This is a genomic window from Microbacterium sp. SA39 (assembly GCF_000967865.1).
Classification (GTDB): domain Bacteria; phylum Actinomycetota; class Actinomycetes; order Actinomycetales; family Microbacteriaceae; genus Microbacterium.
On the sequence record NZ_JXRU01000034.1, the window covers coordinates 1 to 222,167 of the forward strand.

The following is a 222,167-nucleotide window of genomic DNA, read 5'->3' on the forward strand; positions in this document are numbered from 1 at the left end:
GTGGGAGGGCGTAGGGGCACCTCAGCAACATATCGGCGTTTCGGGAATTCACCGGCGGCGCCCTTCGTTCCACTCATATGCAATTGCATGGACCTTGGAAAGGACCTCATCGGTATGACCACTTATAACGTCGGCTTCCTCGTCGGCAGCATCTCCTCGAACTCGATCAACCGCCGGCTCGCCCGCGCGCTGGTGAAGCTCGCCCCGCAGGCCGACCTGCAGCTCACCGAGATCCCGATCGCGGACCTGCCCTTCTACTCGGCCGATCATGACAACGCGATCCCCGCCGAGGCAGCCGAGTTCAAGCAGAGGATCGAGGCATCCGACGCGATCATCCTCGTCACGCCCGAGTACAACCGCTCCCTGCCCGGCGTGCTGAAGAACGCGCTCGACACCGCGAGCCGCCCGTGGGGAGACAACAGCTTCGCCGGCAAGCCGTCTGCGGTCATCGGTGGTTCGATCGGCCCGATCGGCACGGCCGTCGCCCAGCAGCAGCTCCGTTCGATCCTGTCGTTCCTCGCCTCGCCCGAGCTGTCGCAGCCCGAGGCGTACATCCACATGCGCGACGGACTCTTCACCGAAGACGGCGAGGTCACCGACGACTCGACCGTCGAGTTCCTCGTCTCGTGGCTGAAGGCCGTGCACACGCACGTCGCGAAGTCGCTCAGCCCCGTCACCTGAGTAGACGGCGCATCTGACGCAGAAGGGGCTCGCGCATCGCGCGAGCCCCTTCCGTCGCTCCGGGTATCAGCGGGGACCGTGATCGGATGCCGCGGCTTCGGCGGGCGCCGCTTCGGCCGGGTTCCGCCGGATGCCGATCCACGACACCACTCCACCGAGCACGAGCAGCGCGGCGGTGACCCAGGCGGCGTTGTGGAACCCGCCGAGGTCGAGCGCCCCGCCGACGATCGTCGACAGCATCGCGACGACGAGCAGACCGGCGACGCGTGACACCGCGTTGTTCACGGCCGAGGCGATGCCGGAATGCTTCTCGTCGATGGCGCCGAGAATCGCCGCGGTCAGTGGCGCGACCGTGAGGGACAGGCCGAGACCCATCACGATCATGGCCGGAAGCACCTGCCACCAGTAGTCGAAGTCCGCACCGACCGTGAGCAGCAGCAGCGCGCCGACCGCCATGATGATCGGCCCGACCGTCATGAAGATGCGCGGACCCCAGCGTCCGGCCCAGGCTCCGGCGCGCGAACTGAGCAGGATCATCAGGATCGTCATGGGCAGGCTCGCGAGCCCTGCTGCCGTGGCGCTGAGTCCCGCGCCCTGCTGCAGGTAGACGCCGACCACGAAGCCGTTCAGCGACAGCGCGGCGTACACGAACAGCGTCGCGAGGTTGCCCCACCCGAAGTCGCGCACGCGGAACAGCCACAGCGGCATGAGCGGTGCCTCGGACGTACGCTGCCGCCAGAGGAACAGCCCGAAGAGGGCAGCGCCGATCACGGCGGGAAGCCAGATCGCCGGGGACTGCCAGCCGAGGTTGGGCTGCTCGATCAGCGCGAACACCACGGCTCCGAGACCGACGGCGCACAGCGCCCCGCTCCACCAGTCGACCTTCACGGTGCGCTCGTGCTCGGGCAGATGCAGGCGGGCGAGCAGCAGGAGCGTGATCGCGATGGGCACGACGTTGATGAGGAACACCAGGCGCCACGACAGGAAGTCGACGAACAATCCGCCGAGCAGGGGTCCGACGAGCATCGCGCCGGTGGTGAAGGCCGTCCACACGCCGATCGCCCTGGCCTGCACGTCGGCGCGCATGGTGGCCGTGATCAGCGCCAGAGAACTCGGCACGAGGAGTGCCCCGGCGGCGCCCTGCGCCGCACGCGCGATGATCAGAGTCAGCGGGTCGCAGGCTGCCGCGACCGCGATGGATGCCACGCCGAAGGCGATGAGGCCGATGCGCATCACGAGCACGCGGCCGTAGGCATCCGACACCGACCCGGCCAGCAGGATCAGCGCGCTCAGCGTGATGAGGTAGGCGTCGACCACCCACTGCTGGGTCGTGATGCCGCCGCCGATCTCACGACTGATCGCCGGAAGGGCGACGTTGACGACGGTGCCGTCGAGGAAGGTGACGAAGGAGGCGAGCACCGCGATCGAGATCACGAGTCGCTGGGAGGGGGCGAAGGATGCCACAGGCCGAGACTACTCCCGGCGGCGGACACCGGGGCCGGAGCGGGTCACGTCGTAGGCGACGATTCCCCACCCGGGATCGGCGTAGGGGTTCCGGCGCGCAGGAGCGCGGCGAGCCCTGGCGTCCCGTCGTGTTCGAAGGCGCGGCGCTGCCTGGTCGCCCCGGTGCCCTCGGCGCGCAGCCGTGCGAGGCGATCCGTCACGTAGTCGACGTCACCGAATTCCTGGAGAGCGGGTGCGGCTGCCTCCTGCATCCGTTCGACGACCGTCCAGGCATCGGAGGCCTCGCCGGTCGTGGGATCCAGGATGCGCGCATCCATCCCCCATCGCGCGGCGTTCCAGAGCGAGGCGTCGATCGCGTCGGTGCGGTCGTGGCGGAGCGAACGGTCGTCAGCGGCCGCGAGCGCGCGGCAGAACAGCGCGGCGAAGACGGAATCCTCGGGGTCCAGCTGCGCGTCGAAGACCCGCACCTCGACGGTGGGGAAGCGCTCCGACAGCCGCACCGCCCAGGAGAGCGACGAGGTCTCGCCGATCGCATCGAGATCGAGCAGCATCCGGGATTCGGCGCGGTAGTCGTCGAGATCGTCGAAGTGCGGAGGGCACCACGAAGACGGAAGCCGGCGGATCAGGATGCTGCGCCAGCTGGCGAAACTCGTGTCGAGGCCGTTCGCGAACGGGCTGTTCCCGCTGATCGCGAGCAGCGCGGGGAGCCAGCCGCGCAGGCGGTTGAGCACGCGCACGCGCTCCTCCTCGTCGGTCACCTCCACGTGCACGTGCAACCCGTCGACCTCGTGGTCGCGGCTGAGATGACCCAGGCGGCGCGCGACATCGTCGTAGTGCGGCGAGGGTGAGATGACCGAGGAGCGCGTGGTCGCGAACGGATGGCCGGTGGCGGCGGCGATCGCCTGCTGCTCCTTCGCGTGCCATCCCACGAGAGCGCGGAGGTGGCGAACCTGGGTCTCGGCATCCTCCCGGCTGAGCACGGGTTCGGTCGCCGTCTCCAGCTGGGAGGTCAGATACTCGGCGGTGACCGTGCCGCCGGTGCGGAGCCGGGTGAAGCGCTCACGTGTGCCGTCGGCCATGCCGATCGGCACGAGGGCCTCTTCGTCGAGAAGGAGGAACTCCTCTTCGATGCCGAAACGCGCCATCAAGCGCTCAGTGGTTCCGGAGAGCGGAGATGAGGTCGGACTTCCGCTTCTTGCTGTAGCCGGTGATCCCGATCTCCTTGGCGCGCTTCTTCAGCTCAGGGACGGTCCAGTCGTCGTAGTCGCCGGATTCTCCACCGCGTCGACCGACCGCCTTGCGTCCGTCGCGAGCCGCGGCATTGGAGATGCGCGCCGCCTTCTCCTTGGATGCTCCGTCGTCGCGAAGCTCCTCGTAGAGCTTCGGATCCTTGAGGGTATTGTTGCGTGGTCCTGGCATGATCCGTGTCTCCTCCCGACGGAACCTGAGAAATCCCTGAGTCATGGCACCTGAGAGGTACCTGAGTCAACCCCCTGCCGGGGAGAGCCGTACGTGGCTACGTTTGTTCGCTGTAGACGGGCGCACTGTGCCCCGGCGAAAGGAAATCTGATGAACATTCTGCTGATCATCGTCATCGTCGTCGCTGTGATCCTCGCGATCACCGGCGGACTCGTGCAGTCGCTTCAGTTCCTGCTCTGGGTAGGACTGGTCCTGCTGGCCATCGCCGTGATCGCTTGGCTGATCCGCGCGATCAGTGGGAGCCGACGGGCTTGACCTCAGCAAGTGAGGCCCGCCCGCCGGCGGGTCTCACTTGTCGAACGCGTTCTTGGCGGCGTCCTTGACGTTCTCGCCGGCCTGCTTCACGTCCGCCTTGGCCTGGTCGCCCTTGCCCTCGGCTTCGAGTCGCTCGTTGTCGGTGACCTTGCCGACGCCTTCCTTGACCTTGCCTCCGGCCTTCTCCGCGGCGTTCTTCATGTCATCTGCAGCACTCATGTCGTGCTCCTCTCCTAGACGGATCGATTGCACTCACACCCTCGCAAATCCCCGGCGAGACAGCCAAGGGATTGACTTTCGCCGGATGCCGTGTCAGCGACGACACCCCGTCGACGTGAGCCGGTCGAAGGACTAGCCTGGCGCCAGGCGGGTGCCCTGCCCGCGGACCTCGATGAAGGAAGCGGTGTGCGATGGATTCGATGATGATGGGCGCCATGTCCAAGAACATGGAGTCGATGACCGACGACATGGCGATGATGGACATGTCTCTCATGCAGGCGTGCATGGATGCGTGCGCGGCCTGCGAGCAGGCGTGCACCGTGTGCTCGACTCAGCTGATGGACTGCGCCCCGGCGTGCATGAATTGTGCTGACATGTGCAACACCATGATGCGTTCGATGATGCGGATGCAGGGCATGAACCCGGCCTCACTGATGTCTATGCTCAACGCCTGTATCGCGATGTGCCAGCTGTGCATGGACGAATGCATGCGCCACGCCGAGCACAGCGAGGTCTGCCGGATGTGCGCTCAGGCCTGCCAGGCGTGCATGGACGCCTGCATGGACATGAAGAACATGATGATGGCGAGCGTCTGACCCGCACTCCCGGTCGTTGAGCGACACTTCGACTCGCTGCGCTCGCTCAGTGCGGGTCTCCGCGAGACGAAACGCCTCGAGGTTCAGGCCGCGGCGACGTTGAACTGCGTGCGTCCGACGGCGAGCACGCCGTAGCGTTCGTGCAGGGCGACGGGCGTGCCGACGGGCGCTTCGAGCGCGGCGCCCGAGCCGTTCCACAGCGCGTGCCCGGCGCCGTCGAGGCTGCGCACGAGAAGAACCCCGGACGCGGCATCCGCCGACTCGACGATGGCGTCAACCCATCCGGCCGGTGTCGCCGACGCGATGCGCGCCTGGATCAGGTGCAGGGCATGGCCCGGTGCGAACGAGGAGCACCGGTCACCGTGCTGGCACATGCACGCCGCACGCTCACGCACCGGGAGGGGCGAAAGGCGGTTCAGTGGCGTGGACACGGTGGTCTCCTTCGAAGTTCGGGCGTTGTTCGGGCGTGGTTCGGGCGTTCCGGAAAGCGTAGGTCGCCTTCCGCGGAGCCGGTAGGCGCACCGACACGGAGTGAAACAAACGGGTGTAGTCTCGCGGGGTGCTGTTTTCGATGAGTGCCCTCGCAGGGCAGAACGGAGCCGCGGGCGCCTTCAGCGCCGCGGACAGAGGCTGACTTCCAGCCGGTGACGGAACCCCGTCCCCGGAGCTGCGTCGTACCCGGCATCCGAGTCCGGGAGCATCCTCACTCCGATCGATCCGCCCCTTGCGGCGACCACACCGAAAGCACTTCTCTCATGCGTCCCATCGACGAGCGCGGCATCCGCGCCTCCTTCATCAACGCCTCTCGCAAAGAGGTCTCCGACGTGACCCTTCCCACCGGCTTCGCGGACCTCGACTTCGACAAGCTCGACTATGTCGGTTGGACCGATCCGAAGCTGCCCCGACGCGCGTATGTCGTCGCCTGGGTCGACGACGAACCGGTCGGCGTCGTCCTGCAGCGGGCCGAGCAGCGCGTCCTCGCGCGAGCACAGTGCTCCTGGTGCGAGGACGTCACTCTCCGCAACGACGTGCAACTCTTCGTGGCCCGCAAGGCCGGTCCCGCCGGTCGTAAGGGCGACTCGGTCGGCAACCTCGCCTGTGCGGACTTGGGCTGCTCGAAGACCGTGCGGAGGCTGCCGCCGCTGGCCTACCAGGGGTATGACCGCGAGCTCGCGCGCGAGATGCGCATCCTGCGCCTGCAGGAGCACGTGACCGGGTTCCTCCGCGAGGTCGCGGGGTAGGTCGCGCGACCTACCGCTGCACGAGTCGCCGCACTCGGGAGGAGATCTGCGCTTCGGAGGGTCGGATTTCCTGATTCCGTCCTCCGAAGCGCAGATATCCTCCGCAGTGCTTGCCGCTCAGGCGCCCGTGGGTGGGTGCCGCCTCCGCGCTAAACGATCTGGAAGGTCGCGACGGTCTCCTCGTCGTCGCAGGCGCTGCCGACCCAGAGGCGGAATCGGCCGGGCTCGACCCGACGGATGCCGTCGGTGCCGGTGAACGCGAGACGATCGGCGGGAACGTCGAAGGTCACGTGCTCGGCGGCTCCGGCGGCGACGGCCACACGCTGGAAGCCGATCAACTGAGCCACGGGACGGGTGACGCTCGCCACTTCGTCGTGCGCGTAGAGCTGGACGACGTCGACGCCGTCCCGATCGCCGGTGTTGCGCACCCGCACCGAGACTCGCAGCACCTCGTCCGCGGCCGCGGTCGCTGCGACCGTGAGGTCGTCGTGCGCGAACGCCGTGTAGGCCAGCCCGAAACCGAACGGTCGAGCGGGCGTCGGGTCGGCGCTCGTCACATCCGCCCTGCCGCCGAGCACCGGATGCAGATACGAGTAAGGCTGCGCACCGGCCGAGCGGGGCAGCGACACGGGGAGCCGTCCCGAGGGGGACACCCGGCCGCTGAGCAGGCGGGCGAGCGCGGGGCCGCCCTCCTCGCCGGGGAAGAAGGTCTGCAGCACGGCCGCGGGGCGCGGGGCATCCGCGGCATCCGCCGTGCCCGACGACGGAGCGGCGGAGTTCACCGCGCCGAGTCCGACGATCGCACCGACCGCGCCGGTGCGCGGCGGAAGTGCCCAGTCGAGCGCGTACGGACGACCGGTCATCGAGATCAGGACCACGGGAGTGCCGGTCGCGACGACGGCCTCGACCAGCTCGCGCTGCACGCCGGGAAGGTCGAGCGACTCGACGTCGTTGCCCTCGCCTACGGTTCCGCGCCCGAAAAGGCCGGCGCGGTCGCCGACCACGACGATCGCCACATCGGCGGCCTCGGCATCCGAAACGGCCGATGCGAAGCCGCTGCGGTTCTCGCTCTCCACATCGCTCCCCACGGCATGCGTGATGACGGCATCCGGGAACTCGGCGCGCAGCGCGTCGACGACCGTCGGCAGCTCGATGCCGGCCGGCACCTGCGGATGATGCGCGAGCACGTGGTTGACGAAGGAGTAGCAGCCCATCAGAGCCTCGGCGCTGTCGGCGTTCGGGCCGATCACGGCGATGCGCGGACGGGACGCGCGATCGAGCGGGAGGATGCCGTCGTTGCTCAGCAGCACGACCGATTCCTCGGCGAGCCGGCCCGCGAGCGCCCGATGCGCGGGCGAGTCCAGATCGACGGATGCCGGGGGCGTCGAGAAGTCCGCATCGAGAAGGCCGAGCTCCTCCTTCTGCGACAGCACACGGGCGACCGCCTGATCGAGCACGGCCTCCGGCAGCCGGCCGTCGCGCACCTGCTCGGCGAGCGTCAGGTAGGCGTCGGGGGACGGCAGCTCGACGTCGATGCCCGCGGTGAGCGCGAGGCGCGCGGCATCCGCGGAATCGGCGGCGACCCGGTGCATGCTGCGCAGGAAGTCGACGGCGAAGTAGTCCGACACGACGACGCCGTCGAAACCCCAGCGCTCGCGCAGCACGCCGGTGAGATATCGCGGATCGGCGCCGACGGGTACGCCGTCGATGTCGGTGTACGAGTTCATCACGCTGCGCGCGCCGCCCTCCTGCACGGCCATCTGGAACGGCGGCAGCAGCACGTCTTCGATCTCGCGCGGTCCCGCGTGCACGGGGGCGTGGTTGCGTCCGGCGCGCGAGGCGGAGTAGCCCACGAAGTGCTTCAACGTGGCGTGCACCCCGGTCGACTGGAGGCCGCGCACGTACGCGGTGCCGATCGTGCCGACCACCAGCGGGTCCTCGGCGATGCACTCGTCGACCCGCCCCCAGCGCGGATCGCGGATCACGTCGAGCACGGGAGCGAGGCCCTGATGGATGCCGAGTGCCCGCATCGACTCGCCGATCGCGGCGCCGACCTCTTCGACGAGCGCAGGATCGAAGGATGCGCCCCACGCGAGCGGCGTCGGGAACGTGGCCGCCTTCCACGCGGCGAGACCGGTCAGGCACTCCTCGTGCACGATCGCCGGGATGCCGAGGCGGGTCTCGCGCTGCAGTCGCGCCTGCTCCGCCCACAGCCACTCGGCGCGCTCGATCGGGTCGACAGGGCGCGTACCGTAGACGCGCGTGAGGTGGCCGATGCCGTGCGCGCTCGCCTCTTCATACCGCGTCGAGCTCTTCTTCTCGCCGGAGAGCGGAGCGACGACCTCGTCGCCCTGATCGACCCAGAAGCCGACGAGCTGGGACTGCTTCTCCTCGAGCGTCATCTGCGCGAGCAGGGCCTCGACACGATGCGAGAGACGGGGGAGCGGGGTCTGCTGAAGCACGGAGTTCTCTTTCATCGGTTTCTCTGTTCCACCTTCTGCGGCCACGGCGAACTTCTGCGGCCTGCGTCGCCCGCTCGGGCCGCAGAAGTTGCCATCGGCCGCAGAAGTTCCATCGAGTTCGCGCGCAAGCCGGTCATCCCTTGACCGCCCCGGTGAGGCCGCCGACGATGCGCCGTTCGAACAGGCTGAAGAAGATGAGCGCGGGGATCATCGACAGCGAGGTGAACGCCAGCACCTTCGCGGTGTCGACGGAGTACTGCGAGGCGAAGGACTGCACCCCGAGCGGGAGGGTGAACGCCGCCGCGTCGTTGAGGATGAACAGCGGCAGCAGGTAGCCGTTCCAGCTGCCGATGAACGCGAGGATGCCGGTCGTGATCACTCCGGGGAGCGAGAGCGGCAGCACCATCCGCCAGAAGAAGCCGAGGCGGCTGCATCCGTCGATGAACGCGGCCTCCTGGATCTCGTCCGGGATCGCCCGGAGGAACGGCACCAGGATGATGATGGTCGTCGGCAGGGCGAACGCGATCTGCGGCAGGATGACGCCGCCGAGCGAGTTCATCAGGCCGAGGTTGCGCACCACGATGTAGAGCGGGGTGATCGCGACGGTCAGCGGGAACATCAGCCCCGCGGCGAAGAACGCGTAGAGCACGCCGCGTCCGGCGAACCGGTAGCGGGCCAGCACGTACGCCGCCATCAGGCCGAGCGCGACGACCCCGATGGTGGTCGCCAGTGCGACGATCAGCGAGTTCAGCACCTGCCGCCAGAAGATGCCGCCGGTGAGCACGTCGAGGTAGTTCGACAGGATCCACGGCTGCGGCAGCCCGGCCGGGTCGGTCGTGATCTGCGCGTTCGTGCGGAAGCCGCCGATGATGATGTACAGGATCGGCGCGAGCATGAGCGCGACGACGATCAGGGCCACGAAGTAGACCGGGGGGCTCGCCCAGGGCAGTCGTGCACGCGCCGCGCGGCCGCGACCGGTCCGCGGGGTGATGAGTGCGGCAGTGGCGGTTGTGGCGGTGGCGGTCATCGCTTGCCCTTCTTCCTTCCGGCGCCGGTGAGCGCACCGTCGGTGTCGCGCTTGAGCACGGCACGCTGGTAGATCAGCGCCACGACGAGAGAGATCAGGAACAGGACCACGGCGACCGCGTTCCCGTATCCGAAGTTCCCGGCGTTGCGGCCCTCGGACACCATGTAGGTCGCCATGGTCGAGGTGCCGGCGGTGGAGGCGATGTACTGCCCCCAGATGATGTAGACGAGGTCGAACAGCTGCAGCGAGCCGATGATCGACAGGAACGCCCAGATGCGCAGCGTCGGAGCCAGCAGCGGCAGGGTGATCTGCCATTGGATCTGCCAGTACGACGCACCGTCGATCGCCGCTGCCTCGTGCAGCTCCTCGGGGATGCCCTGGAGGCCGGCGAGGAAGAGGATGACGGCGAAGCCGACGTACTTCCACGTGATGATGGCCATCAGGGTCCAGATCGCGATGCTGGGGTCGGAGAGCCAGTCGGCGGCCAGGAAGCCGAGCCCGATGTTCTCGAGGAAGGCGTTGAAGGCGCCGCTGGTCTGGAGCATCAGGCTCCAGCCGGTGCCGACCACGACCTCCGAGATCACATAGGGCACGAAGATCAGCACGCGGATCAGCGACTGTCCCCGCATCCGCCGGTTCAGCAGCAGGGCGAGCAGGATCGCGACCGGGCCCTGCAGCACCAGCGACATGACGAGGATGACCCCGTTGTGCGCCAGCGCATCGTGGAACAGCGGATCCTGCAGGATCGTGAGGTAGTTCTTGAGGCCGACGAAATCCGTCGGCGGACCGTATCCCTGCCAGCTGAAGAAGCCGTAGTACGCGGCCATCAGCACGGGGAAGATGACGAAGGCGAGGAAGACGAGCAGGGCGGGCCCGGCCAGAAGGATCACTTCCAGCCGGGCGAGCGCCTTACGCCTTCGCTGCAGCATCCTTGACAGCCTTGACGATGTCGTCCGGCGTCCCCTGACCTGCGAGCATCGTGACGACCGCCACGTTCAGCGCGTTGCCGACGTTCTGGCCGTAGACCGTGTCGAGCCACTGCGACGCGTACGGGGCCGCGTTGTAGGCCTCGAGGATCGTCTGCAGGTACGGCTCGGTGACGGCCTCCTGGGCGACGGTATTGACCGGCGGGGCGTTGAACGCCTTGTAGTACGCGGTCTGCACGTCGCTGGTGCCGAGGTGGTTCAGGAAGTCGACGCACGCGTCCGGAGCATCGACCGAGCACGAGTAGCCGTCGACGCCGCCCATCATGGAACCGGGTTCGCCTTCGCCGCCCTCGACCTCCGGGAACGGGAACCAGGAGAGATCCGCGAGCGGCTTCTGGTCGGGCGTCAGCGATCCGATCACACCGGGGTTCCAGGCGCCCATGAGTTCCATGCCGGCCTGGTGGTTGGCGACGAGGCCGGCGGAGCTGGCCGCGCCCTGCTGCGCCGTCGTGGTCAGGAAGCCGCTGTTGAACGGCTCGGTCGCCGCGAATTCCTGCAGGTCCTCACCGGCGCGCACCCAGCACTCGTCGTCGAAGTTCATCTCGTCGGCGGCCTGAGCGAGGGTGTCGGAGCTGCATTCGCGCAGCGCGAACCAGTAGTACCAGTGCGCGGCGGGCCAGGCGTCCTTCGCGCCGAGGGCGACCGGCTCGACGCCGGCGGCCTTGAGCGCCTCGGTCGCGGTCTCGAGCTCGTCGATCGTGGTCGGCGTCTCGGTGATGCCCGCCTGATCGAACAGGTCCTGGCTGTAGAAGAGGCCGCCGGGCAGCACGGCGACCGGCATGGCGTAGATCTTGTCGTCGAGGCTGTTGGCCGAGTAGGCGGCATCCGGAATCTCTTCGGCCGCGGGTCCCTCGATCGCGTCGGTGAGGTCCTTGAGCTGACCCGCCTTGACCATGGCCGCCATCTTGCCGCCGCCGCGCTGCAGGAAGATGTCGGGGGCGTCGCCGGAGTTCAGTGCGGTCTGCAGCTTGCCGTCGAGGTCTTCGTTCTGGATCGACTGGATCTCGATCGTGACGCCGGGGTTCTCCTTCTCGAAGTCGGCGACCGTCGCCTCCCAGAACTCGACGCCGGGACCGGTGGTGGAGTTGTGCCAGAGGGTCATGCTGCTGTCGTCGCCGCCGGACCCGCTGCCGGCATCGCCTGCCGTACAGCCGGAGAGTGCGAGCGCTCCGACGGCGAGGACCGCCGCGGAGGCGAGGGGGAGCCTTCTGCTGTTCATGTGATCGTTCTCCTCATCGAGTTGCGCGCCGCGTCTCTGCGGGCGCCCCGGCGGCTCGGGTGAGGGCCGCGGTGGGATGAGTCTTCTGCCGGGGGCGACGCTCGTCAAACGTTTTCGAAAACAGTTTCCATCGCGCGGAACGGGGGACTACGCTGACCAGACATGAGCGGGCGGACGACCATCCACGACGTCGCGAAAGCGGCGGGAGTGTCGGTGTCGACCGTCTCGAAGGCCGTCAACGGCCGCTACGGGATCGCGGATGCCACGGTGCAGCGCGTGCTCGACTCCGTGCGAGAGCTCGGCTACGAATCGAGCCTCGTCGCGAGCAGCATGCGGGCGCGGCGCACGGGAGTCATCGGGGTGCTGTTGGCGGACTTCGAGCCGTTCAGCGCCGAGATCCTCAAGGGCGTCGGCTCGGCGGTGCATGACACGGCCTTCGACCTCCTGGCGTACAGCGGGTCGCATCACGGTGCCGGTGACGGATGGGAGCGCCGCTCGCTGAGCCGCCTCTCCGGCACGCTGATCGATGCCGCGATCATGGTCACCCCCACGGTCGTGAACGCTGCCACCGAGATTCCGGTGGTCGCGATCGACCCGCACACGGGGCGCGCCGATCTGCCGACGGTCGAGTCCGACAGCTTCGGCGGCGCTCTCACCGCGACCCGGCACCTCATCGAACTCGGTCACCGCCGGATCGGCTTCCTGGCGGGTCGTCCCGATCTGCGCTCGGCCGGTCTTCGCGACGCCGGCTATCGCCGTGCGCTGTCGGATGCCGGCATCCCGCTCGATCCGGCGATGGTCGGGGTCGGCCGCTACGAGCTCGAGACCACGCGCGACTCGGCGCGGCTGATGCTGGGCGGACGCTCGCGCCCGACCGCGGTGTTCGCCGCGAACGACCTCTCCGCGATCGCCGTGATCGAGGTCGCGCAGGACATGGGTCTGCGCGTGCCCGAGGACCTCTCGGTCATCGGCTTCGACGACGTGCCGGAGGCCTCGCGGCGCGCGCTTCCGCTGACCACGATCCAGCAGCCGATGCGGCGGCTCGGCGCCGTGGCGGCCGACATGGTGTTCACCCTGCTCGAGGGGCGCGAGATCGACGAGATGCACGTGACCCTGCCCACCCGGCTCGTGGTCAGGGCGACGACGGCGCCGCCGGCGGGGTGAGCGCCCGCACGTGTTGCGCTCGGGAGGGGATCTGCAGTGCGGAGGAGGGGATCCGCGGGATCGGCCCTCCGAAGCGCAGATCTCCTCCGCAGTGCGCGGCTCAGCGGGACCGGACGACCGCCCGCACATGCTGCCACGCCGGCTCGGCCAGCGCGGCAGACAGCCGCGCGAACTCGTCGAAGCTGCGTCGCCCCGGCCAGTCGTCCGGCAGCATCGACGGCGGCAGGCCCGGATCCGTGTACGGCAGCACGCGCCAGCTGTCGATGAGGTGCACGTAGGCCGCGAACGGCTCGGACGGGAGAGTGGCGAGCGAGTCTTGGAACGCGAGATGCTCGGCCCGTAGCGCCTCGAGGTCCCACCATCCGGCGGCGGCCTCGACCATCGGCACCGGCGGCACCGGTGCCGATGCCTGGAACACGGTCACCCAGCGCCGCGCGTCGAGTTCGTCGAGGATCTCGAGCACCTCGTCCTGCAGGTGACCGGGGCAGATCCACAGCGCGGGCGAGACGACGCCGGCCCCGATCCACTGCAGACGTCGGCGCAGCTGGTGGCGGATGCTGCGCGCGCTCTCCGGGATCGAGAACGAGACGAGACACCAGGGGTCGGCATCCGTCATCTCCCGCATCGCGAAGATGCGGCGGTCTCCGCGTTCCAGCATCCCGATGGCGGCAGCGTTCAGGCGGTAGCCGATGCCGTCGGAGCGCTCGGCGAGCAGCAGGCCCTTCTGCTTGAGGCGGGTGATGCCCGTGCGGGCCTGGGCGGGAGGAATGCCGAGATCGCCGGCGAGCGTCACCAGGTCGGCGGCGGAGATCCAGCCGCCGAGGGGGCGCAGGAAGAGGCCGATGAGCGTGCGCAGCAGCGAGGCCGTGCTCCCGGGGCGCGCCTCGATGTCGTCGAGCACGGGCCCCTGGGTCCCTGAGCCTGTCGAAGGGTCACCGCGCATGGGACTCCAGCGCATCGCGCACGGCGAGGATGCCGGTGACCGTCTCGACGTGCGACGTGCTCAGCGGGGACAGGCCGAGGCGGATGCCGTCGGGGAAGCGGAAGTCGGGGATGACGCCGTCCGCCCAGAGTCGCTGCGTCACCTCGCGGAAGTCGGGGTGTCCGATCGTGACGTGGCTGCCGCGGAGTTCCGCGTCGCGCGGACTCAGCAGGCGCACTCCGAGCGGCGCGAGCACCTCGTCGTAGCCACGGATCGCGAGTGCGGTGAGCGAAGCCGACTTCGCTCGCACACCGTCGATCGTGGCCTGCTCGATGAGGTCCAGCATCCCCTGCATCGCCAACATCGACGTCACAGGCGGGGTGCCGCTGAGCAGCTGGCGGATGTCGCCGGCGGGGGCGTACTCCGAGCCCATCGCGAAGATGTCGGCCGCGCTCCACCACCCCTGGATCGGCTGCCGCAGCAGACCCTGCAGGTCGCGGCGGAGGTAGGCGAAGGCGGGGGAGCCCGGGCCGCCGTTCAGGTATTTGTAGGTGCAGCCGACGGCCAGGTCGACGCCCCACTGGTCGAGCTGCATCGGCACGACGCCCGCGGAATGGCAGAGGTCCCACATCATCAGTGCGCCCGACGCGTGCACGGCGGCGGTGATGCCCGGCATGTCGGCAAGGGCTCCGGAGCGATAGTCGACGTGGCTCAGGGAGACGAGGGCGGTGCGTTCGGAGAGGACGGCTTCGACGTCGGCGATCGTCACGCCGTGCACCGGGTCGGGCTCGAGCCAGCGCACCGTCATGCCGGTCTCGGCGGCGACGCCCTCGGCGACGAAGCGGTCGGTGGGGAAGTTGCCCGTCTCCATCACGAGTTCGGTGCGCCCGGCCGCTGCCGCGCCGGGTCCCTGAGCCTGTCGAAGGGCCGCGCGCATCAGCTTGTAGATGAGCACGCTGGTCGAATCGGCGACGACGGTCTGGCCGGCCGCGGCCCCGAGCGCCACCCGACCGATGCGGTCGCCGAGCTCCATCGGCAGTGCCATCCACTGCTCGTCCCACGAGCGGATGAGTCGCGTCCCCCAGTCCTCGCGCACGAAGGCGGCGAGCTTCTCGGGGGTGTCGCGCAGCGGCCGGCCGAGCGAGTTGCCGTCGAGGTAGGCCGTGACACCCGGCGCCGGCAGGAACGCGTCGAGGTGTGCGCCGAGCGGATCGGCGGCGTCGAGGGCGCGGGCGTCGTCGAGGAGGCGGGTGGAGGAGAGGCGGGTGTCGGTCATGTCACACCTTCAGATCGGCGGGGGAGAGACGGCGGGCGCGGAGCGGGTCGGCATCCGCGCCGGGAAGCAGGAGGAGGACGGATGCCGGGTCGAGCGGATCGACCGGCGCGAGCGCTTGCAGCAGGTCGAGGTCATCGATGCCGGCTGCGCGCAGGGCTGCGATCTCCTGCGGGTTCAGGCCGACGGGAGTGAGGCCGTTGCCCATGTCGGTGCCGTAGTGCACTGTCCCGCCCGCGGCGTGGAAGCGGCGGACGTTGTCGAGCGCGACGGTCAGGTCGGCGCCCTCGTGGATCGCGAGTGTCGAGATCCACGACACGGATGCCGCCTGTTCGGCGATCTCGTCCTCGATGAGGCGCTCGGTGAAGGGCGCGTGCGCGAGCTGGTTCGCACCGAGGCGGGCGGCGCGCTGGGCCTCGCCCCGCCCTTCCGCATGCACGACGACGGGCAGGTCGTGCTCGGCAGCGATGTCGATGATGGCCCGAAGGAGTTCGTCGGTGAACACCGGTCCCGCGTGGCTGTTGCTCGCGACCTTGATGCGCGAGGCTCCGGCAGTGGCCATCTCGGCGACGGCCGCTGCGGCGTCATCGACGTCAGCGATCTCTCGGAACGAGCCTGCGGGCGCCCAGTCGCGGTCTGACGGGTAGCCGCCGGGAGGGGTCAGGAAGGTGCCGGCGAACTCGATGGTCGTCGAAGTATCCGCGACGTGCTGGCGTTTCGTCTCGCTTCGCTCGCTCAACGACCGGTCGTTGAGCGAGGAGCGCAGCGACGAGACGAAACGCCCCGCCAACCGGGCGACCTCGGCCGGATTCCCGCCCAGGTCGACCACACGTCCCAGCACCGAGTCCGCCAGCAGCGCCGCGTCGACGAGCTGCAGGTGCACGTGGTGGTCGGTGAAACCGCCGGTGATCACCCCGTCGAGGCGGGGGAGGTCAGCCGGCACGGCGACTTCGCGCAGCAGCATCCGCCCGCCGGCATCCGTCTCGACGACGCCCTCGCGCCATCCACTGCCGTCGAAGAAGGTCGCAGCGTTCATCAGCCGCCGATCTCCGTCCGCACGGTGTAGAGCTCGGGGAAGAAGGTCAGATCGAGCGCGCGCTGCAGGAAGCCCACGCCGCTGGAGCCGCCGGTGCCGACCTTCATGCCGATCGTGCGGGCGACGGTCTTGAGGTGCCGGAAGCGCCAGAACTGGAAGTTGTCCTCGAGGTCGACGAGATCCTCACACGCCTCGTACAGGTCCCAGTGCTGCTGGTGGTTCTGGTAGATCTCGCGTATGGCCGGCACCAGCTCGGGCGTCTCGCGGTACGGCTGCCGCACGTCGCGGTCGAGGATCGACGCGGGAACGGGCAGTCCGCGCCGGGATGCGTAACGCAGGAACTCGTCGTACAGCGTCGGCTTCTCCCACTCGGCGGTGAGCAGCGCGAGGTTCGCGGGGTGGTCGGCGAAGACTCCGAGCATCTTCTCGTTCTTGTTGCCGAGCGCGAACTCGACCGCGCGGTACTGCACCGACTGGAACCCGGACGAGTTGCCCAGCGATCCGCGGAACTGCGCGTACTCGGTCGGGGTGAGCGTGGCGAGGATCCCCCACTGCTGCGTCATCACGTCTTGGATCTTCTTGACGCGCGCGATCCGCTTCAGCGCATCGCGGAGGTCGTCGCTCGCGAGCAGCTCGCGCGCCGAGGAAAGCTCGTGCAACAGCTGCGTGAGCCAGAGCTCGGTCGTCTGGTGCTGGATGATGAACAGCATCTCGTCGTGATGCTCGGGGACACTGACCGGATGCTGCGCCGTGAGCAGCTGATCGAGCGCGAGGTACGACCCGTAAGTCATCTTCCCCGACAGGTCGGTGACGATGCCGGACTCGAGGGCGCGCTCGTTCTCAGGGCTCATGCCTTGAATGTATCAGTTCCGTGGCGGGCGTCACAGTTCTGAAATGTCAGAGTCTCGGCGTCCGCGGCGGCGGCGTGCGCCGCGTGCCCGGAGCCCCTGCCGCCTCGAACGCCGCCGCGAACCGCAGCAGCGCGTTGTCGTCGTAGGCGCGACCGGCGAAGGTCAGCCCGATCGGCATCCTGATGTCGGCCATCAGCCCCATCGGCACGGTGACGGTCGGGATGCCGAGGTGCCGCACGACCAGATTGCCGTTGGCGATCCAGGTGCCGTTGCGCCAGCCGAGATCCGCGGATGCCGCATTCACGTCCATGTCGGCGGGACCCACGTCGGCGACCGCGGGGAACACGACCGCGTCGAGTCCCTGCTCGTCCATCCAGACCTCGAGGTCGAGGCGACGCGTCTCCTCGAGGCCGCGCAGACCGTCCGCGAGTTCGGGCATGTCCTCGAATCCGACCCCGGGGTGAGAACGCACCCAGTCCGGGTATTCGGCGATGTCGTCGTCGAAGCCGGTGTACCGGTCGGGGAGGGCACCCTCGGGATGCGGGAAGATCGTCGCGCCGTCGACGTCGGCCAGTGTGGACAGCGCCGGATCGCCGTTCGCCTGCAGGAAGTCCTCCCAGCCCCACGCCGACAGGTCGATGATCTCGCGCCGCAGGTACTCCGGCGTCACCAGTCCGCGGGTCGCGAGGGTCGGGGCGCCGGGGCGGTCGCCTTCATAGTTCGACACGACGGGGAAGTCCACTTCCACGACCGTCGCGCCAGCGGTCTCGAGGTCGCGGCGAGCCGCCTCCCACTGCGCGATCACGGACGCGCGCGTCTCGATGCGTTGCCCGGTCGGACCGCCGATTCCCGGGGAGTCGGCGGTGCCGGCATCCGGATCGGCGTTGATGTACATCTTCGGGATGCCGATGCGCACGCCGTCGAGCGACGCGTCTGCGGCCAGCGCGGGGTACGAGGTCGGGCGGATGTCCGCGGCTGCCGGCAGCGAAACCCACGGCTGCGCGCGCCAGAAGTCGCCCCGGGTCTCGGCATCGTCGACCACGATCACGTCGAGCACTTCGAGCAGATCCGCCATGGTGCGGGTGTGCGGCACGACGACGTCCATGGTCGGCACGAGCGGCCAGTTGCCTCGAGTCGAGATCACACCGCGCGAGGGCGTGTAGGCGCACACGGCGTTGTTGGTCGCGGGGCCGCGGCCGCTCGACCAGGTCTCCTCGCCGAGGCCGAAGGCGGCGAAGCTCGCGGCGGTCGCAGTGCCCGATCCGTTCGACGAGCCCGATGCGAAGGGGGCGGTGAGGAAGTCGGCGTTGTACGGGCTCTCGGCGCGGCCGTAGACCCCGCGCTGCATGCCGCCGTTGGCCATGGGCGGCATGTTCGTGAGTCCCAGGCAGATCGCGCCGGCCGCGCGCAGCCGCTCGATCGTGAACGCGTCGCGCTGGGCGACGAGGTCGGCGAACGCGGGGCTGCCCGCGGCGGCGGTGAGACCCTCGACGAGGTAGCTGTCCTTCGCCGTGTACGGGATGCCGTCGAGCGGACCGCGCGTCTCGCCGCGCGCACGGCGGGCGTCGGATGCCGCGGCCTCCTCGCGCGCCGCCGGGTTCGCGACGATGACGGCGTTCAACGCGGTCGCGGTGTCGGGGCCGTCGTACGCGGCGATGCGCGCGAGGTACGCGTCGACCAGGTCGACCGCGGTTGTCGCGCCGGTCTCGAGGGCGCGGCGGAGGTCGGCGATCGTGGCTTCGGTGACGTCGATCATGAGTGGTCCTTCGGTGGGGGCGTTTCGTCTCGTCGCTGGCGCTCCTCGCTCAACGACCGGGGTCGGTCAGGCCAGCGCGGGCTGCTGCTGGGTGATGCAGTGGATGCCGCCGCCGCGGTCGAACAGCGGGCGGGCGTCGACGGTCACGACCCGGCGCCCCGGGTACGCGTCGGCGAGGATCTCGCGCGCCGCGGCATCCGCCTTCTCATCGCCGAAGCCGCAGGCGACGACGCCGTCGTTCGTGACGAGGTGATTGACGTAGCTCCAGTCGACGAAGCCCTCCGCGTCGCGGAGCGTCGCCGGCGCCGGCAGGTCGATGATCTCGAAGCGGCGTCCCGCGGCATCCGTCTGCTCCGCGAGGTGCGCCCGCAGCTCGCGCGAGACGGCGTGATCGGGGTGGTCCGGGTCCTGCTGGTCGTGCAGCAGGAGACGTCCAGGGGAGGCGAGGGTCGCGACGATGTCGACGTGGCCGTTCGTGCCGAAGTCGTCGTAGTCGCGGGTGAGGCCGCGGGGGAGCCAGACGGCCTTCGTCGCGCCGATCGTGCGGAGCATCTCGGCCTCGACACGCGCTTTGTCGGCGAACGGGTTGCGCCGCGGGTCGAGCTGCACGGTCTCGGTGAGCAGCACCGTGCCCTCGCCATCGACGTGGATGCCGCCGCCCTCGTTCACGAGCACCGAGCTGACGAGCTCTGCCCCGACGGCGCCGGCGACGATGCGTGCGTGCTGAGCGGCCTTCTGCCACTCGGCCCATTCGGGCGCGCCCCAGCCGTTGAAGATCCAGTCGACGGCGCCGAGCACCCCGGGCCGCTCGTCGTCGACGACGAAGGTCGGCCCCGAGTCGCGCATCCAGAACTCGTCGACCGGTGCTTCGACGAGCTCGATGCCACCGGAGAGCATGCGCCGGGCGCGCGAGATCTCGCTCGGATCGACGAGCATCGAGACGGGCTCGAACTCGGCGACGGCGTGCGCGACGGCCGTCCAGGTCGCGTAGCCCTCCTCGCGCTCGGTGGCGGATTCGCCCAGGGTCACGCCCTCAGCGGGGAACGCCATCCAGGTGCGGTCGTGGCGTGCGGTCTCGGCGGGCATGCGCCAGCTCATGGTGATCTCCTCGCTTCGTGATCGTGTCCCCAGCGTCGATGCTATTGAACACGTGATCAACGGGTGCTACGGTAGCCCGTGATGAACACGACGTCAAGAGCACCCGCAGCGCGGCGGCTGCCCCCCGAAGAGCGTGAACGCTCGATCGTCGAGGGCGCCGCGGAGCTCGCCCTCGAGAGCGGCCTCGACACTCTCACGGTGCGCGCCGTCGCCGCCCACGTCGGCGTGACGCCGGCCCTCGTCGCGCACTACCGCCCGGTCATGGACGCCTTCGTCGCCGAGGTCTTCGGCGCGATCGTCGCCGCCGAGCGCGACGAGGTGCTCGACGCGTTCTCGCCCGCCGGCGGCCTGCGGGTCAGCCTGCAGCGGCTGGTCGAGACGCTGCTCGACGACTCCCGCGAAGACGTCGCCCTCATCTGGGTGCAGGCGTGGTCGCTCGGCGTGCGCAACGAGCCGCTGGGCGAACGCGTGCGCGCCGAGATGGACGCGTGGCAGAGCCGCCTGGAAGAGGTCATCGCGGGTGCGGCGTCCGCCGACCCCGACGATTCGGCCGATCCGCCGTTCGCCGCCTGGATGCTGCTCGCCATGGTCGACGGGATGAGCGCGCATTCGCTCGTCAAGTGGGCGCCCCGCGACCGCGCGGGCCTCGCCCGCCGCACGGTCGCCGCCGTGCTCGACCGCCCTTCCGCCTCGGCTGGCGAATCTTCCGCCACGGCGGCCGAATCTTCCGCCACTCCGACCAGTGAGGACCGCCCATGAGCGCCGACCGGATGCACGCCCCCTCGCCCGAATCCACCGCGATCGTCGATGCCGTGCTCGACTACTCCCGGCGGCGGATGCTGGCGACCGATGTGCCGCTCGACAAGCCGCAGACCGAGGCCGAGCTCAACCGGCTGATCGGCGCGACCATCACGGATGCCGGACTCGGCGCCTCGCGCGCGCTGAGCCTGTTCGAGCATGTGCTCGCCCCGGCCTGTCTGACGACGAGCCACCCGCTGTACCTGTCGTTCATCCCGACGGCTCCGACCATGGCGGCGATCGCGTTCGACCTCGTCGTGTCGGCATCCGGTCTGTATGGCGGCAGCTGGCTCGAAGGTGCCGGGGCGGTGCACGCCGAGAACGAGGTGCTGTCGTTCCTCGCCGCCGAGTTCGGGCTGCCCGACACTGCCGGAGGCGTGTTCGTGCAGGGCGGCACGATCGGCAACCTCTCGGCGCTCGTCGCCGCACGCGAGGCGGCGAAAGCGCGTCTGATCACGGCGGGCCGGGAGTTGCCGACGCGCTGGAAGATCGTGTGCAGCGTCGAGGCGCACTCCTCGAACAAGTCCGCCGCGCGCGTGATGAATGCCGACGTGATCCTGGTGCCGGCCGGCGACGACGGCGTCCTGCGGGCGGATGCCGTGCGCGAGGCGCTCGCGGCGCACGGCGACGAGATCTGCGCGGTCGTCGCGACCGGCGGATCGACGAACTTCGGCATCGTCGACGACATCGCGGGCATCGCGGCGCTCAAGGACGAGTTCGACTTCTGGCTGCACATCGACGGCGCTTACGGGCTCACCGCGATGCTGGCTCCGGAGTCGCGGCACATCTTCGCGGGTGTCGAGCGGGCCGATTCGGTGATCGTCGACCCGCACAAGTGGCTGTTCGCACCCTTCGACTGCTGCGCGCTCATCTACCGCGATCCCGACAACGGCCGCCGAGCCCACACGCAGCATGCGGAGTACCTCGACATCCTCACGGACGTCGACGAGTTCAGCCCCTCGGACTACTCGATCCAGCTCACGCGGCGTCCGCGCGGACTGCCGATGTGGTTCTCGCTCGCGACCTACGGCGTCGCCGCCTACCGGGATGCCGTGAGCAGCACGATCGCGCTGACGAAGCGGATCGCCGACGAGATCGCGCGGCGGCCGGAGCTGCGGCTGGTGCGCGACCCGCAGCTGTCGGTCGTGGTGTTCGAGCGCGAGGGCTGGGAGCGGGCGGACTACGACCGCTGGTCGGCCGCGCTGCTCGACTCGCAGCGGGCGTTCGTGGTGCCGAGCTCGCACCAGGGCCGTCCGAACACGCGCTTCGCGATCCTGAACCCGCTCACGACCTTCGACGACCTGGTCGGCATCCTCGACACGATGAAGTAGGCCGCGCTCTTGGTTCGCGTCAGCGCGTGGTGTGCGCGGCGAGGAAAGCGATCGTCTTCTTGAGCGCCGTCTGCGCGTCGGGCATGTCGAGGTGGAACTGGTACTCGTGGGGGAGGGCCGGCTCGTGCGGGGCCGGCCAGAACTGCGTGGTCACGTCGACTCCGAGTTCCTCGAGGCGCTTCGCCATCGGGATCGACTGCAGCCAGGTGAGGCCGTCGTCGTTGCCGCCGGAGATGTAGGTGGCCGGGAAGTCCTTCGTCACCCAGTCCACGGTCGACATCGTCGCGCCGGTGGAGTCCTCGGCCCAGGTTCGCGTGCCCGAGTACGCCCACATGGCCGACTTGAAGCCCCAGCCGGCGATGCCGTCGAGCTCGGCCAACGCCGAGAGGTCGTACACGCCGCAGTTCAGCACGGTCGCCGCGAGCTGGTCGGCCGTCAGCGACGGTGCGATGCCCATGATCTCCGCATAGTCGGTGCTCGTGATGAGGGTGGCCATCTGGCTGGCGAGCTGACCGCCGGCCGAATCGCCGGCGAGCACGATCTGCTGCGGGTCGACGCCGAGCTCCTCCGCATTCTCGTCGATGTACGCGAGAGCGTCGTTGAGCTGGTGCACCGCGAGCGGATACACGCCCTCCGGGCCGATCGTGTAGTTCACGGCGATCGTGGTGTACCCCTCGGCGGCGAGGATGCGCAGGTACGGATCGACGTTCTCCTTCGATCCCGAGATCCAGGCGCCGCCGTGGATCCAGACGACCGTGGGAAGGGGTCCGGTGGCGGATGCCGGGCGGAACACGTCCATGGTCGTGTCGGCACCGGCATCGCCGTACGACACGTCGAGCGTCTCGGTGAGCTTCGTGTCGGGGACGTGCTTGTCCATCTCCGCTGCCGTCTCATCGCCGCCCTTGGTGAACACCGAGCGGATGATCATCGCCGAGGGCCAGGGGCTGATCGAGCCGATGATCGCGACCACGGCGACGACGGCGACGATGATCCCGACGACGATCTTCGTGCGGTGCCATGGCCTGCGGGCCTTCTTCGAATGCTCGGACTCTTCGGCGTGCGCGCCACTGCTCATCGGAACCCCTCCCTGCGCCTCAGTGTGCCAGTATTCCGGTTCGCGTCGCGACAGAACCGGCCGTGAGTCAGAGCCTGAGTCAGGAGGCGAGCCCCGCGGTGAGCCGGCGCAGACCGTAGTCGAAGGCGCGGTCGACGTCGCCGCCGAGGCGGAAGGCGCCGGAGAGCTCCATCTGCAGGAAACCCGTCGCCCAGGCGGTGAAGAGGCGCGCGGCGTCGAGGGCGTCATCGTCTCCGACGAGAGCGGCGGATGCCCGGATCACCGGTACCGACGAGCGTTGCAGGGCGGCGAGCGGTGCTGCCGCGCTGAACATCAGGCGGAACGCCTCCGGATGCTGCTGCGCGAAGGCCCGGTACGCGCGGGCGATGTCGCTGAGGTCGGCATCCGCGGCATCCAGACGCACGGTGAGGTCGTCGATCGCGGATTCGGCGATGGAGGAGAGGAGGGCGTCGCGGTCGCGCACGCGCTTGTAGAGCGAAGGGGCACGCACGCCCACGCGAGCGGCCACGGCCTGCATGGTGACCCCGGCAGGGCCTGCGGCGTCGAGGAGCTCGCGGCCTGCGGCGATGATCTGGGCGAGCGAGGTGCGGTCGGGTGTCGGCATGCGGACTCCTTGAAGGCTATTGACAATAGCTATGATAGCTACGTAACGTAGCCATTGCAAACCTCTTCGGAAGGAATCCCCGTGAAACTCGCCCCGCACGTGCACCGACTCGGCAACGACATCGTCGCCTCGTACCTCATCGACCTGCCCGAGGGGATCACCCTGATCGACGCGGGGCTTCCCGGCCACTGGAACGATCTGCAGCGCGAGCTCGAGGCGATCGGGCGTCCGCTGTCCGACATCAAGGGCCTCGTGCTGACCCACGGCGACGGCGACCACATCGGATTCGCCGAGCAGCTGCGTCGAGAGACGGGAGTGCCCGTGTTCATCCACGCGGCCGACGCCCACCGGGTGCGTACCGGAGAGAAGCCCAAGACGCCGATGGGCCCCGCACGCCTCGGCGCGACGCTCGGCTTCTTCGCCTACGGCATCCGCAAGAACGCGCTGCGCACGCATCACGTCGCGGAGGTCGTCGAGGTCGGCGACGGAGACGTGCTCGACCTGCCGGGCGCGCCGGTCATCATCGGGATGCCGGGGCACTCGCCCGGGAGCATCGGCGTGCACGTGCCGGTCGCCGACGCGGTCTTCGTAGGAGACGCCCTCACCACGCGCCACGTGCTCACCGGCAAGGTCGGCGCGCAGCCCGCGCCCTTCACGGATGAGCCCGAGACCGCGATCGCGTCGCTCGACCGCCTCGCGACGGTGTCGGCGTCGTGGGTGCTGCCCGGGCACGGCGCGCCCTGGCAGGGATCGCCCGCCGACATCGCGGCGGCCGTGCGGGCGTCGGGCTAACGCCCGGCGAGGACGGATGCCGTGTCGCTCACGGTGATCTGCGGCGGGTAGAGCCCCATCACCTGGAGCGCGGCGGCGTGGTTCTCGGCCGTCGAACCCGCGCAGGCATCGGCGGCGACGGTGATGTGTGCTCCGGCATCCGCCGCCGCCAGTGCCGTCGAGATCACGCAGCAGTCGGTCGAGACCCCGGCCAACACGACGTGCGCTCCGCGGCCGAGGAGAGCCTCGATCTCGGGTCCCCACTTTCCGAACGTCGGCAGATCCAGGGTCGGATGCGGCGACAGCCCGGCCGCCTCAGGAACCAGGTCGTACAGCGGATCCGTCGGCGGCTGGTCGGCGAACGGCCACGCGGCGAAGTACGCGCCCCACGACGTTTCGCGGTCGGCCGTCGGCATCCATCGCGTCACGATGACGCGCTCGCCGAAGGACTCGGCCAGGGCGCGGATGCGCGGCATCGCGTCGGCGAAGAACGGCGATCCCCACGCGGAGTCGGGCGAGGCGAAGATCGCCTGCGGGTCGATCACGACCAGCCAGGTGGTCGGCGTTTCGTCTCGTCGCTGCGCTCCTCGCTCAACGACCGGGTCGCTCATACCTCTTCCTGCCGCCGGATCTTCGCCGCCCGGGCGAAGTACGTCACGACGAACGACAGCACCAGGGCGAAGAAGACGCCGAGGTTCGCGTACGCCCAGTCGCCCTCTTTGCCGCCGATCAGGAACAGCAGGTAGCCCTGCCAGTTGTTCCACGGGGCGTCGGCGGCGAAGTTGTTGATCACGAAGCCCCAGCCGATCACGCTGGCGACGATCATGGTGCCGATCGAGGTCCAGTCCCAGGCGCCGTAGCGTCCGCTGCTGTCGAACAGCGCGTCGTCGTCGTAGTCCTTCTTCCGCCGCAGGATGTCGGCGATCAGGATGCCGGCCCACGACGCGAGCGGCACGCCGAGCGTGATGAGGAAGCTCTGGAACGGTCCGAGGAAGTCGGTCGCGAAGAACACCACGAAGATCGTGCCGATCGTGAGGATCACACCGTCGATCGCCGCTGCGGACGGGCGTGGGATGCGGATGCCGAGGCTGAGCAGCGTCAGCCCGGAGGAGTAGATGCCCAGCACCGCGCCCGACACGAGTGCGAGCACGGCCGTGAGCAGGAACGGCACGAGCACCCACGTCGGGAGGATCGACGCGAGAGCGCCGATCGGATCCGCGGCGATCGCGTTCATGAGGTCTTCGTCGGATCCGCCGAGCAGCAGGCCGAACACCACCAGGATCACGGGCGCCACGGAGCCGCCGATCGTGTTCCACGCGACGATCGCCCCGTCGGATGCCGTGCGCTTCTGGTACCGCGACCAGTCGGCTGCGATGTTGATCCAGCCGAGGCCGAAGCCGGTCATCACCATGACGAGGGCGCCGATGACCTGGCCGATGCCGCCGGCCGGCCGCGCCATGACGGCGGCGAGGTCGATGCTGGGCGCCGCGAGGATGATGTACAGCACCGTCACGACCCCGGTGATCCAGGTGAGCACCGACTGCAGCTTCATGATCGTGTGGTACCCGAGAACGGATGCCACGACGATGAGCGCCGCCACGATCATGGTCGCGATGATCTTCAGCGCGATGCTGTCGCCGTCGCCGCCGAGCTGCGTGATGATCGTCGCGGTGGCGAGCACGGCGAGGATCGCGAGGAAGGTCTCCCAGCCGATCGAGGTCAGCCACGAGATGATGCCGGGCACCTTCTGACCTTGCACGCCGAAAGCGGCGCGGGAGAGCACCATGGTCGGGGCCGAGCCGCGTTTGCCCGCGATCGCGATGAGTCCGCACAGCAGGAACGACACCACGATGCCGATGATCGACACGAGCGTCGCCTGCCAGAAGGAGATGCCGAAGCCCAGGACGAACGATCCGTACGACATGCCGAAGACCGACACGTTCGCCGCGAACCACGGCCAGAAGAGGTCCCGTGGCTTCGCGGTCCGCTCGGACTCGGGGATGATCTCGATGCCCGCGCGCTCGATGAGAGCAGGCTTGATGTCCGTCATGAGCAACATCTTGGCACTGCGCGGGCGCCGCAGGGCGGCAATCGGGTCAGGCCGTGAAGAACGACTCCGCGGTGCGGGTGAGGTCGTAGAGGTCGGAGACCCCGGCGAGTTCCCGCGCCGAGTGCATCGACAGGATCGGGATGCCGACGTCGACCGTGCGGATGCCGAGGCGTGCGGCTGTGATCGGACCGATGGTCGAGCCGCACGGCACGGAGTTGTTCGACACGAATGCCTGCGATTGGACGCCGACCCGCTCGCACCATGCCAGCCAGGCTGCGGTGCCGACGGCATCCGTCGCGTAGCGCTGGTTCGCGTTGAGCTTGAGGATCGGGCCAGACCCGAGCACGGGCTGCACGACCGGGTCGTGCTTCGCGACGTAGTTCGGGTGCACGGAGTGGCCGACGTCGCTCGAGAGGCACCACGACGATGCGAAGGCGCGACGGCGCTCGGAGGCATCCGCGCCGAGGCCCGCGTAGAGGCGCTCGAGCACGTCCTCGAGGAACGGGCCGGCGGCTCCCGACCGGGATGCCGAGCCGAGCTCTTCGTGGTCGAACGCGGCGAGCACCGCGATCGGTGCCTTGGTGCGGGTGCGGTCGGCGATCTCGGTGAGAGCGACGACACCGGCGTGCACGGAGGCGAGATCGTCGAGCCGTCCGGAGGCGAAGAACTCGTCGTCCTTGCCGAAGACGGCGCCGCGCGCGGTGTCGGCGAGCACGACGTCGTAGCCGCGGATGTCGGATGCCGACACCTCGACGGACTCGGCGAGCTCGGCGAGGATGTCGGCCTGGGTCGGGTCGCCGAGACCCCAGACGGGCTGCGTCTCGTTCTGCTTGTCGAGCGCCAGACCGTTGTTGACGCCGCGGTCGAGGTGGATGGCCAGCTGCGGGAGCCGCAGCAGGGCGCCGGTCTCGGCCAGCACCACGCGGCCGTCCGCGAGGGCGAGTCGGCCGGCGAGGCGCAGTTCGCGGTCGAGCCACGAGTTCAGCAGCGGGCCGCCGTACACCTCGACGGCGGCCTGCAGCCAGCCGCGGGTGCCGGTCGTCGGCTGGGGCTTCAGCTTGAAGCCGGGGGAGTCGGTGTGGGCTCCGAAGACGTGCGCGGGGGTCGTCGCCGCGGCATCCGTCGGCACCACCCACGCGATCGTGGCGCCGTCGCGGACCACGACGAAGCGTCCGCCGGCCTGCGCGGGCCACGCCTCGTCCTCCTGCAGACGGGTGAAACCAGCCCTCTCCAGACGCCGCGCGACCTCGGCCGCCGCGTGATAGCTCGACGGCGAGGCGCCGACGAAGTCGGCGAGATCCTCGGCGTGGGCGAGTGCATCCGGGGTGACGGGCATGGCGACCTTCCTGCAGAAAAGCGTGTCCTTCGATCGTAGGTGGAGCCGCGATCGTCGCCCGCCAACCAATATGATGCTTTGGCGCTGGCGCTTGGATACGCTCCGCTCAGGGGGGAGTCCGTCCGCTGCGCGCTCGGGCCTTCCTTGACGAGATTCAAGGAGAACGACGTGCCCGAACACGCCACCTCACGCATCCGGCGACTCGTGGCCGTTGCGTCGGCGACCCTGCTGGTCGCGGCCGGCCTGACGTCAGCCGCGGTCGGCATCGCGCCGACCTCGGCGGACGCCGCGCAGAACCCGACCAGCTGCCAGGGGACGGTCGCGCTCGTGAACGGCGGCTTCGAAACGCCGGCTGTGCCCGCCTCGACGTTCCGGCTCGTCGCCGAGGACGCTGTGCCCGGGTGGTTCACGAATGACAGTCGGAACCAGATCGAATTCTGGGGCGGCGGCTTCCAGGGCGTCCCTGCCGCCGAGGGCCGGCAATTCGTGGAGCTGAACGCCAACACGGCGAGCCTGCTCTATCAGGACATCGCCACGTCGCCGGGACAGACCTTCGGGTGGTCGCTCAAGCACCGGGGGCGCAACGGCACCGACGTCATGCGCGTCGTGATCGGTGCGCCCGGTGGCGTCCTGACGCAGAACGGGCCGAACCTCTCCGACGGTTCCGGGGCGTGGGGATCGCATGCGGGCACCTATGTGGTCCCGGCGGGTCAGACCGTGACACGGTTCGGATTCGAAGCGGTCAGCTCTGCCGGCGGCAACCCCTCGGTCGGCAACCTGCTCGATGACATCGCCTTCGGCACCGGGCCCTGCCTGATCACGACGAAATCGGTCACCAACGTCACGCGCGGCGGGACCGGCACACAGGTCGGAGACGTGCTCCGCTACACCGTGGCCACCCGGAACGACGGCGGAAACCCGGCGCTGCAGACGGTCTCCACCGACGCGCTTCCCGCCGATGTGGATCTCGTCACCGGTTCGATGCGCATCATCACCGGGCCCGGCGTCGGCCCGCAGACCGACGCGGCAGCCGACGATCGGGCCGAGTACTCCGCGGGCGATCGCACCGTGCGTGTGCGCCTCGGCGGCGGCGCCACGTCATCGGCCGGCGGCTCTCTCGCGGTCGGCACCAGCACCAGCTACTCCTTCGAGGTGAAGGTGACGGCATCGGCTGCGGCGAGCACCATCGTGAATGAGGCTCGGGTGGCGTATCGCGACACGGTGGCGGTCCCGAACCTGGACCGCACGTCGACGAGTGAGGAAGCGCGGACCGTGGTGGCCGCCGCCGCCGACCTCGCGATCACGAAGACGCTCGACACCGATCCGCTGGTCGCCGGGCTGCCCGCGACGTTCACGATCGACGTGACCAACGATGGTCCTCAGACGGCGACGGGAGTGACGGTGACGGATGCGATCCCGGCCGGTCTGCTGAACGCCACGGCCGCACCCACCCGCGGCTCCTGCACGCTGAGTACGACCATCAGCTGCGCGCTGCCCGATCTCGCCGTCGGCGAGAGCGCGTCGGTCATGGTCACGGGCATGGTGGCACCGGGCGTGGACCCCGGCGCGGCGTTGACGAACACCGCGTCGGTCGTCGGATCACGTACCGACCCCGACCTCGCGGACAACACCGCGTCCGCCTCGGGGACGGTTACCACGGTCACCGATCTCTCCGTCCAGAAGACCTTCAGTCCGGCATCGCCCGTCGCCGGTCGGAACCTGACGTACACCGTGACCGCTCGGAACACGGGCCCCTCGGAGGCTCGCGATGTCCGTCTCACCGATCCGCTCGACCCCGGCGAGGTGTTCATCGCCGCGACGCCGCAGCAGGGCACCTGCGCGATGGCGAACGGCGTGCTCGACTGCGAACTCGGCACTCTCGCACCCGGGGCGACCGTCGTGACGACCATCGAGGTGCGGGTCGCCCCAGGCACGAGTGCCGTCGTGCAGAACTCCGCGAGCATCACGTCGAGCACGAGCGAGGCCGATCCGAGCGACAACGTCGCCTCGGTCGGCTTCCAGCCGACCATCATCGCGGATCTGTCGGTGCAGAAGACGGCATCCGCCGCCGAGGTCGCGGCCGGTGACGCCCTGGACTTCGAGATCGCCGTGAGCAACCTCGGGTCGGCGGATGCGGTCGGGGTGACTCTCGACGACACCCTTCCGAGCGGTCTCAGGGTCACCGGCGTCGATGCGCCGGCCGGCGCGGACTGCACGTTCAGCGACGAGTCCCTCCGCTGCCTCTGGGCGACGTTCCCGGTCGGCGGACCGTCGACCGTCGTCGTGCACGCCGCGGTCGCCGCCGACGCGCCGGCCGGCACGCTCATCAACACCGCCTCGGTGGTCTCGCCGTCGCAGGACCCGGACGCGACGAACAACGCGGACTCCGCCCGGGTCGAGGTCACGCAGAGCGCTGATGTCCGTGTGCAGAAGTCCGCCGCCGCCACGCCTGTTCCCGGTTCGTCCTTCGACTACAGGATCGCCGTCGCGAATGACGGCCCGTCTACTGCTCGGGGCGTGACGGTGACCGACGTGCTGCCCGTCGGATTCACGTTCGCCGGGAGCGAGGGCGACTGCACCCTCACGGTCGGTACTCTGACCTGTGGCTTCGGCGACCTCGCGCCAGGAGGCTCAGCAACGGTCACCGTGTCGGGGACCTGGGCGGTGGGACAGACGGGAGCGGTCAGCAACACCGCCACGGTCGGTTCGGCGACGTTCGACCCGGACAGCTCCGATGACGTCTCCACCGACGAGCGTCGTCTCGCGCCGAGCGCCGATGTGGTCGTCGGCAAGACGTCGTCCACGCCGACCGTCCCCCGGGGCGGTCAGGCGGTCTTCGTCGTCAGCGTGCGCAACGACGGCCCGTCGGCCGCCGCCGACGTGGTGGTCGCCGAGACGCTTCCGCCCGGACTGACGCTCGCCTCGGCTGTTCCCTCGACGGGATCCTGGTCCGCAGGCGATGCCCTCTGGACAGTCGGGATGCTGATGCCCGGCGCGTCCGCGACCCTGACCGTGACGGCGGATGTCGTCGGCGAGGGAACACTCACGAACACGGCGACCGCGACGTCGCAGACGCCGGATCCGCGTGCGTCGAACAACGTGGGCTCCGCGACGGTCGTCGCGACGCCGACGGCGGACCTCTCGATCGTCAAGACGGCGTCGGCGACCCCTGCGTCGATGAACGGGCCCCTCGACTACACGATCGTGGTCACCAACGCGGGCCCGAGCGCCGCCTCCGCCGTGCGGGTCGGCGACGTGCTGCCGACCGCGCTGCTGACACCGTCGACGTCCACCCCGGGATGCACGATCGTCGCGGGCACGCTCGAGTGCACGGTCGCATCCCTCGCCGCCGGGGCCAGCCTCACCGCTCGCGTGACGGGGACGGTCGATCCGGCTACGGCGCAGACCGCCCTGTCGAACACGGCGACGGTGACCTCCACGACGTCCGACCCCCGCCCGCAGGACAACGCCTCCACGGTCGTCGTGCCGGTGACCGGGACACCGCGCGTCGAGCTCGTGAAATCGGCATCCGCGCCGGTCGACATCGATGCCGACGAACGGGTCGATGCCGGTGACACGGTCGCCTATGCGTTCACGATCAGGAACACCGGCGACGTCACGCTCACGGGCGCCGCGCTCGACGACCCGCTTCTGGGTGGCGCCGTCACCTGTCCCGGGTTCACCACTCCGCTGGCGCCGGGGCGGGAGGCAGCCTGCGGCCCGGTCGCGTACACGCTGACGCAGTCGGACCTGGACCGTGGCACCATCCGCAACGATGCATCGGTGGTCGTGCAGTCCGCACGGGGCAGCTCGACCGACACCGCATCGGCCACCGTGACGATCCCGGCCGTGAACGGCATCGCCCTCAGCAAGTCCCCGAGCGTCATCGTCGACGCGAACGCCAGCGGACAGGTGGACGCGGGCGACGAGATCGACTACACGTTCACCGTCACGAACACCGGGACGACCACGCTCTCCGGCGCGCGGATCACCGATCCGATGCTCGGCGGCGCCGTGCTCTGTGCAGACCTCGTCGGCGCCGCGTTCGCTCCGGGAGCGGTCGTCACGTGCGACCCTGTGGCTTACACGCTGGTGCAGGCCGACATCGACGGAGGGGCGGTGGCGAACACGGCATCCGTCACCGCGTCCGCGCCGACCGGCGACGTGACCGACGCGGCGGCGGCATCTGCCGACCTCGATCGCACGGCCGGCCTGGACTTGATCAAGACCGCAGGCGCCGTCCAGGATGCCGACGGCGACGGGCTGGTCGGAGCCGGTGACACGGTGGCGTACTCCTTCTCCGTGCGCAACACCGGCACGACCACGCTCACGGGCGCTGAGATCATCGATCCGCTGCTCGGCGACGGCACGCTCTGCGACCAGGGCGCCTTGGCGCCGGATGCCGTGGAGGAGTGCGGTCCGTTCCTCTACACCCTCACTCAGAGCGACATCGAGGAGGAACGCGTTCTCAACACGGCCGTCGTCGCGGCATCCAGCCCTCTGGGGCAGGTGACCGACGAGTCGTCCGCCGTCGTGATCATCGACGCGACGAGCGCGGTGGAATTGACGAAGACACCCGGTGCTCCCGTCGACGAGAACGCCGACGGCAGGATCGGTGCCGGCGACGCCGTCGCGTTCTCCTTCACGGTGCGCAACACCGGGACGACGCTGCTGCGCGACCTCGCGATCGATGATCCGCTTCTCGGCGGAGTGCTCGACTGCCCCGCTCTGGATCTTCTCGAGCTGGTCCCTGGCGCCCAGGCGGAGTGCGGCCCGGTCGGCTACGAGCTGACGCAGCCGGATGTCGAGGACAGGGTCGTGCGCAACGCCGCGACCGTGTCGGGGGACAGCATCCTCGGGAAGGTCGAGAACGAGGCGACGGCGGAAGTCGAGGTCACCGGGCTGAGCGGACTCGCCGTGACGAAGACCGCCTCGACGGTGATCGACACGGTCGGCGACGGCCGGGTGGGCGCAGGCGACACGATCGAGTACACGTTCAGGGTCGAGAACACCGGCACCACCGTTCTCCGCGACGGTCGGATCGACGACCCGCTCCTCGGTGGTCGGCTCGACTGTCCGGCGCTGGACGCCGAGGAGATCGCCCCGGGGGAGGACGTCGGATGCGGCCCCGCCGTCTACACCCTGACGCAGGCGGACATCGAGGCGAAAGTCGTCCGCAACACGGCGGCCGCGTCCGCGGACAGCGTGCTCGGTGGCGCGGAGGGGGACGCATCGGCTGAGGTGGAGTTCGCCGGAACCGGCACCCTCGAGCTCACCAAGACGCCGGGGGCAGTGACCGACACGGTCGCGGACGGACGGACCGGCGCAGGAGACACGATCGGATACACCTTCACGGTGCAGAACACGGGAACGGTCATCCTCCGCGACGTCGTGATCGACGACGCGCTGCTCGGCGGAGCGGTCGACTGTCCGGTGCTCGAGGGGCTCGAACTGATGCCAGGGACATCCGTGACCTGCGGGCCCGTCCCGTATGCGCTGACCCAGGCGGATGTCGATGCGGGCACCGTGCGGAACGCGGCGACCGTCGCCGCCGCATCCACGGTCGGTGCCGTGGACGACAGCACGACTGCGGATGTCCTCGTCCCGGGAATCGACGGCATCAGCCTCACGAAGGTCGCGAGTGCCGTGGTCGATGCGGACGGCGATGGTGCGATCGGCGAAGGTGACACGGTCGCCTACACGTTCACGGTGACGAACACGGGGACGACGACGCTGAGCGCCGCAGAGCTCTCCGATCCGATGCTCGGCGGAACGGTCGACTGCCCCGCGCTCGACGGGGTCATGCTCGCTCCCGGCGCGGGCGTCACGTGCGCCGCCGTCCCGTACGCTCTCACGCAAGGGGACGTCGACGAGGGTCAGGTGCGCAATGAGGCGTCGGTGCGGGCCGAGGCGCCCGGCGGCACGACCGTCGGCGACTCGGCTGCGGTCGATGTCGGCGTCGTCGGCGCAGCGGGCATCGAGGCGCGCAAGTCCGCAGGAACCGTGAACGACGTGACCCGCGACGGCGCCGTCGGGGCCGGCGACACCGTCGCGTTCGCGTTCACGGTGCGCAACGTCGGCACGACGACGTTGCGGGACCTCGTGATCGACGATCCGCTGCTCGGCGGCGTCATCGACTGCCCGGCCCTCGAAGGCCTCGAGCTGGCGCCGGACGCCGAAGCCGTATGCGGTCCGGTGGAGTACACGCTCAGTCAGGAGGATGTCGAGAACGAGGTCGTTCGGAACACGGCCACGGCCGCCGGGCGCAGCCCGCTCGGTGCCGTGGACGACGAGGCGACCGTGATCGTGGGAATCGATGCCACGAGCGCGGTCGAACTCGCGAAGATCCCCGGCGCGATCGTCGATGTGGACGACGACGGGATGATCGGTGCGGGGGACACCGTCGGATACAGCTTCACGATCCGGAACACGGGCACGGCGATCCTCCGAGACCTCGTACTCGACGATCCGCTGCTCGGCGGAACGCTCGACTGCCCGGCGCTCGCCGGTCTCGCGCTCGCTCCGAGAGCGGAGGCGAGCTGCGGCCCGCTGTCGTACACGCTCGTGCAGAGCGATATCGACGCGGGGATCGTGCGCAACGTCGCTGACGTCCGGGCGAAGTCCTCCGCCGGCGAGACCGAGGTCTCCGCGGCGGCCGAGGTGATCGTCTCCGGATCGGGCCGATTCACCCTGCAGAAGTCGGCCGCAGTCGTTGAGGATGCGAACGGGACGGGACGGACGGATGCCGGTGACACCATCGCCTACACGTTCGCCGTGACGAACACGGGGACGACGACTCTCTCCGGCATCGCGGTCGCCGACGAGCGCCTCGACGGTGACGTCGCGTGCGACGTCACCCGCCTCGCGCCGGACGAGGCGACGGTCTGCTCGGGTCCGCCGGCCGTGCTCACCCAGGCGGAGATCGACGCGGGCGAGATCGTGAACACGGCGACGGCCACGGCGATCGGTGCCGGCGCCGAAGCGCTGTCGACAGCGTCGACCATCCGCACACCGTTGGAGAATCAGCCGGCCGTCGCCCTGGCGAAGACCGGGGGAGAGTACGTAGACGAGAACCGGAACAGCCGGATCGACGCCGGAGACACCGTGGCGTTCCGGTTCGCGGTGACGAACACCGGCGCACGGACCGTGACGGATGTCGTCATCGACGACCCGCTGCTGGGTAGATCGCTCAACTGCGAGATCGCCGATCTGGCCCCCGGAGGCACCGCGGACTGCGGGCCCGTGCGCTACCGCCTGACCGCAGCCGACGTGGCCGCGGGTGAGGTCGTGAACGTCGCGACGGTTCGTGGGTCGGCGGGTGGTCTCGCGGTGACCGCGTCGGCCACGGCATCCGTCGATGTGACCTGGCTGGCGGCGACCGGCGGGGTGATCACCGGCGTCGGCTGGGCGCTCGCTCTGGCCGCCGCAGGCGCGCTCGTCCTGTTCATCTCGCGTTCTCGACGATCAGCTAGGGTGTACCGCGATAGCGCCTAGGGTTCCGGGGTTCGCGCCCGTCTGGTCCGAGCGGCGCCACGGCTCTCCTCCACAGGAGGGCCGTCATCTGACAGGACAAAAGCCCGGAGGACCCTGTTCGTCGCGCCCGCGCCGAACGGAAGGGTCTCGTCATGTCCCCCCTCGCTTTCGCCCTCGTCTTCGGGGCGGCCATCGCTCACGCCGCCTGGAACGTGATCGCCCACGGCGTCAGCCGTGCCGGGTTCCCCTTCCTGTGGTGGGGCGCCGTCTCCAGCACCGTGGTGTGGATCGGCGCCGTCCCGTTCACCGGTGGGCTCGGTACCGACGATCTCGGCTCGTTCGCCCTCGGTGTGGGCGTCTCCGCGACGCTGCACGTCGGCTACATGGTCGTGCTGCAGCGCGGATACCGCGAGGGCAACCTCTCCACGGTGTACGCGACCGCCCGCGGCACCGGGCCGTTCCTCTCGGTGATCGTGGCGGTGCTGCTCCTCGGCGAGCGTCCCTCGATCATCGCCCTGGTCGGGGTGGCGGCGGTCATCGTCGGAGTCGTGGCCATCGGCCTCGTGGATCGCGGTCGCGGAGCAGGGTCGCGTCGCATCGACCCGGGCCTGCTCTTCGGGCTGCTTACGGGTGTCGCGATCGCGGTCTACACGATCTGGGACGCGCACGCCGTGCGCTCCTGGAACCTCTCGCCCGTCGCGTTCATGGTGGGCACCACCCTGTTGCAGGTGCCGTTCTACTCCTTCGCCGTGCGACGGCGCTGGGATGCCGTGTGGGCGCTCGGCCGGCTGCACTGGCGGCGCATCCTGGTCTTCGGCATCCTGTCGCCGCTGTCGTACATCCTCGTGCTGACCGCCATCCAGATCGCGCCCGTGGCGCTCGTGGCTCCGCTGCGCGAGGTGAGCGTCGTGCTGGTGAGCCTGTTCGGGGTGATCGTGCTGCGGGAATCGCGGCCGTGGTGGCGGATCGCGGCCTCGCTGGTCGTGGTGCTCGGGATCGTGCTGCTCGCAGTGTGACCGGGCGTCAGCGGAAGTTCACGAGCCCTGCATGCGCTGCGGCGACCAGGATCTGCACGCGGTCCCGCAGATGCCACTTCGACATCATCCGACCGAGGTGGGCCTTCACGGTCCCCTCGGACACGATGAGCGCGCGGGCGATCTCCGCGTTGGACATGCCCTTCGCGAGGCACTGGAGCACCTCCGCCTCACGGTCGGTGAGGGGCTCGAGCGTCGTCGCGTCGCCCGTGAGCGGCTCCGATTCGCGCACGTGCTTGATGAGCATCGACGCGATCCGCGGCGAGAGCGAGCTCTGACCGCTGTGCACCTCGCGCACGCCCGTCACGATCTCCTCCGCGCTGGAGTCCTTCAGCAGGTACCCGGAGGCACCGGCGCTCAGCATCGGCAGCACCGTGTCGCGCCCGTCCAGCGTGGTCACGGCGAGAACCCGCACGTGCGGCCACCGCTCGATGATGGCGCCGGTGGCTTCGATCCCGTTCATCTCGGGCATCTGCACGTCCATCATGACGACGTCGGGCTGCTCCCGCTCCACGGTGGCGATGGCCTCGAGACCGTCTTCGGCCTGTCCGATGACCTTGATCTCCGGGTCACGAGAGACGAAGTGCGACAGCGCCGAACGGACCAGGGGGTCGTCGTCGACGATGAGGACGCGGATGTCAGGCATGAGGGAAGCCTAACGGTGGCGGCTCACGGCCGTGGAGGTGTAGACCTTTGGCCAAAAAGGTGTGGCTACAGGTCGGATGTGCTCGCCCGAGATCGTCGAGAAGATGGGGTATCCCATTCGACGTACGACTAGTAAAAGGTGGTGAACGTTATGCCTTTTTGGCAGCAGGTTGGTAAGTTCTTCGGTCTCTACCGCTAGAGTACCTGGCGGATAGGAGATAGTGAACCATGGCCTTCGACCAATCCATTAGAGGATCTACGGATGCTCTCCGGTTGGGTCGCGGGGAGAAGCTCAGCAGAGTTGAGCGCATCGTCATCCTGGTCATCGTCTCCATCACCGTCGCTCTCGACGTCATCGCCCTCATCACGAACCCGGGTGAAAACCCGCTGGGTCTCCTGGTGAGCATCGCGTCGACCGCCAGTTTCACTCTCTATCTCTGGAATCCCCTCATCGCGACAGGCGCCCTGGGCGTCGTGTTCGCACTCTCTTTTCTGACCGGAACCGAGGCACTGGTCCTGACAGCCGCCGCCGTTGCGGCAGGGCTCGTCATGAGGCTGGGGTGGACGTCCCTGATCCTCTCCTACACCGGTGCATTCCTGGTCGCTGCGGCGCTCGTCGCCAGCAGTGGCGTGGAAGCCGACGTCAGCGTGGGCTTGTTCCTCATCTTCGCGGCCGTGGCAGGCGCTGTCGGCTTCGCTCTGCGCGTCGCGTTCGCTCGGGGCAGCCGCCTCGAGCGCGAACTCGAGCAGAGCGCCGAACAGGAACGTCAAGCCGTGCTCGCCGAGCGACGATGGATCGCCGGAGAGCTGCACGACAGCATCGCGCACCACCTCACGGTGGTGGCGCTGCATGTGCAGATGCTGGAAGACCCTTCGACGAGCACCGACTCCCGTGAGGCGATCCGCGTCGCCGCACGAAAGGCGATGGCCGATCTCCGGTTCGTGATCGATCTCGCCGACGACGGTCCCCGATCGTCCGAGATGCAGACGGGTGACCTCGCAGACGCGATCGACGAGGCTCGCCAGGAATTCGAGTCCGCCGGCCACGAGGTCCGGCTCGAAGGCGACCTGCGCGACGACCGCATCCCGCGTGCTGCCGAGATCGTCCTCGCGAGGATCGTCCGGGAGTCCGCGACCAACATCTTGAAGTACGCCGGCCCCGGGGAGGTGCTCGTGCGCCTGGAACTCGACGACGATGCGGCCGCGCTCACGTTGCGCAGCCCGCTGCCGACGACACCCCGGCGCGAGCTGTCGTCCAGCCGCACGGGTCTCGGACGCATGGCTGAACGCGTGGTCGGAGCGCGCGGCGAGTTCAACGCGGGAGAAGTCGACGGACATTGGCTGGTCTCCGCACGTCTGCCCATCGCCTGAGGAGCGGCGAGGTATAGTAGGCCGACGCTTCGCGTGAATCTGCCGCGAATGTGGACGAAAGTTCAGAAGAGGTCTCGACTTCTGGCACTACAGGCGGCGTCCGCCACCCCCATAAGCTGAAGGCTCCCCAGATAAAGCGTCCCCAGCGCTGCGATCGCGAGCGCGGTCTTTCTGGCTTCTGAAACACCCTGTGCGCTCGCGATCGCCTTCTGTCCTTCAGGACGACGTGACTTCGTCGCGTCCACGAGGCTCAGTGGAAGCGGCTTCATCCGCCCACCGCGCGCATGTAGTGCCCGTCGTTCGAGATTCCGGATGCCGCCACCGTGAAGCGCACCACCTCGCTCAGGTACCTGTCCTCCGACGCCTCGAAGATCTTCCCGTCGGCGTCACGCGAGGTGCGACTGAGTCGGAGGATGGGCGTGCCTCGCGGCACCCGCAGCAGCGCAGCATCCTGATCGTCTGCGGCGACGGCGTCGATCACATGCTGAAGGTCCACGATCGGATGCCCGACCGAGGCGAGGTGCTCGGTGATCGAGACCTCGTTCAGGTCCACCTCGAAGAGTCTCCTGCCGACGACCTCGGTGTACGCCAGCCGCTCCAGCATCGTCGGTCTTCCGTCCAGTAGTCGCAGACGCACGACACTGACGATCGTGTCATCCGGCTCCACGCCGAGCGCCGACGCCATGTCGCCGGCGCGGCGCAGGCTCAACTCCTGCGTCTGCGCCCCCGGCGTGACGCCGAGTTCCCGTGCCCAACGGGTGAAAGGCACCGAGACATCGACCGCCTGATTCGCCTTCCGCGCGACCACTCGCGCCGGGCGTCCCCGGCTCGTCTCGATGAGGCCCTCGCTGCGCAGGGCAGCCAGCGCGTTGCGGATCGGCCCCCGCGACGTGTGCCACTTCTCCGCGAGTTCCGCCTCGGTGGGAACGTCATCGCCGGGGCGCAACGCGCCACCAGCGATCTGGGTGCGGAGTTCGTCCGCGATCTGGGTGTACACAGCTTCAGCCACATAGGCACACTACTTGATCATGTCTGTGCGCGGCGCCGCGTTGGGGCACAGTTCATCCAGGCGAATGGCGGGTAAACGAGCGCTGAACTCTTCCGAGTTAGGTATATATCTCGACCCCGTGCGTGCGAGAGTCTTCCGTGGATCACCCCTCCCATCCGAAAGGTCCTCATGAAGCTTCGCGCTCTTCCCGCCCTTGCCGGCGTCGCGCTCCTCGCGCTCGGTCTGGCCGCCTGTTCCGGTTCAGCTGACGCCACCTCCACCTCCGGCGCCGACGAGTCGTCGAGCGGCAGCAGCTTCGCGGTCGACGAGAACACGCTCGTCTTCGGCGTCGTCCCCGACTCGGTCGACACCGAGACCAACTACCAGCCGCTGATGGACTACATCGCAGAGATCACCGGTCTGACGGTCGAGTACCACGAGTCCACCGACTACGCCGCGCTCATCGAGGCCGCCGTCGCCGGCAAGGTCGACGTCGCCTCGTTCTCCGGCTTCACCTACGTGACCGCCACGAACAACGGCGCGAAGCTCACGCCGATCTCCTCGATCGTGACGGAGGAGGGCCAGGAGCCCGGCTACTTCTCGCAGGCGATCGTGCCGAAGGACAGCGACATCTCCAGCATCGAGGACTTCAAGGGCAAGAAGGTCTGCTTCGTGGACCCGTCCTCGACCTCCGGCTACCTCTTCCCCTCGTACAACCTGCTCGAGGCGGGCATCGACCCCAAGACCGACATCACCCCGGTGTTCGCCGGCAAGCACGACGTCAGCGTGCAGAAGACCGGCGAAGGCGTCGAGTGCGAGGTCGGGTTCGCCGAGGACTCCGAGGTCGAGAAGTCGGACGCCGTGAAGGTCATCGACGAGACCATGGTTCCCGGCGCACCGCTCGTCTTCGCCTCGGCGCTCCCTGAAGAGGTCTCGCAGAAGCTCATCGACGGGCTCTCCGAGGTCACGATCGACGACATCATCGCGGCCGGCGTCGACAGCGCCGACTCCGACTCGTTCCGCAGCGTCTTCTTCGAGACGAAGCCGGTCGACGACGCCTACTACGACCTGATCCGCGACATCTGCAAGGAGACCGAAGCGGAGCAGTGCCAGGGCTGATCCCGGCCTGACCGGTCGTTGAGCGAGGACGCCGAAGGCGACCGAGACGAAACGCTTTCCGCGAGGACACGTTTCGTCTCGTCGCTTCGCTTCTCGCTCAACGACCGGGTATCCGCTTCCACGACCGACTTCCAGGAGAACCCATGAACGCCGCATCCGACGCCCTCGTCCGCCTCGCGGGCGTGACGAAGACCTTCGGGACGACCACCGCCCTGCAGGACGTGTCGCTCGAGGTCTCTCGTGGTGAGATCGTCGTGCTGCTCGGATTGAGCGGCTCGGGCAAGTCGACGCTTCTCCGCCACCTCGACGGACTCGAGCTCCCGACAGCGGGGTCGGTCGAAGTGCTCGGCCAGCAGGTGCCGGCGCTGAAGGGTCGTTCACTCCGGACGCTGCGCAGCCGCGTCGGCTTCATCTTCCAGCAGTTCGAGCTCGTGCCCTCGCTCACGGTGCTGGAGAACGTGCTCACGGGGTCGCTCTCCGGAGTCCGCGGACCGCGCCTGGGGCTCTGGGGCTACAGCAAGGCCTCGAAGCTCACCGCGCTCGAGCACCTCGACCGCGTCGGCCTGCTCGATCGGGCCTACCAGCGCAGCGACACCCTCTCCGGCGGTCAGCAGCAGCGCGTCGCGATCGCCCGCGCGCTGATGCAGAAGCCCGACATCCTGCTCGCCGACGAGCCCGTCGCCTCTCTCGACCCGGAGTCCAGCGACCAGGTCATGGCGCTCATCCGTGAGATCGCCGCCGACGAGGGACTCACGGTCGTCTGCAGCCTGCACCAGGTCGACCTGGCGATCACCTGGGCCGATCGCATCGTGGGCCTCCGCCACGGCGAGGTCGTGCTCGACACCCCCACCACCGACCTGACCAAGGCCGAGGTCATGGAGATCTACGGGCGCGTCGCCACGTCGACAGCCGAGATCGCCGCCGTGGCCATCGAGCTCGCGGATGCCACGTCGCAGGTGTCGGCATCGTGACACTTCTCGCCAGCCCGTCGACAGGCTCCGGCAGCCCAGGCAGCGGCGTCGCCGAGCGCGCGCCCCGGCGTCCCGTCTCTCCGGAGCGCATCGCGGCATCCCTCACCCTGCTCGCCCTCCTCGTCGTCGGTGTCCTGGCGGTCGGAGAAGTCGGCATCTCGATCCCGGCGATGGTGCAGAGCTGGGGCAACGCCGAGAACTTCATGGCGCGCGTCGGAGGGCTCTCCTTCCCGGAGCCGGGCGATCTCGTCTGGCTGATCGCGCTCACCGTCGGCCTCGTGCTCGTCGGCACGCTCCTCGCCGCCGTGCTCTCGATGCCGATCGCCTACCTCGCGGCATCCAACACGACACCCGGCAACGGATGGCGCGCAGCCGCCCGCTTCATCGGCGTGCTCACCCGTGCCCTCCCGGACGTGGTGCTCGCCATGGCCTTCGTCCTGATGTTCTCGCTGGGCACGCTTCCCGGCATCCTCGCCATCGGCATCCACTCGGTCGGCATGATCTCGAAGATGTTCGCCGATGCGATCGAGCAGATCGACGAAGGCCCCCGCCTGGCGATCCGCGCCGCCGGCGGCTCGAAGCTGCAGGAGTTCGCTTCGGGCATCCTTCCGCAGGTGCTGCCCAGCTGGGTCGCGACCGTGCTGCACCGCAACGACATCAACCTGCGCGGCAGCGTCGTGCTCGGCTATGTCGGCGTCGCCGGTCTCGGCCTCGAGATGTCGTACGCGTTCAAGTCGCTGAACTACGGCAAGGGCCTCGGCATCGCCCTGGTCATCTTCATCCTCTGCATCGTGATGGAGATCGTCTCGAGCATGGTCCGCGGCGCGATGCTCGGACAGCAGAAGCACACGCGCTCCTGGATGGACCGGCTGCTCCACCCGCGGCTCCGTGCGAACACCGCCGCCGCGGCATCCACACGCCCCGCATGGGCAGGGAGCCCGCAAACGGCCGTGCGCCGCCCGTGGACCGCCCAGCGCGTGCGCCACACCATCGCCGGCGTCGTCGCGGTTCTCGTCGTGATCGGCAGCGTCGTGGTGAGCCAGATCAACTGGCTCGACTTCTTCACGTTCTGGGCGAAGCTCCCCGAGGTCGCGGCGAAGTTCTGGCCGCCGTCGTTCGGCAGCTACGACGCGAGCGCCATGTTCGAAGCCATGCGCGACACCGTGGCGATCGCGCTCGCCGCGACCGTGCTGACCCTGCTCCCGTCGGTCATCCTCGGGTCGCTCGCGGCGAGCAACGTCGCGCCGAGTGCCGCGGCCCGCGGCGTCGCCCGGTTCCTGCTGGTCGGCATCCGCGGCATCCCCGAGCTGATCCTCGCGATCGTCCTGGTGGTGATCACAGGTCTCGGCCCGCAGGCCGGCGTCATCGCCCTCGCGATCGGCGGCATCGGACTGCTCGGCAAGCTCATCGCCGACTCGTTCGAAGAGGTCGACCGCGGACCGGAGCGCGCGCTGCGAGCCGTCGGCGCCACGCGCCTGCAGACCTACACGTCGGCGACCGTCCCGCAGGGCATGCAGGCGCTGATCGGACACAGCTTCTACATGCTCGACACCAACATCCGCGCGGCGACCATCCTCGGCATCGTCGGCGGCGGCGGAGTCGGCTACTACCTGCTCAACGCCAGCCAGGGCTCGCGTTACGAGACCGTGACCGCGATCGTGCTGATGATCCTCGTCACCGTGCTCGTCGTCGAAGGACTGGCGATGTGGATGAGGAAGGTCTTCCGATGACCCGCAGGAACGAGACCGCAGACGTGGTCGTGGTCGGCTCCGGCATCGTCGGGCTGGGTGCCGCATACGCCGCGGCGCGTCGAGGTCTGAGCGTGATCGTGGTCGACCGCACCGACGGCCCCACCGGGGCGACGATCCGCAACTTCGGCCATCTCTGCATCGGTGCGCAGGCCGGCGATGCACGCCGCTATGCCGATGTCTCGCGGGACCTCTGGCTGCGACTCTCGCGCGACGCCGGATTCTGGCTGCGCGAGTCGGGCACGCTCGTCGCCGCTCGGCACGACGACGAACTCGCCGTGCTCGAGGCGGCACTGCCCGCCGGCGGCATCCGGATGCTGGACACGGACGAGCTGCTGCGACGCGCTCCGCTCCGCCGCGAGGGACTCGTCGGCGGCGCACTCATCGAGACCGACCTGCAGACCGACCCCCGCGCGGCGGCCGACGCGATCGTGCGTCACCTGCGGAGCCTGGGCGTGCAGTTCCGCAACCGCACAGCGGTCACCTCGCTCAGCGCCGGGCGGGTCGAGACCACGCGGGGCACGATCGTCACCGGCAACACGGTCGTCGCGGTGAACCACGACCTCGATCAGCTGCTGCCCGAGATCGCCGAACGACGCGGCATCCAGCGCTGTGCGCTCGACATGATGCGCGCCGCCGTGACGCTGCGGCATCCGCTCACAGCTCCGCTGCTGACGGGCTGGTCTCTCGTGCGCTACGGGCGGTTCGCCGCAGGACCCGAGGCGGCCGCGCTCCGCGAGCGCCTCCACACCGAGCGCCCGGATCTCGCTGCCCTCGATCTCAACCAGATGTACACGCAACTGCCGGACGGCACTCTGATCATCGGCGATTCCCACGCCACGGCGACCTCGCCGGCGCCGTTCCAGGCGGAAGCCGCGTTCTCGGCGTTCCTCGCCGAGGCCGAGGCGCTGTTCGACATGCCGGCTCCGCGCGTGCTGGAGCGCTGGCAGGGCGTCTACGCCAAGGGCGCCGAGGAGTTCCTGATCGAACGCGGCGACGAGGGTGCGCTCGTCCTCGCCGCGACGACCGGCATCGGAATGACCACGGGTCTGGGGCTCGCCGAAGAGAATCTCACCGCCGCCTTCGGGTGGACCCCTGCGATGGAAGGAACATCATGACCACTCCGCTCGAACTCCTCGTCCTCGACATGGCCGGAACCACGGTCGTCGACGACGGCGTCGTGGAGCAGGCGTTCCAGCGCGCCGCCGAGCGCACCGGCGTCGCCGATCGGATGCCGTGGGCCGAGGCCCTCGACCACGTCCGCGTGACGATGGGGCAGTCGAAGATCGACGTCTTCACCCACCTGTCCGGGGGCGATGTCGCCGCTGCCGAGCGCGCGACCGCCGCCTTCGAGGACGCGTACGCCGAGATCGTCGCCGAGCAGGGCGTGCAGGAGATCCCCGGGGCCGCCGACGCGATCCAGGGGCTGAAGGATGCCGGTCTCGCCGTCGTCCTGACCACGGGCTTCGCTCCGGTCACTCGTGACGCGCTACTCGACGGTCTCGGCTGGCGCGGCCTCGTCGACCTTGCGCTCTCCCCCGTCGACGCGGGGCGAGGACGACCGGCTCCCGACCTCGTGCTCACCGCCCTGCTGCGCACGCAGACCTCCGCGGTCGCCGCTGTCGGCGTCGCGGGCGACACGACGAGCGACGTCGAGTCGGGTCGGCGCGCAGGGGCGGGCTTCGTCGCCGGTGTGCTCAGCGGTGCCCACGACCGCGCGGCTCTCGAGGGCGCGGGAGCGGATGCCGTACTCGACGACGTCACCGGCCTCCGCGGCGTGCTCGCCGAGCGCGGTCTGCTGCGCGCGATCCCCGCCGGCTGAGACGGCAAGAGACATGGGCACCCTGCTGATCCGCCCTCCCGGCCACCGGAGAGACGTCGCGCTGCGCCCTGCGGCGACCGCGATGGTGTGGGTGGGGGAGGGGCATCGGCACGAGACGATCGCCGTGCCGGGCGTCGCGCTCGCCGACCGCGACGTGCTGGTCGCGGTGGAGTTGTCGACGATCTGCGGCTCCGACGTGCACACCGTGCAGGGTCGCCGTTCTGCGCCGACCCCATTGGTGCTGGGGCACGAGAGCGTCGGGCGGGTGATCGCCACCGGTGATGCCGGAGCGTCTGCCGTCGACGGCACGCCGCTGCGCATCGGAGACCGCGTGGTCTGGTCGGTGACGATCTCGTGCGGCAGCTGCGACCGGTGCGTGCAGGGTCTTCCTCAGAAGTGCCGCACGCTCGGCAAATACGGTCACGATCGCGTCGGCGTGCACGGCGACCTCACCGGAGCGTTCGGCTCCCACGTGCAGCTCCGTGACGGCACCGCCATCGTCCGAGTGCCGGAGGCGCTGCCGGCCGCCGTTCTCGCTCCGGCGTCGTGCGCCACCGCGACGGCGTGGGCAGCGGTGGCGCGCGCAGCGCGCAACCGTGACCTCGAGGGAGCGGCGGTGCGGATCCACGGAGCCGGGCTGGTCGGTCTCTCCGCCGCCGCGATCGCCGCGGAGCACGGCGCCACGGTCGAGGTCCTCGATCCGAACCCGGCGCGACGGGCTCAGGCCGTTCGCTTCGGCGCGACCGAGCTCTCCCGTGACCCCGAGGTCGTCATCGAGGCCTCGGGACATGCGGTCGCCGATGCGCTCGCCGGGGTCGCGGTCGGCGGCACGGTCGTGCTCGTCGGCAGCGTCTTCCCTGCCGACCCGGTGCCCTTCGATGCCGAGAGCATCGTGCGGCGCCTCGTCACCATCGCCGGCATCCACAACTACACCGGCGCCGAGCTCGCCGACGCCGTCGCCTTCCTCGCCGGACGAGGTCGGGCCTATCCGTTCGCGGATGCCGTCGGCGCGGTGCGCCCGCTGCTCGACATCGATGAGGCACTGCTCGAAGCCGCAGCTCCCGACGCCCCGCTCCGCGTCGGACTGATTCCGGGGCGCTGAGGTCAGAGCGTCGAGGTCGGGCGTCCAGGTCGGGCGGTCGCGCTCAGGCGGGCCCGTCTCCCTCGATGTCGTGTCCTGGCCGCGCCGGCTCCAGCCCCTCGGCATGGAAGGCGAGGAGTCGAATGGCGGCCTCGGCGCTCGCCTCGATGATCTCCTCGGGCGCGCCGTCGAGCGCCAACCGGCGATGCCCTACCCCGTCGGCGGTCGCCCAGCCGAGGTAGACGGTTCCCGCGGGATGCCCGTCCTGCGGGCCGGGCCCGCCGACGCCCGTCGTCGACACGCAGATGTCGGCGTCGAAGAGCCGGCGTGCACCCTCGGCCAGCTGCTCCGCAGCGGTGGCGGAGCACGGATCCGTGCCGGGCGTCATGCCGAGCACCCGCTCCTTCACCTCGGTGAAGTACGCGACGATGCCGCCGGCGAACCACTCCGAGGCCTCGGGCCCCGCCCCGACCGTGTTCGCCAGGCGACCCGAGGTGAGCGACTCCGCGACAGACACCCGGAGGCCATGCGCCCGGGCGATCTCACCGAGGCGCGTGACGTCCTGATACTGCTCCGCACCGGTCATCGCGACTCGCTCCTCGTCGCTTCACTCGTCGTCATCGTGCCTCGCGAACGTCCGGTCAGATGCCCCGGTCCGGTGCGGACTGCGGCGCGTTCGACTGAGGACCCTCGGTGGAGTCCTCCTCCTCCGGCTGCGGCTCGTCGGCAGACTCCGGCGATTCGCCGGCCTCGTAGTCCGGACGCGGAGGCTGCAGGGGCTGATCCGAGAACTCGCCGCCCTTGCGGCCACCGAAGGGGCGGCCGTGATCGGCGAACTCCTCGCGCGCGAAGACGAGGTTCCACGGACCCGCGGTGAAGTGCGCGCCCGTGCGCAGCGTCTGGGTCGCATCGCCCTCGTGGGTGGCATCCGCACTGGGGTTGGAGTTCATCTCGCCGGCGCCGTGCAGGGTCAGCACGTATTCGTCGCGCTCATCGTGCGTGATGGTGGCGTGCACGGGGTCGGTCTCCGCGAGGCGCAGCTCGTTGCCGTCGGCCGATCCGATGCGAACGACATCGGCCTCGAGGGCGAACTCCATGCGCTCGCCGTCCCGCGTCACCCGCAGCAGCGGATTGCCTGCACCCCACTCCGCGTGCGTGGTCGTCGGGGTGTAGCCCTCTTCGGGACGGTCGTCGATGTGTCGTGCATTCATGGCGCTGCCTCCTCGGTGTCGTCAAGAACAATCTAGGGGGAGACGATCGCACCGTGAGGGGGGTTGACTTCGCTGCGGCCGAACACCCGTTTCGCGTCACGGCATATCACGTTCAGGGTGCCGCCACGATAGACTCGGATTCTCTCGATCCGATCCTTCGCACAGTGAACCGAGGAACGCATGGGCAAGTTCATCTACGAGGGTGGCGTCAAGACCGAGATCGAAGATCGCGCTCTCACGCACCTCCAGCTCGTCATCACCGCCAAGCTCCGGCGCGGTGAGCCGTTCCCCTTCAGCTGGCGAGAGGATGCCAGCGTCGGAGGCGGACGAACGACCGTGTGGATCCAGCCGGGAAGCTCACTGGTCTTCAAGTACTTCGGCAGCCGCCAGCCCTCGATCAATCGGGCATGGATCGAGGCTCTCGCCTTCACCGCGAACGCGCCGAGCGGACTCTATCTCGTGCCCGAACCCGCCGAGAACGGCGAGGCGCAGCCCGCGGGCGAAGTGCCGGCAGGCGCGCCCGTCTAGCAGCACGGCCCGTCCTCCGGTCCACGCTGTCAAGCCCCTGCCCGCAGTGCCCTCTCTCGGCAAGGCTCGACGCTGACGCTCGAGCACGTCCTGGCTCGAGCACCCGCCGAGCAGACGAGGAGCCAGCATGGCCGACAGCACACCCGACCCCCGGAACGCCCACCGCGACGAGGGGTTCCCGGCGCAGCAGCAGGACCAGCCGGGCCTGACCGACCGTACGGATCCTGAGCCCGACCACGGCGAGGAGAGCTACGTCGGTCACGGCCGCCTCGAAGGGCGTCGCGCCCTCATCACCGGGGGCGACTCCGGCATCGGCCGCGCCGTCGCGATCGCCTTCGCCCGTGAGGGCGCTGACGTCGCGATCGCCCACATGCCCGAGGAGCAGGACGACGCCGATGACACCCTCGCCCTGGTGCGGGAGGCTGGACGCAAGGGGCTGAGCCTGGCGGGAGACGTGCGCGAGGAGTCCTTCGCCACCGACATCGTCACCCGCACGCGCGAGGAGTTCGGGGGACTGGACATCCTCGTGCTGAACGCCGCCTATCAGCACGACATCGACGGATTCGAGAACCTGCAGACCGAGGACATGCGCCGCGTCTTCGACACCAACCTCGTCGGTCTCGTGCTGACGGCGCGAGCGGCCTTCCCCGACCTGGAGCCGGGTGCGAGCATCATCGTGACCTCGTCGATCCAGTCGTCGTCGCCGTCACCGGGACTCATCGACTACGCCATGACGAAGGCCGCACAGGTCGCCTTCGTCAAGGCGCTCGCCGAGGAGGGTGGATCGAAGGGCGTGCGGGTCAACGCGGTCGCACCCGGACCGATCTGGACACCGCTGATCCCGGCGACCGGGTGGGATGCCGAGCGGCTCGCGACCTTCGGCGCGGACACCCCGCTGGGTCGCGCCGGACAGCCGGCCGAACTCGCCGGCACGTACGTCCACCTCGCCTCGGCGGAGTCCTCGTACGTGACCGGCGCCGTGATCGCGGTGACGGGCGGCAAGGCGCTCTGAGTCCGCGCGGCTCCTGACGGGGCGGTCCTGCGCAGGCAGGGTCGCCCCGTCACCACGCCTAGGCTGGGTGGGTGCAGAAGCCCGCGGCATCCGGTCCCCTCGTGGGAGTCGCGCTCGTCGTCGGATCCTGCCTCTCCCTGCCGTTCGGCGCGGCAGTCGCCGCGCAGCTCTTCCCGGTCCTCGGCCCCTGGGGCGTCACCTCGCTGCGCGTCGCGATCGCCGCGCTGCTCCTCGTCGTCATCGTGCGCCCGCGGCCGGGACGATGGACGCGGAAGCAGTGGCTCGCCGCAACTCTCTTCGGGGTGTCGCTGGCCGCGATGAACGGGTTCTTCTACGCCGCGATCGACCGCATCCCGCTCGGGCCGGCCGTCGCGATCGAATTCCTCGGGCCGCTCGTGCTGGCCGCCGTCCTCACGCGACGTCTCGCGGATGCCGCCTGGGTCGGCGTGGCCCTCCTCGGTATGGTGCTGCTGGGGATCGACGGCCTGATCGGCGCCGACCCGCTCGACCCGCTGGGCGTCGTGTTCATCCTCATCGCGGCGGGCTTCTGGATCATGTACATCCGGATGAGCGCGCGCGTCGGCGCTCTCATCCCCGGCAACAGCGGCCTGGCCATGGGGCTGGTCGTCGCGGCGGTGCTGCTGCTGCCGGTAGGTGTGCCGACGGTCTCGATCGTGGCGGCCGACATGCAGCTGCTCCTGCTCGCGGCGATCACCGCGGTGCTGTCCTCCGTGATCCCGTACAGCTTCGAGCTCGCGGCGCTCCGGCGTCTGCCGCAGCGTGTGTTCGGCGTGCTCCTGAGCCTCGAGCCGGCGTTTGCGACCCTGGCCGGCTGGCTGATCCTCGGCCAGGACGCCACTCCGCTGCGGATCCTGGCCGTCGTGCTCGTCATCGCGGCGAGCGTCGGCACCACGCTGGGCGTGCGCCGCGCGCGACGGGGCGACGGCGGGAGCGGCCCGTTCACGGCGCCGATCCCGCTGCCCGACTGAGTCATCCCGGTGCCCGACTGGGTCAGGCCCGCACGGGTACCGCCAGCGGGAAGCGACGCCGCAGGATGACCCGCTGCACGAGCGTCCAGACGACCGTCACCGTGAGGTACAGGGCTGCGGCGAGCGGCACGAAGATCGCGAAGACCGCGGTCAGGTAGTGCAGCGCCGAGGTGACCCGCAGCATGGCCGGCGAGTTCAGCGGAGAGTCGTCGCCTTCGATCGGCTGTGGCTGGAAAACGCGGCGCGTGATCTCGGCCGCCACGAGCATCACGACCAGCAGGGCGCCGAAGACCAGACCGACGGCGGGTGTCATCGTCCCGCCGAACAGGGCTGAGACGAGACTCTGGCCGAGGGGAGCGCCGAACAGATCGTGCGCGAGCAGTTCGTTGGCATGTCCGGCGATGTCGGTCCGGATGAACAGCGTGTAGAGGATGCCGATCACCGGCGCCTGCGCGAGCACCGGCAGCATCCCGGCGAAGGGTGAGGCGTTCTCCGTGCGGTACAGCGCGAGCGTCTCCTTCTGCAGGCGCTCGGGGTTCTTCTTGTATCGCCGCTGCAGCTCCCGCAGCTTCGGTGCGAGGCGGAACCGCGTCTGCTCGGCTTTGGCCTGCGAGATGCCGACGGGGATGAGGAGTGTGCGCACCAGCAGCGTGACGAGCACGACGGCGAGTGCGGCGGCGGATGCTTCGGCGAGCGGTTCGAGGGCGGTGGAGAGGCCGACCATCGCGCCGTAGGCGGCGTCGAGGAGGGCGGCGAGTGGCGGGAATGCAAAAGGGTCCATGAGAGTTCTCCGTTCGGGGAGTCGCGAGAGTCGCGAGATGCGGGAGGGTCGGCGAAGGCCGCGCTGTCCCGCACGAACGGACGGCCCCTCGCGGGTCGTCCTGTGGCGACGGACTACGCGGCGGTCGAGAGCCCCGACGCCCGCGGGCGCGGGTGCCCTGCGGCATCCGGATCGCTCTGCGCGAGCAGCGTGCCGACGTCGATCGCGCGCAGCGGATGCGGCTCATCGGCGCCGATCACCGGTCGCACGCTCAGCACGACGGCGAGCGTGAGGGCGGTGACGGCGAGGAGGGCGATGGCGAGGCCGAGGGCGCCGGCATCCGGCACCGACACGAGCCCGAGCGTGGTCGCGATAATGCTCAGCAACTGGCCGAACCACTCGCTCATGCGCGCTCTCCCTTCCTGCTGCGAGGGTAGCACCGGGGCCTGGGACTCAGTCCGCTTTTCGAATCGCGCAACTGGCGATTTTTTTGGCCCCTGATCGACCATTTGCGCGATTCGAAAGCCGCTCGGGGGCTCCCGGCGGCACCTAGGCTCGAAGCATGAGTGATCTGCGCGCGATGCTCGGGATCGAGCATCCGATCTTCCTCGGCCCCTACGGCGGACTCTCGTCGGTCGAACTGACCGCTGCGGTGAGCGAGGCGGGCGGGTTCGGCTCGTTCGGGCTCTATGGGTACGACGGCGACCGTATCCGTGCGACCGGCGCCGCGCTGCGGGCCGCGACCGATCGCCCGTTCGGCGTCAACATCTGGTTGCCCACGGGAGACGAGGTCGTGCCGAACGCGCAGCACATGATCTTCGCGCAGGCGCTCGAGCCGTTCTATGAGGCTGTCGGCGTCGAGGTGCCCGCCCGTCCCGACCGGTATCTGCCGTCGCTCGAGGAGCAGCTCGAAGCGATCTGGGAGATCGCTCCTGCGGTGCTCAGCGTCGTCTTCGGCGTGCCGTCGGCGGAGATCGTCGAGGAGGCGCGTCGCCGCGGCATCCGCCTCGTGGGCACGGCGACGACCGTCGCCGAGTCCGTGGCTCTCGCGGACGGCGGAGTGGACGCGATCGTCGCGACCGGCATGGAGGCGGCAGGTCATCGTGTGTCGTTCCTCCGCGCTGCAGAGGACTCGCTGATCGGCACCTTCGCCCTGGTGCCGCAGGTTGTCGACGCCGTCGATGTGCCGGTGATCGCGGCCGGTGGCATCGCCGACGGGCGCGGAGTGGCTGCGGCCTTCGCGCTGGGCGCGTCGGGTGTGCAGGTCGGGACGGCGTTCCTCGCCACCCGGGAGTCGGCGACGACCGACGCGCACCGCGCCGCGATCCGTTCCACCGCCGCAGACGAGACCGTGCTGACCCGGGCGATGAGCGGGCGCCTCGCCCGTGGCGCTCGCAATCGCGTCGTCCGGGCGATCGAGGCTAGTGGCACCATCGCACCGTTCCCGATGCAGAACTGGCTCACGGGTCGCTTCCGCGCCGCCGCGAACGAGCAGGGCTTCGGCGAGCTGCAGGGGCTGTGGATGGGGCAGGCGGCCCCGCTGATCCGCTTCGACACCGCGGCCGAGGTCTTCGCGGAGTTGGTCGCGGGAGTGCGCGCTGGCCGGTGACGGATCACCGGCGGCGTTCCGGTCGCACTCTCGGCCGCCTGCGAGCGGTCGAGACGGCAGGAACTGCGACCGGAACGACGCCGAACGGCAGCAACTGCGACCGGAAGGGGTGCCCGCCGGCTTCAGAGGATGACGGTGGACTTGCCGTGCACGATCACGCGGTCCTCCGCGTGCCACTGCACGGCGCGGGCGAGCACCTGGCGCTCGACGTCGGCGCCGCGGCTCTGCAGCTGAGCGGCTGACTCGGCGTGCGTGACGCGCGTGACGTCCTGCTCGATGATCGGGCCCTCATCGAGGTCGGCCGTCGCGTAGTGGGCCGTCGCGCCGATCAGTTTCACGCCGCGGTCCTTCGCCCGGGCGTACGGGTTCGCGCCGATGAACGCGGGCAGGAAGGAGTGGTGGATGTTGATGACCGGAGCCTCGAGCCGCTCGATGAAGTCGTCTGTGAGGATCTGCATGTAACGCGCGAGCACGACGAGGTCGACGTTGCCGCGCAGCAGCTCGAGCTGGCGCTGCTCCATGAGCTGCTTGTCACCGGAGGGGATGTGCACGAACGGCACACCGAACGAGCGGACGGCCTCGGCCAGGTCGGGGTGGTTCGAGACGACCATCGTGATGTCGATGTCGAGCTGACCGCGCTGCGTGCGCCAGAGCAGCTCCATCAGGCAGTGGTCGTACTTCGAGACGAAGATCGCGACGCGCTTGCGGCGGGCGACGTCGTGCAGCGACCACTCCATGCCGAACCGCTCGGCCACGACGGCGATGTCCGCCTCCAGAGCCGGGCGGGCGGCGGCGAGCCCGTCGAGATGGATGACCGTGCGCTGGAAGAAGCGCCCGCCCTCGGAGTCGGTGGAGTGCTGGTCGAGCGAGATGATGTTCGCCCCGTGCTGGGCGAGCACGCCGGCCACCGCTGCGACGATGCCGGGCTGGTCATCGCAGGCGATCAGAAGGCGGGCGGTATCGGGCTGAGACATGGAGACTCCTCGAGGGTGTGCATCGATTCTGCCGTGGATGCGCACCGGCGGGCGAATCGTCGCCCGCGGTCGCTACTCTGAGACCGTGGAAGCGAGCGACCTGGCACTGGTGCTGATCCCCCTGCTGGCCGTCGCCGCGCCCCTTCTCGCTCGCGGCATCCGTCCGGTCGTGCGCGTGCCCATCATCGTGTTCGAGCTCGTGCTCGGCATCCTCGTCGGACCTGCCGTGCTGGGCTGGGTCGGGCCGGGCCCTCTGCTCGAGAAGCTCAGCGACTTCGGGCTGGCGGTGCTGTTCTTCGTCGCGGGGTCGGAGATCGACTTCCGTGCGGTGTCCGGGAAGCCGCTTGCCCGCGCCTCGCTCGGCTGGCTGCTCAGCGTGATGCTCGGCATCGGGCTTGGGTTCTTCTTCTCTCCGGGCGAGGGAATGGTCGTCATCGGGATCGCGCTGAGTTCCACGGCGCTGGGCACCCTCATGCCGATCCTGCGCGACGCGCGCGAGATGGACACCCCGTTCGGCAAGGCCATCACCGTGGTCGGCGCGGTCGGCGAGTTCCTGCCCCTCATCGCGATCTCGATCTTCCTCAGCACCCAGACGACCGGGATCGCCACCGCCGTGCTGCTGACCTTCGTCGTGCTGGCGGGCGTCACCGTGCTCCTCGCCCATCGGATGCCGCACGGCAGGCTGCACGGTCTGGTTCGAGCGACTCTGCACACCTCCGATCAGTTCGGGGTGCGGTTCGTGATCCTGCTCATCGCAGCTCTCGTCGGACTCAGCGTGATGCTCGACCTCGACATGCTGCTCGGGGCCTTCGTCGCCGGGGCGGTCTGGCGCATCATCATGGCTCGTGCGCCGAAGAAGGATGCCGAGGAGATCGAGAGCAAGATCGAGGCGATCGCCTTCGGATTCCTCGTGCCGATCTTCTTCCTCTACACCGGGGTGACGTTCGATCTGCAGGCGCTCCTGACGTCGCCCTCCGCCATGGCGCTCGTCCCCGTGTTCCTCATCGCCCTGCTCGTGATCCGCGGCTCCGCGGCTCAGCTGTCGGCACCGGCGGGGGCGAGCGGTCGGGACCGCATAGCACTCGGGCTGCTCGCGGCCACGGGGCTGCCGATCATCGTCGCGGTGACCGCGATCGGTGTGGATCAGAAGATGATCGACACCGGCACCGCCGCGGCCCTGGTCGGCGCGGGGATGCTGTCGGTGCTGCTGTATCCGCTGATCGGCATGATCCTGCGCGGCGACCGGCCGCAGGTCGTAGGACCGGCGGCCGTGCACGAGCATCCGCAGGGGGAGCTGTGACGACGGCATCCGCTCTGCTCACGCAGGCTGTGCACGATCTGGCCGGCGCACCCAAGGAGGGGCTGGGTGAGGAGCGGCAGTCGCGGTGGCGCGGCCGGCGCATCGTGCGGGTCGGCGAGGCCTGGCACCTCGGCGCCCTGCTGCTGACCGAGACGCACTCGCTGGCGACCGCCGAGGTGCTGCGGGCCGCGGATCCGGGGCGGCGGGGTTACACCGCCGAGTCGGCGAGAGCACGGGCCGAGCGACGGGCGGAGGCGCTGCGCGGCGGTTTCGGCGAGGGCGACGTCGTGCACGTGGGGTGGAGCGTGATCGACGTCGACGCCGTGGATGCCGGTGGTTCGTCCGGGCCGCTCGCCCTGATCGATGGCGTGCCGTCCGTGCGCTGGAGCACCGCGGGAGGATTCATGCCACTGGAGGCATACCTGCGCGAGCGGATCGAGCTGCTGTGGCGCGGCGCGGTCTGACGGCTGGCGCGGCCGGCTCGCGGCGCGTCAGGCGAAGGTCTCGGCGAACCGACGGAGGAGGGCAGCGCCCTCTGTGACGGATGCCGAGAGCACCTGCCCCTGCACCTGGTCGAACTCGGCCGGGTCGAAGTAGCCGGTCGTGCGGTAGAACGTCATGCGGTCGGCGAAGTCGCGGGGCGTCGGCTCCGGGTGGAACTGCGCCGCGTAGAGATGCGTGCCCACGCGGTAGGCCTGCACGGGGCATGCCTCGTTCGTCGCGAGCAGCACGGCACTGGGCGGCGTGGTCGCGGCGCTCTCCTTGTGAGCGGTGAACACCGTCAGGGCGCTGCCGCTGGGGCCGAAGACGGGGTCATCCGCCCCCTCGGGTGTGGTGTCGATCACCGTGGCGCTGGCCGACTCGGGCATGTCGGTGACGACGGTGCCGCCCAGCATCCGCGTGACGACGCCGATGCTGAAGCACGTGAAGAACACGGCGAGCTCGCCGGCGATCGCGACCCGTGCGAGGGCCTCGAGGTTCGCCTCGACGCGGAGTTGCACAGCCGTCTTCGCGTTGTCGGTCACGTTGAACGGAGACCCGCCGACGACGACCCCGGAGTAGCCCCGCAGGCGGGCCGGATCGAGCGGCTCCCGCAGGAGATCGAGCCGGTCGACCACGTCGACGCCGAGAGCCCGCCGGAACGAGGCATGCTCGGCATCCGCCGCCCCGATCTCGGGCCGCACGCAGACGTAGAGAAGCGAGGCCATCAGGAGATTCTAACGATCGTGAGAGGCCGCGCCCGCCGCGGTCGTCACCGGGAGGAATTCGTGGTGCGGCCGCGGACGATGCCGACGAACGTGTCGACGTCGGGGGTGGTGCACTCGCGGGGCCAGACCAGTGCCACCGTCGACGACGGACCGTCGCGGAGGACCCGGTGATCGGCATCCTTCCGGTGATGCATCCGCGCGAGGGACATCGGCATGATCGCGATGCCGACACCCGATGCCGCGGTCGCGATGGCTTCGTCGGTCGGCAGGGCCGCGAACTGCGCCGGCTTGGTTCCGGGGAGTTCGAGGGGACCCAGTACATCGTCGGTCAGCCCGATGACGACCTCGCCCTCGAGGTCTACGAGGGTGAGCTCGTCGGCGACCATGAGGTGGGACTCGATCGCGGCTACCACGACCGGGACCTCGTCGTACAGCGGGATGATGTGCAGCGACGGGTCGGTGAGGGGCAGACGGACGAGCGCCGCGTCGAGACCGTCGATCGCGGTCCGCTGCGTCGCGACGTCGATCGGTACGAGCTCGAGCGGCACGCGCGGCATCCGCTGCTTCCACGCGTCGATCCACTTGCCGGGCGTCGCACCGGGCACCACGCCGAGGCGGAAAGTGCGCGGTTCCTCCGCCGCAGTCGGAGCCGCATCGAACACGACCTTCTCGGCATTCTTCGCGGTCTTGCGAGGCGGCTTGGGCGGAGGAAAGCGCTCTGCCGGCGCAGCCTTGTTCCGGCGCACGGGCGTCGGCTTGCCGCTGCTCCGTCCGGGTCGTCGTGCCTCTTTCGCCATGGGGACCAGGCTACTCGGCGGACGGTCTCTGCTGGTTCGGCTCAAGAACGGCGGCCATCTCGACGTTCTGCGGCCCATCTCGCAGGATGTGGCCGCAGAACATCGAGATGGCCGCGGAACTTGAGCCCGACGGGTGGCTACCCGGCGTCGATGTCGCCGAGCGGATGCCGTTCGCCGCGGCCCGACATCCGGCGCTGCACCCGCCGGAGCAGTGCGGATGCACCCGCGACGAGCAGCAGGACCCCGATGGTCAGGATCAGGAGCGTGCCGATCGTCACCGGCGTGAGCGAGAGCGCCCAGTCGGAGATGCCCGCTCGGCGGTCGTCGTCGACGATGAACCAGATCGAGACCGCCGCCACTGCGGCGAACAGGAGGCCCCAGACGATGGCTGCCCAGCGCGTGCGCGGCGGAGTGAGTGACTCGCTGTGGAACGCGGACGCGGCGGTCGCGGTCGGAGCGGTGGTCATAGGCGGGGGTGTCGTCGGAGTGCTCATCGCTGGTCCTCTTCCTCGGGCTCGATGATGGTGACGGTGATGGTGCCGCTGGTCTGGTCGATCGTCAGGCGCTGAAGGGTCGTCGTCGGCGCGTCCTCCGCCGAGATCGTCTCTGCCACCACGGATTCGCCGTTCCGTTCGGTCGCCCACCAGACGCCGCTGTCGATGATCGCGCCGGTGTCGGCCTCGACCCGCATCCAGCTCACGTCGGCGGTGCCCACCGTGGCGCGCAGCTGCAGCTGGACGCCGGGGTCGACGGTGATCCAGGTGCTGCCCGCCCCCTTCTCCACGACGATCGGACGCGGCGCACCCTCGAACCGACTGAGCGAGATCGAGAGCTCGCCGAACGGTTGACGCACGTGCGCCGCCTCGTTGTTCGAGATCGATGCCCAGCCGAAGCTCACGTCCTGGAAGGCGGAGAACCCGCCGGCCACCAGTCCGCCGACGAGAGTCACCACGGTCGTGAAGGCGAGGAAGCCGCTCCGCCGGCGGAAGGCTCCGGCCACGATCATTCCGACCGCGAGCACAAGTGCTGCGGACAGCAGGCCGAGCGCACTGCCCACTCCGGCATCGCCGTTCCAGAGTCCGATGAGGGCTCCGACCACGATGGCGAGGCCGATCACCGAGGCGACGATCGCGAAGCCGGCGCGGGGGGGCGAGGCGCGACGGATGCGCTGCCGCTCGGCGGCTTCCGCGGCGAACACCGCGGCTTCCGCCTGACGTTCACGGCGCACCTGGTCGCGGGCCGCACGCTCGGCATCCTGCTGGCGGCGGCGCCATGCCTGATCCTGCTCCTTCCACGCCGCGTGCTGCGCCCGCCATGCCGCGACGGCGGCGGGGTCCTGCGCATCCGACGGAAGAGGCGCGGGCGGAGCAGGGGGCACGTCACCGATGAAAGCGGCGGGCGGGCCGTACGTCTCGAGGGAAGCGGATGGCGAGGGTGCAGCGGATGCCGGCGAAGAAGTGGCATCCGCCCCCTCGGCGGTACCCGAACCGCCGAGGGGGACGGACGCGCCCGGGGCCGTCTGATCTGCGGAAGCCATCGGCAGGTCAGACGCGGAAGCGCCCGGGGTGCGGCTTGCAGCACGCACGATCAGGAAGAGCAGGCCACCCACGACGGCCAGCCCGACGATCCAGCTGAACAACGCCATCGCCGACCAGCTCTCGTAGCCGAAGCCGAAGAGACGTCCGGTGAGCGGAGCCGTCGGGATGAGCCCGACGATCGCCATGGCCAGAAGGCCGAGCTGCACGGGCTGGTAGTCCTGACGCAGCAGGTCGCGGACGTGGACGCGGCCGTCGAGGTCGGGCAGCAGCGCCCAGGCGACGGCGTAGAGGAAGATCACCGGCAGGCCGAAGAGCGCCGCGACCACGAGAACGCCGCGCACGATCAGCGGGTCGATGCGCAGTCGTGCGGCGATGCCCGCGGCGACCCCGCCCAGCCACCCGTCGGAGCGGGCCACACCGGAACCGGCGACCCACAGCAGGAAGCGCTCGGCGCCCTGCGGAGCGGCAGGACCCGGCGTGCCGGCGCCGTTGTCGGCGTGGTCGGCGGGAGGCGGAGGCGCAGTCGGAATCGTCATGCTTCGATCCTGTCGCTGTCGGCCGTCGCGTCGCCATGGGGTGAACCCCTGAGCGGCCCCTGATTCTCGCCAGGGGAGGGGGCGGATCCGGGCCGCGGGTGATTGGATGTCGACATGCCCTCTTCCGCGCCCGCCGCTGCGCGACCCCCTCGCACCGCAGGGTCGTCAGGTGCGGAGGAGTCCGGCAACCGCGCCCCGCGTGCTCCGCTGACGCGGGACCGCGCGTGCCTGGTCGCCGGCGTGAGCGCGGGTCTCGCGCGTCACCTGGGCGTGCGGGTGGGGATGGTCCGAGCCCTCTTCATCGCGCTCACGATGTGCGGCGGGGCGGGCATCCTGCTCTACGCCTGGTGCTGGGCGTTCACGCCATGGGCGGAGGGCGAGGGCACCCCGTCGCGACGCGTGCCGGTGGCGTGGTTGCTGCTCGCCCCCGCGTTCGTCGGCATACTCGTCGTGCTCTTCTGGCGGGGAGGCGGTGACGGGCTCTCCAGGACGATTCCCTCGGATGCCGCGGCCGTGGTGGTCTTCGGCACCGTGGCAGCGGCGACGGGTGCCGGACTCTGGGCGACGCTGATCGACCGCACCGACACGTCTCGCGGTCCCCGCCACACCATGGCGGTCCGGATCCTGTCGGCCGCGCTCCTGGCGCTGCTCTTCGGCCTGCTCCTGACGCGCCCGGTCGGCAGCACCGGTGTCGCGCTGGTGCTCATTCCGCTCGCCGGCATCCTCGCCGTGCTGCTGTCGACCCTGATCCCGCGCTGGCAGGAGCTGGCCGGGGAACGCGTCCGGCGCATCCGCGAGGAGCAGCGCAGCGAAATGGCGGCGCATCTGCACGACTCGGTGCTGCAGACGCTCGCCCTGATTCAGAACCGTGCGGGAGCGTCGAGCGAGGCGGCGCGGCTCGCGAGGGCGCAGGAGCGCGAGCTGCGTGCCTGGCTGTACGACGGCGACGCCCCGGCCGACAGCGACCTGGCCACCGATCTCCGTGACTATGCCGGCGGCCTGGAACTCGACTACCCGGTGCGGATCGAGGTGGTGTCGGCGGGCCTCTCGACGGAGCGCGCGAGCGGAGAGCTCGCCGCGGCGGCACGAGAGGCCATGCTGAACGCGACGCGGCACGCGGCCGGCGAGATCTCGGTGTACATCGAGGGGAGCGCGACCGACGTCGACGTCTTCGTGCGCGATCGCGGCGACGGCTTCCGTCTGGACGATGTGCCGAGCGATCGGCTGGGCGTACGGGAGTCGATCATCGGCCGGATGCGCCGGGCGGGCGGCACCGGAACCGTGCGCAGCGATGAGAAGGGCACCGAGGTGCATCTGCGGCTGTCAACGGTGCCGCGGGCTGCGACCACCCCGCAGGCCGCGAGCCCGCAGGCCGCGAATCCGCAGGTCGACCCGGAGAACGGCGAGGACGAGCGTGGCTGACAGCATCCGGATCGTGATCGTCGACGATCATTCGATCTTCCGCTCGGGACTCCGGGCCGACCTCGACGCGAGCGTCGACGTGGTGGGCGAGGCGGCCGACGTGCCGTCGGCGATCGCGGTGATCCGCGAGACACAGCCCGACGTGGTGCTGCTCGACGTGCACCTTCCCGGCGGGAGCGGCGACGACTCCACGGGCGGGGAGTCGGTGATCCGTGGCTCGCTGCCGACGACGGCGCGCTTCCTCGCACTGAGCGTGTCGGATGCCGCGGCCGATGTCGTGCGAGTGATCCGGGCGGGGGCGCGCGGGTACATCACGAAGGGCTCGTCGGGCGGAGAGGTGAGCCGGGCGGTGCACGCCGTCGCAGGCGGAGACGCGGTGTTCTCGCCGCGGCTCGCCGGATTCGTGCTCGACGCGTTCGGCGCGGTCGCGGGCGAGACCGCGCAGGCGACCGATGAGCTCGACCGCCTGTCGGCACGCGAGCAGGAGGTCATGCGGCTGATCGCCCGCGGGTACGCCTACAAGGAGGTCGCCGCCGAGCTGTTCATCTCGATCAAGACGGTCGAGACGCACGTCTCATCGGTGCTCCGCAAGCTGCAGCTGTCCTCGCGTCATGAGCTGACGGTCTGGGCGTCGGAGCGTCGGCTGCTGTAGCAGCCGGTCGCTCCTGGGCACGGCTCGGGCCGGCTCAGGCTGCGAGCCAGAGACCCTTGGGGTTCGTCGCCACAGTGAGCCCCGCGGCGACGGTCTCATCGTCGCCGATGCGTGCACCGCGGACGATGCGCGCTCCCGCGCCGACCTCGGTGCGGACGCCGACGTGGGCGTTGTCGCCGATCGCCGCGCCCTGACCGATGTGCGCGTGCGCGTCGATGTGCGCACCCTCGCCGATCACGGCATCCGGTTCGATCCACGCACCGCGGGCGATCGTCGCTCCCGCGCCGATGCGCGCTCCCGGTTCGATGTAGGCGCCGGCTTCGATGTGCGCCTTCGGGTGCACCTTCGCGCCGTGCGCGACGAGACCGCGACCGTTCGCGTGCTTGCGGTACCGCAGCGTCGCGCCCTGGTCGTTCTCGATGTCGACGTAGTTCTTGCCCACGATTCCTCCCGTGCTCCGGAGATTCCCCGGATATATCAACAACCACGGAGGGTACGGATTCATTCCCGCGGATGGATGTCCTTCGGGAGGCGGGGGATATCGGCTCAGCGCTGGCAGAACGGGCACCAGAAGGTGACGCGTTCGCGGGTCGGATCGGCGCCGAGCTCGCCGCGCAGGATCCTCGTTCCACAGCGTCGGCAGGGGCGCCCGGACCGGCCGTAGACCCAGGCCGCCTGGCCCGGCCGGTCGATGCCGGTGAACGTACGGCCGGAGCGATCGCGGTTCGCGCGGATCGTGCGGACCCCGAGCTCCAGCAGGGCCGGGACGTCGACCTCCGGTGTCGGGGTGGTCGGCAGGATTCCGCGCAGGAACAGGAGTTCCGCCGCGTACTCGTTGCCGAAGCCGGCGACGTTGCGCTGATCGAGGAGCGCGACGTGGATGCTGCGCGTGTCGGCGCTGAGCCGCCGGATCGCCTCGGCGATGTCCCAGTCATCCGCGAGCGGATCGGGGCCGAGGTAGCCCACGAGGTCCTCCTCGTCGCGGGTCGCGACGACCTCGATCTCGGCGATGTCGACGCCGACCGCCTCGCGCTCGGCGGTGCCGACGATCGCCCTGACCTTGAACGCCGGATGCCGCCACTTCTCACCCGGGCGGTAGGTGAACCAGGCGCCGTCCATGCGCAGATGGGAATGCAGGGTGCTGTCGCCGATGCGCAGCAGCAGGTGCTTGCCGCGCGACACAGCGCCGTGCACGGGCTGACCGGTGAGATCGAGCGTCGCGAAGCGCGGGACGCGGAGGTCGAAGCGCGTGACCTCGCCGCCGGCGAGGGCCTCGTCGAGACGCTTCGCGGTGCGGAAGACGGTGTCGCCCTCCGGCATCAGACCGCTCCCGGTCGCATCGGGAGGGAGTGCGTGCCCGAGCTCGAACCCTGGGTCCGTGAGCCTGTCGAAGGGCTCGATCGCAGCGGCGTGCGGACGAGCAGGTCGCGCGCGAGCATCGTGCTGCCGGCGACCGCGACCGGCATCACCACGACCGCGCCGAGGGGAATGAGGAAGCAGAGCTGCGTCGCCACGCCGAATCCGAGCACGCGGGCACGGCTGCCCGCGAAGAGCGCGGCGCGGTCGGCCGGCGACAGGTCGCGCGCGTCGAAGGCCCGCCCCGTGAGTTCGCGGGCCAGGAGCCGGCCGGTGAGCATGACACCGGTGACCGGCCCCAGGAAGCCACCGATCACGGGGATGAGTCCGGCGAGCAGCACCACGACCGCGATCAGGATGCCGAGCATCACCAGCCGCAGGCCCTCCGCCACCGTCGTCCAGAAGCCGCCTCCGTCGACCGGGGCGGGATCGCCGAGTTCGACCTCGACCGCGTGCCAGATGCGCTGGTAGAACGGGTCGCCGATGGTCAGGGTCAGCGCGGTGAACACCGAGCTCGAGAGCGCGAGAGTCGCGACGACGATGACGAAGCCGACCGCCCCGCGCACGAGATCCCGCCAGGGATCGAGCCAGCTCTCGGCGAACGGCGTGAGCCATGTGGTGATGCTGCCGAGGTTCCAGATCAGCGGTATCAGCACGGCGGCGAGCACGACGAGGGTGATGAGGCCGGGGACGAGTCCGAGCGCCATCAGGCCGGGGCGGGTGCGCCAGAGACCGAATCCGCGCAGCAGCGTGCGGATGCCTCCACCGAACTCCCGGATCATGGACCCAGCCTACGTCGACGGCAGTGCACCGGTCGGACCAGCGCGGGTACGCTGACGGCGGCGCGCCCCCCATTTCCACCGCGCGCGAGAAGGAGACGAGGCCTCGGATGCATCGCTATCGTGAGATCGCCCGGGATCTGGGCATCCGGATCAATGATGGAGACTTCGATTCCACTGGGATGCTGCCCGCCGAGGAGCAGCTCTCGCGCACCTTCGAGGTCTCGCGAGGCACCGTGCGCAACGCGCTCGTGCTGCTCGCGCGTCAGGGTGCGATCGCTCCTCGCCGCGGATCGGGCTGGCTCGTGCGCACGTCGGCGCAGAGCCAGCACTTCTCGGAGCTGCGATCGTTCGCGCAATGGGCGCGGAGTCGAGGCATGGAGCCCGGCGGCCGCGTGGTGTCCCAGCAGCGGCGCGACCCCTCGCCGGCCGAGCTCCGGGCGCTCCGCGGCGACGCTCGCGCCGACGAGGTGCTCGACGTCGTGCGGTTGCGGCTTCTCAACGGCCGCATCGTCATGCTCGAACGCACCGTCTACCCGCCGTGGATCGCGACGATGGTCGAGGCGCTGTCTGCCGAAGAGTCCTCTGTCGTCGGAGCCCTCGAGGCCCAGCACGGGGTGCGGATGGTGCATGGCGAGCACTCCATCGACGCGACTGCAGCCTCCAGCGAGGATGCGCGACTGCTCGACGTGCGGCGCTCGAGTCCGCTGCTGCGCGTGCGCCGGGTGAGCTATGCCGCCGACGGGCGGGCCATCGAGATGGGCGACGATCGCTACCTCGCCGACACGATGTCGTTCACGGTGCAGGCCTCGCTGCAGGGCACCTCCCTGACCAGGCAGACCACCTGATCCGGGGGCAGGCCCGAACGCCGCCGTTCTGGACTGCTGTGCGCACACGTCCACCCGGAACCAGACGGCGGGTTCCGTCGGAGACCGACCGTTCACCTGCCGTGCACCCGGGGTTGGCTGACCGCGTCGACGCTCGAGACATCAGCCCATTCGTCTCGGAAGGACGACCCCATGCTTCCCATCCAATCCCAGACCCGCCGTCGGGGTGTCGCGCTCGCCGGCGTCGCGCTCTCCGCCGCGCTTCTCGCCACCCCGATCGCTGCCAGCGCGCAGGTCGCGGGCCCCTCATCCCACGAGGTCGTCGCCGCCGCGGCATCCGCCTTCGAGCTCCCCGACGGCCCACTCGTCGCCGGAGCCACGGTGAGGATCGAGTACAGCACCGACCAGCCCCACCCCAAGAACTGGATCGGCTTCTACCGTGACGGCGAGGTGCCCGGGGCTGACGGAGCGTCCTCGGCATCCTGGCAGTACGCCCCCGCCGCTTCCGGGTCGGTCGAGCTGAACGTCCCCGGCGCTCCGGGCGACTACACCGTCTGGTACCTGGCCGAAGACGGCTACGAGCCCCTCGCCGAATCTCAGACCGTCACCGTCACGGCCGCCGCGGGCGAGCCGGTCCCCGGTGATCCGGATGCGGTCGTCGACATCGAGCCCGTGACCACCGGGATCGCCACCGACGGGATGCTGCTCCGTGAGGGCTTCGACAACGGGTTGCCCGCAGGATGGTCGGTCGAGTCCTCCGCCGACATGAACGGCGTCGGCGAGGCGGCCTACCGCGGCTGGGCGCCGACGACTCGCGCTGATTGGACCTCGGCCCTCGATGAGATGCGCGGTCGATTCGCGCGTCCGCTCGCGGGACTCGTGGTCGCCGATGCCCAGCAGTTCGGACCGTACGCGTTCTCGTCGGTCCTCGAGAGCGCGCCGGTGGGCGTCGAGCACCTGCGCTCTCTGGAGCTCTCGTTCGACAGCCATTACCGCGGCGCTGCGGACCAGTCGGGGGTCGTGCGTGCGAGCTTCGATGGCGGTGAGTGGGCGGAGGTGCTGCGGCTCGACTCGACGTCCGTGACCGACGGCTACGACCCCCTGCAGATGAACTACATGCAGGACCTCACGATCGACGTCCCGAAGGGCGCCGCCGAGGTGCGCTTCCAGTGGCAGCTCGACGCCCCGGCCGCAGGATCCCGCTATTGGGCGATCGACTCGGTCGCGGTGCGACAGGGCGTGGTCACGGATGCAGCCGGGTCCACTCAGCTCTGGGCGGTCTCCGACATCCAGGGCCACCCGCAGGACTTCGAGCACGGGCTGGCCGATCTGAACGAACTCGCCCCCGACCCGGCCGGACTGCTGATGGTGGGCGACCTGGTGAACGCCGGCACGTCGGCCGAATGGGACGAGATGTCTGCGGTGATGGAGAACACCGTCGACATCCGGCCCGAGACCACCGTCGCCTCGCTCGGCAACCACGAGCGCTACGCGACCGGCGGGTTCGCCGCGAACTTCGCGCGCTTCCTGGCCTTCGCCGATCGTGACAAGGCGTATGCCGAGTACGTGCTCGACGGACCGGGCGGGCAGGTGCCTGTCATCACGATCGGTCAGGAGATCAGCGGTCCGACCGACGTGGCGATGACCGAGGAGCAGGTGCGCTTCCTCGAGCAGCGGCTCGCGCACTGGACCGCACTCGGCTCGCAGGTGATCGTGAACACCCATTTCCCGCTGGGCGACACCGTCTCGGCGTCGTGGATCCCGGACTACCGCGAGAATCACCTGATGAACGACCGGCTGACCAGCATCCTCGGGAACTACCCGAACGCCGTGGTCTTCAGCGGGCACACGCACTATCCGGCGACGCTCGGCGACTGGGCGGTCCAGCGCCGCACGGCGGACGGTCACCCGGACGGCTTCTGGGCGGTCAACACCGTCGCGATGCATGTGGGGTGGGACGCCGAGGGCGAGAACACCCAGGGCATCAGCGAGGTCACGACCGGCGATGTCAACAACGGCCTGATCGTGGAATCGTACGGCGACCGCCTCGTCGTGAAGGCGTACGACTTCTTCGCCGACGAGCAGATCCGCGAGGTGACCATCCGGAATCCGCTCGCACCCTACGCGGCGGATGTGGTGCCGGTCGCCGAGCGTCCGGCCGACTACACGGCGGTGGACGCCCAGCTGCAGCGCGTGCCCGCCGACCTCGAGCCGTTCACAGCGGCGAGCGTCGCTGCGCTGAATCGGGCGATCGCCGCGGTGCAGCGCGACCTCACCGTCGCTGATCAGGCCGATGTGGATGCCTTCGCCGCCGACCTTCGGACCGCGATCGACGGTCTGGTCCGAGTCGGCGACGGCGGTGACGGTGGTGACGGCGACGGCGATGACGGCGGCGGGCCGGGGTCGGGTCCAGGCTCGGGTTCCCCCGATGACGGCGCTGGCGGAAGTGCAGACGAGGGCGACCTCGCGTCGACCGGCTACGACCCCGGTGCGACGTGGATCGTCGCCCTGGGCCTGTTGGGACTCGGCGGTTCGGTGCTCGTCGCCCACCGCCTCGCGCGACGCCGTTCCTGATCCTCCGAACGGCACCGTCGGCCCGCACTGGTCTACACCGGGTGCGGGCCGGCGGTGAACTCTCAGATCATGGCTCAGCGCAGGCGTCAGTAGTGGTAGCGGGCTTGCAGAACCGTGACGTGGTGATCAGTCGCGGTGTAGACGAGGCGATTGGTCTCGTCGATGCGCCGTGACCACGCTCCCGCGAGAACATGCTTCAATGGCTCGGGCTTTCCGATCCCCTCGAACGGATCGTCTCGGAGGACGTCCGCGATGAGCAGGTTGATGCGATTCAGGGTGCGTCGATCCTGCGTCTGCCAGTAGACGTAGTCCTCCCACCCTTCCGCGGTCCAGACCAGGAGTCGCGGGCTCATTCCTCGAGGAGGTCGTGCTCGGCGACGTCTCCGGCGCGGGCAGCGGCCAGCGCGGAGAGCAGGCGGTTCGCATTCGCGGGCGAACGGAGAAGGTGGGTCGTCTCGAGGAGAGAGTCGTACTCCGTCTTCGACATGAGGATCGCCGAGCCTCGGCGCGACGTGATCTCCACCTCCGCATGATCGAGGTTCACGCGCTCTATCAGACCGAAGAGGTCACGCCTCGCCTCGCTGGTGGTGATGGCCATCTCAACTCCTTCTTGTACCAAATATGGTACCACTCGTTGACCTCAGACGGCCTTGCGCAGGGTGTAGCCGCGCGGTGTCTGCACGAATCCCGCCTCCTGCAGGGCACGCGCCAGCTCGGTGCCGTAGACGCCCTCGCCGTCGATCTTCTCGACGGTCAGGGTGTCGAGACGTCGGGCGCGGGCGGTCGCTGCGAGGTCGGACGTCGCGGCGCGCAGGACATCGGCGTCGTCGGTGAACGACAGCACCGTGCGGCCGCCGCGTTCGAGGTACAGCACGAGCGAGCCGTCGACGAGGACCACGAGGCCGCCGGCCTTGCGCCCCGGGCGGTGCGAGATCTCGTCGCGTTTCGGCCACCCGAGAGCGGCTCCATAGGGATTGGCGGGGTCGGTCGCCGCGAGCGTCACGGCGTTCCGCGGGGGAGGATCGGCGAGCCCCGCGTAGGTGCGCAGCCGGTCGACCGTGGCGGATGCCGCGAACTGCGCCGCTCCGAGCTGTTCGATGACGTAGCCGCGTCGGCAGTGTCCCGCTTCTTCGAAGCCGGCGAGCACGCGGTACGCCTGAGCGAATCCGCCGGGCACGCCCTCGGATTGCACGGCCCCGCGCGTGACGACGCCATAGCGGTCGAGCAGCAGCCCGGCGGTGACGGTCGCCCGGCGCGCGGCATCCGTCTCGATCGACGGCAGCAACGACCAGCGCCCGCCGATGGACGTTGGCCGCGGCGCGGTGCGGGTGAGTGACATGCCGCGGTAGGTGCGCGCGCGGGGGGCTCGCCGGGTCACCTTGTGCGCCTGCGAGCCGCCGGCGAGAAGCGAGCGGATGGGCGCGAAGGTGTCGTTCGTGACATGCCCCGACCAGGTCAGAGCCCAGAGCGCCTCGAGCACGGACTGCTCGTTCTCAGCCGACGCCATCTCTTTCAACTGACTCGCGAAGTACGCGCCGCCCACCTGCAGCGCGGTCAGCACGCGCGCCTCGAGAGAATCGGAAGCGATCTCGGTGTCGGGCTCGGGAAGCGTGAACGGCGCGAGATCGGCGGGATGCAGCGACACCCACCCGTCGCGACCGGGAAGCGTGCCGTGGCCCGACCAGATCACCTCGCCGGCCGTCGTCAGCTCGTCGAGCATGGTGGGGGAGTAGTCGCGCACCCGCGACGGGAGGACCAACGACTCCCACGCGCTCGCCGGAATCGGCACGCCGGCGAACTGCTCGATCACGGTGAGCACCCCGTCGAGACCTTCCAGCGGCCGGCCGAGATGCTGCCAGTCGGGCAGGAAGCGGGCGAAGGCCTCGGGCGAGACGGGCTCGACCGAACCGCGGATCGCGGCGAGCGAGCGCATGCGCAGGCGTCGGAGTACCTCGGTGTCGCACCACTCGATGTTCTCCTGATGCCCGGAGCCCGACCCTGATCCGGTCCCTGAGCCCGGCGAAGGGTCGGGCAGGAAGTACCCGCTGGTGAGTCGGCCGGCATGCTCGAGCCTCTGGAGGGTGTGCCGGGCGACGGCCGTGCCGATGCCGAAACGCGTGGCGACGGCATCCGTCGTGAACGGCCCGTGGGTGCGAGCGTGTCGGGCGACGAGATCGCCGAGCGGGTCGGCGATCGGCTCGAGGAAGGCGACGGGGATGCCGGTCGGGAGGGCCGCTCCCAGCGCATCGCGCAGACGGCCGGCGTCTTCGATCACGGCGACGCGGCTCACTCCGCCGATGGTCACGGGAATCGCTCGGCGGGCCGTGATCAGGTCGTCGAGAAGGGCGGCTGCCGAAGTCTCGACGGTCTCCGGATCGAGCCGCGCCGCGACCTCGTCGGCGTCGAGCGGGCCGAGCATGCGCAGCAGGTCGGCGACACCCTCGAGACCCCGGGCACGTCGTTCCGGGTCGAGGCGCTGTGCCTCGCGCTCGAACTGCGCGATGACCTCGGGATCGAGGAGCTCGCGCAGCTCGACCGTGCCGAGCAGTTCGCCGAGGAGCGCCGGGTCGACCGACAGCGCCGCGGCCCGTCGCTCTGCCAGCGGAGAGTCGCCCTCGTACATGAACGCGCCGACGTAGCCGAACAGCAGGTCGCGCGCGTAGGGCGAGGGCTGGCCGGGCTGCGTCTCGACGAGGCGGATGCGCCGGTCGGCGATCGAGGTCGCGAGCCTGCGCAGCGACGGGAGGTCATAGACGTCCTGCAGCACCTCGCGCAGGGTCTCCAGGATCACCGGGAAGGTCGGATGCCGGCGGGCGACCTCGAGCAGCTGCGCCGAGCGCTGACGCTGCTGCCAGAGCGGGCTGCGTCGGTTCGGGTTCGTGCGCGGCATGAGCAGCGCGCGCGCCGCGCACTCGCGGAAGCGGGAGGCGAACAGCGCGGAGCCGCCGACCTCCTGCGTGACGAGCACCTCCAGCTCGTCGGGATCGAACACGAAGAGCTCGGCACCGGGCGGTTCGGCCTCGGCATCCGGGATGCGGACGATGATGCCGTCGTCGCTGGCGACAGCCGAGCCCTCGACGCCGAGGCGCTCCCGCATGCGGGCATTGATCGCCAGCGCCCAGGGCGCGTGCACCTTCATGCCGTACGGCGAGTGCAGGATGACGCGCCAGTCGCCCACCTCGTCGCGGCCGCGCTCGACCGTGAGCGTGCGGTCGGTCGGGAGAGTGCCGGTCGCCGCGCGCTGCTCGGTGAGGTGGGCCATCAGGTTCATGCGCGCCTGCTCGTCGAGACCGGCTTCGATGAGACGCTGGGCGGCCTTCTCGGGAGTGGCCGCAGCGACCTCGCGGGAGAACTTCCCGAGCGCCTCGCCGAGCTCGAACGGTCGTCCGATGCCGTCGCCGTGCCAGAACGGCACCTTGCCCGGCTGGCCGTATGCGGGGATCACGTTGACGCGGTCGTGGGTGATCTCGGCGATGCGCCAGCTCGTGGTGCCCAGAGTGAAGACGTCGCCGACGCGGGATTCGTAGACCATCTCCTCGTCGAGCTCGCCGACGCGACGACCCGCCCCCTCGCCCGCGACGAACACGCCGAAGAGTCCGCGGTCGGGGATCGTGCCACCGCTGGTCACAGCGATGCGTTGCGCCCCGGGACGCCCGGTGAGCGTGCCGGCATCGCGGTCCCACACGAGGCGCGGGCGGAGCTCGGCGAATTCATCGGAGGGATAGCGACCGGCGAGCAGGTCGAGCGTCGCCTCGTACGCGGAGCGCGGCAGCGACTGGAAGGGCGCCGAGCGCCGCACGGTCTCGAACCACTCCTCGACGCTGATGGCGCCGAGTGCGCTCGCCGCCACGGTCTGCTGGGCGAGGATGTCGAGTGGATTGCGCGGCACCTGGATCGCCTCGATCCTGCCCGCCAGCATCCGTTCGGTGACGATCGCCGTGTGCAGCACATCGCCGCGGTGCTTGGGGAACAGCGCGGCGCGACTGATCTCGCCGACCTGGTGGCCGGCACGGCCCACACGCTGCAGACCGGATGCCGCGGACGGCGGAGCCTCGACCTGGATCACCAGGTCGACCGCGCCCATGTCGATGCCGAGCTCGAGACTGCTGGTCGCGACGACGCAGCGCAGCACGCCCGACTTCAGCTCTTCCTCGACCTGTGCGCGCTGCTCTTTCGACACCGACCCGTGGTGCGCCTTGGCGAGGACGGGCTCGGCGCCGGCTGTCGCGCCGGCCTGCGCCATCATGGCGGCGGGGACGGTCGCGGCGGGGAGCGCGGCCCCGATGCGCTCCGAGTAGATCTCGTTGAGACGCCCGGTGAGACGTTCGGCGAGGCGGCGGGAGTTGGAGAACACGATGGTCGAGTTGTTCTGCAGGATGCGGTCGACGATCGCCTCCTCCACGTGCGGCCAGACGGAACCCGTGACCTCGGTGTACTCGGCGTCGGTCGGGTCGTCCGTGGGAGTCGGAACGCCGGGCGGCGGCGGGGGATTGGTCATGTCGTCCATCGGCACGACCACGGCGAGCTCGAAGGTCTTCGATGCGCGTGGGGCGACGATCTCGACGGGAGCCGAGCCGCCGAGGAAGCGGGCGACCTCGTCGATCGGACGGACCGTCGCGGAGAGGCCGATGCGCTGCGCCGCAGTCTCGTTGCCGTGCGTTGCGCGGAGGGCGTCGAGCCGTTCGAGGCTCACGGCGAGATGCGCGCCCCGCTTGGTCGCCGCGACCGCATGCACCTCGTCGATGATGACCGTGTGCACGTCGCGCAGGGTCTCGCCCGCGCGGCTGGTGAGCATCAGGTACAGCGACTCGGGAGTCGTGATCAGGATGTCGGGCGGATCGGAGACCAGCTTGCGACGATCGCTCGATGTGGTGTCGCCCGAACGCACCCCCACCGTGACCGATGGCGCCGGCAGGCCCAGTCGTCGTGCCGACTGCCCGATGCCGATCAGTGGGGAGCGGAGGTTGCGTTCGACGTCGACGCCGAGCGCCTTGAGCGGAGAGATGTAGAGGATGCGCGTGCGCGAGGCATCATTCTTGAGCTTCTCCGACTTCGACGGCTTGTCGTCGACGGCGGCGAGACGCTCGCGGAAGACGCTGTCGATCGCCCAGAGGAAGGCGGACAGCGTCTTGCCCGATCCGGTCGGAGCGACGACGAGCGCATGCTTGCCCGCCGAGATCGCATCCCAGGCTCCGGCCTGCGCGGGCGTGGGCGCAGGAAACGCACCCCGGAACCAGTCCTGCGTGGCCGGAGTGAAGCGCTCGAGCACATCCCCCATCCGTCCATCATCCCTGAGGCCACCGACATCGGCGTGGGGATTGACGGCGCGACGACGGATGTCGGTGGCGTGCGAGGAGTTCTTCTCGAAGGGTCAGCCCTGCCTGCGCTCCCACCCTCGGCAAACGCCACGGCTCCGCCGTCAAACTTCCCGCAGTGCGCCGCCGGCCTCGATCTCGAGTGTGAGGTCGAGGTCGAGCCGCGCGAGGAACGCGTCGTCGTGGCTCACGACGAGCACGGTCCCGCGATAGGCGCGCAGCGCCTCGACGAGCTGATCGACCGTGTCGAGGTCGAGGTTGTTCGTCGGCTCGTCCAGCACCACCAGATGCGGCGGCGGATCGGAGAGCAGCAGCTTCGCCAGAGCGACGCGGAACCTCTCACCGCCGGAGAGCGCCGACACCGGGCGCTCAGCCGTCGCTCCGCGGATGAGGAACCGGGCCAGCCGGTTGCGCAGCTCCTTCTCGGGCACCTGCGGGGCGGCATCCGCGATGTTCTCGAACACCGACCGGTGCTCGTCGAGCCCGTCCACACGCTGCGGCAGGTAGCCGATCCGGTCCGTGAGGGCCTCGGCCTGCAGTGACGGCCGTTCGGTATTCAGCAAGAACTCGTAGAGTTCGGCCGAAATCGCCGGATCCGCGGAGTCCGGGCGCATTCTTGCTGAATTGTGCACAGCCACCTCGGCAGCACTGCTCACGAGTCGCTCCAGCAGCGTCGTCTTGCCGGCCCCGTTCCGGCCGATCAGCGCGACGCGCTCGGGGCCCTGGATCACCCAGGCCCGCTCCTCGTCGGCCAGCACGGCGATACGACGCGAGCGGGACACCTGCGGATCAGGCAGTTCGATCTTCATCGACGCGTCCGAGCGCACGCGACGCCCGGCCTCGTCGAGGCTGGCGCGGGCAGCATCCTCCTTCGCGCCGACTTCGGTGCGGAGCTTGCCCGCCGACACTTCCGCCGCCATCTTGCGGCCGTGCGCGACGATCTTCGGTACCCGTTTCTCAATCTCAGCCTTCTTCGCGGTGCGCGTGCGATGCGCGAGCTTCACCTCGGCCTCGATGCGCTGGCGCTTCTCCTTGCGGAGTGCTTGGGCCGCGGTGACCTCGGCCCGCCTCGCGGCATCCTGCTCGGCATCCAGCCAGGCGCGCCACTCGGAGTACGGGCCCCCGAAGACGCTCAGCGTCTGGGCGTACAGCTCCGCCGTGTCATCCATCAGCTCGAGCAGCGACAGGTCGTGGCTGACGGCGATCAGCGTGCCCTTCCAGGCGCGCACCATCGCCGCGAGTGCGGCACGTGCGTCACGGTCGAGGTTGTTGGTCGGCTCGTCGAGGAGCGTGATCGGCGCGCGCCGAAGACGGATGCCGGCGATCGCGACCAGCACCGCCTCGCCGCCGGACAGCTCGCCGATCCGGCGATCGAGGAACTCCGGTGCGAGGCCCGCTTCCGCGAGGGAGGCCTCGGCGCGCGCCTCGATGTCCCAGTCGTCGCCGACCGCGTCGAACTGCGCCGGGTCGACATCACCGGCGCCGATCGCGCGCACCGCGTCGAGCGCCTCGGACACGCCGAGCAGGTCGGACACGCGGCGGTCGACGTCGAGCGTCAGCTGCTGCGGGAGGTAGGCCACCTCGCCGGATGCCGTGACGACGCCCGACGTCGGCTCGAGGTCTCCGGCGATCAGGCGCAACAGCGTCGACTTGCCGGCGCCGTTGCGGCCGACGAGACCGGTGCGGCCGGAGCCGAACGCTCCGGAGAGGCCGTCGAGGGCGACGGAGCCGTCCGGCCAGGCGAAAGTCAGTCGGTCGAGGGTGGCCGACGGGTGAAGGGTGGGCTGTGACATGGGTGTCTCCTGTCGAGTGCGAGGGTGCACTGACACCGGAACCTCGGTCGCGAGCCGCGAAGGGTCGGAGCGGAGGCGGAATGTCCAAGAAAGGCGGGAGGATCCCCGAAGGGGATGGGTCCCTGAGCCTGTCGAAGGGTCGTCGGGTCAGCGCGCGGAAAGAGAAGCGCGGAGGCGACGGATCAGATCAAAGGACTTCCAGACACGGCGGACAGGACACAGAGACGATACCCGGGCGTGTCGCGAGTGCGCAACCCCGGGCGTGTCGAGGTCAGGGCTGGTGGGCAGTTCACCGGACGGTCTTCTCGATGTCACCGGTCGACGCTACGGTGGGCCGCATGAAGACGACCCATCGCCGCGTCGCCGCCGCAGGCCTCGCCGCCGCGCTGCTGGCGACCGCCCTGACGGCGGTCGCCACCACTCCCGCATTCGCGGCCGAGCCGCGACCGACGAAGACGGAGGCGGCCGACGTGCGATTCGCCACTTTCAACGCCTCTCTCAACCGCAACACCGCGGGTGCGCTCGTCGCAGATCTGTCGGCACCCGGCAACGACCAGGCGGATGCCGTCGCCGAGATCATCCAGCGCGCTGCACCTGATGTCCTCCTCATCAACGAATTCGACTACGACGCGGAGGGCGCGGCGCTGCAGCTGTTCCACGACAACTACCTGGCGGTGCCGCACGGCGACGCAGACCCGGTCGAGTACCCGTACCGGTACACCGCCGCGGTCAACACCGGAGTCCCGAGCGGGTTCGACCTCAACAACGACGGCACGGTCGGCGGCGGAGATGACGCCTGGGGATTCGGGCTGTTCCCGGGGCAGTACGGCATGGCCGTCTACTCGAAGTACCCGATCGATGAAGAGGCGGTCCGTACCTTCCAGAACTTCCGCTGGGCGGACATGCCGGGAGCACTCCTCCCCGACGACCCGGCCACGGCTGCCCCGGGCGACTTCTACTCCGAGGACGAGCTCGCCCGGTTCCCGTTGTCGAGCAAGTCGCACTGGGACGTGCCGATCCGGGTGTCGAAGAACAAGACCGTGCACTTCCTCGTCTCCCACCCGACTCCGCCGACGTTCGACGGAGCAGAAGACCGCAACGGCACCCGCAATCACGACGAGATCCGCTTCTGGGCCGACTACATCTCGGGCGGGCGCACGGCCGACTACATCGTCGACGACGCGGGGAATCCCGGCGGACTCGGCGGAGGGTCGCTGTTCGTCATCGCGGGAGATCAGAACGCCGATCCGAACGACGGAGACTCCACGGGTGGGGCGATCGACCAGTTGCTCGGGCATCCGCGGGTGAACACGAAGTCGGTGCCGGCGAGCGGCGGCGGTGCAGAGGCGTCTGCCTTGCAGGGCGGAGTGAACCTCTCGCATCTCGGCGATGCCGCTCAGGACACCGCCGACTTCTCCGAGCCTCCCGGCAACCTGCGCGTCGACTACGTGCTGCCGAGCCGACAGATCAAGGTGATCGACTCGGGTGTGTTCTGGCCGACGTCCGAGGACCCACTGTCGTCGCTGACCGGCACGTACCCGTTCCCGTCGAGCGACCACCGGCTCGTCTGGGTGGATGCCGATGTTCCCGGAGCGAAGCGCTGACGCTGTCAGGCTGAGAGCGCTCCGTCCCGCCACTTGGTGAGGAAGACATGCACGTCGGCGAGCTCCTCCTCGGAGATGCTGTGCGTCAGCCCCGTGTACACGCGTCCGGAGAGCTCGGAGTGATCGGGCAGCCACTGCGCGGTGTGGTCGACGAGCGCGGGAGGGATGACGTCGTCGTTCGTGCCTCGCCCCCAGAAGACGGCGGGGCGGAGTTCGCGGAGCTCGTCGTCGCGGGGCAGTTCGCCCGGTGACACGTAGCCGCTCAGCGCGGCCACGGCGCCGAAGCGCTCGGGGTCCAGGCGCAGGGCCTGCAGGGCGACGGCCGCGCCCTGGGAGAACCCGAGCAGCGCCACCGACGGCGCGTCTTCTGCGGCGGCGGCGAGCCAGTGCAGGAAGGCCGACGCGGCTGCGGTCACCGCGTCGGGACTGCGCCCATCGAGCCCATCGATCGCGTACCACGAGCGGCCCGGCATCGGCCACGGCGGAGCCAGCGGAGCGGCGACGGATGCCACCGCGATGCCCTCCGGAAGGTAGGGGACGAGGCCGAACAGGTCGTGCTCGTCGGCGCCGTAGCCGTGCAGCAGCACGAGCAGCGGCATCCGTCCTCTGTCTGTCGACGACCATCTGGTCGCCGTCTCGTCGATGATCAGGTTCTCGCTCACACCGATATCCTGCCAGCGGCATCCGACGCGCCCCACCCCGTAAGGTCGGGCGCGGCTGGTAGAAAGGACACATGTCCGTCCGTACACCTGATCCCGAGCCGGAGCCCGAAGACGACGGTCTCGGCGCTTTCCGCGATACGAATCCGTCGGCACCCGGATCCAACCCCGGGTGGCTGAGCGACATCGAGCTCGAAGAGGCTCGGCGTCACCTCCCGATGCTGTACGTCGAGGCGATACCGGTGCGCACCGACGGCTCGGGGCAGGTGACCGAGATCGGCATCCTGCTGCGCTCGACGCCGATGGGCGAGATGACCCGCACGATCGTGTCGGGGCGCGTGCGCTTCGGCGAGACCATCCGCGACGCGCTGTTCCGCCACGTCGAGAACGACCTTGGCCCGATGGCCTTCCCCCTGCTGCCGCCGCAGCCGCTGCCGTTCACGGTGGCGGAGTACTTCCCGATGCCGGGCGTGAGCGCGTACCACGACGACCGTCAGCACGCGGTGTCACTCGCTTTCGTGGTCCCGGTCACGGGCACGTGCGAGCCGCGACAGGATGCGCTCGAAGTGACCTGGTTCCCGCCGGAGGCCGCGGCGTCCGACGCGGTCGCGGCCGAGATGGAGGGCGGGCGCGGCACGCTCATCCGCCTGGCTCTCGCGAACCTCGGGCTGCTGCGGTAGCTCCTACGCGCTGACCGTCAGGCGCGGGTGAGGCGCGAGAGCTCTGCGACGAAGGCGTCGACGTCGGACTCCTCCGTGTCGAAGCTGCACATCCAGCGGACCTCGTTGCGTACGGCATCCCAGTCGTAGAAGCGGAACGACTCGCGGAGACTGTCGGCGACGCCGTCGGGCAGCGTCGCGAACACGCCGTTCGACTGGGTTGGCTGGGTGAAGGAGACACCGCGGATCGAGCCGTCGACGATGCCCGCTTCGACCTCCGAGCGCAACCGGGCGGCCATCGCGTTCGCATGCCGCGCGTTGCGCAGCCACAGGTCTCCTTCGAGCAGCGCGATCAGCTGCGCCGAGACGAAGCGCATCTTCGAGGAGAGCTGCATGTTGAACTTGCGTGAGTAGGCCAGGCCTTCGGATGCCGCGGGATTGAGCACCACGATGGCCTCGCCGAGCATGGCGCCGTTCTTCGTGCCGCCGAAGCTGAGCACGTCGACGCCGGCATCCCGGGTGAAGGCGCGCAACGGCAGATCGAGGGCGGCGGCGGCATTCGACAGTCGGGCACCGTCGAGGTGCAGCTTCATGCCGCGCTCGTGGGCGTGGTCAGCGATGGTGCGGATCTCGTCGGCCGAATAGAGGGTGCCGAGCTCGGTGGACTGCGTGATCGAGACGACCAGCGGCTGGGCGCGGTGCTCGTCGCCCCAGCCCCACGCCTCGCGGTCGATGAGCTCGGGGGTGAGCTTGCCGTCATCGGTGGGGACGGTGAGGAGCTTGAACCCGCCGATCTTCTCGGGCGCACCGCCCTCGTCGACGTTGATGTGCGCGGATGAGGCCGCGATCACCGCACCCCAGCGCGGCAGCATCGACTGGAGGCCGGTGACATTCGCTCCGGTGCCGTTGAACACGGGGAACGCCTGCACACCCTCGCCGAAGTGGGCCTGGAAGACCTCCTGCAGACGCACCGTGTAGGCGTCCTCGCCGTAGGCCACCTGGTGCCCGCCGTTCGCCGCGGCGATCGCCGCGAGGACCTCGGGATGGATGCCGGAGTAGTTGTCACTGGCGAATCCCCGGATCGCGGGGTCATGCGTAAGGCTCACCGCACAAGCCTATGTCCCGGCGGGCCGCGCAGGCTCTCGGGACGAGCAGGGGTTACGGATGTCGGAGGGTCGCCCTACCCTCGTACGCATGGAGCGCACCGCAGCGAAGACCGCCTTCGCCAACGTCCTCGTCAACACGCTCATCGCGAACGTGACGACGAGCTTCCTGTGGTTCGCCCTCACCTTCTGGGTCTACATCGAGACGCAGTCGGTGCTCGCGACGGGGATCATCGGCGGCGCGTACATGCTCTTCATCGCGTTCTTCGCGATGCTGTTCGGCACGATCGTCGACCGGCATCGCAAACACAGGGTCATGCTGCTCTCCAGTGTCGTCTCCGCCGCGGCGTTCCTGATCGCCGGTGCGCTCTACGTCTGGCAGGGCGAAGCGTCGCTGCTCGATCTGGGCGGCCCGTGGTTCTGGCTGTTCTCGGCCTTCATCCTGTTCGGCGGGGTGATCGAGCAGCTGCGCAACATCGCGCTGTCGACCACGGTGACGCTGCTGGTGCCCGAAGAGAAGCGGGTGAACGCCAACGGCCTCGTCGGCACGGTCCAGGGGCTCGCGTTCCTCGTGACGAGCGTGTTCTCGGGCCTGTCGATCGGTTTCCTCGGAATGGGGTGGACGCTCGCGATCGCGATCACCGCGATGGCCGTCACGTTCGCGCATCTGCTCTTCATCCGCATTCCCGAGAGCACGCCGAAGCCCGACCCGAACGGGGCGAGCGCTCTCGACTTCCGAGGCAGCGTGCAGGCGATCCGCCTCGCACCCGGGCTGTTCGCCCTGATCATCTTCTCGACCTTCAACAACCTCATCGGCGGCGTCTACATGGCGCTGATGGACCCCTATGGTCTCACCCTCTTCGACGCGCAGACCTGGGGTTTCGCGCTCGCGTTCGCCTCGACCGGATTCCTGATCGGCGGCGGTCTGGTCGCGAAGTTCGGCCTCGGTCCGAAGCCGATGCGCACCATGCTGCTCGTCGTGATCGCGATGGGTCTGCTCGGCTCCGTCTTCATGCTGCGCGAGTGGTGGCCGCTGTACGTGATCGGCATGTGGATCTACATGGCGCTGGTGCCTCCGGTCGAGGCCGCCGAGCAGACCGTGATCCAGAAGGTCGTGCCCTTCGAGCGTCAGGGGCGCGTCTTCGGCGTGGCGGCCGCGATGGAGGCTGCTGCCGCTCCGATCACCGCGTTCCTGATCGCCCCGATCGCCGAGTTCCTGATCATCCCCTACATGGACAGCTCGGCGGGGCAGCAGCAGTGGGGCTGGCTGCTCGGCGAGGGCGAGGCTCGTGGCATCGCGCTCATCTGCCTGTTCGCCGGACTCGTCATGGTGGTTGCCGCGACTCTGGCCTTCTTCACGCGCTCGTACCGTCAGCTCACCGAGCTCTACGCGACGGCCCCCGACCCGGCGCCGCAGCAGAAAGACGGCGAGGCGGATGCCGAGGCGGCGCCGTCACACGATGCCGAGGCGGGACACGGACCGGCCGGCGGAGCCGACGGCGCCCGAGCGGAGCGCACCGACTCGGGGACCCGCGTGTTCGACGCCCCCGCGCCCATCCGCGGACTGCCGCCGGCGAAGCCCGACGACCGCGCGTGACCGCGCGCCAACGCGCGTGACAGACGCAGGGTCAGAGCCCGCGTCAGAGGTCGATGATCCGGTCGTTGAGGTCGGCGGCATCCGCACCCCACAGCGTGAGAACTGCGGCGGCCAACGCGTCCGGCTCGAGAGCCTTTGCCCGGAAGACGACGGATGCCGCACGCAGCGGCTCCCCGGCATCCCGCGCGGCCTTCGCATACCCCTGGGCGACGGCTCGAGCCCAGGCCTCGCTCGCGGCCTTCACTGCGGCGTAGTTCGCTCCGCCGGCGAGGGGCCGCGCGACGGCCGTCGAGGATACGATCGCGAACCTTCCGGCATCCGCAGCGCGCAGCGCCCCGTCGAAGGCGCGGCTCGTCGCACGCACCGCGTCGAGAGCCGGCATCAGGGCCTGGAAGTCCTCATCGGACTGCCCCGCGAGCCCGCCGCCGCCGCGCCAGCCGCCCACGAGCGACACGACGCCGTCGACCGTGCCGAGCCGCTCCGCGAGAGCAGCCATGTCGCTCTGCGCCGCGGCGTCGGCGACGACGACCTCTGCTCCGGCATCCGCCAACGGTTGCAGGCGCTCCGACGAGCGTCCGGTCGCGATGACGCGGGCGCCGTCGGCGAGCAGCGCCCGCGCGACGGCGAGCCCCGACGCGCTCGTGGCGCCCGCGAGGACGATGGTGCGCTGCTCGCTCATCAGAGAGTCACGTCAGTCGTCGGTCCCGCGGATGCCGACGGTCGACTCGATGACCGGCTTCATCTTCTTGTCGAGCGCCTCGAAGAACATCGACAGCGGGAACTCGTCGTCCAGCACCGTGTCGGTGTAGCCCTTCGGTGCGCCGGAGAGGATCTCGTCCGACAGTCCCCGCGCCCAGTTCGACGCCGGGTGAGGCGTGAGCACGCTGCGAACCAGGTCGTAGGCCGCGAGCCAGTGCGCCGTCTTCGGGCGGTCGATCGAGCGCCAGTACAGCTCGTCGATCGCATCGCCCAGTGCGACGACGGCATCCGGCACGCCATCCCAGTCGAACGCCAGCTGTGTGTCGGTCCAGTGCAGCACGCCGCGCTGATGGAGCCAGGCGAACAGCAGCTGGCCGCCGAGGCCGTCGTAGTTGCGCACGCGCGAACCGGTGATCGCGAAGCGGAAGATGCGATCGAAGATCACGGCGTACTGCACGAGACCGGCCTGGTCGAGCGTCTCCCGCTCGATTGCCGAGAGCTCATCGGCCGGGCGTGCAGCCAGCGCGCGTTCGATCTTGACCGACTCGCGGAACGCGGTCAGATCGCAGCGCAGCTCTTCCAGCGAGTAGAGGAAGAACGGCATCCGCTGCTTGATCATGAACGGGTCGAATGGCAGGTCGCCACGCATGTGCGTGCGGTCGTGGATGATGTCCCACATCACGAACGCCCGCTCGGTCAGTGCCTGGTCGTCGAGCATGGCGGCGGCGCGTTCCGGCAGGTCGAGCTTGGTGATGGCGGATGCTGCGCGGGTCACGCGCCGGTACCGGGCGGCCTCGCGGTCCTGGAAGATCGCGCCCCAGGTGAACGACGGGATCTGGCGCATCGCGACGGTCTCGGGGAACAGCACGGCCGAGTTCGTGTCGTACCCGGGGGTGAAGTCGATCAGGCGCAGCGAGACGAACAGCTTGTTGCCGTAGTCGCCGGCCTCGAGCGCGGCGATGAACTCCGGCCAGATCGTCTCGACGATCAGCGCCTCGACGAGGCGGTCGCTCGAACCGTTCTGCGTGTACATCGGGAACACGACCAGGTGACGGATGCCGTCGACACGGTGCTGCTGCGGCTGGAAGGCCACGAGCGAGTCGAGGAAGTCCGGCACCCCGAAGCCCTCGGCCGCCCAGCGGTCGAAGTCGACGACGGACGCTGCGAGGTACTCGGCGTCGTGGGGGAACGCCGGGGCCAGGGCGCGGATGCCGCTGGTGATCGCGGCGACGAGTTCGCGGGCGGCCACGTGATGTGCAGCATTCGGAATCGAGCCGTCCTTCACCTGGAGCTCGCGGATCGCGATCGCGGCATCCTTCAGCTGTGCCCAGGCCGCAGACTGCTCGGCGCCCTTCGACAGGCTCAGGGACCCATCCTCGACGACCTCGGGTTCGCCGACGATGGCCTGTGCAGCGGAGCTGTTGGCGGAAATGATGGACATCGGGACCTCCGATCCTGAGGAATGCCGGAAACTTTCCGGTCATAACGGATTGCTGACGATAATCTTACATCCATGGATGATTCTGTCGACCGCGCGATCGTCGCGAAGATCGCGCGCGACGGCCGCGCGACACTGTCCCAGCTGTCCGAGGCGATCGGCCTCTCGGTCTCTGCCGTGCAGTCGCGTCTCCGCCGCCTCGAGACCCGCGGAGTGATCGCCGGCTACCGGGCGATCCTCAACCCCGAGCTCGTCGGCACGCCGCTGTCGGCGTTCATCGAGATCACGCCCCTCGACCCTGCTCAGCCCGACAACGCCCCGGAACTGCTCGAGCATCTCGATGCCATCGAGGCCTGCCACTCGATCGCCGGCGACGCCAGTTACATGCTGTTCGTGCGCGTTGCCTCACCTCGCGCGCTCGAGGAGCTCGTCCGCGATGTGCGCACGGCCGCGAACGTCAGCACGCGCACGACCGTGGTGCTCCAGACCTACTACGAGCACCGGCCGATCATCCCACTCGCGACCGAGGCGTAGTCGCCGGCCTGCAACTTCTGCGGCCAATCCCAACTTCGGCGGCCTTTTCCAGCGCACGAGGCCGCAGAACTTCGGGATGGCCGCACAACTCGGGCCCGGTGAGCCGCCGAACCCGCCTCACCCACCATCATCCAGACGTTCCTCGACGAGGACTGAGCACCAGGAGCACCATGTCCTTCCAGGCATACCTCGACAAGGTCGAGACCCAGACCGGCCTCACTCCGCGGCAGTTCATCGCGCTCGCCAAGGAGCAGGGCTTCGACGAGACCACGAAGTCCACCGTCGTCCTCAACTGGCTCAAGGAGAACTACAGCCTCGGGCACGGCCACGCGCAGGCGATGGTGCACGTCATCCTCAAGGGCCCGAAGATCAGCGATAGGCACGTCGGCACGGGCGGATCCCACGGCGACGCCTCCGACACCCTCTGGCTCGACGGCAAGGACACCAACCCGAATCCGTGACGCATCGACGAGCTCAGCGACCCATCGAGTGCGTTCCTGAGCCTGTCGAAGGGCCCGCATCGACGCGGCCAGTAGGATTCCCAGCGTGGCAGCATCCTCACAGCGCAAGAAGAAGAGCACGAGCACGAAGCGCACCCCGGCGCGCACCAGCGGCAACCCGGCGAAGCGCATCGGCGATCCGGCGAAGCGTGCGGTCGTCGAAGCGGGGCCCGTCACCGTATCCGACTGGATCGGCGCCGCGCGCCTGCGCACCCTGCCGCTCGCGATCGCACCCGTCGTCATCGGCACCGGAGCCGCGCGCAGCACCGGGCCCGAATTCCACTGGGTGATCGCACTCGCCTGCCTCGCGGTCGCCGTGCTGCTGCAGATCGGCGTGAACTTCACGAACGACTACAGCGACGGCATCCGCGGCACCGATGCGCACCGTGTCGGTCCTGCGCGCCTCACGGCCTCCGGCCGCGTGAAGCCGCGCACCGTGCTCATCATCGGCCTGATCTTCTTCGCCCTCGCCGCCGCCGTCGGCATCGCGATCGTCGTGCGCACCGAGCAGTGGTGGATGCTCGCCGTCGGAGCCGCATGCATCGTCGCGGCCTGGTTCTACACCGGCGGCAAGCGCCCCTACGGATACTTCGGTCTCGGCGAGGTTTTCGTGTTCGTCTTCTTCGGCCTGGTCGCCACCCTCGGGACGACGTGGGTGCAGGTCTTCGAGCTGCCGCAGCAGGCGTGGCTGGGAGCGATCGCCGCCGGTCTGTTCGCCTGCGCCGTGCTGCTGGCCAACAACCTCCGCGACATCGACCAGGACCGCGAGGTGGGCAAGCGCACACTGACCGTGCTGATCGGCCGTCGCGCGACCCAGGTGCTGTTCACGCTCTTCGTGCTCGCGCCCTTCGGGATCGCGATCTTCCTCGCCCTGCTGTTCCCGATCGCCTGGATCGCGCTGCTGGCACTGCTCGCGGGGCTCCCCGCCATCCTGATCGTGTGGACCTACCGGCAGCCGAAAGAGCTGGTCATCGCCCTCGCGCTCACCTCGCTCACGGCGCTGCTGTACGCGGGTGCGCTCTTCTGGGCCTTCGTCGGCTGAGGTCGGCATGTGCGCCGGTGAACGGGCTCACCTCACGAAGCAGCCAGATCGAGCGTCAGACTCGCGGGTCACCGTCGATCGCGTCGTCTTCGGCTTCGGCATCCGCCTGGCTCGAAGAGGTGCGGCCCGCGCGGCGCTCAGCCAGGCGCGTGGACGCGTCGGTCAGCGGCGCGCGCAGGAACAGCAGCGAGATGCTGAAGCCGATGAGCGCGGCGAAGATCGCGGCCAGCCACCAGAACTCGCGGAAGATCGGGAAGAAGAACCACAGGATCGCGAGCGGCAGGAGGAACGCCAGCAGCCGCAGCACGGTGTAGACGAGGAAAGGCGCAGGCTTCTTCACCCGGACAGTCTACGTTCGCCGGCTATGAGCTCTCCGACTCTCCGACCGACCGGCCCGACCCCCAGCCGTCGATGCCGAGGCGGCTGAACGGGATGCCCCGCACCACCCGTTTCCACGGGTGCTCCCCGAGCGACCACAGGAGCTTCTCGTCGAGGTCGAGCGCGAGGTCCTCGCATCCGACCGGCAGCGAGACCGGGTCACGTTCCAGCGCATCGCGCCGGCCGCGCCAGAGGATGCCGGGACGCATCCGATCCGACTGCGAGACGAAGTGCTTGTCGCCCCACCGGACCGCGCCCTGCATCGAGCGGATGCCGGGGGAGAAGTGCGCCTCCACCCCTTCGAAGCGCGCATCGTCGCCGTCGGGGATCGCGAACTCTCCGATCCGCCCCTTGTCGTCGGTGCGGTATTCGCCGATGAGGACCCGGCGCAGCGGCTCGCCGTTCTCGTCGAACACCCGCCCGAGGTAGGAGCAGCGGAGATCCACCGGGTGCACCTTCGTGCGCACCGCGACCATCGCGGTCGCCCGCCAGCCGCGCCCGCGTGAGCCGGCGAGACGGCGGGCCTCGGAGCCGCGCACGCGGCGGATGTCGGCGAGGTCGAACTCCCAGATGCCGCGTCCGGTCGCCGCGACGAACAGGCGGTCGTCGAACCAGGCGAGTCCGCCGGCGTGGATCGGAGCGGGCGCGAGCTCGCCGTCATCGCCCTCCACGGCGAGCAGCACGTCGAGGTGTCGCGAGCGCTCCAGGTCAACGAAGGCGACGCGCGACGCGAGGTGCTTCCTGTTGCGGTCCTGCCGGAACCAGCTCACGGCCAGGGTGCGGTGCCCCCGCCAGAGGCCGAGGTCGATCCCCTGCGGGTACCAGCGCTGCGTCCACGAGCGGGCGCTGAGCCAGCGCAGATCCACGGTGTCGCGGCGCTTCTGGCGCACGGGGCGCCAGATCGATCCGAAAGGCCAGAGCATGCTGACCATCGTCGCCGATCGGATCGCGCGATGCGAACCGGCGCCGAAGACTTTCACTCTCACTCGTATATTGCTATGCCGCAGCACTGCTGTTTACCTGACGTGCATGACCTCACACCCGCCGACATCGCGCGAAGTCTCGGTGACGAGGTTCTTCGCACTGATGAAGCCGGCGGCAGGGACCATCGCCGCAGCCACACTGCTGAGTGTGATCGCGGCCGCCGTCTCGCTCGTACAGCCGCTGGTCGTACGTGACGCCTTCGACCGCTTCGAACGGAGCGAGAGCCTCGGCGGGCTCGTTCCGGTGATCGTGGTCCTGTTCGTCTTGGAGGCCGCCCTCGGGGCACTCCTGACGTATCTTCTCGGTCGCAGTGGCGAGCGCATCGTCTTCGCTCTGCGGCGCACCATGGTCGGGCGTCTTCTGCGCTGGCCCGTCGCGAGCCACGAGCGCTTTGAAGTCGGCGACCTGATCTCGCGCGTGAACGCCGACACGGGTGCCATCCGCGGCGCCATCGCGACCAGCCTGAGCGAGTTCGTCTCGGGGATCGTCGTCTTCGTCGGTGCGGTCGTGCTGATGCTGTTCATCAGCCCACTCCTGCTCCTGGTCACGCTTGCCTGCCTCGCCGGTGCGGTCGTCATCCTCCTCCTGGTCGCCACCGGAATCATGCTCGCGACCATGCAGTCGCAGACTGCTCTCGGCCGCCTCAGCGCCGGGCTGGAGAGCATTCTGCGAGGCGTCCGCACGGTGAAGTTGAACAACGCCGAACCCCGGGAAGCACAACGGCTCGGTGAGAGCCTTGATCAGACTCTGTCGGCCGGTGTCCGCCTGGCGAAACTCGAAGCGATGCTCTCGCCCGCGACGACGGTCGCCGTACAGGTCGCATTGATAGTCGTGCTGTGGATTGGAGGCGCTCGAGTTGCGACCGGCGAGCTCTCGCTTGGCGACCTGATCGCCTTCTTGCTGTACCTCCTCTATCTCGTCTTTCCGATGGCATCGATGTTCTCGTCGTTCACCAGCTTCCAAGCCGCGCGCGCAGCGCTCGCCCGCGTCGATGAGGTTCTGGACATCGAAACGGAGGCGATCGACGTCGAATTGGATGCCCCCCTGCCGACCCCTCGGGTCGTACCCCCGCTCGAGCGAAGCCCGGACCGTGATGGTCTCGGCGTCGAGGTCGTGCTGCGGGGCGTGAGCTTCTCCTATCCCCGGCGGCGCACCGTACGTGTTCTCGATGGCTTGGATCTTCACGTCCCGCGTGGCTCGTGCGTCGCATTGGTCGGGCAGTCGGGTGGAGGCAAGTCGACGATCCTTACGCTCCTGGCACGCCTGTACGACGTCGATTCCGGGGAGATCACCATCGGTGGGACTGACATCTCGCAGCTGCCGCTCCCGCAGCTACGTGGTCTCATCGGTTTCGTCGAGCAGGATTCACCCGTCATGAGCGGATCGATCGAGGACAACCTGCGTTACGGGGCGCCGAACGCCACTGACGTCGACATGCGGGATGCGCTGGAGAAGACGAACCTGTCGGATTTTGTACGCGACCTGCCCGACGGCCTGGAAACCCAGATCGGCACCGGCGGCGTTCTGGTCTCCGGCGGTCTGCGGCAGCGCATCGCGATCGCTCGGGCGCTGCTCCGCAAGACCCCGCTGCTGCTCCTCGATGAGATCACGGCCAATATGGATGGCGAGAACGAAGGTCACCTGAATACAACGTTGGAGCGGCTGCGTGGAGATCACACGGTGATCATGGCGGCGCATCGTCTGTCGACGATGCGTCGTGCCGACGAGATCCACGTCGTGGCACGGGGAGAGGTCCTGGCGTCAGGGCGGCATGAGGACCTGCTCAAGGAGTCGCTCGAGTACCGCTTGCTGGCGACGTCTCAGATCTTCGATTGACGAGCGCGACGCCCGAGACACCGCGCGTTCACCTCCGCGTCCCCGACAGGCAAGAAACGCCTGAGACCATGCGGCTCACCGCCGACCACCGGGAGATCTGTGCGCACGCCCCTCGTCACCGTCATCCTGCCCGCCAAAGACGCCGGCGCGTACATCGGGACGACACTCGAGACGCTGACCCGTCAGTTCGACGACCCGGCCGCGCTCAAGCTCGTCGCGATCGACGACGGCTCGCGCGACGACACGGGAACGCTCATGCAGCGGTACGCGGAGCGCTTCGGCAGCGCCGAGGTGATCCGCAATCCGAAGCCGCGCGGCCTGGCCAGCGCCCGCAACCAGGGCCTCGCGCATGTCGAGGGCGACGCGTTCTGCTTCCTCGACGGCGACGACTGGATGCAGCCGCGGCGGCTCGAGGTGCTGACCTCGCGACTCGCAGCCCTCGGCTGCGACTTCCTGCGCACCGACCACGTCACGGTGACCGAGGGGCGCCGTGCGATCGTCCGCGCCCCGCACCCGTGGCGTGAGCAGGCCACATCGCCGCGCCAGGCCATCCTCCCCGAGGACGAGCGGACGATGGTGGACTATCCCTTCGCCTGGGCAGGGATCTTCCATCGCCGGATCATCGATCGCGGCCTGGCCGCGTTCCCTCCCGGGCTGTTCACGGCTGAGGACCGGCCGTGGATCTGGAAGCTGCACCTGCAGGCCGAATCGTTCGCGGTCGTCGACGCTCCCGCTCTGCTCTACCGCCGCGGAGTCGCGACCTCGCTGACGCAGGCGCGGGACCGCCGCCAGCTCGACTTCGTGACCGCGATGGATCAGGTGCTCGACATCGTCGAACACGATCACGAGGCCGAACGCTTCCGTGCCAAGGCGGTGTGGACGGCTCTGGCCCTGAGCTCCCGCCACCTCGTGCGTGCTCGCCGCATGCGGCCGGCCCTCCGCGCCGAGATGCGCGCCGGCATCCGTGACATGCTCGGCCGACTGCCCGCCCCCGAGGTGCGCGATGCGCTCGCGAGATTCGAGGGGTCGCGCCGCCGCGTTCTCGCGCGCATCCTGCGTCAGGCGGGGTGGGCGGCATGACCCAGCTCTTCGCGCTGCACAGCGCCTACGGTCTTGCGACCGCCGCCGCCGCGATCGACGCGGGGCTCCTCGGCGACCCGTCGGTGAAGAGCGCGGATCGCGTCCTCGTGCCGTTCACCTCCTCGCGGGTCCCTGAGACCACGGTCGGGATCGCCGCGGATCCGGCTCTGCGCTCGCTGCGGCAGCGTTTCGATCGCGTGGAGGAACTCGAGGCGGTCCTCGGCCCGCTGCATCCGAGTTCCTGGGAGCCGGCCATCGGCGATCTCCCGGTCCTCGAACGGCTGCTGACCCGGGCCTGGGGTCTTGATCCACACGATCTCGAGCTGTTCGTGCAGAGTCCGCAGGTGGCCCCCGCCCGCACGCTGATGTCGCTGTTCCCGCATGCGCGCATCACGATCATCGGCGACGGGTTGATGACCTACTCGCCGATGCGGGTGCGGCTGCCGTACACGGTCGCCGCCCGCATCGAGCGGGTCGTGCACGCCGACGTCGTCCCCGGGGTGCGTCCGCTCGTCGGATCGCCGCGTGCCGAGGTCGTCCCCGTGCCGCCGGAGAGCTTCCGGGCGGTGCTCTTCGAGACGGATGCCGTCAAGAACGATGCCGCGCTCGATTCGGATCTTCCGACCGTGCTGGTTCTCGGGCAGTACCTCTCGGCGCTGGGTCTCATGACTCCCGCGGCGGAGATCGCCCTCCAGCGAGACATGATCGACCGAGCCGCCCGCTGGTCGCCACGGCGCATCGTCTTCAAGCCGCATCCGGCGGCCCCGCCGCTGCTGACCGACGCGGTGCGCGCGCGTGCCGAAGGGCACGGCATCGAGTTCGTCGAGTACCGCGGCGCGCTCGCCGCGGAGCTGCTCGCGGAAAGGCTCGACGCGGTGGCGGTCGTCGCGGGGTTCTCCACCGCCCTGCCGACTGTCCGCGCGCTCTTCGGCCGCAAGATCGGGGCGGCGGGCACCGAGGCCGTGCTCCGCGCGCTGTCCCCGTTCGAGAACAGCAACCGCATCCCGGCGACGATCGTCGACGCCCTCACCCGTGAGGACTCGCCGTACGCTGATCCGGAACGACTGCAGCTGCTGGTCGACGCCGTCGGCTACGCGATGCAGCCGAAGATCGCGGGGCATCTGCGCGGGCGGGCCGAGGCTCTCCTGCACGGCCTCGATCCGGTCGAGCGCGATCGGTACTTCGCGCCGGAGCGGTTGTCTGCGCTGCGTCTGCCCGGCGCCCCGGAGGAGCGGATGCTGCATCGCGTGCTGCGCCCGGCCGGAGGGATCGGCAGGGTCGAGGAGTGGCGACTCACGGTCATCGGCGCCCAGCGGCGCGTGCGACGTGCGTGGCGAGTGATTCGAGGGAGATGACGATGGCGGACAGCACGATCGCGAACAGCTCAGTGCCCGGACACGACGCAGAGCTACGGACGGTGGCGATCATCCCCGCGCGCGGCGGATCGAAGCAGGTGCCGCGCAAGAACGTGCAGCGAGTCGGCGGTATCCCGCTGATCGAGCGCGCGGTGCGGGCTGCGCTGGCCGCCGAGGGCGTGGATCTGGTCGTCGTGTCGACAGACGACGCCGAGATCGCGGCGGTGAGCCGGGCCGCGGGCGCGCAGGTGGTCCGCCGGCCGGCAGAGATCTCCGGCGACACCGCGACCTCGGAGAGCGCGATCCTGCATGCCCTCGACGAGCTCGAGGCGCAGGGCGAGCAGGTCGACATCGTGGCCTTCCTGCAGGCGACGTCCCCGTTCATCCCGAGCGACGCCCTGTCGGCGGCGGTCGACGACGTCCGTGCCGATCGCGCCGACAGCGTCTTCTCGGCCTTCGAGACCTACGGATTCCTCTGGCGCCGTGACGACGCCGGTGCTGCTGTCGCGATCAACCACGATGCGGCGCATCGCCCTCGGCGACAGGATCGTGAGCCGCACCACCTCGAGACGGGCGCGTTCTATGTGTTCCGCGCCGACGGCTTCCGCGAGCATCGCCACCGGTTCTTCGGTCGCATCCGTCTGGCCGAGGTTCCCGAGTGGACCGCGATCGAGATCGACGACGAGCAGCAGCTCCGCATCGCCCGTACCCTGGCCGTGCTCCACGAGGCGCCGGAGTCGATCCCGGTCCGTGCCGTCGTCACCGACTTCGACGGCGTGCACACCGACGACACCGCGATCGTCGACGCCGATGGAGGCGAGCGCGTGCGCGTCAGCCGTGAAGACGGCATGGGGGTGGCCCTGCTCCGGCGATCCGGCATCCCGATGCTGATCCTCTCCACCGAGGTCAATGCGGTGGTCCGGGCCCGCGCCGAGAAGCTCCGGGTCCCGGTGCTGCACGGCATCGACGACAAGGCGGCAGCACTCACGGACTGGGCAAGGGAGAACGGAGTGGGCCTCGCTGACATCGCGTATCTCGGCAACGACGTCAACGACCTCGCCGCGATGCGCCTCGTGGGCTGGCCGATCGCCGTCGCGAACGCGCATCCGCTGGTCCTCGAGGAGGCGCGTGTCGTCCTTCGTCGTCGTGGCGGGGAAGGCGCCGTCCGCGAACTCGTCGAACGGGTGTTGTCGAGCTGACCGCCGCCGGTAACCCTCCGGACGCACGGTGTTCACCCCCGGCGCGTACCCAGGAGGGAAGGGCCTCTCGAGGCCGTTCGACGACCGGAGGAATCATGACTGTCAGCATCGGCTCGCGGGTGATCGGCGGAGGCCGTCCCGCCTACGTCATCGCAGAGATCGGCCTGAACCACAACGGCGACGTCGACATCGCGAAGCGCCTGATCGACGTCGCTGCCCGCGCCGGCGCCGACGCGGTGAAGTTCCAGAAGCGCACCCCGGAGATCTCCACGCCCGAGCACATGCGCGACGTCCCGCGTGAGACGCCGTGGGGCACCATGACCTACCTCGACTACCGTCGCCGCGTCGAGTTCGGCCGCGACGAGTACGTCGAGATCGGCGACCACGCCACGATGCTGGGTCTCGACTGGTTCGCCTCGCCGTGGGATGTTCCGAGCGTCGGGTTCCTCGAGGAGCTCAACGTCGTCGCGCACAAGGTCGCCTCGGCGAGCCTCACCGACACCGAACTGCTCGTCGCCCTGCGCGAGACCGGCAAGCCCGTCATCCTCTCGACCGGGATGTCGACGATCGAGCAGATCGATCGCGCGCTCGACACGCTCGGCACCGACCGCGTGGTGCTGATGCACGCCACTTCGACGTACCCGCTGGAGCCGGAAGAGGCGAACCTCCGGGTGATCTCGACGCTCCGGGACCGCTACGCCGGTGTGCCGGTGGGCTACTCCGGCCACGAGCGCGGACTGCAGATCTCGCTCGCCGCGGTGGCCCTCGGGGCGGTCGCCGTGGAGCGCCACATCACGCTCGACCGCACGATGTGGGGCTCCGACCACGCCGCCTCCCTGGAGCCGGCCGGTCTCGAGCACCTCGTTCGCGACATCCGCGTGATCGAGAAGGCGCTCGGCGACGGCGTCAAGCGGGTGTTCGACAGCGAGCGCGCGCCGATGGCGAAGCTCCGCCGCATCCCCGCATGACGGATGCCGCGGGCATCCGCGTCGTCGCGATCGCGGATGCCGATTCCTTCGTGAAGTGGTCGGCCGCGCTCCTCGGCGCGGTCCCGGGACTCCGGCCTCACCTCCTCCTGGTGCGCACGCCACTGACCGCGAGTGTCGCGCAGCAGCGCACGGCGGTCGCGGGCACGGGCCTGCAGCCGGAGGACATCACCCGGGTGAGCTTCGCCGAGACGGCGGGGTGGCTCGAGGGGCAGCGCCCCGACGTGGTGCTGCTCGCGGGTCGCGGGCCGTTCGTCCGGCTGATGGGACGCGTCATCGACTCGCTGACGCACCGCCCGGTGACCGTCTCCGGCCTCCCCGGCATGGCGATCCCCGCGCAGCGCGGAGCGCTGGACTACCGCCGGCACACCGATCTGCTCGTGGTGCACTCCCACCGCGAGGAGCGCGCGTTCGCCGAGCTCGGCGAACACATCGGCGTCTCGATGTCGACCGCGCTCGCCACCCTGCCGTTCGCGAGGAGACGTCAGCGGATGCTGCGCCCGGCGCGGGTCAGCATCGACGCGCTCGCGGCGGGTGGCGGTGGCGTCGCCGTGGCCGAGCGGCCGCAGCAGCCGACCGCCGTCCGACGACCGGCCACCGACGTCGTGTTCGCGGCGCAGGCCCTCGTACCGGTCGCGCACGAGCACCGAGCCGAGATCGCGGCGATGCTGGTACGTGCGGCGGAGGCCGACCCGAACCGCCGCGTCGTGGTGAAGCTGCGCTCTCGCCCGGGGGAGTCCGAGACGCATCTCGAACGAGACCCCTACACGGCGCTCCTCCCGAGCCGCCGGCCGCGTAACCTCAGCTACTCGTACGACTCGATGGCGACGGCGCTGGAGAGCGCAGCCGGTCTCGTCACGGTGAGCTCCACCGCGGCGATCGAGGCGACGGCCCTCGGCGTCCCGGTCATCGCCCTCGACTCCTTCGGGGTGAGTAAGAGCCTCCTCAACACGGTGTTCGTGGGCAGCGGCCTGCTCGGCGGCCGGAACGAGGTCGTGGCCGGCCGGTTCCGGCATCCGCACCCGGACTGGCTCCGCGACAACTACTTTCACGCCGAGTCCGAGTCGAACTGGTGGCAGCGCGTGCAGGAGCTCGTGGCGATGCGCCGGGCGGGCGCGCTGCCGGCTCGGCGAGTGCCGTCTGCACGGGCCGGGATGCTGCATGACGCGTGGCACCGGGCGAGCGTGCTCGGGCGAGAGGACCGCTCGCTCAGCGGAAACCTGGCTCTGACCGTCGGTGCTCCGGCGACGCGCGTGCTGTCCGCCGTGCGGCGACGCCGTGAATCTCCCGACGGCGGCACCTGGGCCGACGCGTCGAGCGACTTCACGCTCGAGCCGAACCCGTTCCACGACTCGATCCGGCGCTGAGCCTTTAGCGGAGACGCGAGAGACGCCAGGACACGCGGCGCGGAGGAATACCCCACGGCGTGTCCTGGCCTCTTCTCACGGGCGAATCAGTTGCTGCGTTTGATCGCCCGCACTCCGACCACGAGTCCGACGACCGCCACAGCCAGCGCAGAGACCCAGCCCCAGAGCACGGTCGGATCGCCGAGGTCTCCGGAGAACAGCGCGCGTTCGGCCTGCACGACCCAGTTCACCGGGTTGACCGCCGCGACCGCGCGCATCCATTCCGGGGCGTCGTCCAGCGGCAGCAGCATCCCCGAGAGGATCAGCAGCGGGAAGATGAGCGCCTGCTGCACGCCCCAGAACAGCCACTCCCGGTCCTTCGTCGCGAGCGCCAGCGAGTATGACAGCGATCCGAGGCCCACGCCGAACACGGCGAGCAGCGCGAGACCGATCAGCAGCCCGGGGATGTCGGCGGCGAAGCCGAACGGCCAGGCGATCAGCACGATCACGAGCGCCTGCACGACGATCGGCGTGATCTCCTTGAGCGCGCGGCCGACGAGCAGCGACGAACGGGCGAGCGGGGCGACAAGCGTGCGCTCGTGCGAACCGGTCATCATCTCGTACTGCAGGTTCGAGCCCGTCGCGCCGGTGCCGAAGAGCACGATCATGACGAGCACGCCCGGCACGAACCAGGCGAGTGTCTCGCCCGCCGGCTCACCCGAGTCTCCGATCAGCAGGGGAGCGAACAGCCCGAGGAAGACCAGGGGCTGCAGCAGGCTGAAGATCAGCGTGAACGGGTCGCGCAGCACCGGCTTGAGCTCGCGGGTCAGCACGTTCCTGGTCTCGCGCGCGAGGTTCGGGCGCACGAGCGTGTCGATGGCGGTCATGAGAGGACTCCTGTCCTGCGGTTATCGGATGTCTCGTGGTTCTCGGATGCGGAAGCGGCGGTCGCCGCATCGACTGCGGATGCTTCGGCTTCGGCATCCGTCCCCTCGCCGGCTTCCCGCAGGGTGCGTCCCGTCAACGCGAGGAACACGTCGTCGAGGGTGGGCGGCACACCGGTCGCCCGGGTGACGGAGATCCCCGCCGCGTCGAGCTCGCGCACGACGATCGGCAGCAGCCGGTCGCCGTCCGGCACGGCGAGCGAGATGGCATCGCCGTCGAGCGTGACCTCGGCCGTGCTGAGGCGGGCGACCACCGGACGGGCGGATGCTGCGGCAGCGGCATCCGCGAATCCGAAGGTGAGCACGTCGCCGGCGAGCGTCGCCTTCAGGGCGGTCGCGCTGTCATCGGCGATGATGCGCCCCTTGTCCATGACCATGACCCGCTCGGCGTAGCGGTCGGCCTCTTCGAGATAGTGCGTGGTGAGGAACACCGTCGTGCCGTGCTGCGTGCGCAGGTCGAGGATGTGCTCCCAGAGATTCGCCCGGCTCTGCGGGTCGAGACCGGTGGAGGGCTCGTCGAGGAAGATCAGCGGCGGCGCGTGCATCAGCCCGAGGGCGATGTCGAGTCGGCGCTTCTGTCCGCCGCTGAGCTGCTGCACGCTCCGCGTCGCGAAGGACGACAGATCGAGCGACACGATGAGCTCGTCCGCCCGCCGCGCGCTGTCACGCTTCGACATCCCGTAGAACGAGCCCTGGCTGAGCAGCTCGTCGCGCACGCGCTGCGAGAAGCTGCCGCTGGTGAGTTGTCCGACGTAGCCGATGCGGGCGCGCACGCCCGCGGCATCCGTCCTGATGTCGTGGCCGACCACGCGGGCCGTGCCGGCCGTGGGTGGGATGAGGGTGGTGAGCACGCGGAGACTGGTGGACTTGCCGGCTCCGTTCGGACCGAGGAACGCGACGAGCTCGCCGCGCACCGCGGTGAAGGAGAGGTCGGTGACAGCTTCGACCTTCTTCTTCTTGACGGTGAAGACCTTGGTGAGGCCTTCGGTTTCGATGATGGTTTCGTTCGACATGCTCCGACGATAAGAGGCAACCCGGACAGATTCTGTCCGCATCATCTGACAATCTGGAGACATGTCCGACACCACCACCCGCGCTCTTGCCCTGCTCAACCTGCTGCAGACGCATCGACACTGGCCGGGCACCGAACTGGCCACGCGCCTCGGTATCACCGAGCGCACGGTGCGCCGCGACGTCGATCGCCTCCGCGAACTCGGCTATCGGGTCGAATCGACTCCCGGTGCCGCCGGCGGCTATCGGCTCGAAGCAGGGAGCGCGGTACCGCCGCTGCTGCTCACCGACGACGAAGCGGTGACGATGGCGATCGGGCTGCGGGTCGCGGCGACGCAGCAGCTCGTCGGCGGGCCCGAGGTCACGCTCACCGCACTCGCGAAGCTCGAACAGGTGCTGCCGCAGGCGCTGCGTCGTCGCGTGAACGCGCTCGCCGCATCCGTGCAGGCGCCGCGTATCGGAGAAGGTCCGGTCGTCTCGCCCGTGGTGCTCGGCGAGATCGCCCTCGCGACCCGCGACACCGAGCGGCTGCGCCTGCGGTACGTGGATGCCACGGGGGAGGAGAGCATCCGCCGCATCGAGCCGCACGCGCTCGCGCCGTCGGGGCGCAAGTGGTTCCTGCTCTGCTGGGACCTCGACCGCGACGACTGGCGCACCTTCCGTGTCGACCGCATCGACGCGGTCGAGCACACGCGGGTGCTCTTCACCCGGCGCGAGATCACCGAGGCCGAGATCGAGGAGCGCGTGCTCGTCGCATCGTCGTGGTCGCCGCAGAAGCTCGAAGGAGACGCGGTCATGGAGCTGTCGCTCGCCGAGATGCAGGAGTACTTCGGTCACTGGGCGCAGGGTGCGACGGCCGAGGATGCGACGCACACCCGCTGGCCGATCGGCGGCTCGGACTGGCGGGAGGCGATGTATGCGTACCTCTGGATCCCCGAGGGCGTCGAGTACTCGATGACCTTCCCCGAGCCGGCGCGCGCGGAACTCCGCGAGGCGGTGGAGCGGATGCTCAGGGCGCTGGATCGCCCGGAACCGGCTCCGCGGGGGTGAGGTCGACGGCCAGCCCCGGCGGATCCTCGTTCTTCCAGCGCTGGAAGGTCTGCACCCACCAGAACCAGGCGAACAGGCAGAGCGCGATCACCTCGCCGATGAGCACGACGGGGAATCCGCGCAGCTGGTCGCGCAGGACGAACGCCGCGACGAGCAGCAGCAGGTCCGCGATCATCAGCCGCGTGACCCAGCGGTAGACGGTCTTCTGTCGCTCCGATGGCGGAGTCTCGCCCTCGTCAAGCGGCTCTCGCGACATCAGAACGGGGACGGCGGCGAACGTGCCGAAGAAGAGAAGCGTCACGAGGAAGTGGATGCTCGAGGGGAAGGGCCAGAAGTTGAACGGGAAGTCAGCGTTCAGGGCCGGGACGAAGGCCAGCACCGCGATCACGACCGCTGTCACGACGGCGATCGCCGAGACGAGGCCAGCACCGGGCACCCGAATCCTCATCGTGCGCCGGATCACCGCCATCGCCACGACGACCGTCAGGACGACGACCAGGTAGGCGACGACCCCGGCGCGTACATCCCCCAGATACGGCGCGGGGATGCACTCGGTCTCACCGGGGCAGGAGAGTGCGTCGACGGGGCGATCGGCGTCGATGCCCGTGGGGATGAGCGCGATCAGCGGCGCGAAGATCGCCGAGATGTCGAGCAGCACGGTCGCGCGGTTGCGTCCGGAGAGGGCGAGGAGCGCGAGAGATGCCGCGATGAGCGTGCCGACGAACACGCTCCGGGCGGATGTGTAGAAGTAGTGGCTCAGCGAGGGGAGCGGGTCCCAGCCGAGTGCGAACGGCTCCCACGACACGACCACGGTCTCGATCGCCACGCTCACCAGCAGCGCGAAGACGACGAACACCAGCGACAGTCGAAGGTAGCGATGCGTCTTCTGCCCGGTGGTCGCGGTGTCGACGGCAAGGAACATGCCCGAGACGGTACACCGATATTCCGGATGACATCCGCCGACGCGGCGCGACCGGGAACGTCATCGTCCGACTCATCGGGTTATCTCAGGCAACGATCCTGGTCATTCAGGTCACGGCCGGGTAACGTCATCCCCATCGCGGCGATCCGGGCGGTCCCGGGCCTCAGCTCATATCTGACGGCGTTGCGGGTTCGACTCCCGCCGTCGCGTCCACTCGTGCCACACGAAGAGCCGCGACCCCGTGCGACACGGGACCGCGGCCCTTCCGGTTCACGCAGATCGTCAGTTCAGCGTGAACGTCGTCGTCTGCGTGTTGCCCGCGACGTCGTAGACGACCAGCGTGTTGGTGCCGGTCACCGTGCCGAACGTGCCCGGCTTGACGAAGTTGACGTCGGACCAGGCGTTGTTCGTGAGGTCCTTGACCTTGCCGTTGATCGTGACCTTGTCGATCTTCCCGGCATCCGACAGCTTGAAGCTCACGAGGTCGTAGGCGCCGTCCGCGCCGACCGTGAACTTCTCGCCCGTCTTCACGGTCGCCTTCGGCGCGGTCGCGTCGATCGTGAAGGCGAACGACTTCGTCTGCGAGATCTTGCCCGTGACATCCTGCGAGTTGTACTTGACGGTGTACTCGCCATCGGCCAGAACGACCGTCGCCGTGTGCGATGCGCTCGTACCGGTGACCGCGGTCTGCGTGCTCTTGACGAGCGTGCCGCCCTGGTAGATGTTGGCGACGATGCGCTTCAGCCCCGTGTCATCGGTTGCATCCACCTGCACGTTCAGCGCCGAGAACGGACCGGCGGTCGTGGGGGAGACGAGAGTGGCGGTGGGCTTGTGCACGTCCGGAATCGGCTCGAGGGTGATCGTGAAGGCGGGGTTCCAGAAGTAGTTCCACACTTCGGTCGAAGAGAACCAGTAGGCGCCGTCGCGCTCGGTCACGGAGAAGGCGCTGTTGTCGCCCGCGGTGACGTCGGCGACCCGGAAGCCAGCGGGAGGCGTGACCCGCACCCCGAGCTCGCCGGGGAGGTGACGGATGTACCCCGAGGGCTGGAACGCCTCGTAGGTGCCGGGCTGGAAGTCGTACTCCGTCGCCGGGTACCAGTCGTCGCCCGAGCCGAGCTCGACGGTCGCGAGTCCGGAGGCGGGCGACCCATCGACGTTCACGACGTTCGCGACGAGGCGCAGCGCCGACATGCCGATCAGGCGCTCCTCGCCGTCCGCGTCGATCTCGATGTCGAGCACGCCCTGCGGACCGAAGTACTCGGCCGTCGCGAGGCGGGTGATCTCGGTCGCGTCCGTCACGCCGGTGGCGTCGAACAGCACCTCGCCGGGAGGGTTGTTCGGGTAGCCCAGGTAGAGCTTCGCCGGACCCACCGGGATGTCGGTGAAGCGGTAGAGACCATCGGCATCCGCGCTCAGGTAGTGCCGGGTGCCGTCGACGTCGATCAGCTGCGCCGCGTGCGAGGTGTTGAGGCGGTCGACGTCGCCGCTCGCGGCCGTCTTGCTCGTGTCGTACAGGCCGTCGGCATAGCGGTCGTCGAACCGCGTGACCGTGAGCGAGCCGGTCGTGGCATCCGAGGCATTCGTGTCTTCGGCGAGCGCGGGCAGTGGCGCCGCGATCATGGCGGTGGCGAGGCCTGCGGCCGCCCACCCCGTCATCCTGCTGATTCTCATGTGCATCCCCAGTGTCGAGCATGGTGTTCAGCCGGACGGTCGCCGGCTCATTCCTGAACCTAGGCGGGCAGTATTCCGGTCTCCAGCGACTTCCCCCTTGTTCACCGAGCCTTCAGATCCGGCGCCCTCGCGTTCACCTGGCGTCCACGGGCGCCCAGGTCACCGCGCGTCGAGCCGTGCCCAGAACGCCACGATCTCGGCCGCCAGCTCCGCCGGACGCTCCACCGGCAGCAGCGTCCGAGCCCCCGCGATGACCCGGGTCTGTGCATCCGGGATCAGCGCAGCCGCCGCTTCCATCACCTCGGGCGACCATTCGCCGCGGTCGTCCCCGGCCACCAACAGCGTGGGAGCCTGGATCCGCGGCAACCGGTGCGTGGCGTCCGCTCGGTTGACGATGAACGACGTCACGGTCGCGGCGACGCTCCGCCGTGGCACCCGGGTGAGCGCGGTGTCGATCACGTCGGTCATCGCCCGGTCCTTCGCATGCGCAGGAATCAGCTGCGCATCGTGGATCACGTGCCGCAGGTGCGCGATCGGACCGAAGTGCGCGAGCACCTGGTTGGCGATGATGAGCTTGATCCGGAACACGGGATCGATCGGCTCCACGGGTGAGCTGATCGCGATCAACGAGCGGATGCTGCGCGGGAAGAGCGCGGACACGGCCATCCCCACATGGCCTCCCCAGGCCGTGCCCACCCAGTCGACGCGCCCGTCGCCCCCCAGCTGCTCGATGATCTCCGCCCCCACCTCCGCGCATTCCTCGATCGAGCTCACCCGCGTCAGGTGCGCGCTCGCGCCGTAGCCCGGCCCGTCGAGGATGACGAGCGTGCGGTGGGCGGCGAGTTCGCGGACGACGGATCCCCAGGAGTTGCCATCCACGAACATGCCGTGCCACAGCAGGGCGTACGGTCCCCGGCCCACGATCGTCGCGGCGATCTCGCCGAGGGAGGTGCGGAATCGGGTCTGAGGCGGTGCATCGGTGTGTTCCATGTGTCCAGACTGGCGGCGTCCGATCCAGGTCGACGTTGTCTTCTTCCCTTGCAACGATCGTGCAATGATGCAGCATGGCCCCCGTGCATCTGCAGCTGCTCGACGACGTCGCCGTCACGGCGGACGGGGTACGCACCGCCCTCGGCGGACCTCGACAGCGTGCCCTCGTCGCGCGGCTCGCGCTCGATCGTGGACGGACGATTCCCCTCGACCGCCTGATCGACGATCTGTGGGACGGCGGCGCGCCGGAGATCCGGACGACGTTGCGGGCATACATGTCGCGGCTGCGGGCGACCGCGCTCGGCCCCTGGCTGAGCGGAGGCCGCTCGGGCTACCGCCTCGCCGACGGCCCTGGTCTCTCGGTGGACCTCTGGTCGCTGGAGGATGCCGTCGCCCGCGGCGCCGCCGATGACGACGTCGCCGTGCCGCACGTGCTCGCGAACTGGCACGACGCACCGCTGGGAGGCATCGGCGCGCCTCCGTTCGTCGCGGATGCGCGAGTACGCATCACCCGCGCCGTGCATACCGCTCGCTTGCAGGCCGCTCGAGCCGCGCTCGAGGCAGGACGCATCGACAGCGCTCTGCTGCTGCTGCATCCGCTGCGTGCGGCTCACCCCGACGATGAAGATCTGCTGGCTCTCGTGCGGGTGGCCGAGACGCGGGCCGCCGTCGGTGACCGGGCATTCCACAGCCTCGCGGTGCGCGATGCGAGCGGGGAGGGGGCTACCGCCGTCCGCCCTGCGGCTGCACCGAGCCACCGGATGCCGGCGTCGCCGATGACCCGCCGGACCGGCATCCCTGGACCGATCGCCGGGATCGTGGGCCGCAGCGAAGAGCGCGCGGCGATCACCGCGGCGCTCGACGTGTCCCGTCTCGTCACCCTCACCGGGCCCGCCGGCGTCGGCAAGACAAGGCTGGCCGTCGACTGGCTCGGGACCAGTGCCGTCGCGGGCGAGGAGCACATCTGGTTCGTCGGGCTCAGCGCCGCGGCCGGTGGCGAGGTGGGGGAGAGGATCGCATCCGTCGTGGGTGCACCGGCTGCCTCCGCTCCGGGTATCGCGGCGCACCTCGCGGACCGCCGTGGCATCCTCGTGCTCGATGGAGCCGACGCCGCGCTCGCGGAGGTGGGCGCGATCGCGACCGCCGTGCTGTCGAACGCCCGCGGACTCGCGGTGCTGTGCACCGCCCGTCGCACACTCGGCGTGCCGGGAGAGAGCGTTCTCCGCATCGATCCGCTGCCGCTCGCGGATGCGCGGGCACTCCTCGCGGCGAGGCTCCCGGGCGATCCGCTGGAGCCCGATGCGACGGATCGGCTCATCGAGCAGCTCGGCAGGCTGCCGCTCGCCATCGAGCTCGCGGCCGCGCGCGCAGCGGTCATGCCCCTGGACGAGGTCGCCGGCTCGATGCTCCGCGACCTCCATCGGCCCGCGGAGGCGGAGTCTCCGCTGGCCGCGGCCCTCCGGTCGTCTCTGGAGATGCTCGCCCCCGACCAGCGCGACACCCTGCGCGCGGTGGCGGGCTTCACGGGTCCGTTCACGCGGGACGCCGTTGCGGCCGTCTGCGGCGAGCGGGACCGAGACAGCGATCTCGATCACCTCGTCGCCTCCTCTCTGCTCGCCGCGGAAGACAGCGCTGCCGGTCCAGCCTTCCGCGTCTCGGAGCTCATCCGCCGAGCGGCCCTGCGCGGCGCGACTCCCGATAGGGAGTGGTCGCGACGGCATCGTGAATGGTTCGCGGCACAGTCGACTCGGGCGTCGGTCGAGCTGACGGCGCAGGGCTCGGCCGCGCGCATCGCTCGGGTCCGCTCCGAATGGCCCGACCTCGTCGCGGCGTTCGACTCCGCCGTGCGCGCGGAGGACCGGGCGACGGCGGTGGCGATCGCCGGCGGGCTCCTCTGGTTCGCCGTCCGATCGGGGCGTCAGCAGGAGCTCCTCGCCCTGACGCGCAGGTCGAGCGAGATTCCCGGAAGAGCGGATGCCGCCGCCGAGGCGCAGCTCTGCCTCGCGAGAGGTTTCCTCGCCTATCAACTCGGCAGCATGCCGGAGGCCGCCGCCTGGATCTCTTCCGCACGCGAGCCCGCGGAGCGGTCCGACGATCCGGGGCTCCGCGGGCTCAGTCGGGCGTTCGCGGCGTATCTGCTCACGCTCGCTCCGCGGGCGGCGGCAGACCCCGGCAGGGAGCTGGCCGCGGCGCTGAGCGACCTCGATCGGATGCCGGATGCCGCCGCCGCGATGGTCATGCTGATCGGAGGGCAGGTGCACCGAGGGTCGCGCCACACGAAGGAGGCGATCGCCCTGCTCGACCGCGCAGAGACGCTCGCCTCGCGCTGCGGACACGACTGGGTCGCGCTCATGGCACCGGTCGTGGCGGCGAAGGTCCACCTCGATCTGCGACAGGGGGCGCCGGCGATCGCGGCGCTCGTGCCCGTCGTGCGGCGCAGCGCGGACGAGGGTGATCCGGTGTCGCTGCTGATCGCCGCCTCCGTCGCCGCCGGTGCGGCTGCGGCTCTCGGAGACGACACGACGGGCGCGCGCATCATCGGCGCGGTCGATGCGATCGGACGTCGCTACGGGTTCGACCCGCGGGCGAACGAACCCGCCGACTTCGAGCTCTACCTGCACCGCGTCCGCGAGGGACTCACCCCGGCGGAGTGGCGCAGCGCCTATGCGCACAGTCTCCAGTGCGAGGTCGAGGAGCTCGTGGATCTCACCTGCTCGCTCAGCCCGCGCTGACGCAGGGGGAGTGCCCGAACGTGCCGTGCGACTGGCCCGCCGCCCGCCCGCGGAGGATGATGGAGGCATGGCCGCCCCTCCCCGCCCCGGACTCCGGGTCACTGCGGGCGTGACGATCCCCGAGTCCGAGCTGTCCTGGCGGTTCTCCCGATCGTCCGGCCCCGGCGGCCAGGGCGTGAACACCGCGGACTCCCGCGTCGAGCTCAGCTGGGATGCCGCGCGATCCGCTGTGCTGTCACCCGTGCAGCGCGAACGGGTGCTCGAGCGGCTCAGCGCCCGTCTGGTCGACGGTGTCCTGACGATCGCGGCATCCGAGCAGCGCGCGCAGCTGCGCAATCGCGAGGCGGCGCGTGCCCGGCTCGCCGCTCTGGTCGCCGATGCCCTGCGCCCACCAGCACCGACGCGGCGACCGACGAAGCCCAGCCGCGGCTCGAAGGAGCGTCGGCTGAAGGCGAAGCAGCGCCGCACCGACGTCAAACAGCTGCGGCAGCGGCCCCGCGACACCTGACCCCGGCCTGGCGCCGTCAGTCCTTCTCGTTACCGCGCACCAGCTCCAGCCCTGCACCGGCGAACTGTCGGATCTTCGCGTCCGGCAGGAACGCCCGTGTGAGCGCTCCGCCGATACGGGTGAGGTCGCTCTCGTCGCGGAACAGCAGATACATGGTCTCGTAGCGCGGGTGGAACTTCTGCTTGAACCGGTGCAGCGACCCGAAGCCGTAGACCGGCTCGAGCGCCTCGGCGAGCTTGTCGCTCAGGGCCGCGATCATGCCGGCATCCGGCGGATAGTCGTGTGCGAGCGGAGCGCCCGAGAGCGACATGATCTCGGCCCCCTCCTCGGAGAAAAGCTTGGCAGATGACCCGATGAGGAATTCCATGACCGGGCCGAACCCGCCATCCCGGCGGCGCATGAGGTCGAGCGTCCAGCCGCGCACGATTCCGCCCTCGCCGTAGACCGGCAGCCAGGAGAGGAATCCGTCGACGTCGCCGTTCGGGGCGAGCGCCAGCGCGAGACGGACCTCGGGGTCCTCCGCCTCGTCGAGCGTGCCGAGGGTGAAGCGCATCTCGGGCACATCCTTCTCGCCGACCCACGCCTCAGAGATGGCACGCAGCTGCTGCTGCACACCCCACGACTCGGCCTTGAGCTGCGTCATGCGGAACGTCATCTCCTCGCGGCCCGCCCTGTTGAGCGAGGAGCGCACCGAGTTCCAGCGCTTGCCGGTGAACTCGAGACCCGTGAGGTCGACGATCGTGTCATCCGCGACGACGATGCTCCGCCAGGTCGAGGGCACGGCAGCGAGCGTCGCGGCATCCGCGCTGAAGAAACACGGCACGAGCCCCGCCTGCTCCGCAGCGCCGATGAATCCCCTCACGGCATCCGCTCGCTCCTCCGCCGGACCGATCGGATCCGCGAGTGCCAGGGCGACCCCGTTGCGCCGCTGGTACGCGACCACTCCTCCGGGCACCCGGGCGTAGCTGTTGCCCTCCCAGGTCGACATCCACGACAGCGTCCCGCCGCCGTGAGTGCGCAGCTCCCTCTTGACGTCGTCGATGCTCGGAGCAGGCTGGATGCCGAGGGTCGATTTCCGCTTCGCCCGGAAGGCTCGACGCACCCACACCAGGTACACGAGCATGATCACCCACAGGAACCCGTTCGCGAGGGCGAGCTCGGTCTCGCCGTCCCAGCGGAAATCGAGCTGGGCCTGGCTGAACACCGTGATGAGCGTGAGCACGAGTGCGGCGAGAAGAACGTTGAAGATGCCGAGGAGGAGCGCGAGCACCCACGCGAAGCGACGCCCGCGGCGCAGACCGTTCACGAGGACGAGGATCACGACGAGGTCGATCGCCAGGTCGATGAACCCACCCGAGACGGGCTCGGTCGGTCCGAACGGCCCGTCGGTCGCGACGAGGGTCGTGATGATCTCGACGGCGCCGAGCACGAGGATCGCGACCACCGCGATGAGCCGCTGTTCGCGCACGGTCGTGTGCCGCACGCGCAGCGACCGGTCGACGACCAGGATCAGCAGCACGGCGAGCAGATGCTCGAGGTCGGCCACCTTGCCCCAGAACAGCATCGAGATGAACACGAAGCCGAGCAGGATCAGCCACCCGCGCACGCGCCAGGGCGGCCGGAAGAGTCCGACGGCTGCGGCGATGCACGCCATCGTGCCTCCGGATGCGCCGACGTCGAGTGCCTGCGCCTGCGTCGCAGCCCACGCCCAGGGGAACTGCGAGAGCACGAGCAGCACCAGCGCGGTGGCGAGGATCGCGAAGAGCTGACCGACCCAGTAGTAGGCGAGGGCGACCCTCGATCCGCGCCGGAACTCCAGGTATCCCATGCCCCAGAAGCTGGAGATCGTGAAGATGTACACCCACGGCTCGTTCACGAAGAACGTGCCGGTCAGCGGGGTCCACCACTTGCCGTCGGCGAGGTTCGGGAGCCCGTAGGCCACGGTCCGGAACAGCGCGGTGTCCTCGAACGGCACCCAGAGGCCCTGCCACACCACCCCCACGATCAGGATCAACAGCACCATCGTCAGGGTGGCCGGCATCCGGCGCACGACGGAGAGCACGGGGTTCGGCGTACGCGGGGGAGCCTCGCTCATGCGCTCAGCGTAGCGAGGGCGGCGCGCTCCCGGGGGTCGTGCGCCGGGGAACGTAGTGCTTCCATGCCGAACGGAACCCCACACCGCCGAAGGTCATGAAGCCGGCGGCGTAGACCAGGCCGGCAGCGATGCCGATTCCCACCGCCCATCCGAACTCTCCGCCGCCGGCGACGATCGCCGAGCCGACGAGCAGCCCGGCGACACACGCGTTGACCACGATCAGCAGCATCACCGAGCTGCCCAGCAGGATGCTGACGCTCCGCCGTCGCAGGAACGAGTAGGTCAGTTTCATGCCCGCCTGATCGTCGTAGGTCGAGGCGAGGAACACGTCCTCGACGCTCGGATCGAGGTCGACGTACGCGCCGCGGAGCCGGTTCATCGCGACGACGTACATCATGTCCTCCTCCGACACATTCATCACCCGGAACTGCGTCATGAACCCGATCAGCCAGAGGAAGGCGAGGATTGCCAGCGACGCGCCTCCGAACCAGCCGGCGAAACCCGATGCCTGACCGAGGAGCCCGATGGTCACGAGTCCGGCCGAGACCAGAGTGAGGAAGATCGTGATGCGGGTCAGAACCTCGCTCTGCGCGGTGCTGCGTGCTGCGAGCAGTCCCCAGTGCTCGGTCGCCAGGATCTGCGCGCGCCGACCGAGCGCCGCATCCGACTCCCTCGTCGGGACGACGCTCTCCTCCGCGGATGCCGAAATCCGCTCGCCTTCCGGCGGGGGGTCCTCCGGCGCTGAGCGCGCGCTCATACCGACATCATCCACCCGAATCCGCGTGCCCGCCACGCGCCTACACTGGAGGGGTGGCAAGACTACTGATCGTCGGCGGTTTCCTGGCCGCCGTGTTCTGGGTGTTCAGCATCGTCGACTGCGCTGTGCAGCCGGCGACGCGGCACCGTGGTGTGCCCAAGGCCGCCTGGATCGCGATCGTCGCACTCATCCCCGTCATCGGCGGCATCCTCTGGTTCACGATCGGCCGCCGCCGGGCGAAGGACCAGAACGTCCCTCGTGTCGTCGCTCCCGACGACGACCCCGCGTTCCTGCAGAGCATCAGCAAGACCGAGCAGGATGCCCGCATCAAGCGGCTCGAAGAGGAGCTCGCGCGCCTGGACGAGGAGACCGACGAGCCTCCTGCCGCGGACCCCCGCCCGTGACCTCATCGCCGGCCACGGATGCCGCGGCATCCCTGATCGCCGAGCTCGTCGCACACGGCGTGCGCGACATCGTGCTCTCGCCCGGCTCCCGCTCGCAGGCGCTCGCGCTCGCCGCGGTGCACGCCGCGAGTGACGGGGCGCTGCGGGTGCATGTGCGCATCGACGAGCGCGTCGCAGGTTTCACCGCTCTCGGCATCGCACGCGAGTCGGGCGTTCCCGCCGCGGTTGTCTGCACCTCTGGCACGGCCGTCGCGAATCTGCTGCCCGCGACGATGGAGGCTTTCCACTCCGGAGTCCCGCTGCTGCTCCTCACCGCCGACCGTCCGCCCGAGCTGCGCGGCGTCGGAGCAAACCAGGCGACCCTCCAGGAGAGGTTCTTCGACCGCTGGGTGCGGGAGCAGATCGACGCGCCCGTCCCCGGCGAGGGGGAGTGGACCGGTCTGGCCGCGCGCGCGGTCGGCGCCGCCATGGGAACGACGGATGCCGCAGCCGGGCTCCCGGGCGTCGCAGGCCCCGTCCATCTCAACCTGCCGTCACGCGAGCCGCTCTCAGGGCGGTCGCCCGGCATCGCGATCGTTCCCGGCGATGCGCCGGGTCCGGCGGCCGTCGAGCCGCACGTGCTCGAGCGCGGACCTCGCACCGTGGTCGTCGCGGGTGCGGATGCCGGACCTCTCGCGGAGGAGATCGCGCACGAGGGCGGCTGGCCGCTGATCGCGGAGATCGTCAGCGGCGCACGCTTCGGGCGCCAGATCGTGCACGGCTACCGCGCTCTCCTCCGTCGGGACGAACTCGGCGGTCGCATCGAGCGGGTCGTCGTGCTCGGGCACCCCACACTGAGCCGCGAGGTCGCCGGCCTCCTCTCGCGCGACGGCGTCGAGGTGATCGCGGTCCGCCACGGTGGCGAGGAGCTGAACCTCAACGGGCGCACTCGTGCGGTCGGCGCCGTGTCCGTCGAGGCGGGCCCGAGCGACCGGGAGTGGCTGGGTGCCTGGCTCGCGGCCTCCGCCACCGAGGTCGTCGACCTCACCGAGCGCGCGCCCGACCCCGAGGCGCTCGCCTCGACCGACTTCTCGGCCCGGCGCGAAGCGGTCAAGGCCGAACTCGATGCCGTGCGCCGCCCGCTCGACCGAGAACTCCTCGTCGACGCGGTGTGGCGGGCGACCTGGCCGCACGATCGGCTGGTGTTCGGATCGTCTCGCCTGGTGCGCGTCGCCGATGCGGTGCTCGGCGGCAAGAAGGTGCCGGTGCACGCCAACCGCGGCCTGGCCGGCATCGACGGCACCATCGGCACCGCGATGGGCGTCGCGATCGCCAGTCAGGCCGGCGGCGCCCCCGGCATCACCCGACTGCTGCTCGGCGATCTCGCGTTCCTCCATGACGTCGGTGCGATGCTGCTGCCACCCGACGAGACGGAGCCCCGCGTGCAGATCATCGTCGGCAACGACGGCGGCGGCACGATCTTCGACGCGCTCGAGGTGGCGGCATCCGCGCCTCCGGCCGATCTCGACCGCGCCTTCTACACGCCGCACACCGTGATTCTCGAGCATCTCGCCCTGGCCTACGGCTGGGAGTATCTGAAGGTCACGACCCGCGCCGGTCTCGACCAAGCGCTCACCTCGCCCCGAGGCGGACGTCAGATCATCGAGGTCCCGCTGGCGCGATGACTGGCAGTATGTGCGTATGAACGCGCACAGCTGGACCACGACGCTGCGGGTCTCCGACGGTTTCCGCCTCGCCGACGTCGACCCGGAGAGCAAGCCCGGCTACGACAAGGGCAAGGCGCGCGGCACCGAGGATCTGGCCGCCGGACTCGAGAAGCTGAACGAGCTGCAGGAGCGGCTGTTCGCCGAGAGCCGCGTCGGCGTCACGAAGGACTCCGTGCTCCTCGTGCTCCAGGCGATGGACTCCGCGGGCAAGGGAGGGATCGTGCGGCACGTGGTCGGCGGCGTCGATCCGCAGGGCGTTCTGCTCACGGCCTTCAAGGCTCCGACGGACGAGGAGCGCGAGCACGACTTCCTGTGGCGCATCGAGAGGCGCCTGCCGGAGCCCGGATTCATCGGGGTCTTCGATCGTTCCCACTACGAGGACGTCCTGATCGGACGCGTGCGCGAACTCGCGGACCCCTCCGAGATCGAGCGCCGCTACGAGGCGATCAACGCGTTCGAGGCGAAGGTGGCGGCATCCGGCACGCGGATCGTGAAGGTCATGCTCCACATCTCGCCCGACGAGCAGAAGTCCCGCCTCATGGAGCGCCTCGAGCGCCCGGACAAGCACTGGAAGTACAACCCGGGCGATGTGGACGAGCGGATGCGGTGGCCCGAGTACATGGAGGCCTATCAGACCGTCTTCGAGCGCACCTCGACCGAGGTCGCGCCGTGGTACGTCGTGCCGGCGAACTCGAAGTGGTTCGCGCGGCTGGCCGTGCAGGAGCTGCTGCTCGCCGCGCTCGAGGACATCGATCCGCAGTGGCCCGCCGCAGACTTCGACATCGAGGCCGAGAAGAAGCGCCTCGCCGCGAGCTGACCGCGTTCCCGGCGTTTCGACTCGCTTCGCTCGCTCGACGACCGGTCGTTGAGCGAGGAGCGCAGCGACGAGACGAAACGCGTCAGGCCAGCGCGTCGACCAGCGGGCGGAACTTCACCCGGGTCTCCAGCAACTCCGACTCCGGGTCGGACCCCGCGACGATGCCGGCACCCGCGTACGCCGTGACGCGGATGTCGTCGTCCGCGGCAGTGAACTGCGCGCAACGCAGCGCGATCGCCCATTCGCCGTTGCCCGCGCCATCGACCCAGCCGACGGGACCGGCGTAGCGCCCACGATCGAACGGCTCGAGATCACGGATCGCCTCGATGGCGGCCCGCGTCGGCGTGCCGGCCACCGCGGCGGTGGGATGCAGCACCCGCACGAGATCGAGCGCGGTCTCTCCGTCGTCCAGCTCGCCCTCGACGTCGGTCGCGAGGTGGAAGAGGTTCGGCAGCTTCAGCAGGAAGGGCTGCTCGCTGGCGGCCAGTGCGCGCGTGTGCGGGCGAAGCGAGGCGAGCACGCTCTGCACGGCGTACTGGTGCTCGTCGAGGTCCTTCGTGCTGGAGGCGAGATGGGCGGATGCCGCGGTGTCGGCATCCGCGTCTGCCCCTCGCCCGATCGTGCCCGCGAGCACCCGTGCCGTGACCGTGCCGTTCCGGACGGTGACGAGCGTCTCGGGGCTCGCGCCGATCAACCCGTCGACCGCGAATGCCCAGGTGTCGGGGTAGCCGGTCGAGAGCGCGCGGACGAGTCGGCGCAGGTCGGAACCGGCGGGGATGCTGCCGGTGAGGTCTCTGGCGAGCACGACCTTGCTCAGCTCGCCGTCGGCGATGCGGGTCAATGCGGCGCGCACCGAGTCCTGGTAGCCCTGCGGGCTCTGCGCCCCCGGCCCGACGGTGCCCGCCCAGTGCGGTCCGTAGGGCTGCGTCTCGAGCGCGCCGCCGATCTCGGCATGCACCGCGATGCGGATGCGCGTGCGCCAGAATCGGTCGCCGTGCCGGCCGATCACCTGCGTCGGCACGATCAGCACACTGTCGGCGGTCGACCGCTCGTCGAAGGTGAAGGCGCCGAACGCGATGAGCCCGGTCCCGGGGAGCCCGACCGCGTCATCGATCTCGGCCTCTGCGGCCATGCCGCGCCAGAAGGTGGCGAGGGCGGCGCTCCGCGATTCGTCGGACGTCGCAGGAGGACGGATCTCCGTCAGGGGCTCGCCGACCGAGACGACTCCGTCGCCGCGGCGCAGCCAGGCGAGCGGGCGAGCAGGATCGGCGTAGGCCAGGAGATCCTCGACCGGGTCGATCTCGCGGGTCTCCACGACCAGGTGTGTGGTGTGCACGTGTCCAGCCTATGCCGCGCGGAGAGGGAGGAATCCCGTCGTCGTAGGGTGGGCGCATGAGCGATGCACGTCCCGCGATCGGCGCCGAGATGATCTTCCAGTGGCGCAAATGGGACGGCTCGACCCACTGGCGCCACGAGTGCGTCTACCTCGGTGCCGACGAGTGGGGGGACTGGATCGGGCAGTCGGTGGGGTGGCGCAGTGCGCGTCGCCGGGGAGCGCGGCACGTGGGTGGACGACCGCGACGAATGGGCCGAGCACAGCGTGCGGTACGGATACCCCGCCGAGATCATGACGCGCCTCGAAGCGCTCGCGCTCGACCTCGAGGAGCGTGTCCGCGCGCAGGCCGCGCCGTTCGATGATGCCACGCCGGGTCTCTGGCTCGACCGCCTCGACACACTGCACCTCGCGCCTAGACTGAACCCGTGACCTCGAACGAGAAGAACCGCGCCGATCTCGGCAAGGACCCGTCCCGCGTCAGCGGCATGTTCGACCAGGTCGCCGCGGGCTACGACCGCACGAACACGGCGATGACCTTCGGCAACGATGCGCTCTGGCGCGCCGCCACCACCCGGACCGTCGCGCCGAAGCCGGGGGAGCGCATCCTCGACCTCGGAGCGGGCACCGCGTCGTCTTCGGCATCCCTCGCGCGGAGCGGCGCCGAGGTGGTCGCCGCCGACTTCTCGCCGGGCATGCTGGCCGAGGGACAGCGTCGGCACGGCGCGATGCGCAACCTCTCGTTCGTCCAGGCCGACGCCACCGACCTTCCCTTCGCGGATGCCGAGTTCGACGCGGTCACGATGTCGTACGCCCTCCGCAACGTGAGCGATCCGAAGAGGGCGCTCCGCGAGCTCTACCGGGTGACCAAGCCCGGCGGACGGCTCGTGATCAACGAGTTCTCCACGCCTCCGGCCAAGCTGTTCCGAGGTGCCTACCGGTTCTACAACGACCAGGTGCTGCCGCGGGTCGCCCGTGTGGCCGGCACCAACGCCGACGCCTACGACTACCTCAACGAGTCGATCCGCGAATGGCCGAACCAGAAGAAGCTCTCCGCCTGGATCCGCGAGGCCGGCTGGACCGACGTCGCCTACCGCAACCTCTCCTTCGGCATCGTGGCCCTGCACAGAGCGCGCAAGCCCGCGTGACCGTCACGGGCGCAATCCGCCGCACGCGACGAAGGTAGGCTGGGACCGTGACTTCGAGCCCCATCGCCCCGGGTTCGCGACTGGCGAGCCGTCTCGGCTTCAGCGATCGCGTCTTCATCGGCCCCGCCGCCCGACGTGTCGCCCGCGCCATCGAAGACGGGCTGGAGCGCGTCGAGACCGGACTCGCCGAAGACGTCCGCGTGGCCGACCCGCTGGCCGATGCGGCCAGCCGCTACCTCTACGAGGCCGGTGGCAAGCGCATCCGCCCCGTGCTGACGCTGCTCGCCGCCCAGCTCGGCGACGGCAACACCGAGGAGGTCATCGACGTCGCCAAGGCGCTCGAGATCACACACCTCGGCTCGCTCTACCATGACGACGTCATGGACGGCGCCGATCGTCGGCGCGGCGTCCCGGCAGCGCACGCGGTCTGGGGCAACAGCATCGCGATCCTCACCGGCGACATCCTGTTCTCCCGGGCCAGCCAGCTCATGTCGCGGCTGGGGGAGCGAGCCATCCGCCTGCAGGCCGACACCTTCGAGCGTCTCGTCCTCGGGCAGATGCACGAGACCATCGGCGCTCAGCCCGACGACGATCCGATCGCGTTCTACATCCAGGTGCTCGCCGACAAGACCGGCTCCCTGATCGCCGCCGCGACGCAGGGCGGCGTGATCTTCTCGAATGCTCCGAGCGAGTACGAAGAGCCCATGCGCGCCTACGGCGAGAAGATCGGAGTGGCGTTCCAGCTGCTCGATGACGTGATCGACCTCTCCGCGAAGCCGGAGGACACCGGGAAGGTGCCGGGGACCGATCTGCGTGCGGGCGTCCCCACGATGCCGTACCTGCTGCTGAAGGCCGAGGCCGACGAGGCATCCGTCGCGCTCGCCGCACGCATCGACGAGGGAGTGGCGCGGATCGCCGACGGTGCGGACCCTGCGATCCTCGACCGGCCGCTCGACGAATTGCGCGACCATGCCGTGACCCAGAAGACCCTCGAACTCGCCCAGACCTGGACGCAGGATGCGATCGACGCGCTCGCACCACTCCCGCGTGGCACGGTGCGCGAGTCGTTGACCCGATTCGCTGAGACCCTCGCCGATCGCTCGAGCTGAACCGTTCCTCCGACCCGTCGGGTCGGCGGACGGATGCGACGGCACACGAAAGGACCTCCCATGACCAAGCTCAGACTGGCCATCGTCGGTGCAGGCCCCGCGGGCATCTACGCCGCTGACATCCTGCTGAAGGCCGAGCGCAAGTTCGACGTCTCCATCGATCTGTTCGAACAGCTCCCCGCGCCCTACGGCCTCGTCCGCTACGGGGTCGCCCCCGACCACCCGCGCATCAAGGGCATCATCGGCGCCCTCCGCGACGTGCTGGACCGTGGCGACATCCGCCTGTTCGGCAACGTCCGGTTCGGCGAGGACATCACTCTCGACGATCTCAAGCACCACTACAACGCCGTGATCTTCGCGACCGGTGCCATCCGCGACACATCCATGGACATCCCGGGCGTCGACGCCGTCGCCTCGTACGGCGCCGCCGACTACGTGAGCTGGTTCGACGGCCACCCCGACGTGCCGCGGGAGTGGCCGCTGGATGCCGAGTCCGTCGCCGTGATCGGCAACGGCAACGTCGCACTCGACGTCGCGCGCATGCTGGCCAAGCACGCCGAGGATCTGCTCGTCACCGAGGTGCCGGAGAACGTCTACGAGGGCCTCAAGGCCAGCGCGGTCACCGATGTGCACGTCTTCGGTCGGCGCGGACCGGCGCAGGTGAAGTTCACCCCGCTCGAACTCCGCGAACTCGGCGAACTGCGCGATGTCGACATGGTCGTGTACGACGAGGACTTCGACTACGACGACGCCTCGAAGGAGGCCGTCGCCAGCAACAAGCAGGTCATGGTCATCGACCGCGTCCTGCAGTCGTGGCGCAAGCGCGACTCGGTGAACAACGCCGGAGGCTCCGCGTCACGGCGGCTGCACCTGCATTTCTGGGCGCGCCCGGTCGAGGTCCGTGAAGACGAGAACGGCCGCGTCGCCGCGCTCGTCTACGAGCGCACCCAGCCCGACGGCGAGGGTGGCGCCGTCGGCACCGGCGAGATGCGCGAGGTGCCGATCCAGGCCCTCTACCGGGCGATCGGGTACTTCGGTTCGCCGCTGCCCGGCGTCCCCTTCGACAAGAAGCACGGCGTGATCCCCAACCGCGAAGGTCAGGTGCTCGCGAAGGACTCCAACCAGCGGGTCCCCGGCATCTACGCGACCGGGTGGATCAAGCGCGGTCCCGTGGGACTGATCGGACACACGAAGTCCGACGCGATGGAGACCGTGCGGCACATCATCAACGACCAGGGGTCGTGGTGGCAGCCGGTGGACCCGTCGGAGGAATCGATCGTCGCACTTCTCCGCGAGCGCGGAGTGCAGTGGACCGACGTCGAGGGCTGGCACCGCCTCGACGAGCACGAGATCGGCCTGGGCGCGCCGCACGAGCGTGCCCGCGTGAAGGTCGTGCCCCGTGACGAGATGGTGCGGGTCTCGCGCGGCGAATAGCTCCGTCACCGGATCGTTGCGAGCCGCTCCGCGCGCGACGGAAGCCGCCTCCTAGGCTGGTCGCATGCGACGGCGATCCTCCCTCATCCTCTGCGCGGTGGCGCTTCTTCTCGTGTCGGGCTGTGCGCCGACGCCGGAACCGGAGCCTCCCGCCTCGGCCACTCCGACGCCTTCCGCGACGCCGACGCCGACCGCGGAGCCGATCGTCGAGCCGACGCCTGCCTTCGACGTGACCTGCGAGGATGTCGGCGCGGAGATGTCGGCCCTCGTCGGTGCGTCGGAGGGCGCCGTGGAGCAGAATCTGTCCCGCGTCTCGATGCCGAACTGGTACCCCGGCCCCGCTCTCCACGCCTTCCCGCGCTCCGGGGGCATCGCCTGCTCCACCGGAGATGACGAGCGCAGCTGGGAGGTCACGATCGTCCCCGGCGCTCAGACCGTCACAGACGGAGCGGCGACCCGCGGCGGTTGGTGGGGCGAGGAGTCCCGCTGCGAGGACAGCGGGATGTGCTTCGTCCAGGTGATCGACGGCGATGTGCTGGTCTCCGGCCTCGTGGTGGACCCCGAGCTGGGGGGCGACGATGCGCCGCGCATCGATGAGGGACTCCGCCGGCTCGCGGCATCCGCGACCGCGACGCTCAGAGAGGTCGAGATCGCTCCGAGTGAGATCGTCGGCGTGGAGTGCGCGCAGTTCCTCACGGCCGTCGAGCTCGGCGAAGACCTCGGCTCCGAGGTCTTCCTCATCGACTCCTTCGGCGGTTGGGGCATCCCATCGGAGGTCTATCAGGTCGTCAACGGGGCGCGTATCTGCCACTACGCCTCCAGCGAGAGCGAGTACGAGTCGCAGGGATACCTGACGATCACCTCGCTTCCGGGCGGCGCCTGGGCGTTCGCCCGGATCGAGGAGGGCGCGGCCGTCGACATCGAGGGGGCGGATGCCGCGCTCACCGGCCTCGATGAGTTCGAGCGACCGGTGATCGACCTTCGCATCGGCGCGGACTGGGTCCGCCTCACGACGTACGAGGGCTCCGGCATCTCGGATCTGGCTCCCGTCGCGGAGCAGATCGTGCAGAACTTCACCGCTGGGCGTCCTGCGCCTCAGTGACCTCCTCGACTAGCCTGACGGGCAGGGGGGAGCGTGCATGGCCGACTGGATCGCAGACGTCCTCGGCGACGAGTTCGAGCAATTGACCCTCGAACTCGCGCCCGACGAACAGGGAGCCGTCGTCGCGACTCTGGTGAGGGCACTGCCCGTCGAGGAGAGCTGGTGGGATCGCGCACGCGGGCACCGGCTTCCGCTCGTCGGCGTCGACGTGCTCTACGTGCACGGCTGGTCCGACTACTTCTTCCAGAAGCGGCTGGCCCGGTTCTGGACGTCCAGAGGCGCGCGGTTCTTCGCGCTGGACCTGCGCAAATACGGTCGGAGCCTTCGCGAGTGGCAGACACCTGGCTACGTGGCGGACCTCGCGACCTATGACGAGGACATCGCCGCCGCGCTCTCCGTCATGGGCCATGCCGAGGACGGCTCCGATGATCGTCGGCTCGTGCTGCTCGGGCACTCCACGGGTGGCTTGACGCTGAGCCTCTGGGCCTCACGGCATCCGACGACCGCGGATGCCGTGGTCCTGAACAGTCCCTGGCTGGAGTTCCAGATCGCCCCGGTGCGGGCGGCTCTCGCGCCGGTCGTCGAGTTGCAGGCTCGGATTCGTCCCCTCGAAGTCGCCCCGCAGATCGATCTCGGCTTCTACACGCGGGCGCAGCACGAGGTCGCCGACCCCGACGACCCGATGGAGGTCAACGCGCTCTGGCGCCCCGCGCAGACGATGGCCGTGTACGCCGGCTGGCTGCACGCGATCCTCTCCGGACACCGGACCGTCGCATCAGGGCTGTCGATCCCCGTGCCGGTCTGCGTGCTGCTCTCCGCGCGGTCCGTGCCGCCGACGCGCTGGTCGGAGGAGCTGACAGCAGCGGACTCTGTGCTCGTGGTCGACGACATCGCCCGCGCCGCACTGCGGCTCGGGCCATCGGTGACGGTGGAGCGCATCGACGGGGCCCTGCACGACGTCTTCCTGTCGCGCCATGATGCCAGGGAAGACGCCTACCGGCGCCTGGACCGCTGGGTCACCGGCTGGCGCGCGACGCACTGAGCCCGATCACACGTAGTGCATCTCGCGCGTGAGTCGCTCCGCCGCGTCGCCGTCCCCGCGGAGCACGGCGTCGTGGAAGTCGACGTAGACCTGCAGCATCCGCTCACGGTCCTCGTTCGGGACGGTCCAGTGGCGGAGATTGCGAAGAAGCGCGACACTCGTCTCCTCGATGACCACGCAGTGCTGCGGGTTGTCGCTGCGCTCACCGAGGTAAGCGAACACCGCCCAGCGACTGTCGATGGTCCGCACGCTGTCGTCGAGAGTGTCGTACATCGACTCGACGAGCCCGGCGACGTGTCGGCGCTGCGAGCTGCTGAGTCGGGGCACGGCCAGCCGAGCGGCGACTCCCGCCTGATAGCCGGCGAATGCGAGCGATTGAGCGACGGTGTCCCTCGATACCTCGGTGACCTCGGTGTAGCGACTGGGATACATGACCACCAGTCCCAGACGCTCGAGCCGTTGCAGTGCTTCGCGCACCGGCGTGCGCGAGACGTGGAGCCGGTCGGCGATGTCCAGGTCGCGGATTCGCTGCCCCGGCGCCAGTGTCCCGTCGATGATCTGCCAGCCGATGTACTGGAACACCTCCTCGGCCAGCAGCTGCTTGCTCTCGCTCGTATTCTTCGATCCCATGCTCTCCATGGATACTGCCCCCCGGTTGCCATCCTTCTCCCGGCGCTGCGATTCACCCGTCGGGGCTCGTCATCACAGATCGCGCAGGATGTCAACACACTACGCGCAAACGACGGGACGCGCTGACACGACGCCTGTGGCGCTCGGAAGATTGGAAAGAGTCTCGTTACGGCCGACGGGTGCGAAGCGCCCGCCGACCGTAGACGACGCGATCACGCGGCACTGGTGCGAACCCCGTCCCCACGGGGGAGGCTCACAGTCCTTCGTGCGCGGAGCCGTCGAACGGCAGAGCGCAAGCGGCGTGGGCGTCGTCGGCCGCATCGGATGCGACCTCTCACAGTCTTGGGCATCCCAACCGGAATATCGGAATGCGATCCGGAGATGACGAAACGATTCGCACGGCGGGCCAGAGCCGCCGTCGCGAAACGGGCGGGCGAGTCGGAGCTCTACCGGTAGTTGATGAACTGCAGATCGACGTCGAGGTCGGAGCCCTTGAGCAAGGTGATCACGGCCTGGAGGTCGTCGCGACTCTTCGACTGCACGCGAAGCTCGTCGCCCTGGATCTGGCTCTTGACGCCCTTCGGGCCCTCGTCGCGAATGATCTTGCCGATCTTCTTAGCGTTCTCCGAGGAGATGCCGTCCTTGAGAGTGGAGACGATGCGGAACTCCTTGCCGCTGGCGAACGGCTCGCCGGATTCGAGGCTCTTGAGGGAGATCCCGCGCTTGATGAGCTTGGTCTGGAACACGTCGAGCACGGCCTTCGCTCGCTCCTCGGTGCCGGCGATGATGAGGATCTGCTCGCCGCTCCACGCGATGGACGCGCCGGCGCCCTTGAAGTCGTAGCGCTGCTCGATCTCCTTGCGGGCCTGGTTGAGAGCGTTCTCGGCCTCCTGGTGATCCACTTTCGAGACGATGTCAAAGGAACTGTCAGCCATGAAGGGAGTCTATCGACTGTGCTGCTCGGCGTTGCGGCGGTCGTGCCGGCCTCCGCGGTCGTACCGTGGAGGCATGGCACGGGTCGGCGGACGCAACCTCGCTATGAGCTGGGTGGCCGGCGTGATCTGCGCGGGCATCATCGCCGCCCTGCTGTGGCTCTCGCTGCCGATTCTTCCGGTCCTGGCCGAATTCGCCGGCGATGCCCTCCGCAGCTCATTGCCCTGAAGCCTGTGCCTCGCGCCCCGTGAGCTGCCGAATGGCGACACGTCGGCACGCCTCCAGGGGCGGCTGCGCGGGCGGCGGTAACCTCGCAGAGCACACATCCGATGAGAGGCGCACCGCATGAGCGATCCTGAGGTTCACAAGACCGACAAGCCGGCGAACGTCGACGACGTGGTCGGCAGCGCCAACGCCAGTCTCGACGACGCGGCGGCCGCCGGCGCCGATGTCCCCGGAGCGCCGGTCCAGGGGTCGGAGAACACGACCCCTGAGAGCAAGCCCGTCGATCCCGACCTCGCCGCCTTCGAAGAGGCGGAACGCGACCACCCCGGCCTGTTCTCGTCACCCGCGGCAACCCAGACGACGCCCGCGTCTGAGCGCACGTACGGACGTGACGATGCTGATGCGACTCCCGCGTTCGTCGCCCCGGTCCCGCGCGACGACACAGCCACGTCCTCCTACGACCGCACGGATTCGTCGGACCGCGCGGACTCGTTCGACCGCACCGGCTCATATGACCGCGAGGAGCGGGTCGCGGATGCCGCATACGCTCCGCACGCCGACCAGGTCGAGACGCGCATCGTCCCGTCCGAACCTCTGGTCGCCTCTGCCGCTCAGGCTCCGCAGCCGATCTTCGTGCAGGCACCCGAACCGCCGCGGGACCGTGGCAACCGCGGTACCGCGGGTGCCATCGGTCTGCTGGCGACCGTCGTCTTCGCCCTCCTCTACCTGGCCGCCACGATCGGCATCCGCGCGGCAGCCGGCGAGGTCACGGGGGAGAACATCGGAGATGCTCTCGTCGCACCGCTGCTCACCTGGGGCTTCTGGACGCCGGTCGTGGTCTTCTTCCTGGGCTTCTGGCTGCTCGGCGCCGTGATCAACCGCGGCCGCTGGGGGCTGTGGGTGGTCTTCGGCATCCTCGTCGGGCTCTTCGCCTACACCGGCCACATCCTGGGCCAGCTGTTCGAAGCCCCGTTCTGGATGCTCACCGCCTCCGAAGGTCTCGAGTTGGCCGGGTCGCAGCTCTTCCAGCCGCTCGCCATCGCCGCCTTCGTCTTCGGGCGCGAGCTGACGATCTGGTTCGGCGCGTGGGTCGCACGCAGCGGGGCCAGGAAGACCGAGCTCAACGCCGAGGCGCAGCGCGAGTACGAGCGCACCCTCGAAGCCGGTCCCACGCTCGCGAGGTAATCACGAACGCCACGACGCCGAACCCCCGCGAGCCCGAGCCCGCGGGGGTTTCGGCCGTCCTGGCGCTGGTCTTCGCGACCGTGGGATTCTTCGCACTCGCCGTGTTCGGGCTGGGCGCGGTGAGTCTGCTCACGGATGCCGAAATCATCGCGGTACCGGGTCTCGGTCCGGTGCCCGGCATCATCGGAATGATCTCCGCGGTCGTGGGCTTCGCGCTCATGCTGCTGTCGGCGCTTCGCCGACAGCAGCCGTCGTTCTTCGCGACCATCTCTATCTCCCTCGTCGCAGGGCTCGCCCACCTCACGGGAGTCTGGGTCGCCGTCCTCTCCGGCTCCGGCAGTATCGTCATCGCCACGGCGGTGGCCGGGGATCTCGTGCGCGGAGGTGCCAGCGCCGTTCTGCTGCTCGCGGCCGCGATCGCGGCATGGGGAGGGATCGCACTCCGTCGTACGCGCGCGGCAAGACCGCGATGGCGCTGGGAGTCGGAAGACGACGAGTGACGCCCCGCCGAGGCGCGGGAAATCGCGACCGCCAGGCGCGACGCGCCGTACGCTGGTGGAGTGGAGCGCTCGTTGGAGACGCAGGTGGACCAGGCCGTCGAGGCCTGGCTGCGCTGGGTGCCGCGCTGGGAGCCGGCGACTCATCGCGGTCGCGTCGCGCCGTGCCGTCGGTGCCTCGGGTCGCCCATCCTGTCGGCGGCAGGGATCGGAGCCAACACGCCCCACGGTGTGCAGCACGGCCTCTCCACCCGGATGAAGACCATCGTCGACCATGCGGTGGCCTACTACACGGCACGCAATCTGCCGATGCTGCAGCGCGAGCTCGACGACCAGGCCGCCAGGAACCGTGCTCGCAGCTATCGGCCGACGGAAGACCTCGACCCCGAGTTCGACGGCCTGCCGCTCGATCCGGAACCGGTGCCGGGAGCCCCGTTCCTCTTCACGATCGCGGGGCTCGCCGATGACGCTGCCGATCAGCTCCCGCCGCTCCCGCCGCTGACGGAGGAGGCGAAGATCGCGCTGCGCCAGGAGGTCGCTCTCGCCGACGAGTACGCCAATATGGTGGGACGAGAGATCTGCGGCATCCTCCTGCGGCACCGTCTGCACATCCAGGCGGCGATCTCTCAGCACGTCGAGCCGCAGATCGAGGCCCTGCTCGCCGAGCTGACCCAGTCTCTGGACTCGCCTTTCGATCCGGATGCCGCGTAGGCGCAGCCGCCCGCTCATTTGACCGCCAGGTTACGCGGCATTACACTTGATCAGGTGTGTGCACGTCTTGACGTGCGCGCTGGGCGTCGGCACCTTGCCGGTCCGCCTCCACGGCATACCCACCACACCACAAAGCCCGCCGATTCCGGCGTGCCGGTGGGGCATGATGTGAAATCCATCACGCTGTCACCGTGCAGCACTATGAGGAGAGAACGTGCCAACCATTCAGCAGTTGGTTCGCAAGGGTCGCTCGCCGAAGGTCACCAAGACCAAGACGCCTGCCCTGAAGTCGAACCCGCAGCAGGCCGGGGTCTGCACCCGCGTCTACACCACCACCCCGAAGAAGCCGAACTCGGCGATGCGCAAGGTCGCTCGTGTGAAGCTGCGCAACGGCGCCGAGGTCACCGCGTACATCCCCGGCGAGGGTCACAACCTCCAGGAGCACTCCCTGGTGCTCGTCCGTGGCGGTCGTGTGAAGGACCTCCCCGGTGTGCGTTACAAGATCGTCCGCGGCGCCCTGGACACCCAGGCCGTCAAGAACCGTAAGCAGGCTCGTTCCCGCTACGGCGCGAAGAAGGGTTGAGTTAAATGCCTCGTAAGGGTCCAGCCCCCAAGCGCCCCGTCGTCAACGACCCGGTATACGGCGCTCCGATCGTCACCTCGCTGGTGAACAAGATCCTCGTCGACGGCAAGAAGTCGATCGCCGAGTCGATCGTCTACGGCGCCCTCCGCGGCGTCGAGGCGAAGAACGGCGGCCAGGACGCCGTCGCCACCCTCAAGAAGGCGCTCGACAACGTGCGCCCCACCCTCGAGGTCCGCAGCCGCCGCGTCGGTGGCTCGACCTACCAGGTTCCGATCGAGGTCAAGCCGCACCGTGCGAACACCCTCGCGCTGCGCTGGCTCGTGAGCTACGCCAAGGGTCGTCGTGAGAAGACGATGACCGAGCGTCTGCAGAACGAGATCCTGGACGCGTCGAACGGCCTGGGTGCCGCGGTCAAGCGCCGTGAAGACACTCACAAGATGGCCGAGTCGAACCGCGCGTTCGCTCACTACCGCTGGTAAACACTTCGCCCGCTCCCGGCTGCACGCCGGGAGCGGGCACCCCCTCCGCGCAGTACCCCTGCACGAAAAGATAAGGACACTCCTGTGGCACAAGACGTGCTCACCGACCTGAGCAAGGTCCGCAACATCGGCATCATGGCGCACATCGATGCCGGCAAGACGACGACGACAGAGCGCATCCTGTTCTACACGGGCGTCAACCACAAGCTCGGCGAGACGCACGATGGCGCCTCGACCACCGACTGGATGGAACAGGAGAAGGAGCGCGGCATCACGATCACGTCTGCCGCCGTGACCTGCTACTGGGACAAGAACCAGATCAACATCATCGACACCCCCGGTCACGTGGACTTCACGGTCGAGGTGGAGCGCTCGCTCCGCGTCCTCGACGGTGCCGTCGCCGTCTTCGACGGCAAGGAGGGCGTCGAGCCCCAGTCCGAGACCGTGTGGCGTCAGGCCGACAAGTACAACGTCCCGCGCATCTGCTTCGTCAACAAGATGGACAAGCTCGGTGCCGACTTCTACTTCACGGTCGACACGATCATCAACCGCCTCGGTGCGAAGCCGCTGGTCATCCAGCTGCCCATCGGCGCGGAGAACGACTTCATCGGCGTCGTCGACCTGGTCGAGATGCGCGCGCTGGTCTGGGCGGGTGACTCCAAGGGTGACGTCACCATGGGAGCCTCGTACGAGATCCAGGAGATCCCGGCTGACCTCAAGGAGAAGGCGGACGAGTACCGTCAGCAGCTCCTCGAGACCGTCGCCGAGACCGATGACGCGCTGCTCGAGAAGTTCTTCGGTGGCGAGGAGCTCACGGTCGCCGAGATCAAGGGCGCGATCCGCAAGCTCACCGTCGCCTCCGAGATCTACCCGGTCCTCTGCGGCTCCGCGTTCAAGAACCGCGGCGTCCAGCCGATGCTCGACGCGGTCGTCGACTACCTGCCGAACCCGCTCGACGTGGGATCGATCCAGGCGCACGACCCCAAGGACTACGACACGATCATCGAGCGTCACCCCGACGCCAAGGACCCGTTCGCGGCCCTGGCGTTCAAGGTCGCCGTGCACCCGTTCTTCGGTCGCCTCACCTACGTCCGCGTGTACTCGGGTCACCTCGACTCCGGTTCCGCGGTCATCAACTCGACCAAGGGCAAGAAGGAGCGCATCGGGAAGATCTTCCAGATGCACGCCAACAAGGAGATCCCGGTTCCCTCGGTCACCGCCGGCAACATCTACGCTGTCATCGGTCTGAAGGACACCACCACCGGTGACACCCTGACCGACCCGGCGCACCCGGTCGTCCTCGAGTCGATGACGTTCCCTGAGCCCGTCATCGAGGTCGCCATCGAGCCGAAGACCAAGGCCGACCAGGAGAAGCTGGGTGTCGCCATCCAGAAGCTCGCTGAAGAGGACCCGACCTTCCGCACGGAGCTCAACCCCGAGACCGGTCAGACGACCATCAAGGGCATGGGCGAACTGCACCTCGACATCCTCGTCGATCGCATGAAGCGCGAGTTCAACGTCGAGGCGAACGTCGGAAAGCCCCAGGTGGCCTACCGCGAGACGATCCGCAAGACCGTCGAGAAGCACGACTACACCCACAAGAAGCAGACGGGTGGATCGGGCCAGTTCGCCAAGATCCAGTTCAACATCGAGCCGCTCGATCTGGACGACGAGAAGACCTACGAGTTCGTGAACGCCGTCACCGGTGGTCGCATCCCTCGTGAGTACATCGGCTCGATCGATGCCGGTTTCCAGGACTCCATGAACGTCGGAGTCCTCGCGGGCTACCCGATCGTCGGCGTCAAGGCGACCATCGTCGATGGTGCTGCGCACGACGTCGACTCCTCGGAGATGGCGTTCAAGATCGCCGGATCGATGGGTATGAAGGAGGCTCTCCGTCGGGCGAGCCCCGTGCTCCTCGAGCCGCTGATGGCCGTCGAGGTGCGCACGCCCGAGGAGTACATGGGCGACGTCATCGGCGACCTGAACTCGCGTCGCGGTCAGATCCAGTCGATGGAGGATGCCGCCGGCGTCAAGGTCGTCCGTGCGCACGTCCCGCTGTCCGAGATGTTCGGCTACATCGGTGACCTGCGCTCGAAGACCTCGGGTCGCGCGGTCTACTCGATGGAGTTCAACAGCTACGCTGAGGTTCCCCGCAACGTGGCCGACGAGATCGTCCAGAAGCACCAGGGCGGCGAGTAACGACCTTTCTGGGAGCCGGGTTCCGACCCGGCTCCCAGGACTCCTACAACTTCACATTCCCTCTCTACTAAACTGAGATTCACACCCGTAGAGAACCGGTCGCAAACCAGTGCCCGGCACCCTCTACATGACGTCCTGAGGAGGACCCAGTGGCTAAGGCCAAGTTCGAGCGGACCAAGCCGCACGTCAACATCGGAACCATCGGTCACGTTGACCACGGCAAGACCACGCTCTCCGCAGCGATCTCGAAGGTGCTTGCTGACAAGTTCCCGTCTGACACCAACGTGCAGCGCGACTTCGCTTCCATCGACTCGGCGCCGGAAGAGCGCCAGCGTGGTATCACCATCAACATCTCGCACATCGAGTACGAGACCCCGAAGCGCCACTACGCGCACGTTGACGCCCCCGGCCACGCCGACTACGTCAAGAACATGATCACCGGTGCGGCTCAGATGGACGGCGCGATCCTCGTGGTCGCCGCCACCGACGGCCCGATGGCTCAGACGCGCGAGCACGTGCTGCTCGCCAAGCAGGTCGGCGTGCCGTACCTGCTGGTCGCGCTGAACAAGGCCGACATGGTCGACGACGAGGAGATCCTGGAGCTCGTCGAGCTCGAGGTCTCCGAGCTGCTCGCCTCGCAGGGCTTCGCCGAGGACGCCCCTGTCGTTCGCGTCTCCGCTCTCAAGGCACTCGAGGGTGACGAGAAGTGGACCCAGTCCATCCTCGACCTCATGGAGGCCGTCGACGAGCACGTTCCGGACCCCGTGCGCGACAAGGACAAGCCGTTCCTGATGCCCGTCGAGGACGTCTTCACGATCACCGGTCGTGGCACCGTCGTCACGGGTCGCGCCGAGCGTGGCACCCTGGCCATCAACTCCGAGGTCGAGATCGTCGGACTCCGTCCGACCGTCAAGACCACGGTCACGGGTATCGAGATGTTCCACAAGCAGCTCGACGAGGCCTGGGCCGGCGAGAACTGTGGTCTCCTGCTCCGTGGTACGAAGCGTGAAGACGTCGAGCGCGGTCAGGTCATCGTCAAGCCGGGTTCGGTCACGCCGCACACCGACTTCGCGGGCACCGCGTACATCCTGTCCAAGGACGAGGGTGGGCGTCACAACCCCTTCTACACGAACTACCGCCCGCAGTTCTACTTCCGCACCACCGACGTCACCGGCGTCATCACGCTGCCTGAGGGCACCGAGATGGTCATGCCCGGCGACACCACCGACGTGACGGTCGAGCTGATCCAGCCGATCGCCATGGAGGAGGGCCTCGGCTTCGCCATCCGTGAGGGTGGACGCACCGTCGGCGCCGGTACGGTCACGAAGATCATCAAGTAAGCATCTGCTTCCTCGCACAGGGGTCGGGCCTTCGGGTCCGGCCCCTTTGTCGTCGCCGCGCGACGCGAGGGTTCCGTTTGCCGGAAGAGGCATGCACAATGATGTTGTCGATCCTCACCGGGTCGACAGCTCACACCTGAGAAGGGGAACCATGGCCATCGATGACGCCGTCAACAAGGGCAGAGACCTGTACGAGCAGAACAAGGACAAGATCGCCGAGGCCGTCAAGAGCGAGCAGGCGGAGGACATCAGCGACAGAGTTCTCGACGGTGTCGCGGACTTCGCCAAGAAGATCGCGCCCGGCGCAGCCGACAAGATCGACGAGATCCGCGAGAGCGCCGACAAGTCCGTCGGCAACGAGTAGCGCTCGCTCCCGTTGTGAAACGGCGTTCCACCTCGCGTGGAACGCCGTTTCCGTGTTTCCGACCAGTATTCCGGGCTCTGCGGACTCGCGAAGGAGCTCGGGAACACGTATGATATTCGAGACCGCCTGGGGATCTTGCGGTCGGGGCAGCCGAAGGGGTTCGGCTCCCGAAATTCGCGGTTTCCGCGAACAATCTGGGGATAAACGATTTTGGGGATCATCGTACGACGCGCGCACTCTGTGCGCCTGAGCGTCTCCCTGCCTGCGCGGCGGGTCTTCCGTCGCGCCCTCGATCGAGGATCCCGGCGTCCCTTCACGCCGGTATCCTCGCGTTCGGTGTGCCCCCTCGCACTGAACGTCCTCCCCAAGCGGGGCGAGGCATGGGGATGCCTCGCCCCGCTCTCCTCTGCGATCTGACCCGGATCGGGCTCGTTTCGAGTCCGGCCGGCACGGCGCGACACGCCCGGGTTTGCAGAAGTGAAATCAGCCGTGGCAGAATAGACAGGTTCGATATTCCGTCGCCGCTGTGCGTGCGATGGATCACTGCCAGGGCAGTGCATAGACGGTGCCTCCTCCGGGATGGTGCAGGGTTCTAGGCCGCGGGTAGCAGAGCAATCCCCGACACCTTCTTCCGAGGAGGTTCGCCGTGCGCGGCGGAGGTCGGCATCCGCATGTCGGAAGACACGCGGCTGACACAAGAACAGTGGTGCAGCAGATCGACTCGCGAGAGCCGTTCGAGTGCCGAGGCGCGAACAGCGCCGACGTGCGTCCAATGCCCCAGGGTCACCCGGCCCAGGACGGTAAGACGCTTAAAGAGAGAGAGCAGACAATGGCGGGACAGAAGATCCGCATTCGCCTGAAGTCGTATGACCACGAGGTCATCGACACGTCCGCACGCAAGATCGTGGACACCGTGACCCGTGCGGGCGCGACCGTCGTCGGTCCCGTGCCCCTTCCGACCGAGAAGAACGTCGTGTGCGTCATCCGGTCGCCGCACAAGTACAAGGACAGCCGCGAGCACTTCGAGATGCGCACCCACAAGCGTCTGATCGACATCGTCGACCCGACGCCCAAGGCTGTCGACTCGCTGATGCGTCTCGACCTCCCGGCCGATGTCAACATCGAGATCAAGCTCTGAGGTCCGGCATGGTTGACATCAACTCCAAGGTTTCCAAGGGCATGCTGGGCACGAAGCTCGGCATGACCCAGGTCTGGAACGAGAGCGGCAAGCTCGTTCCCGTCACCGTCATCGAACTCGCACCCAACGTGGTCACGCAGGTTCGCACGCCCGAGAAGGACGGCTACAACGCCGTCCAGATCGCGTACGGCCAGATCGACCCGCGCAAGGTGAACAAGCCCCTCACGGCTCACTTCGAAGCGGCCGGCGTCACGCCGCGCCGTCACGTCACCGAGATCCGCACCGCGGATGCCGCCGAGTACACGCTCGGTCAGGAACTCACGGTCGACGGCACGTTCGAAGCCGGCCAGCTCGTCGACGTCGTCGGCACGAGCAAGGGCAAGGGCACCGCGGGTGTCATGAAGCGCCACAACTTCAAGGGCGTCTCGGCATCCCACGGTTCGCACCGCAACCACCGCAAGCCCGGCTCCATCGGCGCATCGTCGACTCCGAGCCGCGTCTTCAAGGGCATGCGCATGGCCGGCCGTATGGGTGGCGAGCGCGTGACCGTCCTCAACCTCACGGTGCACGCCATCGACATCGAGAAGGGTCTGCTGCTCGTCAAGGGCGCGGTCCCCGGTGCTCGTGGCCGCATCGTCTACGTCCGCAACGCAGTGAAGGGTGCCTGATCATGGCTGACTCCACTCTCGCGCTCGACGTCCTCAAGGCAGACGGCAAGAAGGCAAGCTCCATCGAGCTTCCCGCCGCGCTGTTCGACGTCAAGACGAACATCCCGCTCATCCACCAGGTCGTCGTCGCGCAGCTCGCGGCAGCTCGCCAGGGAACGCACTCGACCAAGCGTCGCGGTGAGGTCTCGGGTGCCGGCCGCAAGCCGTTCAAGCAGAAGGGCACGGGTAACGCCCGTCAGGGCTCGATCCGTGCGCCGCACATGACCGGTGGTGGCGTCGTCCACGGCCCGAAGCCGCGCGACTACTCGCAGCGCACCCCCAAGAAGATGATCGCCGCCGCCCTCCTGGGTGCACTCAGCGATCGCTTCCGCGGGGACCGCATCCACGCCATCGAGTCCTTCGGGATCGACGGTGCGCCTTCGACCAAGACCGCGGTGAACTTCCTCACCAACGTCGTGTCGTCGAAGAACGTGCTCGTCGTGATCGAGCGCAACGACGACGTGACGCTGAAGAGCATCCGCAACCTGTCGAACCTGCACGTGCTGACGTTCGACCAGCTCAACGCCTACGACGTGCTCGTCTCCGACGACATCGTCTTCACCCAGGCCGCGCTCGAGGGCTTCATCGCCTCGAAGTCCGGCGCCAACCAGGAGGTCTCCGCATGAGCGAGCAGGCATCTGTTCTCCAGACGGCTCTGAACAAGGACCCGCGCGACATCATCCTGAAGCCGGTCGTGTCCGAGAAGAGCTACGGACTCATCGATGAAGGCAAGTACACCTTCCTCGTGGACCCGCGCGCTTCGAAGTCCGAGATCAAGCTCGCCATCGAGAAGATCTTCGGCGTCAAGGTCGCGGGGGTCAACACCCTCAACCGCGTCGGCAAGGCTCGCCGCACCCGCTTCGGCACCGGCAAGCGCAAGGACACCAAGCGCGCCATCGTCACCCTGAAGTCGGGCACCATCGACATCTTCACGGCAATCGGCTGATCCGGGGGATAAGGACAATAATGGCTATTCGCAAGTACAAGCCCACGACCCCGGGCCGTCGCGGCTCGTCGGTGGCTGACTTCGCCGAGATCACCCGATCGACGCCGGAGAAGTCGCTGCTGCGCCCGCTCTCGAAGACCGGTGGTCGTAACAACCAGGGCCGCATCACGACCCGTCACATCGGTGGTGGACACAAGCGCCAGTACCGTGTCATCGACTTCCGTCGCAATGACAAGGACGGCGTCGACGCCCGTGTCGCTCACATCGAGTACGACCCCAACCGCACCGCGCGCATCGCGCTGCTGCACTACTTCGACGGCGAGAAGCGCTACATCCTCGCGCCGGCGAAGCTGAAGCAGGGCGATGTCGTCGAGTCGGGTGCCGGGGCGGACATCAAGCCGGGAAACAACCTCCCGCTGAAGAACATCCCGACGGGTACCGTCATCCACGCGATCGAGCTCCGCCCCGGCGGCGGTGCGAAGATGGCACGTTCGGCCGGTGCATCCGTCCGTCTCGTCGCCAAGGAAGGCACCTACGCCCAGCTGCGTCTCCCCTCGGGCGAGATCCGCAACGTCGATGCGCGCTGCCGCGCGACCATCGGCGAGGTCGGCAACGCCGAGCAGTCGAACATCAACTGGGGCAAGGCCGGCCGCATGCGCTGGAAGGGCGTCCGCCCGACCGTGCGTGGTGTCGCCATGAACCCGGTCGACCACCCCCACGGTGGTGGTGAGGGCAAGACGTCCGGTGGACGTCACCCCGTCACTCCCTGGGGCCAGGCTGAGGGTCGCACCCGTCATGCCAACAAGGAAAGCGACAAGTACATCGTGCGTCGTCGTAACGCCGGCAAGAAGCGTAAGTAGGAGTAAGAGAAGATGCCTCGCAGTCTTAAGAAGGGCCCCTTCGTCGACGATCACCTGCTTCGCAAGGTGGTCGTGCAGAACGAAGCCGGTACCAAGAACGTCATCAAGACCTGGTCTCGCCGGTCCATGATCATCCCGGCCATGCTGGGTCACACGATCGCGGTCCACGACGGTCGCAAGCACATTCCTGTGTTCGTGTCCGAGTCCATGGTCGGTCACAAGCTGGGCGAGTTCGCGCCCACCCGCACCTTCCGCGGCCACGAGAAGGACGACAAGAAGGGGCGGCGCCGCTAATGGTCGAATCGATCGCACGCGTGCGACACATCCGCGTGACCCCTCAGAAGGCTCGTCGTGTCGTCGCGCTCATCAAGGGCAAGCAGGCCCAGGAGGCTCTGGCGATCCTGAAGTTCGCACAGCAGAGCGCCAGTGAGCCGATCTACAAGCTTGTCGCGTCGGCCATGGCCAACGCGCAGGTCAAGGCGGATCGCGACGGCGAGTTCCTCGACGAGCAGGACCTGTACGTGGCCAACGCGTACGTCGACGAGGGATCGACGCTCAAGCGTTTCCGTCCCCGTGCACAGGGTCGCGCTTTCCAGATCAAGAAGCGCACGAGCCACATCACGGTCGTGCTCTCGACGCCTGAAGCGGCTCCGGCTGCCACGGGCGACAGCAAGAAGAAGGCGAGCAAGTAATGGGACAGAAGGTAAACCCGTACGGCTTCCGCCTCGGCATCACGACGGACCACGTCTCGCGTTGGTTCTCTGACTCGACGAAGCCGGGTCAGCGTTACGCCGACTACGTGGCCGAAGACATCAAGATCCGCAACCTGCTCAAGACGCAGCTCGACCGCGCCGGTGTCTCGAACATCGAGATCGAGCGCACTCGTGACCGCGTCCGCGTCGACATCCACACCGCCCGTCCGGGCATCGTGATCGGTCGTCGTGGAGCCGAGGCAGAGCGCATCCGTGGCGACCTCGAGAAGCTCTCGGGCAAGCAGATCCAGCTGAACATCCTCGAGGTCAAGAACCCCGAGGCTGACGCTCAGCTCGTCGCACAGGGCGTCGCCGAGCAGCTCTCTGCTCGCGTGGCCTTCCGTCGTGCGATGCGCAAGGGCATGCAGGGTGCGCAGCGCGCAGGCGCCAAGGGCATCCGCATCCAGGTCGCCGGCCGCCTCGGCGGCGCCGAGATGAGCCGCTCGGAGTTCTACCGCGAGGGTCGTGTGCCGCTGCACACGCTTCGCGCGAACATCGACTACGGCTTCTACGAGGCGCGGACCACTTTCGGCCGCATCGGCGTGAAGGTCTGGATCTACAAGGGCGACCTGACCGCGAAGGAGCTCGCTCGCGAGCAGGCCAACGCGCCCAAGGCTCGTCGTGACGACCGTGGTGGCGACCGCCGCCGTGCCCCGCGCAACGAGGCACCTGTTGCAGAAGGAGCGTCGGCATAATGCTCATCCCCCGTAAGGTCAAGTTCCGCAAGCAGCACCACCCGGGTCGCTCGGGTCAGGCCACCGGCGGCACGAAGGTCTCCTTCGGCGAGTACGGTATCCAGGCTCTGACGCCGGCATACGTGACCAACCGTCAGATCGAGTCCGCTCGTATCGCGATGACGCGTCACATCAAGCGTGGCGGCAAGGTGTGGATCAACATCTACCCCGACCGTCCCCTCACGAAGAAGCCCGCCGAGACCCGCATGGGTTCCGGTAAGGGTTCCCCCGAGTGGTGGGTCGCCAACGTCAAGCCGGGTCGCGTCCTCTTCGAGGTCGCCGGTGTGAGCGAGGAACTCGCTCGCGAGGCACTGACCCGTGCAATTCACAAGCTGCCTCTCAAGGCACGCATCATCAAGCGCGAGGAGGGCGACGCGTAATGGCGATCGGCACCAAGGAGCTCGCTCCGGCAGAGCTCGACACGTTCGAAGACCAGCGCCTCGTTGAGGAGCTGCGCAAGGCCAAGGAGGAGCTGTTCAACCTCCGTTTCCAGTCGGCCACCGGCCAGCTGGAGAGCCACGGCCGCATCCGCGCCGTCAAGCGCGACATCGCGCGTCTCTACACCGTGATCCGCGAACGCGAGCTGGGCATCCGTGCGACGCCCGCTCCGGTCGAGGCTCCGGCGAAGAAGGCGACCAAGTCGAAGGCGAAGAAGGCGGACTCCGCCGACGACGCCGTGAAGGAAGAGGCTGAGTGATGGCCACCAAGAAGGAAGCGACTGCGGAGACGCAGACCGCTGGACACGAGTCGTCCGAGCACGACGTGCGCGACACCGCAGCTCGCGGTTACCGCAAGTCGCGTCGCGGCTACGTCGTCAGCGACAAGATGGACAAGACCATCGTGGTCGAGGTCGAGGACCGCGTGAAGCACCCGCTTTACGGCAAGGTCATCCGCCGCACCTCGAAGGTCAAGGCGCACGATGAGGCGAACACCGCCGGCATCGGCGACCTGGTCCTGATCAACGAGACCCGCCCGCTCAGCGCCACGAAGCGCTGGCGTCTGGTGGAGATTCTGGAGAAGGCCAAGTGATCCAGCAGGAATCGCGCCTCAAGGTCGCCGACAACACCGGCGCCAAGGAACTGCTCACCATCCGCGTGCTCGGTGGCTCGAAGCGCCGTTACGCAGGTCTGGGTGACACCATCGTCGCGACCGTCAAGGACGCGATCCCCGGTGGCAACGTGAAGAAGGGTGACGTCGTCAAGGCTGTCATCGTCCGCACCAAGAAGGAGACGCGCCGTCCCGACGGCTCGTACATCAAGTTCGACGAGAACGCCGCTGTGATCCTGAAGAACGACGGGGAGCCCCGCGGCACCCGTATCTTCGGACCGGTCGGTCGTGAGCTTCGCGACAAGAAGTTCATGAAGATCGTCTCGCTCGCGCCGGAGGTTATCTAAGTCATGGCGAAGATCAAGAAGGGTGACCTGGTTCAGGTCATCACCGGAGCGACGCAGGAGCGCGGCGGAGACCGGGGCAAGCAGGGCAAGGTCCTGGAAGTCCTCGGCGAGAAGAACCGCGTCATCGTCGAAGGCGTGAACTACGTCACCAAGCACACGCGCGTCGGACAGACGCAGCGTGGCACCAAGACCGGTGGCATCGAGACCGTCGAAGCCTCCATCCACATCTCGAACGTCGCACTCGTCGACCCCTCGACCAAGAAGCCGACCAAGGTCGGCCACCGGGTCGAGGAGCAGACCAAGGACGGCGTCAAGCGCACCGTCCGCGTGCGCTTCGCGAAGAAGAGCGGTAAGGACCTCTGATGAGCACCGACACTGCCGCGCCGGCTGGCAAGATCCAGCCGCGCCTGAAGCAGAAGTACAACGCCGAGATCAAGAAGGCGCTGCAGGAAGAGTTCGGCTACTCGAACGTCATGCAGATCCCCGGCCTGGTCAAGGTCGTCGTGAACACCGGTGTCGGCGAGGCAGCTCGCGACAGCAAGGTGATCGATGGCGCGGTCGACGACCTCACCAAGATCACCGGCCAGAAGCCGATCGTCACGAAGGCCCGCAAGTCCATCGCGCAGTTCAAGCTGCGCGAGGGTCAGGCCATCGGCGCGCACGTCACCCTCCGCGGTGACCGCGCGTGGGAGTTCGTGGACCGCCTCGTGTCGCTGGCACTGCCGCGCATCCGCGACTTCCGCGGTCTGTCGCCCAAGCAGTTCGACGGCAACGGCAACTACACCTTCGGTCTCCAGGAGCAGAGCGTGTTCCACGAGATCGATCAGGACAAGATCGATCGGGTTCGCGGTTTCGACATCACCGTCGTCACCACCGCGAAGACGGATGACGAGGGTCGGGCACTGCTCCGTCAGCTCGGCTTCCCGTTCCGGTCGGACGACGTACAGGCGTAAGTCATCGACGGGCTCAGTGGTCACTGGTCACTGAGCCCGTCGATCTGCACGTACAATCGAAGATTGCGTGTCATCGCAGGCCGTCTGTCGTGTAACGGCAGCCGGAACCTCATGAACAAAGGAAAACAACAATGACAATGACAGACCCGGTCGCAGATCTGCTGACCCGTCTGCGCAACGCGAACTCGGCGCACCACGATTCCGTGACCCTGCCGTCGAGCAAGCTCAAGACGCACATCGCCGAGATCCTCCAGCAGGAGGGCTACATCGCCGGCTGGGAGACCTCTGACGCCCGCGTCGGGAAGAACCTGACGCTGTCGCTCAAGTACGGCCCGAACCGCGAGCGGTCGATCGCCGGCATCAAGCGCGTGTCGAAGCCCGGCCTTCGCGTGTATGCGAAGTCGACGGAGCTCCCCAAGGTGCTCGGCGGCCTCGGCGTGGCCATCCTGTCCACTTCCTCCGGTCTTCTCACCGACCGTCAGGCTGAGCAGAAGGGCGTGGGCGGAGAAGTTCTCGCCTACGTGTGGTAATCCCTCATGTCGCGTATTGGACGACTTCCCATCGACGTGCCTGCGGGCGTCACCGTTTCGGTCGACGGCCGCGAGGTCGCGGTGAAGGGCCCCAAGGGTGAACTCACCCTCACGGTGGCCAGCCCCATCGAGGTCGCGGTCGAGGAGAACCAGGTTCTGGTCTCCCGTCCCGACGACGAGCGCGAGTCGCGGTCGCTTCACGGCCTGACCCGCACGCTCATCAGCAACAACATCATCGGCGTGACCCAGGGCTACACCAAGGGTCTCGAGGTCGTCGGCACCGGTTACCGCGTGGCGCAGAAGGGCAGCTCGGTCGAGTTCGTCCTCGGCTTCTCGCACCCGGTCCTGATCGACCCGCCCGCCGGCATCACGCTCACGGTCGAGGGCACCAACAAGCTCACCGTCAGCGGGATCGACAAGCAGGCTGTCGGCGAGGCAGCTGCGAACATCCGCAAGATCCGCAAGCCCGAGCCGTACAAGGGCAAGGGTGTGCGCTACGCCGGCGAGAACGTGCGTCGCAAGGCCGGAAAGAGTGGTAAGTAACCATGGCTCTCAAGTCAAAGTCTGACGCCCGCGCGCGTCGTCACGCCCGCCTTCGCAAGAAGGTCGTCGGCACCGAGGTGCGTCCGCGCCTCGTCGTCAACCGTTCGGCTCGCCACGTCTTCGTGCAGCTCGTCGACGACAGCAAGGGTCACACCGTGGCGTCGGCTTCGACGCTCGAGACCGACCTGCGCTCGCTCGAGGGCGACAAGACCGCCAAGGCTCGCAAGGTCGGCGAGCTGCTCGCCGAGCGCGCGAAGGCCGCAGGCGTTTCCGAGGCTGTGTTCGACCGTGGCGGCAACCGCTACGCCGGTCGTGTCGCCGCCATCGCCGACGGCGCCCGCGAAGGGGGTCTGGCACTGTGAGTGACAACAAGGAGAACGAAGTGACCGATACGGCTGCTGCCGCTCCCGAGGCGGCTCCGGTCGTCTCCGAGACGGCTGCCGGCACGACCCAGGCTGAGCCTGCTCGCGAAGGCCGCCGCGGTGGCGGTCGCGATCGCAACCAGGGTGGCGGTCGTGACCGCAACTCGCGCGATCGTGGCGACAACCAGTTCCTGGAGCGCGTCGTCACCATCAACCGCGTCTCGAAGGTCGTGAAGGGTGGTCGTCGCTTCAGCTTCACCGCTCTCGTGGTCGTCGGCGACGGCAACGGTCTGGTGGGCGTCGGCTACGGCAAGGCTCGCGAGGTCCCCCTGGCGATCTCGAAGGGTGTCGAAGAGGCCAAGCGCAACTTCTTCCGCGTTCCGCGCGTCGGCAGCACGATCCCGCACCCGGTGCAGGGTGAGGCGGCCGCCGGTGTGGTCCTGCTTCGTCCGGCCGCTGCCGGTACCGGTGTCATCGCCGGTGGTCCGGTCCGCGCCGTGCTCGAGTGCGCCGGCATCCACGACGTGCTGTCGAAGTCGCTCGGTTCGTCGAACACGATCAACATCGTGCACGCGACCGTCGCTGCCCTGAAGCAGCTCGAGGAGCCCCGTGCGGTCGCCGCACGTCGTGGCCTCGAGTTCGACCAGGTTGCTCCGGCGCGTCTCGTCCGTGCGGAGGCCGACGCCATCGCCGCACAGAAGGTAGGTGCCTGATGGCTTCGCGCCTCAAGGTCACGCAGGTCAAGTCCAAGGTGAGCGAGAAGCAGAACCAGCGCGACACGCTGCGCAGCCTCGGTCTGAAGCGCATCGGTGACAGCACCGTTCGCCCCGACGACGCGCAGACGCGCGGTTACGTCAAGACCGTCGCCCACCTCGTCAAGGTTGAGGAGATCGACTAATGGCTGAGAAGAACGAGGCCGTCGAGGCCGAGAAGAAGGCCCCGAAGAAGGCTGCGGCTCCCAAGGCCGCCGCTGACAAGAAGCCCGCTGAGAAGAAGACGGCTGAGAAGAAGCCCGCAGCGTCGAAGGCACCGGCCAAGACCGCTGCCGCCGACGCCAAGGCCGACGCTCCCGCCAAGAAGCCTGCCTCCAAGAAGGCTGCGCCGAAGAAGGATGCTCCGGCATCCCGCCCCGGCGTGCTGAAGGTGCACCACCTGCGTCCGGTCCCCGGATCCAACACCGCCAAGACTCGCGTCGGCCGTGGTGAGGGCTCCAAGGGTAAGACCGCGGGTCGTGGAACCAAGGGCACGAAGGCTCGCAACACCGTTCGCGTCGGCTTCGAGGGTGGGCAGATGCCTCTGCACATGCGCACCCCGAAGCTGCGCGGGTTCAAGAACCCGTTCCGCGTCGAGTACCAGGTCGTGAACCTGGAGAAGCTCGCGGAGCTGTACCCGAAGGGCGGGGACGTCACCGTCACCGACCTGGTCGCCAAGGGCGCCGTTCGCAAGAACGAGAAGGTCAAGGTTCTCGGAAACGGCGACATCGCCGTCAAGCTCACCGTCGCGGTCGACAAGGTCTCGGGTTCCGCCGAGCAGAAGATCGTGGCAGCGGGCGGTTCCGTCAAGTAACCACTGCACAAGAGGGGCCGGAGAATTCTCCGGCCCCTCTTGTGGTTACGCAGGGCGGACCGTGGCTCGCTCTCGCGGTCCGGGGTGCTCGGATGGGTTACCCTGGTCTTTCAGCCGTCCTTCGGGAATCGGCCACTTTTCAGGAGGAACGTTCTTGTTCAGCGCCATCGCGCGGATCTTCCGCACGCCCGACCTGCGTCGGAAGATCGGTTTCACTCTCGCCATCATCGCGATCTACCGACTCGGTTCCAACGTCCCCGCCCCGTTCGTGAACTTCCCGAACGTCGAGGAGTGTCTGGCTGCCACCTCCGGTACCGACGGCCTGCTCGGACTCGTAAACCTCTTCTCCGGCGGAGCTCTGCTCCAGCTGTCGATCTTCGCGCTCGGGGTGATGCCGTACATCACAGCGACGATCATCACGCAGCTCCTGCGTGTCGTCATCCCGCACTTCGAGGCCCTGCACAAGGAGGGTCAGGCCGGTCAGGCCCGACTCACCCAGTACACGCGCTACCTCACGATCGCGCTGGCGCTGCTGCAGTCCACGACTCTCGTCACGGTCGCGCGCAGCGGTCAGCTCTTCGGGACGACCGATCTCGCGGCGTGCCAGCAGCTCCTCACCAATGACGTGTGGTGGGCGCAGCTGCTCATCATCATGACGATGACCGCGGGTACGGGCCTGATCATGTGGTTCGCAGAGCTGGTCACCGAGCGCGGCATCGGCAACGGCATGTCCCTCCTCATCTTCACGTCGATCGCGGCGACCTTCCCGGGTGCCATGGGCCTCATCTGGCAGACGCGGGGCTTCGAGGTCTTCCTCCTGGTCCTCGCCGTCGGCATCGTGGTGATGGGCCTGGTGGTCTTCGTCGAACAGTCGCAGCGCCGGATTCCGGTGCAATACGCGAAACGCATGGTCGGTCGCCGCACGTACGGCGGCACCAACACCTACATCCCGATCAAGGTGAACATGGCGGGTGTGATCCCCGTGATCTTCGCCTCGTCGCTGCTGTACCTGCCTGCTCTCATCGCGCAGTTCAACACGCCGCAGGACGGTTCCGCTCCGGCCCCGTGGGTGGCGTGGATCAGCGCGAACTTCACCACGGGCAACAGCCCGATCTACATGGCGGCGTACTTCCTGCTGATCATCGGGTTCACCTACTTCTACGTCGCGATCACGTTCAACCCGGTCGAGGTCGCCGACAACATGAAGAAGTACGGCGGGTTCATCCCCGGCATCCGTGCCGGTCGTCCGACCGCCGAGTACCTCGACTACGTCCTCACCCGCATCACGCTCCCCGGCTCGCTGTACCTCGGCCTGATCGCGCTCATTCCTCTGATCGCCCTGGCCACCGTCGGCGCCAACCAGAACTTCCCGTTCGGTGGCGCATCGATCCTGATCATCGTCGGCGTCGGCCTCGAGACGGTCAAGCAGATCGATGCACAGCTGCAGCAGCGTCACTACGAAGGGCTCCTCCGATGACAGCATCCGCTCGTCTTCTCATCGTCGGCCCGCAGGGTTCCGGGAAGGGCACGCAGGGCGTGCGCATCGCGGAGACCTACGGCATCCCGGTCGTGTCCACCGGTGACATCTTCCGCGCGAACATCAAGGAGGGGACGCCCCTCGGCCAGCAGGTCACGGCGATCCTCGACAAGGGCGACCTCGTGCCGGATGAGCTGACGAGCGAAATCGTGCGCGATCGCCTGTCGCAGGCGGATGCCGCGAACGGATTCCTGCTCGACGGATATCCGCGCAATGTCGCCCAGGTGGCGCATCTCGAGGAGTTCCTGTCCGGTCGGGGCGAGTCACTCGACGCCGTCATCCTGCTCGACGTGCCGCGCGAGGAGAGCCTTGCTCGCCTCGGCCTGCGCGCGACGGAACAGGGGCGCTCGGACGACACGGATGACGCCATCGCGCACCGTCTCGACATCTACGAGCACGAGACCGCTCCGATCATCGAGGTCTACGGCGCGAAGGGCATCGTCGACCGGATCGACGGCGTGGGCACGCTGGACGAGATCACCGAGCGCATCTCCGCAGCACTGGCCGCCCGCGGCCTGCGCCTCGCGGCCTGAGGCTCTCCGGATGTTCCGCCGGTCGATCTACAAGACCCCGGCTCAGCTTCGAGCCATGGTAGAGCCGGGACTCATCACGGCGGCGGCGCTCGAAGCCGTCCGTCCCCTGATCAGAGCCGGCGTGACCACGTTGGAGCTGGATGCCGCGGCGAACCGCACCATCGTCGCACGAGGTGCGGAGTCGAACTTCCAGCTCGTGCGCGGCTACCACCACACTATCTGCGTGTCGGTGAACGAGCAGGTCGTGCACGGCATCCCGGGGGAGCGTGTGCTGCGCCCCGGCGACATCGTCTCGGTCGACTGCGGCGCACAGTTCCAGGGCTGGAACGGCGACAGTGCGATTACCGTGGTCGTGCCCGATGCAGAGCGCCCGGAGCTCGTCGCTCAGCGCGAGGAGCTGTCCCGCGTCACAGAAGGGTCGCTCTGGGCAGGCATCGCCGCCATGACATCCGTCTCGACGATCGATGAGATCGGTACCGCGATCCAGGAATACATCGAGGCGCAGGGGCCCTCCGCGGTGTCGGGGGAGCCCTACGGCATCCTCCGCGAGTACGTGGGGCACGGCATCGGTCGCAAGATGCACGAGGCGCCCAGCGTGTTCAACTACCGCACGCCCGACCGAGGTGCCGACGTCAAGCCGGGCCTCGTCCTGGCCATCGAGCCGATGGTGACAGCAGGCGGCGAGGCGACCTACGTCGAGGATGACGACTGGACCGTCACGACCATCGACGGCACGGACGGCTCACATTGGGAACATAGCGTGGCCCTGCATGATGGGGGTATCTGGGTGCTGACCGCGCCCGATGGCGGAAAAGCCGGACTCGCCCCGTTCGGGGTCGAGCCTCGAGAGATCGGAAAGTAATGGCAGCGGCGAAGAGCAACACGAATTGGTTCGCGATCGGGGTATCGGCGGCCGTCGTCGTCATCCTCGTCGTCCTCGGCGGGCTCGTGGTGTTCCTCAACAACCAGGCCACTTCGCCCGGTGCCACTCCGACAAGCAACGAGGGGTTCGATGCCGAGTCCGGCTCCATCGCGCTCGGCGACGGCGAGGACACCGTCGCGGTCTTCGTCGACTTCCAGTGCCCCATCTGCAAGTCGTTCGAGGACCAGTTCGGCCCCCAGCTCGAGGCCGCCGCCGCGGACGGACGAATCACTCTCGAGTACCACCCCATCGCGATTCTCGATCGGTATTCGCAGGGCACCGAGTACTCGTCGCGCTCGGCCGGTGCTGCCGTGTGTGTCGCCGAGTCGAACCCCGACTTGTACCTCGACTACGCCAAGGCACTGTTCGCGAACCAGCCGGCGGAGAACAGCTCCGGACTGACCACTGAGCAGCTCGCGGGCTTCGCGACCGAGGTCGGCGCCGATGACGCGGTCGAGTGCATCAACGACGAGACCTACCGCAAGTTCGGCGCGGCTCAGGCCAAGTCGAACGAGATCAGCGGAACGCCGACGGTGAAGCTCAACGGGACAGCGCTCGACCTGAGCAACGCGGAGGACATGAAGAAGTTCACCGATCTGATCGGCTGACACACCGCCGCGCCGGCCAAGTTGCCGGATGCCTCCAGAGCGTCTAACATAGATCTTTGGTGCTTTGTGCCTTGATTCGGCGTGTCCGATCGGTCCAGCACCGCAACCACCCACCCACCGCAGATCGACCGGTCTGCAGAAGCGTCAGCGAGGCTATGGCTAAGAAAGACGGTGTCATCGAGATCGAGGGCGTGATCTCCGAGGCTCTGCCCAACGCGATGTTCCGCGTTGAGCTCAGCAACGGACACAAGGTCCTGGCAACGATCTCAGGAAAGATGCGACAGAACTACATCCGCATCATCCCCGAAGACCGCGTGGTCGTGGAGCTCAGCCCCTACGACCTCACCCGCGGCCGTATCGTCTACCGCTACCGCTGATCGGTCGAGAAGTAACGGCCTGCCCCGGATCCGGGGCGGTACGAAGACAGCGATAAGGAAACATCATGAAGGTCAACCCGAGCGTCAAGCCGATCTGCGATCACTGCAAGGTGATCCGCCGCCACGGCCGCGTCATGGTGATCTGCAAGAGCAACCCGCGTCACAAGCAGCGCCAGGGCTGACCTGCGCTGCGCGGCACCGCTCGCGCACATCTCACAACTCAATACGAAACGGCAGGATCAGACGCGTCGACGGGCTCAACGGCCCGGAGAAGCTGACACCTCGGGGCGGAGGCCCGGGCACCGATCCTGTTCCATACCTCCACTACATCCAGGAGAACCGCATGGCACGTCTTGCCGGCGTTGACATCCCGCGCGACAAGCGCGTGGTGATCGCCCTTACCTACATCTACGGCGTCGGCCGTACCCGCTCGGTCGAGATCCTCAAGGCGACCGAGATCGACGAGAGCATCCGCGTGAAGGACCTCAGCGACGACCAGCTGATCGTCCTCCGCGACTACATCGAAGGCAACTACAAGGTGGAGGGTGACCTGCGCCGCGAGGTCGCCGCAGACATCCGCCGCAAGGTCGAGATCGGCTCCTACGAGGGCATCCGCCACCGTCGTGGTCTCCCGGTCCGTGGTCAGCGCACCAAGACCAACGCCCGTACCCGCAAGGGCCCGAAGCGCACCGTCGCAGGCAAGAAGAAGGCCCGCTAAGCGCGGCCCCAGGGACTAGGAGAACACTTTCATGGCTGCACCCAAGGCCGCCGCGCGCAAGCCGCGCCGCAAGGAAAAGAAGAACATCGCGCTGGGCCAGGCCCACATCAAGTCGACGTTCAACAACACGATCGTCTCGATCACCGACCCGTCCGGCGCTGTCATCAGCTGGGCATCGTCGGGTGGCGTGGGCTTCAAGGGCTCCCGCAAGTCGACCCCGTACGCCGCAGGTCTTGCTGCCGAGTCTGCTGCGCGTCAGGCGCAGGAGCACGGCGTCAAGAAGGTCGACGTCTTCGTGAAGGGTCCGGGCTCCGGCCGCGAGACCGCGATCCGCTCGCTTCAGGCCGCAGGCCTCGAGGTCGGCTCGATCTCGGACGTCACCCCGCAGGCGCACAACGGATGCCGCCCGCCGAAGCGTCGCCGCGTCTGACAACGCTTGTCGAGTCGCTCGCCCTTCGGGTCGAGCGACTCGACGCCCGCGTGCGGGCATCGCGCTCGCTCTGCGAGCAGACGGTAACGTCACAATTGAAGACCTCACCACACCACATGTCATATAGCGGGCATGTGATCGAAAGGAACACAGAGTGCTCATTGCACAGCGTCCCACACTGACCGAGGAAAAGATCGTCGAGAACCGTAGCCGGTTCATCATCGAGCCTCTGGAGCCCGGTTTCGGATACACGATCGGCAACGCGCTGCGTCGCAGCCTGCTGTCGTCGATCCCCGGAGCCGCTGTCACCAGCGTTCGTCTCGACGGCGTGCTGCACGAGTTCAGCACCATCCCCGGCGTGAAGGAGGATGTCACCGAGATCATCCTCAACATCAAGCAGCTCGTCGTCTCCTCGGAGCGCGACGAGCCCATCACCGCGTACCTGCGCAAGACCGGTGCCGGTGAAGTGACCGCGGCCGACATCTCGGCTCCGGCCGGCGTCGAGGTGCAGAACCCCGAGCTCGTCATCGCGACCCTCAACGAGACCGCGAAGTTCGAGCTCGAGCTCACCATCGAGCGCGGTCGTGGCTACGTCTCCGCGACGCAGAACCGCAACGAGTACGCCGAGGCCGGTCAGATCCCGATCGACTCGATCTACTCGCCGGTCCTGAAGGTCAGCTACCGCGTCGAGGCGACTCGTGCCGGTGAGCGCACCGACTTCGACAAGCTCGTCCTCGACGTCGAGACCAAGCCGTCGATCAGCCCCCGCGACGCCGTCGCTTCGGCTGCCAAGACGCTCACCGAGCTGTTCGGTCTCGCTCGCGAGCTGAACGTCGAGGCCGAGGGCATCGAGATCGGTCCGGCACCGGTGGAGGCAGTGAACTCCAGCGAGCTGTCGATGCCGATCGAAGACCTCGACCTCTCGGTCCGCTCGTACAACTGCCTGAAGCGCGAGGGCATCAACACTGTTTCGGAGCTCGTCGCCCTCTCGGAGACGCAGCTCATGAACATCCGCAATTTCGGCCAGAAGTCGGTCGACGAGGTGCGCGACAAGCTCATCTCGCTCGGTCTGTCGCTCAAGGATTCGGTGCCCGGTTTCGACGGCGCCCACTTCTACGGCGGCAGCGAAGACGAGTCCTTCTGAAACCCGACCTTCTGACCAGGAGTTAGATCATGCCTAAGCCCACCAAGGGTCCCCGCCTCGGAGGCGGCCCCGCCCACGAGCGCCTCATGCTTGCCAACCTCGCGGCGGCGCTCTTCACCCACAAGTCGATCAAGACGACCGAGACCAAGGCCAAGCGCCTGCGTCCGCTCGCCGAGCGACTGATCACGTTCGGCAAGCGCGGCGACCTGCACGCGCGTCGTCGCGTGCTGTCGGTCATCGGCGACAAGAGCGTCGTGCACACGCTCTTCGCCGAGATCGCACCGCTGGTCGCTGACCGTGAGGGTGGCTACACCCGCATCACGAAGGTCGGCAACCGCAAGGGCGACAACGCTCCGATGGCTGTCATCGAGCTCGTTCTCGAGCCCGTCAACCCGAAGCCGAAGTCGGCGAAGAAGACGGCTGCTGCCGCTTCCAAGTCCGAGAAGCCGGCCGAGGTCGCCGAGGAGGCTCCCGCAGAGGAGACCCCCGCTGATGAGGCATCCGCCGAGGAGACGCCGGCTGCTGAAGCCGGTGCCGAGTCGCAGGCCGAGGGCGAAGCAGCCGAGGCTGCCGCCGAAGACGCCGTCGAGAAGTAAGCACCTCTCACCACGAAGCCCGCCGCCCCTCTCGGGGTGGCGGGCTTCGCCGTTTTCGGGTGCATGTTCTGCGGCCGATCCTGACTTCTGCGGCCCAACCGGCGGGATGAGGCCGCAGAACTTCGAGATGGCCGCAGAACTTTGACGCGAAGCCGGACTCGGCGGATCAGATCGTGCCGCGCGGGCGGTACCGGGTGCTGGGACGCCCCTTCGTCGAGTAGTCGAGCGTGCGGATCGCCTGCCCGGAGCTCGCGAGATGCTCGAGGTAGCGGCGTGCACTCACCCGCGAAATGTGCAAGTCCTCGCCGATCTCGGTCGCGGACGCCTCCGGACGGGCGGCGAGAGCAGCGGAGACCCGATCCAGCGTCTCGGCGCTGAGGCCCTTGGGCAGCCCGAACCGCTGGCGGAACGCGATGATCGCGTCGGCGGCCTCGACGCGATGCACCACGTCGTGCAGTTCGGTGTGGTCGCGCAGGAGCAGAGTGGCCTCGACGTCGACGCCATCGTGCCGGCTGCCCGTGCTGCGCGCGACGAGCACATGCGACCCGACGATGACCGGGCGCCCGGCATCCTCGCCGTCGCGCAGCACGGCCAGAAGCTGTTCGTCGAGCACCTCGTCTGCCGCGGCATCCTCGAGATCCTGCGCATCCGTTTCGAGCAGGCGTGCCGCCGCATCGTTGGCAAGGGTGATCCGACCGGCGCGGTTCACCGTGATGACTCCCTCGCTCAACCGGTGCAGGGTCGTCTCCTGGTTCTGGACGAGCGCCGCGATCTGATGCGGCTCGAGCCGGTAGATCCGCCGCCGGATCACGGAGGTGACCCAGGCGGACCCGAAGACGCCCAGCACCGCCGCGGCCAGCATCGCCGAGATCAGCCAGGTCAAGTTGGCGGTGAACTCCTTGTGGAGATCCGATTCCAGGATCCCGACGGATGCCGCACCGATGACGGCGCCGTCGTCGTCGCGGATCGGCACCTTCACGCGCCAGGAGGTGCCCAGGGTGCCGGTCTGTGTGCCGACGAAGACCTCGCCGGACAGGGGAATCGAGGGATCGGTCGACACCATCTCGCCGATGCGGTCGGGATTCGGATGCGAGTAGCGGATGCCGTCGGCATCCGAGACGACGACGTACGCGAGATCGGATGCTTCGCGGATGACCTCGGCGATCGGCTGGATCGCCTCGGCGGGGTCTGGATCGTCGAAAGCGGCGAGCACGGGCGGCAACGCGGCGATCGACTGGGCCACCGCCTGCATGCGGTCCTTGTAGGCCTCGCGGAGCGCCTGCTCCTGGAAGGCGCCGGCCACGATGCCGGTCGCGAGGGTCACCAGGAACACGATCAGCGCCTGCAGCACGAGCAGGTGCACCCGGAGCGTCATCTTCGAGGCCACCAGATCATTCTCGCCGCTCCGGGGACCCACGGCGAGGAGTCGCTCCGAGCGTTCGCGAACAATAGTTTCATAACCGCGACCAATGGTTTCCGAAGCTTGAGCACCGGCATCCGTCCTTCCAGAGTGGACCGACAGCAACACCGACGCTCAAGGAGGAGCGCTATGAAGCAATCACGTCGGACGGCGATGACCGCCGTCCTCGCAGCAACCGCGTTGGCATTGACGGCGTGCGCCGGGGGAGGCTCCGGGTCCGGCAACGGCGGAGGGGCGGAGGAGGATGCCGCGGCGTCCTTCGATGACGTCAAGATCATCGTTCCCGCCGAGCCGGGTGGCGGCTGGGATCAGACCGGGCGCGCGATGTCGCAGCTGCTCGCCGGGGAGGAGATCGTGGGTTCAGCTCCCGTCACGAACGTGGGCGGCGCGGGCGGAACCGTCGGTCTCGCCCAACTCGCGAACGAGAATGATCCGGCCTCGCTCATGGTCATGGGGCTCGTCATGGTCGGCGCGATCGAGACGAACGCCTCGACGGTGCGACTCGAGGACACCACCCCCATCGCCCGACTGACGGATGAACCGCTCGTGGTCGTCGTGCCGGAGAACTCGAAGTACGACACCCTCGAGGACCTCATCGAGGACATCGTCGACAAGGGGCAGGAGGTGACCGTGACCGGCGGCTCGGCCGGAGGCGTCGACCACATCCTCGCAGGGCTCCTGCTCGGAGAGGCCGGGCTGGACGCGACGGAGATCCCCGAGAAGCTCAACTACACACCGAACTCCGGTGGCGGGGAAGCCGTGTCGCTTCTGGTGGGCAACAAGGTGGCCGCCGGCATCTCGGGCGTCGGAGAATTCCTCCAGTACATCGAGGACGGCTCGATGCGTGCGCTGGCGGTCTCGGGTGCCGAGCCGGTCGAGTCGCTTCCCGATGTGCCGACGATCACCGACGCCGGCTACGACGTCGAGCTCACCAACTGGCGTGGAGTGATCGCGCCCGGTGGCATCTCGGACGCGGAGCGCGCCGAGCTCGAGCGCATCGTCACCGAGATGCACGAGTCGGAGGCGTGGCAGGACGAACTGGAGGCGAAGGGCTGGGGCGACGCGTTCCTCACCGGCGACGAGTTCGACACCTTCCTGGAGGAGAACATCTCCGACGTCACCGGCACGCTCGAGAACATCGGATTGATCTGACATGAATGCCCCGATCCTCGGGGTGAGCGGGCGGGCCGAGGCGACTCGGCCCGCCCCGCGGGTTCCCCTCGGCGAACTCGTCTTCGCTCTCCTCATGCTCGCCCTCGGCGTCTTCGCGCTCGTGGGGGTCTTCACGATCCACGTTCCGGTCGGCGTGCAGGCCGGCCCCACCATCTTCCCGATCTTCGTCTCGATCATCCTGCTGGGCTCTGCTGCGGCCGTCCTGTTCGACGTGCTGCGCGGAAAGCGCGCAGAGGTCGAGGAAGGCGAGGACATCGATCCGGATGCCACGACCGACTGGCTCACCATCGCGAAGATCGTCGGGGCACTGGTCGCTCACCTGCTGCTGATCGACATCATCGGCTGGGCGCCGGCGGCTGCCGTGCTCTTCGGGATCGTCGCGTGGTCGCTCGGCGCGAAGCGCTGGTGGCTGGCCTTCGGCATCGGTCTGATCCTCAGCCTGGTGGTGCAGGTGGTCTTCGGCGGCCTCATGGGTCTGTCACTGCCCTGGGGTCCTGCACTCGGGTGGCTCGGAGAGGTGTTCTGATGGACAGCTGGACACTGCTCCTCGAGGGCTTCGCGACCGCGCTGCAGCCGCAGTACCTGATCTTCGCCGTGTTCGGCGTGCTGGTGGGAACCGCGGTCGGCGTGCTGCCGGGCATCGGTCCGGCCATGACCGTCGCCCTGCTGCTGCCGCTCACCTACACACTCGATCCCACCGCGGCCCTGATCACCTTCGCCGGCATCTACTACGGCGGGATGTACGGCGGTTCGACCACCAGCATCCTGCTGAACACTCCGGGGGAATCGGCATCCATCGTCACCGCCATAGAAGGCAACAAGATGGCGAAGCTCGGCCGCGGGGCGGCCGCGCTGGCGACCGCAGCGATCGGATCGTTCGTCGCCGGCACCATCGCCACGGTCGGACTGACTCTGCTCGCCCCGGTCCTGGCGCAGTTCGCCGTCAACCTCGGTCCTGCGGACTACGTCGCCCTCATCGTGGTCGCGTTCATCACCGTCGGGGCGCTGATCGGCAGCTCCGTTCCGCGCGGCATGATGTCGCTCGGCGTCGGCTTGTTCCTCGGTCTCGTCGGCACCGACACGCTCACCGCACAGCAGCGCTACACGGTGGGGCTGCTGCCGCTGTCGGACGGCATCGACATCGTGCTCGTCGCGGTGGGGCTCTTCGCGGTCGGCGAGACGCTGTACATCGCCGCCCGTCTGCGCCACGGTGCCATCGACGTGATCCCGGTCACGCGCGGGTGGCGCAACTGGATGACGAAGAGCGACTGGAAGCGCTCGTGGAAGCCGTGGCTGCGCGGCACCGCGATCGGCTTCCCGATCGGAACCATCCCGGCCGGAGGCGCTGATGTCGCGACCTTCCTGTCGTACGCGACCGAGCGCAAGCTCTCCCGTCACAAGGGGGAGTTCGGCCGCGGAGCGATCGAGGGCGTCGCCGGTCCCGAATCGGCGAACAATGCGGCGGCGGCCGGTGTGCTCGTGCCGCTGCTGACGCTGGGACTGCCCACGACCGCGACGGCGGCGATCATCCTCGTCGCCTTCCAGTCGTACGGCCTGCAGCCGGGGCCGCAGCTGTTCCAGAACCAGCCGGCGCTGGTGTGGGCGCTCGTGGCGAGCCTCTACCTGGGCAACGTGATCCTCATCATCCTCAACCTGCCGCTGGTGGGCATGTGGGTGAAGCTGCTGCAGATCCCGCGTCCGTACCTGTACGCCGGCATCCTGCTGTTCGCGGCGTTCGGGGCCTACGCGCTGAACTTCGCGGTCATCGACATCCTGATCCTCACGATCATCGGTGTCCTCGGCTACTTCATGCGGCGCTACGGCTACCCGGTGGCGCCCCTCGTGGTCGGCATGATCCTGGGACCGATGGGCGAGGAATACCTGCGCAAGGCGTTGCAACTGAGCCAGGGCGACCTGACGACGCTGGTCGTGCAGCCGTTCGCGGCGACGGCCTACGTCGTGTTGGCGCTCCTCGTGATGGGCGGGCTGTGGCTGCGCCGTCGTCAGCGGCGGTACGAGCAGGCGCTGACCGAATCGATCGCCGTGCCGATCAGGACCGACTCGGAGGTCTGACGAGAGGGGTCGGCGGGATGCCGGCGGGAGGGCCCGGCGGGCGCGCCGGAGTAGGCTGATCCGGTGAGCGACGCACAGACCCTGCACCGAGGGCCTCGTGCCTACGCCGCGTTCATCGGCATCGGCCTGCTCGCCGGTCTCCTCTCCGGCCTCTTCGGCGTCGGAGGCGGAACCGTCATCGTTCCCCTGCTCGTCCTGCTCCTGCATTTCGACCAACGGCTCGGTGCAGGCACCTCGCTCGCGGCCATCGTCCCGACGGCGGCCGTCGGCGTGGTGTCGTACGCGATCCACGGATCGGTCGCCTGGGTTCCCGCGCTCATCCTCGCCGCAGGGTCGGTCGTCGGGGCGCAGATCGGCACCCGGCTGCTGCCGAGGATCTCGCAGACCGCGTTGCGCTGGTTCTTCGTCGGCTTCCTCGTGATCGTGATCGTCAGCCTGTTCCTCGTGGTGCCCCCGCGCGAGGCGGAGTTCGACCTGCAGCTGTTGAACGGGCTCGCCCTCGTCGCGGTCGGCGTCGTCACCGGCATCCTGGCGGGTCTCATCGGCGTCGGCGGCGGCGTGATCGTCGTCCCGGTGCTCATGCTCGCGTTCGGCACGAGCGATCTCGTGGCCAAGGGCACCTCGCTGCTCATGATGATCCCGACCGCCATCTCGGGCACGATCGGCAATCTCCGCAATCACAACGTCGATCTCGTGGCTGCAGGCTTCGTCGGCGTCTCCGCCTGCACGACCACGGCTCTCGGCGCCTGGCTCGCCACCCTCATCGACCCGTTCGCGGGGAACATGCTGTTCGCGGCATACCTCGTGGTGATCGCTGTGCAGATGGCGATGAAGGCGATCCGCGGCCGTCGCCGCGACTGACCCCCGTCGGAGTCGCGGCAGATGAAGGAATCTTCATCCCGCACTCATCGCCGCCTCATGAGCGACCGCCATCATGGTGACATGAGCAAAGCGAGTCGCATCCTGATCCCGGTCGCGCTGCTCGCCGTCCCCGCGATCTTCGCCCTGGGTGGGATCGCGCTGGCCCAGATGCCCTCCTCGCCTCAGATTCCGGCGAAGCCGCTCGTGGTGCAGTTGGCTCCGCCCACGCAGGCGCCTGTCCCCGCCCCGATACCGGAGCCGACGAATGCCCCGGCCCCTGCACCTGCACCTGCGCCCGCCCCTGCACCCGCACCCGCGCCTGCACCGGCCCCGGCTCCGGCGCCGCCCGCCGATGACGACGATGACGACGACGGAGGCGATGATGACTGACTCGCCGACCCTTCCCCTCGACGTGATCGTCGAACCGCGCAGCTCCGTGGCGACGCGACGCGTCGCGGACCCGGTGCGCGGCGGTGCACCGCTCCGCACCCTCCGCCCGCGCACACTCCCGGCGCGCTGGCGGATCACCCTCTGGATCATCCTGAGCATCACGATCACCCTCCTCGCGGTCGGGCTGATGGGCCGCAGCATCTTCCTGGCCGGCGTCGAGCAGGCCGCGAACGCCGAGATCGAGCAGGAGGCCGCCGAGTTCACGCGCTTCGCCGAGGATGCCGCGACAGCCGGCTTCACCACGGCCGAGGCCATGGTCACGGAGTACGTGGCTCGCCAGTCGGTTCACGAGGAGGAAGTCGTGGTGGCGAGCGTCGACGGGCGGGCGATCTCGGTCGCGAACGGGAAGCTGGAAGCCACCGCTGTCGCGGCATCCGACTCCGTCCCGGGTGGCACGGCGCTGGTGACGCGGCTGCTGGGCGCTTCCGCATCCTCCGGAGTCCTGGAGACGCCGGAATCCGGGCCTCTGCGCTGGGGGCGCCTCGACTTCGCCGCGGGCGACCAGGAGGGCGCGCTGCTCGTGATCGAGTACACGCAGGAGGCGCGGACGCAGGTCGACGCCGGTTTCACCACGATCGCGTGGGTGGCGCTGCTCGGGATCCTGCTGAGCTCCGGAGTCGCCTGGCTCGTTGCCGGCCAGATCCTGGCGCCGGTACGCGAGGTGTACCGCGTGGCGCGGGACATCGGCGAACACGACCTCTCCGCCCGTGTGCCCGTCGAAGGCACGGATGACATCGCCGCCGTCGCAACCACCTTCAACCAGATGCTCGACCGGCTGGAGGCCGTGCACGCGACGCAGCAGCGCTTCGTCGATGACGCGGGCCACGAGCTGCGCACCCCGATCACGATCGTGCGCGGCCAGCTCGAGCTGCTGAGCGAGCAGCCCGAGGAACGGGCCGAGACGCTGCGCCTGGTGAGCGGCGAGCTCGATCGGATGAGCCGGATCGTCACCGACCTGCTGGTGCTCGCCCGCTCGGAGCAGTCCGACTTCGTCCGCATCGCGAACTGCGAGGTCGCGACCCTGACGCTCGACATCGAGGCGAAGGCGCAGACGCTGGGAGATCGCCGCTGGCAGCTCATGGAGATCGCCGAGGGGTATGCGGCGCTCGACCCGCAGCGCGTGACCCAGGCAGTGCTGCAGCTCACCGCGAACGCGGTGCAGGTCACCGAGCCCGGTGACCGCATCGAGCTCGGCTCGCGGTTCGAAGGCGAAGGCGCGGAGCGCCGTCTCCGGCTGTGGGTGCGCGACACCGGCCCCGGCGTCGCCGCAGCGGATGCCGAGCGCATCTTCGAGCGCTTCATCCGCGGTGACAGCACCGGTGCGCGCCGCGGTTCCGGGCTCGGCCTCGCGATCGTGCGCGCCATAGCCGACGGGCACGGCGGCTCGGCCTGGGTCGACAGCGTGCTCGGCCAGGGCGCCATGTTCGGCATCGACATCCCGGCACCCGCCGAGGCACGGCCCGGAAGCGCACACGAGAGGAGCGAGTGAGATGCGCAGCATCCTGATCGCGGAAGACGATCCCCACATCACGTCATTCGTGCGGCGCGGCCTACGGGCCGCCGGCTACGACACGGCCGACGCCGCCGACGGACACACGGCACTGTTGATGGCGCGCGGCGGCGCCTTCGATCTCGTCCTGCTCGACATCGGCCTCGGCGGGATGGACGGTTTCGAGGTGCTCGCCAACCTTCGCGGTGAGGGCGTCACGACACCTGTCATCATCCTCACCGCCCGCGATTCGGTCATCGACACCGTGCGCGGCCTGGAGAGCGGCGCCAACGACTATGTGACCAAGCCCTTCCAGTTCGCCGAATTGCTCGCTCGCGTGCGACTGCGCATCGGCGACGGTGAGGGCCGGGCGACCGGGCCCGTGCTCACGCATGACGACATCCGCGTCGATGTGCGGGCGCGCACCGTGACAGTCGCCGGTGACCAGCGGGAGCTCACGTCTCGCGAGTTCGCGCTGCTCGAGGTCTTCCTCCAGCACGCCGGGCAGGTGCTCTCCCGCGATCAGCTGATCGGGCACGTGTGGGGGATGGACTTCGATCCTGCTTCCAACGTGGTCGACGTCTACGTGCGCGCACTTCGCGGAAAGATCGGTGCGGACCGCATTGAGACGGTCCGCGGGGCGGGATACCGGCTCCGATGAGCGCCTCGACCGAGAGCGTCCCCCTGCCCGGCGCCGAGCGGGCGCGCTTCGCGACCGTACCGCCGGCGCGACTGATCCCGGCTGCGGCGCCGCGCGTCCCGCGGCGGCTCCGCGGTCTCCTGCCGATCTCCCGGGGACTCGTCGTGCGTGTCGGCGCCATTGCGGCGATCCTGGGCTGCGGCATCGCGATGGCCGCCATCGCCGGCCCTTCGGCAGCAGGGCCAGGCGGGATGACCCTGCCGATCGCGGTGACCATCACCGTCTTCCTGCTCGCGGTGTGGGCGTGGACATCGACACGGCTCGACGACACGCTGGTGGCCTTCCTCGCGGCGATCGCGCTGATCCTCACCGGCGTGCTGCCGGCGAGCACCTTCTTCGCCTCCCTCGGCGACGAGACGATCTGGCTGCTGATCGGTGCTTTCGTGATCGCGGCCGGGGTCTCTTCGTCCGGACTCGCGCTGCGCGGGGCCGCGCAGCTCCTGCGATTCGCCCGGGGGCCGCGGAGCCTGTTCCACCTGACCACGGTGGCGTTGACGATCACGGCGTTCGCCGTCCCCGCGACGTCGGGCCGCGCGGCGCTCGCCGTGCCGGTCTTCTCCGCGGTGTCGGAGGCGCTGCCGGGACGGAACCGGATGATCAGGGCACTCGCCCTGCTGATGCCGACGGTCGTCCTGCTCTCGGCGGTGGGCTCCCTCCTCGGCGCCGGCGCGCACATCATCACCGATCAGCTGCTGCGGACGTCGGGAGCGCCGGGCTTCAGCTTCCTGGGCTGGCTGTGGCTGGGGCTCCCGCTCGCCATCGTCTCCTCGCACGTGGCCTGCGAGATCATCCTGTGGCGCTTCACGGAGCGGGTCGACCGCGCGACGCCCGTACGGATCAGTCCTGTCGAGATCGAACGGTCGTCGGCGACCGCGGTGACCGGCCCGCTGAGCGCGCTCGAGCGTCGGGCGGCGATCCTGCTCCTCGGCGTCATCCTGCTCTGGAGCACGGAGCCGCTCCATAACCTGTCGCCGGCACTCGTGGCGTTGCTCGGAGCGGTGGCCGCGGTGGTGCCGGGCATCGGCTGCACCACCTTCCCGGCGGCGATCAAGCGCGTGCCCTGGACCCTGTTGCTGTTCCTCGCGGCCACGCTGGCCCTGGCGTCTGCGCTGGCCAGCACGGGAGCCGCGGCATGGTTGAGCACATCGGCGCTCGCCCCCATCAGAGGACTGGGGCCGGCGGGTGCCGTGACATTCGTGATCGTCGTGATCGCGATCTCCACGGCAGCGCATCTGCTGATCCCCTCTCGATCCGCCCGATCTGCCGCCATCATCCCGGTGGTCATCGCCCTCGCGCCTGCCGTGGGCGTCGAGCCGATGGCCGCGGCGTTCGCCTCGACGGCGGCGGCGGGCTTCTGCCACACCCTGCCGAGCTCGGCGAAACCCGTCGCGATGTTCGCTGATCCCGACGTCGTGTCCGGCGGCTTCAGCCCCGCCGATCTGCGCCGACTGTCCGTGCTGCTCGCTCCGGCAATGTTCGTGCTGGTCGTGGTGTTCGCTCTATGGATCTGGCCGCTGATGGGTCTCCCGCTGCTGCGCTGAGGCTCACCCGGCTCCATCGATCTCACTTTCCGCGTGCACCGCCGGTGCACCGGTGCTCGTCGCGCCCGCTCAGGGTGCATTCGCCCTCCGGGGCGCAGAAGGAGGAACAATGTCCATCCACATCCCGCAGCGAATCCTGGTCGCACCGAGCGGTTTCAAGGAGAGCCTGAGTGCCGAAGCCGTCGCGCAGGCGATCTCCGCCGGTGTGCGCCGGGTCATCCCCGGCGTGCAGGTCGACGAGTTCCCGGTTCCGGACGGGGGCGAGGGAACGGCCGCGGCTCTCGCCGCCGCGACAGGCGGAGAGCTCGTTCCCGTCGAGGTCACCGGACCGGTCGGTGCGCCGGTCAGCGCGCACTGGGCGCGTCTCGGCCGCCACGCCGCGGGGACGGCGGTCGTCGAGATGGCGTCGGCCGCCGGGCTGAGGCTGGTACCGCGCGACCGGCGCGACCCCGGTGAGACGACGACGCGTGGAGTGGGGGAGCTCATTGCCGCCGCCCTCGACGACGGGGCGGAGCGGATCGTCGTGGGGTGCGGAGACTCGGGCACGAGCGACGGCGGCGCCGGTGCTCTCGCCGCTCTCGGGGCGCGGATCCTCGATCGGAACGGCGTCGAGCTGCCGCCGGGCGGTCGCCATCTCGGAGACGCCGCCCGGCTCGACCTCTCCGGTCTGCACCCTCGCATCGGCGAGGTCGAGATCGTCCTGGCCTGCAACATCCACAACGTGCTCTGCGGACCCGCGGGCGTCGCGAGGGTGTTCGGTCCTCAGAAGGGCGCGACGCCCGCCCAGGTCGAGCAGCTCTCGAGTGCACTCGACGCCTGGGCGCTGCTCCTCGAGGAGCAGAGCCCCTTCGGCGCCGCGATGGACGTGCGCACCGGTGGTGGCACCGGAGCCTCGGGCGGTCTCGGTGCCGGGCTGGCCGCCGTGCTGGGCGCCCGGCTCGGCCCTCGCTTCGAGGTGCTTCTCGACAGCGGTCTGCTGCCCCACGCCCTCGATGAGCTCATGGCTGTGGCGGATCTTGTCATCACCGCCGAGGGTGCCATCGACTTCCAGACTCCCCGCGGCAAGGTCCCGGCCGAGATCGCCATGCGCGCCAGGGTGGCGGGCGTTCCCGTGCTGGGCATCGCCGGCTCGCTGGGGCAGGGTGCTCCGGCCGTGCACGACATCGGCATCGACGCGATCGCATCGATCATCACGGTGCCGATGCCGCTCGCGCAGGCCGTCGAGCAGGGTGAGGCGCTGCTCAGGGATGCCGCGGAGCGGAGCATGCGGATGGTGCTGCTGGGATCGGCGATGTCCGCACGGGCCGCCTGACGGAGGAGAGTCGCCACCCCTCGGTAGGATCGAGGGGTGGCAGTGAACCAAGATCTCGTCGGCCGGAGCTTCCCGCCGACGGCCCCGTACCTCGTCGGCCGGGAGAAGGTGCGCGAGTTCGCGCGCGCCGTCTTCGCCGACGCCCCGCAGCACACCGACGTGGAAGCCGCTCGAGCCCTCGGCTTCGACGACGTGGTCGCGCCGCCGACCTTCGCGATGGTCATCCAGGACCTCGCCCTCCAGCAGCTGCTCGGGCAGGAGGACTCCGGAATCGTGCTGGCGCGCACGATCCACGCCGAGCAGCGCTTCAGCTACAGGCGGCCGATCGTCGCCGGCGACGAGCTCACGGCGACGCAGCGCGTCACCGGCATCCGCATGATGGGCGGCAACGCGATGGTCACCAGCGAAGCCGCGATCACGGATGCCGAGGGTGCGCACGTCGTGACGGCCACGAGCGTGCTGCTCGTCGGAGCCGACGCCAGCGCGGACGACAGTGCCGACGAAGAGAAGGGCGCCTGATGGGATACGTCGTCGGAGACGTGGTGGCCGAGAAGACCGTGCACCTCACCCGGGAATCGCTCGTGCGCTACGCGGGAGCATCCGGGGACTTCAACCCCATCCACTACCGCGATGACGTCGCGGCATCCGTCGGCCTGCCCGGGGTGCTCGCGCACGGCATGCTCACGATGGGGATCGCATCGTCGGTCGTGGTCGCCGCTCTCGAGCCGGGCGCGAAGATCCTCGACTACGGCGTGCGGTTCACCAAGCCCGTCGTCGTCGATCCGGAGAGCGGAGCCGACCTGCAGGTCGTCGCCACCGTCGGCGCCGTCGATGAGACCGCGGCGCGCCTCGACCTGAAGGTCACCTTCGGCGAGACGACGGTGCTGGTCAAGGCGCAGCTGCGCGTCGCCGTCTGATGGAGGCATCCGAGGTGCGAGACATCGAACCCGTGCGCCTCGCCGAGCTCACCACTCTGCGCACCGGTGCCGCGCCCGAGCGGATGCGCGAGGCGTTCACGACGCCGGAGCTCGTCGACGCGCTGCGAGACACCTGGGCGGACCGCGACCCGTGGTTCGTGCTGGGTGGGGGCTCGAATCTGCTCGTCGGGGACGAGCCCTTCGACGGCACCGTCATTCGCGTGCGCACCGAGGGCATCGAGGAACTGCCGTCTCCGCACCCGGGGCGCATTCGGCTGCGGGCGCAGGCCGGCCATGGGTGGGACGCTTTCGTCGCCTACGCCGTGGAGCACGGCTACGCGGGACTCGAGGCCATGAGCGGCATCCCCGGCACGGTCGGCGCGGCACCCGTGCAGAACATCGGCGCCTATGGACAGGAGATCCAGGAGACCCTGGTCGAGGTCGAGCTCATCGACGAGGCCACGGGTGAGATCTCGACGGTGCCGACATCCGAACTCGGTCTCGGCTTCCGCACCTCGGTCCTGAAGCACCACTACGGCAGCGAGCCGCTGCGTCGAGCCGTCATCCTGACCGTCACGGTCGACCTCTTCGTGGCCGGCGAGCGCGTGGTCCGCGGCGAGCAGCTGCGCCGAGCACTGGGCCTCGACCACGACGCCCCGGTGACGCTCGGCTGGGTGCGCGAACGCATCCTCGCCACGCGCGCGTCGAAGGGCATGCTCCTCGACGAGAGCGATCACGACACCTGGAGCGTCGGGTCGTTCTTCCAGAACGCGATCGTGCCGGAATCCGTGGCCCGCGCGCTGCCGCCGGAGTGCCCTCGGTGGCCTGTCGCTCCCGACCTCGACGCGGTGACCGTGATCCCGCTGTCCGCCTACGACGGTCTCGTGCCGCAGACGAAGGCCGAGGCTCCCGACGTCAAGGTGAGCGCCGCCTGGCTCATCGAGCAGGCCGGCATCCGCAAGGGGTTCAAGCTTCCGCGTTCGCGGGCGTCGGTGTCGACCAAGCATGCGCTGGCGCTGACGAATCGCGGGGGCGCCACCGCCGCCGAGGTCTCGGAGCTCGCACGCTTCATCCAGGGCCGGGTGCACGCCGAGTTCGGTCTCGTGCTGCAGCCCGAGCCGGTGCTCGTCGGCGTCGAGCTGTAGGAGCGTCGGTCGCCGCGACTACACTCGCGGCATGAGCGGACTGATCCCGTACCTGCTGTTCCCCGGGAACGCGGCCGAGGCGATGCAGCACTATCAGGCGGTGTTCGGCGGCGAGCTGACGATGTTCGACTACGCGCAGCTCGGCCGACACGACGGCCCGAGCGACGCGATCGGCCACGCGATGCTGCAGGGTGCCGTGGAGCTCTCGGGTGCGGATGCCGGGATCGACGACGACGCCGTGCAGATGAACGGCATGTTCCTGTCGCTGCTGGGCACCGCGGACGCATCGACACTCACCGGGTGGTTCGCCGATCTCTCGGTCGGCGGGAGGGCGATCGATCCCCTGCAGCGGCGGGCATGGGGAGACTGGGATGGAACGCTCGTCGATCGCTACGGCATCCGCTGGCTCATCGGCTACCAGCCGGAGTCCTGACCCGGCGGAGTCGCCGAGACCCCGGTTTCGCGTCGAGACCCCCTCTTGCGGGCGTCTGCAAGAGGGGGTCTCGGCCGCAGGGCGGGGTCCCGGCGACCAGAGCGGTCAGGCGAACAGGCGCTGGAGGCGCTGCACTCCCTCGAGGAGCTGGTCGTCACCGAGCGCGTACGACAGGCGCAGGTATCCGCTCGGCCCGAACGCCTCGCCGGGGACGACGGCGACCTCGGCCTGCTCGAGGATCAGGTCGGCCAGTTCGAGCGAGGTGGTCGGCGTGACGCCGCCCCACGTGCGGCCGAGGAGTCCCTGGACGTCGGGGTACACGTAGAACGCGCCGAGCGGGTTCGGCACGCGGACGCCGCCGATCTTCGACAGCTCGGCGACGATGAGGCGACGACGGCGGTCGAAGGCCTCGCGCATCTGCTCGGCCTCGGTCTGCGGGCCGTTCAGCGCAGCGATGGCCGCCTTCTGCGCGACGTTGTTCACGTTGCTCGACAGGTGCGACTGCAGGTTGCCGGCGATCTTGATCGCGTCGGCGGGACCGACCATCCAGCCCACGCGCCACCCGGTCATGGCGTAGGTCTTCGCCACGCCGTTCACGAGAATCGTCTGGCCGGCGACCTCGGGGACCGCCTCGACGATGGAGGTCGCCTTCGTGCCCTCGTAGGTGAGGTTCTGGTAGATCTCATCGCTGATGATCCAGATGCCGTGCTCGAGCGCCCACTCGCCGATGGCACGGGTCTCGTCCGCCGTGTAGACCGAGCCGGTGGGGTTCGAGGGGGAGACGAACACGAGCGCGGTGGTGCGCTCGGTGCGCGCGGCCTCGAGCTGCTCGACGGTGACCTTGTAGTCCTGGTCGGCGCCGGCGAACACCTCGACGGGCGTGCCGTCGGCCAGACGGATCGCCTCGGGGTACGTGGTCCAGTACGGAGCGGGCAGCAGCACCTCGTCGCCCGGGTTCACCACGGCCTGGAACGCCTGGTACACCGACTGCTTGCCGCCGTTGGTCACGATGACCTGGCTCGGCGAGACCTCGAGTCCCGAGTCGCGCAGCGTCTTCGCGGCGATGGCTTCACGCAGCGCCGGGAGGCCGGGGGCCGGGGTGTAGCGGTAGCTCGCCGGGTCGGCCAGGGCCTCGGCAGCGGCATCCACGATGAACTGCGGCGTCGCGAAGTCCGGCTCGCCGGCGGCGTACGAGATGATCGCCTTGCCTTCGGCCTTGAGGGCCTTGGCCTTCGCGTCGACCTTGAGGGTCGCGGATTCGGCGATGGCGGACAGCTTGCGAGAGAGAGGAGCGCGTTCGGTCACGGTTACGAGCGTACTCGGGTCGCCCGCTGCGACGCCGGGCGAGTCGCCGTCAAGAACCGCGGTTCTTTCGCGGATCAGCCGGGGCGCCAGGATGCTGGATCGAAAACGTCGCTCCGCGGGCTGCCGGGGATGCGTTTCTGATCCAGGCCGATGCTCCGACCCGTCAGGCGGTGGCGAACCCGTGCGCCTGGGCCACGGCATCCAGCGTGATCCGCCCCGCGTGCACGTTCAGGCCTTTCGCGAGGGCCGGATCTTCGGATGCCGCGCGCTCCCAGCCCTTACCGGCGATGGCGGAGACGTAGGGGAGGGTCGCGTTGGTCAGCGCACGGGTCGCCGTCTCGGGCACCGCTCCCGGCATGTTCGCCACGCAGTAGTAGATCGCGTCGTGCACCGCGAACGTGGGGTCGTCGTGCGTGGTCGGACGCGAGCCCTCGAAGCATCCGCCCTGGTCGATCGCGATGTCGACGAGCACCGCTCCCTGCTTCATCCCTGAGACCATGTCGTCGGTGACGAGCTTCGGGGCAGCGGCGCCGGGGATGAGCACCGAGCCGATCACGAGGTCGGCGGTCGCGAGCTCCTCTGCGATGTCGTACCGGCTCGAGGCGCGGGTCTCGAGTGCGCCGCCGTAGCGGTGTTCGAGCTCGCGCAGGCGGGGGAGCGAGATGTCGATGACGGTGACCTTCGAGCCGAGGCCGAGCGCGTTGGCCGCGGCGTGCTCACCGGCGACGCCGCCGCCGATGACGACGGTCTTCGCGCGCGGGGTGCCGGCGATGCCGCCGAGCAGCATGCCGCGGCCGCCGTTCGAGCGCAGCAGCGAGTACGAGCCCATGGTCACCGAGAGGCGTCCGGCGATCTCGCTCATCGGCACGAGCAGCGGAAGGCTGCGGTCGGGCAGCTGCACGGTCTCGTAGGCGACCGCCGTCGTGCCGGCGTCGACGAGGGCAGACGTCAGGGCGCGGTCGGCGGCGAGGTGCAGGTAGGTGAAGAGCGTCAGGTCGGGGCGGAGGAATCCGTACTCCTGTGCGATCGGCTCCTTGACCTTGATCAGCAGGTCGGCCTCGGCCCACGCTTCGGCCGCGGTCTCGACGATCTCGGCTCCGACGGCCCGGTAGGCGTCGTCATCGATGCGCGAACCGATACCGGCCCCGGACTGCACGAGCACGCGGTGGCCCTCGTGCACCAGGCGGTCGGCGCCTGCGGGCGTCAGCGCGACGCGGTTCTCGTTGTTCTTGACCTCGGTGGGCACGCCGATCTTCATCGATCCTCCAGCACTAGATTGCGTGCGTCCAGGTTCGCAGAAACGTCGATCGTGCAACAGATTTGCTGAAGATCATTCGGACTTAGGGCTGATCCTGCATAATCGTTCGGATGGACACGACCTCGACCGGGCCCCAGCCGAACACCGTTCGGGCTCCGGCGCTCGACCCGACCGACGCCCGCATCGTGCAGCTGCTCGCCGACGACGGACGGATGACGAACGCCGAGCTCGCGGGCCACCTCGGGGTCGCGCCGTCGACCGCGCACGCACGCCTGCGCGCCCTCGTCGAACGCGGAGTGATCACGGGCTTCCACGCGAGCGTGGACGAGCGGATGCTGGGTGCCGGCCTCCAGGCGATCATCGGGGTGACGCTGCGTCCGAGCGGGCGGAGAGAGAGCATCGTCGAGTTCGCGGAACGCGTGCGCGTGCTGCCCCAGGTGATCCAGGTGTTCTTCCTGGGCGGCGACGACGACTTCTTGCTGCACATCGCCGTCGCGGATTCGTCCGAGATGCGCGAGTTCGTGCTCGAGCACCTCTCGGCGCAGTCGAGCGTCGCATCGACGCGTACGAGCATCGTGTTCGACTACCACCGGAACTCGGTGGCCGCCTCGTTCGCCTGAGGGGTCAGCGCGCCGCGACGGAGACGAGATCCGTGAGGCCGGAGAACACGTCCGCGTCCCGCGACACGAGAGTCAATTCGTGGGCAAGAGCTGTCGCCGCCAACATTCGGTCCACGACATGAGCCCTGGGCGAGATGCCCTGCGTGCTCAGATGTTCCAGCACTCGTTCGTAGGCTGCCGCGCAGCGATCGTCGAAGGGGATCCCCTCCCCGAACGTCTCGCGAAGGGCTGAAAGACGAGCACTTCGTCGCTTGAACGTCGCGAGGTCCGCCGTGGTGTGGAGGCCATTCGCGAGTTCGACCCAGCTGAGTGAACTCACCCGCAGGTCGGTGAAATCCGACAACGAGGCTGGAGCCTCGCCGTCCGCATCCGAGGCGATGAGGATGTTGGTGTCGAGCAACGCGATCATCTGTCCCACGCGTCTCGGTCATCATCGAAGTCGGATCGCTCCACCGCGACCTCTTGCGCCCAGCTCGCATCGACGGGCGTTCTGCTGATCGCGCGACGGAGATCATCTGCGCGAGTCGGGCGGCGTCGAGGCGGGGGCACCAGGCGCGCGATCTCGCGACGGTGCCGCGTGACCGAATACGTCTCGCCATGCTCGACGTCGTCGAGGGCAGAGGTCGGATTCTGGCGCAGGTCGCCGACGGAGATCGTCTTCATCCAGCCATTCTAGCAAATCTAGATAATTATCTAGATTTGCGTCACTGCACGGAGGCTCAGCGCGGCCGGATCAAGAACCGAAGGATGCCGGCAGCGCGCAGTAGTCAGCGGTTCGCCGTTCCGGGGCGTCGGGATCCGTGACGTCGACGAGCGCGGATGCCACGCTGTGCGGCGGCTCGTCTCCCGCCATCTGCCACAGGGTGAAGTTCCACACACCGCGAGTGCTTTCGCTCAGCAGCTCGGCCGGCCCCGACACGACCAGGACACGGCCGTCCTGCGGCGACGCGCGAAACGGTGAGACGGTCTCGACGCGGAGGTCGGCGGCGTCTCCGGCATCCGAATGCGCCCGCTCGATGTTCTGTCCCGCCACCGACAACGCCGTGGCGAGGTCGTCGGCCGTGCGGCGCGAGCGCTCGGCATCCGCTCCGGCGACCGCGAGGAGGCGGTTCCCTCGGGGGTAGAGATGGAGGAACTCGCCGGCGATGCCGTTCCAGACGTCAGTCATGAATCCAGCGTACGACTGCGGCGACGCGAGAAGCCCCTCGCATGCCGGGTCGCGGCATCCGAGGGGCTCCTGCTTCTCGAGCGGCTCAGTCCTCGTCGACGAGGAAGCGGCTGTACGCCCCCAGCGTCAGGAAGGCGGGGAACTCCTCCCGCAGGGCGACCTCGCGGAAGATCTCCGCGGCGTCGTCGAACCGGTCGACGGCGCTGCGGGTCGCCTGGGCCAGCACCTGAGTGATCAATCCCTCGATGTGCTCGACGGTGATCGGCGTGCCCTCCTGCGTGACGCGGTCCTGGTGGATCCACTGCCACACCTGCGACCGGCTGATCTCCGCGGTCGCGGCATCCTCCATCAGGTTGTCGATCGCCACCGCGCCGAGTCCGCGCAGCCAGGCCTCCAGGTAGCGGATCGCGACGGACACGTTGTCGCGCACGCCGCGATCGGTCACCGCACTGCCGATCCGCAGATCGAGAAGATCGCGCGCCTGCACGTGCACGTCGTCGCGCTGGCGGTCGACCTGGTTCGGCCGGTCGCCGAGCACGGCGTCGAACTCGGCCCGAGCCGTCGGGATCAGGTCGGGGTGGGCGACCCAGGTGCCGTCGAAGCCGTCGCCGGCCTCGCGCATCTTGTCGGCCGCGACCTTCTCGATCGCCCGCGCCGTCGCCTCGGGGTCGCGGCGGTTCGGGATCGATGCGCTCATGCCACCGATCGCGAAGGCTCCCCGCTTGTGGCAGGTCTGGACGAGCAGCTCGGTGTACGCCCGCATGAACGGCACGGTCATCGTGACCTCGCTGCGATCGGGGAGCACGAAGCGGGCGCCGCGGCCGCGGTAGTTCTTGATGATCGAGAAGATGTAGTCCCAGCGGCCGGCGTTGAGGCCCGCGCAGTGGTCGCGCAGCTCGTAGAGGATCTCGTCCATCTCGAACGCGGCGGGAAGCGTCTCGATCAGCACGGTCGCCCGGATGGTGCCGCGCGGGATGCCGATGTACTCCTCGCTGAACGAGAACACGTCGTCCCACAGCTTCGCCTCTTCGCTGGATTCCAGCTTGGCGATGTAGAAGTACGGACCGCGGCCGCTGTCGATCAGCGCCTGGGCGTTGTGCAGGAAGTACAGCCCGAAGTCCACCAGGGAACCGGATGCCGCCGTGCGGCGGCCCGCCCGATCGATGAACTGGACATGCTTCTCGGGCAGGTGCCAGCCGCGCGGTCGCATGACGATGGTGGGAGTGCGCTCCGCCGTGACGCGGTACTCCTTGCCGTCGGGGTTCGTGAAGCTCAGCTCGCCGCGGATCGCGTCGCGCAGGGACAGCTGGCCCTCGATGACGTTCCTCCAGGTGGGGCTCGTGGCATCCTCCTGGTCGGCGAGCCAGACGCGCGCGCCGGAGTTCAGCGCGTTGATGGTCATCTTCGGATCCGTCGGGCCGGTGATCTCGACGCGACGATCCTCGAGTCCGGGGCCTGCGCCGGCCACGCGCCACCCGGCATCCTCGCGAATGTGCGCGGTGTCATCGCGGAAGCGCGGGTCGTGCCCGTTGCCGATCTCGAAGCGGCGACGCATCCGGTCGGCGAGCCGGTCGTGGCGGCGCGAGGCGAAGCGGTGGTGCAGCTCGGTGAGGAAGGCGATCGCCTCGGGAGTGAGGATCTCGTCGTAGCGGTCGCGGATCGGCCCGGTGACCGCGATCGCCGGTCCCTGCTGGGTCGTCGGGATCGGAGCGGTGGTCGGGGGAGCGGTGGGAGTGGTCATGATCTTGAGTCCTTCGCGTGGGTGCGTTTCGTCTCGCTTCGCTCGCTCAACGAACGGTCGTTGCGCGAGGAGCGAAGCGACGAGACGAAACGCGAACGGATCAATGGAACTGAGCGGCTTCGGTGGAGCCGGCGAGGGCGAGTGTCGCGCTGTCGGGGTTGAGCGCAGTGGAGATGACGTCGAAGTAGCCGGTACCCGCCTCGCGCTGGTGCTTGGTGGCGGTGTAGCCGTGCGCTTCGGCGGCGAACTCGGCTTCCTGCAGCTCGACGTACGCGCTCATGGCGCGTTCGGCGTAGCCGCGGGCGAGGTCGAACATCGAGTGGTTCAGGGCGTGGAACCCGGCCAGGGTGATGAACTGGAACTTGTAGCCCAGGTCGGCCAGGTCCTGCTGGAAGGTCGCGATCTCGGCGTCGGAGAGGTGCCGCTTCCAGTTGAAGCTCGGTGAGCAGTTGTAGGCCAGGAGCTTACCGGGGAACTCGGCGTGGATCGCGGCGGCGAATTCGCGAGCGAGCTCGATGTCGGGCTCGCCCGTCTCCACCCAGAGCAGGTCGGCATAGGGGGCGAAGGCGAGTCCGCGGCTGATGACCGACTCGATGCCGGGTCGGATGCGGTAGAACCCCTCCGTGGTGCGCTCGCCGGTGGTGAACTGCTGGTCGCGCTCGTCGACATCGCTCGTGAGCAGGTCGGCGGCGAGGGCGTCGGTCCGGGCGATGATGACGGTCGGCACGCCCGCGACATCGGCCGCGAGACGCGCGGCGTTCAGGGTGCGGATGTGCTGCTGCGTCGGCACGAGCACCTTGCCGCCGAGGTGGCCGCACTTCTTCTCGCTGGCCAGCTGGTCCTCCCAGTGGATGCCGGCGGCGCCGGACTGGATGAGCGACTGCGCGAGCTCGTAGGCGTTCAGCGGACCGCCGAAGCCGGCCTCGGCATCCGCGACGATCGGGGCGAGCCAGTCCTGGGTGATCTCACCCTGTCCCGCCAGCGCCTCGGCGTGCTCGAGCTGGTCCTGACGGATCAGAGCGTTGTTGATGCGGCGGACGACGGCGGGAACGGAGTTCGCCGGGTACAGCGACTGGTCGGGGTACGTCTGACCGGCGAGGTTGCCGTCGGCGGCGACCTGCCAGCCGGAGAGGTAGATGGCCTTCAGGCCTGCGCGCACCTGCTGCACGGCCTGCCCGCCGGTGTACGCGCCGAGCGCCCGGACGTAGTCCTCGGTGTGCAGCAGGTTCCAGAGGTTCTCGGCACCGCGGTGGGCGAGCGTCGACTCCTCGCGGACCGAGCCCCGGATGCGGATGACATCCTCGGCCGTGTAGGTGCGCTCGACGCCGTCCCACCGCGGATCGGTCTCCCAGATCTTCCGAAGCTCCGCGGCCGTCTGGACCTGGTCGCCGGCGCGGAGGCCGGCGGGGCGAGGTGCGGTGGTTCCTGCGGTGTTCGTCATGATTTCTCCTCGATGAGAGTCGGTGGCTTGGCATCCACTCTGGGTGAAGTTCTGGCCCTTGCCCGACCGAAACGGAGGTGAAGAACGCAGGAAATTCTGTTTCTGTGACAGAATCGCCGCCATGAGCCCTTCGACGAGCTCAGGGACCCAGCTCTCTGAGGCAGACGACACCGACGCCCTCACGATCGGCCGTCGCATCCGGCAGCTGCGCACGGCGCAGGGGATGAAGCTGGACGACCTCGCCGCGGCCGTCGGACGGGCGCCGAGCCAGCTCTCGATGATCGAGACCGGTAAGCGCGAGCCCAAGCTCACCCAGCTGCAGGCCATCGCGCGGGCGCTCGGCGTCACGATCGACGCCTTGCTCGAGGGCGAGCCGCTCGATGAGCGCAGCGCGATGGAGATCGCTCTGGAGCGCGCGATGAAGGGGCAGACGTTCCGCGCGCTGGGTATCGAGCCGTTCCGCATAGCAAAATCGGTGCCCACCGACGCGCTGAAGGCGCTGCTCGCGCTGCACGGCGAGATCGATCGGCTGCGAGATGAGCGTGCGGCCACTCCCGAAGAGGCTCGACGCGCGAACGTCGAGCTGCGGCATCTCATGCGCCGCCAGGACAACCACTTCGCCGACCTCGAGGCCAAGGCATCTGAGATCCTCGCGGCTGTCCGGCATCCGGGCGGTCCCCTCACGCAGCGATCGGCATCCGAGATCGCCGCGTACCTCGGGTTCACACTGCACTACGCCCCCGACCTGCCGCAGACGACCCGCAGCGTCGCCGACCTCGCGAACGGACGCCTCTACCTGTCGAGCAGCGTGCCCGCGAAGGGCGATGCGCGCACTGCGGTGCTGCAGGCGCTGTCGAGTCGGATCTTGGGTCATTCCGAGCCGCGCAGCTACGCCGAGTTCCTGCGCCAGCGCGTGGAGACGAACTATCTGACCGGGGCTCTGCTCGTTCCCGAGGCGCACGTGGTGCCGGCGTTGAAGGATGCCAAGACGCGGCGGTCGATCTCGATCGAAGACCTGCGCGATGCGTACTCGGTGTCATACGAGACGGCGGCGCATCGGTTCACGAACCTCGCGACCAGGCATCTCGACATCCCGGTGCACTTCCTGAAGGTGCACGAATCGGGCACGATCACGAAGGCGTACGAGAACGACGATGTCAACTTCCCGACCGACCGCCTCGGCGCGATCGAGGGGCAGATGTGCTGCCGACGGTGGACGAGCCGGGTCGTCTTCGACGAGGACGACCGCTTCAACCCGTACTACCAGTACACCGACACGGGCAACGGCACGTACTGGTGCACGGCGAGGGTCGAGGCGTCGAGCGAGGGGCTGCACTCGGTGAGCGTGGGGGTGCGGTTCGACGACACGAAGTGGTTCGTCGGGCGCGACACCGGGCACCGCGGGGTCTCGAAGCACTCGGTCGAGGTGTGCTGTCGGCAGGCGCCCGCCGAACTCGAGGAGCGGTGGCGCGAGAACTCCTGGCCGAATGTGAAGACCCCGCGCACCTTGCTGGCCACGCTTCCGACCGGCAATTTCCCGGGCGTGGACACGACCGACGTGTACGAGTTCCTCGAGGCGCACGCGCCGCGCTGATTTCGGAGGATCAGCCGACGAGCGCAGCCGGTGCCCAGCCGGGCCAGTCGACTGCTCCTACGGGCTCTCCGTGTTCGTATGTCGCGACGAGTCGGAACGGCGCAGTCGCGGTGCTGTTGTCGAAGAACTCCACGCGATCGGCGACGAAGCGGGCTTGCGCGATCAGGTGCCAGAGGCGGACATGCCTTTCGCGGATCTTCTGCTCGGGCACATCGTGTCCGCCCACCTTCACGCGTTCGGCGACGCGGGCCACACTCACGTCGACGGGGACCAGCATGACGTGGAGCTGCACGAGATATCCGCGCCCGACCGCTTCGGTGACGAGGTCGACCTTGCTCGGATGACTGAAGACCGTCTCGGTGATGAATGAGCGTTGCGCGCTCAGCAGCTCGGCACGCGCGTCCGCCGCGATCTGCGATGCCTCGTAGGCGTGCTCGGCGGGCGAAGCCGGCCAGCGCTTCGCCGCGATCTCATCCGCGTTGACGAAAGGCAGCCTGGTCACGGGTCCCAGGATGCGGTCGACGTACGTGGATTTGCCGGAACCGTTGGGCCCGGCGAGCAGATGAAGGACGGGCACGTGTCAGGAATCCGCGCTGTCGCCGCGAGAGACAGCCCGTCCCTCCGCGTCAGCTTCCGTCCAACTCCGTCCGGCCCGCGTGAACTCGGCGGCGAGATCGAGCCGGGCGCGCCGCTCGGCGATCTGCTCGTCCCAGGTCGCACGGACCACTGCTTGATTGCGCTCGCCGAGGTCGTCGTAGGACGCCTCGCCTGCGAGTACCCGTCGTATCTCGCGGTGGCTCACACGCGGTGAGGCTTCCAGCTCGCGACCGATTCGTGCCCAGTAGTTGATCTGCTGTGCCGCGCTGCGACTCGATTCGGCGCCGATCGACTTGGCGACCTCGTAGAGGTCGCCATCCACTCGGGTGGGCATCGTGCTGCTCATCCACCCAGTGTAGCAAGTTGCTACAGCTGCGTCAGTCCCTGGCGGTCTGCAGCAGCGTCCAGAGCTCGGCGCGCGCCGGGAACGACGACAGGTCGCCGCCGAGCAGCGCCCCGGCCTGGGCGATGCGCGAGCGCAGTGTGTGCCGGTGGACTCCGAGCGCTGCGGCTGCGGACTCCGCGCGGGCGTCGTGCTCCAGCCAGGTGCGCAGCGAGTGCTCGAGGTCCGATCCGGTGCGCGCGTCGTGCTCACGCAGCGGGGCCAGGCGCGATTCAGCCACGAGCCGTGCCTCATCGGTCGCGAGGGCGGTGAGGATGCTCGAGCCCACGGTGTCGGCGTATCGCACGGCGCCGCGCTCGCCGTGCTGGCGGAGTGCAGTGAGCGCCTGGGCATGCGCGCGCGAGAAGGCGTCGTAGCCTTCCGGATCCGAGACGCCGATGCGGATGCCGAAACGCGCGGCCACCTCATCGAGCAGGCCGTCGTCGCTCGCGGAGAGGCAGAGCGTCACCCCCTCCTCCGACTCGGCGAGGAAGAACGGTGTGCCGTGGTCCGACCGGTGGCGCTCCCACCAGTCGGTGAGCGCGCCGGCGGGAGCATCCGCGGCGACGGCGACGACGACCGGGGTGGGCGGGAGTGCGCCGAGCACGCGGCGGGCGAGGCCAGGGTCGTCGGCCAGCAGCGAGCCGAGCAGCTGGGCGTGCAGACGACGGCGACTGCGCGCCAGCTGCTCGCTCTGCTCCAGCGCGAGCCCGGCCATCGCGATCACAGAGGTCACGACGGAGCGCGCCTCGGAGTCGAGCACGTCCACCGCCAACGCGATGACCCCGCGCAGGTGTCCGCCGCGGCCGACCGTGAACAGCGTGAAGGTGCGGTCGTCGAGCGTGAGCGAGTGGCCTGCCTCGAGGCCCCGCGTCAGGATCTCGATCACGCGCTCGCCGAGATCCGCGAGAACGCCCGATCCGATCGCATCCCGGGGGTGGGAGATGAGCAGCGCCCCGGCGGCGTCGAACATCCCGGCCCAGGCATCGAGGCGCCGCCCGAGTTCGGCGATGGTCGCGTCGAGGCCGTGCGGGCGGAGGGCGGCGAGGGCCAGAGCGCGCTGCGTGTCGAGCGCCCAGGAGCGGCGCGCGTATGCCTGCGCCGCGATGGCTTCCGAATGCGCGCGGGCGACGGCGATGAACGGGGTACGGTACGGCACCTCGAAAAGCGGCATCCCACGCGCGGCGCAGGCGTCGATCAGCTCGTCGGGGATGCCGTCGCGATGCACCTCCGAGCCGAAGCCGAGGCCGAGCACGCCGCGGTCGGCCAGTCGCCCGACATAGGTGTCGATCTCGACGGCCTCGTCGAACTGCGTCCCGGTGGTGAGCAGTGCGAGGTCCTCCGAGAGGAAAGGCGTGGGGTCGGCGAGATCGGAGCTGTGCACCCACCGCAGCGAACGGTCGAGCGCGTTGTCCGGCAGATCGCCCTCGCTCGAGACCAGTGCGAGACCGAGGTCCCGGCGGCGCAGCAGAGCGCGCAACGTGGGTTCCTCGGCGATGGCCATGTCCGCCTCTCGATGTACAGCGCGGCGATCTCTCGTTCCATATTGTACAAGCGGGCGAGTGCGGCGGTGTGCGGAGCCGCCGTACGCTCGCGGACATGGCACTCCTCGACACCGCAGCTGTTGCAGTTCCCCTCGGCGGACCCGAGCTCCCTCAGGAGCGTCGCCTGGTCACCGCACTTCCCGGGCCGCGCTCGGCCGAGATCCTCGCGCGCAAGGCGGATGCCGTCGCCGCGGGTGTCGGTCACACCGTGCCGGTCGCGACCGTCGCCGCCGGCGGCGGCGTCGTCGTTGACGCCGACGGCAACTCCCTTATCGACCTCGGTGCCGGCATCGCCGTGACGACCGTGGGCAACGCCCACCCCAAGGTCGCCGCAGCCGTCGCCGCTCAGGCCGCGCAGTTCACCCACACCTGCTTCATGATCTCGCCGTACGAGTCGTACATCGAGGTCGCCGAGGCGCTGAACCGCGTCACCCCCGGCGACTTCGCCAAGAAGAGCGCCCTGTTCAACTCGGGCGCCGAGGCTGTGGAGAATGCGATCAAGATCGCCCGCAAGCACACCGGTCGCCAGGCCGTCGTCGCCTTCGACCACGGCTACCACGGCCGCACCAACCTCACCATGGCTCTCACGGCGAAGTCGATGCCGTACAAGAGCGGCTTCGGCCCGTTCGCGCCCGAGGTCTACCGCGCCCCCATGTCGTACCCGTTCCGCGACGGCCTCGCCGGTCCCGAGGCCGCAACGCGCGTCATTCTGCAGCTCGAGAAGCAGATCGGCGCCGACAACCTCGCCGCGGTCATCATCGAGCCCATCCAGGGCGAGGGCGGCTTCATCGTCCCGGCCGAGGGCTTCCTGCCCGCCCTCGTCGACTGGTGCCGCGCGAACGGCGTCGTCTTCATCGCCGACGAGGTGCAGACCGGATTCGCCCGCACCGGCCACATGTTCGCGAGCGAGATCTTCGGCATCGAGCCTGACCTCATCACCACGGCCAAGGGCATCGCCGGCGGTCTTCCGCTGGCCGCAGTGACGGGGCGCGCCGAGATCATGGACGCCTCGCACGCCGGCGGACTCGGCGGCACCTACGGCGGCAACCCGATCGCCTGTGCGGCAGCGCTCGCCGCGATCGACGTGTTCGAGAACGACGGCGTGATCGAGCGTGCCCGCGAGATCGGCACCATCCTCACGGACCGTCTCACCGCGATCCAGCAGGGCGACGCCCGCGTCGGTGACATCCGCGGACACGGCGCGATGATCGCCGCCGAGTTCGTCGATCCCGAGACCAACGCACCGGATGCCGCGCTCACGGCCGCCGTCGCGAAGGCCTGCATCGCCGAAGGCGTGATCGTGCTCACCTGCGGCACCTACGGCAACGTCATCCGCTTCCTCCCTCCGCTCGCGATCGGCGACGATCTGCTGAACGAGGGACTCGACGTCGTGGCTGCCGCCCTCGCGGCAGCCTGACGCCCCCCGATGTCCGGTCGCGACCCTCAATCGGGGGATTCCGGGTCGCGACCGGCACTTGCTTCACCCCCGACGAAGGAGTTGCACATGGCTGAGATCACCCGCGATGTACTGATCATCGGCGCCGGAGCCGCAGGGCTCACGGCGGCGAACGACCTGCGCAGGGCGGGCCTCTCGGTCGCCGTGCTGGAGGCTCGCGACCGCGTGGGCGGCCGCCTCTGGACCGACGTGATCGATGGCGCGATGCTCGAGATCGGCGGCCAGTGGGTCTCTCCGGATCAGGACGCGCTGAAGGATGCCATCGAAGAGCTGGGCCTCGAGACGTACAGCCGTTACCGGGAGGGCGACAGCGTGTACGTCGGTCCGGACGGCGAGTCGCACCGCTTCACGGGGGAGATGTTCCCCGTGTCGCCGGCGACCGAGGCAGTGATCGCCGAGATCACCGCGAAGCTCGACGCCATGGTCGCCGAGATCGATCCCGACAAGCCGTGGGCGCACGCGAAGGCCGAGGAATGGGACACGGTCACCTGGGACGCGTGGCTGCGCGCGCAGACCGACGACGACGAGGCGGTGCGCAACCTCGCGTTCGCGACCGGATCGGCGATGCTCACCAAGCCCACGCACTCCTTCTCTCTGCTGCAGTCGCTGCTGATGGCGGCATCCGCCGGTTCCTACTCGAACCTCGTCGACGCCGACTTCATCCTCGACCAGCGCGTCGTCGGCGGCCTCCAGCAGGTCCCGGAGCGACTCGCCGAGCGCCTGGGCGACGACGTGCTGCTGAACCAGCCGGTGCGGAGCCTCGAGTGGGGCGCCGACGGCGTGAAGGCCACGACCGACGAGCTCTCCGTCAGCGCGCGATACGCGATCCTCGCTCACGCCCCGGTGCTGTACGACCGCATCTCGTTCGTGCCGCCGCTTCCGCGTCGCCAGCACCAGATGCACCAGCACCTGTCGATGGGCTTCGTGATCAAGGTGCACGCCGTCTACGAGACGCCGTTCTGGCGCGAGCAGGGGCTGAGCGCCACCGCGTTCAGCCCGTATGAGCTGGTCCACGAGGCCTACGACAACACCAACCACGGCGACGAGCGCGGCACGATCGTCGGCTTCGTCTCCGACGAGAACGCCGACGGCGTCTTCGAGCTCTCGGCGGAGGAGCGCAAGCAGCGCATCCTCGAGTCGCTTTCGCACTACTACGGCGATCAGGCCAAGAACCCGGTCGTCTACTACGAGAGCGACTGGGGCAGCGAGGAGTGGACGCGCGGCGCCTACGCCGCGAGCTTCGACATGGGCGGTCTCCACCGCTACGGTGCGGACCTCCGTACCCCGGTCGGCCCGATCCACTTCGCCTGCAGCGATCTCGCGGGCGCCGGATATCAGCACGTCGACGGAGCGATCCGCATGGGTCAGCTCGCCGCCTCGAACATCGTCGCCGCTATCCGCGCCGCCGGTCCCGCCGAGGACGCGGCCTGATGACCGGCTCGATCGTCGTCGGCTACACGGCGACGGACACCGGGGCGGATGCCGCGGCGCTCGGTGCACGGCTCGCGCGCAGCCTCGGCGCGACGCTGCACCTCGTGATCGTCCTCCCCAACGAGGGCACTCGCAGTGCGGCGGTCCCGCCGGAGCGCGCCTACGAGGAGCACATCCGCGGTCAGGCCAAGAAGTGGCTCGAGGACGCGATCATCCGGCTCCCGCAGGAGCTGACCCGCAATGGTCACGTGCGCTTCGCCGAATCGTTCGCCGAGGGGCTCATCGCCGCAGGCGAGGAGTTCGACGCCCGGGTGATCGTGGTCGGCGCGGCCGGCGGCGGCATCCTGGGTCGGCACCGGCTCGGCAGCGTCGCCTCCGAGCTGCTGCACTCGTCGACCATCCCGGTCGCGCTCGCCCCCGCGGGAACGGCGCAGCAGGACGACCACGTCGTCCCGCGCGTCACGGTCGCCGTGGGCACGCGTCCCGGCGCGGATGCGTTGCTCGACGAAGCCGTCGCACTTGCCGGCGACACCGGTGTCGACCTCCGGCTGGTGTCGCTCGTGCCGTTCGACGTGCCTGCCGGACTCGACACCGGCGCCATCCGCGTGGTCGGCGACGAGCACTCGCAGGAGGTCCTCGCGGTCGCGTCGGAGCTGCTGCCCGACGGCCGCACCGCCGCCGTCGAGAAGGCCCCGGGCGACAGTGTCGAGGATGCCGTCGCGAACCTCTCCTGGCTGCCCGGCGAGGTCATCCTCGTCGGCTCCAGCCGGCTCGCCCAGCCGCGTCGGCTGTTCCTGGGCTCGACGGCGGCGAAGATGCTGCACGAGCTGCCCGTCCCGATGATCGTCGTCCCGCGCACCCGCGCTGAAGCAGGAGTCCGCTGATGAGCAGCACCAATCGGGCGACGGAGCCCGAATCCGGCGTCACGACCGGCATCTCCACGAAGGGGCTGCGGGCCGGCGTCGTCGGCGTCGTCGGCGCCGTGGTGATCGGCATCTCGACCATCGCCCCCGCCTACACGCTCACCGCCTCGCTCGGCCCGACCGTGGCCGAGGTCGGCACCCAGGTGCCGGCGATCATCCTGGTCGGCTTCATCCCGATGCTCCTCACCGCCTTCGGCTACCGGGAGCTCAACCGCGTGATGCCCGACTCCGGCACCTCGTTCACCTGGGGCGTGCGCGCGTTCGGGCCGTGGATCGGCTGGATGACGGGGTGGGGCCTCATCGCCGCGACCGTCATCGTGCTGTCGAACCTCGCCGGCATCGCGGTCGAGTTCCTCTTCCTGCTGATCGCTCAGCTCACGGGCAACCCCGAGATCGCGGACCTCGCGTTCAACCCCTTCATCAACGTCATCGTCTGCCTCCTCTTCATGCTCGGCGCGACCCTCGTGTCGTACCGCGACATGCAGACGACGCAGAAGTTCCAGTACGTGCTGGTGAGCTTCCAGCTCGTGGTGCTGGTCGTCTTCGCCGTCGTCGCGATCATCAAGGCGGTCTCGGGCGAGGCGCCGGAGCCGACGGCCTTCTCCTGGTCGTGGTTCAACCCGTTCGAGGTTCCGTCGTTCAGCGCCTTCGCCGCCGGACTCTCGCTCTCGATCTTCATCTTCTGGGGCTGGGACGTCGTCCTCACCATGAACGAGGAGACGAAGGACCCCGACCGCACGCCGGGACGGGCCGCCGTGGTCACCGTGCTCGTCGTCGTCAGCCTGTACCTGCTGCTCGCGATCGGCCTCATCATGTTCGCCGGTGTCGGCACCGGTGCGCTGGGCCTCGCGAACGAGGACATCTCCGCCAACGTGTTCTTCGCCCTGTCTGATCCGGTGCTCGGACCGCTCGCGTTCCTCGTGTCGCTCGCGGTGCTCTCCAGCTCGGCCGCCTCGCTGCAGTCGACCGCGGTCGGCCCTGCGCGCACGCTGCTGGCGATGGGGCACTACGGCGCTCTGCCGCCGAAGTTCGCCACGGTGAGCCCGCGGTTCTTCACCCCCGGCTACGCGACCATCGTCGCCGCGGTCGTCGCCTCGGCGTTCTACGCCGTCATGCGCCTGATCAGCGAGAACGTCCTCACCGACACGATCCTGTCGCTCGGCATGATGATCTGCTTCTACTACGGGCTCACCGCGTTCGCGTGCGTCTGGTACTTCCGCAAGCAGTGGTTCGACTCGGCGCGCAGCTTCTTCTTCACGTTCCTGTTCCCGCTCGTCGGCGGCGGCATCCTGGCCGTGCTGTTCGTGACCACGCTGATCGACTCGATGGACCCGGAGTACGGCAGCGGATCGAGCATCGGCGGCCTCGGGCTCGTGTTCGTCCTCGGCGTCACGATCATCCTGGTCGGCGTGGTCATCATGATCTGGCAGCGGATCAAGCGCCCGGCGTTCTTCCGCGGCGAGACCCTCGGCATGGAAGCTCCGGCGAGCCGTCGCTGACCCCGCACTCCTCCCACAGAAAGAGAACCCATGAGCACTCAGACCGAGCAGGCTCTGCTCGACAGCATCCCCACCGGCCTCTTCATCGGCGGCGAATGGACGGATGCCGAGACCGGCGGAACCTTCGACGTGCAGGACCCGGCCACCGGAGCGGTCATCCGCACGATCGCGGATGCGACTCCCGCCGACGGCAAGCGCGCGCTCGACGCGGCCGTCGCCGCGCAGGACTCGTGGGCGGCGACCGCTCCGCGGGTGCGCAGCGACATCCTCCGCCGGGCGTTCGACCTCGTGCAGGTGCACAAGGAGGACCTCGCGCTTCTCATGACGCTCGAGATGGGCAAGCCGCTCGCGGAGGCGCGCGGCGAGGTCGGCTACGGCGGCGAGTTCCTGCGCTGGTTCAGCGAGGAGGCCGTGCGCATCAGCGGTCGCTACGGCATCAACCCCGAGGGCACCGGCAACATGGTCGTGTCGCAGCGTCCGGTCGGTCCGTCGTTCTTCATCACCCCCTGGAACTTCCCGTTCGCGATGGCGACCCGCAAGATCGCGCCGGCTCTCGCGGCCGGTTGCACCGTCGTGATCAAGCCTCCGGCTCTCACGCCGCTGACGACCATGTTCTTCACGAAGCTGCTGGAAGAGGCGGGTCTTCCGGCCGGTGTCGTCAACGTCGTGCAGACGTCGAAGTCCAGCGCCCTGTCCGGGCCGATCATCGCCGACCCGCGGCTGCGCAAGCTGTCGTTCACCGGCTCGACCGAGGTCGGCCGCAAGCTCATCGCCCAGGCCGCCGAAGGTGTGCTGCGCGTGTCGATGGAGCTCGGCGGCAACGCGCCGTTCGTCGTCTTCGAGGATGCCGACCTCGACAAGGCCGTGGAGGGCGCGCTGCTGGCGAAGTTCCGCAACATCGGTCAGGCCTGCACGGCGGCGAACCGCTTCATCGTGCAGGCATCCGTCGCCGAGGAGTTCGCGCGCAAGGTCACCGAGCGCGTGAACGGCATGAAGATCGGCCGCGGTACCGAGGATGACGTGGCGATCGGCCCGCTCATCGATGAGGACGCGGTCGCCAAGGCCGGCGAACTCGTCGGAGACGCTGTCGATCGTGGGGCGAAGCTCCTCGCCGGCGGCAAGGCGCTCGAGGGCACCGGCTCGTTCTACCAGCCGACGGTGCTGACCGACGTCGTGCCCGGATCGGCGATCCTCCGCGAGGAGATCTTCGGACCGGTGCTCGCGATCGCGACCTTCGAGACCGAGGAAGAGGCCGTGCACCTCGCCAACGACACCGAGTACGGCCTGGTCTCGTACGTCTTCACCGAGAACCTGCAGCGCGGCCAGCGGATGATCGACAGGCTCGAGACCGGCATGATGGGTCTCAACGTGGGAGTGGTGTCCAACGCGGCCGCACCCTTCGGCGGCGTGAAGCAGTCCGGCGTGGGGCGTGAGGGCGGTTTCGAGGGCATCCACGAGTACCTGTCCACCAAGTACACGCTGATCCCCGTCTCCTGATGACCTTCCGGTCGTTGAGCGAGCGAAGCGAGACGAAACGCGCCCGCGTCACCGCGTTTCGTCTCGTCGCTTCGCTCCTCGCTCAACGACCGCGCAACGATAGAAAGGACGAAACATGACCGATTACGCCGTCATCAACCCCGCCACCGGAGAGACCCTGGCGTCCTTCGACACGTTCACGGATGCCCAGATCGACGAGGCCGTCGCGGCCGCCGACCAGGCGCACCGCGGATGGTCGCGCTTGTCGACCGTCGCCGAGCGCGCGGCCCTCGTGCGCCGGGTCGCGGAGCTGCACCGCGAGCACCGCGAGGCGCTCGCCGACATCTTCGTGCGCGAGATGGGCAAGCCGCGCGAGGCCGCGCTGGGCGAGGTCGACTTCGCCGCCGACATCGCCGAGTACTACGCCGACCAGGCCGAGGCGATCATGGCCGACCAGCCGATCGCCATCCTCGGCGACGGCACGGCGATCATCCGCCGCTCGTCGCTCGGGCCGCTGATCGGGATCATGCCGTGGAACTTCCCGGCGTACCAGATCGTGCGTTTCGCGGCGCCGAACCTGATCGTCGGCAACACGATCCTGCTGAAGCCGGCACCGCAGTGCCCGGAGTCGTCGACCGCGATCGCCGCGATCTACGACGAGGCCGGATTCCCTCCCGGTGCCTACCAGAACGTGCTCGCGACGAACGATCAGATCGCCAAGATGATCGCCGACCCGCGCGTGCAGGGCGTGTCTCTCACCGGTTCCGAGCGGGCGGGCGCGGCGGTCGCAGAGGTCGCCGGACGCAACCTGAAGAAGGTCGCGCTGGAGCTCGGCGGATCCGACCCGTTCATCGTGCTCTCGACCGATGACCTCGATGCCACCGTCCAGGCGGGCGTGGACGCACGTCTCGACAACAACGGGCAGGCGTGCAACGGCGCCAAGCGCTTCATCATCGTCGACGACCTGTACGACGCGTTCGTCGAGAAGTTCACGGCGGCGATGGCTGCGGTCGAGGCCACCGACCCGACGCTCGACGACACGGTGCTCGGTCCGGTGTCGTCCGAGACCGCTGCCGAGAACCTGCAGAAGCAGATCGATCAGGCCGTCGAGCAGGGCGCGACGCTGCTGACGGGCGGCACGCGCGAGGGCGCGTTCTTCGCGCCGACGGTGCTCGCGGACGTCACGCCGGCGATGAACGTCTACCGCGAGGAGCTGTTCGGGCCGGCGGCGGTCGTGTACCGCGTCGCCGACGAGGACGCTGCTGTCGACCTGGCGAACGACACGACCTTCGGCCTCGGCTCCTATGTCTTCACGACGGATGCCGCCCAGGCGGAGCGCGTCGCCGACAAGATCGAGGCCGGGATGGTCTACGTGAACCTGGTGCTCGCCGACAGTCCCGAGCTGCCCTTCGGCGGCGTCAAGCGCAGCGGCACGGCCCGCGAGCTGGGCCACCTCGCCGCGGACGAGTTCGTGAACAAGAAGCTCATCCGCATCGGCTGAGTTCGAAGCGTTTCGTCTCGTCGCTCCGCTCCTCGCTCAACGACCTGGTGCTCCGGTCGTTGAGCGAGCCGCAGGCGAGACGAAAGGCTCGATCCACAGCCTCGGCACGGGCGTAGGGTCGAAGCATGGCCACCGTCGCTGAGAACATCGTCAAGACTCTGCACGCCAACGGGATCGAACGGGTCTACGGGCTCCCCGGAGACTCCCTCAACGGGTTCACGGATGCCCTCCGCAAAGACGGCACGATCCGGTGGGTGCACGTTCGCCACGAAGAGGCCGCCGCCTTCGCTGCCGCCGCGGATGCCGCCACCACGGGCGAACTCGCCGTCGTCGCAGGCTCCTGCGGCCCGGGCAACCTGCACCTCATCAACGGCCTCTACGACGCGAACCGCTCGCGCGTGCCGGTGCTGGCGATCGCCGCGCACATCCCGACGACCGAGATCGGCACGGGCTACTTCCAGGAGACGCATCCGCAGGAGCTGTTCCGCGAGTGCAGCGTGTACGTCGAATACGTCGCTGACCCTCAGCAGATGCCGAGGCTCATGGAGATCGCGATGCGGGCCGCGATCGAACAGCGCGGCGTCGCCGTGCTCGTCATCCCGGGCGATGTCGCCCTCGCCGAGATCGCGGATGACCGCGCGGTCGTGATCGAGCGTGCTCGTCCCGTGATCGTGCCGAGTGGTCCCGAACTGGAGAGAGCAGCCACGCTGCTGAACGCCGCGAAGAAGGTCACCATTCTCGCCGGCGCCGGTGTCGAAGGGGCGCACGACGAGGTCGTCGCCCTGGCCGATCGGCTCGCCGCCCCCATCGTGCACGCGCTCCGCGGCAAGGAGTTCATCGAGTACGACAACCCGTTCGATGTCGGGATGACGGGCCTGCTAGGCTTCGCCTCGGGCTACCGCGCGATGGAGGCGGCCGATGCGCTCCTCGTGCTCGGCAGCGACTTTCCCTACGAGCAGTTCTACCCGGAGGACGCGACCACGATCCAGGTCGACATCCGCGGTTCGCAGCTCGGCAAGCGGCATCCGCTCGATCTGGGGCTCGTCGGAGACGTGCGCGCCACTGCCGAGGCTCTCATCCCGCGGCTCGCCGAGCGCGACGACCGCGGCCACCTCGACGACGCCACGGCCCACTACCGCAAGACGCGGGCGAAGCTCGACGAGCTCGCGGTCCCCGCGAAGGGCACGCGCCCGATCCATCCGCAGTACCTCGCCCGACTCCTCGACGAGTACGCGACGGATGACGCGATCTTCACGGCCGACGTCGGCTCGCCCACGGTGTGGGCGGCCCGCTATCTGACGATGACCAAGGAGCGCCGGCTGATCGGCTCGTTCACCCATGGCTCGATGGCGAACGCACTGCTGCACGGGATCGGCGCGCAGGTCGCGCATCCGCACCGTCAGGTGGTCGCGCTCGCCGGCGACGGCGGACTCTCGATGATGCTCGGCGAGCTGCTCACCCTCACGCAGAACGAGCTGCCGGTGAAGACGATCGTCGTGAACAACGCCTCGCTGAACTTCGTCGAGTTGGAGATGAAGGCAGCAGGCTTCGTGACCTATGGCACGGGTCTCGAGAATCCGAGCTTCGCGGCCATCGCCGAGGCGATGGGAATCTTCGCGCGCCGCGTCGAGCGCAGCGAGGATCTTCCGGATGCCGTCCGCGAGGTACTCGACCATGACGGCCCCGCCCTGCTGGACGTCGTGACCGAGCGGCAGGAGCTTTCCATGCCGCCGGCGATCGAGGCCGCGCAGGTCAAGGGCTTCGCCCTGTACGCGATCCGCACGGTCATGTCGGGCCGCGGCGATGAGCTCCTCGACCTCGCGAAGGCCAACTGGCGCCAGCTGTTCTGAGCCGGCTGCCATGGTGCCGGACGCGCCGCCGGTTCGGCTTCGTCCGGAGGATGCCGTATGCTGGATCAGCAGTTGTTGTCTGCATTCTTTCACCGTGCCTGGGGTCTCCGCCCTTCGTTACGGTGGCAGCGTAAGGACAGCACCCCGAGGCCTTCAGGCCTCTAGGGCGGTAGCTCAATTGGCAGAGCAGCGGTCTCCAAAACCGCAGGTTGCAGGTTCGATTCCTGTCCGCCCTGCGCGTCAGCGCAACGCTGACACACGAAAGGTACATTCAGGATGGATCAGGAAGACCCTCGCGGCGAGCTGGTCGCGGCCGGCGGTACGCGTGAGAAGAAGCTCGGCTTCTTCGGGGGTATCGCCCTGTTCATCCGCCAGGTCATCGCCGAGCTCCGCAAGGTCGTCACGCCGACGCGCAAGGAGCTGTTCAAGTTCACCGGTGTGGTGCTCGTCTTCGTTCTGATCGTCATGGGCATCGTCTACGGCTTGGACACGTTCTTCGCCTTCGTGACCCACTGGGTGTTCGGAATCCCCGACTGATGACGCCCGCGGCTCGCGCCGCAGCTATGGAGAAGAAGCAACGTGTCTGAACGATATTCCGACGACGCCGACTGGGCGACCGCCGCAGAGCAGTCCAGCGAGGAGGACGAGGCCCAGGAGGGCAACGTCCTCGCCGCGGAGGAGCTCTCGGTCACCTCAGCCGAGCACGTCGCCGTCCACGTCGAAGACGAGGACGCAGAAGATGACGTCGTGGAAGACATCGACATCGACATCGACGACCCGGAGGCAGACGCGATCGTGAACGACGCTCTCAACCTGGACGAAGCGGCTGAGACTGAAGCTGCCGCAGAGGTCCTCAACGATTCCGTGGCCGAGGAGACCGCCGAGCAGCAAGCTGCCGCGGCCGACGAGGTCACCCCCTACGACGGTCCCGACGTCAACGGCGAGGAAGACCGCCCGGCGGTCGAGGACTCCGATGACCCCGTCGCGGCAGTCGTCGAGGCTGAAGAAACCGAAGGGTCCGAAGAAGGCGCATCCGACGAGGATGAGGACGCCGAGGAGGACCCGTACGAGGCCTTCCGCATGGACCTGCGCATGCTCCCGGGCAAGTGGTACGTCATCCACTCCTACGCCGGGTTCGAGCGCAAGGTGAAGGCCAACATCGAGCAGCGCAAGTCGACGCTCGAGGTCGAGGACGAGATCTACCAGATCGAGGTCCCGATGGAAGACGTGGTCGAGATCAAGAACGGCCAGCGCAAGATGGTCACCCGCGTGCGCATCCCGGGCTACGTGCTCGTGCGCATGGAGCTCACGGAAGACACCTGGTCGGTCGTGCGCCACACGCCGGGCGTCACCGGCTTCGTGGGCAACGCCCACAACCCGACGCCGCTGCGCTTCGAAGAGGCCTTCAACATGCTGAAGTCCCTCGTCGAGGTCAAGGACGTGCCGACCGCCAAGAACATCGCGTCGAAGGGCGGCCTGGCCGTCGCTCGTCCGCTGCCCGCCGAGGTCGACTTCGAGGTCGGCGAGACCATCACGATCAAGGAGGGCTCGTTCGCGGGTCTTCCCGGTTCGATCAGCGAGATCAAGCCGGAGAGCGGCAAGCTCACCGTGCTCGTCTCGCTCTTCGAGCGCGAGACCCCGGTCGAGCTGTCGTTCGACCAGGTCACCAAGATGGTCTGATAGCCCTTTTCGCAGGAACGGCCGTCCCTTTCGGGGCGGCCGTTCTCGCGTTCGCCCATGGTCGCCGAGCGGCCCCCTTCTGCGCGAGCCACCCCTTTTCGGACGTTCAGAAAGAGATCGCTCGCGCAGAAGGGGCCGGGTCGGTGATGCTCCGGTTGATCGGGTAGACTTGTGTGGTTTGTGCGGCGCTTCGGCGTGCGCAGACGACCACGACCCGGAGATGCCGGGTCCGTGGGAGAAACGGATCGCCTCGGCATCCGGTTCGACGAAAGGAAAGAGAATGGCACCGAAGAAGAAGGTGACCGGCCTGATCAAGCTCCAGATCAAGGCAGGTGCAGCCAACCCGGCGCCGCCGATCGGGCCCGCGCTCGGTCAGCATGGCGTCAACATCATGGAGTTCTGCAAGGCGTACAACGCCGCGACCGAGTCGCAGCGCGGCAACGTCATCCCCGTCGAGATCACCGTCTACGAGGACCGCAGCTTCACGTTCATCCTGAAGACCCCGCCCGCCGCGGAGCTCATCAAGAAGGCCGCCGGAATCCCCAAGGGATCCGCGACCCCGCACACCGTCAAGGTGGCGAAGATCACCAAGGCCCAGGTCCGCGAGATCGCCGAGACCAAGCAGGCCGACCTGAACGCTAACGACATCGAGGCCGCCTCGAAGATCATCGCCGGCACTGCCCGTTCCATGGGCATCACGGTCGAGGGCTGAGGAGAATAATCATGGCTAAGTCCAAGGCATACAACGCTGCTGCCGAGAAGATCGAGGCAGACCGTTTCTACACCCCGTCCGAGGCTGTCGCCCTCGCGAAGGAGACCGGCTCCGCGAAGTTCGACTCGACCGTCGAGGTCGCGCTGAAGCTCGCCGTCGACCCCCGCAAGGCGGACCAGATGGTGCGCGGCACCGTCATCCTCCCGCACGGCACCGGCAAGACCGCCCGCGTCATCGTGTTCGCGACGGGTCCGGCCGCTGAGGCCGCGATCGCCGCAGGCGCCGACGAGGTCGGTGGCGCCGAGCTCATCCAGAAGGTCGCCGACGGCTGGACGAACTTCGACGCCGCGGTCTCCACCCCGGAGCTCATGGGCCAGGTCGGTCGTCTCGGAAAGGTGCTGGGTCCGCGTGGCCTGATGCCGAACCCGAAGACCGGCACCGTGACCCCGAACGCGGCCAAGGCCGTCGAGGAGATCAAGGGCGGAAAGATCGAGTTCCGCGTCGACAAGCACGCCAACGTGCATTTCGTCGTGGGCAAGGCATCCTTCACCGCCGAGCAGCTGAACGAGAACATCGGCGCAGCGCTCGAGGAGATCGTCCGCCTCAAGCCGTCGAGCTCGAAGGGCCGTTACATCCAGAAGGGTGCGGTGTCGACCACCTTCGGCCCCGGCATCCCGCTGGACGTCAACGCCATCTGACGCTTCGACAAGCTCAGCGACCCACCAAGGAGAAACGCCCCCGCCTCGCGCGGGGGCGTTTCTGCGTTCACGCCATCCGCAATCCGACGTCATCCGATGCAGCAGACACAGCATCGGCGCGTACTGTGGATGGGTTCCATCACCGCGCCACAGCACTGCGCACACCGCACCCCAGGAGGGTTCTCCATGTCTCGTCGCCTCATCGCCGCCACGGCACTCGTTCTCACGGCCGCAGCACTCACCGCCTGCAGCGGCTCGAGCGCACCGGAGGAGTCCGGCGCGGGAGACGACAGCGGATCGGCATCCGACTTCGGTCTCGTGCAGGATGGCACGCTGACGGTCGCGACCGAAGGCACGTACCGCCCGTTCAGCTTCCACGACGACAACGGCGCCGGAGACCTGACCGGCTACGACGTCGAGATCATCGAAGCCGTCGCCGACAAGCTCGACCTCGAGGTGAAGTTCGAGGAGACGCAGTGGGACGCGATCTTCGCCGGCCTCGACGCCGGCCGCTTCGACGTGATCGCGAACCAGGTCACGATCAACGACGAACGCACGGAGCAGTACCTCTTCAGTGCGCCGTACACCGTCTCTCCTGGCGTGATCGTGGTGGCGGAGGATGACGATTCGATCTCGTCGTTCGCCGACCTCTCGGGCAAGACCACCGCGCAGTCGCTCACGAGCAACTGGAACGATCTCGCCAAGGAGTCGGGCGCCAACGTCGAGGGCGTCGAGGGCTGGGCCCAGGCTGTCGAGCTGCTGCGCCAGGGGCGCGTCGACGCGACCATCAACGACAAGCTGACCTTCCTCGACTACGAGACCACCAACAGCCCGTCGGGTCTGAAGATCGCTGCGGAGACCGACGAGGCGGGGGAGCAGGCCTTCGTCGTCACCAAGGACAAGGAGAGCCTCGTCGAAGCCGTGGATGCCGCGCTCGAGGAGCTCCGCGCCGACGGCACCCTGGCCGAGATCAGCGAGAAGTACTTCGGCGAAGACGTCACCCAGTAACCCATGGAGTCCCCCTGGCAGCTGTTCCTCGACTCGCTCGGGCCGATCGCCCTGGCGGGGGTGACGGCGACGGTGCCGCTCGCGCTGGCATCGTTCGCGCTGGGATTGTTGATCGCGATCGGGATCGCACTGATGCGGATATCGGTGCATCCGGTCGTGTCGGGAGTCGCGCGGTTCTACATCTCGGTCATCCGAGGGACGCCGCTGCTGGTGCAGCTGTTCGTGATCTTCTACGGCATGCCCTCGATCGGCATCACGATCGATCCTTGGCCGAGTGCGATCATCGCACTGTCGCTCAACGTGGGCGGCTACGGTGCCGAGGTCGTGCGGGCCGCCATCCTGTCGGTGCCGAAGGGGCAGTGGGAGGCGGCCTACACGGTCGGCATGAACCGCACGCACACGCTCACGCGCGTGATCCTGCCCCAGGCGGCCAGGGTCTCGGTGCCACCGCTGTCCAACACCTTCATCTCGCTGGTGAAAGATACCTCGCTCACGTCGCTGATCCTCGTGACTGAGCTCTTCAAGGTGGCGCAGCAGATCGCCTCGACCACCTATGAGTTCATGGTGCTGTATCTCGCGGCAGCGCTGGTGTACTGGTTGCTGTGCCTCGTGCTCTCCTTCGGGCAGAGTGCGCTGGAGAGGAGGCTCGACCGCCATGTCGCTCACTGACCCCGCGCCCGCGTCGACCGCGGAACCGCTGCTCACCGCACGAGGAATCCGTAAGAGCTTCGGCCACAACGAGGTGCTCCGTGGCATCGACCTGACGTTGCACCGCGGCGAGGTCGTCGTGCTCATCGGGCCGAGCGGCTCCGGCAAGACGACGGTGCTGCGTGCGCTGAACGGGCTCGAGACGCCGGATGCCGGCACGATCACGGTCGACGGCGGCCCGGATGTCGACTTCGGGGCTCCGGGTGTGAGTGCTCGGGATGCGAAGCGGCGGCGCCTCGCGCTACGCGACCGATCGGCGATGGTGTTCCAGCACCACAACCTGTTCCCGCACTTCTCCGTGCTCCAGAACGTGATCGAGGGGCCGTGGCGCGTGCAGGGGCGCCCGAAGGACGAGGTCGTCGCCGAGGCGCTCGTCCTGCTCGAGCGCGTGGGGCTGAGCGACAAAGCGGATGCTCGTCCGCACCAGCTGTCCGGCGGGCAGCAGCAGCGTGTCGGCATCGTACGGGCGCTCGCGCTCAGGCCCGACCTGCTGCTGTTCGACGAGCCGACGAGCGCGCTCGACCCGGAGCTGGTGGGGGATGTGCTCGTCGTCATCAAGGAGCTCGCCGACGAGGGGTGGACGATGGCCGTCGTCACCCACGAGCTGAGCTTCGCCCGGGAGGCGGCGGATCACGTGCTCTTCATGGACGACGGCGTCGTCGTGGAGCAGGGAGCGCCCGCTCAGCTCTTCACCTCTCCGCAGCACGAGCGCACGCAGCGCTTCCTGACCCGCATCATGCGTCCCCTCGACGGCGCGTGACCCAAGGCCGGGCGGGCGCCGTCAGCCGCCCAGTACCGGGAGCACGAGGCTCACGGCGATCGTGATCATCACCACGGCGATCACCGCGTCGAGGATTCGCCACGACCGCGGGGTGCGCAGCCAGCGACCCAGGTACCGGGCGCCGAAGCCGAGGGCGGTGAACCATAGGATGCTCGCGGCGACCGCTCCGGCCGCGAACAGCCAGCGATCCTCTCCATGCGTGGCGGCGATCGACCCGAGCATCAGGACCGTGTCGAGGTAGACGTGCGGGTTGAGCCAGGTGATCGCGAGAACCGTGAGCACCACCGGCGCGAGTCGCGTGCGGGTGAGCGTCGATGTCGGCCTGCCGGACGCGGGATCGGCGGATGCGGATGCCGATGCGCCCACGGCATCCGCTGTCTCCAGCCCCGCTTCCCCGCCGCGCCAGGCGCGACGGGCGGCCAACAGGCCGTAGGTCAACAGGAACAGCGCTCCAGCCCAACGCGCGACGACGACCAGCCACGGCGCGGCTGCGATCAGGAAGCCGAGTCCTGCCACCCCGGCGATGATCAGGACAGCGTCGGAGACGGCGCAGATCACGACGACGCCGAGCACGTGCTCCCGGCGGATGCCCTGCCGCAGCACGAACACGTTCTGGGCGCCGATCGCGATGATCAGCGAGAGGCCGAGGCCGAGGCCGGCAAGGAGGGAGAGCATGTGTCCAGGGTAGAAACGCGCGAGCGACAGCACCAGCGAGGATTCCTACCGAACCATTAGCATCACTTATGTGAGGATCGATCCGGAACTGGCCGCCACTGTCGCCGCCGTCGCCGATGAGGGGACGCTCGACGCGGCATCCCGACGTCTGCGGATCACGCCCTCTGCCGTGAGCCAGCGTCTCAAGACGCTCGAGCAGCAACTCGGACGGATCCTGGTGGTCCGCACGAAACCCGCGACGCTCACAGAGGCGGGCGAGGCGGTCGTGCGCCTCGCGCGACAGATCGCTCTGCTCGAGCACGACGCGCTGGCCGGCGTCGGCATCGACGATGGCGCCGGAGCACGGCGCACGATCGTCCCGCTCGCGGTGAACGCCGACTCGATGGCGACCTGGTTCCTCGCTCCGCTCGCGCGGCTCTCCGCGGCGCACGACATCGACTTCGATCTGCACCGCGACGATCAGAACTTCACTGCCCGGCTGCTCGAGTCGGGCACGGTGATGGCTGCGGTCACGAGCGAGGAGACCCCGGTGGCCGGGTGCTCGGTCGCACCCCTCGGAGTGATCGAGTACCGGGCCATGGCGGCCCCCGGCTTCGCGGAACGCTGGTTCCCGGACGGTGTCGATGACGCCGCGCTGTCCCGGGCACCGTTCGTGGACTTCGATCGCCGCGACACCCTCCAGCACGAGTGGCTGCGCGCTCAGAGCGTGGCGCATCAGGGCGTGCCGCGCCATTACGTCCCCGCGTCGCACGACTACGCTGTGGCGGTGCAGCTCGGCCTCGGGTGGGGGATGCTCCCGCGGCTGCAGGAGACGCCGGGACTGGTCCGGCTCGGCGGGCCGACCCTGCGCGTGCAGCTGTACTGGCAGCAGTGGAACCTGCGCTCCGAGCTGCTCGACACGATCGCCGCCGAGGTGGCGGCGGAAGCGCGCCGCGTGCTGCAGACCTGACGCCCGAGATCGAATCGATATCGTCTGCGCCCTGTGATCCGCGATCCTGCGCGCATTCGTTCGTCTCCCGAGGTTCGGTCGATGAGACTGGAATGTCCGACGCGGATTCGGCCTCAAAGGTGAGGCCATCCCCAGATGTTCGCGCGGTAGCGATTCCTGAGGGGGAACCGACCATGGTCAAGAAAGACAATCGACGCAAGATTCTCGCGGTGCTTGCGGGCGGACTCGTTCTCGGTGTGGGCGTCGCAGTCACGCTCGCCGCGTGGAACGACTCCGAATTCGCGACGGGCACGTTCACCGCAGGATCGTTCAACCTCGAAGGATCCATCGCCGGCGACGTCGACGCGAACTACAGCGACCACAACGTCGAGGACGGTGACACGGCGGCCGCGCTCGCCTTCGACCTCCCGGCGGGCATCGTCGACAACATGTCTCCGGGTGACTCGGTCTACGCCGGTTTCTGGGTGCGGCTCGCCGCAGACACCACGACCGGAGCGACGCTGGAAGCCGTGGGAACGACGGCGGACCCCGCAGTGTCATCGAACTCCGAGCACCTCTCGTACTCGATCTACCAGCTCGCCCCCGGCGCGACCTGCGACGACACCACCGCGACCGGGACGCCCGTGGCGACGGGAGCGACGCTCGACGCCCAGGCCGGCGTCACGGAGATGACGCTCACGGCGGGAGCGCCCACGACAGATCCGGGGACGGCCGTGCAGCTGTGCTTCGCGGTGACCGCCGATGCCGCCCTCGAGCAGGGGCTCGAGACCACGGCGACCTGGCAGTTCGAAGCCACCTCCACGAGCTGAGCCCGACATGGACACCCGCAGAGGCGTGCGGGAGAAGAAGCGACTGCGCTCCCGCCGGATACGAGCGGTGCTCGCGGGCGGCCTGGTGCTCGGCATCGGGTCGGCTGCGACGCTGGCCGCGTGGAACGACTCCGAGTATGCGACGGCGACCTTCACGGCAGGAAGGTTCGACATCGTCGGTGCCGCCGACGGCAACACGTTCACCAGTCACGCGACCACCGCCACGGCGGCAGCGCTGACCTTCGTCGCGGCGCCGACCGCCATGGCTCCGGGGACGACGACGTATGCGCTGTTCAGCGTGAAGACCACGAATCCGTCGATCGCGGGGGCCCTGCAGTGGAATGCGGGCACCCCGGGCGGCACCGGACTCGCGACGCATCTGACCTACGGAGTCCGCACCATCTCGGGGACAGCGTGCAACTCCACGACGTATCCGGGCGGAACGGCCGTGGTCGCGGACGGCTCCGCACTGACCGCGAACGGCGCGGCGACGCAGGCCGTTCTCGCCAACGGCGGTAACCAGGTCAATTACTGCGTCGCCGTGACGCTGCCGCTGACCGCCGCCAACGCCGCGCAGTCGCTGACGATGACGCAGACATGGCAGGTGCTCGGGACCTCGTCCGCCCCGTAGCGGTCGACGCGGAGACGAGGGAGGACGACATGACGACGCCGGAGACGAGACGCAGTCTGCGCGAGCAGCCTGTCTCGTCGGGCGCGCCCGCGGTCGCCTCCGCATCGGAAACCCGCACGCCGGCTCGCGGCGTCGGACGGGCCGTCGGAGACATGCTGCTGTGGATAGCCGCAGTGGGAGGAGTGATCTGCATCGTGCTGGTGGTCCTGGCCCTCACCGCGCAGATCACCTTGATCATGTTCCGCACCGGCTCGATGTCGCCGACGATTCCCGCCGGGTCCGTCGCTGTCGTGCAGCGCATCCCGGCGAGCGAGATCGCGATCGGCGACGTCGTGACCGTGGACCGCGCCGGTGAGCTTCCGGTGACGCACCGCGTGACGTCGACCGAGCCGGGGAGGAATGCAGAGGAGCGCGTCATCACCATGCGCGGCGACGCCAATGCCTCGGACGACCCGTTCCCCTACGCCGTGACCTCGGTGCGGATCGTCCTGTTCTCGATTCCCGGCATCGCAATGCTCATCGCCGGCATGGGTAATCCCGTGGTCCTCGGCGCTCTCACGGTCGGCGCCACGGTGCTCGTCGTGTGGGCCTTCTGGCCGCGATCCGGCCGTCGATCACGGCCAGAACCGACGGGTGGTGCCGGATGAGAACAAGGCTCGCCACCGGGGCTGCTGCCGTGGCCGTCGCGGCGACGCTTCTGATGCCGTCGGCGGCCTCGGCGGCACCGACAACGCAGGTGATCCAGGGCGAGGTGCTGCGGCTCGTGTCGGTCGCGGACTGGGATGCCGCGTCCCGATTGCTGCCGGGGGTGCCGGTGCAGTGGGACGTGGAGGTGAGCGCAGAAGCGCCCGATCCGGGCGTCGTTCGCATCGGCGTGAGCGCACGCGGATCGGCGACGCTGGTCCTCGATGTCTCCCGCTGCGCCGATGCCTGGAAGGGAGGGAACTGCCCGGGCGGTGCGACCGTTCTGCGATCGGACTGGAGCATTCCCCGTGACGGCACCGAGGTGGCGCTCACGGAGATCGCCGACACGGCGGTCGTGTATCTGCGACTCGCCATCACGCTCGATCCCGCCGACCTCGGAGGCAGCACCGACATCCGGGTGCACGCGCAGGGGGCTGGGGAGAGCGCGGTGATCGGGCCGGACGGCGGCCTCGCCACGACGGGGCTGTCGCAGGCGGTGCCCGGGGCGCTCTGGGCAGGCGCTGTGCTGGTCGTGGCAGGCGGCATGACGGCGATCCTTCGACGTCGACGCGCCGACCGGGATGAGACGGTGAGCGAATGATCACGCGGAGGAAGCGTCGGGTGCTGGCCGGCGCGGTCGGTCTCTCGGTGCTGGCCGGCGTCGCGGTGCTCCCCTCCGCGCAGCTCACCGAAGCGCGGTTCACCGACCCCGACTATGCATCGTCGACGACCTTCACCGCGGGGGCCCTCGCGACACCCGTCATCACGGCCTGCACGGTCGCCAACAACGTTCTGGGTGTCTTCCAGAGTGTCACCATCACGTGGACCTCGCCGTACGTCGCGGCCAACGTGCGGCTGACTGCGACGTCCGGCACGACGACGGGGACGATCCCCGCGGCGAACATCACGGCGACCGGACCGGTCGGCGGGCTGTACACCTACACGGCGAACGTGCCCCAGTCGCTGTTGGCCAGCCTCATCTCCAACCTTCTCGGCAGCACCACGACGCTGTCGGTCACGAACGTGCTCCCGGGTACGAACTGGGTATCGCCGGCCGCGACGCGGAGACTCTCGATCGCGCTGCTCGGACTCAACGCGTCCTGCACCGTCTGACCTTCGCGGTCGAGGGTTGTCCGCTCAGTCTGCCAGCGCCAGCGCGCGGAAAGCGTCGCGCTCGCGCAGCTGTTCGCGTCGGCTGGCCACGGCATCCGTGATGCGCGTCGGCGGCTGCTGCCCGGTGGTGCGCCGATAGAGCTCGTCTATCAGATCGGTCGCGAGGGTGACGAGCTTCGCGATCTCGCGGTCGTCGCGGTCGATCCAGATGCAGCGGGGCTCGTCGTGGATGGGGGAGAAGTCGACGTGCTCCTCCCAGACGAAGAGCGTGCGTTCCGCGCCCAGCACATGCTGCTGCCACCAGATCTGGCGGAGATAGGTGCGCGGAATGCCGCGGAAGGCCTTGTTGGTCGTCTTGATCTCGGCGAGCTTGACGCGTCCGGCGCGGTCGACGGCGATGCCGTCGGGGGTGGCGAGATGACGGTGCTCGACCTCGGCACGGAAGAGTGCCGACGACGGGAGGATGCCGTGGGTCGCGGCGACCCACGCGGCGATCTCCGGTTCGCGCCGCCGACCGTGATCGGTATAGGCGTTGCCACCGAATCGGGGACCGCCTCCGAGCTTGGCGTCGGCCGCACGCGCGATGGACTTTTCACTGGTGAGCCCTGCCACGTCAGTCGCAGTGATCCCTCGCGACCGCGCCCGCAACCACGCCACCCGGTCGCGGGAGTCCGCGACGATGCGTGCGGAGAGTTCGGGGGTCACTCATCGAGGGTAACCCCGCCCGCCGACCTCGTCGCCCGCACACGCCGCGCCCGCGGCATCCATCGGCTCGACGAGCGCTCGATCAGCGCGCGGACGGCCAGCCTTCCGGACCCACGGAGCCCGCCTCATACTCCTCGAGCGGCACCGCGCCGGACTTCCAGGCCTCGAGGATCGGCGCGATGATCCGCCAGCACTGCTCCGCCGCGTCTCCGCGCACAGCCAGCATCGGATCGCCGTCGAGCACTCCCGAGAGCACCTCGGCGTAGGCCTTGAGTGCGCCTTCGCCGAGGTCGGCAGACAGGGTCGCCCGCTCCAGCTCGAAGGGATCCTCCTCGGCGTTGAGGTTCAATTCGAGCGACATCCGGTCGGGTCCCAGCGAGAAGCGCAGGATCGCTCCGTCAGCGGTGCCGGTCAGCCCGGTGGGCACGTGCCGGACGGGCCGGAAGCGCACGACGATCTCCCTCGCCGGCTCGCCGAGCGCCTTGCCGGAGCGCAGCCGGAACGGCACCCCGGCCCAGCGGGCGTTGCGCACCTCGAACGTCGCCTCGGCGAGTGTTTCGGTCTCTCGATCCGGATCGACCCCGGGCTCGTCGACATACGACGGCTTCGCCACCCCTTCGACCGTGCCCGCCGTGTATCGCGCCCGTCGAGAGGATGCCGAGGGGTCGTCGTTCCAGACATGGGTCGCGCGCAGCACGGCGCCGGTCGCCTCGCGGAAGTCGACCTCGTCGAGCGCGGCCGGCTCCTCCATCGCGAGGACGGCGAGCACCTGGAGCAGATGGCTCTGGATCATGTCCACGAGCGCACCCGCAGAGTCGTAGTACCCGGCGCGTCCTTCCAGCGCGAGCGACTCGTCGTACACGATGTCGACGGAGTCGATGCTCTCCGCCGACCAGAGGGGCTCGAGGATGCGGTTGGCGAAGCGCGCGCCGAGCAGGTTGAGCGTGGTGGAGCGACCGAGGAAATGGTCGACGCGGAAGACCTGGCTCTCCGGCACCAGAGCGGTCAGCACCCGGTTGAGCGCGCGGGCGCCCGCCTCATCGGTGCCGAAGGGCTTCTCCATGACGAGAACCGCACCTTCCGGGAGCATCTCCGGCGTCATGGCGGCGATCGATGCGGCGGCGATCGACGGCGGCACGGCGAAGTACAGGGCGACCTGCCCCGAGCACTCCCCGAGCAGCGCGCTCAGATCGTCCGCCTTCGTGATGTCGGTCTTCCGGTAGCTCGTCTCCACGCGGGCGGCCGCCTCCTCGGCATCCATCGTCGCGAACGACGTCCGGATGACGCCCTCGAGGTCGGCATCCGTCCAGTCCTCGCGATCGGCGCCGACGATGCGCACCGTCCGGGACGGCTCGCGCGTCAGCAGCTGACCGAGAGCGGGAAGGAGCAGGCGGGAGGTGAGGTCGCCACCTGCTCCGAAGATCACCAGCGTCGTCGCATCCGTCATGCACCCACCGTAATCCTTCGTCCCGGCCAGAGGCAGTCCCCGCCACGGGCATGTCAGACTCGGCACATGCCCGCTCCGATCGAGGACTACGCCCTGCTCAGCGACTGCCGGACGGGTGCCCTGGTGTCCCGTGAAGGCAGCATCGACTGGCTGTGCCTTCCCCGTTTCGATGCGCCGTCGCTGTTCGGTGCGCTGCTCGGCGCGCCAGAGAACGGATGCTGGAGCCTGCGGCCCACGGACGACACGGCCACGCCGCAGCGGCACTACGTCTCCGACACGTTCATCCTCGTCACGCGCTGGGAGACCCCGAGCGGTGTCGCGGAGGTGCACGAGCTCATGCCGCTGCATCCGTCGCGCTCCGACGTCGTCCGCCGGATCGTCGGCATCTCGGGGCAGGTCGAGTTCGAGACCGAGCTTCGTCTGCACTTCGATTACTCCCGCCGACTGCCGTGGGTGCGCCAGGTCGGCACGCCCGAAGAACCGGCGCTGCGTGCGACGGCGGGGCCCGAAGCGGTGATCGTGCGCGGTGTGCAGCTCGTCGCCGAGGACCACGTCCACCGGGGGACGTTGACGGTGGAGGCCGGCGAGAGCCGCGACCTCGTCCTCAGCTGGTTCCCCTCGCACGAGCATCCGCCCAAGCCGCTGGACGTCGAAGAAGCGTTCGCCGCGACGCGCTCGTGGTGGCAGGGCTGGGCGAGCGGGATCGCGCACGACGGTCCGCATCGCGACGAGGTCGTGCGATCCCTGCTGGTGCTGCGGGCTCTGACGAACAAGGACACCGGCGGCATCGTCGCCGCGGCCACGACGTCCCTCCCCGAGCAGTTCGGCGGCTCGCGAAACTGGGACTACCGCTTCGTCTGGCTGCGGGATGCCGCGCTCACGCTCGAAGCCCTGATCGCACATGGTTTCCTCGAGGAGGCGCATCACTGGCGGCGCTGGCTGCTGCGCGCGATCGCCGGCGAGCCGGGAGAGGTGCAGATCATGTACGGGATCGCGGGCGAGCGGGATCTGCTCGAGCGCGAGATGCCGAGCCTGCCGGGCTACGAGGGCGCGGCGCCGGTGCGCATCGGCAACGGTGCGGTCGACCAGTACCAGGGCGACGTGATCGGCGAGGTGCTCGTCGCGCTGGAGGCGGCGCGGCTCGCGGGGCTCGAGGAGGGCGACTTCTCCTGGCCGTTGCAGCGGGCGCTCATCGAGCACGTCGTCGCGTCGCTGGATCGGCCCGACAACGGGATCTGGGAGATCCGCGGGGAGCCGCAGTGGTTCACCCATTCGCGGGTCATGATGTGGGCGGCGCTCGACCGCGGTGTACGCGCGGTGCGCGAGCACGGGCTGTCGGGCGACGCGGATCGGTGGGAGCGCACGCGGGAAGACCTGCGTCGCGATATCGACGACCGCGGTGTGCATGCCGACGGATACTTCGTGCAGCACTTCGAGTCGGCGGAGGTGGATGCCTCGCTGCTGGTGCTCCCACAGGTCGGCTACTGCGCCCCGGACGACCCGCGGATGCTCCGCACCGTGCAGCAGATCGAGGGCACCCTGCTCAGGGACGGATTCGTGCTGCGCTACCGCACCGAGTCCGGCGTCGACGGACTCGAGGGCGGCGAGCATCCGTTCCTCGCCTGCAGCTTCTGGCTGGTGGAGCAGTACGCCACCACCGGCCGCGTCGATGAGGCGCGGGTGCTGATGGAGAGGCTGGTCGCGATGGCGAACGACCTCGGCCTCCTGTCCGAGGAGTACGACGTGGGGAACGACCGTCAGGCGGGCAACACCCCGCAGGCGCTTTCGCACCTCACCCTCATCCGTGCCGCCGACGCGCTGGCCGGGCACCGCGGGCGGGCCGCCCACCGCAGCTGATCGAGCTCCTGATTTGGGGGACGGTCGCCGGTGGGGTAGCCTGGTCATAACCGAAGACCGCTGGTCATCGTCGTGCGTGCGAACGCGAGGCGATCGAAGCTCTGCTCAGCAGGGGCCCGCGCAGGACACGAACTTCTCGAAGCTCCGTGCGCTTGCGCCGGAGCTTCTTTCCTTTGCAGGGGGTCCGAGGTCGGCGCCCCACCACCGTGCGGCGCCTCGTACACACCAAGGAGTGACCATGGCGCAGAAGGATGCATCGGTCGCCGAGCTCACGAAGTCATTCGAGAACTCGAACGCCGTCCTGCTGACCGAGTACCGCGGTCTGACGGTTGCCCAGCTCAAGGAGCTGCGGGGCACCATCCGTCAGAACGCCGAGTACGCCGTGGTGAAGAACACGCTGACCAAGATCGCCGCCAACAAGGCCGGGATCACCACGCTGGACGACGACCTCAAGGGTCCGTCGGCCGTCGCGTTCGTGCATGGCGACTTCGTCGCCACTGCCAAGGCTCTGAGTGACTTCGCCAAGGCCAACCCGCTTCTCGTGATCAAGTCCGGCGTCTTCGAGGGCAACGCCCTCACCGCCGACGAGGTCAGCAAGTACGCCGCGCTGGAGAGCCGTGAGGTTCTGCTGGCGAAGGCTGCGGGCATGATGAAGGCGACGATGGGCAAGGCTGCCGCCACCATCGACGCGCTTCGCGAAAAGCTGGAGACCGCCGAGGCCGCGTGAGCGTCCGGCGATCTTTTTCACAAAACCCCATCTATTAGGAGATACATCATGGCGAAGCTTTCCACCGAGGAGCTGCTCGAGCAGTTCGCTGGCCTGACCCTCGTCGAGCTGAACGACTTCGTGAAGGCGTTCGAGGAGAAGTTCGAGGTCACCGCTGCTGCACCCGTCGCCGTTGCCGGCGCAGGTGGCGGCGCTGCTGAAGAGGTCGAGGAGAAGGATTCCTTCGACGTCGTCCTCGAGGCTGCCGGAGACAAGAAGATCCAGGTCATCAAGACGGTCCGCGAGCTCACCTCGCTGGGTCTCGGCGAGGCCAAGGCCGTCGTCGACGGTGCACCGAAGGCTGTGCTCGAGGGCGCGACCAAGGAAGCCGCAGAGAAGGCCAAGGAAGCCCTCGAGGCTGCCGGCGCGACCGTCACCCTCAAGTAATCCGGTCCGGGTCGAGGCGCACGGCGTCTCGTCCCGGCGGATCACGCTTCATCGAAGGCCCCGGGTTCGCCCGGGGCCTTCGTGCGTCTCCGGGTATGAGGGCGCTAACCTCAGCGCGGCGGGGCGGTGGAACTGCGGATGACGAGAGCGGATGCCGCGGCCACATGCTCCGGAGGATCATCCGGGCAGGTCATGCGACGCGAGAGCAGGCGCACAGCCTCGTGACCCTGCTCTCGCGGCGACTGCCCGATCGTGGTCAGAGAGAACATCTCGGCGTGCTCGTGGTCGTCGATGCCCACGACGCTGAGTTCCGACGGAACCGCGATCCCGAGGCGCCGGGCGGCGATCACCGCGCCGATCGCCGCCTCGTCGCACACCCCGACGATCGCGGTCGGGCGGTTCCGCCGATCTCCGAGGAGCCCTGCCGCCGCCGCGTATCCGCCGGGCATGGTCGGGGTCGCCCCGACGATGCGCGCGTGGTCGGCGAGGCCGGCAGCCTGCAGTGCACCGCGATAGCCGGCCAGGCGACGCGCATCGCCGTAGCTCTGTGCTTCGGCATCCGTCGTCCCGCCCACGAACGCGATGGCGGTGTGGCCGAGCTCGATCAGATGTTCCGTGGCGATCCGGGCGGCGTCCGTGTCGTCGATCGAGACGGAGCTGGAGCCGGAGCCGGAGCTGTAGGGGCCGACGCTCACGAGCGGACGGCCGGTGCGCTGCAGGCGCTCCAACTCCCGCGCGCTCGGCTGTATGCCCACAGCGAGGATGCCGTCGAACCTGCGCCGAGGGAGCACGTGCTCGAACAAGCGCTCCCGAGTGTCCGAGCCCTCCGGAACCCCATAGAGCGAGAGGTCGTAGTCGAGCGCGAACAGCGACTCCTGGATGCCGGCGAGCAGCTCGGCGAAGAACCAGCGGTCGACGGGAGGCATGACGACCCCGACGGTCTGAGTGCGTCCGGTCGCCAGACTCGTCGCCGAGGAGTGCGCGACGTAGGAGAGGTCGCGCGCGGCATCCGCCACCCGCTGTCGGGTCTCGTCCGACACGTACCCGTTCCCGGTGAGCGCGCGGCTCGCCGTCGCCTTCGAGACGCCGGCACGGGCGGCGACGTCCGCGATCGTGCTCATCGGTCCTCCTCGACCAGGTCACGCGGATGCGTGTACGGCGAAGCAGCGGGCGCTCGCCGGTCGATAGCGTAGTCGTTCGAAGCCCCGAAGGGAACCGGTTCCATGTCTCCATCGAGGGAGCGCTCCCATGACAGGCGGACAGCGCAGCGGAAAGGTTGCGAGCTTGTGATCCATGCGCATTGCGCGAGGGAGCGGAAGCCCAGTAGGTTTGCCTGGAATCGGTTCCCGAACGACGCCGGGGGTGGCGTCGGAGGCTGAGGAACCTTGTACTCGAAGAGGAGAATTCACATGACTCTGTCACAGCGTTCACGGCGGCTCGTACCGCTCGCCCTGGTGGGGGTCGCGGGCGTCGCGCTCGCCGGATGCGGGGCTCCCGGCGGTGCACCGGAAGGCGGCGGTGGAGGTGGAGGCGGAGACAACACCGTCACGATCTACGGCACGATCGTGGAGGGCGAGGCTGAACTCCTCGCGGAGTCCTGGGCGGACTTCGAGAAGGAGAACGACATCACCATCAAGTACGAGGGCAGCCAGGACTTCGAGACGCAGCTCGGAACGCGTGCTCAGGGTGGGAACCCGCCGGACATCGCGATCTTCCCGCAGCCGGGTCTCTTCGCGGACTACGCGTCGCGCGACCTGCTGAAGCCGGCTCCGGATGCCGTGAAGAAGAACGCCGAAGAGGGCTGGACCCAGGGCTGGGTCGACTTCGGCACGTACGACGGCACGTTCTACGGTGCTCCGCTCATGGCGAGCGTCAAGGGCTGGGTCTGGTACTCGCCGACGAAGTTCGCCGAGTGGGGTGTCGAGGAGCCGACCAGCTGGGATGAGCTGCTGACACTCACCGAGACGATCAAGACCGCCAGCGGCGCCGCCCCGTGGTGCGCCGGCTTCGAGTCGGGTGTCGCGACCGGCTGGCCCGGCACGGACTGGATCGAGGACCTCGTCCTCCGCAACGCCGGACCCGACGTCTACGACCAGTGGGTCAAGAACGAGATCCCCTTCACCGACCCGCAGATCAAGGAAGCTTTCGACGCGACCGGTGAGATCCTGCTCAACCCGGAGTACGTCAACGCCAGCTTCGGTGACGTGCGCTCGATCAACTCGACCGCGTTCGGCGACGTGGCAGGCAAGGTCGCCAGCGGCGAGTGCGCGCTGACCCACCAGGCATCGTTCCTCTCGGGCTTCTTCCCCGAGGGCACGAACTTCGCCGAGGACGGCGACGTCTGGGCGTTCCTGACCCCGAGCCCGAACCCCGATGAGACACTCATCACCGGTGGTGGCGAGATAGTCGGCGCGTTCAGCGACGACGAGGCCACTCAGAAGGTGCTCGAATACCTCTCCAGCTCCGAGTGGGCGGACAGCCGCCTCGCTCTCGGCGGAGTGACCTCGGCGAACAAGGGCGTCGACCTCGACGTGGTCGAGGACCCGATCCTGCAGGAGTCGATCAAGCTCCTCCAGGACGACTCCGTGACGTTCCGCTTCGACGGTTCGGATCAGATGCCGGGTGCGGTCGGCTCGGGCACGTTCTGGAAGGGCATCGTTGCCTGGGTCAACGGCACCTCCACCGACGAGGTGCTCACGCAGATCCAGACCGGCTGGCCTTCCAGCTGATCGGATGAGGAGGGCCGCCCATCGGGCGGCCCTCCTTCTCACACCCGGTCCGCGCTCCGCCGCGCGGACCGCTGATCAGCTCCGTCTCATGAAGGGGAATCCGTGAACGCGACTGTGTTCTTCCAATGGATCGGTTCACTCCCGCCGATCCTCCAGGCCGTCGCCGTGGTCATCGCATTCGCGGTGGTCGTGGTGGTGATCCTGCTGCTCGTCGACATCGCGCCGCGCAAGGGCGCGCTCTACACCGGCATCCGCCTCGCGATGTGCCTGCTCATCCCGCTCGCGGTGATGTGGTTCTTCAACTCGTACTACTGGGCGATGGGAGTCGCGGTCGCCGTCGGCGCACTGTTCTTCTTCCTGGACTACCGATCCCGCGACGGCGCGGGATACCTGATCCAGCTGGTCGCCTTCATGGCCCCGGCCATGCTCCTGCTGCTCGCCGGCCTCATCCTCCCGTCGATCCAGACCGTGTACGCCTCCTTCTGGAACTCGACCGGCAGCGACTTCGTCGGCTTCTCGAACTACCTCTGGATCTTCACCCAGTCCGACGGCGTCACATCCGTGGTCAACACGATCGTCTGGGTGCTGGTCGTCCCGGCCGCGTCGACCGCGATCGGGCTCGCGTACGCGGTGTTCATCGACCGGACTCGCGGCGAGAAGGTCTACAAGCTCCTGGTCTTCATGCCCATGGCCATCTCGTTCGTCGGTGCGAGCATCATCTGGCGCTTCGTGTACGCCTACCGTGGTCCCGAGTTCGAGCAGATCGGCCTCCTCAATCAGATCCTGGTGTGGTTCGGCGGGCAGCCGCAGCAGTTCCTGCTGAACAGCCCCTGGAACAACCTCGCGCTGATCGTGGTGCTCATCTGGGTGCAGACAGGATTCGCGATGGTGGTCCTCTCGGCATCCATCAAGGGCGTACCGGTCGAGCTCCTCGAGGCTGCCGAGCTCGACGGCGCGAACGCGTGGGAGAGGTTCCGGTCGGTGACGATCCCGTCGATCCGCCCGGCGCTCATCGTCGTGCTGACCACCATCTCGATCGCCTCGCTGAAGGTCTTCGACATCGTGCGCACGATGACCGGTGGAAACTACGGAACCTCGGTGCTGGCGAACGAGATGTACACCCAGTTCTCGAAGTTCGAGGCGGGCCGCAGCGCTGCGCTCTCCGTCATCCTGTTCATCCTGGTGCTGCCGATCGTCATCTACAACGCGCGCCAGATCAAGAAGCAGCGGGAGATCCGATGACCGGCACCGTGAAGTCAGACACCTCCTCGACGCGGGCGATCACCACCGGTCAGCGGTTCGAAGCCTCAGCCGGACGCACGCGCAAGCGCCTCAGCCGGCCGTGGGCGACCGTCGCGTCGATCATCATCGCCGTGGTCTGGACCATCCCGACCGTCGGGTTGTTCATCTCCTCGTTCCGCAACCGGGAGGCCATCGAGACGACCGGCTGGTGGACGGTGTTCACCAACCCGCAGCTGACGTTCGACAACTACGTGGCCGTGCTGCAGTCGGGTACGACGCAGCTCACCATCCTGGAGTCGTTCTTCAACTCGATCGTGATCACGATCCCGGCGACGATCATCCCGCTGATGATCGCGGCGATGGCGGCGTACGCGTTCTCCTGGATCGAGTTCAAGGGCCGCAACGCGCTGTTCATCTTCGTGTTCGCGCTGCAGATCGTGCCGATCCAGATGGCGCTCGTGCCCCTGCTGTCGTCGTTCTCCCGAGGCATCAACCTCTTCGGAATCCAGGTGACGCTCGGGCTCGATGTCGCGGGCGGCTACGCGCAGGTCTGGATCGCCCACACGATGTTCGCGCTGCCGCTGGCGATCTACCTGCTGCACAACTTCATGTCGGAGATCCCCGGCGAGATCATCGAGGCCGCGCGCGTCGACGGTGCATCCCGCGGGCAGATCTTCTTCCGGATCGTGCTGCCGCTGACGATGCCGGCGATCGCCTCGGTCGCGATCTTCCAGTTCCTCTGGGTCTGGAACGACCTGATCGTCGCGCTCGTGTTCGCCGACGGCGCCGCCTCGCCGATCACCAAGGTGCTCGCCGAGATCACCGGACGCGGCGAGGGCTGGTACCTGCTCACGGGCGGCGCGTTCGTGTCGATCCTCGTGCCGCTCATCGTGTTCTTCTCGCTGCAGCGGTACTTCGTGCGCGGGCTCCTGGCCGGGTCCACGAAGGGCTGACCCTTCGTCCGGCTCAGGGACCCGTCCTGGGTCGCTGAGCCTGTCGAAGCGCCGCGGGTAGGGTGCAACACAAACCCGCCCGCGGCATCCGTGCACGTACCCTGAAAACATGAAGTACGCAGACTCGATCGTCGACCTCGTCGGCGACACGCCCCTCGTGAAGCTCCAGCACGTCACGGAGGGCGTCGCGTGCACCGTGCTCGTCAAGCTCGAGTACATGAACCCCGGCGGCTCGTCGAAGGACCGGATCGCCTCGCGCATCATCGACGCGGCCGAGGCTGCCGGCGACTTGAAGCCGGGCGGCACGATCGTCGAGCCGACCAGCGGCAACACGGGCGTCGGACTGGCCCTCGTCGCTCAGCAGCGCGGCTACAGATGCGTCTTCGTGCTGCCGGACAAGGTCGGCGACGACAAGATCGACGTGCTGCGGGCGTACGGCGCCGAGGTGGTGGTGACGCCGACGTCGGTCGCCCCCGACAGCCCGGAGTCGTACTACAGCGTGAGCGATCGCCTGACCCGGGAGATCCCCGGTGCGTTCAAGCCGAATCAGTACGAGAACCCGAACGGGCCGCGCAGCCACTACGAGACCACGGGTCCCGAGATCTGGCGCGACACCGACGGCACCGTGACGCATTTCGTCGCCGGCGTCGGCACGGGCGGAACCATCACCGGCACCGGCCGTTTCCTGCGCGAAGTGTCGGACGACCGGGTGCGCATCGTCGGCGTCGATCCCGAGGGCAGCGTCTACAGCGGCGGCACCGGGCGCCCCTACCTGGTCGAGGGCGTGGGTGAGGACATCTGGCCCGGAGCGTACGACCCGAAGGTGCCGCACGAGATCGTGGCCGTGGGCGATGCCGACGCTTTCGCGATGACACGTCGCCTCGCCAGGGAAGAGGGCATCCTCGTCGGCGGATCCAGCGGCATGGCGGTCGTGGGAGCGCTGCGGGTCGCGCGTGATCTTCCCGCGGATGCCGTGATGGTCGTGCTCCTCCCGGACGGCGGCCGGGGCTACCTCGGCAAGATCTTCAACGACGGCTGGATGCGGTCGTACGGCTTCAGCGACGTGGAGGAGGGGGAGACCGTCGCCGATGTGCTCGCCGCCCGCACCGCGCGTGCCGCGCAGGGGCCCCGCGCCGGCATCCCTGATCTCGTGCACGCCCATCCGACCGACACCGTGCTCGAGGCGATCGGCATGATGACCGAGTACGACGTCTCTCAGCTGGTCGTGCTCAGCGCCGAACCGCCGGTGATGATGGGCGAGGTCGTCGGCACGGTCGATGAGAAGGGGTTGCTCGATCTGCTGTTCCGCGGTGAGGCGCAGCCGACCGATGCGCTCGGCACGCACGTGGGGGCGCGGCTTCCGCTCGTAGGCATCCATACGTCCGTGGCCGATGCGCGCGCTGCGCTCGCCGAGGCCGACGCGCTCCTCGTGACCGAGGACGGCAAGCCCCACACCGTGCTCACCCGACAGGACCTGCTGTCGTACCTGTCGCGCTGACGCGCGGCGTAACAGGGACGGATGCCGCGCACGGCACGGTCGTAGGCTGAAGGAATGTCCGAGCACTCCTTCGCCACCCGAGCCATCCACGCGGGCCAGGCGCCCGATCCGATCACGGGCGCGATCATCCCTCCGATCTACCAGGCCTCCACGCACGTGCAGGACGGCATCGGCGGCTTCCGCGAGGGCTTCGAGTACAACCGCGCGGGCAACCCGACGCGGTCCTCGCTCGAGACGCAGCTCGCCGCGCTCGAAGGGGGCGTCGAAGCGCTCTCGTTCGCCTCGGGCCTCGCCGCGGAGGACGCGCTGCTGCGCGGCATCCTGAAGCCCGGCGATCACGTGCTGCTCGGCAACGACGTGTACGGCGGCACCTACCGCCTGCTGACCAAGGTGCTGGCGCCGTGGGGCATCGAGACGACCACCGTCGAGCTCGCCGATGCCGAGGCGATCCGCGCGGCGATCCGCCCCGAGACGAAGATCGTCTGGCTCGAGACGCCGAGCAATCCGCTGCTGAAGATCGTCGACATCGCGCAGATCGCCGAGATCGCTCACGCGGCGGGTCTCACCGTGGTCGTGGACAACACCTTCGCCTCGCCCGCTCTGCAGCAGCCGCTCGCGCTCGGCGCGGATCTCGTGGTGCACTCCACGACGAAGTACCTCGGCGGGCACTCCGACGTCCTCGGCGGAGCCGTGGTGTTCGGCGACGACCGCCACTTCGACCAGGTGAAGTTCCAGCAGTTCGCCGTCGGCGCGGTCTCCGCGCCGCTCGACGCCTGGCTCACGACCCGAGGCATCAAGACGCTGGCGGTGCGGATGCGTCAGCACTCCGAGAACGCGCAGGCGATCGCCGAATGGGCCGAGAGTCGTCCGGAGTTCGCCGATGTGTTCTATCCGGGGCTCGCCTCGCACGCCGGGAACGAGATCGCGGCGAAGCAGATGAGCGGATTCGGTGGGATGCTGTCCCTCGGCCTTTCCGCGGGAGCGGACGCGGCGCGCGCCTTCGCCGAGAGCACCTCGCTGTTCCAGCTCGCCGAATCGCTCGGCGGTGTCGAGTCGCTCATCGGGTACCCGCCCGAGATGACGCATGCGTCCGTCCGCGGCACGGCTCTCGCCGTGCCCGAGAACATCGTGCGACTCTCGGTCGGCATCGAGGACGTCAGTGACCTGATCGCCGATCTCGAGCAGGGTCTGGAGCGCCTCGCCCGCTGAGCGAAGGCGCCCCGGTTGCGGGTACGATGGGTTGTTTCCCCGGTCGAATCGTTTCGATCTCGCGCGCCCCCACGCCTGACCTCCGGAAGGACCGTCGTGCCCGACGCTCCACATACTGACTCCATCCCGACGACCCCGCAGCCCGAGCGCACCGCCACCGGCAGCATCCGCACCGCCACCGGCACGATTCGCACGGTCACGGGCAGCATCCGCACGTCCACCCCGACCGGTGCCATCCGCACCCTCGGCAGCAATCCGGCGACCGCGCCGATCATGCTGCACCCCGGGGATGCGATCTCGCTGGGCCGGCGGACGCTCTACATCATCCTCCTCGGCGCCCTCACCGCACTCGGCCCCTTCACGATCGACCTCTATCTTCCGGCGTTCCCGGTGCTGGAGGAGGACTTCCAGACCACAGCCGCCGCGATCCAGCTGACACTCACCGGCACGATGATCGGCTTCGCAGTCGGTCAGCTCGTCGTGGGACCGCTCAGCGACAAGGTCGGCCGACGGATGCCGCTGATCGCCGTGACAGCACTGCACGTGCTCGCGAGCGTCGCGGCCGCGTTCGCACCCGACCTCGCGCTGCTCAGCGCCTCTCGGGTGCTGATGGGCATCGGTGCCGCGGCCGGCGGCGTCGTGGCCATGGCGATCGTGCGCGACCTGTTCGGCGGCCGGCGTCTGGTGGTGATGCTCTCGCGGCTCGCGCTCGTGTCGGGCGTCGCACCCGTGATCGCGCCGCTCATCGGCTCGTGGCTGCTCACGCTCATGCCGTGGCGGGGAATCTTCGTGGTGCTCGCGGCGTACGGCGTGATCATGCTGGTGTCGGCGGTCCTGTTCATCCCCGAGACCCTGCCCGCTGCCCGCCGCCAGGGCGGCCGTGGCGGCTCGACCATGCTGCAGCGGTACAAGTCGGTCCTCTCGGACCGCGTGTTCATCGGCGTGCTGATCATCGGCGGCATGAGCTTCTCCGGTCTGTTCTCCTACCTCTCGGCCTCGCCGTTCCTGTTCCAGGAGACACACGGACTCGACGCGCAGCAGTACGGCCTGCTGTTCGCGGTGAACTCGCTCGGCGTGGTCACGGGTGTGCAGGTCGCCTCGCGCCTCGCCGCGCGCTTCGGCCCGCAGTGGGTCCTCGCGTACTCCACCGCGATCCTCCTGCTCGCCGGTGTCGCGATCATCGTCACCGATCAGCTCGGCCTCGGCCTGTGGGGAACCGTCGTGCCGCTCTTCGTGTTCATGACCGCGTGCGGCTTCACGTTCCCGAACGTGCAGGTGCTGGCACTGGACCGACATGGCAAGGCGGCGGGCACCGCGGCATCCGTGCTCGGAGCGGTGAACTTCGGTGTCGCCGGTCTCATCTCCCCGGTCGTCGGGTGGATCTCGAAGGACGCCGGCATCACGGCAACCACCATGGCGTCCGTCATGGTCGGCTGCGCGGTGATCGGCATCCTGTCGCTCTGGCTGATCGTGCGCCCCCGCTCTGTCGGGATGCTCACTCCCTGACTTTCGGCATCGATCCGACAGAATAAGACGATGAACAGGCGCATATTGCTGTGGACGGGGGTGGTGTCCCTCCTTCTCGCGACGGGTATCGGCGCCTTGGTGGTCTTCGGGTACACCGAGACGCCGGGCTTCGATCGGTGGTGGAACGACACCATCGCAGCCATCCGCGGCGATTGGATGTACTCGTTCGCGCTCGCGATGAACTGGATCGGCGGCGGGTGGGTGGCGATCCTCGGCGTGCCGCTGCTCGCGATCATCGCCCTTGTGCTGGCGCGGCGTTGGCGCAGCGCGCTGTTCGCCGCGATCTGCTTCGTGATCAGCGCGGCCGTCGTCCAGCTGCTGAAGCAGCTGTTCGGGCGGGCGCGTCCCGACGACATGCTGGTCGTCAGCGATTACGGCTCGTTCCCGTCCGGTCATGCCGCGAACGCGGCGACGATCGCGATGGTCGTCTGGGTGCTGTTCCCGAAGGTCTGGACCGCGATCATCGGCGCCCTGTGGGTGCTGGGGATGGCGCTGTCGCGCACGTTCCTGTCGGTGCATTGGCTGAGCGACACCGTCGGCGGTGCTCTCGTCGGCGCGGGCGTCGTGCTCGTGCTGGCCGCGTGGCTGCTGCCGTGGGTGACGCGAACGCGACCCGATGCGATCGGCACCTCGGCAGACGAGAAGCGCACGGTCCCGGAGGGACCCTGATGGCGAGCATCCGTCCCTATCGTCCCTCGGATCGCTCCGCCGTGTCCGAGATCTGCGTCAAGACAGCGGATGCCGGCGCGGACGCGACCGGCATCCTGTCGGATGACGAACTGTGGGGCGCGCTGTTCGCGGTCCCTTATGTGGAGCGGCACCCGGATCTCGCCTGGGTCGTCGAAGCGGAAGACGGACGCACCATCGGGTACATCGTCGCCACCGATGACACCGACGCCTTCTACACCTGGTTCCGGGACGAATGGTGGCCCGCGTTCCAGGAGCGCTTCCCGCGAGCGGAGGAGCCCCGCACCCGTGAGGAGCGGATGATCGAGTACGGCTACACGCGGATGCCGGGCATCGAGCCGAACGCCGTCGACTTCCCCGCGCATCTGCACATCGATCTGCTGCCCGAGACGCAGGGGCAGGGGCTCGGGCGACGTCTCATGGAGACCCTCTTCGCCGAGCTCACGGGTCGCGGGGTGCGCGGGCTGCATCTGGGCATCGACCCGAACAACGCCGGTGCCGCCGCGTTCTACGCGCGACTCGGCATGGAACGGCTGCCGTCGGCTCCCGGCGGTCAGCTGTACGGCGTGACGTTCGACACCGCGGCGGGCTGATTCGCGTCAGGGTGCGGGTTCGGTCTCGGCGCCGTCGGGCGGATCCTGGCGGTCGAGAGTCGCTCTGAGCTCGGCATTCTCGTCTTCCAGGCCCATCACTCGCCCGATGCCGGCCAGGTTCACGCCGTCGGTCTGCAGGTCGGCGATGCGACGCATCCGGTCGAGATCGTCGGCGCTGTAGCGCCGAGTACCGCCGTCGGTGCGGGCCGGGGCGACCAGACCCCTCCGTTCGTACAGGCGGAGGGTCGCCGGGGGAAGGTCGAGGAGCTCTGCGGCGATGCCCATCGTGTAGACCGGTCGGTCGTTCGCTGATGGATCCATGCCCGAAGTCTGTCGTTCACACTTGCATTTCGTCAAGCTTCGAGGTACAAAATATGTATCAACTGATCCACATCTCTCCGGGTCGCGGTGGAGGGCCCCCTCGGCATCGCGACGGTACGCGACGACAGGTATGGAGGTGATCGCTGTGACGGCAGTGAGCTCGGTCGAAGGCTCAGAGGTCTCGTTCGCGGACATCGTCTGCGCGGATCCCGAATGGGTCGCTGCGGAGTTCGCGGAGCTGGTGGCCGGCATCGCTTCGGTGGTGACATCGACGGCTGCGATGCCGCTTCTGGGCGCCGTGCCGCGTCGCGCGGTTTGGCACCTCCGGCCTCCTGTCGGCAGCGGATGGCTTCCGAGCGTGCCCGAGCGGGTGCGTGCGCCTCCGGCGTGAGAGATGTGCCGTTCGAGTCCGAAGCAGACGGCCGTCTCGCGCCGTCATCCGATGGAAGGAGATTCTTTCACCATGTCGATGTCATTTGATCCTTTCAGCCAGCTGGACCGCATCGCCCAGAGCGTCTTCGACACCAGTCGGCAGCCCCGGCTGATGCCCGTCGACCTCTTCCGCGAAGGCGACCGCTACGTCCTAAACGCCGACCTGCCCGGGGTGGACCCGGGGTCGATCGATGTGGACGTCGATGGCCACCTCCTCACGATCCGCGCGGAACGCACAGAGGCGAAGCGCGACAACTCGCGCTGGCTGGCGCAGGAGCGTCCGTTCGGCTCCTATGTCCGCCGCTTCACGATCGGTGACGACGTGGACGCGCAGAGCATCAGCGCCGCGTATGACAACGGCGTGCTCAGCGTGATGATCCCGATCGCGGAACGCGCCAAGCCGCGCAAGATCCAGATCGAGTCGATGGCAGGTCACGGCGCCAAAGCCGTGACCGCCTGAGATGACCCGTGCGGGACGGTCGCCGGAGCGTTCGGCGGCCGTCCCGCGACGGCCCCGCCGAAGAACGGAAGGAACACGAGATGAGGGAAGTGCCGGAAGCGCGATTCGAACTCCGCAAGGTCGCGGAGAAGGAATGGTTGATCCTCGACCACAAGTACACGGCGAACGACCCGCGACGCACCGTGGGCTGCGTGTACGAGGTCGACGAGTACGAGGTCGAGGTCATGTGGCTGCGGACGCTTCCCGCCGCCACCAGGTACATGTCGCCCACCGAGGCGCTGGAGGATGTCCGCCGGCTGCATGACCGGAGCAGGTCGACCCGACCGATCCCCATCCCGCACCTGCCGCCGCTCGTCGCCTCGTAGGAGAGCAACGCGAATGCACGAAGGGCCCCGCAGATGCGGGGCCCTTCGTTTTGGCGGTGACGGCGGGACTCCGGTGCTCGCTGCGCTCGCTCCTCCCCGAATCCCAGTGCTCGATAAACGTCAAGAAGGGCCCCCGCTGGCGCGGAGACCCTTCTTGACGTTTGGCGGTGACGGCGGGATTCGAACCCGAATCCTGCTACCGCCGTTCCGGGGCTGCATCCCGAGAGTCGCGTGATTACGGGCATTTTGAGGCGTCCTCGATCAGGGGGACCTGTCAGCCATTCGGGAAATCGTTGCCACCTCGTTGCCACAACGCGCATGCACGACCGATGGTCGGCCCTCGACGAGTGGATGACCAGAGAGCTCGGTGGCTGAGTTGAGCGACGCATGAGCACTACAGTCGGCTTCATGATGGATCTCTTGCGCTGGGACGGTTGGCCAAACGCTGCGGAGTGGCAAGCATTCTGGGCCTTCGTCACCGCTGTCATAGCCCTCGTCGCCGCGATCATCGCGCTCCGTCAATATCGAATCTCGGTGAACAGCAGGCTCGAGCAGGCACGCCCGTTCGTCGTGGTTGACTTCCGGTTCCTGGGTGCGCTCTACGCGTGTATTGACGTATCGAATGCCGGACAGACCGCCGCTCGCAACATCCGGTTTGAGTGGAGCGAGCGCCCGGTCGCATTGGACGAAAGAAGTCAGGAAGCCCTCGATCGCGCCATGGTCGACGGCAGTATTCCGTTCCTGGCGCCGGGGCGAAAGATCAGCTACATGCTGAACCGCTATGACGACGACCAGAACCCGACTGATCTGCCGCGCCGATACGAGGTCAAAGCTATCTACGACGGGCCCGCCGGCGATTCGTGGGACAGCGAGAGTGTTCTTGACGTGGATCAATGGGCGGCGACTCTCGTCGAGCGCGACCGCTACGCCGACGTCACCAGCCAACTCAAGAAGCTCGCGGAGGCCGCACACAACCAGAAGCAGGCCGACGAGGCCCTGACTCGCGCTGCGGACTCGCTGAACGTGCACCTTGAGGCAGGATTCCGCGTTCAGACCGCCCGGCAACGGATTCAGGAGGAGCGCGAGGCTCGCTGGAAGATCCAGGAGGAGCGCACCGCTCGATTGTTCGGATCCGCACAGCCGGCGAATTCTCCGGCGGGCGATGACGCACCTGCAGCGGAAGGGTCCGATCCGATCGAGTAGCCTCGGGACATGCCAACACCTGAGTTCCTTGACTTCGATGTCGAGCGTCTCGCGCGGTTCGATGATGCTCGCATGTCCGCCGCCCTCGAATCCGAACCCGCGCTATACATAAATCATCTTCGGATTGCGAAGTGGCTCGATGGGTACGCTACCGATCGCGAAGCTGACGATGACGCGGACTACGCCCGTGGTCTCCGCGAGATCGCGGCTCATCTTCGCCAGGGCGACCTTCTCAACGCGGGTCTTCTGCTGCGGCGCGACTGACGCCCGCCCAAGCAGAAGGCGGCTCAGCTGTCCTAGTGAACTGCCTGCCGCCTTCTGTGGTCTAGTCTACCCGTCGTGTTCGGGGCAATCCAGCGGTGGGATCCGTTCCGTGATCGTGCCCTGATGACGGAACCAGTGTCCGCCTCGATGGCACCAGATCGGCTTGGTGGGGTGGGTCTTGCGGCGCATGAGTCTGCTCCTCGGTCGTTCACGGGCGATCTGCCTGTGGACCGCGGAGTCTAAGTCGCCGGTGTCGTCGGGTGTCTACGTTGCGCGATGAACATCGCGAGATCGCTCTCCGCGATGCGCTGATTCTTCCGCGTGTCACCGAGTTCGACGACGGGTAGCTCCCCGCGCTTGATGCGCTCGTAGACCCAGTCGATTCCCACTCCGAGGATCTCGGCGACGTCGACGACCTTGAGGAGGCGGCTGTTCACTCGCTCGGCGGGAGGGGCTTCCCAGCGCCAAGCTGGTGAAGCTCTGCGGCCGACAGCGATCCAAGATCCGTTCCGTCAGGGAGCCGCGTGTCGACGCGCTTCACCGCCCGTCGAAGCCAGTCACTTTCCTCGTTGGCGAAGGCGATAGGAGTGCCGGCGAACTCTGCATGGTTCCCGAACGGCGAGAGCGACATGAGCGCGTCTGGATCGGGGACCGCGACCTCCGGGTGAAGCGTCACGGTGACGGTGCCTGAGTCAAATCCGACTTCAGCGCCGACGGCGAGGAGAACGCCGGCCTTAGCCCGCTCGTCCAGGAAATTCGTGAAGGCCGAGACTACCTGATCGTCGGTGGGATCTTCCGTGTGAGTCATGCCGCGAGTATGACACGGACGACCGACGCTCGAACGGAGAAAGGGCCCCGGCGGAGGCGGTCGCCGGGGCCCAGCGGAGCACGCTGCAGAAAGGGCCAGGAACGGCAGCGGCTCCGGTCTAGTGGAATCGTGCGAACGCTGCGTCAACGGCGGCGGCGTCCCTTGCCTTCTCCTCAGGTGTGCGGGAGTCAGGACGGGCGGCCGGGGTCGGCGGAGTCGGGAAGCTGTCGACGGTGGCGGCGCGCAGAATCGCGTCGCGGTGGCCTCCGGGGACGTTGCTCTCGACTGTGCGCTGCACACGATCCGCGAACGTGCGGAGGTAGCTCACCGTCGGGGCGAGTTCCTTCTCGTAGGCGAGCGCGGCGGCGAAGCTCGGGACGACGCTGGCGATCGCGTCCCGGACGCTCCGAGTCAGCGCCTCCAGGTTGGCGCCCTTGATGTCCCGGCCGACGAGGTAGGCCGGGAGCTCCTCTGCGACGACGCGCCGCTCGTCCCCCACGGCGACCTGGACAGCCTGCAACCCGTCGATCTCAGCGCCCACGGGGCTCTGCTGGTCAAGAGACACCTTGAGGCGCTCCCAGGCCCGCACAGCACGGCTCTCGGCGAGCAGCTGCTCAGCCGCACTCCCGCCGGCCGGCGTGTAGATCGCGTCAGTCTCGCGTTTCACGGCGGCCGCCGCCGACGCCTCGAGCGAGTCGAGCGCGGATCGCACTGCGCCGATCTTGGTCATCCATCCGCCGGCGCGGGAGTCGCGGGAGACGGCGTCGGCGTGCCCGGCTTCGGTCAGGAGGCCCTGATCGACGCTGTCGCGATGCCGGCGCACGGATGCGTCGTGCTGGTCGAGTACTGCGTCGAGATCGTCGCGGAGGGTCTGGCTGGTGGTCATGATTGTCTCTTTCCTGGTGGTGGCGACGGGCGTCGCCGACGTGTCTGGGGGACGGGAGTACCTATAGCCGCGCTTCGGCCCAATGCTGTTCTCGTATCTCTTTGAGCAAGCGGTATGCGTCCTGCTGGACTTCGCCATTCAGCGTGATGTTGGGCCGGCTGAGGTTGTTCGACATGCGTTCGAGAAGGTAGACGATGCGTTCATCCGCGGCGAAGGTGCCCGCGGGCGCCGAAGCCGAAATCGCGTTCGTGACGGTGAGAACGGGAAGCAGAGACTGGCCGAGCAGGGTCTCGCCGCCGCGGACCGGGAACACCGGGCCGCCGTCGGCGAAGCGAGGGATGTCGATGTTGTGCTCACGAATAGCCCGGCGGATCCGCATCACCCCGGCATGGCCGCCGGCCGCCTGAACTTCGGCGGTCGGAAGCACATGCTCGCCGTTCGACAGCAGAGCCGGAATGGAATCCGACGTCGACGTGCCCGGCCCGAAGATCGGCCCGCCGCCGGCACGCTTGAAGCCCGGGATATCCGGATTCACGTTGACGCCGCCGCCGTAATACGAGCTGACCTTGACACGGACATCCCGAGGGATGGCCGCAATCGCGCTGTAGACCGTCGCGAAAGAGCCATCATCCTTGAACACCCGAACGGTCCCGTTCGGCAACGTCTCCGTCTTGACGCCGAGCGCTGTGAGTGCCTCCATCAGCCCCGGGATGGACGGCGTCTCGACGGTGAACTCTCCGTTCGGTGTCTCCATGATCCGTTGGGCCAGCTCGAGGAGTTGCTGCTTCTCGACGTCGATGGTTCCTTCGCTGGTGATCAGGTACGCGGTGACGCTGGGAGTGTCGAGCATCGTGCTGATCAGGGCCTCGACCTGCTCCGCACCCATGCCCGAATCTGTCGCGATGGCACGGAGCTTGTCGATGTAGGGCTGGGCTGCCGCTACTCCGGCGTCCATGGCGCCCGCGGCGTTGCCGTTCTCCTTCGCGAAATCGACGGCCTGGGTGATGGCGGTCAGCATCTGATCGTTGAGCCGCACAACCTGGTCGTTCAGTTGCAGGCCAGCCCGCGTCGTCGTGTCGATCCCGCCGGCGGACGTGATCAGGGAGGCGGCCAGCCGGTTCCCGTTCTCATCGGTCTGGGCGAAGGCCTCCGAGAGATTCAGCGCCTGTTCGTTGAGATCGCGAGTGAGCTCCGATTGTGTCTTGGTCCCGCCGTTGAGCTCGTCGAGTGCCTGCTTCAGCGCTCGAAGTCGCTCGGTCGCGTCACGAGTAACGTCGCGCGCGATGTTGAGCGCCTCGTTGAAACGCTGGTTGGATCGTCCTGCCTCGCCTAGCTCTTGCGCGGCCAAGCGAGCATCCTCCGCATGCTGTCGCGTCTCCGCGCTCACGTCCTGCAGAGCGGTCGACTCCTCGTTGAGGATCTTGATCACTTCCTGAGCGCTGAGGGTGTACTTGTTGCCCTCACCGGTGCCGACGCCGTACTGGCGGCCGTTCTCCTCGATGGCCGCGGAGACACGATCGAAAGCCTCGGGTTGGCCCATCACAGCATCGATCAGGTCGTTGTAGCTGACCTTGAGTTCATCGGCGAGAGCGCGAGCGTTGCGGTCCGCGAGGGTCTTCTCCACCTGAGCCCGCGTCGCCGCCGTGAACGCGCCCGTAGTCTCCACGAGAGTGTCCTTGTATGCGGCCATGCGATCCTCGGCGGCTTGTGCGGATTCACCCTGGGCGGTCAGCGCAGCGGTGAGGATCGCGGCGGCCGTCGACACCCCGAGGATGATCAGGCCGACAGGGTTCGAGATGAACGCTGCCTTCAGCGAGTTGCTGAGGCCCGTGGCGGCCTTCCCGGCGACACCGAAGGTGCCGGACAGGCGGGAGGTGTTGCCCTCCATGCCGGCGAGAGCGGCCTGGACCGCTGCCTGCTCGCCGATGCGGCGGATGCCGTCGACGAATCCGGTGATCGCGGGCGTGCCGTTGCGCATCGCGACGAACACGGCCAGGCCGGCCGCGGCGGTTGCGAGCATCGGTGCCGGGATGTCGCCGATCAGGTCCGCGAGGGGACCGGCGACCGAGACGACTGCCTGGATGCCGCTCGCCACGACGGGAAGGGCCGCATTCAGCGCGCCCGACATCGTCGAGGCCAGCTCCACCGTCACGGGGAGCAGCGGCTTGAGTTCGCCCATGAGCGAGCCGAGCTCTTTGCGGAGTTCGGGCGATGCCAGGGCCGCGCCGGCGATCGCGCCACCGAGAGGACCGAAAGCGGGCACGAACCGGCCGACGATCGGCAGAGAGGCGAGCAGCTGCGAGTTGACACCGAGTACTGCGCCGGCCATGGCCGCGAGACCCGGGCCGTGACCTGACAGAGCGTCGAGGCCATCCTCGAGGCGTGAGGAATCCCACGACCGGATCTGGACGCGCGCCTGCTCCAGCGTGGTGGTGATGCCAGCAAACGCAGGCATGGCCCGGTTCACGAGCATCGAGACGACGGGCGACGTGTGCGACTCGACGGCCCGCATGATGTCCGCGACCTGGTTGCCCCAGATCACGGCCATGCCGCCGCCGTTCTTCGACACGAACGGCTCAGCGAGAGCCGCCCCGATGTCGCGGGACGCTGCGGCGATGCGGTCCTTCGTGCCAGCGAACGTCTCCTTGACGTTGCTCGCGGCACCAGCGAACTTCGTGCCCATCTGGGCCACCAGCACGTCGATGGCCTCGCCGGCGTCGAGGGTGCCCTTGGTGACGGACTCCCGGATCTCGGCGGCGCTCTTGCCGAAGCCCTGACCGAGCAAGGTCGCCGCGTCGAGCCCACGCTCGCCGAGCATGTTGAAGTCCTCGGCCGTGAGCTTCCCGGAGGAGCGGATCTTCGCGAGGATCGAGACGATGTCGGAGATCTGCTCGTTCGACCCACCGACGGCCGCCACCGCGTTCTGCACGGCGTCGAGGATCGGGATGACCTTGCCGGCCTCGAACCCGAAGCCGATGAGCTGCTGCTGCGCCGAGATGAAGACAGACTTCGAGAAGGGGCTGTTCCGCGCGAACGCGTCGAGCTTGTCCATCTGCGCGTTCGCGGCTTCCGCGCCGCCCATCAGCGTGGCCATCGCTGCGCGGGAGGTCTGCTGCAGCTGGTTGTACGCCGTGCCCGTGGCGAACAGCTTCGCGACGTAGGCGGCAGCCGCGACGCTCGCGACACCAATCGTGGTTGCGGCCCCGCGGAACGCGGCTTCACCGGTCTTGCCGAGCTTCGACGCTACAGAGTCGGCATCGTTCAGCTTCCCTCGGAAACGGTCCAGATCCCGGCCGGCAGCGTCGACCCCACCCAGCTGGATGGTTGCGACGAGATCCGCGGCGCTGTAGCTCATGCTTCCGCTCCCGCCGTGCGTGTGCGCCATTCTTCGAGAGCGGCGAGCATCTGATCTGCCTTGACCGCGGTGAGGTCTGCGTGGGTGCGGAGGTTCTCGGCGAGGGGGTGAGGTGAGGTTGCGCCGATGCTGCGGATAAAGATCAGCAACCGCTCGATGATGGCGGCCATGAGCACGTCTTGGTGATCCGCCGGGCGGTCGAGGTCCTGGACGCTCTCGTGGACGACGGCGGCGAGCACGTCGAGTGCGTCATTCGGTCCGGCCTGGAGGGCTGTCGCGGCGAGTTGGAACGCGGCCTCGTGCGCCGTGGACTCGTACAGGTCGACGGCGGCGGGTGCCGTGATGCCGAAGATCTCGGCGGCCCTACGCATGAGCCAGCTCGCGGTGTCGGTTGGCACTGTGGCGGGCGTGGATGCCGAGGGCGTCCCAGGCCATCCAGAAGGGGAGCGGGGAGCCTTCGAGCGCGGCGCTGAGGCGGCCGGCAAGGTCCTCCATCGCGGCGGTGTCCTCGGGGGTGATGGCCTGCAGTGCGAGGGCGAACGCCCCGCGTCGGGGATCGGCTGGCGCGGTGTCGAGGTCGACGGCCGCGGAGTCCAGGTCGACGGCGTAGCGTCGCTGTCCGATCCGCTGCGCCTTGATCTTGCCGGTGTGAATCCAGTGGCGGATCGTGGACGGCGCGACGTCGTATTCGCGGGCGGCGTCTGCCACCGTGCCGATCCGGGGTGTCACCGTCATGCTCATGCCCTTCGAGGATGCGCGTCGAGCAGGGACGGAATCACGGAGGATTCGGTCGCTACTCGGCGGGCACCTGGCGGGCCGAAACGCGGGAGTGAGTCGTACCTGACGACCCGCTCAACCACGGAGCACTCAACAGCGGTTGGAACTGATTGCCTCTATCCTCCCACGTTTAGCAACAACACGAAGCGGTAGGAGGCGGAATCTTGCGGCGTGTCGCACGCCTGCCGGTGCAGGCCTCAGTCGTCGGGGCGCCCGCGGCGGGGCCCGTAGACGCGCCCGGCCCACACGCCGGCCTGTGGCTTCGCGGCCTCGGCGTAGTCCTGGCAGAGCGCCCGCAACGGGCACGGTCGACACACCTTCACGGACAGGAACGTGACCTCATCGCGCTGCAGCTGGTGAGCGTCCAGCGTGAACCGCGTGTCGCCCTTGCAGCCGGGGGCCGCATCATCGAGCGCGCGAGCCAAAGCGTCGAACGCGGTCTCGGCCCGGTCGGTTCGGCTCATCAGCCCGGGTGTGGGCTCGTCCTCGCACGCGCGAGGGCGACCGGTCGCGGTCGTCATGTGTCTTCGTTCCCGACTGTGCCGTAGTTGTCGCCCTCGAAGGTGGCGTTGAGGTTGCTGAGGAATGCGCCGACGAGAACGCGGATGTCGTCATTCCCGGTGTCCTTGAGGGGGGAGGCTTTGGTGGCGTCGGCGAAGGACCGGCTGGCGGCTGCGAGGGACCGCATGATGTGCGCCATGTCGCGGGCGCCGGCGGAGGCTTTGGTGACGTCGATGGCTTCTACGGCGGTATCGAGCTTCGTGAGGATCTTGGAGGCGAGCGCTTCTCGGCGGGCGGCGTTGTCGATCTGCACGGCGGCGGTAGCTGCGGCTGTCTTCGAACGGTTGAAGCTGATGCCGGCGCGGTGTGCGTACTTCGAGACGGTGCTCGTGGATATCCCGATCTCCTTCGCGATCGCGTTGCGGGTCATGCCTTCTCGCGCGAGCTGGGCGACGCGGTCGCGCTGTTCGGCGGTGATGGGCGCGGGGATCGTCACAGGTCGTCTGCCTTGGTCGCGTCGGATGGTTCTCGTGAACAGGTCACAGTGGGCTCGGTCATGGGGTCTGCCTTCTTCGTGGTTCGGTGATGTCGATGATCTCGAGGGGTGCGGGAGCGGTGATGTTGCGGGGGTGGTAGCTGGATTGGCCATCGTCCCGCCATCCGCATCCGTGGTCGCACCATCCGCTGAGGGCGTTGAAGCTGTGATGCGGGCGGATGCACGGCCCGGGCATCATGCGACGCTCCACAGCGGGTCGCGGTCTTCGCAGTACAGGCACGTGCCGTCGGAGAATCGTTGGTGCTTCCCCTCGCCGCAGTCGATGTTCCGCTTGCTCATGGTGTCGGGGCGCCGCCTCGCTGCGAAGCTCGCTGCGGTGCGACGGTCGGCAGCGCAGAACCGGCACGGTTCGCTGTGCTCCCAGCTCGAATGTCGATGGCATGTTCGGGTGGGCGCGCTCGCGCGCGTCCCCTCCTTTTTCTCTTCTTCCTCCTCTGGGCGTCGCTGAGTGACACCTGTTCGGACACTGAGTGACACCTGTTCGGACACTGAGCGTCCTGTGTTCAGGTGACGCTGAGCGTCCTGTGAATAAGTGACAGACGACGCTGAGCGTCCTGTGTTCGGGGCAGCCCGAAGAACTTCACCGAAGCCGTCGTGCAGCAAGTATCGGGCGGGGCGACGGGGCCCCTGGTGCCCTTGGGCGACGATCAGACCAAGGCCCGTGAGCTTCTGAACGATGCGTGCCACTGCTCGATGACCCGCTTCGTCGTGATCGGTTCCGAGCGCTTCCGCGAGTGCGTCGCGACCACCGAAGTAAGACGGACGCGGATCATCGTCGAGAGCAGTATTCGCCATGTACACGAACACTCGGGCAGCTGCGTGAGACGCGCCGGCCGCTGCGAGCGCGTAGTACGCGGCTTTTACGAGGCCGGCGCCCATTGCGTCTCCTTTCCACGCGCGATGATGCCCCCGGGAGGCTGTACGGAGCTCCCGGGGGCGATAGAGCACAGGTGTGTCAGTGGTTCGTCTCCTGCTCAAGAGCGTTCCGGCGCTCCCAGTAGGACGACGGGTCCCGCATGCCCTTAGTGCGCGAGTCGATCGGGGCGGCATTCGCGCGACGTGCAGACTCCGCGGCCCACTGCAAGTCGGAGGCCATGCCGACGGCCGCTGCTGGAGTGAGCGGTTCATCGGTGAGTATGCGGGCATAAACGGTGTACACCTCGTCGGACGTATCGCGGTCTACGGAGCGGCTCACTTCGAACGCGTGGGTATCGTGGTCGAAGTCGTCCGCGATATGGAAGTCACCGGATGCGTCGTGCACGGTGCGTCGGCAGCGATTGTCCTCGCACGCGATCAGCTCCTTCGTATCGTCCACGCATTCAAGTGGGTTGCCGAAGCTGCGCGAGCCGGTGAAGGTCCATCCGGAGCCGCGCGCGCTGCTGTAAGCGTCCCAGCCGTGCCGCTCGAGCGCGCCCGACTTCGCACTCTCGACGATCCCGCAGAGCCATTCGTAGTCGCTCTCGTTCGCGCCACGGCGAAGGTAGATCGAGAAACGCATGACGCCGTCGCGGCCGGGGAACAGGTAGACGTAACCGCCACTGCGCCACCATCGCCCGTCAGAGCCTTGCCAGACCTTCGCCTTGCTCTCGACACTGCGAACGATGACATCGAGATCCCTGAACTCGGCCGCGGCGCGAACTGCCTCGGCCGGTTCGACGGGCGCGGAGAGATCCACGATCTCGGTCGCATGCATAATCGACTCGGCGGATTGGATCAGGGCGACGCCCGTCCCCGAGACGGTGGGTGCGGCGAGCGGCACGTGGCTGCGGCTCGTCGGGGGAGCTATGGTGGTCATGAAGTGATTCCTTTCGTGGGGGTCTGGCGCTCGTCCCGGTGCATCGGGGCGGGCGCTTTCTTGTTGGATGCGAGCTCCCATAGTTCAATCGAGCCGCTCGCGAGACCGATCAGGGCCTTATCGCGCAGGCTGATCCGGGCCGCGAGGACCGCTGCAGAGGAGACCTTGGGGATTCCGGGATATGCATCGGCGCGGGCTTCATACAGCACCTTCAGCGCGTGATCGTTTACGCGACCTGTGACGCGCAGGATGTCGAGCAACACCACCTCGACCATCTCTGCAGCGCCTTCGGGCGGCGTCTCGGTGTCTGGGGTGACGGCGATCATGCTGTAGCCCCGAGCGTGCTGCTCTGCTTTGACGCCTCCAGCCACTCGATGACGTCCTGTTCGCGGTAGACGACGGTGCGAGGTGTGGGCTTGAAAAAGGCCGGGCCCTTGCCCACGTACCTGAGCTGCGCGAGGTTGCTCTTCTTCATGCCTGGGATCAGATCGCAGACCTGATCAGGGGTGATGTACTTTTCCACTTCGATCTCCTTATGGTGGTCCGTCACGGCACCATAATTGTATGCCGTCAAGACGGCGTAATGCAAGCGTGACGGATCACAGTAATAAGCTGTGATCATGGAATGGCGATGGCAAGGGATCAATCTGACCGGCAAGCGTGTTGCGACCGCGCCTGACTTCACGATCTACGACCGCATTGAGGTGACGGGTTTTGACGATCGAGAGAACGAGTTCACGCTGCGGCTGAGCTATCGAGAGTCCGAGGCGCGTTACGTGGTGCAGGGCATCCAGATCGATGTGGCGGACGCCGAGGAGGAAATCACTGGGGCTTGGCTTCGAGACCTTCCAGTGCTTGCTCTGTCTCGTGCAGCACTCAGAGAAGGTGGAGTGGTGGAGTTTCAGGCCGGGGGCGTCTTCATGCCTGACGTGGTCGAGGCCGCTGCTCAAGAAATCAGGTCTGGCGGGCCGTCCAGCGAAGAAGCGATGCTAGCCACGGCGAGGGTGTATCGGTACGCCCAGATCATGCAGCAGTCGCCCGCGAAGGCTGTTCAGCGGACACTCGGCCTCACGGCGCCAACGGCGACGCTCTGGATCCGTCGCGCGCGCTCGCTCGGGCTGCTTGGAGAATCGGTCGAGTCTGATGGGTAGCGTCTACGCGTACGAGACCAAGGCCGGCAAGAAGCTCTACCGCATCGTGTACCGTCGCCCTGACCACAAGCAGACTCAGGAACGGGGCTTCACGCGGCGCCGGGATGCCGAGTTGCGGCTCGCCGAAGTGGAGATCGGGAAGGCCAAGGGTGACTATGTCAACCCCGCCGACGCGCGAGAGGACATCGCGTCGATCGCAACGGGATGGCTGAGGGCGCGCGAGCAGGTGATGAAGCCGTCCAGCTATCAGGCGTTGCGCGGGTCCTGGGAGACGCATGTGCAATCTCGGTGGGGTTCTCGCTCGGTCGGAGGCGTGAAGCACTCCGAGGTGCAGGACTGGGTAACTGAGCTCTCACGCGAGCGTGCGGCCACGACGGTGCTGCGAGCACACGGGGTGCTCGCCGCGATCCTCGACGTCGCTGTGAAGGATCGACGCGTCAGCCGCAACGTCGCTCGAGGTGTCGCGCTCCCACGGAAGGTGTCGAAGTCGAAGCCTTATCTCACGCACGAGCAGGTCGATGCTCTCGCCGCGGCATCCAGATACCCCGTGCTTGTGCTCTTCCTCGCTTACACGGGCCTCAGATGGGGCGAGGCGACCGGGCTGCGGGTGAAGCACGTAGACGCGCTCCGACGGCGCGTGAGCGTCGAAGAGAACGCCGTTCTCGTTGGGGGAGTGGTTCACGTCGGAACGCCGAAGACGCATGAGGCCCGCTCGGTGCCATACCCGGCCTTCCTGTCGCTCGCGATCGCGAGGCTCTGCGAGGGCAAACGGCGCGAGGATCTTCTGTTCGGCGACGGCGACGCGCACATGCGCCTACCGAACAGCGTGCGCGGATGGTTCGCCTTCGGTGTGAAGCGCGTTCGCGATGCGGACGAGGAATTTCCACGGGTGACGCCGCACGATCTGCGGCACACTGCGGCGTCGCTGGCGATCTCGGCCGGCGCCAACGTGAAGGCGGTGCAGCGGATGCTCGGTCACGCCTCGGCGAGCATGACGCTCGACACGTACGCAGATCTGTTCGACGACGACCTGGACGGCGTGGCGACCGCTCTCGATCATGCTCGCCGTGCAGCAGTTGTTGCCGAAGTGTTGCCACGAGGCACTTCCCGAACATGAAGAAAGCCCCGACTTCCCAATGTTTCGTAGGGGAGTCGGGGCCTTCGTTCTGGCGGTGACGGCGGGATTCGAACCCGCGGTTGCTTGCACAACACACGCTTTCCAAGCGTGCTCCTTCGGCCGCTCGGACACGTCACCAGGAACAACCTGTTCATCTTATCCGATCGTCCGAGTGCCGGGTGACCGGGTGGCGATGGCCCGTCTCCTGCGGAATATTGCACGCCGTGCAGGAATCGCTCTATCCTCAGGTGACGACACAACGTCGTCATCTGGGGATAGTGCAGACGGACGCACCTGGGCGCCCGTCTGCACGTACGAGGCTCTCGGGGAGTGCACGTGATTCGTACGACGGCATCGCGCCACAGTCACCGCACGGCGGCGGCGTTCCAGCAGTACGTGACCGGGCGGAGGACCGACGTCGCTGGGGCGGTGTTCTTCCTCGAGGCCTCAGATCACCTCGACGCCGTGTGTCGGATCGCCGCACGGGGAGACGTCGTCGTCGCGCCGTCCCCCGCCGACCCGAGGGGCGGCGCGACCGGCGCAGGGGGAGTGCCGGTGGTCGGTTACAGCGGCTCCTGGCGCGAGCCGGGCGACGAGATCAGGCTCGATGGGCGTCATACGTTCGCTCTGCAGGACTACGTCGCGCTTCCGTTCCTCTCGATCACCGGCCGCGTCGTCGTCAGACAGCGCACGGCGAAGGGAATCGCAGCCTTCCTTGGAGATGCCGACACCGCGCGGTACTTCGGGGTCCTCGTCAGCCCGCTGCTCAGCAGCGCGGTGATGCTCGACTCCGGAGCATCCTTCGGGCGTCCTCGCTCGGCGGACGACGCCCTGGCCCGGGTGCACGTGACCGCGGACGGCGAGTACCGCGACGGCGCCGATGGGCTCCTGCTCGGACGGGTGGGCGATGCCCGGAGCGAGATCGAGAAGACCGGCGCGGCTGACGGCGGGCGGGGCCGAGGGTTCGCCCGGATCGTCGACCGTGAGCTCCTCGAGGCGGAACTCGACCGACGGCCGTGGTTCGAGAGCTATCTCGCAGCCATCGGGGTGCTGCGGCGAGGAAGCCTCCCCGCGCGGAGCATCGATCTCCTGGCGAGCGAGCCGGGACGCGTCTGATGGCGGACGGGGGGACGGCCGCGGTATCGGAACTCGTCGGAGCACGGGCACTCCGCGAATGGATCACCGGCGAGCGTGGGGTCTATGCGCGGGTGTTCCTCGTCGAGAGCGGGGCCTCTGCGACAGGCCTCCACGCCGTGGCCCGCCACGATGACGCGATTCTCCTGCCGCTGGAGAGCGGACCGTATGGCGGGCCCGCCAGCGCCGTGCACTACAGCGGTGCACTGTGCGAGGTCGGAGACGAGTTGTTCTTCGGTGAGCGGGGCGTCGAACTCCAGGACTACGTCGCTGCGGGGTTCGTTCAGATCATCGGCCCGACTGCAGTGTGCCTCTTCGACGCGTCCGGATGGCAGGCGTTCCTCGACGATGCGGAACTCGCACGACGGACGGGAGTGTTCCCGACAGCGTTGATCGACCCACGAGTGCTCCTCGCGGACCGCAACGCTCTCACGAACCCGAGCGAGCTCGAACGTCCGAGCGTCATCAGGGTGCGCCCGGATGGAAGGGTCAGCGTCGGCATGCAGGGGGAGGTCATCGGCCACGTCAATGACCTGCAGAGCCTGCTCTCCGTCCCCGTGCCCCATGTGGCAGCCTTGGGCGGCATCGCGCCGAGAGCTGAGCTCACCTCCGACATCGAGAGTCGTGCGTGGATCAACCGATACAACCACGCCACGGACCTCATGAAGATGCTCCGCCTGACGAATGGTGCAGCCAAGCTGTCGGGGTTCGGCTGGTCGCTCATCGACGATGATCTCTCAGACGCCGAGCCGCTCACCACGGACCCCTTCCTGATCGAGACCGCGGACGGGTTCGTGCTCGCCGACACCGTGACCATGCGCCGGCAGCTGCTGTCGCCCGTGACGGCCACTGTCGTCGCCGTCACTCAGACTTCGACCGCGCCCGAGGTGGCGGCCGCGCGCGTGGCTCGACAGCTCGGCATCCCTGCATCCGAAGCGCACACGCTGTGCCTGCAGGCGGTCAGCGCCCTCAACATCCACTTCGGTCGGCCCGCAGATATCTCCCATTTCGCGAAGGGCACGGGGAAATGAGCCATCCCCACGCGCTGTGGACATCGATGCTTCCCGCGGATGCCACCTTCACACAGGACCGCATCGCTGTGGCAGCGGCCGGACACCGTGTCGAGTTCGCAGACGGATCCACACGCCTCTGTGCGACGAGCGGACTGTGGAATGTTCCGCTCGGCTTCGGCAACCCGGCGATCACCGAGGCCGTGAGCAGAGCGACGCATGACGCGTCGTACCTGACGCTGTTCAGAGCGCCGCATCGGTACGCGGAAGTGGCTGCCGAGGCTCTCATCGAGCTCGCGGACCCGAGCAGGTACCGCCGAGTCATCTTCTGCACTTCGGGCGGGGCTGCGAATGACGCCGCCATGAAGCTCGCACGACAGTACTGGTCGCAGAAAGCAGCCGGGTCCCGGTCTCTGGTCGTGGGGCTGAAAGGCAGCTATCACGGCACGATGTACGGCAGTCATGCTCTGAGCGGAGACGACCTCCTCCAGTCCGTCTACTCCGTCGACCGCAGGTCGGTGAGGCATGTCTCTCACAGCGATGGCGGCGAGGAACTCGAGACGCTGCTGAAGAGGGAGGGCGCCAGGGTCGCGTCCGTGGTCGTCGAACCGGTTCTGGGCAGTGGCGCGCATGCGCTGTCCGATGCATTCGTCGATCGCCTTCTCGCCCTGCGCGAGGAATACGGGTTCCTGATCGTCGCAGACGAGGTCGCGACCGGCTTCGGCCGCACGGGAACGATGCTTGCCACCGCCGCATGGGCCGCTGCACCCGACGTGCTCATTCTCTCGAAAGCGCTGACGAACGGTGCCATGGCGGCAGCGGCTCTCCTCGTGAGCTCCCGCGTCGCATCGGAGTTCTCACGCGGAGGGTGGACCTTCGTCCACGGTGAGACGCAGGCGGGAACGCCGGCGTGCGCGGCGGCCATCGTCGCGGTGATCGACGAGCTGCGCCGTATCGACGTGGAGTCGACCACGCAAGCGCTCGCGACTGAGCTGCGGGATCTGGCGACGTCGCTGAAGTCGGAGGGCTTGATCGCCGAGGTGACAGGACGTGGCTGCTTCCTGGGACTGGTGCTACGCGATCGAGACGAGGGTTCACTCTCCGGTCCGGATGTTCTTCGGGTCGTCTCCGCCATCGCTGACAACGGCGTTCTGGTGCAGCCCGGCCCCAGCTCCATCGAGTTGATCCCGGCGTACGGCTTCACCGCGGACGAACTCCTCGAGATGGACACAGCAGTGCGCGCGGGGCTGGCACAGGCAGAGGCGGTGAGAGCATGACCTCCGTGTTCACGGGACGCGTTCCCACCTTCTGGCACGGGCATGGCGTCGCGCGTCGGATGACGGAGCAGCTCACTGAAGGACGCGAAACGCTCGTGATAGCGGATGAGGCGATCCCGGTGCCGTTACTGGCGGGATTCTCGGCGAGATCGGTGAGGGTGGATGCAGCGTCCGTCGACGTCACGACGGTCGTCACGCTCGCGCAGAAGATCGTTCGGCGGCCACCGAGCATCATCGTGGCCGTCGGCGGAGGGAGCGTTCTCGACGCCAGCAAGATCGCCGCACTCGCGCTCGCCGGGGGACGCGTCTTCGACTACGCGATCGGACACGCATCGAGGTTCGCGCTCACCGTCTTGCCTGATGCCCCGCCGCCGATCGATGTCGTCGCCGTGCCGACGACTCTCGGCACATCGTCCGAGACGAACAGCGTCGGCATCCTCAAGAACGAGAGCGGCTACCGGCTCATCGTCGGGCGCACTCTGAGACCCCGTCACGCCCTCATCGATCCGCATCACCTGGCCACCCTCTCGCCGGCCGCGGTCAGAGAGGGAGTGCTGGAGGCGTTCCTGCGTCTGGCCGGTTCCTCGACGAGCCCTCGGAGAAGTGCCAGGGCCAACAGTGATGCCGTCGTCCTGGGCAGGGCGCTTCTCGATTCGGCCACTCGCGACATGGCTTCGCCCGAGGGAAGGCTGCGGCTCGCACGTCTGAGCGCGGCGACCCAGCGGACTGCGGCGCTCCGGGGGCAGGACCCCTACAGCGCTCGCCATTGGTACGTGGCGAACGAAGTCGCCTTCCTGCTCGAGGTGCGGAAGATGGCCGCCACGGCGGCTGTCATCGCCGCGGTCTGGCGTCGGATCTGCTCGGGAGACTCTCGGTGGGGAGATCGCGAGAGTCTCGAAGACTTCTGGGCGAAAGCCGTGGCGGGAACGACTCTTCCCCTCGACCCGCCCTCCGGTATCACGGCTCTCATCGAACGCTGGGAAATCGCGCCTCCGCCGCGGCCGACCGCTCGGGATATCAGCCGCATCGCCGATGCCACGGAGAGATCGTGGGGGAATCGTCATCCGATGCTCTCCGCACTCACCGCAGACGATTTCTGCGACGTGCTCCGCGATTCCTGTTGGAATCCTGAGCCGGTCGGCAATGAATGTCGATCTTCGAGATCTGGTTCGAAGGGGGTGATTTGAATGAACGAATGCATGGAGAGAGGAATCCACTTCCAGGAGTTGGACGAGATGGAAGCCCCCAGTTGGGAGAGCTTCTATAAGGGTGTGTTGGGTGGCTTAGGCCTCATCGCCATCGGCGCGATCGCCGCGACGTGACATCGATGAGAGATGAATTGAAAGGAGGTGAATATGCAAGCTGAAATGCACACGCTCGAGTTCGTCGAACTCGACGCGATGGAAGCGCTGAACGACGGCAACGACTTCCTGCGTGGGTTTGCCGTGGGCGTCATCATCGGGATTCTCGCTCTGACATAGGAACCAAATTCGCCATATTGACGCAGGAGGTGTGAATTGCATACGAAGTCGCTGGAGTTCATCGAACTCGAACAGATCGACGCGCCGCTCGAGTGGTGGGAGCACGCGAGCTACATCATCGGTATCGCCGTCGTTGCGGCCGGGATCGCGACGTGACAAAGGGGTGCGGGCGCCTCAGGGCGCCCGCACTCCGATGGTTCCGCGGAAAGGAGATGAGGGAATGACAGGATCGATCACCGACGCGATGGCGGCGCGACTCGAGACGGTCGGCGCGGTTCCTCGGGAACAGGATCTGTACGCAGGGGACGGCACGGACTTCTATGAGCGACTCGTCGGGTCCGACCGTGCCGAGATCCGAGAATTTCTCGCGCTGGCGAGAAAGGTCGAGGGTCTGATTCTCGACGTCGCAGCGGGAGGCGGCAGGCTGACGATCCCGCTGGTGAGATCCGGAAAGCGGGTGACGGCGATCGATCTCTCGGACGACATGCTCTCTCACCTTCGTCGTGCCTTGCCGGACCATCCGATGC

232 protein-coding genes, 2 tRNA genes and 1 pseudogene (1 of these 235 running past the window's edge) are annotated in these 222,167 nt (G+C 68.6%); 153 read left to right on the forward strand and 82 right to left on the reverse strand.

Annotated features, from left to right (window positions below):
* The first annotated feature begins 114 nt into the window (after positions 1 to 114).
* A complete protein-coding gene (locus RS85_RS09960; RefSeq protein WP_046013308.1) occupies positions 115 to 681 on the forward strand; it encodes an NADPH-dependent FMN reductase in 567 nt (188 codons plus the stop codon).
* A 66-nt stretch (positions 682 to 747) separates the two neighbouring features.
* On the opposite strand, the gene RS85_RS09965 is transcribed toward RS85_RS09960, so the two are convergent.
* Genes RS85_RS09965 through RS85_RS09975 form a run of 3 tightly spaced genes read right to left on the reverse strand, consistent with a single transcriptional unit; the run spans position 748 to position 3,564 of the window.
* Positions 748 to 2,145, reverse strand: a complete 1,398-nt coding sequence (locus RS85_RS09965) for an MFS transporter (RefSeq protein ID WP_046013309.1) — start codon at positions 2,143 to 2,145, stop codon at positions 748 to 750.
* A gap of 44 nt (positions 2,146 to 2,189) precedes the next feature.
* Complete coding sequence (locus RS85_RS09970) at positions 2,190 to 3,290, reverse strand: carboxylate-amine ligase (RefSeq protein WP_046013310.1); 1,101 nt, start codon at positions 3,288 to 3,290, stop codon at positions 2,190 to 2,192.
* Positions 3,291 to 3,297: 7 nt separating this feature from the next.
* A complete protein-coding gene (locus RS85_RS09975; RefSeq protein ID WP_046013311.1) occupies positions 3,298 to 3,564 on the reverse strand; it encodes a DUF7218 family protein in 267 nt (88 codons plus the stop codon).
* A gap of 150 nt (positions 3,565 to 3,714) precedes the next feature.
* Here RS85_RS09975 and RS85_RS19830 point away from each other — a divergent pair, with 150 nt between their 5' ends.
* A complete protein-coding gene (locus tag RS85_RS19830; RefSeq protein ID WP_162836769.1) occupies positions 3,715 to 3,879 on the forward strand; it encodes a hypothetical protein in 165 nt (54 codons plus the stop codon).
* A gap of 33 nt (positions 3,880 to 3,912) precedes the next feature.
* Here RS85_RS19830 and RS85_RS09980 read toward each other — a convergent pair whose 3' ends face one another.
* Positions 3,913 to 4,098: a CsbD family protein gene (locus tag RS85_RS09980; RefSeq protein WP_046013312.1), complete on the reverse strand. Its 186-nt coding sequence runs from the start codon at positions 4,096 to 4,098 to the stop codon at positions 3,913 to 3,915.
* 191 nt (positions 4,099 to 4,289) lie between these two features.
* Between RS85_RS09980 and RS85_RS09985 the strand changes: the two genes are divergently transcribed.
* Positions 4,290 to 4,694, forward strand: a complete 405-nt coding sequence (locus RS85_RS09985) for a hypothetical protein (protein ID WP_046013313.1) — start codon at positions 4,290 to 4,292, stop codon at positions 4,692 to 4,694.
* 83 nt (positions 4,695 to 4,777) lie between these two features.
* Here the strand turns inward: RS85_RS09985 and RS85_RS09990 are convergent, their stop codons facing one another.
* Positions 4,778 to 5,125 (reverse strand): hypothetical protein, encoded by a 348-nt coding sequence (locus RS85_RS09990; protein WP_046013314.1) that lies wholly within the window; start codon positions 5,123 to 5,125, stop codon positions 4,778 to 4,780.
* Between the two features lie 324 nt (positions 5,126 to 5,449).
* Between RS85_RS09990 and RS85_RS09995 the strand changes: the two genes are divergently transcribed.
* Complete coding sequence (locus RS85_RS09995) at positions 5,450 to 5,935, forward strand: FBP domain-containing protein (RefSeq protein WP_046013315.1); 486 nt, start codon at positions 5,450 to 5,452, stop codon at positions 5,933 to 5,935.
* Positions 5,936 to 6,084: 149 nt separating this feature from the next.
* Here RS85_RS09995 and RS85_RS10000 read toward each other — a convergent pair whose 3' ends face one another.
* From RS85_RS10000 to RS85_RS10015, 4 genes are all read right to left on the reverse strand, one after another.
* A complete protein-coding gene (locus RS85_RS10000; RefSeq protein WP_046013316.1) occupies positions 6,085 to 8,412 on the reverse strand; it encodes a beta-glucosidase family protein in 2,328 nt (775 codons plus the stop codon).
* Between the two features lie 118 nt (positions 8,413 to 8,530).
* Positions 8,531 to 9,424 (reverse strand): carbohydrate ABC transporter permease, encoded by an 894-nt coding sequence (locus tag RS85_RS10005; protein WP_152642391.1) that lies wholly within the window; start codon positions 9,422 to 9,424, stop codon positions 8,531 to 8,533.
* Positions 9,421 to 10,353, reverse strand: a complete 933-nt coding sequence (locus tag RS85_RS10010; RefSeq protein ID WP_442921939.1) for a carbohydrate ABC transporter permease — start codon at positions 10,351 to 10,353, stop codon at positions 9,421 to 9,423. The genes RS85_RS10005 and RS85_RS10010 overlap by 4 nt, the downstream gene beginning before the upstream one ends.
* A complete protein-coding gene (locus RS85_RS10015) occupies positions 10,334 to 11,629 on the reverse strand; it encodes an ABC transporter substrate-binding protein (protein WP_046013318.1) in 1,296 nt (431 codons plus the stop codon). The genes RS85_RS10010 and RS85_RS10015 overlap by 20 nt, the downstream gene beginning before the upstream one ends.
* 162 nt (positions 11,630 to 11,791) lie before the next feature.
* Here RS85_RS10015 and RS85_RS10020 point away from each other — a divergent pair, with 162 nt between their 5' ends.
* On the forward strand, positions 11,792 to 12,793 hold the full coding sequence (locus RS85_RS10020; RefSeq protein ID WP_046013319.1) for a LacI family DNA-binding transcriptional regulator: 1,002 nt from the start codon (positions 11,792 to 11,794) through the stop codon (positions 12,791 to 12,793).
* Positions 12,794 to 12,893: 100 nt separating this feature from the next.
* Here the strand turns inward: RS85_RS10020 and RS85_RS10025 are convergent, their stop codons facing one another.
* The 6 genes from RS85_RS10025 to RS85_RS10050 all read right to left on the reverse strand — a co-directional run bounded on the left by RS85_RS10025 (position 12,894) and on the right by RS85_RS10050 (position 19,729).
* On the reverse strand, positions 12,894 to 13,694 hold the full coding sequence (locus tag RS85_RS10025) for a PaaX family transcriptional regulator (protein WP_327037213.1): 801 nt from the start codon (positions 13,692 to 13,694) through the stop codon (positions 12,894 to 12,896).
* A gap of 31 nt (positions 13,695 to 13,725) precedes the next feature.
* A complete protein-coding gene (locus RS85_RS10030; protein ID WP_046013321.1) occupies positions 13,726 to 14,991 on the reverse strand; it encodes a kynureninase in 1,266 nt (421 codons plus the stop codon).
* Between the two features lies 1 nt (position 14,992).
* A complete protein-coding gene (locus tag RS85_RS10035; RefSeq protein WP_046013322.1) occupies positions 14,993 to 16,024 on the reverse strand; it encodes an amidohydrolase family protein in 1,032 nt (343 codons plus the stop codon).
* A complete protein-coding gene (locus RS85_RS10040) occupies positions 16,024 to 16,875 on the reverse strand; it encodes a tryptophan 2,3-dioxygenase (protein WP_046013323.1) in 852 nt (283 codons plus the stop codon). Before RS85_RS10040 ends, RS85_RS10035 begins: the two co-directional genes overlap by 1 nt.
* 46 nt (positions 16,876 to 16,921) lie before the next feature.
* Complete coding sequence (locus RS85_RS10045; RefSeq protein ID WP_046013324.1) at positions 16,922 to 18,631, reverse strand: amidase; 1,710 nt, start codon at positions 18,629 to 18,631, stop codon at positions 16,922 to 16,924.
* 66 nt (positions 18,632 to 18,697) lie between these two features.
* Positions 18,698 to 19,729: an agmatine deiminase family protein gene (locus RS85_RS10050; RefSeq protein ID WP_046013325.1), complete on the reverse strand. Its 1,032-nt coding sequence runs from the start codon at positions 19,727 to 19,729 to the stop codon at positions 18,698 to 18,700.
* An 81-nt stretch (positions 19,730 to 19,810) separates the two neighbouring features.
* Here RS85_RS10050 and RS85_RS10055 point away from each other — a divergent pair, with 81 nt between their 5' ends.
* On the forward strand, positions 19,811 to 20,488 hold the full coding sequence (locus RS85_RS10055; protein ID WP_052703522.1) for a TetR/AcrR family transcriptional regulator: 678 nt from the start codon (positions 19,811 to 19,813) through the stop codon (positions 20,486 to 20,488).
* Entirely contained in the window at positions 20,485 to 21,858 is a 1,374-nt protein-coding gene (locus tag RS85_RS10060) for a pyridoxal phosphate-dependent decarboxylase family protein (RefSeq protein ID WP_046013326.1), read from the forward strand. Before RS85_RS10055 ends, RS85_RS10060 begins: the two co-directional genes overlap by 4 nt.
* 19 nt (positions 21,859 to 21,877) lie before the next feature.
* On the opposite strand, the gene RS85_RS10065 is transcribed toward RS85_RS10060, so the two are convergent.
* A complete protein-coding gene (locus RS85_RS10065) occupies positions 21,878 to 22,933 on the reverse strand; it encodes an alpha/beta hydrolase (RefSeq protein ID WP_046013327.1) in 1,056 nt (351 codons plus the stop codon).
* Positions 22,934 to 23,012: 79 nt separating this feature from the next.
* Positions 23,013 to 23,537 (reverse strand): TetR/AcrR family transcriptional regulator, encoded by a 525-nt coding sequence (locus tag RS85_RS10070; RefSeq protein ID WP_046013328.1) that lies wholly within the window; start codon positions 23,535 to 23,537, stop codon positions 23,013 to 23,015.
* Between the two features lie 81 nt (positions 23,538 to 23,618).
* Here RS85_RS10070 and RS85_RS10075 point away from each other — a divergent pair, with 81 nt between their 5' ends.
* Complete coding sequence (locus tag RS85_RS10075) at positions 23,619 to 24,329, forward strand: MBL fold metallo-hydrolase (protein WP_046013329.1); 711 nt, start codon at positions 23,619 to 23,621, stop codon at positions 24,327 to 24,329.
* On the opposite strand, the gene RS85_RS10080 is transcribed toward RS85_RS10075, so the two are convergent.
* From RS85_RS10080 to RS85_RS10090, 3 genes are read right to left on the reverse strand one after another with little or no spacing between them, the layout of a single operon-like run.
* Positions 24,326 to 24,919, reverse strand: a complete 594-nt coding sequence (locus tag RS85_RS10080) for a cysteine hydrolase family protein (protein ID WP_046013330.1) — start codon at positions 24,917 to 24,919, stop codon at positions 24,326 to 24,328. The two genes, RS85_RS10075 and RS85_RS10080, sit on opposite strands and share 4 nt — an antisense overlap.
* The gene (locus RS85_RS10085; RefSeq protein WP_046013507.1) at positions 24,916 to 26,358 is read right to left on the reverse strand and encodes a purine-cytosine permease family protein; all 1,443 of its coding nucleotides are present in this window, start codon (positions 26,356 to 26,358) and stop codon (positions 24,916 to 24,918) included. Before RS85_RS10085 ends, RS85_RS10080 begins: the two co-directional genes overlap by 4 nt.
* A 46-nt stretch (positions 26,359 to 26,404) precedes the next feature.
* Positions 26,405 to 27,694, reverse strand: coding sequence for a M18 family aminopeptidase (locus RS85_RS10090; protein ID WP_046013331.1), 1,290 nt, complete (start codon positions 27,692 to 27,694; stop codon positions 26,405 to 26,407).
* Between the two features lie 168 nt (positions 27,695 to 27,862).
* Between RS85_RS10090 and RS85_RS10095 the strand changes: the two genes are divergently transcribed.
* Positions 27,863 to 35,188: a DUF11 domain-containing protein gene (locus RS85_RS10095; RefSeq protein ID WP_046013332.1), complete on the forward strand. Its 7,326-nt coding sequence runs from the start codon at positions 27,863 to 27,865 to the stop codon at positions 35,186 to 35,188.
* Positions 35,189 to 35,319: 131 nt separating this feature from the next.
* A complete protein-coding gene (locus RS85_RS10100) occupies positions 35,320 to 36,183 on the forward strand; it encodes an EamA family transporter (RefSeq protein ID WP_046013333.1) in 864 nt (287 codons plus the stop codon).
* Positions 36,184 to 36,190: 7 nt separating this feature from the next.
* On the opposite strand, the gene RS85_RS10105 is transcribed toward RS85_RS10100, so the two are convergent.
* Positions 36,191 to 36,847, reverse strand: a complete 657-nt coding sequence (locus RS85_RS10105) for a response regulator (protein ID WP_046013334.1) — start codon at positions 36,845 to 36,847, stop codon at positions 36,191 to 36,193.
* 227 nt (positions 36,848 to 37,074) lie between these two features.
* Between RS85_RS10105 and RS85_RS10110 the strand changes: the two genes are divergently transcribed.
* Entirely contained in the window at positions 37,075 to 38,217 is a 1,143-nt protein-coding gene (locus RS85_RS10110; protein WP_046013335.1) for a sensor histidine kinase, read from the forward strand.
* 265 nt (positions 38,218 to 38,482) lie between these two features.
* Here the strand turns inward: RS85_RS10110 and RS85_RS10115 are convergent, their stop codons facing one another.
* The gene (locus RS85_RS10115) at positions 38,483 to 39,226 is read right to left on the reverse strand and encodes a GntR family transcriptional regulator (RefSeq protein ID WP_046013336.1); all 744 of its coding nucleotides are present in this window, start codon (positions 39,224 to 39,226) and stop codon (positions 38,483 to 38,485) included.
* Between the two features lie 168 nt (positions 39,227 to 39,394).
* On the opposite strand from RS85_RS10115, the gene RS85_RS10120 reads away from it, so the two are divergent.
* The 6 genes from RS85_RS10120 (at position 39,395) to RS85_RS10145 (ending at position 45,967) form a co-directional block, all read left to right on the forward strand.
* Complete coding sequence (locus tag RS85_RS10120) at positions 39,395 to 40,324, forward strand: phosphate/phosphite/phosphonate ABC transporter substrate-binding protein (RefSeq protein WP_046013337.1); 930 nt, start codon at positions 39,395 to 39,397, stop codon at positions 40,322 to 40,324.
* Positions 40,325 to 40,467: 143 nt separating this feature from the next.
* A complete protein-coding gene (gene phnC, locus RS85_RS10125) occupies positions 40,468 to 41,295 on the forward strand; it encodes a phosphonate ABC transporter ATP-binding protein (protein ID WP_046013338.1) in 828 nt (275 codons plus the stop codon).
* A complete protein-coding gene (gene phnE, locus RS85_RS10130; RefSeq protein ID WP_162836770.1) occupies positions 41,292 to 43,025 on the forward strand; it encodes a phosphonate ABC transporter, permease protein PhnE in 1,734 nt (577 codons plus the stop codon). The genes phnC and phnE overlap by 4 nt, the downstream gene beginning before the upstream one ends.
* On the forward strand, positions 43,022 to 44,161 hold the full coding sequence (locus RS85_RS10135) for a TIGR03364 family FAD-dependent oxidoreductase (protein WP_046013340.1): 1,140 nt from the start codon (positions 43,022 to 43,024) through the stop codon (positions 44,159 to 44,161). Before phnE ends, RS85_RS10135 begins: the two co-directional genes overlap by 4 nt.
* The gene (locus RS85_RS10140; RefSeq protein WP_046013341.1) at positions 44,158 to 44,865 is read left to right on the forward strand and encodes an HAD family hydrolase; all 708 of its coding nucleotides are present in this window, start codon (positions 44,158 to 44,160) and stop codon (positions 44,863 to 44,865) included. Before RS85_RS10135 ends, RS85_RS10140 begins: the two co-directional genes overlap by 4 nt.
* Positions 44,866 to 44,878: 13 nt before the next feature.
* A complete protein-coding gene (locus RS85_RS10145; RefSeq protein WP_046013342.1) occupies positions 44,879 to 45,967 on the forward strand; it encodes an alcohol dehydrogenase catalytic domain-containing protein in 1,089 nt (362 codons plus the stop codon).
* A 43-nt stretch (positions 45,968 to 46,010) separates the two neighbouring features.
* Here RS85_RS10145 and RS85_RS10150 read toward each other — a convergent pair whose 3' ends face one another.
* Both RS85_RS10150 and RS85_RS10155 read right to left on the reverse strand, forming a co-directional pair.
* Positions 46,011 to 46,532 (reverse strand): CinA family protein, encoded by a 522-nt coding sequence (locus tag RS85_RS10150; protein WP_046013343.1) that lies wholly within the window; start codon positions 46,530 to 46,532, stop codon positions 46,011 to 46,013.
* Between the two features lie 55 nt (positions 46,533 to 46,587).
* Entirely contained in the window at positions 46,588 to 47,157 is a 570-nt protein-coding gene (locus tag RS85_RS10155) for an FHA domain-containing protein (protein ID WP_235282407.1), read from the reverse strand.
* Between the two features lie 180 nt (positions 47,158 to 47,337).
* Between RS85_RS10155 and RS85_RS10160 the strand changes: the two genes are divergently transcribed.
* The 3 genes from RS85_RS10160 to RS85_RS10170 all read left to right on the forward strand — a co-directional run bounded on the left by RS85_RS10160 (position 47,338) and on the right by RS85_RS10170 (position 49,686).
* Positions 47,338 to 47,685 carry a DUF7882 family protein gene (locus RS85_RS10160; protein ID WP_046013344.1) on the forward strand — a complete coding sequence of 116 codons (348 nt, stop codon included), beginning with the start codon at positions 47,338 to 47,340 and terminating at the stop codon, positions 47,683 to 47,685.
* Between the two features lie 127 nt (positions 47,686 to 47,812).
* Entirely contained in the window at positions 47,813 to 48,697 is an 885-nt protein-coding gene (locus RS85_RS10165) for an SDR family oxidoreductase (protein WP_046013345.1), read from the forward strand.
* A gap of 71 nt (positions 48,698 to 48,768) precedes the next feature.
* Positions 48,769 to 49,686, forward strand: coding sequence for an EamA family transporter (locus RS85_RS10170; protein ID WP_046013346.1), 918 nt, complete (start codon positions 48,769 to 48,771; stop codon positions 49,684 to 49,686).
* Positions 49,687 to 49,708: 22 nt separating this feature from the next.
* On the opposite strand, the gene RS85_RS10175 is transcribed toward RS85_RS10170, so the two are convergent.
* Positions 49,709 to 50,467, reverse strand: a complete 759-nt coding sequence (locus RS85_RS10175; RefSeq protein ID WP_046013347.1) for a YidC/Oxa1 family membrane protein insertase — start codon at positions 50,465 to 50,467, stop codon at positions 49,709 to 49,711.
* 113 nt (positions 50,468 to 50,580) lie between these two features.
* A complete protein-coding gene (locus tag RS85_RS10180; RefSeq protein ID WP_046013348.1) occupies positions 50,581 to 50,853 on the reverse strand; it encodes a DUF6412 domain-containing protein in 273 nt (90 codons plus the stop codon).
* 155 nt (positions 50,854 to 51,008) lie between these two features.
* Between RS85_RS10180 and RS85_RS10185 the strand changes: the two genes are divergently transcribed.
* Positions 51,009 to 52,055: an NAD(P)H-dependent flavin oxidoreductase gene (locus tag RS85_RS10185; protein ID WP_046013349.1), complete on the forward strand. Its 1,047-nt coding sequence runs from the start codon at positions 51,009 to 51,011 to the stop codon at positions 52,053 to 52,055.
* Between the two features lie 122 nt (positions 52,056 to 52,177).
* Here the strand turns inward: RS85_RS10185 and purU are convergent, their stop codons facing one another.
* Positions 52,178 to 53,029, reverse strand: a complete 852-nt coding sequence (gene purU, locus RS85_RS10190; protein WP_046013350.1) for a formyltetrahydrofolate deformylase — start codon at positions 53,027 to 53,029, stop codon at positions 52,178 to 52,180.
* An 85-nt stretch (positions 53,030 to 53,114) separates the two neighbouring features.
* Here purU and RS85_RS10195 point away from each other — a divergent pair, with 85 nt between their 5' ends.
* Both RS85_RS10195 and RS85_RS10200 read left to right on the forward strand, forming a co-directional pair.
* Complete coding sequence (locus RS85_RS10195) at positions 53,115 to 54,329, forward strand: cation:proton antiporter (protein WP_046013509.1); 1,215 nt, start codon at positions 53,115 to 53,117, stop codon at positions 54,327 to 54,329.
* Positions 54,326 to 54,793 carry a hypothetical protein gene (locus tag RS85_RS10200; RefSeq protein WP_046013351.1) on the forward strand — a complete coding sequence of 156 codons (468 nt, stop codon included), beginning with the start codon at positions 54,326 to 54,328 and terminating at the stop codon, positions 54,791 to 54,793. The genes RS85_RS10195 and RS85_RS10200 overlap by 4 nt, the downstream gene beginning before the upstream one ends.
* Positions 54,794 to 54,820: 27 nt before the next feature.
* Here the strand turns inward: RS85_RS10200 and RS85_RS10205 are convergent, their stop codons facing one another.
* The 4 genes from RS85_RS10205 to RS85_RS10220 form a co-directional block, all read right to left on the reverse strand.
* The gene (locus tag RS85_RS10205; RefSeq protein WP_046013352.1) at positions 54,821 to 55,537 is read right to left on the reverse strand and encodes a glutamine amidotransferase-related protein; all 717 of its coding nucleotides are present in this window, start codon (positions 55,535 to 55,537) and stop codon (positions 54,821 to 54,823) included.
* Between the two features lie 44 nt (positions 55,538 to 55,581).
* Positions 55,582 to 56,334 carry a LysR substrate-binding domain-containing protein gene (locus RS85_RS10210; RefSeq protein ID WP_235282408.1) on the reverse strand — a complete coding sequence of 251 codons (753 nt, stop codon included), beginning with the start codon at positions 56,332 to 56,334 and terminating at the stop codon, positions 55,582 to 55,584.
* A gap of 137 nt (positions 56,335 to 56,471) precedes the next feature.
* Positions 56,472 to 56,828, reverse strand: coding sequence for a hypothetical protein (locus tag RS85_RS10215; RefSeq protein WP_046013353.1), 357 nt, complete (start codon positions 56,826 to 56,828; stop codon positions 56,472 to 56,474).
* A complete protein-coding gene (locus RS85_RS10220) occupies positions 56,825 to 58,408 on the reverse strand; it encodes a PspC domain-containing protein (RefSeq protein ID WP_046013354.1) in 1,584 nt (527 codons plus the stop codon). Before RS85_RS10220 ends, RS85_RS10215 begins: the two co-directional genes overlap by 4 nt.
* Positions 58,409 to 58,522: 114 nt before the next feature.
* On the opposite strand from RS85_RS10220, the gene RS85_RS10225 reads away from it, so the two are divergent.
* Entirely contained in the window at positions 58,523 to 59,830 is a 1,308-nt protein-coding gene (locus tag RS85_RS10225) for an ATP-binding protein (protein WP_082087582.1), read from the forward strand.
* Positions 59,823 to 60,482 carry a LuxR C-terminal-related transcriptional regulator gene (locus tag RS85_RS10230; protein WP_046013355.1) on the forward strand — a complete coding sequence of 220 codons (660 nt, stop codon included), beginning with the start codon at positions 59,823 to 59,825 and terminating at the stop codon, positions 60,480 to 60,482. The genes RS85_RS10225 and RS85_RS10230 overlap by 8 nt, the downstream gene beginning before the upstream one ends.
* 34 nt (positions 60,483 to 60,516) lie before the next feature.
* Here the strand turns inward: RS85_RS10230 and RS85_RS10235 are convergent, their stop codons facing one another.
* From RS85_RS10235 to RS85_RS10245, 3 genes are all read right to left on the reverse strand, one after another.
* On the reverse strand, positions 60,517 to 60,924 hold the full coding sequence (locus tag RS85_RS10235; RefSeq protein WP_046013356.1) for a DapH/DapD/GlmU-related protein: 408 nt from the start codon (positions 60,922 to 60,924) through the stop codon (positions 60,517 to 60,519).
* 104 nt (positions 60,925 to 61,028) lie between these two features.
* Entirely contained in the window at positions 61,029 to 61,802 is a 774-nt protein-coding gene (locus tag RS85_RS10240) for a DNA-formamidopyrimidine glycosylase family protein (RefSeq protein WP_046013357.1), read from the reverse strand.
* Complete coding sequence (locus RS85_RS10245) at positions 61,802 to 62,620, reverse strand: EI24 domain-containing protein (RefSeq protein WP_046013358.1); 819 nt, start codon at positions 62,618 to 62,620, stop codon at positions 61,802 to 61,804. Before RS85_RS10245 ends, RS85_RS10240 begins: the two co-directional genes overlap by 1 nt.
* 107 nt (positions 62,621 to 62,727) lie before the next feature.
* On the opposite strand from RS85_RS10245, the gene RS85_RS10250 reads away from it, so the two are divergent.
* Both RS85_RS10250 and RS85_RS19500 read left to right on the forward strand, forming a co-directional pair.
* Positions 62,728 to 63,465, forward strand: coding sequence for a GntR family transcriptional regulator (locus RS85_RS10250; RefSeq protein WP_046013359.1), 738 nt, complete (start codon positions 62,728 to 62,730; stop codon positions 63,463 to 63,465).
* A gap of 171 nt (positions 63,466 to 63,636) precedes the next feature.
* Positions 63,637 to 66,018, forward strand: a complete 2,382-nt coding sequence (locus RS85_RS19500) for a DUF4073 domain-containing protein (protein WP_152642392.1) — start codon at positions 63,637 to 63,639, stop codon at positions 66,016 to 66,018.
* An 86-nt stretch (positions 66,019 to 66,104) separates the two neighbouring features.
* On the opposite strand, the gene RS85_RS10260 is transcribed toward RS85_RS19500, so the two are convergent.
* The 4 genes from RS85_RS10260 to RS85_RS10275 form a co-directional block, all read right to left on the reverse strand.
* Positions 66,105 to 66,371, reverse strand: coding sequence for a Txe/YoeB family addiction module toxin (locus RS85_RS10260; protein ID WP_046013360.1), 267 nt, complete (start codon positions 66,369 to 66,371; stop codon positions 66,105 to 66,107).
* Complete coding sequence (locus RS85_RS10265; RefSeq protein WP_046013361.1) at positions 66,368 to 66,616, reverse strand: type II toxin-antitoxin system Phd/YefM family antitoxin; 249 nt, start codon at positions 66,614 to 66,616, stop codon at positions 66,368 to 66,370. The genes RS85_RS10260 and RS85_RS10265 overlap by 4 nt, the downstream gene beginning before the upstream one ends.
* A 42-nt stretch (positions 66,617 to 66,658) precedes the next feature.
* Entirely contained in the window at positions 66,659 to 71,296 is a 4,638-nt protein-coding gene (locus RS85_RS10270) for an ATP-dependent helicase (protein WP_046013362.1), read from the reverse strand.
* Between the two features lie 141 nt (positions 71,297 to 71,437).
* Positions 71,438 to 73,126 (reverse strand): ABC-F family ATP-binding cassette domain-containing protein, encoded by a 1,689-nt coding sequence (locus RS85_RS10275; RefSeq protein WP_046013363.1) that lies wholly within the window; start codon positions 73,124 to 73,126, stop codon positions 71,438 to 71,440.
* Positions 73,127 to 73,464: 338 nt separating this feature from the next.
* On the opposite strand from RS85_RS10275, the gene RS85_RS10280 reads away from it, so the two are divergent.
* Complete coding sequence (locus RS85_RS10280) at positions 73,465 to 74,730, forward strand: endonuclease/exonuclease/phosphatase family protein (protein ID WP_046013364.1); 1,266 nt, start codon at positions 73,465 to 73,467, stop codon at positions 74,728 to 74,730.
* Positions 74,731 to 74,735: 5 nt separating this feature from the next.
* Here the strand turns inward: RS85_RS10280 and RS85_RS10285 are convergent, their stop codons facing one another.
* Positions 74,736 to 75,392, reverse strand: coding sequence for an alpha/beta hydrolase (locus RS85_RS10285; protein ID WP_200894823.1), 657 nt, complete (start codon positions 75,390 to 75,392; stop codon positions 74,736 to 74,738).
* 71 nt (positions 75,393 to 75,463) lie between these two features.
* Between RS85_RS10285 and RS85_RS10290 the strand changes: the two genes are divergently transcribed.
* Positions 75,464 to 76,069, forward strand: coding sequence for a DUF4916 domain-containing protein (locus RS85_RS10290; RefSeq protein WP_046013365.1), 606 nt, complete (start codon positions 75,464 to 75,466; stop codon positions 76,067 to 76,069).
* 17 nt (positions 76,070 to 76,086) lie between these two features.
* On the opposite strand, the gene RS85_RS10295 is transcribed toward RS85_RS10290, so the two are convergent.
* Positions 76,087 to 77,154: a threonine aldolase family protein gene (locus tag RS85_RS10295; RefSeq protein ID WP_046013366.1), complete on the reverse strand. Its 1,068-nt coding sequence runs from the start codon at positions 77,152 to 77,154 to the stop codon at positions 76,087 to 76,089.
* Positions 77,155 to 77,242: 88 nt separating this feature from the next.
* Between RS85_RS10295 and RS85_RS10300 the strand changes: the two genes are divergently transcribed.
* Positions 77,243 to 78,748, forward strand: coding sequence for an MFS transporter (locus tag RS85_RS10300; protein ID WP_082087583.1), 1,506 nt, complete (start codon positions 77,243 to 77,245; stop codon positions 78,746 to 78,748).
* A gap of 43 nt (positions 78,749 to 78,791) precedes the next feature.
* Here the strand turns inward: RS85_RS10300 and RS85_RS10305 are convergent, their stop codons facing one another.
* On the reverse strand, positions 78,792 to 79,427 hold the full coding sequence (locus RS85_RS10305) for an SDR family NAD(P)-dependent oxidoreductase (RefSeq protein ID WP_046013367.1): 636 nt from the start codon (positions 79,425 to 79,427) through the stop codon (positions 78,792 to 78,794).
* Positions 79,428 to 79,439: 12 nt separating this feature from the next.
* Complete coding sequence (locus RS85_RS10310; protein ID WP_046013368.1) at positions 79,440 to 80,888, reverse strand: DUF6421 family protein; 1,449 nt, start codon at positions 80,886 to 80,888, stop codon at positions 79,440 to 79,442.
* A 72-nt stretch (positions 80,889 to 80,960) separates the two neighbouring features.
* Here RS85_RS10310 and RS85_RS10315 point away from each other — a divergent pair, with 72 nt between their 5' ends.
* From RS85_RS10315 to RS85_RS10325, 3 genes are all read left to right on the forward strand, one after another.
* On the forward strand, positions 80,961 to 81,419 hold the full coding sequence (locus RS85_RS10315) for an Lrp/AsnC family transcriptional regulator (protein WP_046013369.1): 459 nt from the start codon (positions 80,961 to 80,963) through the stop codon (positions 81,417 to 81,419).
* Positions 81,420 to 81,589: 170 nt separating this feature from the next.
* Positions 81,590 to 81,880 (forward strand): DUF4287 domain-containing protein, encoded by a 291-nt coding sequence (locus RS85_RS10320; RefSeq protein WP_046013370.1) that lies wholly within the window; start codon positions 81,590 to 81,592, stop codon positions 81,878 to 81,880.
* Positions 81,881 to 81,965: 85 nt separating this feature from the next.
* Positions 81,966 to 82,961 (forward strand): 1,4-dihydroxy-2-naphthoate polyprenyltransferase, encoded by a 996-nt coding sequence (locus tag RS85_RS10325; protein WP_046013371.1) that lies wholly within the window; start codon positions 81,966 to 81,968, stop codon positions 82,959 to 82,961.
* Positions 82,962 to 83,016: 55 nt separating this feature from the next.
* Here RS85_RS10325 and RS85_RS10330 read toward each other — a convergent pair whose 3' ends face one another.
* Positions 83,017 to 83,301: a DUF4229 domain-containing protein gene (locus RS85_RS10330; RefSeq protein ID WP_046013372.1), complete on the reverse strand. Its 285-nt coding sequence runs from the start codon at positions 83,299 to 83,301 to the stop codon at positions 83,017 to 83,019.
* Positions 83,302 to 83,323: 22 nt separating this feature from the next.
* Positions 83,324 to 84,262 carry a hypothetical protein gene (locus RS85_RS19705; protein ID WP_160298621.1) on the reverse strand — a complete coding sequence of 313 codons (939 nt, stop codon included), beginning with the start codon at positions 84,260 to 84,262 and terminating at the stop codon, positions 83,324 to 83,326.
* A gap of 106 nt (positions 84,263 to 84,368) precedes the next feature.
* On the opposite strand from RS85_RS19705, the gene RS85_RS10340 reads away from it, so the two are divergent.
* From RS85_RS10340 to RS85_RS10365, 6 genes are all read left to right on the forward strand, one after another.
* Positions 84,369 to 86,159 carry an ABC transporter ATP-binding protein gene (locus RS85_RS10340; protein ID WP_046013374.1) on the forward strand — a complete coding sequence of 597 codons (1,791 nt, stop codon included), beginning with the start codon at positions 84,369 to 84,371 and terminating at the stop codon, positions 86,157 to 86,159.
* 99 nt (positions 86,160 to 86,258) lie between these two features.
* Positions 86,259 to 87,239 carry a glycosyltransferase family 2 protein gene (locus RS85_RS10345; protein ID WP_046013375.1) on the forward strand — a complete coding sequence of 327 codons (981 nt, stop codon included), beginning with the start codon at positions 86,259 to 86,261 and terminating at the stop codon, positions 87,237 to 87,239.
* A complete protein-coding gene (locus RS85_RS10350; RefSeq protein ID WP_046013515.1) occupies positions 87,236 to 88,594 on the forward strand; it encodes a polysialyltransferase family glycosyltransferase in 1,359 nt (452 codons plus the stop codon). The genes RS85_RS10345 and RS85_RS10350 overlap by 4 nt, the downstream gene beginning before the upstream one ends.
* 2 nt (positions 88,595 to 88,596) lie before the next feature.
* Positions 88,597 to 89,793, forward strand: a complete 1,197-nt coding sequence (locus tag RS85_RS10355; protein WP_046013376.1) for an acylneuraminate cytidylyltransferase — start codon at positions 88,597 to 88,599, stop codon at positions 89,791 to 89,793.
* A 95-nt stretch (positions 89,794 to 89,888) separates the two neighbouring features.
* Positions 89,889 to 90,761 carry an N-acetylneuraminate synthase family protein gene (locus RS85_RS10360; RefSeq protein WP_046013377.1) on the forward strand — a complete coding sequence of 291 codons (873 nt, stop codon included), beginning with the start codon at positions 89,889 to 89,891 and terminating at the stop codon, positions 90,759 to 90,761.
* Entirely contained in the window at positions 90,758 to 92,146 is a 1,389-nt protein-coding gene (locus RS85_RS10365) for a DUF6716 putative glycosyltransferase (RefSeq protein WP_052703525.1), read from the forward strand. Before RS85_RS10360 ends, RS85_RS10365 begins: the two co-directional genes overlap by 4 nt.
* An 86-nt stretch (positions 92,147 to 92,232) precedes the next feature.
* On the opposite strand, the gene RS85_RS10370 is transcribed toward RS85_RS10365, so the two are convergent.
* Complete coding sequence (locus tag RS85_RS10370; RefSeq protein WP_046013378.1) at positions 92,233 to 93,012, reverse strand: ABC transporter permease; 780 nt, start codon at positions 93,010 to 93,012, stop codon at positions 92,233 to 92,235.
* On the reverse strand, positions 93,009 to 94,082 hold the full coding sequence (locus tag RS85_RS10375; RefSeq protein WP_046013379.1) for an ATP-binding cassette domain-containing protein: 1,074 nt from the start codon (positions 94,080 to 94,082) through the stop codon (positions 93,009 to 93,011). Before RS85_RS10375 ends, RS85_RS10370 begins: the two co-directional genes overlap by 4 nt.
* Before the next feature lie 61 nt (positions 94,083 to 94,143).
* On the opposite strand from RS85_RS10375, the gene RS85_RS10380 reads away from it, so the two are divergent.
* Complete coding sequence (locus RS85_RS10380; protein ID WP_046013380.1) at positions 94,144 to 95,130, forward strand: helix-turn-helix transcriptional regulator; 987 nt, start codon at positions 94,144 to 94,146, stop codon at positions 95,128 to 95,130.
* On the opposite strand, the gene RS85_RS10385 is transcribed toward RS85_RS10380, so the two are convergent.
* On the reverse strand, positions 95,090 to 96,052 hold the full coding sequence (locus RS85_RS10385; protein ID WP_046013381.1) for a hypothetical protein: 963 nt from the start codon (positions 96,050 to 96,052) through the stop codon (positions 95,090 to 95,092). The genes RS85_RS10380 and RS85_RS10385 overlap by 41 nt on opposite strands.
* A 137-nt stretch (positions 96,053 to 96,189) precedes the next feature.
* On the opposite strand from RS85_RS10385, the pseudogene RS85_RS19505 reads away from it, so the two are divergent.
* Positions 96,190 to 96,265: pseudogene (locus RS85_RS19505) on the forward strand.
* A gap of 69 nt (positions 96,266 to 96,334) precedes the next feature.
* Here the strand turns inward: RS85_RS19505 and RS85_RS10390 are convergent.
* Positions 96,335 to 97,708, reverse strand: a complete 1,374-nt coding sequence (locus RS85_RS10390) for a hypothetical protein (protein WP_046013382.1) — start codon at positions 97,706 to 97,708, stop codon at positions 96,335 to 96,337.
* 174 nt (positions 97,709 to 97,882) lie between these two features.
* Positions 97,883 to 98,713, reverse strand: coding sequence for an alpha/beta fold hydrolase (locus tag RS85_RS10395; RefSeq protein WP_046013383.1), 831 nt, complete (start codon positions 98,711 to 98,713; stop codon positions 97,883 to 97,885).
* A gap of 74 nt (positions 98,714 to 98,787) precedes the next feature.
* Between RS85_RS10395 and RS85_RS10400 the strand changes: the two genes are divergently transcribed.
* Positions 98,788 to 101,445: an AfsR/SARP family transcriptional regulator gene (locus RS85_RS10400; RefSeq protein WP_046013384.1), complete on the forward strand. Its 2,658-nt coding sequence runs from the start codon at positions 98,788 to 98,790 to the stop codon at positions 101,443 to 101,445.
* 67 nt (positions 101,446 to 101,512) lie between these two features.
* Positions 101,513 to 101,953, forward strand: coding sequence for an alternative ribosome rescue aminoacyl-tRNA hydrolase ArfB (gene arfB, locus RS85_RS10405; protein WP_046013385.1), 441 nt, complete (start codon positions 101,513 to 101,515; stop codon positions 101,951 to 101,953).
* Positions 101,954 to 101,969: 16 nt separating this feature from the next.
* Here the strand turns inward: arfB and RS85_RS10410 are convergent, their stop codons facing one another.
* Entirely contained in the window at positions 101,970 to 104,048 is a 2,079-nt protein-coding gene (locus tag RS85_RS10410; protein WP_046013386.1) for a bifunctional lysylphosphatidylglycerol flippase/synthetase MprF, read from the reverse strand.
* Between the two features lie 4 nt (positions 104,049 to 104,052).
* Complete coding sequence (locus RS85_RS10415; protein WP_052703526.1) at positions 104,053 to 104,805, reverse strand: hypothetical protein; 753 nt, start codon at positions 104,803 to 104,805, stop codon at positions 104,053 to 104,055.
* Positions 104,806 to 104,858: 53 nt separating this feature from the next.
* On the opposite strand from RS85_RS10415, the gene RS85_RS10420 reads away from it, so the two are divergent.
* Genes RS85_RS10420 through RS85_RS10430 form a run of 3 tightly spaced genes read left to right on the forward strand, consistent with a single transcriptional unit; the run spans position 104,859 to position 107,732 of the window.
* The gene (locus RS85_RS10420; RefSeq protein ID WP_046013387.1) at positions 104,859 to 105,209 is read left to right on the forward strand and encodes a PLD nuclease N-terminal domain-containing protein; all 351 of its coding nucleotides are present in this window, start codon (positions 104,859 to 104,861) and stop codon (positions 105,207 to 105,209) included.
* Positions 105,206 to 106,873 (forward strand): 2-succinyl-5-enolpyruvyl-6-hydroxy-3-cyclohexene-1-carboxylic-acid synthase, encoded by a 1,668-nt coding sequence (gene menD / locus RS85_RS10425; RefSeq protein ID WP_046013388.1) that lies wholly within the window; start codon positions 105,206 to 105,208, stop codon positions 106,871 to 106,873. The genes RS85_RS10420 and menD overlap by 4 nt, the downstream gene beginning before the upstream one ends.
* Before the next feature lie 16 nt (positions 106,874 to 106,889).
* Positions 106,890 to 107,732: a polyphosphate kinase 2 family protein gene (locus RS85_RS10430; protein WP_046013389.1), complete on the forward strand. Its 843-nt coding sequence runs from the start codon at positions 106,890 to 106,892 to the stop codon at positions 107,730 to 107,732.
* 82 nt (positions 107,733 to 107,814) lie between these two features.
* Here the strand turns inward: RS85_RS10430 and RS85_RS10435 are convergent, their stop codons facing one another.
* Positions 107,815 to 109,068: an isochorismate synthase gene (locus RS85_RS10435; RefSeq protein WP_046013390.1), complete on the reverse strand. Its 1,254-nt coding sequence runs from the start codon at positions 109,066 to 109,068 to the stop codon at positions 107,815 to 107,817.
* Positions 109,069 to 109,269: 201 nt separating this feature from the next.
* On the opposite strand from RS85_RS10435, the gene RS85_RS20015 reads away from it, so the two are divergent.
* The 6 genes from RS85_RS20015 to RS85_RS10465 all read left to right on the forward strand — a co-directional run bounded on the left by RS85_RS20015 (position 109,270) and on the right by RS85_RS10465 (position 114,900).
* Positions 109,270 to 109,497: a hypothetical protein gene (locus RS85_RS20015; RefSeq protein WP_235282409.1), complete on the forward strand. Its 228-nt coding sequence runs from the start codon at positions 109,270 to 109,272 to the stop codon at positions 109,495 to 109,497.
* On the forward strand, positions 109,494 to 110,213 hold the full coding sequence (locus RS85_RS10445; RefSeq protein ID WP_046013391.1) for a class I SAM-dependent methyltransferase: 720 nt from the start codon (positions 109,494 to 109,496) through the stop codon (positions 110,211 to 110,213). Before RS85_RS20015 ends, RS85_RS10445 begins: the two co-directional genes overlap by 4 nt.
* 47 nt (positions 110,214 to 110,260) lie before the next feature.
* Positions 110,261 to 111,322 (forward strand): polyprenyl synthetase family protein, encoded by a 1,062-nt coding sequence (locus RS85_RS10450; RefSeq protein ID WP_046013392.1) that lies wholly within the window; start codon positions 110,261 to 110,263, stop codon positions 111,320 to 111,322.
* Between the two features lie 60 nt (positions 111,323 to 111,382).
* Positions 111,383 to 112,756 (forward strand): FAD-dependent oxidoreductase, encoded by a 1,374-nt coding sequence (locus tag RS85_RS10455; RefSeq protein ID WP_046013393.1) that lies wholly within the window; start codon positions 111,383 to 111,385, stop codon positions 112,754 to 112,756.
* 64 nt (positions 112,757 to 112,820) lie between these two features.
* Entirely contained in the window at positions 112,821 to 113,858 is a 1,038-nt protein-coding gene (locus tag RS85_RS10460; protein WP_046013394.1) for a hypothetical protein, read from the forward strand.
* Positions 113,859 to 113,895: 37 nt separating this feature from the next.
* The gene (locus tag RS85_RS10465; protein ID WP_046013395.1) at positions 113,896 to 114,900 is read left to right on the forward strand and encodes an alpha/beta hydrolase; all 1,005 of its coding nucleotides are present in this window, start codon (positions 113,896 to 113,898) and stop codon (positions 114,898 to 114,900) included.
* A gap of 6 nt (positions 114,901 to 114,906) precedes the next feature.
* Here the strand turns inward: RS85_RS10465 and RS85_RS10470 are convergent, their stop codons facing one another.
* Together RS85_RS10470 and RS85_RS10475 are read right to left on the reverse strand one after the other, a co-directional pair.
* The gene (locus RS85_RS10470; RefSeq protein WP_235282410.1) at positions 114,907 to 115,530 is read right to left on the reverse strand and encodes a GntR family transcriptional regulator; all 624 of its coding nucleotides are present in this window, start codon (positions 115,528 to 115,530) and stop codon (positions 114,907 to 114,909) included.
* A 446-nt stretch (positions 115,531 to 115,976) separates the two neighbouring features.
* Complete coding sequence (locus tag RS85_RS10475) at positions 115,977 to 116,465, reverse strand: YajQ family cyclic di-GMP-binding protein (protein ID WP_046013397.1); 489 nt, start codon at positions 116,463 to 116,465, stop codon at positions 115,977 to 115,979.
* Positions 116,466 to 116,538: 73 nt separating this feature from the next.
* On the opposite strand from RS85_RS10475, the gene RS85_RS19710 reads away from it, so the two are divergent.
* The 39 genes from RS85_RS19710 (at position 116,539) to rplQ (ending at position 141,399) form a co-directional block, all read left to right on the forward strand.
* Positions 116,539 to 116,691, forward strand: a complete 153-nt coding sequence (locus RS85_RS19710) for a hypothetical protein (protein ID WP_160298622.1) — start codon at positions 116,539 to 116,541, stop codon at positions 116,689 to 116,691.
* Positions 116,692 to 116,808: 117 nt separating this feature from the next.
* Positions 116,809 to 117,873 (forward strand): ABC transporter, encoded by a 1,065-nt coding sequence (locus RS85_RS10480; RefSeq protein ID WP_046013398.1) that lies wholly within the window; start codon positions 116,809 to 116,811, stop codon positions 117,871 to 117,873.
* Positions 117,874 to 117,953: 80 nt separating this feature from the next.
* Positions 117,954 to 118,373 (forward strand): hypothetical protein, encoded by a 420-nt coding sequence (locus RS85_RS10485; RefSeq protein WP_235282411.1) that lies wholly within the window; start codon positions 117,954 to 117,956, stop codon positions 118,371 to 118,373.
* Between the two features lie 60 nt (positions 118,374 to 118,433).
* Positions 118,434 to 119,081, forward strand: a complete 648-nt coding sequence (locus RS85_RS10490; RefSeq protein WP_046013399.1) for a hypothetical protein — start codon at positions 118,434 to 118,436, stop codon at positions 119,079 to 119,081.
* A gap of 214 nt (positions 119,082 to 119,295) precedes the next feature.
* A complete protein-coding gene (rpsL, locus tag RS85_RS10495; protein ID WP_046013400.1) occupies positions 119,296 to 119,664 on the forward strand; it encodes a 30S ribosomal protein S12 in 369 nt (122 codons plus the stop codon).
* A 5-nt stretch (positions 119,665 to 119,669) separates the two neighbouring features.
* Positions 119,670 to 120,143, forward strand: coding sequence for a 30S ribosomal protein S7 (rpsG, locus tag RS85_RS10500; RefSeq protein WP_045278757.1), 474 nt, complete (start codon positions 119,670 to 119,672; stop codon positions 120,141 to 120,143).
* An 84-nt stretch (positions 120,144 to 120,227) separates the two neighbouring features.
* Complete coding sequence (fusA, locus tag RS85_RS10505; protein ID WP_046013401.1) at positions 120,228 to 122,345, forward strand: elongation factor G; 2,118 nt, start codon at positions 120,228 to 120,230, stop codon at positions 122,343 to 122,345.
* A gap of 149 nt (positions 122,346 to 122,494) precedes the next feature.
* Positions 122,495 to 123,685, forward strand: coding sequence for an elongation factor Tu (gene tuf, locus RS85_RS10510; protein ID WP_046013402.1), 1,191 nt, complete (start codon positions 122,495 to 122,497; stop codon positions 123,683 to 123,685).
* A 151-nt stretch (positions 123,686 to 123,836) separates the two neighbouring features.
* Positions 123,837 to 124,049, forward strand: a complete 213-nt coding sequence (locus RS85_RS10515; protein WP_046013403.1) for a hypothetical protein — start codon at positions 123,837 to 123,839, stop codon at positions 124,047 to 124,049.
* Positions 124,050 to 124,878: 829 nt separating this feature from the next.
* Positions 124,879 to 125,187, forward strand: a complete 309-nt coding sequence (gene rpsJ, locus RS85_RS10520; RefSeq protein WP_017201594.1) for a 30S ribosomal protein S10 — start codon at positions 124,879 to 124,881, stop codon at positions 125,185 to 125,187.
* An 8-nt stretch (positions 125,188 to 125,195) separates the two neighbouring features.
* Positions 125,196 to 125,855: a 50S ribosomal protein L3 gene (rplC, locus tag RS85_RS10525; protein WP_046013404.1), complete on the forward strand. Its 660-nt coding sequence runs from the start codon at positions 125,196 to 125,198 to the stop codon at positions 125,853 to 125,855.
* A 2-nt stretch (positions 125,856 to 125,857) separates the two neighbouring features.
* The gene (gene rplD, locus RS85_RS10530) at positions 125,858 to 126,520 is read left to right on the forward strand and encodes a 50S ribosomal protein L4 (RefSeq protein WP_046013405.1); all 663 of its coding nucleotides are present in this window, start codon (positions 125,858 to 125,860) and stop codon (positions 126,518 to 126,520) included.
* Positions 126,517 to 126,840 carry a 50S ribosomal protein L23 gene (gene rplW, locus RS85_RS10535; RefSeq protein WP_046013406.1) on the forward strand — a complete coding sequence of 108 codons (324 nt, stop codon included), beginning with the start codon at positions 126,517 to 126,519 and terminating at the stop codon, positions 126,838 to 126,840. Before rplD ends, rplW begins: the two co-directional genes overlap by 4 nt.
* A gap of 20 nt (positions 126,841 to 126,860) precedes the next feature.
* Positions 126,861 to 127,700: a 50S ribosomal protein L2 gene (rplB, locus tag RS85_RS10540; protein WP_046013407.1), complete on the forward strand. Its 840-nt coding sequence runs from the start codon at positions 126,861 to 126,863 to the stop codon at positions 127,698 to 127,700.
* 12 nt (positions 127,701 to 127,712) lie between these two features.
* Positions 127,713 to 127,994 (forward strand): 30S ribosomal protein S19, encoded by a 282-nt coding sequence (rpsS, locus tag RS85_RS10545; protein ID WP_046013408.1) that lies wholly within the window; start codon positions 127,713 to 127,715, stop codon positions 127,992 to 127,994.
* Positions 127,994 to 128,392 (forward strand): 50S ribosomal protein L22, encoded by a 399-nt coding sequence (gene rplV, locus RS85_RS10550; protein WP_046013409.1) that lies wholly within the window; start codon positions 127,994 to 127,996, stop codon positions 128,390 to 128,392. The genes rpsS and rplV overlap by 1 nt, the downstream gene beginning before the upstream one ends.
* Complete coding sequence (gene rpsC, locus RS85_RS10555; protein WP_046013410.1) at positions 128,392 to 129,147, forward strand: 30S ribosomal protein S3; 756 nt, start codon at positions 128,392 to 128,394, stop codon at positions 129,145 to 129,147. Before rplV ends, rpsC begins: the two co-directional genes overlap by 1 nt.
* A complete protein-coding gene (gene rplP / locus RS85_RS10560; RefSeq protein ID WP_046013411.1) occupies positions 129,147 to 129,566 on the forward strand; it encodes a 50S ribosomal protein L16 in 420 nt (139 codons plus the stop codon). The genes rpsC and rplP overlap by 1 nt, the downstream gene beginning before the upstream one ends.
* The gene (gene rpmC / locus RS85_RS20020) at positions 129,566 to 129,883 is read left to right on the forward strand and encodes a 50S ribosomal protein L29 (protein WP_017829202.1); all 318 of its coding nucleotides are present in this window, start codon (positions 129,566 to 129,568) and stop codon (positions 129,881 to 129,883) included. Before rplP ends, rpmC begins: the two co-directional genes overlap by 1 nt.
* The gene (gene rpsQ / locus RS85_RS20140) at positions 129,883 to 130,215 is read left to right on the forward strand and encodes a 30S ribosomal protein S17 (protein ID WP_052703527.1); all 333 of its coding nucleotides are present in this window, start codon (positions 129,883 to 129,885) and stop codon (positions 130,213 to 130,215) included. Before rpmC ends, rpsQ begins: the two co-directional genes overlap by 1 nt.
* Positions 130,212 to 130,580 carry a 50S ribosomal protein L14 gene (gene rplN, locus RS85_RS10575; protein ID WP_045278746.1) on the forward strand — a complete coding sequence of 123 codons (369 nt, stop codon included), beginning with the start codon at positions 130,212 to 130,214 and terminating at the stop codon, positions 130,578 to 130,580. The genes rpsQ and rplN overlap by 4 nt, the downstream gene beginning before the upstream one ends.
* Positions 130,581 to 130,583: 3 nt before the next feature.
* Positions 130,584 to 130,943 carry a 50S ribosomal protein L24 gene (rplX, locus tag RS85_RS10580; RefSeq protein WP_046013412.1) on the forward strand — a complete coding sequence of 120 codons (360 nt, stop codon included), beginning with the start codon at positions 130,584 to 130,586 and terminating at the stop codon, positions 130,941 to 130,943.
* Entirely contained in the window at positions 130,943 to 131,533 is a 591-nt protein-coding gene (gene rplE / locus RS85_RS10585) for a 50S ribosomal protein L5 (RefSeq protein ID WP_046013413.1), read from the forward strand. The genes rplX and rplE overlap by 1 nt, the downstream gene beginning before the upstream one ends.
* A gap of 131 nt (positions 131,534 to 131,664) precedes the next feature.
* Complete coding sequence (gene rpsH / locus RS85_RS10590; protein WP_046013414.1) at positions 131,665 to 132,063, forward strand: 30S ribosomal protein S8; 399 nt, start codon at positions 131,665 to 131,667, stop codon at positions 132,061 to 132,063.
* A 6-nt stretch (positions 132,064 to 132,069) separates the two neighbouring features.
* Complete coding sequence (gene rplF, locus RS85_RS10595) at positions 132,070 to 132,606, forward strand: 50S ribosomal protein L6 (protein ID WP_046013415.1); 537 nt, start codon at positions 132,070 to 132,072, stop codon at positions 132,604 to 132,606.
* 2 nt (positions 132,607 to 132,608) lie between these two features.
* Positions 132,609 to 132,968: a 50S ribosomal protein L18 gene (rplR, locus tag RS85_RS10600; RefSeq protein WP_029260926.1), complete on the forward strand. Its 360-nt coding sequence runs from the start codon at positions 132,609 to 132,611 to the stop codon at positions 132,966 to 132,968.
* Positions 132,969 to 132,988: 20 nt separating this feature from the next.
* A complete protein-coding gene (rpsE, locus tag RS85_RS10605) occupies positions 132,989 to 133,681 on the forward strand; it encodes a 30S ribosomal protein S5 (protein ID WP_442921943.1) in 693 nt (230 codons plus the stop codon).
* On the forward strand, positions 133,681 to 133,866 hold the full coding sequence (gene rpmD, locus RS85_RS10610) for a 50S ribosomal protein L30 (protein WP_046013417.1): 186 nt from the start codon (positions 133,681 to 133,683) through the stop codon (positions 133,864 to 133,866). The genes rpsE and rpmD overlap by 1 nt, the downstream gene beginning before the upstream one ends.
* Positions 133,866 to 134,534: a 50S ribosomal protein L15 gene (gene rplO, locus RS85_RS20030; RefSeq protein WP_082087587.1), complete on the forward strand. Its 669-nt coding sequence runs from the start codon at positions 133,866 to 133,868 to the stop codon at positions 134,532 to 134,534. Before rpmD ends, rplO begins: the two co-directional genes overlap by 1 nt.
* 154 nt (positions 134,535 to 134,688) lie before the next feature.
* On the forward strand, positions 134,689 to 136,011 hold the full coding sequence (secY, locus tag RS85_RS10625) for a preprotein translocase subunit SecY (RefSeq protein WP_046013418.1): 1,323 nt from the start codon (positions 134,689 to 134,691) through the stop codon (positions 136,009 to 136,011).
* Positions 136,008 to 136,604, forward strand: coding sequence for an adenylate kinase (locus tag RS85_RS10630; RefSeq protein ID WP_046013419.1), 597 nt, complete (start codon positions 136,008 to 136,010; stop codon positions 136,602 to 136,604). Before secY ends, RS85_RS10630 begins: the two co-directional genes overlap by 4 nt.
* A gap of 10 nt (positions 136,605 to 136,614) precedes the next feature.
* Entirely contained in the window at positions 136,615 to 137,466 is an 852-nt protein-coding gene (gene map / locus RS85_RS10635; RefSeq protein WP_046013420.1) for a type I methionyl aminopeptidase, read from the forward strand.
* Positions 137,466 to 138,134: a DsbA family protein gene (locus RS85_RS10640; RefSeq protein WP_046013421.1), complete on the forward strand. Its 669-nt coding sequence runs from the start codon at positions 137,466 to 137,468 to the stop codon at positions 138,132 to 138,134. Before map ends, RS85_RS10640 begins: the two co-directional genes overlap by 1 nt.
* A 155-nt stretch (positions 138,135 to 138,289) precedes the next feature.
* Positions 138,290 to 138,511, forward strand: coding sequence for a translation initiation factor IF-1 (infA, locus tag RS85_RS10645; RefSeq protein ID WP_017201569.1), 222 nt, complete (start codon positions 138,290 to 138,292; stop codon positions 138,509 to 138,511).
* Positions 138,512 to 138,576: 65 nt separating this feature from the next.
* On the forward strand, positions 138,577 to 138,693 hold the full coding sequence (gene rpmJ, locus RS85_RS10650) for a 50S ribosomal protein L36 (RefSeq protein ID WP_005050492.1): 117 nt from the start codon (positions 138,577 to 138,579) through the stop codon (positions 138,691 to 138,693).
* Positions 138,694 to 138,854: 161 nt separating this feature from the next.
* A complete protein-coding gene (gene rpsM / locus RS85_RS10655; RefSeq protein ID WP_036276001.1) occupies positions 138,855 to 139,229 on the forward strand; it encodes a 30S ribosomal protein S13 in 375 nt (124 codons plus the stop codon).
* A gap of 31 nt (positions 139,230 to 139,260) precedes the next feature.
* A complete protein-coding gene (gene rpsK, locus RS85_RS10660) occupies positions 139,261 to 139,659 on the forward strand; it encodes a 30S ribosomal protein S11 (RefSeq protein WP_046013422.1) in 399 nt (132 codons plus the stop codon).
* A gap of 154 nt (positions 139,660 to 139,813) precedes the next feature.
* Positions 139,814 to 140,803, forward strand: coding sequence for a DNA-directed RNA polymerase subunit alpha (locus tag RS85_RS10665; RefSeq protein WP_046013423.1), 990 nt, complete (start codon positions 139,814 to 139,816; stop codon positions 140,801 to 140,803).
* Positions 140,804 to 140,832: 29 nt separating this feature from the next.
* Positions 140,833 to 141,399, forward strand: a complete 567-nt coding sequence (rplQ, locus tag RS85_RS10670; protein ID WP_046013424.1) for a 50S ribosomal protein L17 — start codon at positions 140,833 to 140,835, stop codon at positions 141,397 to 141,399.
* 166 nt (positions 141,400 to 141,565) lie between these two features.
* Here the strand turns inward: rplQ and RS85_RS10675 are convergent, their stop codons facing one another.
* A complete protein-coding gene (locus tag RS85_RS10675) occupies positions 141,566 to 142,786 on the reverse strand; it encodes a PAS domain-containing protein (protein WP_046013522.1) in 1,221 nt (406 codons plus the stop codon).
* A gap of 162 nt (positions 142,787 to 142,948) precedes the next feature.
* On the opposite strand from RS85_RS10675, the gene RS85_RS10680 reads away from it, so the two are divergent.
* The 13 genes from RS85_RS10680 (at position 142,949) to RS85_RS10740 (ending at position 154,913) form a co-directional block, all read left to right on the forward strand.
* A complete protein-coding gene (locus tag RS85_RS10680; RefSeq protein WP_046013425.1) occupies positions 142,949 to 143,971 on the forward strand; it encodes a Bug family tripartite tricarboxylate transporter substrate binding protein in 1,023 nt (340 codons plus the stop codon).
* 1 nt (position 143,972) lies between these two features.
* On the forward strand, positions 143,973 to 144,518 hold the full coding sequence (locus RS85_RS10685; RefSeq protein WP_046013426.1) for a tripartite tricarboxylate transporter TctB family protein: 546 nt from the start codon (positions 143,973 to 143,975) through the stop codon (positions 144,516 to 144,518).
* Positions 144,518 to 146,065: a tripartite tricarboxylate transporter permease gene (locus RS85_RS10690; RefSeq protein WP_046013427.1), complete on the forward strand. Its 1,548-nt coding sequence runs from the start codon at positions 144,518 to 144,520 to the stop codon at positions 146,063 to 146,065. Before RS85_RS10685 ends, RS85_RS10690 begins: the two co-directional genes overlap by 1 nt.
* 63 nt (positions 146,066 to 146,128) lie before the next feature.
* Positions 146,129 to 146,926, forward strand: coding sequence for a sulfite exporter TauE/SafE family protein (locus RS85_RS10695; protein WP_046013428.1), 798 nt, complete (start codon positions 146,129 to 146,131; stop codon positions 146,924 to 146,926).
* A gap of 81 nt (positions 146,927 to 147,007) precedes the next feature.
* The gene (locus RS85_RS10700; protein ID WP_152642393.1) at positions 147,008 to 147,316 is read left to right on the forward strand and encodes a hypothetical protein; all 309 of its coding nucleotides are present in this window, start codon (positions 147,008 to 147,010) and stop codon (positions 147,314 to 147,316) included.
* Positions 147,309 to 148,865 (forward strand): sensor histidine kinase, encoded by a 1,557-nt coding sequence (locus RS85_RS10705; protein WP_082087591.1) that lies wholly within the window; start codon positions 147,309 to 147,311, stop codon positions 148,863 to 148,865. The genes RS85_RS10700 and RS85_RS10705 overlap by 8 nt, the downstream gene beginning before the upstream one ends.
* 1 nt (position 148,866) lies before the next feature.
* A complete protein-coding gene (locus tag RS85_RS10710) occupies positions 148,867 to 149,526 on the forward strand; it encodes a response regulator transcription factor (protein ID WP_046013429.1) in 660 nt (219 codons plus the stop codon).
* The gene (locus RS85_RS10715; protein WP_046013430.1) at positions 149,523 to 151,106 is read left to right on the forward strand and encodes an SLC13 family permease; all 1,584 of its coding nucleotides are present in this window, start codon (positions 149,523 to 149,525) and stop codon (positions 151,104 to 151,106) included. The genes RS85_RS10710 and RS85_RS10715 overlap by 4 nt, the downstream gene beginning before the upstream one ends.
* A 109-nt stretch (positions 151,107 to 151,215) precedes the next feature.
* Positions 151,216 to 152,418 (forward strand): glycerate kinase family protein, encoded by a 1,203-nt coding sequence (locus tag RS85_RS10720; protein ID WP_046013431.1) that lies wholly within the window; start codon positions 151,216 to 151,218, stop codon positions 152,416 to 152,418.
* A 36-nt stretch (positions 152,419 to 152,454) separates the two neighbouring features.
* Entirely contained in the window at positions 152,455 to 152,937 is a 483-nt protein-coding gene (locus tag RS85_RS10725; protein ID WP_046013432.1) for an FAS1-like dehydratase domain-containing protein, read from the forward strand.
* Positions 152,937 to 153,335: a MaoC/PaaZ C-terminal domain-containing protein gene (locus RS85_RS10730; protein ID WP_046013433.1), complete on the forward strand. Its 399-nt coding sequence runs from the start codon at positions 152,937 to 152,939 to the stop codon at positions 153,333 to 153,335. The genes RS85_RS10725 and RS85_RS10730 overlap by 1 nt, the downstream gene beginning before the upstream one ends.
* A gap of 14 nt (positions 153,336 to 153,349) precedes the next feature.
* Entirely contained in the window at positions 153,350 to 154,480 is a 1,131-nt protein-coding gene (locus tag RS85_RS10735) for a UDP-N-acetylmuramate dehydrogenase (RefSeq protein WP_046013525.1), read from the forward strand.
* A 31-nt stretch (positions 154,481 to 154,511) separates the two neighbouring features.
* Positions 154,512 to 154,913, forward strand: a complete 402-nt coding sequence (locus tag RS85_RS10740; protein ID WP_046013434.1) for a VOC family protein — start codon at positions 154,512 to 154,514, stop codon at positions 154,911 to 154,913.
* A 105-nt stretch (positions 154,914 to 155,018) separates the two neighbouring features.
* On the opposite strand, the gene RS85_RS10745 is transcribed toward RS85_RS10740, so the two are convergent.
* Both RS85_RS10745 and ald read right to left on the reverse strand, forming a co-directional pair.
* The gene (locus RS85_RS10745; RefSeq protein ID WP_046013435.1) at positions 155,019 to 156,218 is read right to left on the reverse strand and encodes a pyridoxal phosphate-dependent aminotransferase; all 1,200 of its coding nucleotides are present in this window, start codon (positions 156,216 to 156,218) and stop codon (positions 155,019 to 155,021) included.
* A gap of 163 nt (positions 156,219 to 156,381) precedes the next feature.
* Positions 156,382 to 157,476, reverse strand: coding sequence for an alanine dehydrogenase (gene ald, locus RS85_RS10750; protein ID WP_046013436.1), 1,095 nt, complete (start codon positions 157,474 to 157,476; stop codon positions 156,382 to 156,384).
* A gap of 110 nt (positions 157,477 to 157,586) precedes the next feature.
* On the opposite strand from ald, the gene RS85_RS10755 reads away from it, so the two are divergent.
* On the forward strand, positions 157,587 to 158,096 hold the full coding sequence (locus tag RS85_RS10755) for an Lrp/AsnC family transcriptional regulator (RefSeq protein WP_046013437.1): 510 nt from the start codon (positions 157,587 to 157,589) through the stop codon (positions 158,094 to 158,096).
* Between the two features lie 4 nt (positions 158,097 to 158,100).
* Here RS85_RS10755 and RS85_RS10760 read toward each other — a convergent pair whose 3' ends face one another.
* The 5 genes from RS85_RS10760 to aceA form a co-directional block, all read right to left on the reverse strand.
* Positions 158,101 to 158,505 (reverse strand): PIN domain-containing protein, encoded by a 405-nt coding sequence (locus RS85_RS10760; protein ID WP_046013438.1) that lies wholly within the window; start codon positions 158,503 to 158,505, stop codon positions 158,101 to 158,103.
* Positions 158,502 to 158,759 (reverse strand): type II toxin-antitoxin system Phd/YefM family antitoxin, encoded by a 258-nt coding sequence (locus RS85_RS10765; protein ID WP_046013439.1) that lies wholly within the window; start codon positions 158,757 to 158,759, stop codon positions 158,502 to 158,504. The genes RS85_RS10760 and RS85_RS10765 overlap by 4 nt, the downstream gene beginning before the upstream one ends.
* A gap of 70 nt (positions 158,760 to 158,829) precedes the next feature.
* Positions 158,830 to 159,264 carry a hypothetical protein gene (locus tag RS85_RS10770; protein WP_046013440.1) on the reverse strand — a complete coding sequence of 145 codons (435 nt, stop codon included), beginning with the start codon at positions 159,262 to 159,264 and terminating at the stop codon, positions 158,830 to 158,832.
* An 85-nt stretch (positions 159,265 to 159,349) separates the two neighbouring features.
* Entirely contained in the window at positions 159,350 to 161,005 is a 1,656-nt protein-coding gene (aceB, locus tag RS85_RS10775) for a malate synthase A (RefSeq protein WP_046013441.1), read from the reverse strand.
* Positions 161,006 to 161,105: 100 nt separating this feature from the next.
* Positions 161,106 to 162,446 carry an isocitrate lyase gene (aceA, locus tag RS85_RS10780; RefSeq protein WP_046013442.1) on the reverse strand — a complete coding sequence of 447 codons (1,341 nt, stop codon included), beginning with the start codon at positions 162,444 to 162,446 and terminating at the stop codon, positions 161,106 to 161,108.
* 121 nt (positions 162,447 to 162,567) lie between these two features.
* On the opposite strand from aceA, the gene RS85_RS10785 reads away from it, so the two are divergent.
* Positions 162,568 to 164,040, forward strand: coding sequence for an XRE family transcriptional regulator (locus RS85_RS10785; RefSeq protein ID WP_046013443.1), 1,473 nt, complete (start codon positions 162,568 to 162,570; stop codon positions 164,038 to 164,040).
* Between the two features lie 10 nt (positions 164,041 to 164,050).
* Here the strand turns inward: RS85_RS10785 and RS85_RS10790 are convergent, their stop codons facing one another.
* From RS85_RS10790 to RS85_RS10800, 3 genes are read right to left on the reverse strand one after another with little or no spacing between them, the layout of a single operon-like run.
* Positions 164,051 to 164,617: a zeta toxin family protein gene (locus RS85_RS10790; protein ID WP_046013444.1), complete on the reverse strand. Its 567-nt coding sequence runs from the start codon at positions 164,615 to 164,617 to the stop codon at positions 164,051 to 164,053.
* A 3-nt stretch (positions 164,618 to 164,620) separates the two neighbouring features.
* Positions 164,621 to 164,983, reverse strand: coding sequence for a TA system antitoxin ParD family protein (locus RS85_RS19005; RefSeq protein WP_052703529.1), 363 nt, complete (start codon positions 164,981 to 164,983; stop codon positions 164,621 to 164,623).
* A gap of 31 nt (positions 164,984 to 165,014) precedes the next feature.
* Entirely contained in the window at positions 165,015 to 166,523 is a 1,509-nt protein-coding gene (locus RS85_RS10800) for a PucR family transcriptional regulator (protein ID WP_046013445.1), read from the reverse strand.
* Between the two features lie 95 nt (positions 166,524 to 166,618).
* Between RS85_RS10800 and gabT the strand changes: the two genes are divergently transcribed.
* The 15 genes from gabT to RS85_RS10875 all read left to right on the forward strand — a co-directional run bounded on the left by gabT (position 166,619) and on the right by RS85_RS10875 (position 182,265).
* On the forward strand, positions 166,619 to 167,980 hold the full coding sequence (gene gabT, locus RS85_RS10805; protein ID WP_046013446.1) for a 4-aminobutyrate--2-oxoglutarate transaminase: 1,362 nt from the start codon (positions 166,619 to 166,621) through the stop codon (positions 167,978 to 167,980).
* Positions 167,981 to 168,067: 87 nt separating this feature from the next.
* On the forward strand, positions 168,068 to 169,450 hold the full coding sequence (locus RS85_RS10810; protein ID WP_046013447.1) for a flavin monoamine oxidase family protein: 1,383 nt from the start codon (positions 168,068 to 168,070) through the stop codon (positions 169,448 to 169,450).
* The gene (locus RS85_RS10815) at positions 169,450 to 170,334 is read left to right on the forward strand and encodes a universal stress protein (protein WP_046013448.1); all 885 of its coding nucleotides are present in this window, start codon (positions 169,450 to 169,452) and stop codon (positions 170,332 to 170,334) included. Before RS85_RS10810 ends, RS85_RS10815 begins: the two co-directional genes overlap by 1 nt.
* Positions 170,334 to 171,872: an APC family permease gene (locus tag RS85_RS10820; protein ID WP_046013449.1), complete on the forward strand. Its 1,539-nt coding sequence runs from the start codon at positions 170,334 to 170,336 to the stop codon at positions 171,870 to 171,872. Before RS85_RS10815 ends, RS85_RS10820 begins: the two co-directional genes overlap by 1 nt.
* A 30-nt stretch (positions 171,873 to 171,902) precedes the next feature.
* The gene (locus RS85_RS10825) at positions 171,903 to 173,369 is read left to right on the forward strand and encodes an NAD-dependent succinate-semialdehyde dehydrogenase (RefSeq protein WP_046013450.1); all 1,467 of its coding nucleotides are present in this window, start codon (positions 171,903 to 171,905) and stop codon (positions 173,367 to 173,369) included.
* 115 nt (positions 173,370 to 173,484) lie between these two features.
* Positions 173,485 to 174,849 (forward strand): NAD-dependent succinate-semialdehyde dehydrogenase, encoded by a 1,365-nt coding sequence (locus RS85_RS10830; protein ID WP_046013451.1) that lies wholly within the window; start codon positions 173,485 to 173,487, stop codon positions 174,847 to 174,849.
* Positions 174,850 to 174,974: 125 nt separating this feature from the next.
* Positions 174,975 to 176,699: a ubiquinone-dependent pyruvate dehydrogenase gene (gene poxB, locus RS85_RS10835; RefSeq protein ID WP_046013452.1), complete on the forward strand. Its 1,725-nt coding sequence runs from the start codon at positions 174,975 to 174,977 to the stop codon at positions 176,697 to 176,699.
* A gap of 163 nt (positions 176,700 to 176,862) precedes the next feature.
* Positions 176,863 to 176,935, forward strand: a tRNA-Trp gene (locus tag RS85_RS10840).
* 40 nt (positions 176,936 to 176,975) lie between these two features.
* Positions 176,976 to 177,236, forward strand: coding sequence for a preprotein translocase subunit SecE (gene secE, locus RS85_RS10845; protein ID WP_046013453.1), 261 nt, complete (start codon positions 176,976 to 176,978; stop codon positions 177,234 to 177,236).
* 42 nt (positions 177,237 to 177,278) lie between these two features.
* Positions 177,279 to 178,379: a transcription termination/antitermination protein NusG gene (gene nusG, locus RS85_RS10850; RefSeq protein ID WP_046013454.1), complete on the forward strand. Its 1,101-nt coding sequence runs from the start codon at positions 177,279 to 177,281 to the stop codon at positions 178,377 to 178,379.
* 280 nt (positions 178,380 to 178,659) lie between these two features.
* On the forward strand, positions 178,660 to 179,091 hold the full coding sequence (gene rplK / locus RS85_RS10855) for a 50S ribosomal protein L11 (protein ID WP_046013455.1): 432 nt from the start codon (positions 178,660 to 178,662) through the stop codon (positions 179,089 to 179,091).
* Between the two features lie 11 nt (positions 179,092 to 179,102).
* Positions 179,103 to 179,789, forward strand: a complete 687-nt coding sequence (rplA, locus tag RS85_RS10860; RefSeq protein ID WP_046013456.1) for a 50S ribosomal protein L1 — start codon at positions 179,103 to 179,105, stop codon at positions 179,787 to 179,789.
* 186 nt (positions 179,790 to 179,975) lie between these two features.
* Complete coding sequence (locus RS85_RS10865) at positions 179,976 to 180,797, forward strand: amino acid ABC transporter substrate-binding protein (RefSeq protein WP_046013457.1); 822 nt, start codon at positions 179,976 to 179,978, stop codon at positions 180,795 to 180,797.
* Positions 180,798 to 180,800: 3 nt separating this feature from the next.
* Positions 180,801 to 181,466: an amino acid ABC transporter permease gene (locus RS85_RS10870; protein ID WP_046013458.1), complete on the forward strand. Its 666-nt coding sequence runs from the start codon at positions 180,801 to 180,803 to the stop codon at positions 181,464 to 181,466.
* Positions 181,453 to 182,265 carry an amino acid ABC transporter ATP-binding protein gene (locus tag RS85_RS10875; RefSeq protein WP_046013459.1) on the forward strand — a complete coding sequence of 271 codons (813 nt, stop codon included), beginning with the start codon at positions 181,453 to 181,455 and terminating at the stop codon, positions 182,263 to 182,265. Before RS85_RS10870 ends, RS85_RS10875 begins: the two co-directional genes overlap by 14 nt.
* 21 nt (positions 182,266 to 182,286) lie before the next feature.
* On the opposite strand, the gene RS85_RS10880 is transcribed toward RS85_RS10875, so the two are convergent.
* Positions 182,287 to 182,961 carry a LysE/ArgO family amino acid transporter gene (locus RS85_RS10880; protein WP_046013527.1) on the reverse strand — a complete coding sequence of 225 codons (675 nt, stop codon included), beginning with the start codon at positions 182,959 to 182,961 and terminating at the stop codon, positions 182,287 to 182,289.
* Positions 182,962 to 183,031: 70 nt separating this feature from the next.
* Between RS85_RS10880 and RS85_RS10885 the strand changes: the two genes are divergently transcribed.
* From RS85_RS10885 to RS85_RS10910, 6 genes are all read left to right on the forward strand, one after another.
* Complete coding sequence (locus tag RS85_RS10885; protein ID WP_046013460.1) at positions 183,032 to 183,910, forward strand: LysR family transcriptional regulator ArgP; 879 nt, start codon at positions 183,032 to 183,034, stop codon at positions 183,908 to 183,910.
* Positions 183,911 to 184,083: 173 nt separating this feature from the next.
* Positions 184,084 to 184,719 carry a SipW-dependent-type signal peptide-containing protein gene (locus RS85_RS10890; RefSeq protein WP_046013461.1) on the forward strand — a complete coding sequence of 212 codons (636 nt, stop codon included), beginning with the start codon at positions 184,084 to 184,086 and terminating at the stop codon, positions 184,717 to 184,719.
* Between the two features lie 7 nt (positions 184,720 to 184,726).
* Positions 184,727 to 185,350 carry a SipW-dependent-type signal peptide-containing protein gene (locus RS85_RS10895; protein ID WP_046013462.1) on the forward strand — a complete coding sequence of 208 codons (624 nt, stop codon included), beginning with the start codon at positions 184,727 to 184,729 and terminating at the stop codon, positions 185,348 to 185,350.
* A gap of 29 nt (positions 185,351 to 185,379) precedes the next feature.
* Positions 185,380 to 185,997: a signal peptidase I gene (locus RS85_RS10900; RefSeq protein WP_052703536.1), complete on the forward strand. Its 618-nt coding sequence runs from the start codon at positions 185,380 to 185,382 to the stop codon at positions 185,995 to 185,997.
* Positions 185,994 to 186,635, forward strand: a complete 642-nt coding sequence (locus tag RS85_RS10905; RefSeq protein WP_152642395.1) for a hypothetical protein — start codon at positions 185,994 to 185,996, stop codon at positions 186,633 to 186,635. The genes RS85_RS10900 and RS85_RS10905 overlap by 4 nt, the downstream gene beginning before the upstream one ends.
* Positions 186,632 to 187,147 carry a hypothetical protein gene (locus tag RS85_RS10910; RefSeq protein ID WP_046013464.1) on the forward strand — a complete coding sequence of 172 codons (516 nt, stop codon included), beginning with the start codon at positions 186,632 to 186,634 and terminating at the stop codon, positions 187,145 to 187,147. The genes RS85_RS10905 and RS85_RS10910 overlap by 4 nt, the downstream gene beginning before the upstream one ends.
* 24 nt (positions 187,148 to 187,171) lie before the next feature.
* Here RS85_RS10910 and RS85_RS10915 read toward each other — a convergent pair whose 3' ends face one another.
* Positions 187,172 to 187,852, reverse strand: coding sequence for a YqaJ viral recombinase family protein (locus RS85_RS10915; protein WP_046013465.1), 681 nt, complete (start codon positions 187,850 to 187,852; stop codon positions 187,172 to 187,174).
* A gap of 82 nt (positions 187,853 to 187,934) precedes the next feature.
* Entirely contained in the window at positions 187,935 to 189,299 is a 1,365-nt protein-coding gene (locus RS85_RS10920) for a glucose-6-phosphate dehydrogenase (RefSeq protein ID WP_046013466.1), read from the reverse strand.
* Positions 189,300 to 189,365: 66 nt separating this feature from the next.
* On the opposite strand from RS85_RS10920, the gene RS85_RS10925 reads away from it, so the two are divergent.
* The 3 genes from RS85_RS10925 (at position 189,366) to rplL (ending at position 192,309) form a co-directional block, all read left to right on the forward strand.
* Complete coding sequence (locus RS85_RS10925) at positions 189,366 to 191,156, forward strand: glycoside hydrolase family 15 protein (protein ID WP_046013467.1); 1,791 nt, start codon at positions 189,366 to 189,368, stop codon at positions 191,154 to 191,156.
* 238 nt (positions 191,157 to 191,394) lie between these two features.
* Positions 191,395 to 191,883, forward strand: a complete 489-nt coding sequence (gene rplJ / locus RS85_RS10930; RefSeq protein WP_046013468.1) for a 50S ribosomal protein L10 — start codon at positions 191,395 to 191,397, stop codon at positions 191,881 to 191,883.
* Between the two features lie 48 nt (positions 191,884 to 191,931).
* Positions 191,932 to 192,309 (forward strand): 50S ribosomal protein L7/L12, encoded by a 378-nt coding sequence (gene rplL / locus RS85_RS10935; RefSeq protein WP_046013469.1) that lies wholly within the window; start codon positions 191,932 to 191,934, stop codon positions 192,307 to 192,309.
* 110 nt (positions 192,310 to 192,419) lie between these two features.
* Here rplL and RS85_RS10940 read toward each other — a convergent pair whose 3' ends face one another.
* Positions 192,420 to 193,430, reverse strand: coding sequence for a LacI family DNA-binding transcriptional regulator (locus RS85_RS10940; RefSeq protein WP_046013470.1), 1,011 nt, complete (start codon positions 193,428 to 193,430; stop codon positions 192,420 to 192,422).
* A 288-nt stretch (positions 193,431 to 193,718) separates the two neighbouring features.
* Here RS85_RS10940 and RS85_RS10945 point away from each other — a divergent pair, with 288 nt between their 5' ends.
* From RS85_RS10945 to RS85_RS10980, 8 genes are all read left to right on the forward strand, one after another.
* A complete protein-coding gene (locus tag RS85_RS10945; protein WP_046013471.1) occupies positions 193,719 to 195,038 on the forward strand; it encodes an ABC transporter substrate-binding protein in 1,320 nt (439 codons plus the stop codon).
* Positions 195,039 to 195,140: 102 nt separating this feature from the next.
* The gene (locus RS85_RS10950) at positions 195,141 to 196,280 is read left to right on the forward strand and encodes a carbohydrate ABC transporter permease (protein WP_046013472.1); all 1,140 of its coding nucleotides are present in this window, start codon (positions 195,141 to 195,143) and stop codon (positions 196,278 to 196,280) included.
* The gene (locus tag RS85_RS10955; RefSeq protein WP_046013473.1) at positions 196,277 to 197,233 is read left to right on the forward strand and encodes a carbohydrate ABC transporter permease; all 957 of its coding nucleotides are present in this window, start codon (positions 196,277 to 196,279) and stop codon (positions 197,231 to 197,233) included. Before RS85_RS10950 ends, RS85_RS10955 begins: the two co-directional genes overlap by 4 nt.
* 109 nt (positions 197,234 to 197,342) lie before the next feature.
* Entirely contained in the window at positions 197,343 to 198,731 is a 1,389-nt protein-coding gene (locus RS85_RS10960) for a cystathionine beta-synthase (protein ID WP_046013474.1), read from the forward strand.
* 54 nt (positions 198,732 to 198,785) lie between these two features.
* Positions 198,786 to 199,940 (forward strand): cystathionine gamma-synthase, encoded by a 1,155-nt coding sequence (locus RS85_RS10965; RefSeq protein ID WP_046013475.1) that lies wholly within the window; start codon positions 198,786 to 198,788, stop codon positions 199,938 to 199,940.
* A 96-nt stretch (positions 199,941 to 200,036) separates the two neighbouring features.
* On the forward strand, positions 200,037 to 201,446 hold the full coding sequence (locus tag RS85_RS10970; protein ID WP_442921945.1) for a multidrug effflux MFS transporter: 1,410 nt from the start codon (positions 200,037 to 200,039) through the stop codon (positions 201,444 to 201,446).
* Between the two features lie 30 nt (positions 201,447 to 201,476).
* The gene (locus RS85_RS10975; protein WP_046013476.1) at positions 201,477 to 202,136 is read left to right on the forward strand and encodes a phosphatase PAP2 family protein; all 660 of its coding nucleotides are present in this window, start codon (positions 201,477 to 201,479) and stop codon (positions 202,134 to 202,136) included.
* Positions 202,136 to 202,747 carry a GNAT family N-acetyltransferase gene (locus tag RS85_RS10980; protein ID WP_046013477.1) on the forward strand — a complete coding sequence of 204 codons (612 nt, stop codon included), beginning with the start codon at positions 202,136 to 202,138 and terminating at the stop codon, positions 202,745 to 202,747. The genes RS85_RS10975 and RS85_RS10980 overlap by 1 nt, the downstream gene beginning before the upstream one ends.
* A gap of 6 nt (positions 202,748 to 202,753) precedes the next feature.
* Here RS85_RS10980 and RS85_RS10985 read toward each other — a convergent pair whose 3' ends face one another.
* Positions 202,754 to 203,068 carry a MerR family transcriptional regulator gene (locus tag RS85_RS10985; protein ID WP_046013478.1) on the reverse strand — a complete coding sequence of 105 codons (315 nt, stop codon included), beginning with the start codon at positions 203,066 to 203,068 and terminating at the stop codon, positions 202,754 to 202,756.
* A gap of 145 nt (positions 203,069 to 203,213) precedes the next feature.
* Here RS85_RS10985 and RS85_RS10990 point away from each other — a divergent pair, with 145 nt between their 5' ends.
* From RS85_RS10990 to RS85_RS11010, 5 genes are all read left to right on the forward strand, one after another.
* Positions 203,214 to 203,459, forward strand: coding sequence for a hypothetical protein (locus RS85_RS10990; protein WP_152642396.1), 246 nt, complete (start codon positions 203,214 to 203,216; stop codon positions 203,457 to 203,459).
* A 72-nt stretch (positions 203,460 to 203,531) separates the two neighbouring features.
* Entirely contained in the window at positions 203,532 to 203,960 is a 429-nt protein-coding gene (locus RS85_RS10995; RefSeq protein WP_046013480.1) for an Hsp20/alpha crystallin family protein, read from the forward strand.
* Between the two features lie 80 nt (positions 203,961 to 204,040).
* Positions 204,041 to 204,325, forward strand: coding sequence for a hypothetical protein (locus RS85_RS11000; RefSeq protein ID WP_046013481.1), 285 nt, complete (start codon positions 204,041 to 204,043; stop codon positions 204,323 to 204,325).
* Between the two features lie 408 nt (positions 204,326 to 204,733).
* Positions 204,734 to 205,528, forward strand: coding sequence for a hypothetical protein (locus tag RS85_RS11005; protein ID WP_152642397.1), 795 nt, complete (start codon positions 204,734 to 204,736; stop codon positions 205,526 to 205,528).
* 72 nt (positions 205,529 to 205,600) lie between these two features.
* On the forward strand, positions 205,601 to 205,792 hold the full coding sequence (locus tag RS85_RS11010; RefSeq protein WP_200894824.1) for a hypothetical protein: 192 nt from the start codon (positions 205,601 to 205,603) through the stop codon (positions 205,790 to 205,792).
* Positions 205,793 to 206,031: 239 nt separating this feature from the next.
* Here the strand turns inward: RS85_RS11010 and RS85_RS11015 are convergent, their stop codons facing one another.
* The 11 genes from RS85_RS11015 to RS85_RS11065 all read right to left on the reverse strand — a co-directional run bounded on the left by RS85_RS11015 (position 206,032) and on the right by RS85_RS11065 (position 214,993).
* Positions 206,032 to 206,229, reverse strand: a complete 198-nt coding sequence (locus RS85_RS11015) for a helix-turn-helix domain-containing protein (protein ID WP_046013484.1) — start codon at positions 206,227 to 206,229, stop codon at positions 206,032 to 206,034.
* Positions 206,226 to 206,600 carry a hypothetical protein gene (locus RS85_RS11020; RefSeq protein ID WP_046013485.1) on the reverse strand — a complete coding sequence of 125 codons (375 nt, stop codon included), beginning with the start codon at positions 206,598 to 206,600 and terminating at the stop codon, positions 206,226 to 206,228. The genes RS85_RS11015 and RS85_RS11020 overlap by 4 nt, the downstream gene beginning before the upstream one ends.
* A gap of 118 nt (positions 206,601 to 206,718) precedes the next feature.
* Entirely contained in the window at positions 206,719 to 207,486 is a 768-nt protein-coding gene (locus tag RS85_RS19715; protein ID WP_046013486.1) for a hypothetical protein, read from the reverse strand.
* A 61-nt stretch (positions 207,487 to 207,547) separates the two neighbouring features.
* Entirely contained in the window at positions 207,548 to 210,841 is a 3,294-nt protein-coding gene (locus RS85_RS11030) for a tape measure protein (RefSeq protein WP_160298623.1), read from the reverse strand.
* Positions 210,838 to 211,212, reverse strand: coding sequence for a hypothetical protein (locus tag RS85_RS11035; RefSeq protein ID WP_046013488.1), 375 nt, complete (start codon positions 211,210 to 211,212; stop codon positions 210,838 to 210,840). The genes RS85_RS11030 and RS85_RS11035 overlap by 4 nt, the downstream gene beginning before the upstream one ends.
* Positions 211,205 to 211,576, reverse strand: a complete 372-nt coding sequence (locus tag RS85_RS11040; RefSeq protein ID WP_160298624.1) for a helix-turn-helix domain-containing protein — start codon at positions 211,574 to 211,576, stop codon at positions 211,205 to 211,207. The genes RS85_RS11035 and RS85_RS11040 overlap by 8 nt, the downstream gene beginning before the upstream one ends.
* A gap of 239 nt (positions 211,577 to 211,815) precedes the next feature.
* Complete coding sequence (locus RS85_RS11045) at positions 211,816 to 212,139, reverse strand: WhiB family transcriptional regulator (RefSeq protein WP_046013490.1); 324 nt, start codon at positions 212,137 to 212,139, stop codon at positions 211,816 to 211,818.
* Positions 212,136 to 212,615, reverse strand: a complete 480-nt coding sequence (locus tag RS85_RS19010) for a helix-turn-helix domain-containing protein (RefSeq protein ID WP_052703530.1) — start codon at positions 212,613 to 212,615, stop codon at positions 212,136 to 212,138. Before RS85_RS19010 ends, RS85_RS11045 begins: the two co-directional genes overlap by 4 nt.
* A 1,015-nt stretch (positions 212,616 to 213,630) precedes the next feature.
* Positions 213,631 to 214,434 (reverse strand): hypothetical protein, encoded by an 804-nt coding sequence (locus tag RS85_RS11055; RefSeq protein WP_152642398.1) that lies wholly within the window; start codon positions 214,432 to 214,434, stop codon positions 213,631 to 213,633.
* A gap of 32 nt (positions 214,435 to 214,466) precedes the next feature.
* Positions 214,467 to 214,796 carry a hypothetical protein gene (locus RS85_RS11060; RefSeq protein WP_046013492.1) on the reverse strand — a complete coding sequence of 110 codons (330 nt, stop codon included), beginning with the start codon at positions 214,794 to 214,796 and terminating at the stop codon, positions 214,467 to 214,469.
* The gene (locus RS85_RS11065) at positions 214,793 to 214,993 is read right to left on the reverse strand and encodes a helix-turn-helix transcriptional regulator (protein WP_046013531.1); all 201 of its coding nucleotides are present in this window, start codon (positions 214,991 to 214,993) and stop codon (positions 214,793 to 214,795) included. Before RS85_RS11065 ends, RS85_RS11060 begins: the two co-directional genes overlap by 4 nt.
* 97 nt (positions 214,994 to 215,090) lie before the next feature.
* Here RS85_RS11065 and RS85_RS11070 point away from each other — a divergent pair, with 97 nt between their 5' ends.
* A complete protein-coding gene (locus RS85_RS11070; protein WP_152642399.1) occupies positions 215,091 to 215,621 on the forward strand; it encodes a hypothetical protein in 531 nt (176 codons plus the stop codon).
* A complete protein-coding gene (locus tag RS85_RS11075; protein ID WP_046013494.1) occupies positions 215,614 to 216,738 on the forward strand; it encodes a tyrosine-type recombinase/integrase in 1,125 nt (374 codons plus the stop codon). The genes RS85_RS11070 and RS85_RS11075 overlap by 8 nt, the downstream gene beginning before the upstream one ends.
* A gap of 50 nt (positions 216,739 to 216,788) precedes the next feature.
* On the opposite strand, the gene RS85_RS11080 is transcribed toward RS85_RS11075, so the two are convergent.
* Positions 216,789 to 216,876: transfer RNA gene (locus RS85_RS11080), tRNA-Ser, on the reverse strand.
* A 198-nt stretch (positions 216,877 to 217,074) separates the two neighbouring features.
* Here RS85_RS11080 and RS85_RS11085 point away from each other — a divergent pair.
* The 8 genes from RS85_RS11085 to mpaM all read left to right on the forward strand — a co-directional run.
* A complete protein-coding gene (locus tag RS85_RS11085; protein WP_152642400.1) occupies positions 217,075 to 217,854 on the forward strand; it encodes a hypothetical protein in 780 nt (259 codons plus the stop codon).
* Positions 217,854 to 218,903 (forward strand): daptide biosynthesis RiPP recognition protein, encoded by a 1,050-nt coding sequence (gene mpaB, locus RS85_RS11090; RefSeq protein ID WP_046013495.1) that lies wholly within the window; start codon positions 217,854 to 217,856, stop codon positions 218,901 to 218,903. Before RS85_RS11085 ends, mpaB begins: the two co-directional genes overlap by 1 nt.
* Entirely contained in the window at positions 218,900 to 220,159 is a 1,260-nt protein-coding gene (mpaD, locus tag RS85_RS11095) for a daptide-type RiPP biosynthesis aminotransferase (protein ID WP_046013496.1), read from the forward strand. The genes mpaB and mpaD overlap by 4 nt, the downstream gene beginning before the upstream one ends.
* Positions 220,156 to 221,346 carry a daptide-type RiPP biosynthesis dehydogenase gene (gene mpaC / locus RS85_RS11100; protein WP_046013497.1) on the forward strand — a complete coding sequence of 397 codons (1,191 nt, stop codon included), beginning with the start codon at positions 220,156 to 220,158 and terminating at the stop codon, positions 221,344 to 221,346. Before mpaD ends, mpaC begins: the two co-directional genes overlap by 4 nt.
* A gap of 12 nt (positions 221,347 to 221,358) precedes the next feature.
* Positions 221,359 to 221,481: an MpaA1 family daptide-type RiPP gene (gene mpaA1, locus RS85_RS20235; protein ID WP_442921949.1), complete on the forward strand. Its 123-nt coding sequence runs from the start codon at positions 221,359 to 221,361 to the stop codon at positions 221,479 to 221,481.
* Positions 221,482 to 221,514: 33 nt separating this feature from the next.
* On the forward strand, positions 221,515 to 221,640 hold the full coding sequence (gene mpaA2 / locus RS85_RS20145) for an MpaA2 family daptide-type RiPP (protein WP_268748005.1): 126 nt from the start codon (positions 221,515 to 221,517) through the stop codon (positions 221,638 to 221,640).
* 36 nt (positions 221,641 to 221,676) lie between these two features.
* Entirely contained in the window at positions 221,677 to 221,796 is a 120-nt protein-coding gene (gene mpaA3 / locus RS85_RS20190; protein WP_327037214.1) for an MpaA3 family daptide-type RiPP, read from the forward strand.
* A gap of 64 nt (positions 221,797 to 221,860) precedes the next feature.
* Positions 221,861 to 222,167: the 5' end (the start) of a daptide-type RiPP biosynthesis methyltransferase gene (gene mpaM / locus RS85_RS11105; protein WP_046013498.1), read on the forward strand. Its footprint extends 521 nt past the window's final position; only the first 307 of its 828 coding nucleotides appear in the window; its start codon is at positions 221,861 to 221,863; its stop codon lies beyond the right edge, outside the window.

Bases quoted from the DNA above. Each gene is read 5' to 3' on its own strand.
- rplL (WP_046013469.1), top strand. From the start codon at position 191,932: ATGGCGAAGCTTTCCACCGAGGAGCTGCTCGAGCAGTTCGCTGGCCTG.
- RS85_RS10925 (WP_046013467.1), top strand. From the start codon at position 189,366: ATGCCCGCTCCGATCGAGGACTACGCCCTGCTCAGCGACTGCCGGACG.
- RS85_RS10880 (WP_046013527.1), bottom strand. From the start codon at position 182,961: ATGCTCTCCCTCCTTGCCGGCCTCGGCCTCGGCCTCTCGCTGATCATC.
- RS85_RS10370 (WP_046013378.1), bottom strand. From the start codon at position 93,012: ATGACCGCCATCGACACGCTCGTGCGCCCGAACCTCGCGCGCGAGACC.
- RS85_RS11035 (WP_046013488.1), bottom strand. From the start codon at position 211,212: ATGCGTAGGGCCGCCGAGATCTTCGGCATCACGGCACCCGCCGCCGTC.
- RS85_RS11020 (WP_046013485.1), bottom strand. From the start codon at position 206,600: ATGACTCACACGGAAGATCCCACCGACGATCAGGTAGTCTCGGCCTTC.
- rplK (WP_046013455.1), top strand. From the start codon at position 178,660: ATGGCACCGAAGAAGAAGGTGACCGGCCTGATCAAGCTCCAGATCAAG.
- RS85_RS10375 (WP_046013379.1), bottom strand. From the start codon at position 94,082: ATGTCGAACGAAACCATCATCGAAACCGAAGGCCTCACCAAGGTCTTC.
- RS85_RS10700 (WP_152642393.1), top strand. From the start codon at position 147,008: ATGAGCAAAGCGAGTCGCATCCTGATCCCGGTCGCGCTGCTCGCCGTC.
- RS85_RS10920 (WP_046013466.1), bottom strand. From the start codon at position 189,299: ATGACGGATGCGACGACGCTGGTGATCTTCGGAGCAGGTGGCGACCTC.
- RS85_RS10870 (WP_046013458.1), top strand. From the start codon at position 180,801: ATGGAGTCCCCCTGGCAGCTGTTCCTCGACTCGCTCGGGCCGATCGCC.
- RS85_RS10785 (WP_046013443.1), top strand. From the start codon at position 162,568: ATGAGCCCTTCGACGAGCTCAGGGACCCAGCTCTCTGAGGCAGACGAC.
- RS85_RS19500 (WP_152642392.1), top strand. From the start codon at position 63,637: ATGCTTCCCATCCAATCCCAGACCCGCCGTCGGGGTGTCGCGCTCGCC.
- RS85_RS11005 (WP_152642397.1), top strand. From the start codon at position 204,734: ATGATGGATCTCTTGCGCTGGGACGGTTGGCCAAACGCTGCGGAGTGG.
- RS85_RS10730 (WP_046013433.1), top strand. From the start codon at position 152,937: ATGGGATACGTCGTCGGAGACGTGGTGGCCGAGAAGACCGTGCACCTC.
- RS85_RS10965 (WP_046013475.1), top strand. From the start codon at position 198,786: ATGTCCGAGCACTCCTTCGCCACCCGAGCCATCCACGCGGGCCAGGCG.
- purU (WP_046013350.1), bottom strand. From the start codon at position 53,029: ATGTCTCAGCCCGATACCGCCCGCCTTCTGATCGCCTGCGATGACCAG.
- rplA (WP_046013456.1), top strand. From the start codon at position 179,103: ATGGCTAAGTCCAAGGCATACAACGCTGCTGCCGAGAAGATCGAGGCA.
- RS85_RS10955 (WP_046013473.1), top strand. From the start codon at position 196,277: ATGACCGGCACCGTGAAGTCAGACACCTCCTCGACGCGGGCGATCACC.
- RS85_RS09970 (WP_046013310.1), bottom strand. From the start codon at position 3,290: ATGGCGCGTTTCGGCATCGAAGAGGAGTTCCTCCTTCTCGACGAAGAG.
- RS85_RS10715 (WP_046013430.1), top strand. From the start codon at position 149,523: ATGAGCGCCTCGACCGAGAGCGTCCCCCTGCCCGGCGCCGAGCGGGCG.
- RS85_RS10145 (WP_046013342.1), top strand. From the start codon at position 44,879: ATGGGCACCCTGCTGATCCGCCCTCCCGGCCACCGGAGAGACGTCGCG.
- rpsJ (WP_017201594.1), top strand. From the start codon at position 124,879: ATGGCGGGACAGAAGATCCGCATTCGCCTGAAGTCGTATGACCACGAG.
- rplE (WP_046013413.1), top strand. From the start codon at position 130,943: ATGAGCACCGACACTGCCGCGCCGGCTGGCAAGATCCAGCCGCGCCTG.
- RS85_RS10455 (WP_046013393.1), top strand. From the start codon at position 111,383: ATGACCAAGCTCAGACTGGCCATCGTCGGTGCAGGCCCCGCGGGCATC.
- RS85_RS10945 (WP_046013471.1), top strand. From the start codon at position 193,719: ATGACTCTGTCACAGCGTTCACGGCGGCTCGTACCGCTCGCCCTGGTG.
- rplX (WP_046013412.1), top strand. From the start codon at position 130,584: ATGGCGAAGATCAAGAAGGGTGACCTGGTTCAGGTCATCACCGGAGCG.
- RS85_RS10105 (WP_046013334.1), bottom strand. From the start codon at position 36,847: ATGCCTGACATCCGCGTCCTCATCGTCGACGACGACCCCCTGGTCCGT.
- RS85_RS10905 (WP_152642395.1), top strand. From the start codon at position 185,994: ATGAGAACAAGGCTCGCCACCGGGGCTGCTGCCGTGGCCGTCGCGGCG.
- RS85_RS09960 (WP_046013308.1), top strand. From the start codon at position 115: ATGACCACTTATAACGTCGGCTTCCTCGTCGGCAGCATCTCCTCGAAC.
- RS85_RS10995 (WP_046013480.1), top strand. From the start codon at position 203,532: ATGTCGATGTCATTTGATCCTTTCAGCCAGCTGGACCGCATCGCCCAG.
- RS85_RS10720 (WP_046013431.1), top strand. From the start codon at position 151,216: ATGTCCATCCACATCCCGCAGCGAATCCTGGTCGCACCGAGCGGTTTC.
- mpaA2 (WP_268748005.1), top strand. From the start codon at position 221,515: ATGCAAGCTGAAATGCACACGCTCGAGTTCGTCGAACTCGACGCGATG.
- RS85_RS10300 (WP_082087583.1), top strand. From the start codon at position 77,243: ATGGAGCGCACCGCAGCGAAGACCGCCTTCGCCAACGTCCTCGTCAAC.
- RS85_RS10085 (WP_046013507.1), bottom strand. From the start codon at position 26,358: ATGACGGACATCAAGCCTGCTCTCATCGAGCGCGCGGGCATCGAGATC.
- mpaA1 (WP_442921949.1), top strand. From the start codon at position 221,359: ATGGAGAGAGGAATCCACTTCCAGGAGTTGGACGAGATGGAAGCCCCC.
- RS85_RS19705 (WP_160298621.1), bottom strand. From the start codon at position 84,262: ATGCTCTGGCCTTTCGGATCGATCTGGCGCCCCGTGCGCCAGAAGCGC.
- RS85_RS10350 (WP_046013515.1), top strand. From the start codon at position 87,236: ATGACCCAGCTCTTCGCGCTGCACAGCGCCTACGGTCTTGCGACCGCC.
- RS85_RS11010 (WP_200894824.1), top strand. From the start codon at position 205,601: ATGTCCGCCGCCCTCGAATCCGAACCCGCGCTATACATAAATCATCTT.
- RS85_RS11045 (WP_046013490.1), bottom strand. From the start codon at position 212,139: ATGACGACCGCGACCGGTCGCCCTCGCGCGTGCGAGGACGAGCCCACA.
- rplB (WP_046013407.1), top strand. From the start codon at position 126,861: ATGGCTATTCGCAAGTACAAGCCCACGACCCCGGGCCGTCGCGGCTCG.
- infA (WP_017201569.1), top strand. From the start codon at position 138,290: ATGGCTAAGAAAGACGGTGTCATCGAGATCGAGGGCGTGATCTCCGAG.
- RS85_RS10630 (WP_046013419.1), top strand. From the start codon at position 136,008: ATGACAGCATCCGCTCGTCTTCTCATCGTCGGCCCGCAGGGTTCCGGG.
- aceA (WP_046013442.1), bottom strand. From the start codon at position 162,446: ATGACGAACACCGCAGGAACCACCGCACCTCGCCCCGCCGGCCTCCGC.
- RS85_RS10050 (WP_046013325.1), bottom strand. From the start codon at position 19,729: ATGAGCTGGCGCATGCCCGCCGAGACCGCACGCCACGACCGCACCTGG.
- map (WP_046013420.1), top strand. From the start codon at position 136,615: ATGTTCCGCCGGTCGATCTACAAGACCCCGGCTCAGCTTCGAGCCATG.
- aceB (WP_046013441.1), bottom strand. From the start codon at position 161,005: ATGACCACTCCCACCGCTCCCCCGACCACCGCTCCGATCCCGACGACC.
- RS85_RS10205 (WP_046013352.1), bottom strand. From the start codon at position 55,537: ATGGCCTCGCTTCTCTACGTCTGCGTGCGGCCCGAGATCGGGGCGGCG.
- RS85_RS19830 (WP_162836769.1), top strand. From the start codon at position 3,715: ATGAACATTCTGCTGATCATCGTCATCGTCGTCGCTGTGATCCTCGCG.
- RS85_RS10035 (WP_046013322.1), bottom strand. From the start codon at position 16,024: ATGAACGCTGCGACCTTCTTCGACGGCAGTGGATGGCGCGAGGGCGTC.
- RS85_RS10690 (WP_046013427.1), top strand. From the start codon at position 144,518: ATGGACAGCTGGACACTGCTCCTCGAGGGCTTCGCGACCGCGCTGCAG.
- RS85_RS10165 (WP_046013345.1), top strand. From the start codon at position 47,813: ATGGCCGACAGCACACCCGACCCCCGGAACGCCCACCGCGACGAGGGG.
- RS85_RS10305 (WP_046013367.1), bottom strand. From the start codon at position 79,427: ATGAGCGAGCAGCGCACCATCGTCCTCGCGGGCGCCACGAGCGCGTCG.
- rpsK (WP_046013422.1), top strand. From the start codon at position 139,261: ATGGCTGCACCCAAGGCCGCCGCGCGCAAGCCGCGCCGCAAGGAAAAG.
- RS85_RS10155 (WP_235282407.1), bottom strand. From the start codon at position 47,157: ATGAATGCACGACACATCGACGACCGTCCCGAAGAGGGCTACACCCCG.
- rpmJ (WP_005050492.1), top strand. From the start codon at position 138,577: ATGAAGGTCAACCCGAGCGTCAAGCCGATCTGCGATCACTGCAAGGTG.
- rplD (WP_046013405.1), top strand. From the start codon at position 125,858: ATGGCTGACTCCACTCTCGCGCTCGACGTCCTCAAGGCAGACGGCAAG.
- RS85_RS10710 (WP_046013429.1), top strand. From the start codon at position 148,867: ATGCGCAGCATCCTGATCGCGGAAGACGATCCCCACATCACGTCATTC.
- RS85_RS10395 (WP_046013383.1), bottom strand. From the start codon at position 98,713: ATGGAACACACCGATGCACCGCCTCAGACCCGATTCCGCACCTCCCTC.
- RS85_RS10480 (WP_046013398.1), top strand. From the start codon at position 116,809: ATGAGCGATCCTGAGGTTCACAAGACCGACAAGCCGGCGAACGTCGAC.
- RS85_RS10430 (WP_046013389.1), top strand. From the start codon at position 106,890: ATGAACGCGCACAGCTGGACCACGACGCTGCGGGTCTCCGACGGTTTC.
- rplC (WP_046013404.1), top strand. From the start codon at position 125,196: ATGGTTGACATCAACTCCAAGGTTTCCAAGGGCATGCTGGGCACGAAG.
- RS85_RS10010 (WP_442921939.1), bottom strand. From the start codon at position 10,353: ATGCTGCAGCGAAGGCGTAAGGCGCTCGCCCGGCTGGAAGTGATCCTT.
- RS85_RS10810 (WP_046013447.1), top strand. From the start codon at position 168,068: ATGGCTGAGATCACCCGCGATGTACTGATCATCGGCGCCGGAGCCGCA.
- RS85_RS10400 (WP_046013384.1), top strand. From the start codon at position 98,788: ATGGCCCCCGTGCATCTGCAGCTGCTCGACGACGTCGCCGTCACGGCG.
- RS85_RS10140 (WP_046013341.1), top strand. From the start codon at position 44,158: ATGACCACTCCGCTCGAACTCCTCGTCCTCGACATGGCCGGAACCACG.
- RS85_RS10070 (WP_046013328.1), bottom strand. From the start codon at position 23,537: ATGCCGACACCCGACCGCACCTCGCTCGCCCAGATCATCGCCGCAGGC.
- RS85_RS10275 (WP_046013363.1), bottom strand. From the start codon at position 73,126: ATGTCACAGCCCACCCTTCACCCGTCGGCCACCCTCGACCGACTGACT.
- rplP (WP_046013411.1), top strand. From the start codon at position 129,147: ATGCTCATCCCCCGTAAGGTCAAGTTCCGCAAGCAGCACCACCCGGGT.
- RS85_RS10315 (WP_046013369.1), top strand. From the start codon at position 80,961: ATGGATGATTCTGTCGACCGCGCGATCGTCGCGAAGATCGCGCGCGAC.
- RS85_RS10175 (WP_046013347.1), bottom strand. From the start codon at position 50,467: ATGGACCCTTTTGCATTCCCGCCACTCGCCGCCCTCCTCGACGCCGCC.
- RS85_RS10160 (WP_046013344.1), top strand. From the start codon at position 47,338: ATGGGCAAGTTCATCTACGAGGGTGGCGTCAAGACCGAGATCGAAGAT.
- RS85_RS10265 (WP_046013361.1), bottom strand. From the start codon at position 66,616: ATGGCCATCACCACCAGCGAGGCGAGGCGTGACCTCTTCGGTCTGATA.
- RS85_RS10895 (WP_046013462.1), top strand. From the start codon at position 184,727: ATGGACACCCGCAGAGGCGTGCGGGAGAAGAAGCGACTGCGCTCCCGC.
- RS85_RS10475 (WP_046013397.1), bottom strand. From the start codon at position 116,465: ATGGCTGACAGTTCCTTTGACATCGTCTCGAAAGTGGATCACCAGGAG.
- RS85_RS10470 (WP_235282410.1), bottom strand. From the start codon at position 115,530: ATGGGATCGAAGAATACGAGCGAGAGCAAGCAGCTGCTGGCCGAGGAG.
- RS85_RS10985 (WP_046013478.1), bottom strand. From the start codon at position 203,068: ATGGATCCATCAGCGAACGACCGACCGGTCTACACGATGGGCATCGCC.
- RS85_RS10020 (WP_046013319.1), top strand. From the start codon at position 11,792: ATGAGCGGGCGGACGACCATCCACGACGTCGCGAAAGCGGCGGGAGTG.
- poxB (WP_046013452.1), top strand. From the start codon at position 174,975: ATGGCCACCGTCGCTGAGAACATCGTCAAGACTCTGCACGCCAACGGG.
- RS85_RS10365 (WP_052703525.1), top strand. From the start codon at position 90,758: ATGACGGATGCCGCGGGCATCCGCGTCGTCGCGATCGCGGATGCCGAT.
- rpmD (WP_046013417.1), top strand. From the start codon at position 133,681: ATGGCTTCGCGCCTCAAGGTCACGCAGGTCAAGTCCAAGGTGAGCGAG.
- gabT (WP_046013446.1), top strand. From the start codon at position 166,619: ATGGCACTCCTCGACACCGCAGCTGTTGCAGTTCCCCTCGGCGGACCC.
- RS85_RS10760 (WP_046013438.1), bottom strand. From the start codon at position 158,505: ATGATCGCGTTGCTCGACACCAACATCCTCATCGCCTCGGATGCGGAC.
- RS85_RS10110 (WP_046013335.1), top strand. From the start codon at position 37,075: ATGGCCTTCGACCAATCCATTAGAGGATCTACGGATGCTCTCCGGTTG.
- rpsQ (WP_052703527.1), top strand. From the start codon at position 129,883: ATGGCCACCAAGAAGGAAGCGACTGCGGAGACGCAGACCGCTGGACAC.
- RS85_RS19715 (WP_046013486.1), bottom strand. From the start codon at position 207,486: ATGACCACCAGCCAGACCCTCCGCGACGATCTCGACGCAGTACTCGAC.
- RS85_RS10220 (WP_046013354.1), bottom strand. From the start codon at position 58,408: ATGACGATTCCGACTGCGCCTCCGCCTCCCGCCGACCACGCCGACAAC.
- RS85_RS10060 (WP_046013326.1), top strand. From the start codon at position 20,485: ATGAGCGCCGACCGGATGCACGCCCCCTCGCCCGAATCCACCGCGATC.
- RS85_RS10705 (WP_082087591.1), top strand. From the start codon at position 147,309: ATGACTGACTCGCCGACCCTTCCCCTCGACGTGATCGTCGAACCGCGC.
- rplQ (WP_046013424.1), top strand. From the start codon at position 140,833: ATGCCTAAGCCCACCAAGGGTCCCCGCCTCGGAGGCGGCCCCGCCCAC.
- RS85_RS10640 (WP_046013421.1), top strand. From the start codon at position 137,466: ATGGCAGCGGCGAAGAGCAACACGAATTGGTTCGCGATCGGGGTATCG.
- RS85_RS10360 (WP_046013377.1), top strand. From the start codon at position 89,889: ATGACTGTCAGCATCGGCTCGCGGGTGATCGGCGGAGGCCGTCCCGCC.
- rpsM (WP_036276001.1), top strand. From the start codon at position 138,855: ATGGCACGTCTTGCCGGCGTTGACATCCCGCGCGACAAGCGCGTGGTG.
- RS85_RS10390 (WP_046013382.1), bottom strand. From the start codon at position 97,708: ATGACGGGGTGGGCGGCCGCAGGCCTCGCCACCGCCATGATCGCGGCG.
- RS85_RS19005 (WP_052703529.1), bottom strand. From the start codon at position 164,983: ATGAGCAGCACGATGCCCACCCGAGTGGATGGCGACCTCTACGAGGTC.
- rpsC (WP_046013410.1), top strand. From the start codon at position 128,392: ATGGGACAGAAGGTAAACCCGTACGGCTTCCGCCTCGGCATCACGACG.
- rpsS (WP_046013408.1), top strand. From the start codon at position 127,713: ATGCCTCGCAGTCTTAAGAAGGGCCCCTTCGTCGACGATCACCTGCTT.
- RS85_RS10100 (WP_046013333.1), top strand. From the start codon at position 35,320: ATGTCCCCCCTCGCTTTCGCCCTCGTCTTCGGGGCGGCCATCGCTCAC.
- RS85_RS10980 (WP_046013477.1), top strand. From the start codon at position 202,136: ATGGCGAGCATCCGTCCCTATCGTCCCTCGGATCGCTCCGCCGTGTCC.
- rplW (WP_046013406.1), top strand. From the start codon at position 126,517: ATGAGCGAGCAGGCATCTGTTCTCCAGACGGCTCTGAACAAGGACCCG.
- RS85_RS10900 (WP_052703536.1), top strand. From the start codon at position 185,380: ATGACGACGCCGGAGACGAGACGCAGTCTGCGCGAGCAGCCTGTCTCG.
- RS85_RS10270 (WP_046013362.1), bottom strand. From the start codon at position 71,296: ATGGGGGATGTGCTCGAGCGCTTCACTCCGGCCACGCAGGACTGGTTC.
- RS85_RS10770 (WP_046013440.1), bottom strand. From the start codon at position 159,264: ATGACTGACGTCTGGAACGGCATCGCCGGCGAGTTCCTCCATCTCTAC.
- RS85_RS11040 (WP_160298624.1), bottom strand. From the start codon at position 211,576: ATGACGGTGACACCCCGGATCGGCACGGTGGCAGACGCCGCCCGCGAA.
- RS85_RS10460 (WP_046013394.1), top strand. From the start codon at position 112,821: ATGCGACGGCGATCCTCCCTCATCCTCTGCGCGGTGGCGCTTCTTCTC.
- RS85_RS10385 (WP_046013381.1), bottom strand. From the start codon at position 96,052: ATGTTCCTTGCCGTCGACACCGCGACCACCGGGCAGAAGACGCATCGC.
- RS85_RS10290 (WP_046013365.1), top strand. From the start codon at position 75,464: ATGTCCGTCCGTACACCTGATCCCGAGCCGGAGCCCGAAGACGACGGT.
- RS85_RS10210 (WP_235282408.1), bottom strand. From the start codon at position 56,334: ATGGCGAAAGAGGCACGACGACCCGGACGGAGCAGCGGCAAGCCGACG.
- rplJ (WP_046013468.1), top strand. From the start codon at position 191,395: ATGGCGCAGAAGGATGCATCGGTCGCCGAGCTCACGAAGTCATTCGAG.
- mpaD (WP_046013496.1), top strand. From the start codon at position 218,900: ATGAGCCATCCCCACGCGCTGTGGACATCGATGCTTCCCGCGGATGCC.
- RS85_RS10685 (WP_046013426.1), top strand. From the start codon at position 143,973: ATGAATGCCCCGATCCTCGGGGTGAGCGGGCGGGCCGAGGCGACTCGG.
- RS85_RS10055 (WP_052703522.1), top strand. From the start codon at position 19,811: ATGAACACGACGTCAAGAGCACCCGCAGCGCGGCGGCTGCCCCCCGAA.
- RS85_RS11075 (WP_046013494.1), top strand. From the start codon at position 215,614: ATGGGTAGCGTCTACGCGTACGAGACCAAGGCCGGCAAGAAGCTCTAC.
- RS85_RS10680 (WP_046013425.1), top strand. From the start codon at position 142,949: ATGAAGCAATCACGTCGGACGGCGATGACCGCCGTCCTCGCAGCAACC.
- RS85_RS10135 (WP_046013340.1), top strand. From the start codon at position 43,022: ATGACCCGCAGGAACGAGACCGCAGACGTGGTCGTGGTCGGCTCCGGC.
- rpsH (WP_046013414.1), top strand. From the start codon at position 131,665: ATGACAATGACAGACCCGGTCGCAGATCTGCTGACCCGTCTGCGCAAC.
- RS85_RS10015 (WP_046013318.1), bottom strand. From the start codon at position 11,629: ATGAACAGCAGAAGGCTCCCCCTCGCCTCCGCGGCGGTCCTCGCCGTC.
- RS85_RS10240 (WP_046013357.1), bottom strand. From the start codon at position 61,802: ATGCCGGAGGGCGACACCGTCTTCCGCACCGCGAAGCGTCTCGACGAG.
- RS85_RS10740 (WP_046013434.1), top strand. From the start codon at position 154,512: ATGAGCGGACTGATCCCGTACCTGCTGTTCCCCGGGAACGCGGCCGAG.
- RS85_RS10820 (WP_046013449.1), top strand. From the start codon at position 170,334: ATGAGCAGCACCAATCGGGCGACGGAGCCCGAATCCGGCGTCACGACC.
- rplR (WP_029260926.1), top strand. From the start codon at position 132,609: ATGGCTCTCAAGTCAAAGTCTGACGCCCGCGCGCGTCGTCACGCCCGC.
- RS85_RS10180 (WP_046013348.1), bottom strand. From the start codon at position 50,853: ATGAGCGAGTGGTTCGGCCAGTTGCTGAGCATTATCGCGACCACGCTC.
- RS85_RS10340 (WP_046013374.1), top strand. From the start codon at position 84,369: ATGACCTCACACCCGCCGACATCGCGCGAAGTCTCGGTGACGAGGTTC.
- RS85_RS10215 (WP_046013353.1), bottom strand. From the start codon at position 56,828: ATGAGCACTCCGACGACACCCCCGCCTATGACCACCGCTCCGACCGCG.
- phnC (WP_046013338.1), top strand. From the start codon at position 40,468: ATGAACGCCGCATCCGACGCCCTCGTCCGCCTCGCGGGCGTGACGAAG.
- RS85_RS10310 (WP_046013368.1), bottom strand. From the start codon at position 80,888: ATGTCCATCATTTCCGCCAACAGCTCCGCTGCACAGGCCATCGTCGGC.
- RS85_RS10260 (WP_046013360.1), bottom strand. From the start codon at position 66,371: ATGAGCCCGCGACTCCTGGTCTGGACCGCGGAAGGGTGGGAGGACTAC.
- RS85_RS11000 (WP_046013481.1), top strand. From the start codon at position 204,041: ATGAGGGAAGTGCCGGAAGCGCGATTCGAACTCCGCAAGGTCGCGGAG.
- RS85_RS10250 (WP_046013359.1), top strand. From the start codon at position 62,728: ATGCATCGCTATCGTGAGATCGCCCGGGATCTGGGCATCCGGATCAAT.
- RS85_RS10245 (WP_046013358.1), bottom strand. From the start codon at position 62,620: ATGATCCGGGAGTTCGGTGGAGGCATCCGCACGCTGCTGCGCGGATTC.
- rplO (WP_082087587.1), top strand. From the start codon at position 133,866: ATGGCTGAGAAGAACGAGGCCGTCGAGGCCGAGAAGAAGGCCCCGAAG.
- RS85_RS10865 (WP_046013457.1), top strand. From the start codon at position 179,976: ATGTCTCGTCGCCTCATCGCCGCCACGGCACTCGTTCTCACGGCCGCA.
- rplV (WP_046013409.1), top strand. From the start codon at position 127,994: ATGGTCGAATCGATCGCACGCGTGCGACACATCCGCGTGACCCCTCAG.
- RS85_RS10005 (WP_152642391.1), bottom strand. From the start codon at position 9,424: ATGACCGCCACCGCCACAACCGCCACTGCCGCACTCATCACCCCGCGG.
- RS85_RS10065 (WP_046013327.1), bottom strand. From the start codon at position 22,933: ATGAGCAGTGGCGCGCACGCCGAAGAGTCCGAGCATTCGAAGAAGGCC.
- RS85_RS10380 (WP_046013380.1), top strand. From the start codon at position 94,144: ATGTCCGACACCACCACCCGCGCTCTTGCCCTGCTCAACCTGCTGCAG.
- RS85_RS10890 (WP_046013461.1), top strand. From the start codon at position 184,084: ATGGTCAAGAAAGACAATCGACGCAAGATTCTCGCGGTGCTTGCGGGC.
- ald (WP_046013436.1), bottom strand. From the start codon at position 157,476: ATGAAGATCGGCGTGCCCACCGAGGTCAAGAACAACGAGAACCGCGTC.
- mpaC (WP_046013497.1), top strand. From the start codon at position 220,156: ATGACCTCCGTGTTCACGGGACGCGTTCCCACCTTCTGGCACGGGCAT.
- RS85_RS10415 (WP_052703526.1), bottom strand. From the start codon at position 104,805: ATGAGCGCGCGCTCAGCGCCGGAGGACCCCCCGCCGGAAGGCGAGCGG.
- RS85_RS10940 (WP_046013470.1), bottom strand. From the start codon at position 193,430: ATGAGCACGATCGCGGACGTCGCCGCCCGTGCCGGCGTCTCGAAGGCG.
- RS85_RS10410 (WP_046013386.1), bottom strand. From the start codon at position 104,048: ATGAGCGAGGCTCCCCCGCGTACGCCGAACCCCGTGCTCTCCGTCGTG.
- RS85_RS10465 (WP_046013395.1), top strand. From the start codon at position 113,896: ATGGCCGACTGGATCGCAGACGTCCTCGGCGACGAGTTCGAGCAATTG.
- RS85_RS11060 (WP_046013492.1), bottom strand. From the start codon at position 214,796: ATGATCGCCGTCACCCCAGACACCGAGACGCCGCCCGAAGGCGCTGCA.
- RS85_RS10040 (WP_046013323.1), bottom strand. From the start codon at position 16,875: ATGAGCCCTGAGAACGAGCGCGCCCTCGAGTCCGGCATCGTCACCGAC.
- RS85_RS10755 (WP_046013437.1), top strand. From the start codon at position 157,587: ATGGACACGACCTCGACCGGGCCCCAGCCGAACACCGTTCGGGCTCCG.
- RS85_RS10800 (WP_046013445.1), bottom strand. From the start codon at position 166,523: ATGGCCATCGCCGAGGAACCCACGTTGCGCGCTCTGCTGCGCCGCCGG.
- mpaB (WP_046013495.1), top strand. From the start codon at position 217,854: ATGGCGGACGGGGGGACGGCCGCGGTATCGGAACTCGTCGGAGCACGG.
- RS85_RS10045 (WP_046013324.1), bottom strand. From the start codon at position 18,631: ATGATCGACGTCACCGAAGCCACGATCGCCGACCTCCGCCGCGCCCTC.
- RS85_RS10875 (WP_046013459.1), top strand. From the start codon at position 181,453: ATGTCGCTCACTGACCCCGCGCCCGCGTCGACCGCGGAACCGCTGCTC.
- RS85_RS10320 (WP_046013370.1), top strand. From the start codon at position 81,590: ATGTCCTTCCAGGCATACCTCGACAAGGTCGAGACCCAGACCGGCCTC.
- RS85_RS09995 (WP_046013315.1), top strand. From the start codon at position 5,450: ATGCGTCCCATCGACGAGCGCGGCATCCGCGCCTCCTTCATCAACGCC.
- RS85_RS10515 (WP_046013403.1), top strand. From the start codon at position 123,837: ATGGCCATCGATGACGCCGTCAACAAGGGCAGAGACCTGTACGAGCAG.
- RS85_RS09975 (WP_046013311.1), bottom strand. From the start codon at position 3,564: ATGCCAGGACCACGCAACAATACCCTCAAGGATCCGAAGCTCTACGAG.
- RS85_RS10830 (WP_046013451.1), top strand. From the start codon at position 173,485: ATGACCGATTACGCCGTCATCAACCCCGCCACCGGAGAGACCCTGGCG.
- rplF (WP_046013415.1), top strand. From the start codon at position 132,070: ATGTCGCGTATTGGACGACTTCCCATCGACGTGCCTGCGGGCGTCACC.
- arfB (WP_046013385.1), top strand. From the start codon at position 101,513: ATGGCCGCCCCTCCCCGCCCCGGACTCCGGGTCACTGCGGGCGTGACG.
- RS85_RS10150 (WP_046013343.1), bottom strand. From the start codon at position 46,532: ATGACCGGTGCGGAGCAGTATCAGGACGTCACGCGCCTCGGTGAGATC.
- RS85_RS10960 (WP_046013474.1), top strand. From the start codon at position 197,343: ATGAAGTACGCAGACTCGATCGTCGACCTCGTCGGCGACACGCCCCTC.
- RS85_RS10080 (WP_046013330.1), bottom strand. From the start codon at position 24,919: ATGAGCGACCCGGTCGTTGAGCGAGGAGCGCAGCGACGAGACGAAACG.
- RS85_RS10000 (WP_046013316.1), bottom strand. From the start codon at position 8,412: ATGAAAGAGAACTCCGTGCTTCAGCAGACCCCGCTCCCCCGTCTCTCG.
- RS85_RS11070 (WP_152642399.1), top strand. From the start codon at position 215,091: ATGGAATGGCGATGGCAAGGGATCAATCTGACCGGCAAGCGTGTTGCG.
- RS85_RS10355 (WP_046013376.1), top strand. From the start codon at position 88,597: ATGGCGGACAGCACGATCGCGAACAGCTCAGTGCCCGGACACGACGCA.
- RS85_RS10825 (WP_046013450.1), top strand. From the start codon at position 171,903: ATGAGCACTCAGACCGAGCAGGCTCTGCTCGACAGCATCCCCACCGGC.
- rpsG (WP_045278757.1), top strand. From the start codon at position 119,670: ATGCCTCGTAAGGGTCCAGCCCCCAAGCGCCCCGTCGTCAACGACCCG.
- RS85_RS10030 (WP_046013321.1), bottom strand. From the start codon at position 14,991: ATGACCGACACCCGCCTCTCCTCCACCCGCCTCCTCGACGACGCCCGC.
- RS85_RS10975 (WP_046013476.1), top strand. From the start codon at position 201,477: ATGAACAGGCGCATATTGCTGTGGACGGGGGTGGTGTCCCTCCTTCTC.
- RS85_RS10090 (WP_046013331.1), bottom strand. From the start codon at position 27,694: ATGCCCGTCACCCCGGATGCACTCGCCCACGCCGAGGATCTCGCCGAC.
- rpmC (WP_017829202.1), top strand. From the start codon at position 129,566: ATGGCGATCGGCACCAAGGAGCTCGCTCCGGCAGAGCTCGACACGTTC.
- RS85_RS09985 (WP_046013313.1), top strand. From the start codon at position 4,290: ATGGATTCGATGATGATGGGCGCCATGTCCAAGAACATGGAGTCGATG.
- RS85_RS19710 (WP_160298622.1), top strand. From the start codon at position 116,539: ATGGCACGGGTCGGCGGACGCAACCTCGCTATGAGCTGGGTGGCCGGC.
- RS85_RS09980 (WP_046013312.1), bottom strand. From the start codon at position 4,098: ATGAGTGCTGCAGATGACATGAAGAACGCCGCGGAGAAGGCCGGAGGC.
- RS85_RS10910 (WP_046013464.1), top strand. From the start codon at position 186,632: ATGATCACGCGGAGGAAGCGTCGGGTGCTGGCCGGCGCGGTCGGTCTC.
- RS85_RS10815 (WP_046013448.1), top strand. From the start codon at position 169,450: ATGACCGGCTCGATCGTCGTCGGCTACACGGCGACGGACACCGGGGCG.
- RS85_RS10120 (WP_046013337.1), top strand. From the start codon at position 39,395: ATGAAGCTTCGCGCTCTTCCCGCCCTTGCCGGCGTCGCGCTCCTCGCG.
- secE (WP_046013453.1), top strand. From the start codon at position 176,976: ATGGATCAGGAAGACCCTCGCGGCGAGCTGGTCGCGGCCGGCGGTACG.
- RS85_RS10225 (WP_082087582.1), top strand. From the start codon at position 58,523: ATGCCCTCTTCCGCGCCCGCCGCTGCGCGACCCCCTCGCACCGCAGGG.
- RS85_RS10280 (WP_046013364.1), top strand. From the start codon at position 73,465: ATGAAGACGACCCATCGCCGCGTCGCCGCCGCAGGCCTCGCCGCCGCG.
- RS85_RS10765 (WP_046013439.1), bottom strand. From the start codon at position 158,759: ATGAAGACGATCTCCGTCGGCGACCTGCGCCAGAATCCGACCTCTGCC.
- RS85_RS11030 (WP_160298623.1), bottom strand. From the start codon at position 210,841: ATGAGCTACAGCGCCGCGGATCTCGTCGCAACCATCCAGCTGGGTGGG.
- RS85_RS10185 (WP_046013349.1), top strand. From the start codon at position 51,009: ATGAGTGATCTGCGCGCGATGCTCGGGATCGAGCATCCGATCTTCCTC.